This window comes from Methyloradius palustris, assembly GCF_019703875.1.
In the GTDB taxonomy this organism is placed as follows: domain Bacteria; phylum Pseudomonadota; class Gammaproteobacteria; order Burkholderiales; family Methylophilaceae; genus Methyloradius; species Methyloradius palustris.
Genome location: NZ_AP024110.1, coordinates 2,358,675 through 2,589,360 on the forward strand (window position 1 = coordinate 2,358,675; position 230,686 = coordinate 2,589,360).

The 230,686-nt window shown below is 46.7% G+C and carries 238 protein-coding genes, 2 tRNA genes and 1 pseudogene (1 of these 241 running past the window's edge); 100 read left to right on the forward strand and 141 right to left on the reverse strand.

The genetic code is table 11. The features are described from left to right. On the reverse strand, positions 1-332 hold the 5' portion of the coding sequence (gene rsmI, locus ZMTM_RS11310) for a 16S rRNA (cytidine(1402)-2'-O)-methyltransferase (RefSeq protein ID WP_221763946.1). 526 nt of this gene lie to the left of the window's left edge; only the first 332 of its 858 coding nucleotides appear in the window; its start codon is at positions 330-332; the stop codon falls past the left edge of the window. Here rsmI and ZMTM_RS11315 point away from each other — a divergent pair. The 5 genes from ZMTM_RS11315 (at position 324) to ZMTM_RS11335 (ending at position 3,978) form a co-directional block, all read left to right on the forward strand. Further along, a complete protein-coding gene (locus tag ZMTM_RS11315) occupies positions 324-1,982 on the forward strand; it encodes a penicillin-binding protein activator (protein WP_221763947.1) in 1,659 nt (552 codons plus the stop codon). The two genes, rsmI and ZMTM_RS11315, sit on opposite strands and share 9 nt — an antisense overlap. Positions 1,983-1,993: 11 nt before the next feature. Then, positions 1,994-2,371, forward strand: a complete 378-nt coding sequence (locus ZMTM_RS11320; protein ID WP_221763948.1) for a YraN family protein — start codon at positions 1,994-1,996, stop codon at positions 2,369-2,371. A gap of 32 nt (positions 2,372-2,403) precedes the next feature. Next, entirely contained in the window at positions 2,404-2,994 is a 591-nt protein-coding gene (locus tag ZMTM_RS11325; RefSeq protein ID WP_221763949.1) for an SIS domain-containing protein, read from the forward strand. After that, the gene (locus ZMTM_RS11330) at positions 2,995-3,585 is read left to right on the forward strand and encodes a BON domain-containing protein (protein WP_221763950.1); all 591 of its coding nucleotides are present in this window, start codon (positions 2,995-2,997) and stop codon (positions 3,583-3,585) included. A gap of 93 nt (positions 3,586-3,678) precedes the next feature. Continuing rightward, positions 3,679-3,978, forward strand: coding sequence for a DUF3579 domain-containing protein (locus ZMTM_RS11335; protein WP_221763951.1), 300 nt, complete (start codon positions 3,679-3,681; stop codon positions 3,976-3,978). 35 nt (positions 3,979-4,013) lie between these two features. Here ZMTM_RS11335 and ZMTM_RS11340 read toward each other — a convergent pair whose 3' ends face one another. Next, a complete protein-coding gene (locus ZMTM_RS11340) occupies positions 4,014-4,484 on the reverse strand; it encodes a TlpA disulfide reductase family protein (protein ID WP_221763952.1) in 471 nt (156 codons plus the stop codon). Positions 4,485-4,547: 63 nt separating this feature from the next. Here ZMTM_RS11340 and ZMTM_RS11345 point away from each other — a divergent pair, with 63 nt between their 5' ends. Further along, positions 4,548-6,251 carry a hypothetical protein gene (locus ZMTM_RS11345; protein WP_221763953.1) on the forward strand — a complete coding sequence of 568 codons (1,704 nt, stop codon included), beginning with the start codon at positions 4,548-4,550 and terminating at the stop codon, positions 6,249-6,251. A gap of 16 nt (positions 6,252-6,267) precedes the next feature. On the opposite strand, the gene ZMTM_RS11350 is transcribed toward ZMTM_RS11345, so the two are convergent. Continuing rightward, on the reverse strand, positions 6,268-7,530 hold the full coding sequence (locus tag ZMTM_RS11350; RefSeq protein WP_225907025.1) for an EAL domain-containing protein: 1,263 nt from the start codon (positions 7,528-7,530) through the stop codon (positions 6,268-6,270). Between the two features lie 228 nt (positions 7,531-7,758). On the opposite strand from ZMTM_RS11350, the gene trxA reads away from it, so the two are divergent. From trxA to ZMTM_RS11375, 5 genes are all read left to right on the forward strand, one after another. Beyond that, a complete protein-coding gene (gene trxA / locus ZMTM_RS11355; protein ID WP_221763954.1) occupies positions 7,759-8,085 on the forward strand; it encodes a thioredoxin TrxA in 327 nt (108 codons plus the stop codon). A gap of 173 nt (positions 8,086-8,258) precedes the next feature. Beyond that, the gene (rho, locus tag ZMTM_RS11360; RefSeq protein WP_221763955.1) at positions 8,259-9,518 is read left to right on the forward strand and encodes a transcription termination factor Rho; all 1,260 of its coding nucleotides are present in this window, start codon (positions 8,259-8,261) and stop codon (positions 9,516-9,518) included. Between the two features lie 122 nt (positions 9,519-9,640). Further along, positions 9,641-9,883 (forward strand): type B 50S ribosomal protein L31, encoded by a 243-nt coding sequence (locus ZMTM_RS11365; RefSeq protein ID WP_221763956.1) that lies wholly within the window; start codon positions 9,641-9,643, stop codon positions 9,881-9,883. Between the two features lie 128 nt (positions 9,884-10,011). Then, positions 10,012-11,211 (forward strand): malic enzyme-like NAD(P)-binding protein, encoded by a 1,200-nt coding sequence (locus ZMTM_RS11370; protein ID WP_221765705.1) that lies wholly within the window; start codon positions 10,012-10,014, stop codon positions 11,209-11,211. Between the two features lie 45 nt (positions 11,212-11,256). Beyond that, on the forward strand, positions 11,257-12,912 hold the full coding sequence (locus ZMTM_RS11375; RefSeq protein WP_221763957.1) for an ArnT family glycosyltransferase: 1,656 nt from the start codon (positions 11,257-11,259) through the stop codon (positions 12,910-12,912). Between the two features lie 24 nt (positions 12,913-12,936). Here the strand turns inward: ZMTM_RS11375 and modC are convergent, their stop codons facing one another. The 5 genes from modC to ZMTM_RS11400 form a co-directional block, all read right to left on the reverse strand. Further along, positions 12,937-14,019: a molybdenum ABC transporter ATP-binding protein gene (gene modC / locus ZMTM_RS11380; protein ID WP_221763958.1), complete on the reverse strand. Its 1,083-nt coding sequence runs from the start codon at positions 14,017-14,019 to the stop codon at positions 12,937-12,939. Continuing rightward, positions 14,006-14,719 (reverse strand): molybdate ABC transporter permease subunit, encoded by a 714-nt coding sequence (gene modB, locus ZMTM_RS11385; protein ID WP_221763959.1) that lies wholly within the window; start codon positions 14,717-14,719, stop codon positions 14,006-14,008. Before modB ends, modC begins: the two co-directional genes overlap by 14 nt. A 37-nt stretch (positions 14,720-14,756) precedes the next feature. Continuing rightward, entirely contained in the window at positions 14,757-15,530 is a 774-nt protein-coding gene (gene modA, locus ZMTM_RS11390; RefSeq protein ID WP_221763960.1) for a molybdate ABC transporter substrate-binding protein, read from the reverse strand. 40 nt (positions 15,531-15,570) lie between these two features. Further along, the gene (locus ZMTM_RS11395; protein ID WP_221763961.1) at positions 15,571-17,040 is read right to left on the reverse strand and encodes an OprO/OprP family phosphate-selective porin; all 1,470 of its coding nucleotides are present in this window, start codon (positions 17,038-17,040) and stop codon (positions 15,571-15,573) included. A 104-nt stretch (positions 17,041-17,144) separates the two neighbouring features. Further along, on the reverse strand, positions 17,145-17,492 hold the full coding sequence (locus ZMTM_RS11400; RefSeq protein ID WP_221763962.1) for a winged helix-turn-helix domain-containing protein: 348 nt from the start codon (positions 17,490-17,492) through the stop codon (positions 17,145-17,147). A 139-nt stretch (positions 17,493-17,631) separates the two neighbouring features. Here ZMTM_RS11400 and moaA point away from each other — a divergent pair, with 139 nt between their 5' ends. Genes moaA through moeA form a run of 4 tightly spaced genes read left to right on the forward strand, consistent with a single transcriptional unit; the run spans position 17,632 to position 21,100 of the window. Beyond that, positions 17,632-18,630, forward strand: a complete 999-nt coding sequence (moaA, locus tag ZMTM_RS11405) for a GTP 3',8-cyclase MoaA (protein ID WP_221763963.1) — start codon at positions 17,632-17,634, stop codon at positions 18,628-18,630. Positions 18,631-18,674: 44 nt separating this feature from the next. Continuing rightward, positions 18,675-19,253: a molybdenum cofactor guanylyltransferase MobA gene (gene mobA, locus ZMTM_RS11410; protein ID WP_221763964.1), complete on the forward strand. Its 579-nt coding sequence runs from the start codon at positions 18,675-18,677 to the stop codon at positions 19,251-19,253. A 6-nt stretch (positions 19,254-19,259) separates the two neighbouring features. After that, the gene (gene mobB / locus ZMTM_RS11415; protein ID WP_221763965.1) at positions 19,260-19,793 is read left to right on the forward strand and encodes a molybdopterin-guanine dinucleotide biosynthesis protein B; all 534 of its coding nucleotides are present in this window, start codon (positions 19,260-19,262) and stop codon (positions 19,791-19,793) included. A 26-nt stretch (positions 19,794-19,819) separates the two neighbouring features. Next, on the forward strand, positions 19,820-21,100 hold the full coding sequence (gene moeA / locus ZMTM_RS11420; protein ID WP_221763966.1) for a molybdopterin molybdotransferase MoeA: 1,281 nt from the start codon (positions 19,820-19,822) through the stop codon (positions 21,098-21,100). Positions 21,101-21,118: 18 nt separating this feature from the next. On the opposite strand, the gene ZMTM_RS11425 is transcribed toward moeA, so the two are convergent. After that, positions 21,119-21,508, reverse strand: a complete 390-nt coding sequence (locus ZMTM_RS11425) for a VOC family protein (RefSeq protein WP_221763967.1) — start codon at positions 21,506-21,508, stop codon at positions 21,119-21,121. Positions 21,509-21,665: 157 nt separating this feature from the next. Here ZMTM_RS11425 and ZMTM_RS11430 point away from each other — a divergent pair, with 157 nt between their 5' ends. The 6 genes from ZMTM_RS11430 (at position 21,666) to ZMTM_RS11455 (ending at position 26,947) form a co-directional block, all read left to right on the forward strand. Beyond that, positions 21,666-23,855, forward strand: coding sequence for a TonB-dependent receptor family protein (locus tag ZMTM_RS11430; protein WP_221763968.1), 2,190 nt, complete (start codon positions 21,666-21,668; stop codon positions 23,853-23,855). 195 nt (positions 23,856-24,050) lie between these two features. Then, positions 24,051-24,854, forward strand: coding sequence for a quinoprotein dehydrogenase-associated SoxYZ-like carrier (locus ZMTM_RS11435; protein ID WP_221765706.1), 804 nt, complete (start codon positions 24,051-24,053; stop codon positions 24,852-24,854). A 419-nt stretch (positions 24,855-25,273) separates the two neighbouring features. Beyond that, complete coding sequence (locus ZMTM_RS11440; RefSeq protein ID WP_221763969.1) at positions 25,274-25,597, forward strand: hypothetical protein; 324 nt, start codon at positions 25,274-25,276, stop codon at positions 25,595-25,597. A 57-nt stretch (positions 25,598-25,654) separates the two neighbouring features. Then, complete coding sequence (locus ZMTM_RS11445) at positions 25,655-26,071, forward strand: hypothetical protein (RefSeq protein ID WP_221763970.1); 417 nt, start codon at positions 25,655-25,657, stop codon at positions 26,069-26,071. Positions 26,072-26,107: 36 nt separating this feature from the next. After that, entirely contained in the window at positions 26,108-26,539 is a 432-nt protein-coding gene (locus ZMTM_RS11450; RefSeq protein ID WP_221763971.1) for a VOC family protein, read from the forward strand. 69 nt (positions 26,540-26,608) lie between these two features. Further along, entirely contained in the window at positions 26,609-26,947 is a 339-nt protein-coding gene (locus ZMTM_RS11455; RefSeq protein WP_221763972.1) for a hypothetical protein, read from the forward strand. Between the two features lie 78 nt (positions 26,948-27,025). Here the strand turns inward: ZMTM_RS11455 and ZMTM_RS11460 are convergent, their stop codons facing one another. Continuing rightward, entirely contained in the window at positions 27,026-28,495 is a 1,470-nt protein-coding gene (locus ZMTM_RS11460; protein ID WP_221763973.1) for a sensor domain-containing diguanylate cyclase, read from the reverse strand. 421 nt (positions 28,496-28,916) lie between these two features. Here ZMTM_RS11460 and ZMTM_RS11465 point away from each other — a divergent pair, with 421 nt between their 5' ends. Continuing rightward, on the forward strand, positions 28,917-29,090 hold the full coding sequence (locus ZMTM_RS11465; RefSeq protein ID WP_225907026.1) for a DUF2798 domain-containing protein: 174 nt from the start codon (positions 28,917-28,919) through the stop codon (positions 29,088-29,090). A gap of 62 nt (positions 29,091-29,152) precedes the next feature. Here the strand turns inward: ZMTM_RS11465 and ZMTM_RS11470 are convergent, their stop codons facing one another. The 3 genes from ZMTM_RS11470 to ZMTM_RS11480 all read right to left on the reverse strand — a co-directional run bounded on the left by ZMTM_RS11470 (position 29,153) and on the right by ZMTM_RS11480 (position 33,339). After that, positions 29,153-29,479: a hypothetical protein gene (locus ZMTM_RS11470; protein WP_221763974.1), complete on the reverse strand. Its 327-nt coding sequence runs from the start codon at positions 29,477-29,479 to the stop codon at positions 29,153-29,155. 32 nt (positions 29,480-29,511) lie between these two features. After that, positions 29,512-32,073, reverse strand: coding sequence for a methyl-accepting chemotaxis protein (locus tag ZMTM_RS11475; RefSeq protein WP_221763975.1), 2,562 nt, complete (start codon positions 32,071-32,073; stop codon positions 29,512-29,514). Between the two features lie 390 nt (positions 32,074-32,463). Then, positions 32,464-33,339, reverse strand: a complete 876-nt coding sequence (locus ZMTM_RS11480) for a LysR family transcriptional regulator (RefSeq protein ID WP_221763976.1) — start codon at positions 33,337-33,339, stop codon at positions 32,464-32,466. A gap of 105 nt (positions 33,340-33,444) precedes the next feature. Here ZMTM_RS11480 and ZMTM_RS11485 point away from each other — a divergent pair, with 105 nt between their 5' ends. The 3 genes from ZMTM_RS11485 (at position 33,445) to ZMTM_RS11495 (ending at position 36,282) form a co-directional block, all read left to right on the forward strand. Beyond that, a complete protein-coding gene (locus tag ZMTM_RS11485) occupies positions 33,445-34,386 on the forward strand; it encodes an NADP-dependent oxidoreductase (RefSeq protein WP_221763977.1) in 942 nt (313 codons plus the stop codon). Between the two features lie 34 nt (positions 34,387-34,420). Next, positions 34,421-35,290 carry an SDR family oxidoreductase gene (locus ZMTM_RS11490; RefSeq protein WP_221763978.1) on the forward strand — a complete coding sequence of 290 codons (870 nt, stop codon included), beginning with the start codon at positions 34,421-34,423 and terminating at the stop codon, positions 35,288-35,290. Between the two features lie 170 nt (positions 35,291-35,460). Next, a complete protein-coding gene (locus ZMTM_RS11495; protein WP_225907027.1) occupies positions 35,461-36,282 on the forward strand; it encodes a pirin family protein in 822 nt (273 codons plus the stop codon). Between the two features lie 184 nt (positions 36,283-36,466). Here the strand turns inward: ZMTM_RS11495 and ZMTM_RS11500 are convergent, their stop codons facing one another. Beyond that, entirely contained in the window at positions 36,467-36,751 is a 285-nt protein-coding gene (locus ZMTM_RS11500; protein ID WP_221763980.1) for a hypothetical protein, read from the reverse strand. Between the two features lie 28 nt (positions 36,752-36,779). Further along, the gene (locus tag ZMTM_RS11505) at positions 36,780-37,016 is read right to left on the reverse strand and encodes a helix-turn-helix domain-containing protein (protein WP_221763981.1); all 237 of its coding nucleotides are present in this window, start codon (positions 37,014-37,016) and stop codon (positions 36,780-36,782) included. A gap of 91 nt (positions 37,017-37,107) precedes the next feature. Here ZMTM_RS11505 and ZMTM_RS11510 point away from each other — a divergent pair, with 91 nt between their 5' ends. Together ZMTM_RS11510 and ZMTM_RS11515 are read left to right on the forward strand one after the other, a co-directional pair. Further along, a complete protein-coding gene (locus ZMTM_RS11510; RefSeq protein ID WP_221763982.1) occupies positions 37,108-37,779 on the forward strand; it encodes a hypothetical protein in 672 nt (223 codons plus the stop codon). A 53-nt stretch (positions 37,780-37,832) separates the two neighbouring features. Then, positions 37,833-38,192, forward strand: a complete 360-nt coding sequence (locus ZMTM_RS11515; RefSeq protein WP_221763983.1) for an HU family DNA-binding protein — start codon at positions 37,833-37,835, stop codon at positions 38,190-38,192. Between the two features lie 42 nt (positions 38,193-38,234). On the opposite strand, the gene ZMTM_RS11520 is transcribed toward ZMTM_RS11515, so the two are convergent. Beyond that, the gene (locus ZMTM_RS11520; RefSeq protein WP_221763984.1) at positions 38,235-38,837 is read right to left on the reverse strand and encodes a cytochrome b; all 603 of its coding nucleotides are present in this window, start codon (positions 38,835-38,837) and stop codon (positions 38,235-38,237) included. A 249-nt stretch (positions 38,838-39,086) separates the two neighbouring features. Here ZMTM_RS11520 and ZMTM_RS11525 point away from each other — a divergent pair, with 249 nt between their 5' ends. From ZMTM_RS11525 to lplT, 6 genes are all read left to right on the forward strand, one after another. Further along, entirely contained in the window at positions 39,087-40,004 is a 918-nt protein-coding gene (locus ZMTM_RS11525) for a quinoprotein relay system zinc metallohydrolase 2 (RefSeq protein ID WP_221763985.1), read from the forward strand. A gap of 231 nt (positions 40,005-40,235) precedes the next feature. Further along, positions 40,236-40,904 carry an energy transducer TonB gene (locus ZMTM_RS11530; RefSeq protein ID WP_221763986.1) on the forward strand — a complete coding sequence of 223 codons (669 nt, stop codon included), beginning with the start codon at positions 40,236-40,238 and terminating at the stop codon, positions 40,902-40,904. A 6-nt stretch (positions 40,905-40,910) separates the two neighbouring features. Next, entirely contained in the window at positions 40,911-42,410 is a 1,500-nt protein-coding gene (locus tag ZMTM_RS11535; RefSeq protein WP_221763987.1) for a sensor histidine kinase, read from the forward strand. 114 nt (positions 42,411-42,524) lie between these two features. Continuing rightward, entirely contained in the window at positions 42,525-42,986 is a 462-nt protein-coding gene (locus ZMTM_RS11540; RefSeq protein WP_221763988.1) for a peroxiredoxin, read from the forward strand. Positions 42,987-43,096: 110 nt separating this feature from the next. Then, on the forward strand, positions 43,097-44,494 hold the full coding sequence (locus ZMTM_RS11545; RefSeq protein WP_221763989.1) for a PhoH family protein: 1,398 nt from the start codon (positions 43,097-43,099) through the stop codon (positions 44,492-44,494). A gap of 68 nt (positions 44,495-44,562) precedes the next feature. Continuing rightward, positions 44,563-45,735, forward strand: coding sequence for a lysophospholipid transporter LplT (lplT, locus tag ZMTM_RS11550; RefSeq protein ID WP_221763990.1), 1,173 nt, complete (start codon positions 44,563-44,565; stop codon positions 45,733-45,735). A 77-nt stretch (positions 45,736-45,812) separates the two neighbouring features. Here the strand turns inward: lplT and ZMTM_RS11555 are convergent, their stop codons facing one another. The 5 genes from ZMTM_RS11555 to ZMTM_RS11575 all read right to left on the reverse strand — a co-directional run bounded on the left by ZMTM_RS11555 (position 45,813) and on the right by ZMTM_RS11575 (position 51,409). Next, positions 45,813-47,141, reverse strand: a complete 1,329-nt coding sequence (locus ZMTM_RS11555; protein ID WP_221763991.1) for an NAD(P)/FAD-dependent oxidoreductase — start codon at positions 47,139-47,141, stop codon at positions 45,813-45,815. A 49-nt stretch (positions 47,142-47,190) separates the two neighbouring features. Continuing rightward, complete coding sequence (locus tag ZMTM_RS11560) at positions 47,191-47,706, reverse strand: c-type cytochrome (protein WP_221763992.1); 516 nt, start codon at positions 47,704-47,706, stop codon at positions 47,191-47,193. A gap of 138 nt (positions 47,707-47,844) precedes the next feature. Further along, positions 47,845-48,366: a c-type cytochrome gene (locus ZMTM_RS11565; protein ID WP_221763993.1), complete on the reverse strand. Its 522-nt coding sequence runs from the start codon at positions 48,364-48,366 to the stop codon at positions 47,845-47,847. Between the two features lie 141 nt (positions 48,367-48,507). Further along, a complete protein-coding gene (locus ZMTM_RS11570; protein ID WP_221763994.1) occupies positions 48,508-49,395 on the reverse strand; it encodes a substrate-binding domain-containing protein in 888 nt (295 codons plus the stop codon). Between the two features lie 136 nt (positions 49,396-49,531). After that, on the reverse strand, positions 49,532-51,409 hold the full coding sequence (locus tag ZMTM_RS11575; protein WP_221763995.1) for a PQQ-dependent dehydrogenase, methanol/ethanol family: 1,878 nt from the start codon (positions 51,407-51,409) through the stop codon (positions 49,532-49,534). Between the two features lie 282 nt (positions 51,410-51,691). Between ZMTM_RS11575 and pip the strand changes: the two genes are divergently transcribed. From pip to ZMTM_RS11595, 4 genes are all read left to right on the forward strand, one after another. Continuing rightward, on the forward strand, positions 51,692-52,654 hold the full coding sequence (gene pip, locus ZMTM_RS11580) for a prolyl aminopeptidase (RefSeq protein ID WP_221763996.1): 963 nt from the start codon (positions 51,692-51,694) through the stop codon (positions 52,652-52,654). A gap of 37 nt (positions 52,655-52,691) precedes the next feature. Continuing rightward, on the forward strand, positions 52,692-53,996 hold the full coding sequence (locus tag ZMTM_RS11585; protein WP_221763997.1) for a YhjD/YihY/BrkB family envelope integrity protein: 1,305 nt from the start codon (positions 52,692-52,694) through the stop codon (positions 53,994-53,996). A gap of 82 nt (positions 53,997-54,078) precedes the next feature. Beyond that, positions 54,079-55,032: an oxygen-dependent tRNA uridine(34) hydroxylase TrhO gene (trhO, locus tag ZMTM_RS11590; RefSeq protein WP_221763998.1), complete on the forward strand. Its 954-nt coding sequence runs from the start codon at positions 54,079-54,081 to the stop codon at positions 55,030-55,032. Between the two features lie 255 nt (positions 55,033-55,287). Beyond that, entirely contained in the window at positions 55,288-55,818 is a 531-nt protein-coding gene (locus ZMTM_RS11595) for an SRPBCC family protein (protein WP_225907028.1), read from the forward strand. A 74-nt stretch (positions 55,819-55,892) separates the two neighbouring features. Here ZMTM_RS11595 and ZMTM_RS13560 read toward each other — a convergent pair whose 3' ends face one another. Then, complete coding sequence (locus ZMTM_RS13560) at positions 55,893-58,184, reverse strand: methyl-accepting chemotaxis protein (protein ID WP_318840499.1); 2,292 nt, start codon at positions 58,182-58,184, stop codon at positions 55,893-55,895. Between the two features lie 266 nt (positions 58,185-58,450). On the opposite strand from ZMTM_RS13560, the gene ZMTM_RS11605 reads away from it, so the two are divergent. Beyond that, positions 58,451-58,702 (forward strand): hypothetical protein, encoded by a 252-nt coding sequence (locus ZMTM_RS11605; RefSeq protein ID WP_221763999.1) that lies wholly within the window; start codon positions 58,451-58,453, stop codon positions 58,700-58,702. 67 nt (positions 58,703-58,769) lie between these two features. On the opposite strand, the gene ZMTM_RS11610 is transcribed toward ZMTM_RS11605, so the two are convergent. The 9 genes from ZMTM_RS11610 to rpsU form a co-directional block, all read right to left on the reverse strand. Next, a complete protein-coding gene (locus tag ZMTM_RS11610) occupies positions 58,770-59,072 on the reverse strand; it encodes a DUF3892 domain-containing protein (RefSeq protein WP_221764000.1) in 303 nt (100 codons plus the stop codon). A 72-nt stretch (positions 59,073-59,144) separates the two neighbouring features. Next, a complete protein-coding gene (locus ZMTM_RS11615; protein ID WP_221764001.1) occupies positions 59,145-59,309 on the reverse strand; it encodes a hypothetical protein in 165 nt (54 codons plus the stop codon). Positions 59,310-59,526: 217 nt separating this feature from the next. Then, positions 59,527-60,753: an ImmA/IrrE family metallo-endopeptidase gene (locus tag ZMTM_RS11620; protein WP_221764002.1), complete on the reverse strand. Its 1,227-nt coding sequence runs from the start codon at positions 60,751-60,753 to the stop codon at positions 59,527-59,529. 14 nt (positions 60,754-60,767) lie between these two features. Then, complete coding sequence (locus ZMTM_RS11625) at positions 60,768-61,058, reverse strand: type II toxin-antitoxin system HigB family toxin (protein ID WP_221764003.1); 291 nt, start codon at positions 61,056-61,058, stop codon at positions 60,768-60,770. A 199-nt stretch (positions 61,059-61,257) separates the two neighbouring features. Next, positions 61,258-61,334, reverse strand: a tRNA-Ile gene (locus ZMTM_RS11630). Between the two features lie 6 nt (positions 61,335-61,340). Next, positions 61,341-63,254: an RNA polymerase sigma factor RpoD gene (gene rpoD, locus ZMTM_RS11635; RefSeq protein ID WP_221764004.1), complete on the reverse strand. Its 1,914-nt coding sequence runs from the start codon at positions 63,252-63,254 to the stop codon at positions 61,341-61,343. A gap of 93 nt (positions 63,255-63,347) precedes the next feature. Next, positions 63,348-65,102: a DNA primase gene (dnaG, locus tag ZMTM_RS11640; protein WP_221764005.1), complete on the reverse strand. Its 1,755-nt coding sequence runs from the start codon at positions 65,100-65,102 to the stop codon at positions 63,348-63,350. Between the two features lie 105 nt (positions 65,103-65,207). Next, entirely contained in the window at positions 65,208-65,651 is a 444-nt protein-coding gene (locus ZMTM_RS11645) for a GatB/YqeY domain-containing protein (RefSeq protein ID WP_221764006.1), read from the reverse strand. A 13-nt stretch (positions 65,652-65,664) separates the two neighbouring features. Beyond that, positions 65,665-65,877 carry a 30S ribosomal protein S21 gene (gene rpsU / locus ZMTM_RS11650; RefSeq protein ID WP_045751681.1) on the reverse strand — a complete coding sequence of 71 codons (213 nt, stop codon included), beginning with the start codon at positions 65,875-65,877 and terminating at the stop codon, positions 65,665-65,667. Positions 65,878-66,121: 244 nt separating this feature from the next. Between rpsU and tsaD the strand changes: the two genes are divergently transcribed. After that, positions 66,122-67,135 (forward strand): tRNA (adenosine(37)-N6)-threonylcarbamoyltransferase complex transferase subunit TsaD, encoded by a 1,014-nt coding sequence (gene tsaD, locus ZMTM_RS11655; RefSeq protein ID WP_221764007.1) that lies wholly within the window; start codon positions 66,122-66,124, stop codon positions 67,133-67,135. Between the two features lie 22 nt (positions 67,136-67,157). Here the strand turns inward: tsaD and plsY are convergent, their stop codons facing one another. Next, positions 67,158-67,760, reverse strand: coding sequence for a glycerol-3-phosphate 1-O-acyltransferase PlsY (plsY, locus tag ZMTM_RS11660; RefSeq protein ID WP_221764008.1), 603 nt, complete (start codon positions 67,758-67,760; stop codon positions 67,158-67,160). A 42-nt stretch (positions 67,761-67,802) separates the two neighbouring features. On the opposite strand from plsY, the gene ZMTM_RS11665 reads away from it, so the two are divergent. Beyond that, positions 67,803-68,162 carry a dihydroneopterin aldolase gene (locus ZMTM_RS11665; RefSeq protein ID WP_221764009.1) on the forward strand — a complete coding sequence of 120 codons (360 nt, stop codon included), beginning with the start codon at positions 67,803-67,805 and terminating at the stop codon, positions 68,160-68,162. Positions 68,163-68,212: 50 nt separating this feature from the next. Next, the gene (locus tag ZMTM_RS11670; protein WP_221764010.1) at positions 68,213-69,277 is read left to right on the forward strand and encodes a DUF2914 domain-containing protein; all 1,065 of its coding nucleotides are present in this window, start codon (positions 68,213-68,215) and stop codon (positions 69,275-69,277) included. Positions 69,278-69,293: 16 nt separating this feature from the next. On the opposite strand, the gene ZMTM_RS11675 is transcribed toward ZMTM_RS11670, so the two are convergent. The 23 genes from ZMTM_RS11675 to ZMTM_RS11785 form a co-directional block, all read right to left on the reverse strand. Then, positions 69,294-69,782 carry a hypothetical protein gene (locus tag ZMTM_RS11675; protein ID WP_221764011.1) on the reverse strand — a complete coding sequence of 163 codons (489 nt, stop codon included), beginning with the start codon at positions 69,780-69,782 and terminating at the stop codon, positions 69,294-69,296. A gap of 153 nt (positions 69,783-69,935) precedes the next feature. Continuing rightward, positions 69,936-70,844 carry a site-specific tyrosine recombinase XerD gene (gene xerD / locus ZMTM_RS11680; protein ID WP_221764012.1) on the reverse strand — a complete coding sequence of 303 codons (909 nt, stop codon included), beginning with the start codon at positions 70,842-70,844 and terminating at the stop codon, positions 69,936-69,938. Then, positions 70,837-71,322, reverse strand: coding sequence for a methylated-DNA--[protein]-cysteine S-methyltransferase (locus tag ZMTM_RS11685; protein WP_221764013.1), 486 nt, complete (start codon positions 71,320-71,322; stop codon positions 70,837-70,839). Before ZMTM_RS11685 ends, xerD begins: the two co-directional genes overlap by 8 nt. Before the next feature lie 88 nt (positions 71,323-71,410). After that, complete coding sequence (gene rplS / locus ZMTM_RS11690) at positions 71,411-71,809, reverse strand: 50S ribosomal protein L19 (protein WP_221764014.1); 399 nt, start codon at positions 71,807-71,809, stop codon at positions 71,411-71,413. Between the two features lie 18 nt (positions 71,810-71,827). Continuing rightward, complete coding sequence (gene trmD / locus ZMTM_RS11695; RefSeq protein ID WP_221765709.1) at positions 71,828-72,586, reverse strand: tRNA (guanosine(37)-N1)-methyltransferase TrmD; 759 nt, start codon at positions 72,584-72,586, stop codon at positions 71,828-71,830. Positions 72,587-72,609: 23 nt separating this feature from the next. Next, positions 72,610-73,158 (reverse strand): ribosome maturation factor RimM, encoded by a 549-nt coding sequence (gene rimM, locus ZMTM_RS11700; RefSeq protein WP_225907029.1) that lies wholly within the window; start codon positions 73,156-73,158, stop codon positions 72,610-72,612. A gap of 35 nt (positions 73,159-73,193) precedes the next feature. Then, complete coding sequence (gene rpsP, locus ZMTM_RS11705; protein ID WP_221764015.1) at positions 73,194-73,445, reverse strand: 30S ribosomal protein S16; 252 nt, start codon at positions 73,443-73,445, stop codon at positions 73,194-73,196. A 122-nt stretch (positions 73,446-73,567) separates the two neighbouring features. Continuing rightward, entirely contained in the window at positions 73,568-74,248 is a 681-nt protein-coding gene (queC, locus tag ZMTM_RS11710; protein WP_221764016.1) for a 7-cyano-7-deazaguanine synthase QueC, read from the reverse strand. Then, positions 74,249-74,884, reverse strand: coding sequence for a 7-carboxy-7-deazaguanine synthase QueE (gene queE, locus ZMTM_RS11715; protein WP_221764017.1), 636 nt, complete (start codon positions 74,882-74,884; stop codon positions 74,249-74,251). It abuts the gene before it with no gap. Between the two features lie 19 nt (positions 74,885-74,903). Beyond that, entirely contained in the window at positions 74,904-75,734 is an 831-nt protein-coding gene (gene ybgF / locus ZMTM_RS11720; protein WP_221764018.1) for a tol-pal system protein YbgF, read from the reverse strand. Positions 75,735-75,766: 32 nt separating this feature from the next. Then, positions 75,767-76,294, reverse strand: a complete 528-nt coding sequence (gene pal / locus ZMTM_RS11725; protein WP_221764019.1) for a peptidoglycan-associated lipoprotein Pal — start codon at positions 76,292-76,294, stop codon at positions 75,767-75,769. An 80-nt stretch (positions 76,295-76,374) separates the two neighbouring features. After that, entirely contained in the window at positions 76,375-77,619 is a 1,245-nt protein-coding gene (gene tolB, locus ZMTM_RS11730) for a Tol-Pal system beta propeller repeat protein TolB (protein WP_225907030.1), read from the reverse strand. A 127-nt stretch (positions 77,620-77,746) separates the two neighbouring features. Next, entirely contained in the window at positions 77,747-78,529 is a 783-nt protein-coding gene (locus tag ZMTM_RS11735; RefSeq protein ID WP_221764021.1) for a TonB C-terminal domain-containing protein, read from the reverse strand. Between the two features lie 17 nt (positions 78,530-78,546). Further along, the gene (locus ZMTM_RS11740) at positions 78,547-78,945 is read right to left on the reverse strand and encodes a biopolymer transporter ExbD (RefSeq protein ID WP_221764022.1); all 399 of its coding nucleotides are present in this window, start codon (positions 78,943-78,945) and stop codon (positions 78,547-78,549) included. A gap of 2 nt (positions 78,946-78,947) precedes the next feature. Then, a complete protein-coding gene (gene tolQ, locus ZMTM_RS11745) occupies positions 78,948-79,625 on the reverse strand; it encodes a protein TolQ (RefSeq protein WP_221764023.1) in 678 nt (225 codons plus the stop codon). Continuing rightward, a complete protein-coding gene (gene ybgC, locus ZMTM_RS11750) occupies positions 79,622-80,053 on the reverse strand; it encodes a tol-pal system-associated acyl-CoA thioesterase (protein WP_225907031.1) in 432 nt (143 codons plus the stop codon). Before ybgC ends, tolQ begins: the two co-directional genes overlap by 4 nt. A 2-nt stretch (positions 80,054-80,055) precedes the next feature. Then, a complete protein-coding gene (gene ruvB, locus ZMTM_RS11755; RefSeq protein ID WP_221764025.1) occupies positions 80,056-81,093 on the reverse strand; it encodes a Holliday junction branch migration DNA helicase RuvB in 1,038 nt (345 codons plus the stop codon). A 17-nt stretch (positions 81,094-81,110) separates the two neighbouring features. Continuing rightward, positions 81,111-81,692, reverse strand: coding sequence for a Holliday junction branch migration protein RuvA (gene ruvA / locus ZMTM_RS11760; RefSeq protein WP_221764026.1), 582 nt, complete (start codon positions 81,690-81,692; stop codon positions 81,111-81,113). Beyond that, positions 81,689-82,234 carry a crossover junction endodeoxyribonuclease RuvC gene (gene ruvC / locus ZMTM_RS11765; RefSeq protein ID WP_221765711.1) on the reverse strand — a complete coding sequence of 182 codons (546 nt, stop codon included), beginning with the start codon at positions 82,232-82,234 and terminating at the stop codon, positions 81,689-81,691. Before ruvC ends, ruvA begins: the two co-directional genes overlap by 4 nt. A gap of 35 nt (positions 82,235-82,269) precedes the next feature. Continuing rightward, entirely contained in the window at positions 82,270-82,995 is a 726-nt protein-coding gene (locus tag ZMTM_RS11770) for a YebC/PmpR family DNA-binding transcriptional regulator (protein ID WP_221764027.1), read from the reverse strand. 230 nt (positions 82,996-83,225) lie between these two features. Continuing rightward, a complete protein-coding gene (locus ZMTM_RS11775; protein WP_225907032.1) occupies positions 83,226-84,143 on the reverse strand; it encodes a DMT family transporter in 918 nt (305 codons plus the stop codon). Between the two features lie 31 nt (positions 84,144-84,174). After that, entirely contained in the window at positions 84,175-84,558 is a 384-nt protein-coding gene (locus ZMTM_RS11780) for a YybH family protein (protein ID WP_221764028.1), read from the reverse strand. A gap of 35 nt (positions 84,559-84,593) precedes the next feature. Then, complete coding sequence (locus ZMTM_RS11785) at positions 84,594-85,109, reverse strand: MarR family winged helix-turn-helix transcriptional regulator (RefSeq protein WP_221764029.1); 516 nt, start codon at positions 85,107-85,109, stop codon at positions 84,594-84,596. 159 nt (positions 85,110-85,268) lie between these two features. On the opposite strand from ZMTM_RS11785, the gene ZMTM_RS11790 reads away from it, so the two are divergent. After that, positions 85,269-85,697, forward strand: coding sequence for a CBS domain-containing protein (locus ZMTM_RS11790; protein ID WP_221764030.1), 429 nt, complete (start codon positions 85,269-85,271; stop codon positions 85,695-85,697). A gap of 33 nt (positions 85,698-85,730) precedes the next feature. Here the strand turns inward: ZMTM_RS11790 and ZMTM_RS11795 are convergent, their stop codons facing one another. The 18 genes from ZMTM_RS11795 to ZMTM_RS11880 form a co-directional block, all read right to left on the reverse strand. Further along, a complete protein-coding gene (locus tag ZMTM_RS11795; RefSeq protein ID WP_221764031.1) occupies positions 85,731-87,596 on the reverse strand; it encodes a monovalent cation:proton antiporter-2 (CPA2) family protein in 1,866 nt (621 codons plus the stop codon). 31 nt (positions 87,597-87,627) lie between these two features. Next, complete coding sequence (locus ZMTM_RS11800; protein ID WP_221764032.1) at positions 87,628-88,230, reverse strand: NAD(P)H-dependent oxidoreductase; 603 nt, start codon at positions 88,228-88,230, stop codon at positions 87,628-87,630. Between the two features lie 24 nt (positions 88,231-88,254). Next, a complete protein-coding gene (locus tag ZMTM_RS11805; RefSeq protein ID WP_221764033.1) occupies positions 88,255-89,478 on the reverse strand; it encodes a Bcr/CflA family multidrug efflux MFS transporter in 1,224 nt (407 codons plus the stop codon). An 88-nt stretch (positions 89,479-89,566) separates the two neighbouring features. Next, entirely contained in the window at positions 89,567-90,241 is a 675-nt protein-coding gene (locus ZMTM_RS11810; RefSeq protein WP_221764034.1) for a hypothetical protein, read from the reverse strand. 52 nt (positions 90,242-90,293) lie between these two features. Further along, on the reverse strand, positions 90,294-90,713 hold the full coding sequence (locus tag ZMTM_RS11815) for a secondary thiamine-phosphate synthase enzyme YjbQ (RefSeq protein ID WP_221764035.1): 420 nt from the start codon (positions 90,711-90,713) through the stop codon (positions 90,294-90,296). A 169-nt stretch (positions 90,714-90,882) separates the two neighbouring features. Beyond that, positions 90,883-92,067: a diguanylate cyclase domain-containing protein gene (locus tag ZMTM_RS11820; RefSeq protein ID WP_221764036.1), complete on the reverse strand. Its 1,185-nt coding sequence runs from the start codon at positions 92,065-92,067 to the stop codon at positions 90,883-90,885. 347 nt (positions 92,068-92,414) lie between these two features. After that, a tRNA-Thr gene (locus ZMTM_RS11825) sits at positions 92,415-92,490 on the reverse strand. Between the two features lie 92 nt (positions 92,491-92,582). Continuing rightward, positions 92,583-93,731 (reverse strand): cardiolipin synthase ClsB, encoded by a 1,149-nt coding sequence (clsB, locus tag ZMTM_RS11830; protein WP_221764037.1) that lies wholly within the window; start codon positions 93,729-93,731, stop codon positions 92,583-92,585. 3 nt (positions 93,732-93,734) lie between these two features. Continuing rightward, positions 93,735-94,493 carry an endonuclease/exonuclease/phosphatase family protein gene (locus ZMTM_RS11835; RefSeq protein WP_221764038.1) on the reverse strand — a complete coding sequence of 253 codons (759 nt, stop codon included), beginning with the start codon at positions 94,491-94,493 and terminating at the stop codon, positions 93,735-93,737. Positions 94,494-94,508: 15 nt separating this feature from the next. Continuing rightward, on the reverse strand, positions 94,509-95,606 hold the full coding sequence (gene nadA, locus ZMTM_RS11840; protein WP_221764039.1) for a quinolinate synthase NadA: 1,098 nt from the start codon (positions 95,604-95,606) through the stop codon (positions 94,509-94,511). Positions 95,607-95,631: 25 nt separating this feature from the next. Then, a complete protein-coding gene (gene nudB, locus ZMTM_RS11845) occupies positions 95,632-96,111 on the reverse strand; it encodes a dihydroneopterin triphosphate diphosphatase (RefSeq protein ID WP_225907033.1) in 480 nt (159 codons plus the stop codon). After that, positions 96,112-96,639 carry an adenine phosphoribosyltransferase gene (locus tag ZMTM_RS11850; RefSeq protein WP_221764040.1) on the reverse strand — a complete coding sequence of 176 codons (528 nt, stop codon included), beginning with the start codon at positions 96,637-96,639 and terminating at the stop codon, positions 96,112-96,114. It abuts the gene before it with no gap. Positions 96,640-96,641: 2 nt separating this feature from the next. Next, a complete protein-coding gene (locus ZMTM_RS11855; RefSeq protein ID WP_221764041.1) occupies positions 96,642-97,283 on the reverse strand; it encodes a DUF4145 domain-containing protein in 642 nt (213 codons plus the stop codon). Positions 97,284-97,286: 3 nt separating this feature from the next. Further along, positions 97,287-99,071, reverse strand: coding sequence for an aspartate--tRNA ligase (aspS, locus tag ZMTM_RS11860; RefSeq protein WP_221764042.1), 1,785 nt, complete (start codon positions 99,069-99,071; stop codon positions 97,287-97,289). A 46-nt stretch (positions 99,072-99,117) separates the two neighbouring features. After that, entirely contained in the window at positions 99,118-99,774 is a 657-nt protein-coding gene (locus ZMTM_RS11865; RefSeq protein ID WP_221764043.1) for a DUF502 domain-containing protein, read from the reverse strand. Positions 99,775-99,805: 31 nt separating this feature from the next. Beyond that, the gene (locus ZMTM_RS11870) at positions 99,806-100,078 is read right to left on the reverse strand and encodes an FmdB family zinc ribbon protein (RefSeq protein WP_221764044.1); all 273 of its coding nucleotides are present in this window, start codon (positions 100,076-100,078) and stop codon (positions 99,806-99,808) included. A 144-nt stretch (positions 100,079-100,222) separates the two neighbouring features. Beyond that, positions 100,223-101,140 (reverse strand): response regulator transcription factor, encoded by a 918-nt coding sequence (locus ZMTM_RS11875; RefSeq protein WP_221764045.1) that lies wholly within the window; start codon positions 101,138-101,140, stop codon positions 100,223-100,225. Further along, on the reverse strand, positions 101,133-104,687 hold the full coding sequence (locus tag ZMTM_RS11880; RefSeq protein ID WP_225907034.1) for a hybrid sensor histidine kinase/response regulator: 3,555 nt from the start codon (positions 104,685-104,687) through the stop codon (positions 101,133-101,135). Before ZMTM_RS11880 ends, ZMTM_RS11875 begins: the two co-directional genes overlap by 8 nt. Before the next feature lie 316 nt (positions 104,688-105,003). Between ZMTM_RS11880 and chrA the strand changes: the two genes are divergently transcribed. Then, the gene (chrA, locus tag ZMTM_RS11885; protein ID WP_225907035.1) at positions 105,004-106,362 is read left to right on the forward strand and encodes a chromate efflux transporter; all 1,359 of its coding nucleotides are present in this window, start codon (positions 105,004-105,006) and stop codon (positions 106,360-106,362) included. A 13-nt stretch (positions 106,363-106,375) separates the two neighbouring features. Here the strand turns inward: chrA and ZMTM_RS11890 are convergent, their stop codons facing one another. From ZMTM_RS11890 to ZMTM_RS11960, 15 genes are all read right to left on the reverse strand, one after another. Beyond that, positions 106,376-107,419: a DMT family transporter gene (locus ZMTM_RS11890; RefSeq protein WP_221764046.1), complete on the reverse strand. Its 1,044-nt coding sequence runs from the start codon at positions 107,417-107,419 to the stop codon at positions 106,376-106,378. A 9-nt stretch (positions 107,420-107,428) separates the two neighbouring features. Continuing rightward, positions 107,429-108,007 (reverse strand): HupE/UreJ family protein, encoded by a 579-nt coding sequence (locus ZMTM_RS11895; RefSeq protein WP_221764047.1) that lies wholly within the window; start codon positions 108,005-108,007, stop codon positions 107,429-107,431. A 54-nt stretch (positions 108,008-108,061) separates the two neighbouring features. Beyond that, on the reverse strand, positions 108,062-108,709 hold the full coding sequence (ureG, locus tag ZMTM_RS11900; protein WP_221764048.1) for an urease accessory protein UreG: 648 nt from the start codon (positions 108,707-108,709) through the stop codon (positions 108,062-108,064). Beyond that, entirely contained in the window at positions 108,706-109,392 is a 687-nt protein-coding gene (locus tag ZMTM_RS11905) for an urease accessory protein UreF (protein ID WP_221764049.1), read from the reverse strand. The genes ureG and ZMTM_RS11905 overlap by 4 nt, the downstream gene beginning before the upstream one ends. Beyond that, on the reverse strand, positions 109,385-109,870 hold the full coding sequence (ureE, locus tag ZMTM_RS11910; RefSeq protein ID WP_221764050.1) for an urease accessory protein UreE: 486 nt from the start codon (positions 109,868-109,870) through the stop codon (positions 109,385-109,387). Before ureE ends, ZMTM_RS11905 begins: the two co-directional genes overlap by 8 nt. Beyond that, positions 109,870-111,585, reverse strand: coding sequence for an urease subunit alpha (ureC, locus tag ZMTM_RS11915; RefSeq protein ID WP_221764051.1), 1,716 nt, complete (start codon positions 111,583-111,585; stop codon positions 109,870-109,872). Before ureC ends, ureE begins: the two co-directional genes overlap by 1 nt. Then, positions 111,582-111,890, reverse strand: coding sequence for an urease subunit beta (locus ZMTM_RS11920; protein ID WP_221764052.1), 309 nt, complete (start codon positions 111,888-111,890; stop codon positions 111,582-111,584). Before ZMTM_RS11920 ends, ureC begins: the two co-directional genes overlap by 4 nt. 157 nt (positions 111,891-112,047) lie before the next feature. Continuing rightward, a complete protein-coding gene (gene ureA / locus ZMTM_RS11925) occupies positions 112,048-112,350 on the reverse strand; it encodes an urease subunit gamma (RefSeq protein WP_221764053.1) in 303 nt (100 codons plus the stop codon). A 22-nt stretch (positions 112,351-112,372) separates the two neighbouring features. Beyond that, on the reverse strand, positions 112,373-113,251 hold the full coding sequence (locus ZMTM_RS11930; protein ID WP_221764054.1) for an urease accessory protein UreD: 879 nt from the start codon (positions 113,249-113,251) through the stop codon (positions 112,373-112,375). A gap of 51 nt (positions 113,252-113,302) precedes the next feature. Continuing rightward, entirely contained in the window at positions 113,303-114,001 is a 699-nt protein-coding gene (urtE, locus tag ZMTM_RS11935; RefSeq protein ID WP_221764055.1) for an urea ABC transporter ATP-binding subunit UrtE, read from the reverse strand. 5 nt (positions 114,002-114,006) lie between these two features. Beyond that, on the reverse strand, positions 114,007-114,828 hold the full coding sequence (gene urtD, locus ZMTM_RS11940) for an urea ABC transporter ATP-binding protein UrtD (RefSeq protein ID WP_221764056.1): 822 nt from the start codon (positions 114,826-114,828) through the stop codon (positions 114,007-114,009). Beyond that, positions 114,828-115,997: an urea ABC transporter permease subunit UrtC gene (gene urtC, locus ZMTM_RS11945; protein ID WP_221764057.1), complete on the reverse strand. Its 1,170-nt coding sequence runs from the start codon at positions 115,995-115,997 to the stop codon at positions 114,828-114,830. Before urtC ends, urtD begins: the two co-directional genes overlap by 1 nt. A gap of 203 nt (positions 115,998-116,200) precedes the next feature. Next, positions 116,201-117,850: an urea ABC transporter permease subunit UrtB gene (urtB, locus tag ZMTM_RS11950; RefSeq protein ID WP_221764058.1), complete on the reverse strand. Its 1,650-nt coding sequence runs from the start codon at positions 117,848-117,850 to the stop codon at positions 116,201-116,203. A 212-nt stretch (positions 117,851-118,062) separates the two neighbouring features. Continuing rightward, a complete protein-coding gene (urtA, locus tag ZMTM_RS11955; protein WP_221764059.1) occupies positions 118,063-119,331 on the reverse strand; it encodes an urea ABC transporter substrate-binding protein in 1,269 nt (422 codons plus the stop codon). 67 nt (positions 119,332-119,398) lie between these two features. Further along, positions 119,399-120,520: a porin gene (locus ZMTM_RS11960; RefSeq protein WP_449810443.1), complete on the reverse strand. Its 1,122-nt coding sequence runs from the start codon at positions 120,518-120,520 to the stop codon at positions 119,399-119,401. A gap of 212 nt (positions 120,521-120,732) precedes the next feature. Between ZMTM_RS11960 and ZMTM_RS11965 the strand changes: the two genes are divergently transcribed. The 5 genes and pseudogenes from ZMTM_RS11965 to ZMTM_RS11985 all read left to right on the forward strand — a co-directional run bounded on the left by ZMTM_RS11965 (position 120,733) and on the right by ZMTM_RS11985 (position 125,816). Next, a complete protein-coding gene (locus tag ZMTM_RS11965) occupies positions 120,733-121,257 on the forward strand; it encodes a hypothetical protein (RefSeq protein WP_221764060.1) in 525 nt (174 codons plus the stop codon). A gap of 289 nt (positions 121,258-121,546) precedes the next feature. After that, positions 121,547-123,752 (forward strand): annotated as a pseudogene (locus ZMTM_RS11970) (OsmC domain/YcaO domain-containing protein). A gap of 400 nt (positions 123,753-124,152) precedes the next feature. Then, on the forward strand, positions 124,153-124,770 hold the full coding sequence (locus ZMTM_RS11975) for a cytochrome b/b6 domain-containing protein (RefSeq protein ID WP_221764061.1): 618 nt from the start codon (positions 124,153-124,155) through the stop codon (positions 124,768-124,770). Then, positions 124,767-125,540, forward strand: a complete 774-nt coding sequence (locus ZMTM_RS11980) for a molybdopterin-dependent oxidoreductase (RefSeq protein ID WP_221764062.1) — start codon at positions 124,767-124,769, stop codon at positions 125,538-125,540. Before ZMTM_RS11975 ends, ZMTM_RS11980 begins: the two co-directional genes overlap by 4 nt. Positions 125,541-125,588: 48 nt before the next feature. Further along, positions 125,589-125,816, forward strand: a complete 228-nt coding sequence (locus ZMTM_RS11985; RefSeq protein WP_221764063.1) for a pentapeptide MXKDX repeat protein — start codon at positions 125,589-125,591, stop codon at positions 125,814-125,816. 53 nt (positions 125,817-125,869) lie between these two features. Here the strand turns inward: ZMTM_RS11985 and ZMTM_RS11990 are convergent, their stop codons facing one another. Beyond that, complete coding sequence (locus ZMTM_RS11990; protein WP_221764064.1) at positions 125,870-126,286, reverse strand: thiol-disulfide oxidoreductase DCC family protein; 417 nt, start codon at positions 126,284-126,286, stop codon at positions 125,870-125,872. Next, positions 126,283-126,834, reverse strand: coding sequence for a GbsR/MarR family transcriptional regulator (locus ZMTM_RS11995; protein ID WP_221764065.1), 552 nt, complete (start codon positions 126,832-126,834; stop codon positions 126,283-126,285). Before ZMTM_RS11995 ends, ZMTM_RS11990 begins: the two co-directional genes overlap by 4 nt. 114 nt (positions 126,835-126,948) lie before the next feature. Here ZMTM_RS11995 and ZMTM_RS12000 point away from each other — a divergent pair, with 114 nt between their 5' ends. Further along, positions 126,949-127,845 carry an NAD-dependent epimerase/dehydratase family protein gene (locus ZMTM_RS12000; RefSeq protein ID WP_221764066.1) on the forward strand — a complete coding sequence of 299 codons (897 nt, stop codon included), beginning with the start codon at positions 126,949-126,951 and terminating at the stop codon, positions 127,843-127,845. A gap of 48 nt (positions 127,846-127,893) precedes the next feature. Then, positions 127,894-128,472 (forward strand): DUF7482 domain-containing protein, encoded by a 579-nt coding sequence (locus tag ZMTM_RS12005; RefSeq protein ID WP_221764067.1) that lies wholly within the window; start codon positions 127,894-127,896, stop codon positions 128,470-128,472. A 54-nt stretch (positions 128,473-128,526) separates the two neighbouring features. Here the strand turns inward: ZMTM_RS12005 and ZMTM_RS12010 are convergent, their stop codons facing one another. Beyond that, entirely contained in the window at positions 128,527-129,948 is a 1,422-nt protein-coding gene (locus ZMTM_RS12010) for an SPFH domain-containing protein (RefSeq protein WP_221764068.1), read from the reverse strand. 339 nt (positions 129,949-130,287) lie between these two features. On the opposite strand from ZMTM_RS12010, the gene ribA reads away from it, so the two are divergent. From ribA to ZMTM_RS12040, 6 genes are all read left to right on the forward strand, one after another. Next, positions 130,288-130,992, forward strand: a complete 705-nt coding sequence (gene ribA, locus ZMTM_RS12015) for a GTP cyclohydrolase II (protein WP_221764069.1) — start codon at positions 130,288-130,290, stop codon at positions 130,990-130,992. Between the two features lie 2 nt (positions 130,993-130,994). Further along, positions 130,995-131,540 carry a cytochrome b gene (locus ZMTM_RS12020; RefSeq protein WP_221765718.1) on the forward strand — a complete coding sequence of 182 codons (546 nt, stop codon included), beginning with the start codon at positions 130,995-130,997 and terminating at the stop codon, positions 131,538-131,540. Continuing rightward, entirely contained in the window at positions 131,540-132,118 is a 579-nt protein-coding gene (locus ZMTM_RS12025) for a YceI family protein (RefSeq protein WP_221764070.1), read from the forward strand. Before ZMTM_RS12020 ends, ZMTM_RS12025 begins: the two co-directional genes overlap by 1 nt. A 60-nt stretch (positions 132,119-132,178) precedes the next feature. Next, on the forward strand, positions 132,179-132,751 hold the full coding sequence (locus ZMTM_RS12030; RefSeq protein WP_221764071.1) for a YceI family protein: 573 nt from the start codon (positions 132,179-132,181) through the stop codon (positions 132,749-132,751). A gap of 238 nt (positions 132,752-132,989) precedes the next feature. Further along, the gene (locus ZMTM_RS12035; protein WP_221764072.1) at positions 132,990-133,478 is read left to right on the forward strand and encodes a 3'-5' exonuclease family protein; all 489 of its coding nucleotides are present in this window, start codon (positions 132,990-132,992) and stop codon (positions 133,476-133,478) included. A gap of 11 nt (positions 133,479-133,489) precedes the next feature. Then, positions 133,490-133,822, forward strand: coding sequence for a TfoX/Sxy family protein (locus tag ZMTM_RS12040; protein WP_221764073.1), 333 nt, complete (start codon positions 133,490-133,492; stop codon positions 133,820-133,822). A gap of 92 nt (positions 133,823-133,914) precedes the next feature. On the opposite strand, the gene ZMTM_RS12045 is transcribed toward ZMTM_RS12040, so the two are convergent. The 6 genes from ZMTM_RS12045 to ZMTM_RS12070 all read right to left on the reverse strand — a co-directional run bounded on the left by ZMTM_RS12045 (position 133,915) and on the right by ZMTM_RS12070 (position 138,386). After that, on the reverse strand, positions 133,915-134,127 hold the full coding sequence (locus tag ZMTM_RS12045; RefSeq protein ID WP_221765736.1) for a hypothetical protein: 213 nt from the start codon (positions 134,125-134,127) through the stop codon (positions 133,915-133,917). A 142-nt stretch (positions 134,128-134,269) separates the two neighbouring features. Continuing rightward, positions 134,270-134,896, reverse strand: coding sequence for an outer membrane beta-barrel protein (locus tag ZMTM_RS12050; protein ID WP_221764074.1), 627 nt, complete (start codon positions 134,894-134,896; stop codon positions 134,270-134,272). A gap of 186 nt (positions 134,897-135,082) precedes the next feature. Further along, entirely contained in the window at positions 135,083-135,556 is a 474-nt protein-coding gene (locus ZMTM_RS12055) for a DUF2846 domain-containing protein (protein ID WP_221764075.1), read from the reverse strand. Positions 135,557-135,649: 93 nt separating this feature from the next. Then, positions 135,650-136,096: a hypothetical protein gene (locus ZMTM_RS12060; protein ID WP_221764076.1), complete on the reverse strand. Its 447-nt coding sequence runs from the start codon at positions 136,094-136,096 to the stop codon at positions 135,650-135,652. A 373-nt stretch (positions 136,097-136,469) separates the two neighbouring features. Further along, entirely contained in the window at positions 136,470-136,970 is a 501-nt protein-coding gene (locus ZMTM_RS12065) for a single-stranded DNA-binding protein (RefSeq protein WP_221764077.1), read from the reverse strand. Between the two features lie 36 nt (positions 136,971-137,006). Then, entirely contained in the window at positions 137,007-138,386 is a 1,380-nt protein-coding gene (locus tag ZMTM_RS12070) for an MFS transporter (protein ID WP_221764078.1), read from the reverse strand. Between the two features lie 73 nt (positions 138,387-138,459). On the opposite strand from ZMTM_RS12070, the gene uvrA reads away from it, so the two are divergent. Both uvrA and ZMTM_RS12080 read left to right on the forward strand, forming a co-directional pair. After that, positions 138,460-141,273, forward strand: coding sequence for an excinuclease ABC subunit UvrA (gene uvrA, locus ZMTM_RS12075; RefSeq protein ID WP_221764079.1), 2,814 nt, complete (start codon positions 138,460-138,462; stop codon positions 141,271-141,273). Positions 141,274-141,311: 38 nt separating this feature from the next. Beyond that, positions 141,312-141,539 carry a DUF2798 domain-containing protein gene (locus tag ZMTM_RS12080; RefSeq protein ID WP_221764080.1) on the forward strand — a complete coding sequence of 76 codons (228 nt, stop codon included), beginning with the start codon at positions 141,312-141,314 and terminating at the stop codon, positions 141,537-141,539. Positions 141,540-141,563: 24 nt separating this feature from the next. On the opposite strand, the gene mtgA is transcribed toward ZMTM_RS12080, so the two are convergent. Genes mtgA through ZMTM_RS12095 form a run of 3 tightly spaced genes read right to left on the reverse strand, consistent with a single transcriptional unit; the run spans position 141,564 to position 143,546 of the window. Further along, entirely contained in the window at positions 141,564-142,256 is a 693-nt protein-coding gene (mtgA, locus tag ZMTM_RS12085; RefSeq protein ID WP_221764081.1) for a monofunctional biosynthetic peptidoglycan transglycosylase, read from the reverse strand. Then, positions 142,253-143,074, reverse strand: coding sequence for a shikimate dehydrogenase (gene aroE / locus ZMTM_RS12090; protein WP_221765719.1), 822 nt, complete (start codon positions 143,072-143,074; stop codon positions 142,253-142,255). Before aroE ends, mtgA begins: the two co-directional genes overlap by 4 nt. 16 nt (positions 143,075-143,090) lie before the next feature. Then, positions 143,091-143,546, reverse strand: coding sequence for a rhodanese-like domain-containing protein (locus tag ZMTM_RS12095; protein WP_221764082.1), 456 nt, complete (start codon positions 143,544-143,546; stop codon positions 143,091-143,093). Positions 143,547-143,847: 301 nt separating this feature from the next. On the opposite strand from ZMTM_RS12095, the gene glnA reads away from it, so the two are divergent. From glnA to ntrC, 4 genes are all read left to right on the forward strand, one after another. Next, the gene (gene glnA / locus ZMTM_RS12100; protein ID WP_221764083.1) at positions 143,848-145,257 is read left to right on the forward strand and encodes a type I glutamate--ammonia ligase; all 1,410 of its coding nucleotides are present in this window, start codon (positions 143,848-143,850) and stop codon (positions 145,255-145,257) included. Positions 145,258-145,414: 157 nt separating this feature from the next. Beyond that, on the forward strand, positions 145,415-145,921 hold the full coding sequence (locus tag ZMTM_RS12105) for a DUF4124 domain-containing protein (RefSeq protein WP_221764084.1): 507 nt from the start codon (positions 145,415-145,417) through the stop codon (positions 145,919-145,921). Between the two features lie 39 nt (positions 145,922-145,960). Further along, the gene (gene glnL / locus ZMTM_RS12110) at positions 145,961-147,043 is read left to right on the forward strand and encodes a nitrogen regulation protein NR(II) (protein ID WP_221764085.1); all 1,083 of its coding nucleotides are present in this window, start codon (positions 145,961-145,963) and stop codon (positions 147,041-147,043) included. 38 nt (positions 147,044-147,081) lie between these two features. Continuing rightward, positions 147,082-148,470: a nitrogen regulation protein NR(I) gene (gene ntrC, locus ZMTM_RS12115; protein WP_221764086.1), complete on the forward strand. Its 1,389-nt coding sequence runs from the start codon at positions 147,082-147,084 to the stop codon at positions 148,468-148,470. 23 nt (positions 148,471-148,493) lie between these two features. On the opposite strand, the gene ZMTM_RS12120 is transcribed toward ntrC, so the two are convergent. The 10 genes from ZMTM_RS12120 to ZMTM_RS12165 form a co-directional block, all read right to left on the reverse strand. Further along, a complete protein-coding gene (locus ZMTM_RS12120) occupies positions 148,494-149,633 on the reverse strand; it encodes a tetratricopeptide repeat protein (protein WP_221764087.1) in 1,140 nt (379 codons plus the stop codon). 333 nt (positions 149,634-149,966) lie between these two features. Next, positions 149,967-151,184, reverse strand: coding sequence for a porin (locus ZMTM_RS12125; protein ID WP_221764088.1), 1,218 nt, complete (start codon positions 151,182-151,184; stop codon positions 149,967-149,969). A 367-nt stretch (positions 151,185-151,551) separates the two neighbouring features. Next, positions 151,552-152,679: a deoxyguanosinetriphosphate triphosphohydrolase gene (locus ZMTM_RS12130; protein WP_221764089.1), complete on the reverse strand. Its 1,128-nt coding sequence runs from the start codon at positions 152,677-152,679 to the stop codon at positions 151,552-151,554. 29 nt (positions 152,680-152,708) lie between these two features. Further along, positions 152,709-153,791, reverse strand: coding sequence for a 3-dehydroquinate synthase (aroB, locus tag ZMTM_RS12135; RefSeq protein WP_221764090.1), 1,083 nt, complete (start codon positions 153,789-153,791; stop codon positions 152,709-152,711). Next, positions 153,788-154,297: a shikimate kinase gene (locus ZMTM_RS12140; RefSeq protein ID WP_221764091.1), complete on the reverse strand. Its 510-nt coding sequence runs from the start codon at positions 154,295-154,297 to the stop codon at positions 153,788-153,790. Before ZMTM_RS12140 ends, aroB begins: the two co-directional genes overlap by 4 nt. A 64-nt stretch (positions 154,298-154,361) precedes the next feature. Next, positions 154,362-156,464, reverse strand: a complete 2,103-nt coding sequence (gene pilQ, locus ZMTM_RS12145) for a type IV pilus secretin PilQ (protein ID WP_221764092.1) — start codon at positions 156,462-156,464, stop codon at positions 154,362-154,364. A gap of 11 nt (positions 156,465-156,475) precedes the next feature. Beyond that, a complete protein-coding gene (locus tag ZMTM_RS12150; RefSeq protein WP_221764093.1) occupies positions 156,476-157,021 on the reverse strand; it encodes a pilus assembly protein PilP in 546 nt (181 codons plus the stop codon). 12 nt (positions 157,022-157,033) lie between these two features. Beyond that, complete coding sequence (pilO, locus tag ZMTM_RS12155) at positions 157,034-157,657, reverse strand: type IV pilus inner membrane component PilO (RefSeq protein WP_221764094.1); 624 nt, start codon at positions 157,655-157,657, stop codon at positions 157,034-157,036. Then, positions 157,654-158,238, reverse strand: coding sequence for a PilN domain-containing protein (locus ZMTM_RS12160; RefSeq protein ID WP_221764095.1), 585 nt, complete (start codon positions 158,236-158,238; stop codon positions 157,654-157,656). Before ZMTM_RS12160 ends, pilO begins: the two co-directional genes overlap by 4 nt. Next, on the reverse strand, positions 158,238-159,308 hold the full coding sequence (locus ZMTM_RS12165) for a pilus assembly protein PilM (protein ID WP_221764096.1): 1,071 nt from the start codon (positions 159,306-159,308) through the stop codon (positions 158,238-158,240). Before ZMTM_RS12165 ends, ZMTM_RS12160 begins: the two co-directional genes overlap by 1 nt. A gap of 178 nt (positions 159,309-159,486) precedes the next feature. Here ZMTM_RS12165 and ZMTM_RS12170 point away from each other — a divergent pair, with 178 nt between their 5' ends. Together ZMTM_RS12170 and ZMTM_RS12175 are read left to right on the forward strand one after the other, a co-directional pair. Continuing rightward, positions 159,487-161,841, forward strand: a complete 2,355-nt coding sequence (locus ZMTM_RS12170; RefSeq protein ID WP_221764097.1) for a penicillin-binding protein 1A — start codon at positions 159,487-159,489, stop codon at positions 161,839-161,841. A 61-nt stretch (positions 161,842-161,902) separates the two neighbouring features. Continuing rightward, positions 161,903-162,616, forward strand: coding sequence for a hypothetical protein (locus tag ZMTM_RS12175; protein WP_221764098.1), 714 nt, complete (start codon positions 161,903-161,905; stop codon positions 162,614-162,616). A 10-nt stretch (positions 162,617-162,626) separates the two neighbouring features. Here the strand turns inward: ZMTM_RS12175 and hemB are convergent, their stop codons facing one another. The 8 genes from hemB to rpe all read right to left on the reverse strand — a co-directional run bounded on the left by hemB (position 162,627) and on the right by rpe (position 171,756). Beyond that, positions 162,627-163,625, reverse strand: a complete 999-nt coding sequence (gene hemB, locus ZMTM_RS12180; protein ID WP_221764099.1) for a porphobilinogen synthase — start codon at positions 163,623-163,625, stop codon at positions 162,627-162,629. A gap of 12 nt (positions 163,626-163,637) precedes the next feature. Then, a complete protein-coding gene (gene trpC, locus ZMTM_RS12185) occupies positions 163,638-164,432 on the reverse strand; it encodes an indole-3-glycerol phosphate synthase TrpC (RefSeq protein WP_221764100.1) in 795 nt (264 codons plus the stop codon). Between the two features lie 29 nt (positions 164,433-164,461). Next, a complete protein-coding gene (locus ZMTM_RS12190) occupies positions 164,462-164,941 on the reverse strand; it encodes a DUF3465 domain-containing protein (RefSeq protein ID WP_221764101.1) in 480 nt (159 codons plus the stop codon). Next, positions 164,941-165,963: an anthranilate phosphoribosyltransferase gene (trpD, locus tag ZMTM_RS12195; RefSeq protein WP_221764102.1), complete on the reverse strand. Its 1,023-nt coding sequence runs from the start codon at positions 165,961-165,963 to the stop codon at positions 164,941-164,943. Before trpD ends, ZMTM_RS12190 begins: the two co-directional genes overlap by 1 nt. Then, positions 165,964-166,530 (reverse strand): anthranilate synthase component II, encoded by a 567-nt coding sequence (locus ZMTM_RS12200; RefSeq protein ID WP_221764103.1) that lies wholly within the window; start codon positions 166,528-166,530, stop codon positions 165,964-165,966. It abuts the gene before it with no gap. A 246-nt stretch (positions 166,531-166,776) separates the two neighbouring features. Further along, entirely contained in the window at positions 166,777-169,362 is a 2,586-nt protein-coding gene (locus ZMTM_RS12205) for an EAL domain-containing protein (RefSeq protein ID WP_221764104.1), read from the reverse strand. Positions 169,363-169,398: 36 nt separating this feature from the next. Next, complete coding sequence (gene trpE, locus ZMTM_RS12210; protein WP_221764105.1) at positions 169,399-170,886, reverse strand: anthranilate synthase component I; 1,488 nt, start codon at positions 170,884-170,886, stop codon at positions 169,399-169,401. A 165-nt stretch (positions 170,887-171,051) separates the two neighbouring features. Continuing rightward, a complete protein-coding gene (rpe, locus tag ZMTM_RS12215; protein WP_221764106.1) occupies positions 171,052-171,756 on the reverse strand; it encodes a ribulose-phosphate 3-epimerase in 705 nt (234 codons plus the stop codon). A gap of 259 nt (positions 171,757-172,015) precedes the next feature. Between rpe and hemA the strand changes: the two genes are divergently transcribed. The 5 genes from hemA (at position 172,016) to ZMTM_RS12240 (ending at position 176,684) form a co-directional block, all read left to right on the forward strand. After that, on the forward strand, positions 172,016-173,263 hold the full coding sequence (hemA, locus tag ZMTM_RS12220) for a glutamyl-tRNA reductase (RefSeq protein ID WP_221764107.1): 1,248 nt from the start codon (positions 172,016-172,018) through the stop codon (positions 173,261-173,263). A 106-nt stretch (positions 173,264-173,369) separates the two neighbouring features. Next, complete coding sequence (prfA, locus tag ZMTM_RS12225; RefSeq protein ID WP_221764108.1) at positions 173,370-174,452, forward strand: peptide chain release factor 1; 1,083 nt, start codon at positions 173,370-173,372, stop codon at positions 174,450-174,452. Between the two features lie 2 nt (positions 174,453-174,454). After that, positions 174,455-174,913, forward strand: a complete 459-nt coding sequence (locus ZMTM_RS12230) for a DUF2127 domain-containing protein (RefSeq protein ID WP_221764109.1) — start codon at positions 174,455-174,457, stop codon at positions 174,911-174,913. A 4-nt stretch (positions 174,914-174,917) separates the two neighbouring features. Next, positions 174,918-175,778, forward strand: coding sequence for a peptide chain release factor N(5)-glutamine methyltransferase (prmC, locus tag ZMTM_RS12235; protein WP_221764110.1), 861 nt, complete (start codon positions 174,918-174,920; stop codon positions 175,776-175,778). 123 nt (positions 175,779-175,901) lie between these two features. After that, positions 175,902-176,684 carry a GntR family transcriptional regulator gene (locus ZMTM_RS12240; protein WP_225907036.1) on the forward strand — a complete coding sequence of 261 codons (783 nt, stop codon included), beginning with the start codon at positions 175,902-175,904 and terminating at the stop codon, positions 176,682-176,684. Positions 176,685-176,687: 3 nt separating this feature from the next. On the opposite strand, the gene ZMTM_RS12245 is transcribed toward ZMTM_RS12240, so the two are convergent. Next, the gene (locus ZMTM_RS12245) at positions 176,688-177,644 is read right to left on the reverse strand and encodes a ribokinase (protein WP_221764111.1); all 957 of its coding nucleotides are present in this window, start codon (positions 177,642-177,644) and stop codon (positions 176,688-176,690) included. 2 nt (positions 177,645-177,646) lie between these two features. After that, entirely contained in the window at positions 177,647-178,219 is a 573-nt protein-coding gene (locus tag ZMTM_RS12250) for a gamma carbonic anhydrase family protein (protein WP_221764112.1), read from the reverse strand. Between the two features lie 46 nt (positions 178,220-178,265). Between ZMTM_RS12250 and metX the strand changes: the two genes are divergently transcribed. Together metX and metW are read left to right on the forward strand one after the other, a co-directional pair. Beyond that, positions 178,266-179,399: a homoserine O-succinyltransferase MetX gene (gene metX, locus ZMTM_RS12255; RefSeq protein WP_221764113.1), complete on the forward strand. Its 1,134-nt coding sequence runs from the start codon at positions 178,266-178,268 to the stop codon at positions 179,397-179,399. A gap of 3 nt (positions 179,400-179,402) precedes the next feature. Beyond that, positions 179,403-180,020, forward strand: a complete 618-nt coding sequence (gene metW / locus ZMTM_RS12260) for a methionine biosynthesis protein MetW (protein ID WP_221764114.1) — start codon at positions 179,403-179,405, stop codon at positions 180,018-180,020. Here metW and ZMTM_RS12265 read toward each other — a convergent pair. Next, entirely contained in the window at positions 180,013-180,678 is a 666-nt protein-coding gene (locus ZMTM_RS12265) for a sulfite exporter TauE/SafE family protein (RefSeq protein WP_221764115.1), read from the reverse strand. The two genes, metW and ZMTM_RS12265, sit on opposite strands and share 8 nt — an antisense overlap. Before the next feature lie 47 nt (positions 180,679-180,725). On the opposite strand from ZMTM_RS12265, the gene ZMTM_RS12270 reads away from it, so the two are divergent. Then, entirely contained in the window at positions 180,726-181,964 is a 1,239-nt protein-coding gene (locus ZMTM_RS12270; protein WP_221764116.1) for an AmpG family muropeptide MFS transporter, read from the forward strand. 7 nt (positions 181,965-181,971) lie between these two features. Here ZMTM_RS12270 and ZMTM_RS12275 read toward each other — a convergent pair whose 3' ends face one another. Continuing rightward, entirely contained in the window at positions 181,972-182,418 is a 447-nt protein-coding gene (locus ZMTM_RS12275; RefSeq protein WP_221764117.1) for a hypothetical protein, read from the reverse strand. A 146-nt stretch (positions 182,419-182,564) separates the two neighbouring features. Here ZMTM_RS12275 and ZMTM_RS12280 point away from each other — a divergent pair, with 146 nt between their 5' ends. Further along, entirely contained in the window at positions 182,565-182,714 is a 150-nt protein-coding gene (locus tag ZMTM_RS12280; protein WP_221764118.1) for a DUF3096 domain-containing protein, read from the forward strand. Between the two features lie 6 nt (positions 182,715-182,720). Here the strand turns inward: ZMTM_RS12280 and ZMTM_RS12285 are convergent, their stop codons facing one another. Further along, positions 182,721-183,500: an exodeoxyribonuclease III gene (locus tag ZMTM_RS12285; protein ID WP_221764119.1), complete on the reverse strand. Its 780-nt coding sequence runs from the start codon at positions 183,498-183,500 to the stop codon at positions 182,721-182,723. A gap of 27 nt (positions 183,501-183,527) precedes the next feature. Here ZMTM_RS12285 and pyrE point away from each other — a divergent pair, with 27 nt between their 5' ends. From pyrE to ZMTM_RS12300, 3 genes are all read left to right on the forward strand, one after another. Next, the gene (pyrE, locus tag ZMTM_RS12290) at positions 183,528-184,208 is read left to right on the forward strand and encodes an orotate phosphoribosyltransferase (RefSeq protein ID WP_221764120.1); all 681 of its coding nucleotides are present in this window, start codon (positions 183,528-183,530) and stop codon (positions 184,206-184,208) included. 12 nt (positions 184,209-184,220) lie between these two features. Beyond that, positions 184,221-184,733, forward strand: a complete 513-nt coding sequence (locus ZMTM_RS12295) for a DNA-deoxyinosine glycosylase (RefSeq protein WP_221764121.1) — start codon at positions 184,221-184,223, stop codon at positions 184,731-184,733. A 145-nt stretch (positions 184,734-184,878) separates the two neighbouring features. Further along, positions 184,879-185,514, forward strand: a complete 636-nt coding sequence (locus tag ZMTM_RS12300) for a DUF4124 domain-containing protein (RefSeq protein WP_221764122.1) — start codon at positions 184,879-184,881, stop codon at positions 185,512-185,514. Between the two features lie 34 nt (positions 185,515-185,548). Here ZMTM_RS12300 and gatB read toward each other — a convergent pair whose 3' ends face one another. Genes gatB through gatC form a run of 3 tightly spaced genes read right to left on the reverse strand, consistent with a single transcriptional unit; the run spans position 185,549 to position 188,862 of the window. Then, positions 185,549-187,027 carry an Asp-tRNA(Asn)/Glu-tRNA(Gln) amidotransferase subunit GatB gene (gene gatB, locus ZMTM_RS12305; protein ID WP_221764123.1) on the reverse strand — a complete coding sequence of 493 codons (1,479 nt, stop codon included), beginning with the start codon at positions 187,025-187,027 and terminating at the stop codon, positions 185,549-185,551. A gap of 2 nt (positions 187,028-187,029) precedes the next feature. After that, positions 187,030-188,508: an Asp-tRNA(Asn)/Glu-tRNA(Gln) amidotransferase subunit GatA gene (gatA, locus tag ZMTM_RS12310; RefSeq protein WP_221764124.1), complete on the reverse strand. Its 1,479-nt coding sequence runs from the start codon at positions 188,506-188,508 to the stop codon at positions 187,030-187,032. A gap of 39 nt (positions 188,509-188,547) precedes the next feature. Next, positions 188,548-188,862, reverse strand: a complete 315-nt coding sequence (gatC, locus tag ZMTM_RS12315) for an Asp-tRNA(Asn)/Glu-tRNA(Gln) amidotransferase subunit GatC (RefSeq protein ID WP_221764125.1) — start codon at positions 188,860-188,862, stop codon at positions 188,548-188,550. A gap of 163 nt (positions 188,863-189,025) precedes the next feature. Here gatC and ZMTM_RS12320 point away from each other — a divergent pair, with 163 nt between their 5' ends. From ZMTM_RS12320 to lipA, 10 genes are all read left to right on the forward strand, one after another. Beyond that, a complete protein-coding gene (locus tag ZMTM_RS12320) occupies positions 189,026-190,069 on the forward strand; it encodes a rod shape-determining protein (protein WP_221764126.1) in 1,044 nt (347 codons plus the stop codon). Positions 190,070-190,205: 136 nt separating this feature from the next. After that, positions 190,206-191,171, forward strand: coding sequence for a rod shape-determining protein MreC (gene mreC, locus ZMTM_RS12325; protein ID WP_221764127.1), 966 nt, complete (start codon positions 190,206-190,208; stop codon positions 191,169-191,171). Next, positions 191,168-191,647 (forward strand): rod shape-determining protein MreD, encoded by a 480-nt coding sequence (gene mreD / locus ZMTM_RS12330; RefSeq protein WP_404804669.1) that lies wholly within the window; start codon positions 191,168-191,170, stop codon positions 191,645-191,647. The genes mreC and mreD overlap by 4 nt, the downstream gene beginning before the upstream one ends. A 77-nt stretch (positions 191,648-191,724) precedes the next feature. After that, positions 191,725-193,650 carry a penicillin-binding protein 2 gene (gene mrdA / locus ZMTM_RS12335; protein ID WP_221764128.1) on the forward strand — a complete coding sequence of 642 codons (1,926 nt, stop codon included), beginning with the start codon at positions 191,725-191,727 and terminating at the stop codon, positions 193,648-193,650. Continuing rightward, complete coding sequence (rodA, locus tag ZMTM_RS12340; protein WP_221764129.1) at positions 193,643-194,737, forward strand: rod shape-determining protein RodA; 1,095 nt, start codon at positions 193,643-193,645, stop codon at positions 194,735-194,737. Before mrdA ends, rodA begins: the two co-directional genes overlap by 8 nt. Then, complete coding sequence (locus tag ZMTM_RS12345; RefSeq protein ID WP_221764130.1) at positions 194,737-195,756, forward strand: septal ring lytic transglycosylase RlpA family protein; 1,020 nt, start codon at positions 194,737-194,739, stop codon at positions 195,754-195,756. Before rodA ends, ZMTM_RS12345 begins: the two co-directional genes overlap by 1 nt. A gap of 55 nt (positions 195,757-195,811) precedes the next feature. Next, a complete protein-coding gene (locus tag ZMTM_RS12350; RefSeq protein WP_221764131.1) occupies positions 195,812-196,951 on the forward strand; it encodes a D-alanyl-D-alanine carboxypeptidase family protein in 1,140 nt (379 codons plus the stop codon). A 30-nt stretch (positions 196,952-196,981) separates the two neighbouring features. Then, positions 196,982-197,266 (forward strand): HP0495 family protein, encoded by a 285-nt coding sequence (locus ZMTM_RS12355; protein WP_221764132.1) that lies wholly within the window; start codon positions 196,982-196,984, stop codon positions 197,264-197,266. A gap of 26 nt (positions 197,267-197,292) precedes the next feature. Continuing rightward, positions 197,293-197,949 carry a lipoyl(octanoyl) transferase LipB gene (gene lipB, locus ZMTM_RS12360; protein ID WP_221764133.1) on the forward strand — a complete coding sequence of 219 codons (657 nt, stop codon included), beginning with the start codon at positions 197,293-197,295 and terminating at the stop codon, positions 197,947-197,949. A 6-nt stretch (positions 197,950-197,955) separates the two neighbouring features. After that, positions 197,956-198,939 (forward strand): lipoyl synthase, encoded by a 984-nt coding sequence (gene lipA, locus ZMTM_RS12365; RefSeq protein WP_221764134.1) that lies wholly within the window; start codon positions 197,956-197,958, stop codon positions 198,937-198,939. Between the two features lie 9 nt (positions 198,940-198,948). Here lipA and kdpE read toward each other — a convergent pair whose 3' ends face one another. From kdpE to kdpF, 6 genes are all read right to left on the reverse strand, one after another. Continuing rightward, entirely contained in the window at positions 198,949-199,647 is a 699-nt protein-coding gene (kdpE, locus tag ZMTM_RS12370) for a two-component system response regulator KdpE (RefSeq protein ID WP_221764135.1), read from the reverse strand. Next, complete coding sequence (gene kdpD / locus ZMTM_RS12375; protein ID WP_221764136.1) at positions 199,640-202,435, reverse strand: two-component system sensor histidine kinase KdpD; 2,796 nt, start codon at positions 202,433-202,435, stop codon at positions 199,640-199,642. The genes kdpE and kdpD overlap by 8 nt, the downstream gene beginning before the upstream one ends. 66 nt (positions 202,436-202,501) lie before the next feature. Then, positions 202,502-203,086 (reverse strand): potassium-transporting ATPase subunit KdpC, encoded by a 585-nt coding sequence (gene kdpC / locus ZMTM_RS12380; protein ID WP_221764137.1) that lies wholly within the window; start codon positions 203,084-203,086, stop codon positions 202,502-202,504. Positions 203,087-203,112: 26 nt separating this feature from the next. Then, positions 203,113-205,197, reverse strand: coding sequence for a potassium-transporting ATPase subunit KdpB (gene kdpB / locus ZMTM_RS12385; RefSeq protein ID WP_225907037.1), 2,085 nt, complete (start codon positions 205,195-205,197; stop codon positions 203,113-203,115). 45 nt (positions 205,198-205,242) lie between these two features. Next, positions 205,243-207,051 carry a potassium-transporting ATPase subunit KdpA gene (gene kdpA / locus ZMTM_RS12390; protein WP_221764138.1) on the reverse strand — a complete coding sequence of 603 codons (1,809 nt, stop codon included), beginning with the start codon at positions 207,049-207,051 and terminating at the stop codon, positions 205,243-205,245. Continuing rightward, positions 207,051-207,140, reverse strand: coding sequence for a K(+)-transporting ATPase subunit F (gene kdpF, locus ZMTM_RS12395; RefSeq protein WP_221764139.1), 90 nt, complete (start codon positions 207,138-207,140; stop codon positions 207,051-207,053). Before kdpF ends, kdpA begins: the two co-directional genes overlap by 1 nt. A 246-nt stretch (positions 207,141-207,386) precedes the next feature. Here kdpF and ZMTM_RS12400 point away from each other — a divergent pair, with 246 nt between their 5' ends. After that, positions 207,387-207,800 (forward strand): HIT family protein, encoded by a 414-nt coding sequence (locus ZMTM_RS12400; RefSeq protein ID WP_221764140.1) that lies wholly within the window; start codon positions 207,387-207,389, stop codon positions 207,798-207,800. A gap of 7 nt (positions 207,801-207,807) precedes the next feature. Here the strand turns inward: ZMTM_RS12400 and ZMTM_RS12405 are convergent, their stop codons facing one another. The 5 genes from ZMTM_RS12405 to ZMTM_RS12425 are packed head-to-tail and all read right to left on the reverse strand — an operon-like array spanning position 207,808 to position 212,721. Then, entirely contained in the window at positions 207,808-208,116 is a 309-nt protein-coding gene (locus tag ZMTM_RS12405; RefSeq protein ID WP_221764141.1) for a (2Fe-2S) ferredoxin domain-containing protein, read from the reverse strand. A 36-nt stretch (positions 208,117-208,152) separates the two neighbouring features. After that, a complete protein-coding gene (locus tag ZMTM_RS12410; protein WP_318840501.1) occupies positions 208,153-209,148 on the reverse strand; it encodes an energy transducer TonB in 996 nt (331 codons plus the stop codon). Then, the gene (gene mpl / locus ZMTM_RS12415) at positions 209,145-210,536 is read right to left on the reverse strand and encodes a UDP-N-acetylmuramate:L-alanyl-gamma-D-glutamyl-meso-diaminopimelate ligase (RefSeq protein WP_221764142.1); all 1,392 of its coding nucleotides are present in this window, start codon (positions 210,534-210,536) and stop codon (positions 209,145-209,147) included. The genes ZMTM_RS12410 and mpl overlap by 4 nt, the downstream gene beginning before the upstream one ends. Positions 210,537-210,566: 30 nt before the next feature. Then, positions 210,567-212,015 (reverse strand): sensor histidine kinase, encoded by a 1,449-nt coding sequence (locus ZMTM_RS12420; protein ID WP_221764143.1) that lies wholly within the window; start codon positions 212,013-212,015, stop codon positions 210,567-210,569. A gap of 28 nt (positions 212,016-212,043) precedes the next feature. After that, complete coding sequence (locus ZMTM_RS12425) at positions 212,044-212,721, reverse strand: response regulator (RefSeq protein ID WP_221764144.1); 678 nt, start codon at positions 212,719-212,721, stop codon at positions 212,044-212,046. A gap of 175 nt (positions 212,722-212,896) precedes the next feature. Here ZMTM_RS12425 and ZMTM_RS12430 point away from each other — a divergent pair, with 175 nt between their 5' ends. The 11 genes from ZMTM_RS12430 to ZMTM_RS12480 all read left to right on the forward strand — a co-directional run bounded on the left by ZMTM_RS12430 (position 212,897) and on the right by ZMTM_RS12480 (position 222,827). Then, positions 212,897-213,763, forward strand: a complete 867-nt coding sequence (locus tag ZMTM_RS12430) for a fatty acid desaturase family protein (protein ID WP_221764145.1) — start codon at positions 212,897-212,899, stop codon at positions 213,761-213,763. A gap of 75 nt (positions 213,764-213,838) precedes the next feature. Beyond that, a complete protein-coding gene (locus tag ZMTM_RS12435) occupies positions 213,839-214,534 on the forward strand; it encodes an MtnX-like HAD-IB family phosphatase (protein ID WP_221764146.1) in 696 nt (231 codons plus the stop codon). 68 nt (positions 214,535-214,602) lie between these two features. Then, entirely contained in the window at positions 214,603-215,976 is a 1,374-nt protein-coding gene (locus tag ZMTM_RS12440; RefSeq protein ID WP_221764147.1) for an aspartate aminotransferase family protein, read from the forward strand. Positions 215,977-216,014: 38 nt separating this feature from the next. Continuing rightward, positions 216,015-216,908, forward strand: a complete 894-nt coding sequence (locus tag ZMTM_RS12445; RefSeq protein WP_221764148.1) for an arginase family protein — start codon at positions 216,015-216,017, stop codon at positions 216,906-216,908. Continuing rightward, on the forward strand, positions 216,895-217,275 hold the full coding sequence (locus tag ZMTM_RS12450) for an EamA family transporter (protein WP_221764149.1): 381 nt from the start codon (positions 216,895-216,897) through the stop codon (positions 217,273-217,275). Before ZMTM_RS12445 ends, ZMTM_RS12450 begins: the two co-directional genes overlap by 14 nt. Next, positions 217,272-218,216, forward strand: coding sequence for an alpha/beta hydrolase (locus ZMTM_RS12455; RefSeq protein ID WP_225907038.1), 945 nt, complete (start codon positions 217,272-217,274; stop codon positions 218,214-218,216). Before ZMTM_RS12450 ends, ZMTM_RS12455 begins: the two co-directional genes overlap by 4 nt. 40 nt (positions 218,217-218,256) lie before the next feature. Continuing rightward, positions 218,257-218,502, forward strand: coding sequence for an acyl carrier protein (locus ZMTM_RS12460; RefSeq protein WP_221764150.1), 246 nt, complete (start codon positions 218,257-218,259; stop codon positions 218,500-218,502). A gap of 18 nt (positions 218,503-218,520) precedes the next feature. Then, the gene (locus ZMTM_RS12465) at positions 218,521-219,759 is read left to right on the forward strand and encodes a beta-ketoacyl-[acyl-carrier-protein] synthase family protein (RefSeq protein WP_221764151.1); all 1,239 of its coding nucleotides are present in this window, start codon (positions 218,521-218,523) and stop codon (positions 219,757-219,759) included. Next, the gene (locus ZMTM_RS12470; protein WP_221764152.1) at positions 219,759-220,949 is read left to right on the forward strand and encodes a GNAT family N-acetyltransferase; all 1,191 of its coding nucleotides are present in this window, start codon (positions 219,759-219,761) and stop codon (positions 220,947-220,949) included. The genes ZMTM_RS12465 and ZMTM_RS12470 overlap by 1 nt, the downstream gene beginning before the upstream one ends. A gap of 18 nt (positions 220,950-220,967) precedes the next feature. Continuing rightward, positions 220,968-221,390 carry an EamA family transporter gene (locus ZMTM_RS12475; RefSeq protein ID WP_221764153.1) on the forward strand — a complete coding sequence of 141 codons (423 nt, stop codon included), beginning with the start codon at positions 220,968-220,970 and terminating at the stop codon, positions 221,388-221,390. Positions 221,391-221,555: 165 nt separating this feature from the next. Then, positions 221,556-222,827, forward strand: coding sequence for an EAL and HDOD domain-containing protein (locus ZMTM_RS12480; RefSeq protein ID WP_221764154.1), 1,272 nt, complete (start codon positions 221,556-221,558; stop codon positions 222,825-222,827). Between the two features lie 46 nt (positions 222,828-222,873). Here the strand turns inward: ZMTM_RS12480 and metH are convergent, their stop codons facing one another. From metH to ZMTM_RS12500, 4 genes are all read right to left on the reverse strand, one after another. After that, the gene (metH, locus tag ZMTM_RS12485; protein ID WP_221764155.1) at positions 222,874-226,668 is read right to left on the reverse strand and encodes a methionine synthase; all 3,795 of its coding nucleotides are present in this window, start codon (positions 226,666-226,668) and stop codon (positions 222,874-222,876) included. Positions 226,669-226,771: 103 nt separating this feature from the next. Next, positions 226,772-227,818 carry a VIT1/CCC1 transporter family protein gene (locus tag ZMTM_RS12490; protein ID WP_221764156.1) on the reverse strand — a complete coding sequence of 349 codons (1,047 nt, stop codon included), beginning with the start codon at positions 227,816-227,818 and terminating at the stop codon, positions 226,772-226,774. A gap of 11 nt (positions 227,819-227,829) precedes the next feature. Then, positions 227,830-229,320 (reverse strand): YifB family Mg chelatase-like AAA ATPase, encoded by a 1,491-nt coding sequence (locus ZMTM_RS12495; protein ID WP_221764157.1) that lies wholly within the window; start codon positions 229,318-229,320, stop codon positions 227,830-227,832. Next, on the reverse strand, positions 229,317-229,577 hold the full coding sequence (locus tag ZMTM_RS12500; protein WP_221764158.1) for an accessory factor UbiK family protein: 261 nt from the start codon (positions 229,575-229,577) through the stop codon (positions 229,317-229,319). Before ZMTM_RS12500 ends, ZMTM_RS12495 begins: the two co-directional genes overlap by 4 nt. A gap of 251 nt (positions 229,578-229,828) precedes the next feature. On the opposite strand from ZMTM_RS12500, the gene ZMTM_RS13535 reads away from it, so the two are divergent. Then, positions 229,829-229,951: a hypothetical protein gene (locus tag ZMTM_RS13535; RefSeq protein WP_264081912.1), complete on the forward strand. Its 123-nt coding sequence runs from the start codon at positions 229,829-229,831 to the stop codon at positions 229,949-229,951. A gap of 29 nt (positions 229,952-229,980) precedes the next feature. Beyond that, a complete protein-coding gene (locus ZMTM_RS12505; RefSeq protein ID WP_264081913.1) occupies positions 229,981-230,643 on the forward strand; it encodes a TorF family putative porin in 663 nt (220 codons plus the stop codon). Positions 230,644-230,686 lie beyond the last annotated feature (43 nt).

Below are 230,686 nucleotides of genomic sequence, written 5' to 3' on the forward strand. Positions count from 1 at the left end.
GGCACGACAGTCACGCCAGCCTCGCGTAGCAGATCGACTACAATCGCACCTGGATCGCTGATGCCTGGGGTACCAGCATCGGTGACCAAGGCGATTGATTCGCCAGCCTGCAATCTGGCAAGCAGCAATTCAGCCGATTTATGTTCGTTGTGCTGATGCACGGCCACCAGTTTTTTCTGGATTGCAAAATGGGATAACAGGCCAGACGTATGGCGCGTATCTTCCGCTGCAATCACATCCACGCTCTTTAATATGTCCAAAGCGCGCAAAGTTATATCTTGCAGATTTCCAATCGGCGTTGCGACAACATATAATGTACCGCTATGACTCAACGTTTACTCACCTTATTCTCAAGCCTGTTTCTGGCTTTCTATTTATTCAATACTGGTATCGGATTAGCAGCGACTGCTGATAAAAAAACTCCAGAAGTTCTGCTATCAGATGGCCTTAACTGCCTAAAAAAACACGACTTTGCCTGTGCCCAACTCACTCTAGCAAAAATCCCAAGCCAGTCCGCTTACGCAAAAATACTCGATGGCAGTATTGGGGTTACGCAAAATGATGTTGATCGGGCATTCAGGCTGCTATTGCCTCTGCAGGCTGACAGCACCATCACACCCACAGCAAGCGCCAGTTTACACGCAAGCCTTGCGCTCGCCTATGAGCAGCAAAGCGATCCATTACGCGCTTTAGAGCAGCGCGTGACTGCAGAAACGTATTTATCAGATCCATCCAGCATACAGAACTTGCAGTCGCAAACTTGGCAAGCCCTCACCAAACTATCAAAAGATACTTTGGTTGAAATGCGCGGCGACAGCCTGGATACCACCATGCAGGGCTGGATAGACCTAATACTGGCAGCCAATACTTACCCACAAAATGCGCAGAATATTATCAACTGGCGCAATGCCTACCCGGACCACCCGGCATCACCCACCATTGCAGAAATGCTTATAAGCAAACTATCTATCAACACACCAGCGACCAGCGCTCCATATACAGCAGTGAGCACTAACAATACTGGGCAGATTGCTTTAATTCTGCCTTATTTAGTGGAATCTTTTTATTCCGCTTCTGATTCAATCGAACGCGGCTTCATGGCTGCGCAAGCTGAAGACAAAGGCACTTCAGCAGTAAAAACTTATGGCTCATCGGGCAAGCCTGAAGAAATAACAGCGCTCTACCAACAGGCCATTACTGATGGCGCGCAATACGTCGTAGGGCCGCTCACCAAAGATGAAGTGAGCGCACTTACCAACACAAATCTTAGCGTTCCGACATTGGTGTTGAACATACCTGAAGGACTGAAACAAGCAAAAAACCAGTATGCCTACGGCCTGTCGATTGATAACGAAGCGCAGCAGATTGTTAAAACCGCACGTAGCCTGGGCATGCAAACTGCCACTGTTATACTGGTAGATGACTCACTTGAAAACCGCATGACTAAAGCCTTTACCGATGCCTGGACAGCGGATGGCGGCCAAATTAAGTTACAAATGGCAATTAACCCAACGACTGATCTAAATACAATCAAAAGTGACATCAGCACCACACCGTCTGACATGATTTTTCTGGCCGCAACTGCAGAAAATGCGCGTAGCCTGCGCCCTTATTTGGATGCAGCCACACCAACATTCAGCCTTTCACACATTTTTGCTGGCATCCCATCTAACCCAGATGATGCGCCACTGACAGGCATTCGCTTTATGGATATGCCCTGGGTGCTCGATAGCAACCATGACGCATTTCCAGCTTACGTTAAAGCCTCTTCTGAACTAGCCCCTGGTGAATTGCAACGCTGGTTTGCGCTTGGTGTGGATGCCTACAAATTAATCACTCTGATTGGGCAACACCCCACACAGACGGTTTCATTCCGCGGCCTGACAGGCCGGGTAAAGCTAGAGCCAACCGGCGAAATATCAAGAGAATTAGCCATTGCAAGCTTTGGCAAAGACAATATAGTGCTGGAGAAATCACCTTAAGGTGATGCAAGGTGGCCACGCAAAAATTAACAAACCAGCAAGAGACGGCAGGCTCACAAGCCGAAAAACTGGCGGCAGTCTATTTGCAAGAGCAAGGCCTAAAACTAGTCACAAGTAATTATCACTGCCGCTTTGGGGAGATAGACTTGATCATGCGTGATGATAAAACACTGATATTTGTTGAAGTAAGATTACGCAGCAGCACCTTATTTGGTGGCGCTGCCTATAGCATTAATGCTAGCAAACAGAAGAAACTCATCATTACCGCCGAGCATTACTTGCAGCAACACACTGCGGTGGCAAAGCTGGCTTGCCGTTTTGATACGATACTGATGGACAAAACCAGTGCACAAAATATGCAATGGATACAAAATGCCTTTGATGCCTGAATACTTTTTAAGAACTTAGCAAACCGAATATTTTGAATCTCACAACCCGCATCTCTAATCATTTCGAGCAAAGTGGCCGCCTCAAACTTGAGTTGGCCGAGCTCATGGCCGCACCCATTGCCAAGGCTGCCGAGATGATTGTGCACGCCCAGTTGAATGAGAACAAAGTGTTATGTTGCGGCAATGGCGGTGCTGCAGCCAATGCGCAATATTTTGCCTCACGGATGCTCAACCATTACGAGATGGAGCGACCAGGCCTTGCTGCCATTGCGCTAGGGGCAGATACCATCACGCTGACCACCATCGCCAACCTCGGACACTTCGAGCAGATATTCTCAAAACAGGTGATGGCGCTTGGCCAGCCTGGCGATATCCTGCTGGCGATGAGCACTAGCGGCAACTCAAAAAATATCCTCAAAGCGATCCACGCTGCCAAAGAACGTAACATGCACATCATCGCGCTGACTGGCTCTGATGGCGGCGAGCTGATTGAACTTCTGTCTGATGAGGACATCCATATTGGAGTACCCCACGGCAATGCCTCTCGCGTGCAAGAGGTGTATGTCTTAATTTTGCATTGTCTGTGTGATGCAATAGATTGTCTTTTACTTGGAGTAAATTAAATGCGACTGACGATTAAACTATTGGCTAAAACGGTACTTGCTACCGCCATTGCCACCCAACTTTCTGCTTGCTTGCCCGTGATAGTAGGGGGTGCTGCAGTCGGCGGCTCAATGGCAACAGACAGGCGCTCATCTGGCACTTACATTGATGACCAAACCATAGAACTTAAGGCCTCAAAAAAGATTGTAGATAATATTGGTGAAGCTAATATTCACCTGAATGTCACCAGTTACAATCGCAACCTGTTGCTGACTGGTGAAGTGGGTAGCGAAGAATATAAAGCCAAAGCTGAAACAGTGGCCAAATCCCTGGAAAATGTCAGAAGCATTACCAACGAGCTGACCGTTGACGAAAACAGCAAGCTGACCGAGCGTAACAACGATACCTATATCACCTCAAAAGTAAAAACACGCTTGATTAATGCCGATGGCAAACTGGCCAATTACACTAAAGTAGTCACCGAGGCTGGTGTGGTATATCTCATGGGCTTGGTCACAAAACAAGAAGCTGCGCAGGCCGTACAAATAGCCAGCGAAACCAGTGGTGTATTAAAAGTGGTGAAAGTCTTTGAATATATCGATGAAAAATAGAGACTCTGAAATAGAGTGCTTTAGTAGATATTAAGCGCTTAAAACCTGCTGCTGATATAATTTTAGTTATTTAGTCCTGAATGGCCTGTCATCATGAGCACAACTGTGAACGAAATCATCATTGAAGGTTTAACCCGTGCTGGCAAGCCTTTCAGGCCAAGTGACTGGGTAGATAGAATGTGTAGCACCTACGCAAGTTTTGGCGCTGATCGCAAACTACGTTACTCACCTTACTTGAAACCACGAGTAGTGAATGGTGTGCGCTGCCTTGCAGTAGATTTAAAGCTAAAAGATGTAAATCCAGAGGGCTATGCCCAGCTGATGTATTTCGCGGAAGACAATCAGCTGAATGTACTTGATGCCGAAGGTAATAGCATTCCAGTCCCCAAATAAATAAATCAATAATCAAGCCCTGATTAACCGAGCAATCAGGGCTTAGTTGCCAACAGTTTTTCAACCTCAGCCTTAGTAATGAGTCCGCGCTTAGTTTTTACTAACTGCCCCTGTGGATTGTAGATATATGTTGTCGGCAACACTTCGGAACTACCCACCTCTTTAAGTAACTCTGCCTTTTGTGCTGGCTCATCGCCTAATGCAATCGGGTAAGACATCAACATATCATCCACAAAATCAGTCACTTCTTTGGCATTTTTGTACTCAAAGGCCACGCCTATCACCATTAAATCTTTGTCTTTGTGATGGTCATACAAAGATACGAAATCAGGAATTTCCTCCAAACATGGCGGACACCATGTCGCCCAGTAGTTCACCAACACCCATTTACCTTTGTAATCAGAAAGATGGTGAACTTTGCCGGCAGTATCTTTGATGGAAAATGCGGGAGCTGCTTGCACAAGACTAGTGGACAACAATAAAAGCAGGCTAATCAATATTTTCATGGAGTTAGCGTTTCTAGTAATCGGTTATACAAGTAATGATAAAGACCATTCTTCTGAATATTAGTGCAATACTACGCTGCGATTCAGGGCATTTATCAGTCCAAAGACGACAACCGTATGAGTATCGTGACAAACGGCTCAAGAGTATTTATTATCAGCACACTAATACGGAGCATGCAAATGCCACTCAGCCTCAAGATTCCCGCTTTGACCGACAAACCTTTGATGATTGCGGAAACCCGTCCGCAAAAAATCAGCGATTTCCTTGAAAATCTGCCGCTGGCGAATCCATTAAGTGCTGCCACTGCTCTATTTGAAGAAATGGAGATTCTGAATCGTCAGAAAATAGCATCCGATGTGCGAGTAAAAGCACTAGAACTTTATAGAATCGCAGTTGCAAGCATCAGCGAGATTCTAGCCAGTTATTACTGCAAATCAGGCTTGCCCTTACCGCCACAAGCCAAGACCTGCGCAGGAGCCGCTGAATCACTGTGGCTAGAGTTAGGCTATGGATACAAGCTGGCGCTGATTGATGAACAAAATAAATTATTCAGCCTGAGTAGCGGCAAATCGAATGCACTGATCATTCAACGTGCAATTGAAGCAATGTCTCAATTAGCGCTGGTTTATTACAAAACTTACTTTTCTCCACCCAGCAGCTTGTGGAGCGACTTGAACCAACTATATCTGCACGCTGTACATCAATCGCTGCATGAGGTCGAAGTCCCTATTTCGGCTGAAAACATGGGTACGATCAGCAATACATTCAAGCAAACATTGCTGGTATCTCTGGCATACCCGCAACACTTGGCACCACTTGATATTAAGCGCGTTTCTGATTATGCAGCACGTTATGCCGACCATGCGAGGCTGCAAGATGTAGGCTTGCTAGAGAGCACGGCAGGCATATTTCTAGTCAGTCTGCAATCCGACAAAGCACCTATCCCCTACGTGAAAAACGCCAAAGACAAATTAAGTGCGGGTGACGTATTTCTGGTAACTGTCGATCTCGCTCGGGTAATACATAAACATATACAATTATTACAATCAGACAGCTTACCAAAGAATAATGACCTGCCGCCTGATGCTAGTGATGCCCGCTACATTGATTTACTGACGCATCTCATCAAACACTGGGGTGCTTCGCCCAAGCGCGTATTTAACCGCTCTCGTAAAAGTGATGGTGTAAAACTGGGCGTTGGTATTGCAGCAGCCCATTTTTATATTGGTGGTGAACAACATGCATCAATACCAGATGCATCCGAAGACAATATTGAGTTATCGGACGACAGGCTTATTTCACCCAAAATTAGCGCTGCGGAATTCACTCTGGGGCATTGGATCATCACCAATATCAGTGCAGGCGGTATGGCGCTGAGAAAACCCGTCAATCCGCAAGACAATATCCGAGTAGGCGACATTGTTTCCGTGAAAGAAGACAAGTCTGCAGGCTGGTCAGTTGGTGTTATTCGCTGGGCGACCAATGATGACCAGGAATATCTGGATGTAGGTGCGCAACTCATTGCACCAACCGCCAAAGCTATCGGCATTACTAGAATATCGCCAGCCGTTCATGAACAAGGCCTGCTATTAGCTGAAGTGCCCATGCTCAAGCAACCAGCATCAATCATTGCGCCTAGTGGTACGTTTGGGCCTGCCAGACTGCTTGATATCGAGGAAGATGGTAAAACAATACGCGTGATGATCACGAAACTGATTGAGCGTACAAGCCGATTCGAACGCTTTGGATTCAGCGAGATAAGCTAAGGCTACTCACAAAAATTTAGTGATTCCAGTCAATATCGCAACAAAAGACTTGAATCTGGTTGAGTACGCTAATCGCGATTGAAATAGTCACACATAGACGGCCATTTGCAATCGACAAATAAGGCCGTGTCAACTGGACTTCTTTAGGATGATTCAGTGCACGCTTGAGGTAGGGCCTTCTCACCCATGTAGCGCCACTGCCATCAGTCAAAGGTTGAAAGCGTATATCCGCAATACCTCTGCGGGTAGTTGCAATAATACTATTCTCTAGTTGCACCCCATACTGGTTCAGCAAATAGCAGCGATCAACACCCGGCAGGTTAATCAACTCTTTGGTCGAATGCTCCATAGAAAAACCAGCCTGCATTTTGCTGACTGCTTGAGCAAACGCTTCAACTTCTAAATTTAACCGTTTTGCGTAAGACTCTTTTGGCGCTTGCTCACTATAATCGCGGAACAAGTCATGAATCTGTGCTGAATAATTATCTTGCTTGAGCGCGGATGCGGGTTTGCCAAAATAAAACCCTTGTACAAAATCCACATCGGTATCAATGGCCACCATGGCCTCTTCTAGCGTTTCAACACCCTCAATCAGCACCATACTGCCGACTTCATGTATCAAAGAAACTACGCCAGGCAAAATACGTCTAGCAGTTTTATTGGTGACCGCTTGGGCAATCATGGAACGATCCAGCTTGACGATGTCTGGCGCTAGTCGCCAGATACGTTCAAAGTTAGAGTTGCCAGCGCCAAAATCATCAATCGCAACTAGGCAACCCAGATTTTTGTAGAACTTGACTGATTCTGAGAGTTGCGACTCATCAGCAATCGCTCCCTCAATAATCTCAACTACCACACGCTCAGGAGGCAGTTCGTAATAATCAAGCAGGTCCTTAAAGAAAGAACCGTAATGCCGGCCTTGCACGATGACATTGGGATCTATATTCAGAAACAGCCAGTTTTTATCATCATGCTGCTGCATGAAATTATGGACATGCAAGGTACGCGATAAGCGGTCAAGACGTACAATCTCGGCTTCAGTACGCTTCATTCCAAATACTTTGATTGGTGGGATGCCAATACCTTGGGCATCTTGCGGACGCAACAGACCTTCGTATCCAACGATACGACAGTGGGATAAACTGTATATAGGCTGGAATGCGCTGCTTAACTGCATGCCTTGGTAAGGCGCTGTTAATGTTTTTTTAGGGAAGGACTGCAACTCTATGCCACCTTCCCCAATCAAACCTAATATTTCAGTAAGATTTTTACCTATCACTTGATGCCTGTCTTTATAAAAATAGTTATTTAAGCATCTAAATATGATGGAAATTCCCAGAAATTTAGCGAATCTAATAATTAGTATGCAGATGCCTTACAGCAATATCCGTGCCCACATGAATGCTTCACTAAAGCTGATTTTTTCGCTACGATAGCATTACGTGGTTTTTAGCTTACAATCTGTCACATCTTAACAATCAGTTATTTTTCAATTTAGAGGTTCACAATGAGCGAGCACATTACGCATATTAGCGACAACACTTTTGAGCAGGAAGTCCTGCAATCCTCACTGCCAGTTATTGTCGATTATTGGGCAGAATGGTGCGGACCATGCAAAATGATTGCGCCAATTCTGGATGAAATCTCCAAAGAATACGAAGGCCGCCTGAAAATCACCAAACTGAATATTGATGAAAATCAGAATACACCACCTAAATACGGCATCCGCGGCATTCCTACTTTAATGCTGTTCAAGAACGGTAATGTAGAAGCAACCAAGGTTGGCGCATTATCAAAATCACAACTTACTGCATTTATTGACAGTAATATTTAATAGCGTTACCCTTGCGCCTGAAGTGATTAGATATTTAGTCAACACTCAATATCGTTTAATCATCAGGCGCAAATTTCCAAGCGCCAGCACTGCAAACTCAAGCAAAATAAAATAATTCCCAAGCAACTCAATCCCATCCCTTTGTAGTTTCGATTTACAGCGAGTTATCCTTCATGCATCTATCAGACCTTAAACATCTACCCGTCACCGAACTAGTCGAAATGGCGATTGCCAACGAGATTGAAGGGGCAAGCCGAATTCGTAAGCAAGATCTTATCTTTGCCTTACTCAAAAACAAGGCAAAAAAAGGCGATAGTATTTTTGGAGATGGCACGCTGGAAGTACTGCAAGATGGCTTTGGTTTCTTGCGCTCACCAGATACATCTTATCTGGCAGGCCCTGATGATATTTATGTCTCACCTTCGCAGATACGCCGTTTCAACCTGCATACAGGCGATAGCATTAAAGGCGAGATTCGCACCCCTAAAGATGGTGAACGCTATTTTGCACTGGTAAAAGTAGATAGCGTTAATGACGAACCACCAGAAAATACCAAGCACAAAATTCTGTTTGAAAACCTCACCCCGCTTTTCCCCACTAAGCCTCTTCTACTAGAACGCGATATTCGCGCTGAAGAAAATATCACTGGTCGCGTGATTGATATGATCGCACCAATTGGTAAAGGCCAACGCGGCTTGCTGGTTGCGAGCCCGAAGAGCGGTAAAACGGTGATGATGCAGCATATTGCACATGCGATTACTGCCAATCATCCCGAAGTGATTCTGATTGTTTTGCTGATTGATGAGCGTCCAGAAGAAGTGACAGAAATGACGCGCTCAGTGAAAGGTGAAGTTGTTGCTTCCACTTTCGACGAGCCAGCGACCCGTCACGTGCAAGTAGCTGAAATGGTGCTGGAAAAAGCCAAGCGCCTGGTTGAACACAAAAAAGATGTCGTTATTCTATTAGATTCAATCACACGACTGGCACGTGCCTACAACACCGTAGTGCCTGCTTCTGGCAAGGTATTGACTGGTGGTGTAGACGCCAACGCATTACAACGCCCAAAACGCTTCTTTGGTGCTGCTCGTAATATTGAAGAAGGTGGTTCTCTGACCATCATTGCTACTGCGCTAGTGGATACAGGCTCACGCATGGATGATGTGATCTATGAAGAGTTCAAGGGTACTGGCAATATGGAAATCCATCTTGACAGAAAGATGGCAGAAAAACGTCAATATCCCGCCATAAACGTCAATAAATCAGGCACGCGTCGTGAAGAATTATTGATCGAAAAAGATATCCTGCAAAAAATCTGGGTACTGCGCAAATTACTTTACCCAATGGACGACCTCGAAGCGATGGAATTCCTACTTGATAAAATCAAAGCTACCAAGAACAACGCTGATTTCTTTGATTCGATGCGTAGAGGTTAATCTAATAAGAGGCATCTAATTCTTGCAAAAAACGTGTTATATCAATATAATCGCGTCTTTTCGCAAATTGTAGTTGCGAGTCATTATTTGCCGCACAATCCGGCCAGACAAAGGTAAGCATTATGAAAGCAGACATCCATCCAGAATATCGTGAAGTGATATTCCAAGACGTTAGTGCAGATTTTACATTTCTGACACGTTCAACCATTGAAACCAGACACACCATTAAATGGACCGATGGCAAAGAATATCCATTGGTAAAGATTGAGGTTTCATCACAATCCCATCCGTTTTACACTGGCAAGCAGAAGATTCTTGATACGGCTGGCCGTGTTGAGAAATTCCGCCAAAAATACGGCATGTAATATTTGCCATAACTGGCGTATATTCAATAAAAAAGGCAGCTTAAGCTGCCTTTTTTATTGATGCTTCACAAATGCGTACTAAAATACGTCATCCTGATTCAAACTCACTTCGTTTCTGGCAAATCAATATGGATAGTCTTAAATCACGCGCACTGGCTTACCACGAGTTTCCTAAACCGGGAAAGCTATCCGTTGATTCGTCTAAGCCTTGCACCACACAAGATGACTTATCGCTAGCCTACACGCCAGGTGTAGCCGAACCCGTGCGCGAAATCAACCGAGACCCCGAAAACGCTTATCGTTATACCAACAAAGGCAATCTGGTGGCGGTGATTACCGATGGCACCGCTGTACTGGGTTTGGGCAACATGGGCGCACTTGCCAGCAAACCCGTGATGGAAGGTAAAGCTGTTCTATTCAAGCGCTTTGCGGGTATTGATGTGTTTGATATAGAGATCAACGCGCCATCGGTCGAAGCTTTTATTGAAACAGTCGTCAATATTGCCCCGACCTTTGGTGGCATTAACCTTGAAGATATTGCTGCGCCACACTGCTTTCGCATTGAAAAAGAATTGCGCGAACGCCTAGATATTCCAGTATTCCACGATGACCAGCATGGCACAGCAGTCATTGTTAGCGCTGCGCTATTGAATGCGCTTGAGATTCAAGGCAAAACGCTAGGCACCGCTAAAATCGTGTTCCTCGGCGCTGGAGCGGCAGGTTGCGCATGTGCACGACTCTTGAAAATCATGGGGGCGACTAACATCACCATGGTAGATAAAGACGGCGTATTACATAGCCAACGCCATGATCTACATGCCAATAACCGCGATCTGGCCATTGATACCAATGCCCGCTCACTGGCAGAAGTAATGCCTGAAGCTGATGTGTTTATTGGGGTATCGGCTGCGAATGCGTTATCACCAGAAATCCTGAAGCTGATGGCGCCCAAGCCGGTTGTATTTGCCTTGGCAAATCCAGACCCTGAAATTTTGCCTTCTGTTGCTATGGCAGTTAGAGACGACATCCTGATGGCGACCGGGCGCTCCGACTTCCCTAACCAAGTGAATAACGCCTTGTGCTTCCCGTTTCTATTCCGTGGTGCTCTGGATGCACGCGCCAAGCAGATTACTGTTGAAATGCAAATAGCCGCAGCACACGCCTTGGCAGATTTGGCACGTGAGCCAGTGCCAGAGTCTGTATTGCTAGCCTATAATCTGACTGAACTGAGTTTTGGCAAAGACTATATTATTCCCAAACCTTTTGACCCGCGTTTGATTGAACGTATTCCGCCTCGCGTTGCAGCCGCCGCTAGGCAAGCAAACTAAGTAATATTTTCAGCTTGGTTTTATCATTTAGAGCAACCAGAATATATGGCATTTGAAGTAGAACACGACTGGCAAGGCAATCTAGCCACACCTAGAGCCAAAATAGGCGAACGCGCCAAAACCCGCTTACTGATATTGCTATGCATCTTCTGGATTTGTCTCGGCCTCATTGGACATGCGCCATGGAAACCCGATGAATCTCAATCCATCAGCATCGTAAAATCCATCACCCATCAGGGCGACTGGATAGCACCCGTGGTTGTAGGGCAGTCTTCCATCGAAAATCCGCCACTGTATTATTTAACTGCGGCGGCCTTTGCCAAAGCACTCTCCCCCGTCTTGCAGATGCATGATGCAGCGAGGCTGGCATCTGGCTTGTGGATGGCCTTTACCTTGTTGTTAGTTGGCATGATAGGCCGTGAACTCTGGGGCGTAGGCAGCGGGCGGCAAACCACCTTTATATTTATCAGCTCATTAGGCTTGATTGTTACAGCGCATTTACTCATGCCAGAGGTCGCCGCACTGACGGGTACGGCCATGGGTCTTTACGCGCTGGCATTAGCTAAACGACGACCTTTTCGCGCCAGCGTGTTGCTGGGCTGTGGTATCGGCATTAGCTTTCTTTCTACAGGCCTGTTAGATGCCTCCATTAGCTTAATCACCGCATTAATATTGCCAGCCCTATTCAGCAACTGGCGCACCCGCAGCTATGGCATCGTACTTGCCCTGTCTGCCATTGTTGCGGCGCCTTGGCTGTTGATTTGGCCATTCTTGTGCTGGTACACGGCGCCTAGCCTGTTTCACGATTGGTGGCAAATCAGTATCAGTAGTTTTGGCAATCTCAATCAATATAGTTTCTTGAAAACGCTGGCTTGGTATGCGTGGCCTGGGTTGCCACTGGCGGTCTGGGGCTTATGGCGTTATCGCGGCAGTGTGCTGAATAAGCCAAAATTCCAGCTGCTCATCAGCTTCTTTGTGGTGGCGCTCGTAATGATTGGCCTTGGACCAAACACCCGTGAGATTTATGCCCTGCCACTCTTATTACCGATTGCCATACTGGCAGCAGGTAGTGTGGAAACCTTGAAACGCGGTGCCGCAAGTGCACTCAACTGGTTTGGTTTGATCCTGTTTGCCATGATAGGCATACTCATATGGCTAGGCTGGTTCGCGATGATGACTGGCTGGCCTGCCACGCTTAGCCGCCGCATGAAAATACTTTCGGCCACTCCAGACCCGCACTTGAGTATATTCGCGCTGGTTGCAGCGCTTACTGCAACCATCATCTGGCTGCTAGTGGTGATTAACGCCAAGCGCTCCAACAGAGCAGCCGTTACTGATTGGGCAGTGGGCATTACCATGGCATGGAGCCTGCTGATGACACTGTGGTTACCGTGGATTGATCACGCAAAAACTTATGAGCATGTAGTTGCTGAAATCAAGCATGCATTGCCTGCGCATTATGACTGCATAATTGGCCGTGATATCAGCGACTCGCAGCTCGCTTTGCTCCACTATTACGCCAATATACGTACTGAGCAGGCACAAAATAATAGCCAGCTCAACTGTGACTTTTATCTAATTCAAGATGACCGTGATCGCAGCAAATATCAGCCTGGCGATGAATGGAAGCTGATTTGGCAAGGCAAACGCCCGACAGACAGACGCGAGAGTTTCAGGCTATATCAAAAACAGCCTGAGTAATACCCAAGAAGTCTAGGCCCTGCTTCAGCTAATCGCATAGCTGCGTATTGATTGAGTTTTCACCAGACAATACACTTCGGTGCCAACAGCTAGATCAAGGGCTTCTACTGATTTTGCAGAAACCTCAGCAATTACCTTAAAACCAACATCTACAGATACAAGCGTTCGGTAATCAATCACATCTATCGATGTCACCACACCACGCAATTGATTTTGTATCGTCACATGCGCTAATCGCTGCGTAGATAAGGCGACGTTACTAGAACTGAATGCGATAGCGATTTCGTCATCTACTTGATGACCAGCATGGGGAATCACTATCGTGTGGTCGCCGCACTGAGCTAGGTCATAGCCAAGCGCAGCATGGTTTTCAATCAATCTGGCATGCAATAGATTATCCAAACCCAATGACTGGGCAAGGCTTAAGGCGCGCCTATCGTGCATCACCTCATGAAAATCACCGCTGGCAACAATCTCACCCTGTTCAATAATCGCCAATTGCTGGGTGAGAAAGAGTGTCTCATCTATGCTGTGACTCACATACAGCATGGGGATGGCGGTTTCTTCTTTCACCCTGCGCAAAAACGGCAATATCTGGTTACGCAAACGCACATCCAGCGCCGCCAGAGGCTCATCGAGCAAAAGTAAACGTGGTGAAGTTAATAAGGCACGCCCCAGCGCGACACGCTGTTTTTGCCCGCCTGAAAGCTGGTCTGGCTTTTGCAAAAGCAAATCACCGATCTCAAGCAAATCCACAATTTGCTGCATGGTGAAACGCTGATCTTTTTCAGCCAGCAGTTTCAAGCCATAACTAAGATTCGCTTTAACAGAAAGGTGCGGAAAAAGGCGACTTTCTTGAAACACCATGCCAATGCGTCTTTGATGTGCAGGCACATGAATGCCGCGACCACAATCAATCAGCGGTATGCCATCCAATATAAAGTGCCCCTCTTGTGGCCGAATCAGCCCTGCCAGCAGGCTTAGTAAAGTACTTTTACCTGAGCCTGAAGGGCCAAAGAGACCAGTAGCAAGATGATCAGAGCTGAATTTTGCATGCAGCTTGAATGCGGGGCGCTCAAATTTCAGGTCAATATCAATCACGGCCATGATGCACTCCAAGCCGTTTTTGCATTTTACGCTCAAGCAAATCACCGCAATAAAGCGCAGCAAGCGCAATGACAATACTCAAAATCACCAGCCGCATGGCGGGGACATCGCCACCAGGAATTTGCGTATAGGTATAAATTGCTAGTGGCAAGGTGCGAGTTTCGCCCTCGATATTGCCAACAAAGGTAATAGTGGCGCCAAACTCGCCTAGGCTGCGGCTAAAAGCCAGTATCAAGCCAGTTAATATGCCGGGGAAAGCCAGTGGCAATGTGATGGTGAAAAACACCCAGAACGGTTTTGCGCCTAATGTTTTGGCAGCATCTTCCAGCCGTAAATCTACCAAGCTAATCGCTAGCCTGGTAGAACGTACCATTAACGGCAAAGCCATCAATGCCGAGGCGATGACTGCACCCACCCAGGTAAAGGCCACCGTAATACCAAAAATATCATGCAGCCATTTACCGAGAAAGCCCTGATTACCAAGCAAGATCAGCAAAATAAAGCCTGGCACTACAGGCGGTAACACCAGCGGCAGATGCACCAGACTATCTAAAAGCGTCTTGCCCAGAAAATCTTTACGCGCCAGTAGCCATGCGATCATGATGCCTGGCACAGCAATCACAAGCGTGCACCAAAATGCCACTTTCAGTGAGAGTAGAAGCGCGGCAATTTCTGCACTTGTGAAACTAATTAAATCCAAAAGATCTGCTTTCTCGGCTATTAACCAAATGGCTCAGCTACTTGGTTAATACTGTAAAACCATATTTACTAAAAACCTCAGCCGCTTTTGGCGAGGCAAGATACGCTGCAAAAGGCTTGGCTAAAGGATTAACGCCTGAGGTTTTGCTAACAATCGCCAGTGGATAGACAATAGCATCGTGTGTTTCATCTGGGAATACGCCAACGATTTCTACTTTATCTGACACTTTAGCATCTGTCTCATATACCACCCCAGCGCCGCATTCGCCGCGTTCAACAAAAGCCAACGCAGCCCTCACATCCTGCGCCCCAACGATTCTGGTCTTGATACCATCCCACCAGCCCAGATTGTTGAATGACTGCTTGGCATAAATACCCACAGGCACCGCATCAATATCGCCTGTACACAGCCTGCCATCAAAAGCTTTTGCAAAATCGAATGTCTTCTTGAAGTCCACTTTAAACGAACGGCCTTTAGGCGCAATCAGCACCAGTCGATTGCCCAAGAGGTTAATTCTGGAGCTCACATCAATCAGGTTTTTGTCTTGCAGATAATTCATCCATTTGCTGTCAGCCGACATGAACACATCAGCTGGCGCGCCATTCTCAATCTGCTTGGCTAAGGCCGACGATGCAGCAAACGAATTCACTACTTTCACGGATTGCTCTTTTTCATACTGCGCACCAAGCTCAGTGATGACATTGGTCAAACTAGCAGCTGCAAATATTGTTACCTTGTCATCAGCATTCGCTGAAAAAACCAGTGAAGCCAATAACAAGCCACTCATCCATATAGAAATCTTTTTAAACATCACATGCTCCTAAACATTATTCGATTCAAAATTTATAGCCTTAGAAATCATATTGCGCACGCACCACGAGTGCTTTCTCACGGTCACTAGTTTTGCTATTAACGCGAACCGGCGTATCGAAAGAAGTATCAATGTAGTTAAGCATAATGCGAGCATTAGGATTCATTATCCATTTAGCACCACCAGTCCAGGCTGAAGCTTCACTGGTAAAGGCAGTCGTTGCAGTTGGTGCCGTCAGGATTGATTTAAAGTCGCTCGCATCAAACTTGCTATACCTTAAGCCCAGCTCCAGAGCGCCCCAACCATTTTTATCGTCAAAATTATTTTTAGGTTTTAAGCGACCAAACGAGCCAGCCTTGTAAGTATCTGCATAAGATTCGCCCGTTACTAACCAATTCAAGTCTGCATACCAAACGTTGATATCGTTATCAAATGCCGGCGTTGCCCCTGCTTGCCTTCTTTCAAAATTAGCATTGATATATTCAGATTGAAACTTTACTGGGCCATAGGCTAATGCAGTTTCTAGCCCCCAACGGTTTCTATCGGTGCCTGAGTTGCTGTTGAGTCCAGTTACACTAAAAAATGTTGCACCCTGTCCTTCTGTTCTCTGGGTAATACCAGCACCTGCCGCAGTAGAAAAACCAATATTACCTTGGCTGGCAGAAGCGCCAACATGCAGTACAGTATTTTTAATATTCAATAAGTTGGCAAAATTAGCGTCGAATCTACCGCCAATATCCTTGCCGTTGCTTACATCGTCGTTATTCTGACCACTGCCATTGACTACATAAGCATTGTAGTTAAGCCATGGCAACGGGTCGCCAAATACCATGACGCCACGATCATAGGTTGAGGTAAAAATTGCACCGTTGTTTGTTGCAAGGGATAGTTCAGTGAAATCGGTGTAATTGGTACTTTGTGGACGCTCCAGACCAAAAAATGGCTTGAATTGACCTGCACGAATCTTTGCTGCTGGCCAGCGGGTGAAATCAAGATAACCGTAAGTCAGCGCGGTAGTACCGACAGCCCCTGTGTTGTCGTTGGCATACTCACCTTCTACCCGCACCGCAAAATCTTTGAGGAAACCAAACGTACCACCAAAACGTGCGCGTCGAATGCTAAACGTGTCGCTTTTCCACTGATCTGGCTCAAAATTGCGATAGTCGAGTTGCACACGACCATTCAGCTGTAATTTCCAATTTCCAGAGCCATCATCAAACACCAGACCATCTTTGAACGCAGCATAGACTGGGCTGCCTTGGCTTTTGCCTTTATCTTCAGTTTTAGCAATTTTAGACTGACTGACTTGGTTCTCAATGCCCACAAGCTCTTTGGTCAGTAAATCCAGTTGTTTATCTTGTTCACTCCGTTGCTGTTGAAGCTGCTGCACCATTTGTTCTAGTTTTTTGATGCGAGTCTCTGCGTCATCATCAGCGCTTGCTGAAAAAATAGGTGAGCCTATCAACAACGCACTCAATATCGCCAATTGCCCAGTTTTAATATTTGCCATGCCAAAACTCCCCTGAATGTTATATCGATATACCCGAACGGGAATAGCGAAGTGTAATATAAATTGAATATTCGCGCATTATCTGGCGACGCCCTACGTGCTTATTATTCTATTTGTTTGAATTGTTCGGTAATTTCAAGCAGTTCAGCTGCTGCAGCTGCTTGTGTTTTTGCTTCTATGGTTCGATAACAATTAAGTATATGAAAACCAAAATCGGTAACTTGCGCCCCACCACCATGGCTACCTCCTGACGAAGTTGATACCAACGGCTCTTTAAAACATTGATTCATGGCATCCACCAATTCCCAGGCACGTCGGTAAGACATACGCATAGATTTGGCTGCAGCAGAGATAGAGCCAGTGCTATGAATAGCCTCTAGCAAATCCGCCTTGCCTGGCCCCATGGCAATCATCTTGCCATTAGCGATACGAATTTTAAGTGTTGCTGCCATGCTCAACCTTTGAAAAATGTTTAAACCAAACGCAATGCAATTGAAAGTGTCTGATATTGAGTTGCCGAGCTCACTATCTTAATGATTGTACTAGGTGTGTGAAAGCCTTAAAATTGAAAGTCTTATGTCGCAGCCTTTAATGAATACCACCCCCATATTGATCGACGGCTTTGGTCGTCGGGTGGATTACATACGCTTATCGATTACCGACCGCTGTGATTTCCGCTGCACCTATTGCATGAGCGAAGACATGACGTTTCTGCCGCGTAACGAGGTGTTGTCGCTAGAAGAGTCTGCACGCTTAGTGCGCATTTTTGTTGGTCTAGGCGTAAGCAAGGTTCGCATTACTGGCGGCGAACCGCTAGTACGCAAAAATGCCATTTGGCTATTCGATGAAATCGGACAAATGCCTGGCCTACGCGAACTGGTGGTCACTACCAACGGCTCGCAACTGGAACAACAAGCACAAGCTTTAAGAAATGCGGGCGTTAAGCGCATTAATATCAGTCTCGATAGCCTTAATCCAGAACGATTTCGTAGCATTACCCGCACAGGCGACCTGAATAAAGTCTTACGCGGCATTGCTGCTGCTAAAGCCGCTGGTTTTGAAAATATCAAGCTCAACACAGTCTTGATGCGTGGTGTAAATGACGATGAGGCGCTCTCCTTGCTGGAATTCGCTATCGCCCAAGAGATTGATATTTCTTACATAGAAGAAATGCCGCTAGGCCAGGTGGATCACAGCCGTGAAAGCACGTTTGTTAGTAATCAAACCATACTAAAACTGCTCCAACAGCAGCATGAGTTGATCAGCAGTGCAGAGAGCAGTGGTGGCCCAGCCCGCTATTGGCGCATACCCAATACAAAAACACGTGTTGGTTTTATTTCTCCGCATAGCCATAACTTCTGCGAGTCATGCAACCGTGTGCGCATCACCTGCAAAGGCGAGCTTTATTTATGCCTGGGCCAAGAAGATAAAATTGAATTGATGCCGCTGTTGAGAGAGTTCCCGAATGATGATGCGCCGCTGATTGCCGCCATCATCAATTCCATGACCATCAAACCCAAAGGCCATGATTTCGATCTGCAGCGCGCTGCGCCCGCTGTCATCAGGTTCATGTCAATGACGGGTGGCTAGTTTTAGCTTTAGCCAAACTGATTTTAAATCTTGAGAATGACACAATGAGCATCACAGGAATAGTATTAGCCGGAGGCAAAGGCAGCCGCATGGATGGCGTTGATAAAGGCTTGGTTAATTTTAATGGCAAGCCCATGGTAGAGCACGTGCTTGAGCGCCTGGCCCCACAAGTAGATCAAATATTGATTAGCGCAAACCGCGAAATAGCCCAATACGAAGCATTAGGCTATCCAGTCATACAAGATGACATCGCAGGTTTTGCAGGCCCCTTGGCTGGGCTGCAAAAAGGCTTACAGGTCGCAGAAAGCGCTTATGTACTTACCGTGCCGTGTGACTCGCCTTTATTACCCCCAAACTTGGCATCACGCTTGATGAATAGCCTGATTAAGCATGATGCTGATCTGGCTGTGGTAAAAACAGGCAGCCAAACTCAACCTGTATTCTGCCTGTATCGCACCAGCGTGTTGCCAAGCTTGGAGCAATACCTGGAAAGCGGCGGCCGTAAAGTCGAAGACTGGCAAAACAGCCTCGAAGCCGTCAGCGTGTCGTTTACCGATAATGCAAAAGCATTCAGCAACATCAATACCCGTGATGAGCTAACCATGCTTGAAGGCATAGCCTGATTTGTAATGGCAAAAGCGCCGCCACTGTTGGGGTTTTCTGCATATGGCAGTGGTATTGGTAAAACCACGCTGTTAACCAAATTGATCCCCGAGCTAGTAGCGCAAGGCATTCGCGTATCCGTCATCAAACATGCACACCACAGTTTTGATATTGATCACCCAGGCAAAGACAGCTATCGCTTACGCGAAGCTGGTGCGGTGCAGACGCTGGTAGCCTCTGGTGAGCGCTGGGCACTGATGACAGAGCTCAAGCACCTAAAAGACCATGTGGAATCTGAACCAGTGTTGGCTGAACTGGTGCAACAAATTGACCCAGCATTGGTAGATGTCGTACTGGTTGAAGGCTTTAAAGATGCACCTATCAGTAAAATAGAAGTGCATCGCCCCAGCTTGAATATGCCACTATTGGCGAATCATGATGCGAATATCATTGCGATTGCCAGTGATGAAATTATTGAAACATCCTTGCCATTGCTAGACTTGAATAACATTAGCGAAATCGCCGCGTTTATTCGGCAATGGCTTGCTAAACGATCTTAAACCTACATTCACATCTGACTTAAATAATGAACGAAAAATCAATTTCAGACTTGGTCAACAGCCCAAATAGTATGGAAGATTACGACCCGAATTCCATGCCTGTGCAACAAGCCAGGCAATATATTCGTGATTACCTAAACCCAGTCACCACCACTAAAACTCTCTCTTTGCGCGAAACATTAGGCCGCATATTGGCTGAAGATATTTTGAGCACCGCCAACGTACCCAATTACGACAACTCGGCGATGGATGGCTATGTGTTTAATGCTGATGACCAAAACGCAAGCGGTGAAACGCGCCTGAAGATTGCTGGCGATGCCTTCGCTGGCAATGGCTTTACTGGCTCACTACAGCGCGGCGAGTGTGTGCGCATCATGACTGGAGGCGCTATTCCTGCAGGCGCAGATACCGTCATTCCGCAGGAATACATCAAGATTGATGGCGGAGATATTGTATTTGCAGAACCGCTCAAACAGGGAAGGAACGTCCGTTACGCAGGTGAAGATTTAAAACTAGGCCAGGTAGTTTTATCAAAAGGCCACATGATCCATGCCGCTGATTTAGGCCTAATCGCCTCACTAGGCATAGGCGAAATCAAGGTATATCGCAAACTACGCGTGGCAATTTTTTCTACTGGCGATGAGTTGGCGAGTGTTAGGCAAGCGCTGAATATTGGCCAGGTGTATGACAGTAATCGTTACACGCTTTATGGCATGTTGACCCGGCTGGGTGTTGATATCATCGATTTAGGTGCGGTGAAAGACGACCCTAAGTTGCTGGAGCAAACCCTCGCAAAAGCTGCAGAACAAGCCGACATCATCATTACCAGCGGTGGAGTCTCAGTAGGCGCGGCAGACCACATGAAAGCCTTGCTAAAAAAACTCGGCCAAGTGGTTTTCTGGAAAATCGCGATGAAGCCAGGCCGCCCACTTGCTTATGGCAAAGTCGGCAATGCCCATTACTTTGGCCTGCCTGGCAACCCAGTTGCCGTCATGGTCACGTTTTATCAGTTTGTGCGTGATGCGCTGTTATTCATGATGGGTCAGCCCACACCAAAACAGCAACCTTTGTTGTCAGTGATTTGCACTTCAGGCATTAAAAAACTCAAAGGCCGCACCGAGTTCCAGCGTGGCATTTTATTTACGGATACTGATAGTCATTGGAAAGTCAAAACCACGGGCAATCAAGGGTCTGCAATATTGAGCTCTATGTCAGCCGCCAACTGCTTTATTGTGCTGGATGAAGAAACAGGAAATCTTGATGCGGGTTCGACGGTGCAGGTGCAATTGCTTGAGGGAATTATCTAGCGATAGTTGCCAGTATTCCTAGAAAGTATCTATCGCGAAGTTAAATTCCACGCCGTTGCCTGCTGGGTCTCTAAAAAATATCTGCCGAACGTGTGTGGCTTCAATTACACGGCTTGTGAACTCAATGCCACGTTTAGCTAATAAGGTTTCAGTAGCGGCATAATCTGTGCAAGTAAATGCCACATGATCAAAAGTGGTTTGCACGTCAGTCAAACGCACTTCGCCATCTTTAGCTTCAGATAGATGCAATACGTCTTTGCCGGAAGCATAGAGCCAATAACCAAAACTCCTCAAGGCTGGCCGCTCACCCAACTCTAAGCCAACCACATCGCAGTAAAAATCTCGCAACTGCTCTAGCAAAGCACGTGGCGCACGTATGTTGTAATGATTAAACCCTGAAACTGCCACAAGTATCTCCCTGTGAATATCAATACCAAATATCAAGTTTAACGCCGTTTACAACAGCATTAACCAGTAAATTCATGAAAATACTGATGCGCAATTGTAAGTGTTTGTAATAAAGTCACGCTCAATTATTAAATCAATATATCAGGGAAGATTCACCATGTTCACCAGAAAAATTGTGCCGTTGGCACTTATGAGCATTTACGGCTTCAGCTTATCAGTCAGTGCTGAAGAAACCGCAGCGCCTAGCACAGAAAAAATCACCATCACTGCGCCTGTGGTTGTCACGGCAACACGTATGGAACAAAACAGCTTTGATCTGCCAGTGTCGATTGACTCTATAGACAGCGAAAAAATAAGGGATGGCCAGCTACAAGCAAACATTTCAGAGAGCTTGGTGCGTATACCTGGCATAGTCGCGCAAAGCCGCGGACAGTACGCCCAGGACATTCAAATTTCTTCACGTGGCTTTGGTGCTAGATCGCAGTTCGGTGTGCGAGGCATCCGATTGTATGCTGATGGCATTCCACTCACCATGCCTGACGGACAAGGCCAGGCAGGCACATTTGATTTAGGTTCAGCAAAAAGCATAGAAGTCATGCGCGGCCCCTTCTCGGCTTTATATGGTAATTCTTCTGGCGGTGTTGTTCAGATATTTACAGAAGATGGACCACCTGATTTAACCTTAGGCGGATCATTCACTGCGGGTAGCTACGGCACGCAACGTTCATCAGTAAAAGTCGGTGGAACCAGCCAGGAATTTAATTACACAGCCAATTACTCTCATTTGGAAAGCGATGGCTATCGCGACCACAGTGCAGTGCGCCGCGATTTGTTCAATGCAAAACTTGGGATTCAACTCAATGAAGATAATCACCTAACCATCATCTTGACCGATCTTGATCAACCAGTCTCACAAGACCCTTTAGGCTTAACTAAGCCGCAATGGAGTACTAATCCTAAACAAGCTGTTGCTAGCGCCTACACGTTTAATACAAGGGTACAAAAAAGCCAAACGCATCTTGGGGTAAAACTTGACCACACGATTGACGAAGACAACACTATTAGTGTGGTTGCTTATGGTGGAGAACGCCAAAACACTCAATACCTGCCTACCACTGTTTTTGCACAAACTAGTGGCCCAGGGAGTGGTAATGGCGCTTTATATTCAAGCGGTGGTCTCTCCAAGATTAACCGCGATTTTGGCGGTATTGACTTACGCTATGTGCATAAAGGTCAATTAGCTGACCGCCCATACAACATTGCAGTCGGTACTAATTTTGACAGCATGACCGATGAGAGAACTGGCTATAACAATTTTATTGGCGGCAGCACATGTGGAGTAAACGCGACTTGTGGTGTTCAAGGCGCTTTAAGACGTAATGAATCTGATAACGCCAGAAATTTTGATCAGTATGTCCAAGGGCAATGGTCTCCATTGGAACGTTTTGATGTCATTGCAGGTGCGCGCCATAGCACTGTAGATATTAGCTCAAATGACCACTACCTCAGCAACGGCAATGATAGTGGCAGCGTTACTTTTCAGAAGACCACCTCAGTGATTGGTGCTATTTTCAAAGTGACACCTGCATTCAATTTATATGCAAACGCAGGTAAAGGCTTTGAGACGCCAACCTTAATTGAAATGGCCTATAACCCGAGCGGAGCAGCTGGCCTCAATTTTGGCCTTAAACCCTCAACCAGTAATAACTATGAAATTGGTGCCAAGGCGTTTCTTGGAGACAATACACGAGCCAATATCGCGATATTCAAAACGGATACTGAGAACGAAATCGTCACTGCAACAAACTCTGGTGGGCGCACAACCTATAAAAATGCAACCACTACTAGTCGCAATGGTTTTGAAGCCTCTGTGGATAGCACTTTAAATTATGGTTTCACAGCTTACGCTGCATACACCTATATTGAGGCTAAATACAATGACGCATTCCGCACTTGTGTAGGGAATGCTCCATGTACTGTGGGCAACACCACTATTCCATCAGATAACTATATTCCTGGCATTTATGGTCAGTCTTTATACACAGAACTAGCTTGGAAATATGTACCAACCAATTTCTCAACCGCATTTGAGGTTCGCGCAAACAGTAAAATGTATGTTAACGATCTAAATAGTGAAAATGCACCTGGTTATACACTACTTAATTGGCGTGGTGGGTTTACTCAAAAACTACAACAATGGAAAGTATCGGAATTTGTACGCATCGAAAATATCTTTGATCGCAATTATGTAGGCTCTGTGCGTATCAACGATGCTAACAGTCAATTTTATGAATCAGGCGCAGAGCGTAATTGGCTAGCTGGTCTCAATGCGAGCTATACATTCTAAATATTGACTTTGCGTAACTTTAATCACAGACACCTTCTCGCACACCTATAAAATGCTTCACTAGGCAACGCATTTATTCATTCAAATATTCACAAACATAGAATGAATAAATGCTTGTTTCTAGTGTCATATGTAATATATGGGTATAAGCCAAACGATATTGGTCAGTATGAATAGTAGTTTGAGGAGAAAATGATGATTAGCAAAAACTTGGCATTGAACATAGGCGCATCAGCAGCGTTGATAATGGCGTTTAATACTGCAGCATGGGCTGAGGCTTCAGACCAGCTTTGGCCTGTAGTCAAAGAAGCCTTCTTCACCAACCGTAATATTGAAGAAGTGGATTTCATCAAGATTACTGGACCTAAGCGTGCTGAGAGCGGCGCGCAAGTACCAGTGACTATCTCTATTGATAAACCACAGTCTGACGCGAATGCGATTAAAAGCTTGTATGTGATTGTGGATGCCAACCCAATTCCATTAGCGGCCACTTATCACCTGAATGAAGCATTAGGTAAGTTTGAGCTTTCAACGCGCATTCGCATGGAAACCGACTCTTACATCCATGTGGTTGGTGAAGCGGCTGATGGCAAGCTGTATATGTCTAAAGTGGCAATACGCGCCGCTGGCGGCTGTGGTGGCACAGTGGATAACGATGAAGCTACGGTTCGTGCTACGGCAGGCAAGATTAAATTGCAGGTCGAAAACCCGATCAAGGTTGGTCAGGAAACACCGACTACGTTTATTATCAAACACCCTATGCGTACTGGTTTACAACGCGATCTGGTATCACAAGGTTATGTGCCTGCGTTCTATATTCAGAAAGCTGCATTTACCTTTAACAACAAACCAGTGATGAATGTGGATTTTGGTGTTGGTACTAGTGAAGACCCTTACCTGCGGTTTAGCTTCGTTCCAGATGCGTCAGGCGTATTGCAAGTGAAAGCAGAAGATAACGAAGGCACTGCGTTTTCTAATCAGGTCACACTCACTAATTAAAGGACCTTAATCATCCAATCGCTATGTGGTAGCTGATGCCCTCGAATTTAGTCCATAAATTTAATAATCTATGGGCTATGACCAAAACCCCATCCTCCCTCTACGTTAGGGAAATATGCTGCCATCCTCAGCCACCAACTCAATTGAGTTTGTCACAACTACAATCATTACCTTTCTTGTAATCACTGTAGCGTTCTCTTTTGTTGGTCTGTTATTGGGTCGGGCATTGGGTGCAAAATCAAAGTTTAAGCGTGTAGCTATCTTCAATTTATTTACGTTTTGCGGTCTGTGTTTAGGGGCGTTTTATGCCATGTCAAAACTTAAAGGTGGGTAGTTTGGCTGTAGTTTTCCCTAACCCATCATTCAAGCAGGACGCGCTGACGCGCGCCTCTTAATTCAAACGTTAGGTGTTTCAAAACATGTCATCTTCATATCTTACGAAACGCTGGGGTGAAAGTATTCAAAACCCAGAGTATCAAGAGCTAGTCGCGGCTCTCAATGAACTAGATAAACCAGATGCAGAACATCCCGATTGCTGGCTAAATACTGAAGATGGCTGGTCTATTTCAGTTTTTGAAAACGGTCTAACAATCTTTGAAAATATTGAAACAGGCGAGGGTCCTTGGCATATGCGCTCAATTTCAAAAACTAGCGCACTTGAGCTATGGCAATTACTCCAATCAAACGACATTTCCGCACTGCAAAACAAACCTTGGGTCGTAGGCTATGGCAACAACACCTAACCCATCATTCAAGCGGGACACGCTAAAGCGTGCCCCTTAATTCAAACGTTAGCCCTCATGAAAACCACATTAGCTTTTGCCATCTTGTTTTTCATATCACAGGCTTTCGCTCAGCAACCTACTTCTGAGTTTCCAGCCTCGGCAAGCGCATTTCTGGCGCAAGAGCTTCCTCAAATGGAGGCCGCTGTTACAGCAAAAGATCGTAACTATTTCAGTGGCGGCCTTGAAAGAATGCAAACCTTTTTAAATTCTTGGGGGCTTAATTCGCCGTCATCTCTAGCACTTGATACTTACCCTGCATGCACTGAGGCGGTAAGTGATTTTTTAATTGCTGGTTTATGCAAAATCTCACCGCCAGGCACAATTTGCGAGCCAGACACATTTTTGCCTAAAGTGGCTGCCAATATTGCTGCGTGTAATGAGTTGGCAGGGCTAACCCATCATTCAAGCGGGACGCCTAACGGCGCCCCTTAATTCAAACGTTAGCCCTTTCAATAAGAAATTGAAGCAATGACCGAAGTTATTGGAATCGATCACATTTATATTGCAGTTAGCGACCTTGAGCGCTCAGAGGTATTTTACGACCTAGTTTTATTGGGTATTTTAGACTTTCGCAAGAACAAATTTTCATTAGGTGGTGACCCACATATTCAGTACTTTAATCGTCATTTTGGTTATGTTCTTCGCCCTACGCATAGTGATTCCACCCACAACTCTTATGCTTCAGGTCTTCACCATTTGTGCTTCCGAGTTAATTCTGCACTTGACGTTAAAACCATAGCCACCCAGCTAGGAACTGCTGGAGTAGAAGCATCACAGCCAAAATTGCACATTGAGTACGCCCCCGATTACTGGGCAACTCACTTTACTGACCCCGATGGTATTCGCCTTGAAATAACCAATTACAGGCTGGAACGGAGAGAGCGTCATGATAATTGGTAACTTAAGGGCTAACCCATCATTCAAGCGGGACACGCTAAAGCGTGCCCCTTAATTCAAACGTTAGGCACTATGGAAACTTCCGCTATCCAATCCATCAAGCTAGCTATAGTTGCTGCTACGGGGCTATCTAAAGATGCTCTTCACATCTATGTTGGCCTTGCTGTATTTCTTGTGGCAGCAATTGTTTTACGCAAGCCACTTCGTTCTTATGTCCCATGGCTTGTGGTTGTTTGTGTAGCCATCACAGGAGAATTGCTCGATATGCGTGATGACATCGCTAGCCTCGGGTATTGGCGTTGGGGTGCAAGTTTACACGACATACTCAATACCCTTTTCTGGCCAAGCGTATTTTTGCTACTCGCCAAATTTGGCATTTTCTTTCATGCTTCAAGTGACCGTAATGCCTAACCTATCATTCAAGCGGGACGCCTAACGGCGGTACTTAATTCAAACGTTAGGTGACACAAATGCCAATGGTGCCCCCTATCAATACTCTGCAGCTACGACTTGATTTCTCCCTTGTCCTTTTGCCATATATAAAGCCTCATCCGCAGCTTTAACTAATGTGGATGGTTTTAGTGTGTTTTCTGGAATCATTGACGCCACACCAATACTCACTGTCACATAACCATAACTAGATAACGCATGTAGCAACCCAGCAACCTGAAATGCATCACAAATTTTCTGCCCTATCGCATATGCCTGAGTTGCATCAGTATTCGGCGCAATAATAACGAACTCCTCTCCTCCGTAGCGTGCCAGCAAATCACTACCCCGAGATATAACAGAGGATAGAATGCCAGCGACACGGCGCAAGCACTCATCACCCTCTTGATGACCATAATGATCGTTATAGTTCTTGAACCAGTCTATATCAATGATTGCCAGGGATAGCGGTTGAGAAGAGCGTATTGCGCGCGACCATTCACTTTGTAATTGCTCATCAAAGCGTCGACGGTTTGCAATGCCAGTCAGGCTATCTGTGGCACTCAGCTCTTCAAGCTGTCGATTTACGGCTTTTAGCGCTTCTGTCCGCTCTGCTACCCGAATTTCTAGATTATGTTTGTGATCTCGAATATGGGCCATCAAGGTCGCAAGTCCCATACTGGCGATGCTGAGGGTAAAAATGAACTCTTGCTCATGCAAAATAGTAAGGGCCATGGGTAAATCCCCAAAGGGTTTTTCTCCGTGTGAGATCAATAAGGCAATGGAGAATGACACGATACATATGCCGATAGCTGTCCATTTTAGATTCGTGCGAGCAGCTAGGTACAACATTGAAGGCAATAGAAGCGTTGGTGTGATGAAGACACCCCATACTTTTGCATTGCTCGCCGAGAAAATCAAACCTGCCAAACCTGCCGAAATGATAAAGACTATCAAATCGACACGCTGAAAAGGCTGAATTATTTGTTTTTTTGGATATAAAAAGGCTAGCAGCATAGGCGTTAGGATCATTAATCCTAGCGCATCTCCGAACCACCAGACCTGCACGATGGATAAATAATTGTCTGTGGTTGCATCAAAATACTTAATTATCGCAGCACCAATTAGCCCGCCAAACAGAGAGCCAATTAATGGGCCAGCAACAGAGAATTGAACAACATCACGTAAATCATTCAATTTCCTTGAGACACCACTTTCCCGCATGATTAAATAAGCAATTGTGACTTCAATAATATTAGCGACTCCTAAAATTATTGATTCATGCCAAGGGAACCGGGGGAAGTCGCCTGCGATTTCAGACAACATGACTAGTAGCATAAAAAGCCAATATCGCTGACCGCGGTAGTAAAGCAGAGTTGCCAAGGTGAAAGCATTTGGCAACCACAGAATCGTCACTCCCTCCTGCGAAGTTGCCAATGCAAGGCTTACTTTTGCACTCAAACAAAAGGCCAAGGGTAATAATATATAGCTCAGTAAACCTGGGCGCGGCACTTGTTCAAACGACTTCATTTGCATTCTGACTTCAATAGTTGATTAAGCCAATCCAGCATCCCTATTGAAATACATAATATTCTTCAGGTACTAAATCCAGCGATATCCACAGACACTTTATATTTAACGTGTTTTGAGAGTAAATCTTTAGGATTGTTAGTAAGTGATAATGCATTTAGAACAACGACTGCTGATTGACATCGGCATAAATAAGAATTTATTATTGAACTGTGATTTATATCGCCGTAAGCGTTTACGTTAATCAACGCGCCAACCGATCCGGACTTGTCCGGGCATTGCCTTTTGGGCTGGCGCCTTGCTTGACCGGTAAACTTTATGGAGTAAAAAATGACATCAAGAAACAACAATTCTCGGAAATTTCAAAAAATCCCAGCAAGATATGCCAGCATCGTAATGCCACTAAATACTGTCGATCATCATGACTTTCGTCGTGTCGTTTATTAGTACTTTACGTAGTATCGGATTAACTAATCATCTTTTCCATATTTGGATGGGTGCATGGGCTTTATCATGGGCAATTGCTTTTCCGACTTTACTAATGGTATTGCCATTAGTAAAAAAGACAACCCAAGCACTCGTAAAACCTCGGTAATCTTTAACTAATAGGTTATCTACCAATCATAAGGGACTCGCTAAAGCGTGCCCCTTATCTCATCATTCTGGATATTCCACATTCTTTAACTCCGCTACGTTCTGTTCTAGCTGATGCATGAGCTGGTCAATATGGGCTAACTCATCTTGAAGCAGTTTTATTAGCCTCGTATAATCTGGGCCAGCCTTGATATCTGCTTGCAATGTATGTTTTACAAGGGGGATGTCTCCAAGTAAACGTACAAGATGATCACGTTGCTCAAGCAGGCTAAGGATTACAAAGTTTTGTCTAACAAATGCCGGACTGAGATCAACGCCAGTTGATCTCAGTTTCTGAAGCACAGCATTATTCATCGCCATACCTAAAGAGGCATAAAGATTGTTATCCATATTATTCCTGCTCAATATAAAAACTCACTAGGTTAGAACTGCTCCCAATCGTCATCACCATTGATAAGTTTTGGAATTGAGCGTTGTACAGAATGCGCTGGAATCACGCGGATACTACTTTTTCTAGTATCAGTCGATAGAGGCGCATCGTTATTCAGTCTGAACAAATTGACCTTTGCCGTTAATACTTCAGCTTGCTCAAGCAATGATTCAGCAGCGGCTGCCGCTTGTTCGACCAATGCCGCGTTTTGTTGAGTGACCTGATCCATTTGCGTCACAGCCGTATTTACTTGATCAATCCCCGTGCTTTGTTCTGAAGAAGCTGCAGCAATATCACCCATGATTGCGGTTACGCGTTCCACGGAGGTCACAATTTCCCCCATCGTAATACCGGCTTCTTCGACTAGTTGAGTGCCACTTGTGACTTTCGCTACAGAGTCCGAGATTAGATCCTTGATCTCTTTTGCAGCAGCAGCAGAGCGTTGGGCTAGGTTTCGTACCTCGGCTGCCACGACAGCGAATCCACGACCTTGCTCTCCAGCCCTTGCCGCCTCGACTGCTGCATTCAATGCCAGAATATTGGTTTGAAAAGCAATGCCATCAATGACGCTGATGATGTCTTCTATCTTGCGAGAGCTTGCGCTGATATCTGACATCGTAGTCACCACATCACTCACAACCTTCCCACCCTTGTTGGCAACATCAGAAGCTTCTGCTGCGAGGCGGTTTGCCTGTTTTGCATTATCCGAATTACGTTTAACCGTAGAAGCTAGTTCTTCCATGCTGGCAGCGGTTTCTTCAAGGGAAGAGGCCTGTTCTTCGGTTCTCTGAGACAAGTCGTTGTTGCCTGTCGAAATGTCGCTTGCTGCGCCTGTGATTGTTCCACTGGCTTCTTTGATTTGCGTAATCACTTCTGACATATTTTCAATAAGGGAGTTAATGCCTTCACATAAACCAGCAATCTCCCCAGTCTTACCATTGAGTGGGATACGCTTAGTCAGGTCATTACTTTTAGCAGCACTAACGACAATCTGACTTTCTGCAACGGCATCCGCCAGCGCTTTGGAAGCATTGATCTGCGCTGTCACATCGGTTGCATACTTAACCACTTTGAAAGGTTTGCCATTTAAATCAAAGATAGGGTTGTAACTTGCCTGAATCCATACTTCGCACCCACTTTTTCCGACTCGTTTATAGACCCCAGCATCATATTCACCACGATTCAGTTTTTCCCAGAATTGTTTATATTCAGTAGTAGTGCGATGTGCTGGCTCGACAAATGTGCTGTGGTGCTGGCCTTGAGCTTCGGCTAGGGAATAGCCGAGAATATTTAGGAATGCGTCGTTCGATGTGAGGACTTTGCCATCCATCGAGAATTCAATCACGCCTTGGGATTTACTAATGGCCGCAATCTGGCCTTCGAAATCTGCATTCCTAAGACGCTCTTTGGTAACATCGGTAGCATACTTAACTACCTTATACGGTTTGCCATTCAAATCGAAGATCGGGTTGTAGCTGGCCTGAATCCAGACTTCGTGGCCACCTTTGCCTATGCGTTTGTAGATACCAGCATCATATTCGCCGCGATTAAGCTTCTCCCAGAACTGTTTGTATTCGGTACTAGTACAATAAGTCGGCTCTACAAACTTGCTGTGATGCTGGCCTTGAGCTTCTTCGGCCGTATAGCCCAATACATTCAGGAAGGTATCATTGGCACAGATAACATTACCATCCATGGTAAATTCGATGACACCTTGCGATTTACCGATAGCAGCAATCTGGCCTTCGTAATCTGCATTCTTAATGCGCTCAGCTGTTACATCCGTGGAGTATTTCACCACTTTGAATGGCTTGCCATTCAAATCGAAGATCGGGTTGTAGCTGGCCTGAATCCAGACTTCGCGTCCACCTTTGCCTATGCGTTTGTAGATGCCAGCATCGTATTCGCCACGGTTGAGTTTCTCCCAGAATTGTTTGTACTCAGCGGTGCTGCGATATATCGGATCAACAAACTTGCTATGGTGCTCGCCCTTGGTTTCTTCTGAGCTATAGCCCAATAGATTGAGGAACGTATCGTTGGCTTGTATTACATGGCCTTCCATAGTGAACTCAATGACACCTTGCGATTTACCGATTGCGGCTATTTGACTTTCATAATCTGAGTTTTTGATGCGTCCGGCTGTTACATCAGTGGCATATTTCACAATCTTGAATGGCTTGCCATGTAAATCAAAGATCGGGTTATAACTGGCTTGTATCCAAACTTCACGATCATCTTTACCAATACGCTTATAGACACCTGTATCGAATTCACCGTGATTGAGTTTTTGCCAGAATTGCTGATATTCGTTGCTGCTACGGTAGCTTGGCTCTATGAACTGACTGTGAGGCTGGCCTTTGACTTCGGAGAGTGAGTATCCCAGGATGTTGAGAAAGGTGTCATTGGCTGTAATGACATTGCCTTCCATGGTAAATTCAATGACGCCTTGAGACTTACTGATGGCGGAGACCTGACCTCTTAGATTGGCCAATTCCTCATTAGATATTTTTGTCGATTTAGCAGAACCAAAAACTTTGTTTAACCCGCCGAACATCAAATTGCTCCTTATAGAAAAACGTCTTATTTTTCAAGCTATTGCTTTAACGCAATTTTATTGCGTTAAATTTATGGTTGTTTCAGAAGATTATTGCAGCAAATTCAATAATCTAGTTCAAAAAATATGTAAAACTTTGTTAATAATATTCAATGACTTTGTATCTGCTTAATGTCCGCAGACTAGACAATCTGCAGAAACTTCTACCTCTATCTGTATCGCTGCTATGAGCAATTAGATTTAATTCCGACAGTGTTATAGCAAAACCATAAAATATTTAAATTACTATAATTCATGAAAAGACTGCTTATTTATGTCCACTACCGACCCATAGCAGACATTTACACACAATTGTTTTGTCTAGCAGGAGAAGGTTTACAACTCAATTTATTAGATGCTAAACAATCCATCTGGATACTGCTTGCACATGAATTCTACGAAAGCACTCACTTTAGGACTCTGTAGTCTGCGAGAAGTGTGCAGAACCCAAAGTTCGGCTTCTTGGTCAGCAATACCCCACGACACTAGGGTTCCTTTTTCAAGCAGACTTCCGATGATAGATCTCGGTAACATTGCCGCTCCTGCACCAGCAGCGATGGCATCGCGAACCATGAGGAACGAAGAAAGACGTAGAACAGGTTTAGGCTCAATGGTAAACTGACCATGGTTGACTGACCACACATCTCCCTCACGATAGCTAGGCATCACCACTGCCGAAACCTGTACAGGTTTCTCGGATTGCCCCATCGGCATTTGAAATGATGGGGCTGAAACAAGCATAAGTCTGTCTTTGGCAAAACACCTTCCCACCAATTCACTATCTTTAGATGGATTTATACGGATCGTGACATCGAAATGCTCGTCAATAAGATTGACGACACGATCCTCTGCTACAGCTTCGATTTGCACTTCTGGATAGATCGCCAAGAACTCTGCTGCAATTCGCCCGAATGCCATCTGCGAAAACAAAATCGGCGCTGTGATACGCAGCCGGCCTCGCGGTGTTGCCAGACTATCCCGTGCCGATGCTACTGCTTCCGCGACTTCGTGCATTGGGCCTTCAATTCGGCCTAGCAGCAGTTGGCCGGCCTCTGTTAACTCCAGACGCTGGTTACCTCGCTCGATAAGTCGAATACCTAGCGACTCTTCCATATCTGCAATGCGCCGCGATAGTGTTGCCTTAGACCGGCCACTAGCACGGCTGGCCTTACCAAAGCCGCCATGAGTGGCAACTAGTTGAAAATCCTCCAATGCGCTTAGATCCATATTTGTCTCATTTATGAAACGGAGTGTCTATATTTTATAGTCTTCCATAGTATTTTGAAACGGATTATTGTTTGCACCTAGATTAAATTACCTCAAAGGTGTTTTATGAAGAACATTCAAGCGTTATTACTTACCGAATATGGAGGCATCAATACCCTCAAGATTTCGTCAGTAGAGTCTCCAGTGGCAGGTGTTGGTCAAGTACTCGTTCGCGTTCACGCTGCTGGCGTCAATGGATTGGACTGGAAAATCAGAAATGGATATCTTCGCGAGGTTTTTCCTCTGCAGCTTCCTACTATCCTGGGCGTTGAACTGGCTGGAGTCGTCGAAGAGGTAGGCGCAGGCATTACCCGTCTTAGCAAAGGCGATCGTGTCATGGGGCCAATCGGCGGATTGGGTGCCTATGCTGAGTTAGTCGCGGTGAACGAGGCCAACCTTAGTCCGATACCTGACGCGTTGAACTTTGTAGAAGCAGCCGCCTTGCCTTTGGCCTCAGTGGCTGCATGGAAAAGGCTGCATCTAGCCGGCCCCATCCGTTCTGGGCAGCGCATTTTGATCCAGGGTGCAGCTGGCGGACTTGGCGGGTTTGCTGTGCAGTTCGCCCATCAGGCAGGTGCCGTGGTCTATGCCACGGCATTGGAGAGCCATGCTGACTATGTCCGCAGCCTTGGTGCCGATCACGTTATCGCCTATGACAAAGAGCAATTCGAAAACTTGGTCAGCGACATTGACCTTGTGCTCGACTATGCCGGTGGTGATGTGCTGAATCACTCTTGGACTGTGCTCTCCGAACCTGGTGCCATCGTCAGTGCCGCATCTCCTAACATTGTGGCGAGTACTCCCGCAGGACGTCGCGGCCTCTGGTACCAGAACGCACCAGATACTGCTCGACTTCAAGCCATCGCCGAAGATGTAGCAAACGGTCGCTTGCAATCGAAAGTCACCGTTGTCGAGCGTTTTGACGATTTACCTGCAGCGATTGAACGCCATCGCACTCAGCCCCAACTCGGCAAAACTGTAGTGACGTTTTCTGACTCGATCATTTAACAAACAATTCAACCATCACCTAAGGATTAATATCATGACCATACTCGTTACAGGATCTACCGGCACTGTTGGCCGTCAAGTTGTTGAACAGCTCCTTAAGCGCGGCGCTAATATACGTGCGCTCGTTCGCGATTCTTCTAAGGCCAATTTCCCTGCAGCTGTCGATGTCGTACAAGGTGACTTGCTCGACGTCGACTCGTTGCGTAGTGCATTCTCAGGCGTTTCAACACTATTCCTGCTCAATGCCGTGGTGCCCGACGAATTCACCCAAGCACTGATTGCACTCAATGTCGCCCGTGAAGCTGGTATTGAGCGGATCGTGTACCTGTCGGTCATTCATAGCGACCGCTATCTGAATGTACCGCATTTCGCAGGCAAGTTCGGGGTTGAGCGGATGATTGAGGAGATGGGGATTAACGCTACCATCTTGCGTCCCGCTTACTTCATTAATAACGATCTGACGATTAAGGACGTGGTGACTGGATATGGAATATATCCTATGCCTATCGGCAGTAAGGGGCTTGCAATGGTCGATGTACGCGATATTGCCGAAGTCGCTGCTATTGAACTCATTCGTCGTGAACAGGCTACGACCCCACTTCCGCTCAATCGAATCAACATTGTCGGCCCCGACACGCTGACCGGCACTGATATCGCTGCCATCTGGACAGCAGCCCTGGGTCGTCCAATTGCCTATCCTGGTGAAGATACTGCTGGGTTTGAAAAGAATCTTAGACAATTCATGCCCAGCTGGATGGCATTCGACATGCGTCTGATGAGCGAACGTTTTGTATCGGAAGGAATGGTACCTGAAGCCGGCGATGTTGACCGCTTGACCGCACTGCTAGGACGCCCACTTCGCAGCTATCGCGACTTTGTCTCGGAAATCGCGACATCAGCCTAACGATTAGCGAATTTGAACACCACGCCATAGATCATCCTAGGCGTGGTTTTCGGTTTAATCTTCGTCAATACTTTTAAACAAATTATTGGTTTTATTTATGGCTATATCTATAAACTACCGCTAAATATGGAGTGATAGACATGCAAAACTTAGCAGAGAAAGCAGATACATTGAACGAACGTAGAATTATCCATCGGACTCATGGCCACAGCCACGGACCAATAACACGGCTAGTTAGTCCTGGAGATTTAGGTGAACTCATCAAGCCTTTTATCTTTTTGGATAGCATTAATGTGGATGCAAGCCAGGCAATGGCATTTGGTTGGCATCCACATTCGGGCATCGTGACCGTGACTACTATTTTTGAAGGGAATGCTGGGTACGAAGACTCGACTGGTAAGGAAGGTGTGTTAGGAGCAGGAGCTGTAGAGTGGATGCAAGCTGGCGGCGGAGTATGGCACACGGCAAGCCCGGTTGCAGATATCTCAGGGCGTATCCACGGATACCAACTTTGGTTAGCACTCCCTGAGGCACTTGAAAACACGCTACCTGAGAGTATTTATGTTGACCCAGGGAAGATACCTGCCGTCGGTCCCGTTAGAGTCATTATTGGTGAATACCTTGATGCTATAAGTCCTTTGCCACAAATATCGCCAATGATTTACTTGCATGTCCGACTTGCTGATGGTGAGCTCTGGACATTCGATCCGCCCGCGAATCATGATGTTCTTTGGTTAGCCATAGACCAAGGCAGTATGAGTGTTTCTGGCGAAACACTATCAAATGAAGTCGCAGTCTTTGATTCAGGATCCGCTCCATTGACCCTGCAAGCGCATGGCGAAGTTAACTTTGTGTTGGGCTCAGCAGTGAAGCATCCGCATCCATTAGTGACTGGCTATTATTCAGTCCATACGACCAAGGAAGCCTTGAGAATAGGTGAAGAAGGTATTCAAATGGTAGGCAAGAAGCTGAAATCGCAAGGTAAGATTTGAAGTGTAGATTCTCCAATCACTTTAAAAATAGATTTGGTCTTTGGTCATACCAAGAGACTCCATTCGATCCATTATAGAAAATTGCTTAAAGTTAAATGGCAGCTATTGGCCGAAAGCGGCTATTAGCTATCCAATAAATTGGGTGGATATTGAGACTAATAACTGGAAGATGTTTTTGAAAACATCAATGCACCCCACTTGAGGATTTCAATTCTTCGAGTCCCTTTGGGGTAATACAGACAAACTCTAATACCTCGTTACCGTTTTCGTCTTGCGTACCACTACAGGCTATCAAACCATTTTGGGCCAAATCGTCATAAACATCTGCCTGGAGGCGTTTGTCTTCAAAAGTGTTCACATCCTCAGCAAGCACTTCATGAAATACCGGATCCCCATCATCGTCTTCACTATCGATGATTGCAGCTTCCAGAATGGCATTGAGCGCTAATTTTTCGCTGTAGTTGAGCATGATTTATCCTTTGACTCAAGAATACTGATTACAACTTTTCTATCAGTTTACCAACATAGCTGACAGCATCAAGCTTCAAGGCCTCCGCGAGTGAAAGGAACTCCATTAAATCCAACTGCTTTTCGCCGCTCTCTAGTTTCGCAATGTAGGACTGGGGTCGGCCTAGAGTTGCTCCCAAATCCGTTTGGGTTAGCCCTAATGCTTTTCTTTTGGCAATTAGTTCATCCAATAGCCACTGATAACCAGGTGTATGTGTTGCTTTCATACAAGACCTCAAAAATATTAGGTCTTGTACAAATAATCCGATTATTGAATAATCCCAAAATCGAATAATTTATAAAAGTCAAACTCCAGCTATGAGTCAACCAAGAATCGAGCAACTACCATCAAAAGTCTTTTTTCATTCTATGCTCAGGAATGGTGTGACTTGGTGCATACCTTTGTACATTCTATCGGCCATAGCTGGAATATTTATAGGCGGCTTGACGCTTCCTTTAGTTGGTGTCGCAATCTTCATTATTGCGCCACTATGGGGTATCTATTTGATCAGCAAATCCTCAGTTGATAACGTTAATACTGTGATGTTAAGAGCTCACCAACTGATCTTTGAACAACTACAAAATGTTGACTATTTTTACTATGGCGGAGGCGGGGGGCTGGCGGTAGACGTCAAGAATCAAACCTTTTGTTTTGTAAAGGCCAAATCCGTCAAGGACCTAACTTACAAATTAGTGCCATTTAACGAAATCAAGGGATGGCAATCATCCCAACCTGGTCGTCTCGAATATACTGGATTTGGCGTTAACACCGGGATACAAGCGGAGATGAAGAATCAACAGGAAGTAAGAAAACAGGCGTTCCATACTGGCCTGACAGTCACCACTAATCAACTGGATAACCACCAAATATTTATTCATATGCCGCTTCAAAAAGCTAACGCCTGGATTCAGTTGCTGACCAAAGCCATCAACTCAAAAGATCTTGCTGTATCTTCTCCACCTCGCTTCTTTCCAGCCTTGGAAAGTTGACGTCAGACTTTCTCCGTATTGAGGCAAAACGACGGCTTTGTTAATATTGATTGATGACAAAAGCAGAACTAATCCTCCAACTCTCCAATAAATTCCCCAGACTCACCCAAGTAGACATCAAGCTTAGCGTCGAGGTCATCCTTAATAGTATTGGGGATAGCCTGGTCACGGGCAACCGTACCGAAATCCGGGGTTTTGGCAGTTTCTCCCGGCACACCAGAAATCCTCGGGTTGGCCGCAATCCAAAAACTGGACAGCGCGTCGAGGTTTCCGCTAAAGCAGCAGCTCACTTCAAATGCTCAAAAGAATTGCTACACACGCTGAATCAACTTGAAGAAGAAATAATCCGCCTCGCTGCCGTGACTGATTTTAAATATCTTGGGCATCAGCTACCACATAACGCATCCAATTAAAAAGGCGCCTTGAGCGCCTTTTTGATTGGATGATTTGATCGATTATTTCAATAGAGACATACGCTTTAATGTGTCATCTTTATCAATGAGTTTATGCTTCAGCGCGCCCAACACATGTAAAACAATGACCACTGCAAACACCAGCGCCAAGAACTCATGTATCTCTACGAATATCTCGCGCTTGGCATTATCATCCAGGCCAGCAATGAGTTTGATGCCAAACCATTTAACACCGTATTTACTGTATGCCGCCATAATGAGGCCGCTGAGTGGCATCGCGATCATCAGCAAATAAAGCGTATGGTGCGTGGCATTAGCAAGCTTTTTCTCCCATGGCTTGTAGGTTTGAATCATCGCTGGTGGCTGATGGGTAATGCGCCATAAAATGCGCAAGGCGATTAACGCAAGTACCGTCACACCGATGGATTTATGCAAATTGAAATAAAAAGTACGCGGCGAGACAGCTTCTGCAAGTTGCAAGTGATAGAGGCCGAGATCAAATAAATCGAATACAGCAGTTTTAGCCGCCTCTTTTGGCAAGTCACACATATACCAGCCGAGCGCCAACATAAATATGATACCAGCGCCAATCAACCAATGCAGAACCACAGCGGTTTTGGTGTAATGCGTACTTGTAATAGCCATTTTATTGCCTTGTTTGAAAGATGATATGAGTGACTAAATTCAGACTTGGATTTTGAAGCCATTGCCCATCTGGGGCAAGTCTTTTGAGCCATATTAATCATAAGACGTTTATTAAATGACCAAGTTCATAACCATTATTTCAGGCCAGAATAAGCTCATTGATTGAACATGCTTAATTCGCATGCTGTCATAATGATTCATAACACGTCAGATGTTGAATTATCACTATAAGCTTATGAGGAGTATCACATGCAGTTAATCAATCGCTGGCTTTGTGCCTGTTTTGCAATAGCGGCACTAACTGCTCAAGCTGAGCCGCTATCAGTAACGAAAGTGGCTGATGGCCTGTATGTACATCAAGGCGTGCATGAAGATTTGTCAGAAGGCTATCACGGCGATATTTGCAATATCAGCTTTGTAATCGGTAGCAAAGGTGTGGCTGTGATTGACACAGGCGGCAGCTTTAAAACTGGCCAAGCATTGCATGATGCCATCAGAAAAATTACGCCGCTGCCCATCCTCTATGTCATTAATACCCACGTTCACCCTGACCATATTTTTGGCAATGCGGCATTTGTGGCTGATAAACCCGTATTTGTTGGTCATGCAAAACTGGCTGATGCGATGACGCTGCGAGCAGATGCCTATATGCGTATGAACCAAACTTGGATGGGTGACGCATTTGCGGGCAGCGAGATCGTCAAACCCACACTAGCAGTGCAAGACACATTAACCCTGGATATTGGCGATAGAAAACTCATACTCACGGCTTACCCAAAAGCACATACCAACACTGACATCACGGTACTAGACAGCAAGACGAATACCTTATGGACCGGCGATTTATTGTTTATTGAACGCACCCCTTCGGTAGATGGTGATATTAAAGGCTGGCTGACTGTCATAGACCAGCTAAAGCAACTGAAAGTGAGCGAGGTAGTTCCAGGCCATGGCACGCCCACAAAAGACGCGCAAGCAGCCTTTGGTAAAGAGCAGCATTACCTTGAAACTTTACTCACAGATATTCGCGCCAGCATTAAAAAAGGTGAAGTGATGGAGAAAACGATGGATACCGCTGCAGCATCAGAGAAAAACAATTGGGTGCTATTTGATATCGTCAATCGCCGTAACGTAAACAATCTCTACCCCGCGCTGGAGTGGGAGTAACTGCAGCTCAAAACTGCAGGTTGATAGAATGCCAAACGGGCCTCAGACAAAGCCCAGACAAGCCTGAACTGCCTTAAAAGCTTGATGTATAATGATTGCCTTTGATGCAAGCAGTTAATGCGATACTCTGGCCAATATTTAATCATTATTTAACCTGAATCATCCACCTCCCTTTTGGCCTCCCTTTCTGACAACCGTATATCAGACCAGCACTTCGCATGGATGCTGGCATTGTCGCTCGGGCTACACGCCATGTTGCTGTTGTCTTTACCGAACCTGCTGCAAATAAAAAAACAATTGCCCACCGTATTACAGGTTGAAATGGCCAAGACCGAGGCACCTGCTCCAGTCGCTCAACCAGAACCATCACCAGAGCCGCCAGCCCCGCAAAAAAACATTACGCCCAAACCTGACATTAAACCCGCGCCTATCAAGTCATCGCCAGCACCAATCAATAACGACGTGCCAAGACCAGTTGAGCATATGGCTGAAACATCGCCAGTCATCAGCACCGCCCAAAAAGCTGAAGAAGCGCCTGTGGTTGTGGTGCCGCCTCCGCCGCCAGAGCCACCTAAACCAGTAGGCCCTAGCCAGCAGGATATTGATGCAGCCCGTAACCAGTATGGCACCGAGCTAGCGAATGCGCTGGCAAGATACAAGCAGTACCCTAAAATAGCGCAAATGCGCGGCTATCAAGGCGATGTGCTGGTGGATGTGCAGATGGATAGCAATGGCAATGTCACGTCGAGCAAGATTCATCAATCCAGCGGTTACGAATCTCTCGATAACCAAGCGCTGGATATGGTCAAAAAAGCATCACCACTCCCTCCACCACCCGTCTTATTACGTGGACGGTCTTTTAATGTTTTAGTCCCTGTATCTTTCCATTTACAGGAATAGAACAGCATGCTGAATTTGCGAAAAATCACCAAAGGTATTTCAGAAAAGTCGCTGAAAGACATCCTGCTGATTCATGAGCTTGCCTTTATCTTGCTGGTAGCGATCTCTGGCATGGCGGGGGCAATAGGCATCCACATGTGGGATAAAGCCTCGCACGAATCACAACGTATCAACCTGCTAGTGCAGGAAATACAGCAAACGCGCGGTGACTTGTATCGGCAAATGAAAGAGCTATTTGATGCGGTTTTTTTGAAAGACCCGAAAGCGCATGATGAGTACGATGCTTATACCACTTCGGTAAATAAACACTTTGAACAGCTCAATCAATTGGCGGTAGGTAATGAGGAGCGCGAAGCCATACAAGAGCTCAATGCGAGTTATCTTGCGTTTGTGAATGAGACTAGCTCGATGTTCAATCATCAACAGTCGCTATCCACCGAGTCCTTGCAAAAGAGCCTGAATACCGACTTGGAAACGGGTATTTTTTATCGTTATGAAGCCGTCTCTGCGCGCGCAGAGAAATTGCTGATGCTCAAGCAGCAAGAGTTGCAACAGCGGCTTGAGGATGCCAAACACAACTCTGTGACTATACTCAGCATCCCCATCATGCTCGCCGCACTCTTGTTTTTATTCTCTCGCATATTTCTAAAACGGGCGATTGTGAGACCCATAGAGCGTGTATTGCTCGCCACCACAGAAATCAGTGCAGGTAGATTGGAACACAAAGTACCTGAACAAGGCGCAGCCGAGATCGCCACTCTTTCGCGCGCCATCAACCATATGGCAAAAGAACTGGCACGTAGCCAGGAAGCATTAGTCCGTACTGAGAAACAGGCTGCTCTTGGGCTACTTGTACCTATGCTGGCGCATAACATTCGCAACCCACTCGCCAGTATTCGGGCGACCGCCCAAGTAGCCGATGTAAGTGAGCTTGATGCTGAAACACAAGGCGCATTACGTGACATCATCGGCGCGGTGGATGGCCTTGAGCGCTGGACGGGCGCGCTGTTAGCTTATTTGCACCCACTCAAAGCACAGCCTGAGCATACTAGCCTGCGCAAAATCATCACTGGCTCACTGGTGCATTTGCAGAAGATTCTGCAAAAAAAATCCATCGCCCTTGAGCTACCCGATTGGGAGCATGTAGATGACAGCATGTTTACCGACCAGCACTTACTCGAGCAGGTATTGTATAACTTACTGCTTAATGCGATTGAAGCAGCACCCAGTAATACCAAGATTGAGATACATGCAGATATCGCGGAGCAGTCATTACGCATACTAATTGCAGACCGTGGCCCTGGTATGCCATTTACACCAGACCCACACGCCGTAAGCCCGGGCCCGACCACTAAACGGTTCGGGACAGGGCTTGGTATTCCCTTCGCATTTAAAGTGTGTGAAGCGCTGACTGGTAGCATTACGTTCAAACACAGGGATGGTGGCGGCACCTTGATTGAGATAGAAATTCCACGCGTTCATGTCGAGCTATCCAATCAACTATAGGTTCTTTTCGCTGGTTTCTACCCGCTAAAAAATCTTTTCAATTGTTCGCTATCTTCGCTTGCCTTAATGGCAATTTTTAACAACAATAGAAGCGTGTTCAACTCGATTTCAATCATGCTTAATCAAACCATTACTGCATTCACATTACCCGCAACCAGCGGCAAGACTTTTGACCTTGCCGAATTCAAAGGCAAGACTCTCGTTATCTATTTTTACCCTAAAGATTCAACGCCTGGTTGTACGACACAGGGCATTCAGTTTCGTGACGCTTATGCAGAATTTCAAGCCTTGGGCGCTGAAATCTTTGGTGTATCACGAGATAGCCTTAAATCGCACGAAAATTTCAAGGCTAAATATAGTTTTCCGTTTGAATTACTGTCAGATTCTGAAGAATTGGCCTGCAACCTGTTTGGCGTCATGAAAATGAAGAACATGTATGGTAAACAGGTACGTGGGATTGAGCGTAGTACATTTATTATCGATAAGGAGGGCAAGTTGATACATGAATGGCGTGGTGTGAAGGTGGATGGCCACGCACATGAAGTCTTAGCGTTTTTAAAGTCCAAGGTTGCTTGATTCTAAGTCGCTGGATATTTGGATTTTCTAATGTGGGTATGCGTTAAATTAGTACGATTTAATAAACTCTTTGATTTCATTAACTGTTGTTTAATTGGAAAACTATCCTCATGACAAAAAAACTTGCAGGCAGCACCAAATTATTTGTTCTTGATACCAATGTGTTGATGCACGATCCATCAAGCCTTTTCCGATTTGAAGAGCATGACATCTACGTACCAATGGTGACTTTAGAAGAGCTGGATAACAATAAAAAAGGCATGACCGAAGTCGCCAGAAATGCACGCCAAGCCAGCCGCAATCTTGAAGAAATCGTCGGCACCAACCTCACCAAGCTCGAAGAAGGCTGCCCGCTTTCAATCAACGGCAACAAACACATTAGTGGCCGCCTGTTTCTACAAACCGAAGAAATCAGCGTTGTACTGCCTGGCTTAGCTGGTAGCAAAGCCGATAACCAGATTCTTGGTGTAGTGCTTGATCAGCAGAAAAAACATGCTGATCGTCAGGTAATACTAGTCAGCAAAGATATCAACATTCGTATCAAAGCCCGCGCCATCGGCGTGCTGGCAGAAGACTACTTTAACGATAAAGTACTTGAAGATACCGATTTGCTGTACACGGGCATGAAAGAGTTGCCTGCCAATTTCTGGGAAAAACACAGCAAAGAACTCGAATCATGGCAAGACGCAGGCCGTATGTTCTACCGCATCACAGGGCCACTCTGCAAAGGCTTTATTACCAACGAGTTTGTCTATTACGAATACGAAAAACCATTCCATGCTATTGTGCGTAGCCAGCAAGGCAATACCGCTGTGCTGGAAATTGTTAAAGACTATTCCCAAAGCAAAAATAATATCTGGGGCATCACCGCGCGCAACCGTGAACAGAATTTCGCGCTGAATCTGTTGATGGACCCAAACGTAGATTTCATCACATTGTTAGGTCAAGCAGGCACAGGAAAAACCTTGTTGACTCTAGCTTCTGCACTCACACAAACACTGGATAAAAAGATTTACAGCGAAATCATCATGACTCGAGTTACTGTTCCAGTTGGTGAAGACATTGGTTTCTTGCCAGGTACGGAAGAAGAGAAAATGGCGCCATGGATGGGTGCACTGGAAGATAATCTGGATGTTTTGAATAAGTCTGATGAAGAAGCTGGTGAGTGGGGGCGTGCTGCAACACAAGATTTGATCCGCACCCGCATCAAAATTAAATCATTGAACTTCATGCGTGGCCGTACCTTCTTACATAAATTCCTGATCATTGATGAAGCACAAAACTTAACGCCTAAACAGATGAAAACCTTGATTACTCGGGCTGGCCCAGGTACTAAAGTAGTCTGCCTTGGTAACATTGCGCAGATCGATACACCTTACTTAACAGAAGGTAGTTCAGGTTTAACCTACGTAGTAGATCGCTTTAAAGGCTGGGAACACAATGGCCATGTCACACTAGTGCGTGGTGAGCGTTCACGTTTGGCAGATTTTGCCGCAGAAGCCTTGTAAAAAGGCTATCAACAAAAAGCTTTTCGGGGATGAGAAGAACACCTGATGTTTGGGTGGCGATGTAACCTATGAATTTCGGCTTCTATATTATATTAGCGGCGCAGTTTTTATCTGCGCTCGCTGATAATGCATTACTTTTTACTGCAATCGCCTTGCTCCGTGAGTTAAGTGCGCCTGATTGGCACGAACCTCTGTTGCTGCAGTTCTTTGTAATTTCATACATTATCTTGGCACCAGTTGTCGGCTCATTTGCCGATGCCTATCCCAAAGGTAATGTCATGTTCGTCGCCAATGCCATCAAGTTCGTAGGCAGTATTTCCATGATATTTGGCATGCCACCGCTATTTGCCTATGGCATTGTAGGTATAGGCGCGGCGGCTTACTCCCCTGCCAAATATGGCATTCTCACTGAATATTTACCTTCTAATATGCTAGTGAAAGCCAATGGCTGGATGGAAGGTTCGACTGTTATGGCAATTGTATTGGGGGCCATACTCGGCGCCGTATTGCCTAATATCAGCATTCAAATCTCGTTAGCAATTATTACGCTACTCTATATGGTGGCGGCTATTTTCAATATCTATATCCCCAAGTTGCCACTTGATCATAAGTTATCCAAGCGCAACCCGCTCTACGTGCTCAAAGATTTCAGCCATTCATTCAAAGCACTATGGTGTGACCCGCAAGGACAAGTCTCGCTAGCTGTTACGACCTTATTCTGGGGTGTAGGCGCTACATTGCGCTTTGTGGTGATCGCATGGGCGGCGTATGCCCTAGGATTTAACCAGAGCGAAGGCACATACCTGACAGTAGTTGTTGCAGTTGGTATTGCCATAGGTTCGGTGATTGCAGCTAGCATGATCAAGCTGGAAGAATCGGTGAAAGTACTGCCTGCGGGCATCGTCATGGGCTTGCTAGTGATCTCGATGATATTCATTACTGAGTGGCATATTGCATGCCTGCTATTAGTGGCTATCGGCATACTAAGTGGATTCTTTGTCGTTCCCTTAAATGCACTTCTACAGCATCGCGGACATTTATTGATTGGCGCAGGTCACTCAATCGCCGTACAAAACTTTAACGAGAATCTAGGAATTTTGATATTAAGTGGCGCTTATACCCTGATGGTAAAAGCAGGGATCCCGATCAACCTGATTGTTGTGTCATTTGGCTTGTTTGTAAGCCTGAGCATGGCAGGCATCTACCGTATATATCGCAAACAAATTAATGCACCAACCTAAAAGTACACCCAATAAAAAAGCCTCAGATTGTTGTCTGAGGCTTTTTTATTGGATGCTTCTATACTAATAATCCGTACTTAGTGCAGCTTGATTTTAGCTTCCGTTCTTCTGGTGATAATACGTGCAAGCGTCTGCAGGAATACCACAAAAAATCCATGTAATGCCATCAAGTGCATTTTATAAAGCGACTGATACATGATGCGCGCGAATAAGCCCTCAATAAACAAACTGCCGCCATCAAGCGTGCCCATCAGATTACCTACTGTTGTGTAATGTCCAAGGTTCACTAATGAGCCATAGTCACGATAGGTATATTCTGGTAATGCTTTCCCAGCAATCCTGTTCTTCACTGTTTTGACCAGCATAGAGGCCTGTTGGTGAGCGGATTGTGCTCTAGGTGGCACGTTACTGTCATGGCCTGGCCACGGGCAGGCAGCACAATCGCCAAAGGCAAAAATACTGTCATCCAGTGTGGTCTGCAGAGTACGTTTCACCACGAGCTGATTGATACGATTTGCCTCTAAACCATCGAGATTACTAAGGAAATCTGGTGCTTTGATACCTGCAGCCCAGACAACCAGTTCAGAAGGAATGAACCTGCCACTATGCGTGTAAACGCCCTTTTCTGTCACCTCGGTCACACGCTCACCAGTGTAAACATGCACACCCAGTTTGTTCAATTCCAACTTCACAGAGTCAGACAAGCGCGGTGGCAAAGCAGGCAAAACGCGATCGCTAGCTTCAATAATAGAAATTTTGATGTCACGATCTGGGTTAATCTTATCCATGCCGTAGGCTGTTAATTCGCGGGTGGTATTGTGCAGCTCTGCAGACAGCTCAACGCCTGTAGCGCCAGCACCAACAATCACTACTTCCAGCTGACCTTCTTTAACTGGCTCAACTTGGGTTTGTGCACGCACAACAGCATTATGTAATCGGCGATGAAAACGCTCAGCCTGATTTTGCGTATCCAGTGCGATGGAATACTCGCTTGCTCCCTTGATGCCAAAATCATTAGTTGTACTACCAATTGCAATGATTAAAGTATCGTACTTGAAGGTGCGACGCGGAATAATCTCCATGCCTTCATCATCATAATAAGGTGTGATATAGACTTCTTTTTTTGCGCGATCAATACCATCCATACTACCCAGACGATAACGAAAGTGATGCCAGTGCGCCTGTGCAATATACTCAAGTTGATGCTTATCAGGGTCCATGCTCCCAGCTGCTATTTCATGGAGCAATGGCTTCCAGATATGAGTTCGGGTGCGGTCAATCAGCGTAATCTCAGCCTTGCCTTTTTTACCGAGCTTGTCGCCAAGACGGGTTGCTAACTCCAAACCACCGGCACCTCCACCCACAATCACTACATGATGTAGTCTTGAGCTTGAATCTGATGACATATACAACTTTCTACTAAGTTAAAACAAAATCGAGCTGAGCTAGTACTAATTAGCTGTTACCGGTTTCTGCACCGTGGCTACGTATCCAAGCAATAATCTTCAATAATTCATCTGGCGTTAACCCATTTTCAGGATCGGTGGTGTCCATCAGGCCTTTGCCTTTTGCGCCCATACCGCCGTTTGTGCCGTGCCAAACTGTTTCAAACATGCCCTTATTCGTGGCATCTTTAGGGTAACGATAATCTGGTCCGATTAAGCTTGGCCCTACTTGCCCTCGTGCGTCTGGACCATGGCATTGTGTACATGAATAAAGCTGGAATAGTTTTTTGCCTTTTTCTATTGCTTCAGCATTACCTACGTAGGTGTTCTTACCTGTAGATAGAAATTCTTTTGCACTTGGTGTATCAAATAATTCAGTTTTAATTGTTAAAGGTGCACCATCTTGCGTAGTAACAAAAGCAATCGCTGACCCAGATGATGTATTTCCCGAGGTATTGTCACCCTCTTTTTTACATCCCAGCAAAGCAAACACGAACATCAAAATAAAGATATTTAGAATACGCATTTTAGTCTCCTCATTAAATTTTATTTTTTGATTTCAACCTACAAGCTTTAATTTTACGCTAAATACGCTATCAACTAACCAAAAAAAAGCCACTGCTTTTGGCAATGGCTTTTAATCGTTTCAGGACATCATCACTGATTAATCATTTAACCAGGGTTTGTCGCCACCGCCTTGATATTGAGTACGCAACCAACCGATAATTTTTAAAATATCATCTGTTGGTACTAAGTCTGGGTTACCAGAAACTTGTTGATGCCAGGCAAACATACCGCCATTGCTGCCACCTGAAATGGTTTCAAACATTCCTTTATCAGTCACATGCTTGGCATATTGCCAACGGTCATCAGTAATACTTGGCCCTACTTGTCCGCCAGCATTCGCACCATGACATTGTGTGCATGAGTAGTAGCCAAATTTCTTTTTACCTGCTTTTGCTGCTTCTGGGTCAGCAGCATAAAGTTTGGTATATGGGTTAATACAGGTCGCCAAGAATGATTTGGCTTCTGGTGTGTCTGTATCGACAGCGACGATTGGTAGCGGGCTACCATCTTTTGTTGAAACCAATTTACATTCAGCGCTTGCTTGTAATGGCAATGCCAACCCAATCAGGGTGAGCATTGTTGCAAAAAGTGTTGCTTTTACTGCTTTGCTACCTAACATATCATCTCCTAATTTATAAATAATCTGTAGCTAACGTCAAGACTGCCATTAACTTAAAGTATTTAATTGGTCAGCATGCAGGTTAATAATGACTTATCAACCTGCATATAAACCCAGATTTAGATATTCCTTACCATTCGGTTATTTACCATTCGGCTTTTTGCCTACTCGATCACCATCAACTACTGGTGTATGTGGAATGCCATAATCATCTAATATTTTAAGAATATCAGCTTGGCGCCTATCTAATACTTCCTGAATCGCAGCTAACCGTTCTTTATCACGTTTACGAACACCTAATGAGATATTCCAGTTCTCTTTTCCATGTGCATTAGTTTCTTCATACTCTGGAATTGGAACAACTACTAACGGAATTTTAGCTTGTTTAGCATAATAGCCAGCAATTGGGCCCCATGCAATGGCAATATCTATGTCGCCTTTAACCAAATCGTCAATCAAAAAGCTTGGTGGTAAGTTCAAATCGCGCTGCATACGATAAGGGCGAGCATTACCCATTAAGTCATGATCAGCGAGTGGGCGTGTGGCGGGACTTTCACCAATGATGCCAATCACACCTTTACGTAGGTCTGGAGAATCCCAATCGGTAATGTTATATCCACTATCTTTTCTGTAAACAAATACATGGCCAGAACGATAGTATGGCTTAGATGTGAGCATTGAATCGTTATCGGATGTCGTACTCATTATGACATCACAGCGATTAGCATTGAGCGTATTTCTTAGAAATCCTTGGCGGTAATATGCATATGCATAGCTTAATTTCTTGCCTAAATCTTGGGCAATTAGTGCCGCAATTTTGTCTTCAAATCCCTCTTGTTTGCTGTTGGAGTAAGGCATATTGTCTGGATCAGCGCAGACTTTGAACTCTGTAGGATCTATTACACGTCTTATCTCACCTATCCGGCCTTCATCTGGATTAAGCGTTGGAATATCAGGCTCTTCCGCAAAAACTCTAGGACTAATTACCACGGCTCCCAAAAGCATACACATCATCAAGTTTTTTAACATATCTTCCTCATATTCGTTAGTTATACTTATATAAAAAAACACCCTGCCGAAGCAGGGTGTTTATATGACGCACTAACTTTTATTTAGTTCTAAAAATGTTGCGATTAGGCAGCTTTAAGCTGCCTAAAGCTTCAAATTACAGGCTAAATACGTTCAATGCACCGCCGCCAGGAGCAGCGTTCCATTTGGTCAGTTCTTTATAACCACCAGCAGCACCAAGTGCGTCTGTGTCGTTATTCAAACCAAGGTTCATCGCAACACCAGCCCAACCGCCGATACCGGACAGTACGCCAACGTATTGTTTACCCTTGTTACCGTAGGTGAATGCATTACCGATTACGCCAGAACCAACTTGTTGTTTCCAGAGCAATTTACCAGTTTGAGCATCAACTGCCTTGAAATCACGTTCTAGAGTACCGTAGAACACGATGTCAGAAGCGGTTGTTAATGAACCACCCCAAGCAGAGAATTTCTCTTTGTTGTACCAAGCTGCTTTACCTTTGATTGGATCCCAAGCTTCGAAACCACCCATTACGCCATCTGGACCAGCAAACATGGTCAGAGTAGCGCCAACCCATGGTTGACCAGCAACGTACTTGCTTTCAACTGGCTCATAGGTCATGCAAACATGGTTCAATGGAATGTACATTAAACCTGTACGTGGGCTGTAAGATTGTGGTTGTTGATCCTTAACACCCAAAGCTGCTGGGCAAACGCCCTTAGCATTGTAATCTTGGTGTGTAGAAGCAGTGCCCAACTTGTTAGGTACACCAGTCTTCAAATCAACTGAGCTAGCCCAGTTAACGAAAGGATTGGCTTTAGCAGCAACTAACAATGTACCGTTTGAAGCATCCCATGTGTAGTTGAAACCGTTACGGTCAGTATGGTGAGCATATGTCTTACCATCTTTGTCGAACAGAACAACTTCATTGATGCCGTCATAATCCCACTCGTCATGTGGAGTCATTTGCATGCCCCACTTAGCGATACCGGTATCAACGTCACGTGCGAATACAGTCATAGACCACTTGTTGTCACCTGGACGTACATCTGGGTTCCAAACTGATGGGTTACCTGTTCCGTAATACACTAAGTTTGACTTAGGATCATACGGCCACCAACCCCATACTGAACCACCGCCGTGTTCCCAGCCGTTTTTAACAGCTTGTGGCTTGAGCCATGTACGTGTGCCCAGTTCTTTTTGACCAATAACTAACTTGTCGTTAGCGATAGGCTTAAATGAACCACCTTCTTTGTTACCGCCGTTTACATCTTCGTAAACTGACAGCGCACTGTATTGTGGGTTTTCTTTGTTAAAGTCAGCACCAATCAGAACTTCAGCATCAGGACCTGTGCTGTATGCTTTCCATGCCAATGAACCATCTTTCAGGTTATAAGCAGCGATAAAGCAACGTACGCCGAACTCAGCACCTGAGCAACCGGTCAATACTTTGTCTTTAATCACGTGTGGAGCATTGGTGTTAGTTGCGCCAACTTTAGGATCGTTAACTTTAACGTCCCAAACTTTAGCACCGGTTTTAGCATCAAGAGCAACTAAAGTACCGTCATTTTGTTGCAAGAAAATCTTGCCATCGCCGAAACCAAGACCACGGCTTACGTTGTCGCAGCAAAGAACTGCTTGAACTGATGGATCTTGTTTAGGGAAGTAAGACCAGATGATCTTTTGGTTGTCGTTCAAATCAAGCGCGTAAACATTGTTTGGGAACGCTGTGTGAACGTACATAACACCGTTCAGAACGATAGGTGAACCTTCGTGACCACGGTTTACACCGGTAGCGAATGTCCATGCTGTCTTCAGGCTCTTGATGTTACCTTTGTTAATTTGTGACAAGGTGCTGTAACCTTGGTTATTGAACTGGCCACGTGGGTGAACCCAGTTATTTGCATCTTTCATAGCAGCTTCTTGGTCAGCTGCAGCTGAAGCAACCAATGGCATTACCATTGAAGCGCCAACTACTAAACCGAGAGCCAACTTGATTTTGCTCATCTCCATTTTATTTCTCCATAGCTATTACTACTAAGGGTTAAACAACACTAAGCATAAAGTACTGTAGCTTTTTATTGATTCGAGCTTTTACAGTAGATAATGCTTTAATTTTTCACTCGCAACACAGCGAGTAACCTACATATTAGAACAGTCGAAAATGTTTTGCAATACTCTATTTACAATTTATTTACATTTGGCTTAGAAATTTGTAATAACTTTCATATATGCATAGCTTGGCGGACAGCTGATGTATAATTTAATCAATATAATCAATTAGTAATATATATTATGACAACCAATAATCACACTTACAATTTGTATCCTGAAATCGATATAGCACGCCATAACTGGCTAAAAGTCTCTGGTTTACATGAAATGTACTACGAAGAGTCGGGAAATCTGCAGGGTTTACCTGTTGTTTTTCTTCATGGTGGACCAGGCAGCGGCTGTAATCCTGCGCAGCGCCGATTTTTTGATCCCACTTTTTACAGAATCATTCTGTTAGATCAACGCGGCTGCGGCAGAAGTAAGCCGCTAGGCGAAACCAACCAGAATACGACCGATGATCTGGTTGAAGATATAGATAAACTAAGAACCGCTTTAGGCATTGAAAAATGGCTGGTGTTTGGTGGCTCATGGGGTAGCACGCTGGCACTAGCCTACGCGATTGCACACCCTGAGCGGGTCACTGGGCTCATTTTGCGCGGCATATTTTTAAGCCGTCAAAATGAGCTTGACTGGTTTTTACAAGATGTACGGCATTTTTATCCTGAAGCCTGGGAGAAGTTAACCACTTATATACCAGCCAATGAACACAATGATTTGCTACAGGCTTATGCCACTCGCATATTTTCAGAAGACAAATCCATAAGCGTTCCAGCAGCCACCAACTGGAATGCCTATGAGAGCAGCATCATGACCTTACGCCCGAGCACAGGCAGCGGCGGCAACCCAGTCAGTGATGAAATACAATTGGCGCGCGCGCGCGTACAACTGCACTACATTTTGAATGGCTGCTTTGTGGGCACGCGAGACATGTTAAAAGAAGCCAGCATACTAAAACACATCCCCACCACTATTGTGCAAGGTCGTTATGACATGGTCTGCCCACCATTAACCGCCTGGGAATTGTCTCAAGCCATGCCACATGCAGAGTTTTATATGGTGGTAGATGCAGGGCATTCAGCGATGGAAGCTGGCACCACTTCCGCACTGGTGGCTGCTACCGAAAAATTCAAAGCATTCAGTTAAAATAGCGCCCTAGCATTACTCAAACCCAAGGCATATTTTGGCGATTCATTTCAGGCAAGTAAAAGCTCTAGGCAATCATCCTGCGATTGCCCTGCCACGTGCGGTATATGCCAAACATAGGTATAGCACGCCAGTATTTGTGCTGAGGGAAACGCTCAATGCGTTTCGAGTACACAATGGCTTTAACATTTCTGCATCGCTTTCTTTTTATGCGCTATTTGCGCTAATACCGATGGCTTTGCTGATGTTTTTCATGCTGAGCCATCTCATCGTCTCGTCCAATTCTGCCATTGTTAAGCTAGCTATACTCACAGGCACCCTCGTGCCTAAATTCAGCCATCGCATCATGATTGAGGTTTACAACATCTCAAAACATGGCGCGGTATGGGGCGTGTTTGGCTTTTTTGTCTTGTTCTGGATAGTCACGCCACTGGCAGGCGCTTTGCGTTCGGCCTTTCATACCATTGCTGCCCGAGTGGAATCGCCCTCTTTTATTAAACGCAAAATCAAAGATGTACTGGCGGTCATCGGCATACTGGCGCTTTTTCTCATATTTACCTTTTTAGGGTTAATGACCGAAAAGCTGGTTGGTTATATACAACCATTTACCAAGCACACTGCATTGATTAGTTCCTTCAGCTCGATCATATTCAGCACCTTGCTGATGGCCATGTTTTACCGATTCTTTTTCCCTGCCAAAATTGCGCTCAAACACATATTGATTGGCTCTATCGTCACAGGCCTGCTCTGGCTCGCCATGCGGCCGGCATTCACCTTGTTTTTATCCCTAAGCCAATCTTACGGTAGTGTATTTGGCGGCATGAAAAATATGTTTGTTTCTATCGTCTGGCTGTATTACACCTTTATTGTGTTCCTGCTCGGCACCGAGCTCATTGCAACACTGCATAAAAAAGATGTGCTGTTGCTTAAGGGCTTGTTCCACGAGATGCCAGATGATAAAGCGCACTATTTAAATGAGTTGATGATGCGCTACGGCAAAACTTACAAAGCGGGTGACTACATATATAAAGAAGGCGACGAAGGACATGAAATCTATTATGTGGTGGATGGGCAACTGCAACTGATCCACAAAAGTCGCATATTGCGCGATTTGCATGCTGGTGATTATTTCGGCGAAATGGCCTTTTTAACGGACACCACCAGATATGCGGATGCAAAAGTCAGCACAGATCACACACGCATTATCGTCATCAGCGCAGAGAATATCGAAACCCTACTCTCCAGCGACCCGAATGTTGCCCTGAATTTTCTCAAAGAAATGGCAACTCGGCTGCAAGAAACCCAATTGCAAAGCAACTACAGCAATCTTAAACAGCCATGATTTGTGCCAAATCAATCATGCAAATGTCTGATTGATTTATCATATCGAATTCGTCATTCAAGATTCAGCAGAAAGCTCCACCGTGTCTCACATTATTGTTGCCGCCCTCTATAAATTTGCCAGCTTGCCAGACTTTCAGGCGCTGCAAGCCCAGCTGCTTGACGTCTGTGTATCGCACGGGCTGAAGGGTACGCTGTTGCTGGCAGATGAAGGCATCAATGGCACAGTAGCCGGCAGTCGCGAAGGCATAGACAGCATGCTGGCCTACCTGAAATCAGACCCCAGACTTGCGGATTTGGAGCATAAAGAATCGTTCGCTGATGAAATGCCATTTTACCGCATGAAGGTACGGCTAAAGAAAGAGATCGTCACGCTAGGCGTGCCAGGCGTAAGCCCGAATAAAGCCGTTGGCACCTATGTAAAACCAGAAGACTGGAATGCGCTGATTTCAGACCCAGAGGTAGTGTTGATCGACACCCGTAACGGCTATGAATATGACATTGGCACATTCCGTGGTGCGGTTGACCCAAAAACCACCACATTCCGCGAATTCCCCAATTACGTGCAACAGAATCTCGACCCTAAAAAACATAAAAAAGTCGCCATGTTCTGCACGGGCGGCATACGTTGCGAAAAAGCAAGCGCCTACATGCTGGAGCAAGGCTTTGAAGATGTGTACCACTTGCAGGGCGGCATTCTCAAATACCTGGAGAACGTGCCTGCAGAAGAAAGCCTGTGGCAAGGCGAATGCTTTGTGTTCGACCAACGCGTGGCCGTCGGGCATGGCCTGGAATTAGGCGAATATGACCAGTGCCACGCCTGCCGTCACCCTGTATCGCCAGAAGAAAAAACGTCCGAGCATTATATGGAAGGCGTTTCATGCCCATATTGCTACAACACCTTAACGCCTGAAAAGCGCGCTCGCGTTGCTGAGCGGCAAAAACAAGTTGCGCTTGCCAAAGCGCGTGGTGAAACGCATATCGGCGAAGTGCATATTAAAGAAACCCGAAAAAAATCCCCTGATACGCAGGCCTGAAATCTTGCTTGTGCATCATCACATATAAAATACATTACCGTATAACGTTAATTTTTTATTAACTATCACTATGCTGCTTTGAATATGGTATTCAAGCAATATTGAACTAATTTCTTTTTATTTTGACATATACAGGTTAGTATAAATATGAGATTAAGTATTCAGCTTAACTTTTAAAAATTAACTTAAAAAAGCGCTTATTTAATCTCATTGATATTTCTATCTCAAACAAACCAACATAAAAGGAATATTGTCATGAATAAAATCGCACTTGTAATGATGACCACCGCCCTAGCCATGCCAATGGCTGCATTCGCTGCAAAAGCAACAACGCTGAGCGTAGATGAAAAAATCGAGATCAATGCGCCAGCATCTGCAGTCTGGGCTAAAGCCAATAACTTTGGCGACCTTGGTGCTTGGCACCCTGCAGTTAAAAAGACTGAAATAGTTGAAGGCACTAACAATAAAGTAGGCGCTGTACGTTTGTTGACCCTGCAAGATGACGGCACTATCAAAGAAAAGCTCAATGCCTACAGCGACAAAAACAAGTCTTTTAAATACCAGATTCTTGAGGGTGTATTGCCAGTAAGTAGCTATGTGTCCGTTTTTACAGTTAAAGACATAGCAGGCGGCAAATCATTGGTTGAGTGGAAAGGCCATTTCAAACGCAAAGATACTTCAGCCACACCAGCAGCTGGCCAGACTGATGAAGATGCTACCAAGACCATCCATGCTGTTTATACAGGCGGTCTTGAAAACCTGAAGAAGATTAGCGAAACCAAGTAATATTCTTTAGTGATTAAGTCATAGCAAAAAACGCCCGATGGGCGTTTTTTGCTATTCAAACGACTCAATGCCATCTAAAACTCGGCCCAGTCTCCATCCTCACTATTGCCCTTGTTAACGATGGCTGGCGCTGCTCTTGGTGGCGCAACAGGCCTGGCTGATTTAGTAGAAAATTGACTGCCCACTGCCACCCTGCCTGAGTTCGAGCCTTGATTTCCATACAGCTTAAATCTGCTGACAGACTCCATCAAATTAGCCGCTTGTTCTACCAGAGATTCAGAAGCAGCGGCCGCTTGCTCAACCAACGCAGAATTTTGCTGGGTGACTTCATCCATCTGTGTCACGGCATTATTCACCTGATTAATCCCCGTGCTTTGCTCGACAGATGCCGCTGCGATTTCGCCCATGATATCAGTCACTCGCTTCACAGAGTTCACAATATCTTCCATGGTCTCGCCAGCTTCTTGCACCAACTTTGTACCACCCTGCACTTTTTCCACCGACTCTGAAATCAGCTGTTTGATCTCTTTGGCAGCCGCAGCTGAGCGTTGTGCCAGATTACGTACCTCACCTGCCACAACCGCAAAACCGCGCCCATCTTCACCCGCACGCGCCGCTTCAACCGCTGCGTTAAGTGCAAGAATATTAGTCTGGAAGGCAATGCCATCAATCACAGAAATAATGTCCTCAATCTTGCGTGAGCTTGAATTGATGTCAGACATCGTGGTGACAACCTGGCCAACAACACTGCCACCTTTAGTGGCGACCTCTGAAGCTTTGGCCGCTAGCTGATTAGCCTGCCTTGCATTCTCGGAGTTCTGCTTCACTGTTGAAGCGAGCTCTTCCATGCTTGCAGCGGTTTCTTCCAAGCTAGAAGCTTGCTGTTCAGTACGTTGAGATAAATCATTGTTACCAGCAGATATCTCATTGGCGGCTGTATTAATAGTTTCGCCACTATCTTTGACCATGGTGATAATTTCGGCCATGTTATCCAGTAACGAATTAACGCCATCACATAGTTGCGCAATCGAACCGACTTTACCCCCAAGCGGAATACGATGTGTCAAATCAGAGTCTTTCGCTAGCTGAATGACTTGTTGCGTTTCTTCTACCGCCTTAGCAAGCGCATGCTGCGCATTGATTGCTGCCGTGATATCCGTCGCATATTTAACAACCTTAATCACCTTACCGTTCATATCCGTAATTGGATTATATGAAGCACTCAGATGTATCTCTAGTCCGCCTTTAGCCTTACGCTGATATTGCCCCGCATCATACTCACCACGGCCTAGCTTTGCCCAGAACTCACGATACTCAGCACTATTTTTATATTCATTATCTACTAGCATCGAATGATGCTGACCGACCAACTCGTTTTCTGAATAACCCACAACATTAAGAAAATTCTTATTAACCGCAGTGATTTTGCCATCTGGCGTAAATTCGATCACTGCCTGATTTTTGCTAATCGCTTGAATCTGGCTTTCAAAATCATTATTTCTCAATGTTTGCTCGGTCACATCGATCACATAATTGGCAATTTTATAGAGCTTGCCAGCCATATCTCGAATCGGGCTGTAATAGGCCTGAATCCACACTTCTCGCCCACCTTTGGCAATACGCTTGTATCTACCAGACATAAATTCACCATTGGCTATTTTTGCCCACATCGCCTGATATTCGGGGCTTTGCGCAAATGTAGGCTCCAGCACCAAGCTCACATGCTGGCCAACAAGCTCACTGTTGGTATAGCCTAAAATCTTCTGGTACGTTTCATTTGCTGAGAGAATAATTCCATCAAGACTCAAATCAATCGCACCCTGAAATCGATCAATCGCCTCTTTCTGCACTCGGCTGTCAAAATCTTCAATTTCTCTTTTCCTGACTGCTGTGACATCGCGCCATTCAAGCGTGTTGCCAATGTAGTTTTTCTGCTCGTCATATACGGCGGTAACATACAGCGCAATGGTCAGGCTGCTGACTTTGATATCGGTTTTAAACGGTAAACGAGAGCTATCAGCCAGCATCTTGCGTTGGTGTTCGGGGGTTTTGTGAAATACGTCTATGCATGTACCAACGATTTTAGAAGCATCAAAAGAGGGAAATGCCTGCTTGAACTCAGCTGCATTCTGAGTAAATAAGGCATTACTGGCTTCATTCACATAAGTCACGATAAAGTCGCGGTCCACCATCATGATGGCTGCTGACGACCCGTCCATCGCACTTTTTATAGCCAATAATGCATGCTCACGGGCAATGAGCGCCTGTATCTGCGCCTCTTTTTCCGCAATCACTTTATCTTTAAGTGATTGTTCTGATTTTAGTTTTATGATCTCGTTCTTATTTTTAAATAAATCAAAGCCCATGATTCATCTCCTCCGAGTTGTAACATTTTTTTTACATTTTTAATTAGTATATGCCTGAAATTTAATTCAGGTAACAAGACTTTTTAACAAAGTAATGCTAAATAACGGCAATACCCTAAATTTCACAAGGATATTTACAAAATGGGTTTCAGGGCTTTGTATATTGACCAATCAAACTGAAAACGAGACTAAGCAGGTGAAAAGCTAAAACTTTAGAGTTGGTTTGAAACTAGCGACAAGAAATCTTGACGTGGCATAATAAACTCATGAAACCAGAACTACTGCTTGAGCTATTAAAAGAATTAGAAAAAGAAGACCCTATCGACTTCTCAGGCCTACCCTTCGACGAGAATGACCTACGTCAACTCGCCTGCCTGAATGTGGTTGAGATCATCAATCAACTAGACGATGATGCAACGGAGGAAGACAAAGAACTCTTAATGGCGGTAACTGTGGCAAAGCTTGTGCTTGAAAATATGGTGTTGCATGCGAGATTATCGATATTGATGCAAGAATAAATTCTGGGAATCAAAAGAAAAAAAGCTTAGATATTCATCTAAGCTTTTTTTCTTTAAAACCAAATTTCTAAGTAACTAACTTACAACTAGGGCTACACTCCAGCAAAGCGAGTAAATTATCATTGTATTTAGAATCAGCATATGTTCGCAGATAAGGTAACTTCCCCGCGCTACGAACTACACCAATATATGCACGCTTTCCAGATGTGTAGTCGATGGTGTAATACGCTTCTGTTTTAGAATCAATTCTAGCAATTGCAGTTTCACGAGTCATTTTCCACAAGCCAGTATTGTTACCGATATGTGTAATGTGCTCATGAGAACTATTGCGGTTAGGTTTGTGAATGCTATTAACTTCAAACTCTTTCATATATTTAACCTGGCTTTCATATCTGTAGAGAAATAAAAATGCCGCCCTAGCAATACTAGGAGCGGCATTTATTTAACGCTGGTGTTTTGTTGGATTAACTAATTTATACGCTTGCCCCGCTTTTGGCGTTGGCGGTAATGGCGCACCGCGTGTTGCCGTAACTTCATTACGAGTCGACGTATTTTGGTACTGACCAGACGTTGGTGCTTTAGTACCCGGTTTTAATGGCTTGCTCATGGAAAATCTCCTTTATAAAAATGAGCATTTAAAACTGGGGAATCTCCACAAATACTTTGGCCTTGACTTAAGCCACTTGCATCAACGATACTCACTGCTGTCTAACGGCAGAGGTTTCTTTGGAAATCGTTTTCGCATGGGCAGCTCTAACTGCTCATGCGACCCCACCCTCTTCAAACCAACATTACTATTGGTCAGAAGTCTTTTCCTTACATGTTCAAGATGTAAGTTGATCTAAAAAATTACTTTTAACCTCCGCGCCGGTAATATTAGTTAAAAGCCTCCAATTTGAGGTTTCATGCCTTAGCTTACCGGCCACAATTGCTGGGTGAATTCTAAGTTGACTAGCCAAAGCTACTGCATCAGCAAGAGTATGGGATGTTCTAACCTGAGAGGTATGCCATATAGCGGCAGGAATCAAAGCTTCACGCGCTCCAGCATCTGCCTCCTCTTCTTCTTTACTATTTCTGGTTTTGTCTTCCAAGTTATCAGCTATAAATATATGACTTGTACCCAAGTGCATTCGGATGTGCTGCAATTCATGTAAAAGAGCAAACCAAAAATTATCGATGCGATCGTGTCTTAAAGTTAAGGCGACAATGGGTCTTCCTTCATCAAGCATTGCAGCGCCATCTAAATATGTTTTCTTAAAATGAGGCTCAATTACAAGAGCAATACCACTGTCTCTTAGATGACCCTGAGCTAATTTAGGACCTGTGTCGAAACGTGACAACTTCACCAAGTCCCTCATCCAGTCTTCATTGATAATATCTTTCTCGAATTTCTGTTTAATAGACATATTTCGAGCTTTTTTCAGCACACAAATACGCCAGGCAATTAAAGCGTACTCATTCATTTCTCTAGAACCGCTCTGGTACAACGGAGCACGAAGAAGAGCTGGTGACTGATTCGTTGTCCAAATTCCCCTCATGAATTTTGTGACGACCTCTTCTGCGTAATCCTTTAAATTCTTAACATTGATATCAAAATCGGAAAAGCAACCTCTATCAAACATTTCAGTTAGAGGAAACTTACTAAAATTGTATTGGGGTGCTTCTACATCGAAGCCTTCCTCTCCCGAAGCTGAAATCAAGATTTCTGCAGGAATACCCAAGCCTTTATGCAGCGCACGTATCATCGCAAGACTCAGAGGACGCTTACGAGATAAAACCTCAGACACTTTTGAAATAGAGCCGATAAGGGGCACTAAATCTTTTGTGCTAAGTTTTTGTTGATCAAGCCGAAACAATATTGCTTCAATAGGATCGGGAATGACTGGGGCAACCTTATCAGCTTCATATGCTTCAATAACTAATGCAAGAAGTTCAAGCTCAGCTTCTTCGTCCGAACCTGCAGCAAAGTCCGTACTCATCAAATCAGATAGACGAGACAGAGCCGCATCGTAATCACGCTGCTTCTTGATGACCCGTACTGATTGTTTCATATGATCTCCTTAAATTACTCAGTGAAAGTTTGTTTACTATATTCAGCATGCGTTCCAATCCATTCGATAAGAACCAGCCCGTTTTGATACTTAACCTTAACGACCAAACGATATGAATTACCCTTAATATTGAAGATAATTCGATTGTCAGATAAAAAACTTGCGGTAGCGTAGCGAGATTTAATATCCTGCGGCTCTATCCAATTAGAACGCTCTATATCATCGCGCCAAGCATCCAGAGGTCCTCTAGCATCTGCATGCTTCTTTTTAAAATTATCTAGCTTTAATAGACCTATTAGCTGCATGCTCAACTACTTTAGTTCCCAATTTTTATAATATTATACTTTCCCATTTTGGGAAATGTCAACCAATGATAACAACATGCTTTAATCAACGTGTTTTTCTAATCACGCTCAAGCTGAGTCAAATGTGTTTATCTGTGCTAGGTAAAAAGAAAGAGGGGTTAGATTTTCATCTAACCCCTCTTTCTTTTTACCTGATTTTTGGTGGGCCCGGTCGGACTTGAACCGACGACCAAAGGATTATGAGTCCTCTGCTCTAACCAACTGAGCTACAGGCCCGAAAACTTAGTCGTTACCTGTTTCGAGGAAGCTGCGTAAACGCTCAGAACGTGTTGGGTGACGTAATTTACGTAAGGCTTTTGCTTCTATCTGGCGAATACGCTCACGTGTTACATCAAACTGCTTGCCCACTTCTTCCAGCGTGTGGTCGGTATTCATTTCAATACCGAAACGCATACGCAATACTTTGGCTTCACGTGCAGTGAGTGATTCCAGCACTTCTTTGGTCGCATCACGCAGGCTGGCGTAAACAGCAGCATCTACTGGTGCCAGCGTGGTCATGTCTTCAATGAAGTCGCCCAAATGTGAATCGTCGTCATCACCAATCGGTGTTTCCATCGAGATTGGTTCTTTGGAGATTTTCAGGATTTTACGGATTTTATCTTCCGGCATTTCCATCTTCTCAGCCAACGTCGCTGGATCAGGCTCAAGACCTGTCTCTTGCAGAATCTGGCGGCTGATACGGTTCATCTTGTTGATGGTTTCAATCATGTGCACAGGGATACGAATCGTGCGTGCTTGGTCAGCAATCGAACGGGTAATCGCCTGGCGAATCCACCATGTTGCGTAGGTTGAGAACTTGTAACCACGGCGGTATTCAAATTTATCTACAGCCTTCATCAAGCCGATGTTGCCTTCTTGAATCAGATCCAGGAACTGCAGGCCACGGTTGGTGTACTTTTTAGCAATCGAAATCACCAGACGCAAGTTGGCTTCGATCATTTCACGCTTGGCACGACGGGCACGGGCTTCGCCAGTGGTCATCTGCTTGTTGATGTCTTTAAGCTCTTTGATCGGGATACCAACACGTGCTTGCAGATCAAGCAGGCGTTGCTGCTGGTCAACGATAGAGTGTTTGAAACGCTCCAAGCGCTCAACATAAGGCTTGGTTAGCGCAAGTTCACCGGCCAACCACTCAACATTGGTTTCGTTACCTGGGAATACTTTGATGAAATGGGCGCGCGGCATGCCTGATTTATCAACACAGAATTCCATGATTTTGCGTTCATGGCCGCGGACTTCTTCAACCATGCCACGGACTTGATCACAGAGGGCTTCTACTTGTTTGGCTGAGAAGCGGAATGCGGTCAGCTCATCCAAAATCAGGGCTTGCAGCTTTTGATATTCTTTGTCTTGTGAGCCGCTCTTTTCCAAGATTGCGGTCATCTTTTTGTTGGATTCGCGAATAACAGCAAAGCGAATCAACACTTCTTCTTTCAAGCGAGCTAAAGCTTCAGCTGAGATGGCAGCGGCTTTTGCGCCGTCATCATCTTCTTCATCTTCTTCGTCTTCTGGTTCGATCTCTTCTTCACTGGCGGCTTCTGCGGCAATGGCATCATCAATGCCAACATCGCTATCAATCAGGCCATCAACCAAGTCATCAACACTGAGTTCGTCTTTTTCTACGCGATCAACCATCGCCAACAATTCGGCAATGGTTGTTGGGCAAGCGGCAATCGCTTGCACCATGTGCTTGAGGCCATCTTCAATACGCTTGGCGATCTCGATTTCGCCTTCGCGGGTGAGCAGGTCAACCGTGCCCATTTCACGCATATACATACGCACTGGGTCAGTCGTACGGCCAAATTCAGAGTCAACTGTTGAAAGCGCTTGTTCGGCTTCTTCAACTGCATCTTCATCCGCTACTGGAGCAGGTGCATCAGACATCAGCAACACTTCAGCATCAGGCGCTTCTTCATACACCTGGATACCCATGTCGTTGATCATGCCGATAATGCCGTCAATCTGCTCAGAATCCTGAACATCGTCGGGCAAGTGATCATTGATTTCGGCGTAGGTTAAGTAGCCGCGTTCCTTACCAAGGATAATCAGCGTTTTTAAGCGCGTGCGGCGTGCATCTGCATCGCTTACCTGCACTTGGTTATCGTTGGTGTTTTCGTTTTGTTGCTCTTTAGCCATGCCTAGACCTCAAATTCTTTTTACCCAAATGATTTTTACGCTGAAAAACCAGTGCGGGTTCGGAAAAACCCTAGATTATACCTGAATTTACATTCACTTTTTAGCAAAACCGCTCATGGATTTCAATAACGCTCTCTCTTGCTCGGTTAATTCGCTCAAACTCTTTTCTTTAACGGTATCCAGTAGTTTGGATTGATCACGTTGCGTATAAGTTTCTATTAGATGCTTGCGCGCACCGTTGAATTCAAGAGCAAAATCCAGACTTTCATCTAATAAATGCAATTCACGCTCTATCTCACGCATGAGCCGTCCATCTATCTCACCGTCTAACTGCCTCAATAGCGATGCCGCATGCGCATTTGGGTAAGCCAGTGCCGCCTTAATCGCCGCAACCACCAGCAAATCATCTTCCGCATTGCCTTGCACCCAATCAAGATCAGCGGCGCTCGCCAAAGCTGGTTGCATTAACAACATCAACACAAACCTGCGCTGCAACGAAATCGTGGTGCGCGATTGTCGTGGCATCGCTCTAGCGGGGCGCTGGTTTAAATCAGGTAACTTGATCATGCCGCGCATTTCATCCAGCGAAACACCTGCTAACTCCGCCACTCGTTTACGCAATAATAATGCCAAGCGGGGCGCCTGAATCTGCTTGAGTATCGGTTCGGCCTCATTGAGAAACTGCACCTTGTCTTCTTGCGATTGCAGTTTATTCTCGGCGCTCAGGTATTGAATGATGTATTGGGACAACGGCAACGCCGTTTTCATCGCAGCCTCAAAGGCCTCTTTACCGAACTCGCGCACGTAGCTATCAGGGTCATGTTCGCTTGGCAAAAATAGAAAGTTAAGACGCAACCCATCAGTCAATGCTGGCAAGGCATTCATGGCTGCGCGCCAGGCCGCCTTTTTACCAGCGTTATCGCCATCAAAACAGAATACGATTTCATCGGTCTGCCGCATCAATTTGGTGATGTGTTGTGGCGTAGTTGCCGTGCCTAGTGCAGCGACAGCGTATTCAATGCCATATTGTGCAAGCGCCACCACATCCATATAGCCTTCAACCACCAAGGCACGGCCAGCATCACGAATCGCACGGCGAGCCAAAAACAAACCGTATAACTCATTTCCCTTTTGGAACAATGGGGTTTCTGGGGAATTCAGGTATTTTGGGCCATCTTGCTCGGTACCAGAAGTGAGCACACGCCCACCAAAACCGATCACCTGGCCTTTTTGGTCATGGATAGGAAACATGATGCGATCACGAAAACGATCGTAACGACGGCCTTGTTCATTCTCTATCACCAGGCCAGCGGTTTTTAGCAGGTCAGACTGGTAGTCACTGAATATATCAGCCAGATTTTGCCAGCCAGTTGGCGCATAACCCATTTGAAAACGTGCGGCGATTTGCCCGCTCAAACCACGGCTTTTCAGATACTCAATCGCCTGTGGCGCACTCTTTAATTGTGTACGGTAATACTGGCTCGCCTGCAACATGGCATCTTGCATGTCAGGCATTGCCTTTTTAAAGGCCTGGTCAGCCTGGCTGGTATCACGGGTTTCTTGCGGCACAATCATGCCGACCATTTTGGCAATGTCGTGTATCGCTTCTACAAAGCTCAAGCCTTGGTGTTCCATCAAAAAGCTGATGGCTGTGCCATGGGCTCCGCAACCAAAACAATGGTAAAACTGCTTGGTGGGGCTGACGGTAAAAGATGGAGATTTCTCGTTATGGAACGGGCAGCAGGCCATGTAGTTAGCGCCCGCTTTTTTCAGCGGTACGCTGCGGTCAACCACGTTGACGATATCAACGCGACTGAGCAACTCTTGGATAAACGATTCAGGAATCATGGCACTAAAGATAATAGCCTAAAAATAAAAAAAGGAGCTTATAGCTCCTTTTTTCGTATTTCGTTTTGCTGAATTTTGTATTGCAGAACTTAATAGTCTGGCGACTTAACCAAGCTTGGCTTTAATCAGCCCAGATATCTGCCCCATGTCAGCACGCCCAATCACTTGCGGCTTAACGGCTGCCATCACCTTGCTCATATCCTTAATGCCAGCTGCAGAAGTGTCTGTGATTGCTTTAGCGATAATCGCATCCACCTCATCTGCAGTCAGCGCTTGCGGCAAGTATTCCTGCAACACACTTACCTCAAACTTTTCTACGTCAGCCAGATCATGACGATTAGCTGCTTCGTATTGCGAGATGGAGTCACGACGTTGTTTCAGCATCTTTTCGATGGCTGCGATGACTTGTGTGTCATCCAACTCAATGCGCTCATCCACTTCACGCTGCTTGATAGCAGCCAGTAACAACCTGATTGCCCCTAAGCGCGCAGCTTCTTTCGCGCGCATGGCGGCTTTCATGTCCACGCTGATGCGAGCCCTCAACAACATGACTAAACCTAGCTTAGTAAAGCTTAGGTGCTAGTGTTTGATTGCGGATACGACGATAGTGACGCTTAACAGCAGCAGCAGCCTTACGCTTGCGCTCCCATGTTGGCTTTTCGTAGAATTCGCGAGCGCGAAGATCTGTCAAAAGGCCTGTTTTTTCGATGATGCGCTTGAAGCGGCGAAGTGCCACGTCAAATGGTTCGTTCTCTTTTACACGTACGCTAGACATTAGTTTTCTATCCTTATAACAATTGCCTTGAGATGATTTCCAAGGTTTACAATCAAGTTTAGCAATTGAATTAAATACATTTCACCGCTATCAACCCATGCAATCTAGATTGGAAATCCAAAATTCCATTGGCAGAACGGCGAAAAAGTTTGCTATTCTAGCGGGCTGTAGTCATTTTATCAATGATTATGTTGTGTATTTCGCCCTGATCATCACTACTTCATTTTAGGTTTACGCTGATTTCATGTTAGTACTTGGTATTGAATCCTCTTGCGACGAAACAGGTATCGCCCTTTACGACACAAATAAAGGCCTGCTTGCCCACGCCCTGCACTCACAAATTGAGATGCACGCAGAATATGGCGGCGTAGTACCAGAACTTGCCTCCCGCGACCATATACGGCGGGCTATTCCGCTTACCCAACACGTGCTTGATGAAGCGGGGCTGACTCTTCAAGACATTGACGGCATTGCCTACACCCAAGGCCCTGGACTCTCAGGTGCATTACTTGTAGGCACCAGCATTGCTGAAGCGCTGGCATTTACATTAAATATCCCCACGATAGGCGTACACCACCTTGAGGGGCATCTATTGGCACCATTGCTGGAAGAAAATCCACCCAGCTTTCCATTCGTCGCTTTACTGGTTTCTGGCGGCCATACGCAATTGATGCGTGTTGGTGGTATCGGTGATTACGAGCTACTCGGCGACACAATGGATGACGCTGCGGGAGAGGCTTTCGATAAAACAGCCAAACTATTGGGTTTATCATACCCAGGTGGCCCTGCGGTTTCAAAGCTGGCAAAGCAAGGCAAGCCAGACCGTTTTAAATTACCCAGACCTATGTTGAATAGCGGTGATCTCAATTTCAGCTTCAGCGGCCTGAAAACGGCTGTACTGACTTTAGCTAGCAGCAACGATCTGGACGAACAAACCAAGGCCGATATCGCCTACGAATTCCAGGAAGCCGTCACTGAAGTGCTCACCACCAAATGCATGTCTGCCCTGCGTGAAACGGGGCTGGATAGCCTGATTGTCTCTGGCGGAGTGGGCGCTAACCAGCAACTACGCGCCAAGCTCAATACCGCTACCAAGCGCAAACTCTGCAAAGTACATTATCCGCGTTTGGAGTTTTGTACAGACAACGGTGCGATGATTGCTTTCGCTGGCGCCATGCGCATGCAACATGCAAAAGCTGGGGACTATAGTTTTACTGTAAAACCGCGCTGGGATCTAGCAGAACTGCAAACACCCTGAGGTTTGACTAGCACTTCTCAATCTATTGTTTCTTGCCAAAACCCGCCTCAGTACCAGCAATCAATTTCTTGATATTGCTGCGATGCCGCCAGGTAATCAGCACGGCAATCACTGCAGCAGTAATGGCATAGCCTTTGTACGGCAGCAAAGCCACCGCATGTATGGGCGCCAGCCAAGATGCAACCAATGCAGCTAATGAAGAATAGCGAGAGATAGCAAATACTGCAGCCCAGGTTAGTAATACAGCTAAACCCAGCCATACTGAGAACGCCAGCAGTATGCCTAGCGCAGTCGCTACACCTTTACCGCCTTTAAAGCCGTAGTAAATCGGATACAAATGTCCGACAAACACTGCCAGCCCTACAACGCATACCATCCAGGGTGCCCAACCAAAGTGAGCCTGCAAATCCAGCGCCAATCGAACGGCAACCCAGCCTTTGGCGGCATCTCCAAACAATGTCAGCGCTGCTGCCAGCTTTTTGCCACTTCGTAGTACATTAGTCGCACCTGGGTTGCCAGAACCCACGGTACGAGGATCAGGCAAGCCAAAAGCATGGCTCATCAATATGCCGAATGAAACCGAACCTAATAAATAAGCGCCTATTACAAATGCTAACTCTGACATCGCGGATGCTCTAAAATAAGATAAAAGGGGATTCTAAACCATATGGACACTATTTTTTTAAGCGAAGTCAAAGTTGAAACTAAACTCGGCGTACCGGATTGGGAGCGTCTCAAACCGCAAACCATCATTCTCGACATCGAAATCGCCATGCCACACAGCAATAGCTGCCAGACTGATGAAATTGAAGACACTATTGATTATGGCGCAGTCGTTGCCCGCATTCGTCAAACACTGGCTGAGCGCAGCTTTAAGTTGGTAGAAGCTTTGGCTGAACATCTTTGCCAGATCATCCTCAATGAATTCGGCGCGCCATGGGTGAAGATTAAAGTGGCTAAACCTGGGATATTGCCAGGGCTGAAAGCTTTGGGTGTGGTCATCGAAAGAGCTCAAGACAAGGCCTAACGTAACTAAATTTCTAGCTCGCATAAACCGTTTAAATCATCGAATTCCATATGAAGCAGCGCATAAAAAAATACTTGCCATTGGTCGCCTTTTTTAGTGGCTTCTTGTGGGATGAATTAACTATTGGCCGTCAAATCAACCCTTCCGATTTATGGATTTTGACGGGTTATTTGATAGTGGCTGGCCTGATTTTATATTGGATGGGTCACAGACGTCACGCCCACAGCCTGCTTGATGAAGCAGCACAACAAGCAGTAGAGACCAAAAAGCCAGAGTGGGTGAAGCGTGCCCCTCTATTCATTCTGCAATTTCTGTTTGGTGGTCTATTTAGCGCGCTATTTATTCTTTACTTCAAAAGCGCCAATCACTTATTAGCCATTTTCTGGACTTTGGGTTTGGGGACTTTGCTGGTAGCAAATGAGCGCCTTGACCACCACTACCATCGATACACCCTCACCTGGGCCATTTTTGGCTTGTGTGCCATTTTGGTATTCAACTTTGTGCTTCCTTTTGTACTGGGGAGCATTCTTTCTATTTGGTTTTACCTGAGCACCTTAGCAGGCGCCAGTCTCACACACTCTTTACGCAAAAAAACACCTGGCTGCCCAGGCCGTGCTGCGCCTGTTTGGGTGATTGCAGGCGTGTTGAGTTTGGCTTATTTCTTCGACTTTGTGCCACCTGTGCCTTTGGTCAAACGTGACATGCAGATTGGCTTAGACTTAACAAAATCTAATGGGGATATGGCCATCTCAGTTGAGCGTGCACCTTGGTATAAACCATGGCGCCTGCTTTCTAACGATTTATATGTACCGAGTGGCGCTAAAGTCTATTGCGCTTCTTCTGTGTTTGCGCCCAGAGGCATCAACACCACGCTTTATCACCGTTGGGAACATTACGATAAGCAGCATGGCTGGCAGACTGAGAACAGAATAGGTTTTGATTTATCAGGCGGTAGGCAAGGTGGATTCAGGGGCTACACCTACAAACAAAATATTCAACCTGGTGAGTGGCGGGTAAAAGTCGAGGCTGAAAGCGGCAAAACTTTGACTGTCTACCGTTTTTATCTTCACACCCAGCCTTTAGTCGACACACACCTAGAATCTAAAACTCTCTAAAAGAAGTGGAAAGTAATTACTGGCTAGCTGACTGCTTCTGCTCAAACGAGGCTTTAGCGCCAAACAAAGGCTCATTTTCTTTTTGGTTTTTTCTGTCATAGATCAGATTGTCACCCATCACCACGACTATCCAATCAGGATAATCAAAAGCGGCACCATTTCTCTTATCAACCCATGCCCCTACCAAACCACCTATTAGAATATTTCCATATACGCCATTATTTGATCGGGATATCAGTGTAGCCAAACCTTCTGGCTGCCCATTCTTACTACATCTAGCCACTAGATTCAGTGCAGAGCGATGCACGTAGACGCTGTCATCCGTCCTCATATTCCATTCGCCGTTATCATTTCTCAAGATGCAGTAAACATCGGTTACGGCGGCATTAGATTTATCAACTGTTGAGATTCGCACTGGTTGATTAGCGTCATAAATAACTGAGGCGCACCCAGAAAGATTGGCTATGACCAGAAACAACAAGGCCAGATTGATAGAGTTCTTCATGATTTGTCTTTATGCGGCGCCCGATTAATTTTTTGAATATATCCCAATATTGATATTGCCAGACTCCAGCAAGTTGCAAATAAAACAAAAGCACTGCAAAAGACCGTCAATTCAGCAGATGGCGGGAAATTAAAAGCAACACACAGTAATTATCTACCCTCTGGGGTGGTGCATGGAGTGGAGTTGTTTCAATCGTTCCCGTGCAACATGGGTATAAATCTGGGTAGTTGAAATGTCGGCGTGGCCTAACAACATCTGTACAACGCGCAAATCAGCACCGTGATTCAACAAGTGCGTAGCGAATGCATGGCGTAATACATGGGGTGACATAGGCTTATGGATGCCTGCTAGCAGGGCATAACGCTTGATGAGGTACCAGAAGGCCTGGCGCGTCATACTTGCGCCGCGTTGCGTCACAAACAAGCTATCGCTCAGGCGCTTTTGCAATATCTCAGGACGACCTTCATTAAGGTAGCGAGCAACCCATTCAACAGCCTCTTCGCCTAAAGGCACTAAGCGTGTTTTGCTGCCTTTACCCGTGGCACGTACCACGCCATCGCTCAGGCTAACTTCTGTGACTTTGAGGCCAACCAGTTCAGAAACACGCAAGCCGCTGGCGTATAGCACCTCTAGCATGGCGCGGTCACGCAGACCTATGGGGTCATCCAGATTAGGCGCCTGCAATAGCGACTCCACTTCATCTTCGCTCAGGCTTTTAGGTAGTGAGCGCGGTAATTTGGGTGAATCAATTTGCAGGGTGGGATCTATACTGATTTTATTTTCGCGCAGGGCGAAGCGATAAAGGCGACGCAGGCTGGCAATAAGACGACTGACGCTACGTGGTTTGCTAGTGGGGAACCGGTATGCCAGATATTGCTGGATATCGCCTTGCGACACTTCTGCCAGATTCTTTGTTAACTGCTTTTGCAACCAGACAGCAAACTGGCTTAAGTCCTGCCGATAGCTATCGAGCGTATTGCGCGCAAGGCCTTCTTCTAGCCAGATACGATCAATGAATTCATCAAGCAGGCTTTGGCTGGGCTCGCTTAATGCCTCAGTCATTCAGGTTCTTTTCTAGGCTTTTCTCATGATCCAGTAGCCATTGCTTGATCGCCAAACCATCCGCTTTACCCTGCATGAATCCTCCAAGGCCATTTTTAGCGACCACACGATGACATGGGATGAATAAAGGTACCTGATTAGCGCCACAGACATTGGCCACCGCACGCGGACCAGAATTGACCTTCTCGGCCAACTCACTATATGTCAACACTTGGCCTATTGGGATAGAGGCGATTGCTTGCCATACACGTTTCTGGAAATGCGTACCTTTGACCGCATAGGCAATCTCTAATGGGCTATGCGGATCATCGAAATAATGTGCCACTTGCTGTGCAATAGCACTTGCAAATGCGCTTGATGGCGGTTTTACGGGTTGCAATTCTGGCAACAAGTCGACTTCGACTAGAAAGTCATCTTGCGTTTTTATGCCTACCGCACCGAATGGTGCTGGAATGATTGCATCGTAATCTTTAGTCATAGCAACTATATTATTCCAAATCAGCTTAATTGGTACAGACGAAAAAAAGCCCCATCGCTGGGGCTTTTTAAATACCTGAAACAGGAATTTATTCTGCTGCGTTTTCCGCTGGCATCACGTCTCTATCACGTGCTTTCAGCTTTTCTTTAATACGTGCAGATTTACCTGAACGCTCACGCAAGTAGTAAAGCTTGCTACGGCGTACATCGCCACGGCGCTTCACTTCAATGCTGGCAATCAATGGTGAATAAGTTTGGAATGTACGTTCTACGCCTTCACCAGATGAAATCTTACGCACGATAAATGATGAGTTCAGGCCACGATTGCGAATCGCAATCACAACGCCTTCATATGCCTGCACACGTTTACGCGTACCTTCAACCACGTTCACGCCTACGACAACGGTGTCGCCTGGTGCGAAGCTAGGAATGGTTTTACCCAAACGCGCAATTTCAGCTTCTTCTAATGCTTTGATAATATCAGCCACTTGTTGCTCCTTCTAGTTTTACGAATCTTGTTCCTGCTCTAGCTTGATTTCACTGAGCAGCCGAGATTCCTCTTTTGACAACGACCTTGCGGCCAGTAAATCCGGGCGTCTTGCCCCGGTTCTTGCTAGCGATTGTTTCAATCGCCAATTCTTTATCTTTGCATGGTTACCCGAGAGCAATATCTCTGGCACTTTCATACCTGCGTATTCTTCAGGCCGCGTGTAATGCGGGCAATCCAGTAATCCATCTACAAATGAATCTTCAGCCGCTGAATCCGCATCGCCTAATACACCCGGCAACTGCCTGATCACTGCATCCATCAGTACCATTACCGGCAACTCACCACCTGACAGCACATAATCGCCGATGGAATATTCTTCATCCACCATGCGAGTGAGCAATCGCTCATCCACGCCTTCATAGCGACTTGCCAATAATATCAAGCCTTCTTCTGCCGCCAGTTCCATCACGCTTTGATGCGTAAGCGGTTTACCTTGCGGAGACAGGTGAATCACCTTGCTTCGCTTAATACCTGCCTGTTGTTGCCTATCTTTTGCTGCATTAATCGTAGCTTCCAGCGGTTCCGCTAGCATCACCATACCTGGGCCACCGCCGTAAGGCCTGTCATCTACTGTCTTGTGATTATCTTTCGTAAAATCACGTGGGTTCGACAACGTTAATGCATAAATCCTGTTTTCAAGTGCTCGCGCTGTAATACCAGATTTGCTGATGGCATCAAACATCTGCGGAAACAGCGTGATGACATCAAATATAATCACGGGCTGCTTGTCAGGGTTGCTCAAAACTCCGCATCCCACTCAACCAGCATTTCTTTGGCTGCAATATCAACACTCAAGACCACTTGGTCAATAAACGGAATCAAGCGCTCACGTTCACCTTTGACCACAATCACATCATTTGCACCAGTCGCAAACACGTCGATAATTTCACCGAAATCCTGTTGCTGCTGGTTTTGTACACGCACACCGATTAAATCTGACCAGTAATATTCATCATCATCTGGTTCTGGTAACAACTCACGGGGCACAGCTACTTGCATACCTTTACAGGCTAGCGCGGCATCTCTGTCATCAATGCCATCAAGCTTAACTACCAGCGTATCAACATGCAGCTTGATCGTTTCAACGCTATAGCTTTTCCACTGCATGTCTGTGTTTGCCAATACCCCTAACCTCGGCCTAGCTAGCCAGAACTCGTCGTAATCAAAAAGACTGTCCAGCGCTTCTGTATCGGGTAATACTTTGAGCCACCCATAAACGCCATAAGGGGCGACGATGCGCCCCATTACTACCATTTGGCTTGGAATGACTGTTTTGCCAGTTTTCATAGCGACCGTTTTCTTATTGAAAACGGACTGAAAACTTAAGCAGCGACAGCAGCAGCTTGCTTAACCAGACGTGCAACGCTATCTGAAAGCTGAGCGCCGTGGCTACGCCAGTGGCTGATACGCTCGCTGTTTAAACGAAGACCTTCTTGGCCTTCTTTAGCAAGTGGGTTGTAAAAACCTACGCGCTCAATGAAACGACCATCGCGACGATTGCGTGAATCAGCAACTACGACGCTGTAAAAAGGGGTCTTCTTCGCGCCACCGCGGGCTAGTCGAATGATTACCATAATATGTGTTCTCTAATTAGTTTTTGCAGAAAGGGGCGGATTTTACGTTATTTTTGATGTACTTGGCAAGGTAAATATTGCAGTTAGCCTCTGCAACTCCAAGCTTAGTTATTGATATAGCACTATTGATAAGTCGTAGGATCAACAATGCCAGCTGAAGCAAACCCATCACGGCGAAAACGGCAAGAATCACAAAGCCCACAGGCCTTGCCTTCCGCATCAGCTTGGTAGCAAGAAATGGTGATGCCGTAATCCACTCCCAGCGCGCTCCCCTGTTTGATAATCTCGGCTTTGGTCATATCAATTAAGGGCGCATGCACAGTAATAGTTTTGCCTTCTACTGCCGATTTGGTCGCCAGATTGGCCATATCCTGAAAAGCCTTCACATACTCGCCACGACAATCCGGATAGCCTGAATAGTCGAGCGCATTTACGCCGATAAATATATCCTGCGCTTCAAGCACCTCAGCCCATGCCAAAGCTAGCGAGAGCATGATGGTGTTTCGAGCAGGTACATAAGTCACAGGGATGCCTTCAGTAGGTGACTCCGGCACATCAATCGCGTTATCAGTCAGCGCAGAACCGCCAAACATGGATAAATCGAGCATGGCAGTGCGGTGGGCTTTAGCGCCCAGCGCCTTGGCTACATTTTTTGCGGCAACCAGTTCTGCAACGTGGCGTTGGTGATAATCCAGACTCAAGCAATAACACTCAAAACCTTGGCTTTTGGCAATCGCTAATACTGTGGCTGAATCCAGCCCACCTGAAAGAAGAATCACTGCATTTTTAGTGGTTTTGTTCATTTACTTACCTGCGACTTCGCCCCAGAGTATTTTGTGTAATTGCACCTGCATACGCACTGGCAACTTATCTGCAAGTATCCATTCGGCAAGCTGTGTGGGGTTCACTTGGTTATAAACAGGGGAAAAAAGCACGCTGCATTTTTTAGCTATCGCGTACTCATCCATCAGCTCTTTAGCCCATTCATAATCAGCATAGTCGCAAAGTACAAACTTGACCTCATCCAGCGGTTTAAGCCGCTGGATATTGCTCCAGACGTTATTCTCTAGCTCACCAGAACCTGGGGTCTTGATATCCAGAATGACGGCTACACGATCATCCACACCTGTCGTATCAATCGCGCCACCAGTTTCGAGAGAGACTTGGTAGCCTGCATCACAGAGTTGGTTAAGTAAAACCAAACATTCTTTTTGCGCCAATGGCTCTCCGCCTGTCACGGTCACATAGCTGGCACCAAACTCAGCGACTTTGATCATGATGTCTTCAATCGACATATTTGAGCCGCCCTTGAATGCATAAGCCGTATCACAATAGACACAACGCATGGGACAACCCGTCAGGCGCACGAAAACAGTTGGCAAGCCAACGCGCGAAGATTCGCCCTGTAAAGAGTGAAATATTTCGTGGATACGGATCACGGAAGTTGCTAAATGACGACTACGATTTGATTGAATCTAGCACCGATAAACGACGCTTTGCGTTTGGTGCTATTTCACTGCCTGGGTACTTGCTGAGTAATTCTTTCAGTGTTTTCTTTGCACTATCAATATCTGCCAGTTGAATCTGCGCATTAGCAATATTGAACATCGCATCTGGTGCTTTAGCACTATCAGGATAGGTTTTAACTAGCTTTTGCTGGGTCGCAATCGCGGCTTTATAGTTCTTTAATGAAAACTGTGAGAACCCTAATGAATATTGGGCTTCTGGCAATCGGGCACTGCCTGGATAGGTTTGGATAAACTTACCAAAAGCATCAAACGCCTCTTTGTATTTGCCAGTTTTTAACAATGTTTGGGCGGCATCAAAATCTTTTGATTCTGTTGGTGCTTCTACTGCTGAATTCGGGTTGATTGCACCTGCTGTTGGTGCATCAGTGGCTGCTGGCGTATTAACAGCCGAAGCTGGTGCAGCTGTTTCAATTTTACGTAACCTGCCATCTACATCTACATATAAGTCTTTTTGGCGTTGTTGAGCCATATCAAGATTATGGTTGGTGACTTCAAGTTGACCTTTTACATTGCTCAAATCCTGCTTGAGCTGGTCAACTTGGGTCAACAAATCAATCAAGCCCTGACCTTTAATCACCGCCTCCATCGTGGCGATGCGCTGACTAAGTGCCTGGTTAGCCTGATTCTGGCTTTCCACTTGCTGCTGTAAATCGGCGATTTTCTTACGTGCTTCATCATCGCTGAATAAGCCCGCATGCGCCGTCTGCGTCAGCGCTAAAAACGCCAATGCAGAAGTTAAAACCAGAATCAGTTGTCGCATTTTATTTACCTTACCTAATAATCAGTAACTGATTACTCGCCTTGGTAAACGATATCAGCACGGCGATTTTTGCCGCGTGAAGCTTCGTCGTCACCGGTTGCCACTGGTTTTTCTTTACCATAGCTAACGGTTTCGATTTGCTTGTCTTGTACACCAAGCAAGTTCAATACTTTTTTCACAGCCACTGCACGACGTTGACCAAGTGACAAGTTGTATTCGCTAGAACCGCGGTCATCGGTGTTACCTTGCAGAATCACTTTTGCATCAGCATGTGCCAACAGATATTTAGCATGCGCTTCAACTAAAGGACGGAATTCTGATTTAACTTCATCTTTGTCAAAATCAAAATACACGCTGCGTTGTGACAGGATGTTGTTAGGGTCTTTTAATGGGTTCATGCTGCTATCAGAATCATTCATGCCAGATGTTTTAGCAGAATCATCCATAGGTGCAGAAACATTCTTATCAACTACAGGGGCTGCTGTCTCTTTTACTGGCTTGCTTGAACAAGCTACCAGTGACAATGCCAATAAGATACTTACCAATACGCTTTTCTTCATTCTTATCTCCTTAATAAACACATCAATTAAACAAAACTAACTTACGAAACCATCTAACCATCACTACATTTACTACAAAACTAATTTGCTGCAGGGCTCCATGCAGGCTCACGCACATCGCCGCCGCTTTCGCTTAAGCGCTGCTTCACTTTGCCATCGGCAGATACAGCAGCCAGTGCGCCTTTACCGTTAATATTGGTCGCATACAAAATCATGCGGCTGTTAGGTGCAAAACTCGGCGATTCATCTCTTGATGTATCACTCAATATTTGCACTTGCCCTGTGGTTAAATCCTGAATCGCCACACGGAACTTTCCTTGGTCCTGCTTGATGTAAGCCAGTGATTTTCCATCTGGAGAAAAACGTGGGCTCACATTATAACTGCCATCAAACGTTACGCGCTTTGCATCACCACCGCTGGCTGGCATTTTGTATATTTGCGCACTACCGCCGCGATCAGACGTAAAGTAAATCGTGCCGCCATCGTTTGACCATACAGGCTCAGTATCAATTGAGCTGGTTTTAGTCAGTTGCTGCAAATTCGTACCATCTACATCAATCGCATAAATCTGTGAGTTCGCACCGTAAGTCAGCACGATGGCTAAGCGCTTGCCGTCTGGTGACCATGCTGGCGCACTATTATTACCTTTGAAATTGGCCAGTATATAGCGCTGACCTGAAACCAGTGATTGCACAAAAATAATCGGTTTCTTTTTCTCGAAAGAAACATAAGCCAATTTTGTGCCATCGGGCGACCACTTCGGCGAAATAATTGGTTCGTTAGAAGAAACAACGGTTTGCGGATTATATCCATCAGCATCAGCCACCTGCAGCGAATAACGGCCATTAGACTTGGTGATATAGCTGATACGGGTCGCAAATACGCCAGGTTCACCTGTGAGTTTTTCGTAAATCACGTCTGCGATACGGTGTGCGGTAATACGGAACTGGGCTGGCGTGATGTTGTATTCAAAACCAGCTAATGGTTGCTGTTTAAGCACGTCCACTAAGCGAAACGACACTTTGAGCTTATTGCCAGGCAAGTTTTCAACAGTTCCCACTGTTAATGCTTGCGCCTGAATCGCTGCCCATTCCGCATATTTAACATCTGGCAGATCATGCGGCTGGTTAGCTACGCCGCGAGTTTCCAGCACACGAAACAAACCACTGCGACGCAGATCAGCACCAATAATGGTTGCCATATCATCTTGCTGTGATGATGTAGGCGAGGCCGCAAAAGGCACGATAGCCACAGGGATTTGCTGCTGTGCACCACCCACAATTTCAATGGTCAACGCAGCATGACTGGTTAATGGCAGCCACATAATGCACAAGCCAGTTAACAATTTGTAACAATTACTGAAATTAATCATAGGCTTAATCATACACGTTTGGGCGAATTAACGCCAAAAAGTTCCTTTGTTGTGATTTAAGATTTCAATTTAATACGATTTAATTATTAGGCGTGAAATTCAAATTTAGACTGCGAAACTGTGCAAGTAAATCAGGTTGCGTGGGCAATGGTAATGGTTGAGCCAGCAAAATCGCTCGGATGACAGCGTCATCACAAGCGATAATTCCGCTACTTTTAACAATCTTTGGTACACCAATGACTTCACCTGTTGGCATTAGCTCAAGGCCAATAAGCAATTCTGGCTTGCCAGTACCACACAACTGGTTATTTACATAACGATGAATCTTGCTACTGATCAGGCTTCTATATTTATCAATCTCACCCTGACTAGCTTGATTGGTGGTAGGTGAAACAGGCCCTTCTATCTTTGGCACGTCAGAATGAGCCGGCTTTGAATCTTCCTTCAGCATGTCTTGCTGCAATTTCTTCAGCAAATCTTCTTTGATTTTTTTCTGGTCAGGCTTAGGTGGATCTGGTTTGACGATAGGTTTCTCGACTTTAGGTATCTCCTTAACAGGTACCTTTTTCATCTGAATGTCAGGTTTTGGCTCAACGACAGGCTCTGGCTTGGGTTCAGGTTTCGGCTGTTCGACAGGTTTAGGTGGTTCTGGTGGAACAACTTTTTCAACAGGCTTTTCAACGGGTTTCTCAACTGCCTTTTGTTGCGGCAGGTTATCCCACAATTCAACTTCAGCCACGCTGGCTGGGCGCACCGTTCTCCAGTTAAATGAAAGCACAAGTATGCTCAGCAGCACTGCATGCACCAACACTGAAAGCGCGCCAGCTTGTATGGCAACAGGATTTTCTCGGGAACGTATCATCTACGGCTTAATCAACCTTAGTTACTAGGGTTTAACAACAGCCCAGTTTTAGGTGCACCTGAGCGCTTGAGGATTTCAAGCAGTTGGGCGACTTGCTCATAACTCGTTTTCTTATCCGCACTTACTACAAATGCCGTATCAGGCGTTTTGGCGAGTTGTTGCTTGATTTCGAATAACAGCTGGTCTTTTTCCAGTGTTTTTTCCTGGAACTCGATCTTGCCGTTAGCTTGCAGGGTAATGACCATAGGTGCAGTTTGCTGCTTCAAAACATCACTGCCCACTTTAGGTAATTCAACCACGCCAGGATTAGTCATTGGTGCAGTCACCATAAAAATGACGAGTAGTACCAAAGTCACGTCGATATATGGTACGACGTTGATCTGGTTCATTACCCTGCGTTTACGCGTGCGCAACATGGTTAGCTCTTGTTACGCTGTAGGATGTTGGTGAACTCTTCCATAAAGCTTTCGTAACGCACGGCAAGCCTGTCAACAGAAGTAGCGAATCGGTTATAGGCAATCACGGCAGGGATTGCCGCAAACAGGCCGATGGCAGTTGCTATCAGCGCTTCAGCAATACCCGGCGCAACGTGCGCCAAAGTGGCTTGTGCCATATTAGCCAGACCACGGAACGCATTCATGATGCCCCACACCGTGCCAAATAAACCGATATACGGGCTGACAGAACCAACAGAAGCTAAGAACGGCAAGTGGGAATCTAGATCATCAATTTCGCGGTTATAAGCTGCACGCATAGCACGGCGCGCGCTTTCGGTAATATCACTAAGCTCTAATCCACCCTGGCGTTTGAGCCTTGCGAACTCCTTGAAACCAGCCTCAAAAATACTGGCCATGCCTTGTGGCTTGGTGCGGCTGGCACTGATGCCTTCAAACAGTTTATTAAGGTCGCCACCACGCCAGAAATCCTGCTCAAACTCTTCAACTTCACGTTCAGCGCGGCGAATGGTAAAGACCTTGATAAAGATGTACCACCACGATACAAAAGACACCAAGAGCAAAATCCCCATCACCACTTGCACAGGCACGCTGGCGCCCGTGAGCAAGCTTAATAGCGACATATCTTCAGTTAAATTCATGCAGACTCCATAGCGATTACATTACGAATAGATTCAGGGATACTGGCTGGACTAAATGCCTCAGCATCCACACAGACGACCTCAACTAAGGCCTTGGTGAGTATTTCATCATCACGTTTGATGGTTTGTTCAAAGGTAAACAAGCAACGCTGAATTTTTGCTACCGTTGACACGACATGAATAGCATCATCAAAACATGCTGGTTTTTTGTATTGTATCTCAAGCTTGCGCACTACAAACAGGATGCCAAACTTGGCTTTAAGTTCCACTTGCTCAAAACCCAAACTGCGCAACCACTCGGTTCTGGCCCGTTCCATGAACTTCAGATAGTTGGCGTGGTAAACTACACCACCGCCATCAGTATCTTCGTAATAGACGCGAACAGGCCAGATAAATTCACCTGGATTAGCCTGTGGTAACTCGCCCATGCTTACTCCTGCCATAACTCTCCAGTGGCAATTGCGTTAGGCAAAGGCAGGCCGAAATGTTGGTAGGATAACTGCGTAGCGATGCGACCACGCGGGGTGCGCATCAAATAGCCTTGCTGAATCAAATATGGTTCAAGCACATCTTCAATCGTATCGCGCTCTTCGCCTATGGCTGCCGCAAGGTTATCAAGACCAACAGGGCCACCGCCGAATTTCTCAAGCACTGCTAGCAATAGTTTTCTATCCATTACGTCAAAACCCAGCTTGTCGACATCCAGCATTTTCAATGCGGCATCGGCAATCTCGGCAGAAACAATGCCATCCGCTTTCACTTGCGCATAATCGCGTACGCGGCGTAAAAGTCGGTTGGCAATACGCGGCGTGCCACGTGAGCGCTTGGCGATTTCAAATGCGCCAGCCTCTTGAATATCAACTTCCAGCAAACCTGCTGAGCGATGCACAATGCGCGATAATTCCTCAGATGTATAAAATTCCAGTCTAGATACGATGCCGAAGCGATCACGCAATGGATTGGTCAACATGCCTGCACGGGTAGTGGCGCCTACCAGTGTAAACGGCGGCAAATCAAGTCGCACAGAGCGTGCTGCAGGGCCTTCACCTATCATGATATCCAGACGGTAATCTTCCATCGCGGGATAGAGAATTTCTTCTACCACAGGCGATAAACGATGGATCTCATCAATGAACAACACATCGTTGGGTTCAAGATTGGTCAGCAAGGCAGCCAAGTCACCGGCACGCTCCAATACGGGGCCAGAAGTCTGGCGCATATTCACGCCCATCTCCTTGGCAATGATGTGCGCTAAAGTGGTTTTACCCAGGCCTGGTGGGCCAAATAGCAGCACATGATCCAACGCCTCACTACGTCCACGGGCAGCGCTGATGAATATCTCCAATTGGCTGCGTGCTTTCTCCTGTCCGACATATTCATCCAGCGCCTTGGGGCGTAAAGCACGCTCCAGAGCCTCTTCCTGCGGGCTTTCTGTGGCGGTTGCGATCAGGCGGTCGGTTTCTATCATGGATTTAAATATTAGTTTTAAGATTTAGAAAGCGATTTGAGTGCCAACTTAATACCATCAGACACTGTGACATCTGAAGCTAGTTGTTTTACTGCCGCCAATGCTTCGCGCTCATTGTAGCCTAGTGCTAGCAATGCATTGAGCACATCGCCCGTGGCTGATTTTGGCATGCTACTGCCCGCATTGGTGAGGCCTTCCACGCTGAATTTATCTTTCAATTCCAGCAACAAACGCTCGGCTGTTTTTTTACCAACCCCAGGCACGCGGACCAGCATGGCCGTTTCTTGCAACGCGATGGCCTGAATCAGGTCATCCACCGACAAGCCACTCAAAATAGACAGCGCCGATTTTGCGCCTACGCCATTCACTTTAAGTAACTGGCGAAAGGTCGCCCGTTCGCGGTCTGTGCCAAAGCCATAAAGTAGCTGCGCATCTTCACGCACCACAAAATGGGTAAGTAGTGTCACGCTCTCGCCAAGGGCAGGCAGATTATAAAACGTGCTCATTGGCACTTCTACTTCATAGCCAACGCCATGACAATCCACAATCACATGTGGCGGTGTTTTTTCCAGCAACTGGCCTTTTAAACGCCCAATCATATCAACCTACCGCCTTTCACGCGAAAGCCTGCTGTAGCAAGCTTCCCCAGCCCTTGGCCGCCATGTGCGTGGCAGATGGCGCAGGCAAGCGCATCAGCTGAATCGGGCTTTGGTACTGCGGGTAGATTGAGCAATCGTTTGACCATTTCTTGCACTTGCTCCTTTGCGGCATGGCCGTTGCCAACCACGGCCTGTTTGACTTGCAATGCGGTGTACTCTGCCACGGTCAGGTCTTTCATCACAGCGGCACTGATGGCTGCGCCACGCGCTTGGCCCAATAGCAGTGTTGATTGCGGATTGACGTTGACGAATACTTTTTCAATCGCCACTTCTTGCGGCTGGTAGGTTTCAATCACCTCGAACAGGCCATCAAGAATAATCTTAAGCCGTGCTGGCAACTCTTCCCTGTTTTCTGTTTTACCGCTGGCAGTTTTGATCGTACCACTGGCGATATATATTAATTTCTCGCCGATTTTCTCGATGACGCCAAAGCCTGTTAATCGCAGGCCTGGGTCTATGCCGAGGATTCTAATAGACTGTATCAATCAGCCATCCAGAATAAATCTCGCAAATGCACTTATTCTTCAATCACTGCAGAAGTGTAAACATCCTGCACATCGTCCAGCTCTTCGAGCGCATCCAACAGCTTTTGCATTTTCACGCCATCTTCACCAGCAAACACTACTTCGTTATCTGCTTTCATAGTGACTTCTGAGAACACTGCCTTGAAATTAGCTTCTTCCAGCTTTTCTTTTACGGCTGAAAAATCAGCAGGCGCGGTAATCACTTCGATACTGCCATCTTCATTATTGATGATGTCTTCGGCGCCCGCTTCTAAAGCAGCTTCCATCAGAGCATCTTCATTCGTGCCTGGCGCAAACACCAAACTGCCAAGATGCTTGAACATAAAGGCGACTGAACCATCAGTACCTAGATTGCCACCATATTTGCTGAAAGCATGGCGTACATCAGCTACTGCACGCTGCTTATTATCGGTTAAACAATCCACGATGACCGCAGCGCCATTGGTGCCATAGCCTTCATAGCGGATCTCTTCGTAGCTCACACCCTCGAGTTCACCAGTGCCGCGCTTGATGGCACGGGTGATGTTATCCGCTGGCATGTTTTCTTCTTTGGCTTCAATCACGGCTGCACGCAAACGTGGGTTGAAATTGACATCGCCGCCGCTCATGCGGGCAGCCACGGTGATCTCTTTGATGAGTTTGGTGAATATCTTGCCGCGCTTGGCGTCTTGACGGCCTTTACGATGCTGAATATTCGCCCATTTGGAATGCCCTGCCATGTTCTAGAATCCTATACATACCTGGAAAACACGGAATTTAAGTGTCTGCGCGGGCGAATTGCTGCGTTGCGCGGTACTCGCAACCTCGCCGTACTCTGTGTACTGTCTCGGTTACTGCGTTCCGTGCGCCTTGCACTTCATCCCGCTCAACAACTTAATTACGCGTTTCCGTGAAAATTAATCAAGAAAATTTTCAAGATTCTACCACAGAGCCCTTGTGCGAATCTGCCCTAATCCTGCCCCATTGCGGGGTCTATCTGCTCTTGCTTGAGGATGCTGCGTATCGAAATGATGAGCAATGAAATGGCAATGAGTGTCATACCAACCATCTCACCGACCCCTGGCCGTTCACCAAGTTGCCACCACGCAGCTAGCACGCCAATAACAGGAGCCAGCAACGATGTCATGCTTGCAATGCCAGCCGATAAGCGCTGCAAGGCATACAGCCACAAGAGCCAAGCGAGCGCATTGCAGAGAATGGCATTAAACAATACGGCACCAATAAAACTACTAGTCCATTGTATAGGCGGCGCAGGGACGAGAAACGCAGCAATGATAATCGGCACTGAACCAAACAACATCTGCCATGCAGTCAGTGAAAACAGATCAAGGTCGGGCACACGCTGATGAAGCTTCTTTGCAACGATGACGGATAAAGCCCAGCAAACACCACCCATGACGGCCAATATCATGCTGAATAAATCCGCGCCCAAATGCAGTGGATCAAGAATGAACAGCAAACCCATCAGCGAAAAAATGACTGCGAACCATTGTGTGCCGCGTATTTTTTCACCGAGTAGCGGCCATGCTAGCACCATTACCCAGAATGGCATGGTATAGGTCAGCACAGCCGTTTTACCTGCACCACCCTCTACCAAGGCCCAGATAATGAGCCCAGTGAAACCACTGGTCTGCAAAATCCCCAGCACGATCAGCGTCGGTATTTCTCTAGGGCGTAAGGGTTTGCGCATGATGAGCAAAACACCAAACAGGCAAATCGCTCCGAGAAAAGTACGTAGTGCGCTGAATTGAAAAGCACCTGCAAAATCCAGCGCATGCTTCATCACCACCCAGTTGTAACCCCATAACACGGTTAGCAGGATAAGTGCTGCAAAGGCACGGACTGTGGTTGAAGGTTTATAAGCCACTTTAGTTTTTACGCTGTTAAGTTTCCGCGTTTTAGTTCCAGATGTGGGTTAGTGCTTTCCAGCTACCATCAGCCTGTTTGCGGTAAACCAACTGCAAGCTACCACTGAATGTCTGGCGCTCGCCTGCAGCATCAGTCAAGCCTGCGCTCCATTTCCCACGTTGGAATGCCAGGCCGCCATCTACACCGACTTCAATCAACTCAATGTGATGACCATTCACGCCTTGCGCAAACAGATTTTTCCAGAACGCATAGATTTCAGCATTGCCAGTCAGTTGTGGTGAGCCTGCTGGCGAAATAGTTGCAGCTGCATCATAAAAAGCGGCTACAGCTTCTGGGTTTCCTGTATTAAATGCGGCATCCCATGCGGTGTTGATTTCGCTGATGGTTTTAGTAATTGCTTGTTGGTCTGACATATTAATCTCCTTGGTGATAGTTAAATAAACTAGGTTTAAATCTTGGCTTTGGTAAATTCGGCAACGCCCGCATCAATCAGCGCTAGCATTTTTGATAACTGCGCCCGACTCTTTTCATCAAGCCCAGCCATGCATAGTCGCAAGCGGTTGTAGTAATCGGGCATGACTATGTCTAGCTTGAATTGGCCAGCCGCAGTCAGGCATACAGCAACACTGCGCCTGTCATTTGCATCAAATATGCGCTCCACTAAACCATCGCGCTCGAGGCCATCAATCAGGCCCGTCATAGAGGCACGCGCAATACCGACTTTGTCGGCCAAAGCTGACGGTGTGGAAGTCAATGTTGATTCACGCATGAGCAGGATCAACACCCACCAGCGGCCTTGCAGCAAGCCATGGCGAGACAGGCATTCATCCAGCGCGGCAGACAAATCTGTGGCCACACGTAGTAAATGCAAAAATGTAGAAATCGCAGTCACATCGGCCTCGGGATAGCGCGAGGCAAATTTTTCTAGCGTTTCAGTGGTTGGTAAATCGCGAAGTTGCAACATAGTTAGCACTATTATAATTAGGTGGCTAACTATGTCAAGTGATTGAAATAGCCGAGATGCTTATATCGCGATAAATTAAAGAGTATATTGATTAGTAGCAGTACAAAAATAGTCTAAAAAAGACATAAAGTAAGCCAAACAACTTCTGAGGAGAAGATCATGAAAACCGTACGCCAGCTATTGGCCAGCAAAGGCCATTCCACCCTCTCGGTATCACCCGAAAGCACCGTTTACGACGCACTATCCGTAATGGCAAACCACAAGATCGGCGCATTACTGGTACTCAGTAACGACCATTTAGTAGGTATATTTTCTGAACGCGATTATGCGCGTGAAGTAGTGCTGAAAGGCCGCGCATCACGCACTACTGCGGTTGCTGAGATTATGTCGAAGCAGGTAATCACTGTGACGCCAGATAATACCGTTGAAGACTGCATGAACCTGATGTCGGGCAAGCGCATTCGCCATTTGCCAGTGGTTGAAAATAATAAAGTGATTGGTATTTTGTCGATTGGTGATCTGGTTAAAGAGACAATTGCCTACCAGCAGTTTTTAATCCAGCAGCTGGAAACCTATATACAGGGCTAAAACTGGGTTAGATCGCGCAAATCTAATCAGCCTTTAGCTTTCTTTGTCCTGTTTCTCAGTCGCTGGCTGGCTGGCGTTGTTTATTTCGTTATCCCACCAACCTAGATCTACGCTGGCCCGTACAGTATTTTCAGTTTCCAGCTTTAACAGCCTGGCAAGGTTTTCGCGCGAGCGGGAGGTTAACGCCACCAGCTTTGTGATGTCATGGTGCAAAGGTTGTGATTCTTTAAGCATGCTTTCGTCATGTTTACGAAAGCGCCATACGGCGCGCGTGGCCTGGAAAGCGCCATAACCCAGCGCACGTAAAGCCAATTCCCCCATTTGTAGAGATGAGAAAAATGTTTCTCGCACATTCTCAATTTCTAAATCCATAAATTCAAATGCATCAGTTCTATTGCGCGCGCGCGCCAGTATCCTGACTTGTGGATAGTGCTTGCGTACATATTGCGCAGTTTTAATTGCATCTTCCGGGCTATCGATCGCCAGTATTAGCAAGCGTGCTTCTGAGATACCTGCCGCCTCAAGCACATCAGGGCGTGTAATATCGCCGTAATAGGCTTTCAAACCAAACTGCCGCACAAACTCTATCTGGTTTGGGTCAAACTCAATAACGGTGGGTGGAATATCCACTGCATTCAACAAACGCGTCAGCATTTGGCCAACGCGGCCGAAACCCGCCACAATCACGGGGCGATGCTTCTCAAAATCATCAAAACTGGCTGATGACCTAGCGTTTAATTTACGCTTCATCCACTTGGTATAAGCCAGCATTAATAGCGGAGTAGTCAACATAGAAATGGCTACCACAGCATTAAGAAGATTAGCAGCAGCGCCGCTTAACACCCCCTGCTGCTCAGCAGCGCTATAGAGTACGAAGGCGAATTCACCGACTTGTGAAAGCGTCAATGCAAATAACAAAGCATCTAGCCTGCCTTGCTTGAACAGCCTTGCCAGTGGATACAACACACTGATTTTGAGCATCACCAACCCGAGCGCCAAACCCAACACCAGCAATGGCTGATGCAACACGAGCCCCAAATCCACAGACATGCCAACGGCAATAAAAAACAAACCCAACAGCAAGCCTTTAAACGGCTCAATGTCTAGCTCTAGCTCTTGACGATATTCAGAATCTGCGAGCAGGACACCCGCTAGAAATGCACCCAAAGCCATAGAGAGGCCGACTGATTGCACTAATACTGAAACGCCCATGATCAAAAATAGGGCGAATGCGATAAATATCTCACGCAAGCCAGTATTGGCGATATAGCGCAGTACTGGGCGCAAGGCAAAATTGCCGCCCACCACAATCGCTACTATCAATGCCAAAGCTTTGCCAGCGGCCAGCCAATCCATCCCGGCATGCTTAGCATCCGGGGCTAATAGCGCTAATAGAAGCATCAGCGGAATTACTGCTAAATCCTGAAACAACAGCACTGAAAAAGCTGAACGCCCCGCAGGTAGCTCAAGCTCACCACGTTCAGACAATGTTTGCACTGCAATAGCGGTGGATGACATGGCAACGCCCATGCCTGCTACCAGTGCAATTTTCCAATCCAGATGAAAAACAAGCCCCAGAAAAGTAACTACCAAACCCGTGATGACTACTTGCAAACCACCCAGACCAAAAATGGGCACGCGCATTTTCAAAAGATCATCAATATCAAGCTCTAGACCAATAAGGAAAAGCATCATCACCACGCCAAACTCTGAAAAGTGCAGCACGGTTTCAACTTCACTAATCAGGCCTAAACCCCATGGGCCGATGATAATGCCTGCAATCAAATAACCAAGTACAGAGCCTAATCCGATGCGCTTGGAAACAGGCACCGCCAGGACAGCAGCGCCAAGATAGACAATGCTTTGCAGCAACAATGAGGGAGCGTGAACTTCAGTCATGAGAACGTTGCAATCTTGATATTAAGTAGGATTATAGTGGGGGAGCATGCTTAAAATCAGCTTGCGGCACATGCAATGTATGTACGACAGGCGGCAAATTGCCTTGCGTGATGGCAAGCAGCCATTGCCTGTATTGCTCGGCTTGCTGTTTGATATCCTCATCCTCCAGCCTAAGCACCTCGTGCGTTAGAAAAGGCCGAAGATAATGCATGCTGCAAAAGTCGGCCGTCTGTTCAAACGGACGTAATAATTCGGCCATGGAGAAATTGTTGTAACCGCCACGCTGGTACATAAACTCAGGACCGCCACTAGTAATGGCATGCACCCAATACTTACCTTCTAGCGCACTACCACCTGGCCCATACGCCCAGCCTGTAGTCAGCACGTTATCTAGCCAACTCTTCATCAAAGGCGGGCATGAATACCATTGGAGCGGGTGCTGCATCACCAGCACATCATGCTCATTTAAGAGCTTTTGCTCACAAGCAACATCAACGAATTGATTGGGGTACGTTTCGTAAAGATCATGCACCGTAACATTCTCGCATTCACGGGCGACACTGATCAGCGCGCGATTCATGCGTGACGTCTCAAAACTAGGGTGCGCGAAAATCACCAAGACTTTATTCGACATACCAAAACTCTCTAATGAAATTGTTTACAGCTTATGCACTGGTTTGTGCACCATCAAATAATAACTCAACCAGGCACCCGTGCCACACACTGCCAACACCAGCGACAATGGCAGCGCTGTTTCATCATGCAATACACCAATCGCAATGCCTGCCAGTGTACCCAAACCAAATTGCAGCGCGCCCATCAATGCTGATGCCGTCCCCGCATGCTCGCCATGTGCCGCCAGCGCTGAGGCACTGGCATTCGGGCTAACGTAACCAATACTCGCCACATAAAGAAACAAGCCTGCAAGCACTAAGGCAAAAGGCGGCAAACCGTGATGCCGATAAAAAATCTCTAGTGCAAACAAACCAATGCCCGCCAGCGCGCTGACCCACAAGGCATTACGCAGCAAGACTGCTGGCGCATATTTTTTAAGTTGCCAGACATTCAACTGGCTGGCGCCTATCAAACCAATGGCATTAAAACCAAACACCCAGCCAAAATGTGCAGGTGAAACCCCATACAGCGTAGTCACCACAAATGGTGAACCTGCGACATAAGCAAACATACCCGCTATCGCCAAGCCGCCAGCAAGGGTATAGCCAACAAAGGTTTTGCTCTCGAACAAATTAAGGTAATTTCTTGCCACCACCTTGAACTGCAAAGGTGGCTCATGCTGAATATCGTGGCTCTCATTCAGCTGAAAATGAATGGCCAGCAAACACAATGCCCCGAAAATAGTCAGTGCGATAAAGATGGCGCGCCAACCAAACATATTTAGTACAAAGCCACCAAACAACGGCGCAAGAATAGGCGCCAAACCCATCACCAGCATTAACATGGAGAAAATACGTGCTGCATCAGCAGGCGCTGCACGGTCACGCACAATTGCCCGCGGAATCACCATACCAGCACAAGCGCCAAGCGCCTGAACCAAACGCCAGATGGTCAGCGCAGTCACACTATCCGCCATATAACAGCCTACTGAGCCTATCAGGTACAACACAAATCCCACATACAAAGGCGGCTTGCGGCCAAAGCGATCACTCAATGGCCCATAAATCAGTTGGCCAAAAGTCAGGCCAATGAAAAAACTCACCAGCGTGAGTTCAACTGCGCCTCCTTTTGCCTGTAACCCCTGCTGAATCGCAGAAAAGCTCGGCAAATACATATCGATAGATAATGGCCCACTTGCAGTAAGCGCGCCGAGTAAAACTACCCAACCAGGGAAACCGCTGGCTGGTTTAGGTGAAGCTGAATTCATGAAACGTGGTCTTTCTGAAGATGATATTAAGATTGCCTGATGATTGGCCTATAGCAAATTTAGACAGCGACTTCTATCGACTCAACAGTCACTTATTAGTCACCGCAGACTTGTTGGCATCGATTTTTAATTTCTCAATGTAGGCATGGTCGTAGTCACAGGGCATAGGCATGTCCGCTGCGTTATAGGCTATATCCACCTCATCATTGAATGCCAGATAGTTAACAATACGTATGCGTGTATTGGCAGTCATGTTGCCGAGCTGCTGTGCAGTTTGCAGCAGGGTCTTATCGTTGGACACTGCGCCTTGATTTTTATCGCCCATCAGCGCTTTGGCTTTGTTCTCATCAGTCGTCACTTGAATTAAGCAAGCGGTGGCCTTGTAGCTATTAATGGTGGCATCATGCACTGCAGCTTCATCTTTCAAATCGAGTTTAACGATTTCCTGAATGGACTTTGCCATCTGCGTAATGCCAACACGCTCGCGCTCGGTATATTTCTTTTGATCTATAAATTTCTGAATATCGTCACGTATACCATTCTGGTCGACATCAACCCCACCCAGCGTATCAGTGCGATCAAGAAACGTATAAGCCTTGCTCTGCTCTTCTAAATCGGTCAGCATTTTCTCGTAAGGAGAAACAGGTTCCTGGTAAGAAATATCTGCACTTAATTTAGGTTCGTCATCTTTGCTACATCCATAAAGTAATAATGAGGCCACGAATACAAACAGGGAACGCCTAACCGTAGGTCCAATATTCATCAGTTTCCTTAAATTAAATGCATCGTCGGCTGACATCTTTCCATAGCAGTAATCACTCACCAATAATCTTCACTAAGACCCGCTTCTTGCGCCTGCCATCAAACTCACCATAAAAAATCTGTTCCCAGGGGCCAAAATCCAGCTGTCCTTCGGTAATGGCCACGACCACTTCACGGCCCATCACTTGGCGTTTCATGTGGGCATCGGCATTGTCTTCGCCTGTGTCGTTGTGGCGATAGTTACGGATGGGTTCGTGTGGCGCCAGGCGCTCTAGCCATTCTTTGTAGTCATGGTGCAGGCCTGATTCATCGTCATTGATGAATACACTGGCAGTGATGTGCATGGCATTTACTAGCGCAAAGCCTTCTTGCACGCCACTTTCGCGCAGGCATTCACGTATTTGTGAGGTGATATTGATAAAAGCAACACGGGTAGGCGGGTTAAACCAGAGTTCTTTGCGATAGCTTTTCATGGCATATTCTCCGATGAGGTTGGTACGTTATTTTGGCTATATTGCGAGTAGCGATGGCCGATTATAACTTGCGATAATGGCTTGATGATGAATTGAAGACATCTTAAATAGCTATATGCTGGACACGGGCTAGGTCACCAACACTCAGAACGCTTCTACCAAGCACGCGTTAATATTCGATGAGGTTACCTTCAGGCGCCACAGCAAATTCCGCCCTGTTTTTGCCTGCGCGTTTGGCTTCATACATTGCAAGGTCTGCCATTCTGATCAAAGAATCAGCATCGTCGGCATCTGCCGGGTAACACGCTATACCTATGCTGACGCCTAATTGACTCTTGTGACCCTTCACTTCAAATTCCTTGTTGATATAGCGAATCACTCTGTTGGACAAACCCGTCAATTCACTGCGATTTCGATAGCGATGGATAATGGCGGCAAACTCGTCCCCACCCAGCCGTGCGATAAAGTCTGATTGGCGCAAAGCGTCCAGAAAGCGGTTAGCGGCAAACACCAAGGCCTCGTCGCCGGCATCATGACCGTATTGATCGTTAATATTCTTGAACCCATCCAGATCCATGTAGAAAATCGCAAAAGATTCTTTGTTTCGGCGAGCAAGTGAAATGAGGCGATTAAGATAAGTCTCAAATTGCCGTCTGTTAGGCAAATCGGTAAGCACATCATAGTGGGCGTCATGGCTCATTGCCTCGGCCATGCTCTTGGATTTGACCGTGATTTCAAATAAATTGATGGTTTTTCTGTAGCCAATCACCAGCACCACCACAATCAATACCACCAGCAGTATAGAGCCGAGGATGGTGGCTTTTAAGCTGTGGCTGATCTCTTGATCAATCGAGGTTTTTTTATTCAGCAATAAAATATCGGCATTTTTTAAATGTGCGTTTATTTGCCCCATGATGCTTGTATCTTTGCGCAGGGAGCTCAAATGTGGCGAGTAAGAGCCATCGGTTTGCTGTATCTGGCTGACAAACTTCATCTGGTCGTAATTTGCCCCAGTCAGGGTTTTTACCTGGGTGAGTTCGGTTTGCAACTCAGGGAAGTCTTTTAGATGCGTAAGTAGCTGGTCGTAGGTTTGAGCAAAATCCTGGATACTTTGATCATAAGAACCAGCAAATACCAAACTGTAAGTAAGCAAGTAACCACGGCGACTAGTTTCTGCCTCTACCAGCGATTTTTGCAGGGTAATGATTTGATAACGCGCGTTTTCAACTTTGTCGCCAACCCGACCAAGCTCAATCAGCCGATAAGCCGAAAAGAACAAGGTGGCCATGGCGGCAGACAGTATCAGCGCCACCACTAAAAGCGGGATCAAAATCTGTTTTTTGTAATTAAACATAAGTCATCATATTTAGCGCTCCAGTTAACCTGGTCATCACGATGCTCTTTTTACTAGCTCATGCTTACATTAGCATGATGTAGCATTTAGACATTAGAGACTTAATATTGCAAGCGTCGCCCGCACATAGCCAAGTCAGCCTGATTTTTAAAATGATGTGCTATATGTTAGAAAGCGCACATATGCGGCATATTGCTTCATGCTATAAGTTTGCTTGAAGTGCTGTTTTTGACAGCGCCTGATTAGATCGCTCCTCCCCGCGTGATTTGATATTACCTCGCCAATTAAATTGGCGATTTTTTTGTCTGCGAGGCTTATAGAACTAATTGGGGAAATGATGAACTGGGTGGTGCCGCTTGCCGGAATCGAACTGGCGACCTCTTCATTACGAATGAATTGCTCTACCAACTGAGCTAAAGCGGCACTTAAAGTTGCTCTGAAAGAGCGAGGCTGGATTATAAAGTTTTGCAGGGCTGACAGCAAACGCAATTAAATACTGTCTGTGCTTCTGTGGCCTATTGTTTAGGCTGGCCAATCACACCCAAGACAAACCGCACAAATCCATACACCACCCATGAAACCAGCCGCTTGAGCACAAAACCACGGCTCCAGTCATCCCACAGAATAGGTGTTGCCCCTTCGGCCAGGACGATTTCTAAATCCTGCTTTAGGGTTTGTGCAAAGCCTTTATCAATCACGACTACATTGGCTTCACGCGCCAACAGCAAGCTGAATGGGTCAATATTGGATGAGCCAACGGTTACCCAGTCATCATCAATTACGGCAACTTTGCTGTGCATAAAGCTTTTGTGATACTCATAAATCTCAATGCCCGCTCGTAGAAACATGCTGTAAAAAGCATGCGTTGCAATCATCAGGAAATATTCCATACGGCCTTGCAACAGCAGCCTGACGCGCACCCCGCGTTTAGCTGCTCGCATCAAGGCCTTGCGAAATTGGCGACCAGGCATGAAATAGGCATTGGCGATGAATATGTCGGACTTTGCATTTTCAATCGCGGCCAGATAAGCATTTTCAATATCACGCCTGTGCCGCAGATTGTCGCGCACGACAAAAGCGGCAAGTTTGTCGCCTGTGGCTGGCTGATCTAATTGATGGATGTTGATAGTGGCAGGCTTTAACTGTGACCACGCAGTGCGCGCCCAAAGCGTATGCACATGTTGCATGATGGGCACCAAAAGCGGCCCTTCTATGCGCACCGCATAATCAATACGCGGCGAGGTTTTGTCTTTGGGTACATCAAAATCATCAATGATGTTAATGCCACCTACAAATGCAACGTGGCCATCAAACACTGACACCTTGCGATGCAGCCTGCGCAGGCGATTACGCTTTAATGTCCAGGGTGAAATCTTGGGGCGAAAAAACAGCACATTCACGCCTGCGGCTTGCAACGCATCTAACAATGAAGCTGGAAAATCCTTGCTGCCAAATCCATCCAATAAAAGATTCACGGTCACTTTTCTACCAGCGGCACGCATTAAGGCTGCTGCAATTTTCTGGCCTGTAGCATCGTTCTCAAAGATATAGGTTTGCAGATGGATTTCGTGCTCGGCGTGGTCAATCTCCGCCTCAAGTGCAGGGAAATATTCCTCACCATTTCTGAGCAGAGTAATCTGATTATTGGGTAGAAATTGTGACATAGCTTAAGCTGTCTGATGCGCCAGCGTTGCAGTCAGCACAGCATGGTCAGATACTTTTAACCAAGTTGGGCCTGTGTGTACTTCAACGTGGCGAATGCTGAATCCACGCGTGTAAATACGGTCTAGCCGCAAAATCGGCAACCACGAGGGAAAGCTCTGTGCAGGCTTGCCGTGGCTATGTTCAAACACCTCGCGCAAGTGCAGGCTCTCAGCAAAACTACGGCCTGCGTTCAGGCTCCAGTCGTTAAAATCACCCGCGATAATCAGTGGCGAATCTGCGGGCACATGGTCTTCAATAAATCGTTTTACTTCCTGCAATTGCTTTGTACGCCAACGGGCAAACAGGCCGAGATGTACGCAAATGCAATGCAAGGTTTGATCCCATCCAGGAATACTGATCTCGCAATGCAGCATGCCGCGCTGCTCTACGCTATGCGCAGAAATGTCGCGGTTTTCTGTATTGATAATGGGGAATTTTGAAAGCACCGCATTGCCGTGATGCCCTGCAGGATAAACCGAGTTCTTGCCATAGGAGTAGTTAGGCCAAACAGCGTCAGCCAGAAACTCCAGTTGGCCATTCAGTGGGAACGGGCTGAAACGCTTGCTGTGCTTGGCATGTTCATCCTGCACTTCTTGCAGAAAGACAATATCAGCATGTAGCTTGCGGAGTAGCTCACGCTGATCATGCAACGAAAAGCGCGCATTGAATGTACTCAAGCCTTTGTGAACATTAAAGGTGGCAATGCGCAGTATATTACTCAAACAACACCTACCGTTTTATGAGGCATCCAGCATCCGCTGTAAAGCCAGTATGGCAAGCTTGGCTTCATTCTCGGGCACTTTGATCTGGTTCACTACATTACCCTCAGCCAAGTTTTCCAGCGTCCATGCCAAGTGTTGTGGGTCAATACGCGCCATGGTTGAGCATTCACACACGACGTGTGACATGAATTGCACGGTTTTGCCTTGCGGTTTCATCTCTTCCGCCAAGCGGTTCACCAGATTCAATTCGGTGCCGACTAGCCAACGTGTGCCTGCTGGCGCTTCGCGCACTGTTTTTAAAATGTATTCAGTAGAGCCCACATAATCGGATTGCAGGCAGACTTCAAATGGGGCTTCAGGGTGTGAGATCACGATGCCATCTGGATGTTCATTACGGAATTTGATGATGTTCTGCGGGCGAAACATCTGGTGCACGGCGCAGTGGCCTTTCCACAACAGGATTTTCGCGTTCTTGATTTCTTCTTCAGTCAGGCCGCCCATAGGCTGGTCAGGATCCCAAACGGGCATTTGTTCTAGGGGAATACCCATCTTGTGGCCGCTCCAGCGACCTAGGTTCTGGTCGGGGAAGAACAATACTTTTTCACGCCGCGCGAAGCTCCATTCCAGCATTTTGGTGGCATTCGTTGACGTGCAGACGATGCCACCGTGCTCGCCACAAAAGGCTTTCAGGTCAGCGGCAGAGTTGATGTAAGTCAGCGGCGTAATGGTTTCATCAAAATCCAGCACCTTGTTCAGCTCGCGATAGCTGCGTTCTACTTTCGCGAGGTTCGCCATATCAGCCATAGAGCAACCTGCAGCCAAGTCAGGCAAAATCGCGATCTGGTCTGGGCGCGAGAGAATATCGGCCACTTCGGCCATGAAATGCACACCCAGAAACACGATATATTGCGCATCAACCTCAGCCGCGTAACGTGAAAGTTTGAGCGAATCACCTGTGTAATCAGCGTGGCGATACACACCTTCACCTTGGTAATGGTGACCGAGTATCACCAGTTTTTTGCCGAGTTTTTCCTTGGCCGCAATTATGCGCTGCTGACATTCCTCATCTTGCGAATGCTGAAAACGTTCAAATTTGATCGCTGTTGTTTGCATAGCTACCTGCCTTTTTGTACTGCTGTTATAACGTTAATCCGTGGCGCTCGCCCAGCTTGCGCAGCGCATCCACGTTAGTCCATGAAAACACGCGTTCAGCCGCCTCGCGCCAATCTACCCACTCGTAATTCACATGCTCATCAGGGGCCAATTTCACGGCCAGTGGCTCAGGTAATTCTAACCCAAACTGATACTCGATATTCTCAGTCACGCCTGGCGCATAACGGTAACGCCAGTGCGGATAAATCTCGTAAGTATTAGACGTCTGCCAATCGGCGAGCTTATGTTGGGTGGCATCAATACCTGTTTCTTCCATCACTTCACGAATGGCGGTATCGACTAAGCCAGCATCTTCAACTTCAAGACTACCAGTCACCGATTGCCAGAACCCCGGCTTATCAGCCCGCTCGATCAACAGCACTTTTAAATCTACCGTGTGAATCAACACCAGAACTGAAATCGGGGTTTTAAACGCCACTGGTGTTGCTATCTTTCCGACTGTCACTTACTCGCCCTCAAATTCGCACAATGAAAACGATTTGAGTCCGTTTTGCGCCAATCGTTTCGTGCCGCCTAAATCTGGCAAATCAATCACAAACGCGCACTCTACAATTTCACCACCGAGTTTTTGAATCAATAGCGCCGCAGCTTCTGCCGTGCCGCCTGTGGCAATCAAGTCATCCACCAGCAAGATGCGTTCACCTTGTGAAATCGCATCGGTATGTATCTCGATGCGATCTGACCCATATTCCAGCGCGTAATCATGGCCGATAGTTTCAGCGGGCAATTTACCTGGCTTACGCACTGGCACGAACCCAACCCCTAGCTTGTAAGCCAGGGCTGCACCGATAATAAAGCCACGTGCTTCAATGCCCGCAACTTTCTCTATTTTTTGGTCTGAATATCGCTTGGCTAGCTCATCAATGGCTATGCGAAACCCGATAGGGTCTTTCAGCAAGGTGGTGATATCTCGGAACTGGATGCCTTGTTTTGGGTAATGGGGTATGGTGCGGATGAGTGATGTGAACAGCATGCTTACTTCTCAGCGTCTCGCTTTTCTATTTCAGCCAGTTTGCTTGCTGGAAGCTTTTTGTAAATACCAGAAACCTTTTGAGGCATGGCAATCATATATTCAACAATAATATTTATCAGCTCAAATAGCGAGCCAACTGTTTCCGTTGAATCAACATCAATTTGTCCAGGATGCACAGCTTCATTACCCGTAACTCTTACTATATCTAAGGATTGCTGAACTATTAAAGGTAAACCTTTCTCAACTAGGGAAGCTATATCATCATTGATATTTCTACCTTTTCCTCCTAGATGCACACACAACTCTTGCAAACCCAATCTTAATAAAGCTGCCGCAGCGCGAGGAGAAGCTGAAAATATAGTTGATGCCTCATTGTATATATCTCTAACATTTTGAGGCATCTCAGAATTTGCAATTGGCGCAGTACTAAATGCTGGATAAAGCATTCTTTCCTTGAGCCAAATTGTATTTTCATTGCAATGAGTACATTTCCCTACCCGAATATTGCAATACTCATAAGACACTCCGTTAAAGCTAAGAAGCCGCCCGACCAAATCTATTCCCCACCACACATGCTGAGATATAGCCTTACAGTGGGGGCAACTAAAAGAACCTTCTAAAACTTTAGGGGCGATATATTTCACTATTTATGCAGTTGTATTTTGTGTCCGCACACGTATATGCAATTCTCGAAGCTGCTTCTCATCCACTTCGTTCGGCGCATTAGTCATCAAGCATTGTGCGCGTTGGGTTTTCGGGAAGGCAATTACGTCACGAATCGATTCAGCGCCAGCCATCAGCGTGACCAGACGATCCAGACCAAACGCCAAGCCGCCATGCGGAGGTGCTCCGTATTGCAGGGCATCAAGCAAGAAGCCGAATTTTTCCTGGGCCTCTTCTTTGCTGATCTTCAGTGCGTCGAATACCTTGGATTGCACTTCTTGCTTATGGATACGTACCGAACCGCCGCCGACTTCCCAGCCATTGATGACCATGTCGTAAGCTTTTGAGAGTGCAGCGCCTGGGTTGCTGGTGAGCAGGTCTTCGTGGCCTTCTTTTGGTGAAGTGAATGGGTGATGTAACGCAGCCCAGCGGTCATTTTCTTCATCATGTTCAAACATCGGGAAATCAACCACCCAGAGCGGTGCCCAGGCACGGCCATCCACATGGCCTTTATCGTGGCCGACTTTAACGCGCAAGGCGCCAAGGGCTTCATTCACCACCTTAGCTTTGTCAGCGCCGAAGAAGACGATATCGCCATTCTGCGCGCCTGTACGGTCAATAATCGCTTGCAGCGCGGTCACGTGAATGTTCTTCACGATTGGGCTTTGCAAGCCTTCTTCATTGAGCTTGGTAATGTCGTTGATCTTGATGTACGCCAAGCCTTTAGCGCCATAAATCTTGACGAATTCGGTATAGGCGTCAATCTCAGAGCGGCTGATTGCAGCCCCATTGGGCACACGCATGGCGGCTACGCGGCCACCAACAGCATTGGCTGCGCCTGCAAATACCTTGAAATCGACATCTTTCATCACGTCGCTGAGCTCAGTGATTTCAAGCGTCACGCGCATATCTGGCTTATCTGAGCCGTATTTGTTCATGGCTTCAGAGAATGGCATACGCGGGAATTGTGCAGGCAGGTCAATATCCTGAACTTGTTTAAACATGCGGCGAATCATGTCTTCGACGATGTTCATGATCTCTTCTTCGCCCAGGAATGAAGTCTCGATATCCACCTGGGTGAATTCTGGCTGGCGATCAGCGCGCAAGTCTTCATCGCGGAAACATTTGGTGATCTGGAAGTAACGGTCAAAACCAGAAACCATCAACAATTGCTTAAATAGCTGCGGAGATTGCGGCAACGCAAAGAACTGACCAGCATGAACGCGGCTAGGCACTAGATAATCGCGCGCACCTTCTGGCGTGCTGCGCGTCAGCATTGGGGTTTCAACTTCAATAAAGCCGTGGTTATCCAGATAATCACGCAAAGTTTTAGACACGCGATAACGCAGCATCAGGTTCTTTTGCATCGCTGGGCGGCGCAAGTCGATATAGCGATGTTGCAGGCGCACCATTTCGCTCAGGTTGTCGTCATCCAGCATGAAAGGTGGTGTGAGCGATGGATTAAGAATCTCGATCTCGCTAGCCAGCATCTCAACGTCACCCGTAGAAATGTTAGCGTTCACTGTACCTTCAGGCCGCGCCCTGACTTTACAGACGACTTTGAGTACAAATTCGCTGCGTACCGTTTCAGCCAGCGCAAATGCTTCTGGCGTATCTGGATCAATAACGATTTGCGCCATGCCTTCACGGTCGCGCAAGTCGATAAAAATAACACCGCCGTGGTCGCGGCGACGATGCGCCCAACCACAGAGGGTAACGGTTTGGCCGATGTGTGAGCGGTTTAGATGGCCGCAATAGTGAGTACGCATATTCAAATTCTTAAATTAAATGGTGGGTGGAATGTAGGGATAAAAGTTAATTGATGTTGCTGGTTTGTTCGAGTGCTTTGGCTGTTTCCAGATCGAGAATCACGCCACGGTCTGGCATTACTGGAGCGACAACGCCCATGGAAATAATATATTTCAGTGCCTCATCAACGCTCATGTCCAGCTCGATCACATCTTTGGCTGGCAACATCAAAAAGTAGCCGCCAGTGGGGTTGGGCGTAGTAGGCACATAGACGCTTACAAAATCACCTTGCAGGTGATTCGCCACATCGCCACCTGGGTGGCCTGTCATGAAGGCGATTGTCCAGCTGCCTTCACGCGGAAATTGCACTAGCAAAGCCTTGCGAAATGCGTTACCAGAATCAGAAAACAAGGTATCTGATACCTGCTTAACACTGTTATAGATGCTCTTAACCACTGGCACGCGGCCGAGCAATGCTTCCCACAACAGAATCAGTCGCTTACCAAAAAAGTTAGTAGCGATGACGCCAGTAACGAAAATAATCAACAATGTTAGCAAGGCGCCAACACCAGGGATAGCACGGCCAAACTGGGCTTCAGGACGCCACTCAACTGGCAGAAGCAGCAAACTGCTATCCATTGTGCTGATGAGCGTAGTGAGTACCCAGACCGTAATAAACAGAGGCACCAGCACCAGCAAGCCAGTAATAAAATATTTTCTCATTATGGTGATGTCGTCTTTATTGAAAAATCAGTTAGTGGCAAGCGCAGCCGGGCGCGCAGGCTGCTGCAGAAGCGGCTGGCTCTGATGCTTTACTCTCGCTTGAGCTTGAAGGCTTACTGCCGCCACCTTTAAAATCAGTTGCATACCAACCGCTGCCTGTTAACTGAAAGCTAGGCGCAGATACTTGCTTGGTAAAAGTCTCTTTACCGCATTCAGGGCAAGTGGTCAGGTTAGGCTCGCTGACTTTACGCATAACTTCTTTTTTAATGCCGCAACTGCTGCATTGATAATCGTAAATAGGCATGAAAATATCCCTTAAAAACAAAATTATACCCGAAGCCCTAGCGATTGCTAAAGCGACAATACTAAACGTGCGGCCTTATTGATAATGGGGATGAGATTTGCAGGACGCAAGGGAGAAAAATAACGATATTTTTGCAGGTATCGATTAAATCTTGATGTTGAGGATTTTGCTGCGTGCCAGCGCAGATGCAGCAGTACGTGTTTCTACGCCCAGCTTGGCGAAGACATGCTCCAGATGTTTATTCACGGTGCGCGGGCTAGTACCGAGAATATCGCCAATATCACGATTAGTTTTACCCTTGATAGCCCAGTAGAGCACTTCAGCCTCACGGCGGGTGAGCTTGAACGTGGCAATCAAGGCGTCAATCTGCGCGGCATCAGACTCCTCACGCAAAAGAATCACCCATTGTTCATCGTTCTGAATTTCCACTGGCGTGAAAATCAAACGGCCATCGCCTTTTAATACCGTTAATGGCATGGCCGTTGTTTTATCAACCACTTCAAATAGACGATTGACCCATGATTGCAGCTGTGTATTGGCTGAATATGCCTCTATCCATTGCCTTGCCAGCGGCGTTTGCCACACGATCTTGCTGGTACTTGGGGTCACGGCAATCGCCGCTTGGCCAAAGGCATCCAGCGCGCCGCGCGTTTGGTGCATCTGGCGCGATGTCTGCAAATGCGCTGCCATTCGGGCAAGCACCTCAGTTGGGCGAATCGGCTTGGTCACATAATCACAACCGCCTGCGGCAAAGCCTGCCACTACGTGCTCAGCTTCTGTGAGGCCTGTCATGAAAATCACGGGGATATGCTGCGTATCTGTTTCCGCCTTGAGTCTGCGGCATACTTCAAAGCCATCCATCTCGGGCATGATGGCATCTAACAGGATAATATCTGGCTGGGTTTCTTTGGCCGTATGCAGCGCAGCTTTGCCACTGTTGGCAACCAAAACAGCAAAACCAGATTCGGCCAGCGAATCATGCAACACGGCCAGATTGTCGAGCACGTCATCGACAATCAGCACCAAAGTTTCATGGCCACGATTGATGTTGATATTAGCCATTGCTGCTTATTTCCTGACTTTTGGTTTGCTGTGTAGGCATTTCCAGCAAAATCTGGCGCATTGCATCGAGTTGAAAGCCTTGCAATAACTTACGCATCAAGGCGACGAACTCTTTATAGGATTGATCCAAGGTGGCAATTTCATCCAGTTTAGTTGCAACGCCGCGCACAAAACCAACCGCAAGCAGACCTTCTAAAGCCTGCACATGATCAATTGGTGGGTAGATAAAATCCGTTACTTTCTCTGGGATATGCTCGGATAAACTCATTAGGCTAGGCATGTAAGCACTCATTTCCAGCGAATCAAATTCGGTGAGCCATTTGATATTCAAGCGATTACCTATCCAGTCGAGCAGCTCTGAAACATGCACGGGTTTGATGATGATATCGTCAGTATGAATGCCCGCGGTGTTTTCCAGCCCTTTATCGAACGCATTGGCTGAAACGATGCCAATCAGCACATCAGACTGATGTACCTTGCGGATAATGTAGCTGGCCTCCCAGCCATCCATCACTGGCATCGCCAAATCCATCAAGATCAGGTCAGGCTTGAAAGTCTGGTAGAGATCAACGCACTCACGCCCATTCGCGGCCTGCGCCATTTCAAAGCCCAGCGGTTCGAGTATATGTACCAGCATCTCGCGATCGACTGCCTCGTTATCCACCACCAGTATTTTCTTGCGAGCACCTTGATAAGCAATACGGCTAGAGACGCTTTCCGAGGCCAGCTCTTTTGCCAGATGCGCCTGCGGTAAAAACAGGCGAATATAAAAGGTAGTACCCTCGCCCATTTTGCTTTTAACCGTGAGCTCGCCGCCCATCAACTGGGTCAGCATTTTACTAATAGTCAAACCAAGCCCAGTGCCACCTATGCTGCTGTTATTGGCTGCGCTACCACGGGTAAATGGCTCAAATACTTCGTCGATCTCTTCTTGCAAAATGCCGGGGCCAGTATCTTCTATCTCGACCAACGCCAGCTCGCGGGCGTACTTCAAGCGAAAAATAACGCCACCCTGCTCAGTAAATTTAACGGCATTACCCAGAATATTGATCAATATCTGGCTCAAGCGTTTTTGGTCTGCACGTACGATGGCGGGTAATTCGCCTGTCACTTCATAGGCAAAACTGATGCCTTTATTGCGCGCTTGTAACTCGAACATATCAACGATCTGGCCGACCAACTCTGGGAATTTAAGTGGCTTAATATCAAAGGTCAGCTTGCCGCTCTCGATCCTGGCAATGTCCAGCGTCCCTTCAATGAGTGAAAGTAAATGCTCACCGCTACGCCGAATCACGCGGATGGCTGGCTGGCGATGCAGGGGAATCGAGGTGTCGTTATCGAGCAGTTGTGCATAACCCAATATGCTATTGAGCGGGGTGCGCAATTCGTGGCTAATGCCTGTGATATAACGACTTTTTGCCTGGTTTGCCTGCTCTGCCACCTGTCTTGCCAGTTGCAACTCCGTATCCGTCTGGCGATGCAGTTCAATCTCACGCAGCAACAAACCCGTTTGGCGATTGGATTCTTCTTGCGCCACTCGCCTGCTTTGGCTGGTCAAAACCAACCACCAGGTAATCATGGCACTGGCAAACACCAAAGCCGCGAACACTTTTAAATATCCCATGCGTAATTGCGGCAGCAAAGCGATGGCACTTTTCTCTAGGATCAAGGTTTCATGAAAATAAATCAGGCCAAGTATGGTGCCGAGAAAAGTCAAAATAACGGCCATCAACAAGATGTAATGGCTCAAACCGCTATTGAGATAAGGGTACAAAGATTCTGGCAACAGCTTTGCCAGCATGGCATCCCACTGTGTGGATAATTTTGCGTGCGGCTTGCACAAATCATCGCAACGCGCATCCAGGCAACAGCAAAGTGAACAAATAGCACCTTGGTAAGCTGGGCACTGCGCCATGTCTTCAGTTTCGTACTCACGCTCGCAAACCACGCATTTCTCTACCCGTTTAGCCTTGGCGATTTCTGGCTGCTGAAGATTGGCAGGATTGACGCCCTTATTAAATGGTTCCACCACCACCTTGAATTTATAAGGTTGCCGTGCGATGTAGTATTTGCCTTTGGTGTACCAGGCAATCAACGGTGATGTGACAAATGCGGTACCTAAAGCAATGAATGCCGAGAAGGCTTTTAGCTCATGGCCAAATAATCCCGCGAATGCCGCAATAGAGATTGTAGAAGCCAGTAACATCGCGCCTACACCTACAGGGTTGATGTCATACAAATATGCGCGACGAAACTCTATGCCTTTTGGGCTCCAGCCCAGCGGCTTGTTGATCACTAAATCAGCCACGACGGCGGTAATCCACGAAATGGCGATATTGGAATATAGCCCAAGCACCTGTTCTAGCGCCTTGAATACATCCAACTCCATCAACATAACAGCAATCAACGCATTGAATACTGCCCAGACCACGCGTCCAGGGTGGCTATGCGTCAGGCGCGCAAAAAAGTTGGACCACGCCAGTGAGCCTGCATAGGCATTGGTCATATTGATCTTGATCTGCGAGACGATGACAAATAGCGTAGTCACTGCAAGGGCAATTTGTGGAGCACTAAATACGTGGCTGAAACCTACAAAATACATGTGCGTTGGGTTGACTGCATTCTCAAACGACATGCTGCCTTCAATCGCCAAATACGCCAAAAGCGCGCCGCCTAGCATTTTCACCAAACCAAGAATAATCCAGCCAGGGCCCGCAACTAGCACGCCGAGATGCCAGGCGATTTTATTTTCTTCGGTCTTCTCAGGCATAAATCGCAGAAAATCCACCTGCTCGCCAATTTGCGTGATTAACGCCACACCCACTGCAGTGGCGGCTCCGAACATGAGCAGATTGAATTCACCACTTGTCGATTTTCCAGTGAAGCTGATTAGACGCGAAACGATGTGAGGGTCTTGATGAATAATGGCAATAAAAGGCAGCACCATCAAAATCAGCCAGATTGGCTGCGTAATCATCTGAATACGACTAATTAGCGTCACCCCATGCGTGACCAGCGGAATTACAATGAGCGCGCTCACCATATAGCCGATATACAGCGGCATGTGGAAATACAACTCCAGCGCATAAGCCATGATGGCGGCTTCTAGCGCAAAGAGAATGAAAGTGAACGAGGCGTAAACGAAAGAGGAAATTGTGGAGCCGATATAGCCAAACCCTGCGCCACGGGTCAGTAAATCCATATCAACGCCATACTTTGCAGCGTAATAACTGATTGGCAAACCCGTCATAAAAATGATCAGGCTTACTGCTAATATCGCCCAAAATGCGTTTATAAATCCGTAATTAACCGCTATAGTGCCGCCAATTGCTTCTAAAACCAAAAATGAGATCGCGCCAAAAGCGGTATTCGCCACACGCAATACAGACCACTTACGAAATGAATGCGGCGTAAAGCGCAGGGCGTAATCTTCCAGCGTCTCGTTACCCACCCATGTATTGTAATCACGACGCACTTTGACTATGCGCTGTGTTGGCTCGTGGGCTTGATTATTGGCCTGATTGGCTTCGGCTATGGCTGTGGTCAACTACATTTCCCTCTTTTATTTTTTAATAACCCAAGGTGATTGGTCACAAAAACACCCAACTTTATCTTACATAACTTCTGGCATTGCTGGAGTACGCCATTTGACGTATTAGCCGAGGCTGGCTAAAAGAGTGTCTAATTATGCTGAATATTAAGCACGGCTTGTGCCTAGTTATAGGTTGATTCTGACTTGAGTTGCAATAATGCTTAAAAGAATCTACGATTAAAAGTGGGGATTTTGCAGCCTCCCCCGTTTCAAGACGCCTAGCGTCCAAGGACTGCTCCAACTGAGGCTTAATAACCTTGAAGGAGAGTTCGTGGACACTAAAAACAACCTCAGCAGCACCCAAATTACAGCCCCTCAACCTGTCACTCTAAAGCAAGCCTTTGTCTATTGGCTTAAGCTTGGTTTCATCAGTTTTGGTGGGCCTGCTGGTCAGATCGCCATCATGCATCATGACTTGGTCGAGAAGAAACGCTGGATTTCCGAGAAGCGTTTCTTGCATGCGCTCAACTTTTGCATGGTATTACCTGGCCCTGAAGCACAACAGCTTGCTACTTACATAGGTTGGCTGATGCATCGTACTTGGGGTGGCATCATTGCTGGCGGCCTATTCGTTCTGCCTTCATTCTTCATATTGATAGGGTTGGCGTGGGTCTATATGGCTTATGGTGCTTTACCTGCAGTTGCTGGGGCGCTTTATGGAATCAAACCAGCCGTTGTCGCTATAGTGTTCTTCGCGGCCTATCGTATCGGTTCCAGAGCGCTTAAAAACCATGTGCTTTGGTCACTCTCCGCATTGGCATTCTTTGCCATTGCGGTATTAAAGCTCCCGTTCCCAATCATCGTATTGGCCGCAGGATTGATTGGTTATATGGGTGGTCGCACTTCCCCGAAGTATTTTCAGGTTGGTGGTGGACATGGTGCGAGCCAAAAAGATTATGGCCCCGCACTAATTGACGATGAAACGCCTACTCCACAGCATGCTAGTTTCAGCTGGAACAAGGTGCTAAGAATCACTGCGATTGGTCTCGGCATCTGGTTACTTGCCATGGCAATCCTATATATCCGCTATGGTTGGGATGGCGCCTTCACACAAATGGGCTGGTTCTTTACCAAAACCGCATTGCTGACCTTTGGCGGGGCTTACGCGGTATTACCCTATGTCTATCAAGGAGCAGTAGAGCATTATCACTGGCTCAACCCGACACAGATGATAGACGGCTTAGCATTGGGAGAGACTACGCCAGGCCCTTTGATTATGGTGGTGACCTTCGTTGGCTTTGTCGGTGGTTGGGTAACACAAGTGTTTGGGCCAGATGCTGTATTCATGTCAGCTTTGATTGCTGCGGCAATTGTGACCTTTTTTACCTTTCTGCCCAGCTTCGTCTTTATTTTATTGGGTGGCCCGTTTATTGAGACTACCCATGGCAACCTGAAATTCACCGCACCACTCAGCGCAATCACAGCAGCTGTGGTCGGCGTTATCTTTAATCTAGCGCTATTTTTTGCTTACCATGTGTTCTGGGTAAAGGGCTTTACTGGCTCGGTGGACTGGGCATCGGTGACAATCACGCTCATGGCATTTGCTGCCATATACCGCTTCAAGGTCAATATCATCCCCGTAATCCTGAGTTGCGGCGTGCTGGGGATGGCTTGGAAACTACTCGCTTGAAACAATCAATTTGCTAATGATTGTGCTGATGATGCGCATCTGGATAGTGGGGATGGCGATGCTTTATTGGTAGATGCTGATGCGCATGGCTATGTTTAAATCCTAGTCCAATTTGATGCTCATGGCCGTGTTGATGATGTTCATCGTGAGTATGTTCATGCTCATGTTCCATTGGCATGTGGCTATGAGTGTGTTCATGATGCTCTGTTAAATGTAACCAGATACCGAGAGCCATAAACAACCCAGCAATCAATAGCGGCAATGTTAGTGGCTCACCCAAAGCAATCGCCAATAACGCGCCAAAGAATGGAGCTACTGAAAAGTATGCGCCTGTTCGTGCCGTTCCCAGATGGCGCAAACCAACCACAAACAAAGTCAGGCTGACTCCGTAAGCTAAAAACCCTAGCGCCAATGCCCCAGCAATATTAGGTATTGCAGGCAATGTTGCTCCCAGTGAAAACGCAAGAAACAGATTAACTGTACCAGCTACCAAGCCTTTGACTGAGGCAATCCATGTCGCATCAGATAATGAGACTTTGCGCGTCAGGTTGTTATCAACACCCCAGGCAAAACAAGCGCCCAATATCGCCAAAGTTGGTAATGAACTGGCAAAGCTGATTTTATCTGGCCAACTCAGGATAGTTGCCCCGAACAAAATTGCTAACATGCCGATCGCAATCCGACGGTCAAAGTTCTCTTTAAAAGCGAACCATGCCAGTAGTGCAGTAAAGACGCCTTCTGTATTCAGCAGCAGAGAGGCGCAAGAAGCTGGCATGCTAAGTAGCCCCCACATCAATAATACGGGAGCCACAATACCACCAGCTAGGATAGCGCCTGAGAAACAGAACAACTCTACGGAAGTGAGCTTTGCAGGTAATGCCTTGGTGATAAGACGGTAAAGCGTTAAGCCTATACCAGAGCCAAGATACAACAACCCAGCCAATAACCATGGGCTGACACCAGCCAAGAGCAGTTTGGCAAGCGGCGTTCCCATCCCAAAAAGTAATGCTGCGGTAAGTGCTGCGAATACACCTATCTGATTAATTTTGAGTTTCATTTGTTCACTCTAAACAGCTAGTAAATAAGCCCCTGTCAGCAGCATCAAGCCGCCCATCACTAAATTGACTTGCTTGGCGATAGTCACGCGGCCAGACGATAACAACAGGCCAAGAGCGTGCAGCAAAGCAGTGGCGAGTAACATGCCCAGCATCACACTCCAGCCGCTAGAGAATGAAAGCTCAAGCCCATGCGCAAAACCGTGAAGCATGGCAAATATAGCGGTCAAAGCTATCTGTATTGGGCGCTTAAGTGGTAATTGAATCAGTAGCAGCAAACCCATTGCCAGCACACTAGCGCTGACACCAATCTCAACACTGTCAGCATTTAGGTTTGCAGGCATCAAACCAGACATCGCGATTGCAGCGCCAAACGCCATCACCAAAACAAAAGTCACGGGTAACTGCCAACGCGCAGAGCCGCCAAGTTTGGCTGCCCACATGCCGATTGAGACCATGACCAGCAAATGATCAATCCCAGTAAGTGGATGTAGAAAACCAGCCAAAGCACCCTGCTCGGCATGGCCTGGATGCGCCATTGCTAGTGTTGAAAATAAACTAAAACTAATGGCGAGCAACATTTTTTTCATAGTGATTCTCCTTTTTCCAGTTCTGCAGCGTAAGTGATGCTTGGAGTTATAACCCTAAAGCATCAAGCCTTGTTTCTCGATAAAGCTAACAATCTCTTCCAAGCCCTGCCCAGTTTTTAAATTGGTAAAGATAAACGGCCGCTCGCCACGCATACGCTTGGCATCTCTATCCATCACTTCGAGCGATGCGCCAACCATAGGGGCGAGATCGATTTTGTTGATGATCAACAAGTCAGACTTGGTAATACCAGGGCCACCTTTGCGTGGGATCTTCTCGCCAGCGGCGACATCAATTACATAAATGGTCAGATCAGACAACTCTGGGCTAAAGGTCGCCGCAAGGTTATCGCCGCCGCTTTCAACAAAAATAATATCCAGTGTTTTAAAGCGCTTACTAAGCTGAGCGACAGCTTCAAGATTCATAGAAGCATCTTCGCGTATGGCGGTATGCGGGCAACCACCCGTTTCTACACCGATTATGCGATCGGGCGATAGAGCTTCATTACGAGTGAGAAACTCGGCATCTTCTTTGGTATAGATGTCGTTGGTCACAACAGCAATGTTATAAACATCGCGTAGCCGTTTGCATAACGATAGTGTCAGCGCCGTTTTACCCGAACCCACTGGGCCGCCTATGCCAACGCGTAAAGGCTCTTTATAGCTGGCAGTTGCTGCGATTGCTTCTTCAATAGTAAGTGTCATGATCTAAATAGCCTACTGTACTGGGTCTCATGTTGACAGCCTGCAATCGTCAGGCTGGGTGCAAAATTGCTGATTTCATCGTCATCTAGTGCTATGGACTGGCTTACCAAGTCGGGTAATTGCTGGCCTAAACTCAATAATATTTTTTGCCCTGCGACTTGCCCAAGCGGTACCGTTTTCATGGCAGCGCTGGCCTGATTTTCTGCCCATGACCACGCATAGGCCTGTAGCATATCTGGTAACGGAATTGCCCAAACAGACGCAACACCCGCATACACGGCAGGAAAGCTAGGCTCGTGTAATGCATTAATCTTCGCCATAAAATCTGCAGGTAAATCATTCAAGTCGTTCAGCAAGCGGCAGAGTGAATAGCCCATTTGCTTGGTTTCAGCGAGTGATTCAGCCGTATCGCGCCCAGCCTGAAAAAACGCATCCCATGTATTGACTGCCTGCATATCGCCTGCTTGCCAGGCTTGGTAAAGCCGATGCAATACTGGCAACTCAAAGCTGCCCTGATATATATGTAATGCGTCGCTAATCCATTGCTTAGCGGTTGCCAGATCATGCACGTCGCCAGACTCAATCGCCCATTCCAAGCCTTGCGAATAACTATAAGCGCCCACTGGCAGCATAGTGCTGGCAAGTTGCAATAATCGGCTCAGCGCCAAACTGGAGCTAGCCATGCCGCCCCAATCTCGCCGAGGGCAATCGTGCAATATCATCATCATGATGGCGATGGCCGCCGCCGTAGGCGCCAGCTTCTGGCTCGAACGGTGCCTGTTCATCCGTTAATGTCATGCCCAAACCAACTAGCATGTCTTTTAGTACATGGTCTTGTTCCAGTAACAGCCAGCCATCGCCCACTTGCAATGGCACATGCCGATTGCCCAAATGATAAGCAGCGCCCATCAAGGCTTGCTGGTTTGATGCTGTTACGCGAGTAACAGGCTCATTCGCTGCGACTATCTGCACCACGCGCCCGTCTTCCGCTTTCAACAAATCACCGCCACGCAGTATCGTGCCGCGATCCAACATCAATGCGGCTTCCAGACCAGACTGCAGTGTGACCCGCAGACGACTTCTCTGGCGCAAATCAAACGGTAAAAGCAGTTGATCATCGATCTGGTGAAGTCCGGTCAGGCGTTGTGTAATATTTAGCATCAAAATAAAAAGTAACGTTGTGCCATTGGCAGCACGGATGCTGGCTCGCAGGTCAGCAACATGCCATCGGCACGAACAATATAGGTTTCAGGGTCGACATCAATCACGGGCATCCAATTGTTATGAATCATGTCTTTTTTCTTTACGGTACGGGTACCGCTCACGGCCACAAGTGGCTTTTGCAGATTCAGCGCTTGGACTTCGGGATTTTCTAAACCAGCCTTTGAAACAAAAGTGACTGAAGTTTTTAGGCCACCGCCATAGGCACCAAACATATGGCGATAATGCACAGGTTGTGGCGTAGGAATCGATGCATTGGGGTCGCCCATTGCGGCGGCGGCAATCATGCCGCCTTTGAGTATAGTCGATGGTTTTACCCCGAAAAATGCAGGTCGCCAAATCACCAAATCAGCCAGTTTGCCGACTTCTATTGAACCAACGGTATGGGCAATACCATGTGTCAATGCTGGGTTGATGGTGTACTTTGCGATATAACGTTTCACGCGAAAGTTATCGTTACGCTCGGTATCTTCAGCCAGCGCGCCGCGCTGCATTTTCATTTTGTGCGCGGTTTGCCAGGTGCGAATGATCACTTCACCCACACGCCCCATGGCTTGTGAATCGGATGACATCATCGAGAACGCGCCGAGGTCATGCAGAATATCTTCTGCCGCAATCGTCTCGCGGCGAATGCGACTCTCGGCAAAGGCAATATCTTCGGCAATCGCGGGGTCAAGATGGTGGCAAACCATCAGCATATCCAGATGCTCGTCGATGGTATTGACAGTGAATGGCCGCGTTGGATTGGTAGAGGATGGCAATACGTTGACATAGCCAGCGGCTTTAATGATGTCTGGTGCGTGACCGCCTCCAGCGCCCTCTGTGTGGAATGTATGGATGGTGCGATCTTTAAACGCAGCGATTGTGGTTTCAACAAAACCAGATTCATTCAGCGTATCGCTATGAATCGCTACCTGAATATCCATCTCTTCAGCAACGCTTAGGCAGTTATCAATAGCAGCGGGCGTTGTGCCCCAATCTTCATGCAGCTTAAGCCCGACGACACCTGCTTTGACTTGTTCTATCAAAGGCTCAGGCAGGCTGACATTGCCTTTACCCAGAAAACCAAGATTCATCGGGAAGGCATCTGCCGCTTGCAACATGCGATGTATATGCCAAGGCCCTGGCGTACAAGTTGTAGCAAACGTACCCGTGGCAGGCCCAGTACCGCCGCCTATCATGGTGGTGACGCCAGACATCAGCGCCTCTTCAATCTGTTGCGGGCAGATGAAGTGAATGTGCGTGTCAATGCCGCCGGCGGTAACAATCATGCCTTCACCCGCGATAATTTCGGTACCTGCGCCAATCGGTATCGTGACGCCTGGCTGTATATCTGGATTGCCAGCTTTGCCGATAGCCGAGATACGCCCGCCCTTGATACCAATGTCCGCTTTCACAATGCCCCAATGATCGACAATCAAAGCATTGGTGATGACTGTATCAGCCACATCTTTGGCATTGAGTTGGCCTTGCCCCATACCATCACGGATAACCTTGCCACCACCAAATTTCACTTCTTCGCCATAACAGCCAGCGAGCAAGGTGTAATCTTTTTCTACTTCTATCCAGAGTTCAGTGTCGGCCAGACGCACACAATCTCCCGTGGTCGGGCCAAACATTTCGGCATAGGCTCGCTTGTCTATCTTCACACTCATTTAAGCGCCCCCATCACCTTGCCTGCAAACCCATACACTTTGCGATCACCTGCTAATGCAACTAATTGCACCGTGCGGGTTTGGCCTGGTTCAAAGCGCACAGCCGTACCTGCAGCAATATCTAGCCGAAATCCATAAGCTGCTTGCCTGTTGAACGACAGCGCCTCGTTGGTCTCAAAAAAGTGATAGTGCGAGCCAATTTGGATTGGGCGATCACCTGTATTTGAGACATCAATGGTGACTGTCGGCCGATCTACATTCAGCGTGATTTCACCCGACTCAATTTTCATTTCACCTGGAATCATATGCGCCTCAAAAATGGATTTCCATGAGATAAGTTAAGGATAAAAATGGATGAAGTACGAGGCGCCCGGAGCGCAGCAGCCGAGACAGTACAATAAGTACGGCAAGGTTGTGAGCACCGCGCAACGAAGTAATTCGCCATTTTGATTATTAAATTACTCATGGAATGGGTTGGTGGACAGTAACAAGTTTCGTTCCATCTGGGAAAGTCGCTTCAATCTGGATATCGGGAATCATCTCGGGAATACCTTCCATCACGTCATCACGTGTGAGTAAAGTAGCGCCATATCCCATAAGATATGCCACAGTCTGGCCATCGCGAGCGCCTTCCATGATGGCGGCAGAAATATAGGCAATCGCCTCGGGATAATTCAGCTTAAGGCCGCGTGCCTTGCGCCGCTCGGCCAGTAGACCAGCGGTAAAAATCAGCAATTTATCTTTTTCGCGTGGGGTAAGTTCCATAATTCTATTCTCTCAAATTCAATCAAGTGCTCCAGATGCGTGGTCTGGAACTTTGTCTTGTGGCATACCAAGGCCGTAGTATGTGCCACAACGCTTCAAAATACTGTCGCGCGGATTGCGCTGAATGGCCAATATAACGTGCAGAAAAAATCTGCGGTAATGCTGTCAGGCCAATTTTTGAGGACTGACCTGCCGAAACTTCTCTACAAGCTGCAATGATCTCTGCTGGCACAGCACCTGCCGCAACGACGAAACTGGCACTCACTACCTGCCCGCGCAAACCAGCCATTGAAGCAAACGCTCGACTTTGTGGTGATAGATTTGTGCGCTCGTTCCAGATCAATTGATTGTTGCGCCTGATGGCCAAACGTTGATTGAGCTTACCTTGCAGCCATTCTTCATTGCTGGCTTGACGGCCAAAACAGAGAATATCCCACCCAGCAAACACAGCCTGTCCACCGAGATTAATCTCTGCTGATAAGGCAGTGTCCGAACCCTCAAACAATATATTCTCTTGCGGTAGCCACTCCAGTATCGCACTATCTTGTAAATCAAAATTCAGTTGCTGGCTGGCCTGCCGACCGTTGGACTTGTACCACTTTCCTGCACCTGGCGTGGTGAGCAGCACATGTGAGTGATTACTTTGCTGCACATTGAGCGTTAAGGCATCACCGCCAGCAACACCGCCCGGCGGGTGCACGATAATCGCATGGCTGACGACCTCACCTTCTGGATACAACACTTTCTGGATGACCAAAGGGCCTTCATGCTGCTTACGGGCTAATACCGTGCGTCCATTTTTCTCTACGAAATCCAGGCTTAGTTTTGCGCGCCAGTTGAGGCTAGCAACTGCTGCTTGTCTTGCCGACAATTCTGACTGCTGTAAATAGGCATCATCCATCAACACATATTGCCACGAATCTGGGTCAGTTCGTAATATTGGAAGCAGAAACTATAGCGCAACAAAGTTACGGATATTGTCTTTTTCCATATCTTCGCCCAGACCGTTTTTCACCACTTGGCCGCGTGACATCACCAGATAATGATCAGCCAGCGCCTCGGCGAAATCGTAATATTGTTCTACCAGCAGAATCGCCATATCACCACGCTCAGAAAGCATTTTGATCACGCGTTCGATGTCTTTGATAATAGAAGGCTGAATGCCTTCAGTCGGCTCATCGAGTATCAATAATTTAGGCCGAGAAATCAGCGCGCGGGCAATCGCCAATTGTTGTTGTTGCCCGCCAGAAAGATCGCCGCCACGTCTATACAGCATCTGCTTCAGCACGGGGAACATGTCATAAATGTCTTCAGGTATCTGCGATGCCGCTTTGCCTTTCACTACAGCCAAACCCATGTGCAAATTTTCTTCTACCGTAAGGCGGCTGAATATCTCACGGCCTTGTGGCACATAGGCCATGCCTAAAGCGGCACGTTCGTATGGTTTGAGGTTGGTAATGTCTTTACCATCCAGAAAAATGTGGCCCGTTTTAACAGGCAACACGCCCATCAGGCATTTGAGTAAGGTGGTTTTTCCTACACCGTTACGGCCTAGCAATACGGTACAGGCACTCATAGGCGCAGCAAGTGAAACATCACGAAGAATCTGGCTGCCGCCGTAGAATTGGTTGATGGCTTTTACTTCTAACATATTGATTAGCGCCCCAAATAAACTTCTATGACTTGTTCGTTAGACTGCACTTGCTCCATCGAACCCTCAGCAAGCACGCTGCCTTGATGCAGCACGGTCACTTTGCGTGCGATGCTATTTACGAAATCCATGTCGTGTTCAACCACCATAATTGAATGCTTGCCTGCCAGGCTATTTAACAACTCGGCAGTACGTTCGGTTTCATGATCGGTCATACCGGCCACAGGCTCATCCAGCAGCAAAAGTTTAGGTTCTTGCGCCAGCAACATGCCGATTTCAAGCCACTGTTTTTGCCCGTGCGATAACAAGCCTGAGCGCATTTTGTGGGAATCTTGCAGGTTGATGGTAGTGAGAATTTCGGCAATACGGTCCAGCTGCTCGCCAGAAAGCTTGCCGAATAATGAGTTCCAGATACCTTTATCAGTCTTCATCGCCAATTCGAGATTTTCAAATACCGTATGGTTTTCAAACACCGTTGGCTTCTGAAATTTACGTCCGATGCCAGCCTGCGCAATTTGCGGCTCGGTCATCTTGGAGCAATCCATGGTTTGCCCAAAAAACACCGTGCCTGTATCTGGCCGCGTTTTGCCAGTGATGACGTCCATCATGGTGGTCTTACCGGCGCCATTAGGGCCGATAATGCAGCGTAGTTCGCCTACATCAATTGATAGCGATAATTTGTTAAGTGCCCTGAATCCATCAAAACTAACGGTGATGTCTTCCAGATAAAGCACCACACCATGCGTGGTATCTAGCACACCAGGCTGGTAGAGACTGCCACTCCCACGAACGTCAGTGGCAGGTTGCGAAATACTATTTTCAACCATTATGCTTGCCCCGCTTCTCCGTCAACTGCGTTGCTTGGTAACTCATTTTCTGTCTTCTTGGCTTTTAGTTTTGACTTCACTTTTCCAAATAAACCTAATACCCCTTGCGGTAAGTAGAGCGTTGCCAAGACAAACAACAAGCCTAAAAAGTACAGCCAATATTCAGGGAATGCCTGGGTAAAGTAGCTCTTGGCACCATTCACAATACCCGCACCCAACAATGGCCCAATCAGCGTGCCACGACCGCCGACCGCTGCCCAGATAGCAATTTCAATGGAGTTGGCTGGTGACATCTCGCTGGGGTTGATGATGCCAACCTGCGGCACATATAAAGCCCCTGCAATACCGCAAATGACTGCAGAAAATGTCCAGATCGCCAGCTTGTAATGCAGCGGGTTGTAGCCAGAGAACATCACTCGGGATTCTGCATCGCGTATAGCTGTGAGCACGCGGCCAAATTTACTGGTCACGATTGCACGCGAAATAATCAGGAAAGCAACCAGCAATATGCCTGTAATCACAAACAAGGCCATGCGCATTTGCCCAGTAGTAATTGGGATATCCAGCAGGCGCTTGAAATCGGTAAAGCCATTATTACCGCCAAAGCCTGTTTCATTGCGGAAGAACAGCAGCATGAAAGCGTATGTCATGGCTTGCGTGATGATAGAAAAATAAACACCCTTGATGCGTGACCTAAAGGCAAAGTAACCGAAGATAAAAGCCAACACGCCCGGCACCAACACCACGAGCAGCAAGGCAAACCAGAAGTGATCCGTCATCGCCCAATACCAAGGGTAAGTCTTCCAATCCAAGAACACCATAAAGTCTGGCAGATTGCTATGGTAGCTACCATCGGTGCCAATCTGGCGCATCAAGTACATACCGAATGCATAGCCACCCAGCGCAAAAAACAGGCCGTGACCTAAACTTAATATGCCTGTGTAGCCCCAAACCAAGTCCATCGCCAAGGCGACAAAGGCGTAACAAAGTATCTTGCCGCAGAGCGCTACGGTGTAATCGGAGATATAAAAAACACTGGTTTCTGGCACCAGCAAATTAAAAACGGGGAACACCACACAGACAACAGCCAGTGCTATCGCCAGCGCCAACCAGGCTTTACTGCTGTAAAGCCGATGTACCAGCGTTGGTTGCGGAAATTTCTCATGCATGGTTTTGCTTCCTTATTACTAATGCGTTATTGGCAGCTAATAATCTGATTTGATACTTAAAGAAACGCGGAATAAGTCGTTGAGCGGGATGAAGTGCAAGGCGCACGGAACGCAGGAACCGAGACAGTACATAGAGTACGGCGAGGTTGCGAGTACCGCGCAACGCAGCAATTCGCCCGCGCAGACACTTATTCCGTGTTTCCTTAATCAATTTGCCGACCTTTGAATGCAAACAACCCTTGCGGACGTTTCTGGATAAAGATAACCACCATAACCAAAATGAATATCTTGGCCAGCACCGCACCAGCAAAGCCTTCCAGCACTTTGCTTAAAATGCCCAGGCCCATCGCTGCATAAACAGCACCCGCCAATTGGCCCACACCACCCAATACCACCACGATGAATGAATCCACAATATAGCTTTGGCCTAATGCAGGGCCTACGTTACCAATCTGCGAGAGAGCAACGCCTGCCAGGCCCGCAATACCAGAACCCAAACCAAAAGCTAGCGCATCGATCTTGCTGGTGTTCACCCCTATGCAACTCGCCATACCGCGATTCTGGGTTACTGCGCGGATAAACAAGCCAAGGCGGGTTTTGCTGATCATGAGCCAGACTAATAACAGCACACCAATCGCAAATGCGATAATCAGTATGCGGTTGTAAGGCAGTACTAAGTTAGATGCGAATTCGATACCCCCAGACATCCAGGCTGGGTTTTCCACGCTTACGTTCTGTGCGCCAAAGATGGTACGAACGGCTTGGATAAGAATAAGACTGACACCCCATGTGGCCAATAATGTTTCGAGTGGGCGGCCATATAAAAAACGAATGACGGTTTTTTCAAGCACAATGCCAACCAGCGCAGTAATGATAAAGGCCGCTGGAATGGCTGCCAGCAGGTACCACTGGAATCCGCCAGGAAAATGCTGAATAAATATGTTTTGCACAGCGTAAGTAACGTAGGCACCTATCATCATCATTTCACCGTGCGCCATGTTGATCACACCCATCAGGCCATACGTCACGGCCAGGCCAAGTGCGGCAAGCAGCAAAATACTGCCCAAGCTAATGCCTGTAAATAACTGGCCTAATCTATCAAACAGGGCAAGGTGGCTATCGATAGATTTCAGCGCATCTTGTATAGCTGTTTTGACTTCTGGATCCGTTTCTCCATCGGGCGCCAAGCGGGTAGATAACATTTGTTTGATATTGGCATTGGTGGCTTTTGACAAAGCTTCTGCAGCAGCTAAGCGAGTGGCTTTATCTGGGCTGGTCAGCTCAATACTGGAGCGCACTTCAGCCAGTGCATCGTGGATTTTAGATTCGGTCTCTTTGGCTTCCACTTGTTTGATAATCGCCAAGCGTGCGTCATTTGCCTCTGTTCCAAGTAAGGATTTAGCGGCATCCAGACGTACTTTGGGGTCAGTAGATAAAAGGTTGAGTGTGGCGATTGCTGCATCCAACTCTGAACCCATCTGGTTATTGTTCACTACGTCATCTGCATCTTCAGGTAGATCAACTGGCTTGCCAGTCAGTGCATCTATGGTCGCTTCATCAGTGACGATATAGACGCTCTTACCTTTAGTTTTGACTGCATCATCTTGCAGTTGCTGTAAAAATGGAATGGCACTCATGTCACCTTTGGCCATCACAGTGTTTAATACGGCAATTCGGGGCTCGTTATCGCCTATCGCCAAGCCTATAATTTCATCGCTAGTTAATGCTGAAGCGTTTGCAGAAGCCAGTAACATCACTATTGAAAAACCCATCATTAAACGATGAATAACTGCTGATGAAACTGCCGCAAAACGGTGTTTGAATCGGATGGAAAATAACTGACTTGATGGCATAAGAACTCTCGGTCATGTTCACACAGAAACCGCTACGGGGGTTAGCCCGTAGCGGCGTTTCGTACATTTACTACTGATAAAACAGAATGTGCTTAAGCATTTGTTTTATTACTTTGCTACTTGTTTGCTGCTGTTATTACCAAGCAATTTATCTGCTTGCTTGTGTTGCATGTTTTACTGCTTTTATACTTCGCCTACCTTAACTTCAAGCCTTACTTAACTTCAGGCTCATCTGGCTTTTTGTCATTGCCAGCAATGTATGGGCTCCAAGGTTGCGCCTTAATTGGGCCTGGTGTTTTCCACACCACTTTGAATTGACCATCAGCCTTGATTTCGCCAATAAACACTGGTTTGTGCAAGTGATGGTTTTTCTCATCCATGGTTGAAACAAAGCCACCTGGTGCAGGGAAGGTTTGGCCAGCCATTGCAGCAATTACTTTGTCAGTATCAGTGCTCTTGGCTTTTTCAACTGCTTGCGCCCACATATGGATACCGATGTAAGTCGCTTCCATTGGGTCATTGGTTAAAGGCTTGTCAGCGGTTGGCAATTTCTTAGCCTTGGCATAAGCAGACCATTCCTTGATCCAGGCAGCATTGGTTGGATTCTTGATGCTCATGAAGTAGTTCCATGCAGCCAAGTTACCGACTAGTGGCTTGGTATCAACACCGCGCAACTCTTCTTCACCCACTGAGAAAGCAACAACAGGTACGTCTTTCGCCTTCAAGCCAGCATTGCCCAGCTCTTTGTAGAACGGAACGTTAGAGTCACCATTGATGGTAGAAACCACGGCTGTTTTACCACCAGCTGAGAATTTCTTGATGTTAGCCACAATGGTTTGGTAATCGCTGTGACCAAATGGTGTGTACTCTTCCATGATGTTGTCATCAGTGATGCCTTTAGAGTGCAGGAATGAACGCAGAATCTTGTTGGTGGTACGTGGGTAAACATAGTCAGTACCCAGCAATACAAAGCGCTTAGCTCCGCCGCCTTCTTTGCTCAGCAGGTATTCAACAGCCGGGATAGCCTGCTGGTTAGGTGCTGCACCAGTGTAGAACACGTTCTTTTCCAGCTCTTCACCTTCATACTGCACTGGATAGAACAACAGGCCATTCAACTCTTTGTAAACTGGCAATACAGATTTACGTGATACAGAAGTCCAGCAACCGAAAGTCACGGCCACTTTGTCTTGTGTCAACAATTGGCGAGCCTTGGTAGCGAATAAAGGCCAGTCTGAAGCTGGGTCAACGACCACAGGTTCAAGCTGCTTACCAAGCACGCCACCCTTTTTGTTGATCTCATCAATCGTCATCAGCGCCATGTCTTTCAGCGCTGTTTCAGAAATAGCCATAGTGCCTGAGAGTGAGTGAAGAACACCTACCTTGATGGTGTCAGCGGCTTGTGCAAATTGCACAGCACCGATCATGGCAACGCTAGCTGCAATGACTGACATCGTTTTAATGAATGTGCGACGATTTTGCATTTAAAACTCCTAATTAAATATTCAAAAATGCGGCAAGCAATCTAGGCTTGCCGCTAGTGTTTGTGATTTAGAACTGGAACTGCATCGCTACGTTGATTGCGTTGATGTCTTTGCTCGCAGTCACTTCCGTATTGGAATAGAAGCCACTGACTTGGGCGTTATAGCCATCAATGATATAAGCGGTACCAAGGTCATACTTCTTGGTATCTACACTACTATCAGCTTGGAATTTCTGCCAACGGACAAATGGCTGGAATTGGCCCCAACCCACTTTTTCATTAAAGATATATCCAGCCGCTGCTGAATATGCCTTACCTTGTTCACTTAAAAATACGTCATCGTTATCGTAGTCGTAGTAAGCGGCTTCTATTGAAATTGCGCCAGGGCCAACATCTTTCTTTTCCAAAAGAAAATCAACACTGTATGAATTGTAATCACCGGTTTTTGTAAGTGAGTAAGCGCCGCCGCCTTGAGTTCTGCCAGCAATACCTATCGCTAGAATGTCTTTGGCACCAAGATAATTACCTGTGCCATAGTAGCCAGGCTCAGCATCCCAAAAGTCATACTGCAATCTACCTGCATACATAAGCTCATCGCTGCCTGTACGAGTACCTAGGGTAAGGCCACTGAGCTTATAGGCATTATTACCTTCAAAAGCACCGAAGGAATATCCCAATTTTCCATCAAGCAATGTACCAACCAAGGCAACACCATCATCTCGCCCAATATACCCTCCGTTATAACCATAACGTGAAGCAACACTTGCCCAATAGCCACCACCTAATGAATAGTAAGGTCCTGCCAAGTTAGCGCGATCACTAGGGGATAAGAAACGACCAGCCCAGATTGTTAATTCTGGTAAAACTTCTATCTGAACGTTGCCATCAATGACTTGAAACGTGCTGTTACCACCTGATTTTTCAGTATTTAACATGCCTTTGATGTACTTATTTACTGAGCCAGATAGATATAAACGAGCACTATCTAAATTAAAATCATTAGTGTCAGATGTGCCACCATTTGGCGCATTGCTACCTGTAAAGGAACCACGCATACCGAAACCAACACTGACGTATTTATCTTCACCAAAAGTAATGGTGCCGCCCGCATTGGCGTTGTATGCAGGGATGCTACAGGCAGCAATGACTGCTGCCAATAAAATGCTTTTGTTAAGTCTGAATGTCATCATGACGCCCCTTGTAATATTGAATAGAAATTAAAATAAATAGGTCATGACCTGTCATCAAAAACTGTACAGGTATGTAACGTGGGATGAAGATTAGCGATTGCGCTTAGAAATCTAAATACGTCATATTGCGTAGATGATTGCAACAACAGCAAATGGGATTTGTGCTAATTTTGCGTGGTGATTGATAGATACTTAAATTAAACGGAATTAACATGCAAAAACAAACTTCACCAGCATTTATCAACATCAGCACTGCAGCGTTATTGCTAGCAACCTTCCTACTCTCAGGTTGTGGCGAATTTGCTTACAAGCGCGGCGCGAGCGCATCGGACTTGCAAGAAGCTCGCAAAGCCTGTGCTACGCAAGGCGATAGCCCAGTCATTGCGGAACAATGCCTTGCAGATAAAGGTTGGACTGTAAAACCTCTAGATAAGATGGATCCACTGTTAGCCACAGTAGGCATTAGTGATAACAGAACAGGGAAATTGATTCAAAAAGGAGGTAGCACACCAGAAACCAACGCCGAACTAGCAAAACCAGCCGATCCACTTGATAGCTTTAAAATCAGCTCATGGTGGAAAACAGGCGCAGATGCAAACGCATTGAAATCAGGGATTAACGAATGTGTAGCCACTCTGGGTGAAGCACATCGGCCTGCACCTGGCTCCTTAAACGCAACACGTGGACTTTTGCTGTGCATGCGAACTAAAGGCTGGTATGCGCTAGCCGCTCAATAATTAGAGCCAATTATTCGAATCAGAAGGCCTGCTTAAGCAGGCCTTCTGATATTAAGATTCTGTGAATCGAGTTACAGTTTCCGACCCACAAAGGTCATTCCAAACTTAAAAGTGCTTCATCCAATTTAACCATTGCGCATGGCGCACGCCACGCCCTGCGCAATGGCACTCATCTGGTAATTTATCTTGGTGCGGCAGCGCTTGTGTAAAGCATCAATGTATTACACGGCAAAGGCTTGGTGACGGATAATAGCGCCCACATCATTTGCACCATTTTTGGAATTCTCCCATGGAAATTAAGGTCAACTTATCTCGATAAGCTACGTCTTGAAGCCAAGTTCGATGACTTCACGGTGATTGCCGACCAGCCTATCCGCTATAAAGGCGATGGCTCGGCGCCAGGCCCTTTCGATTACTTTTTGGCTTCATCGGCTTTGTGCGCGGCTTATTTTGTGAAGTTGTACTGCAACACTCGCAATATCCCCACCGAAAATATCCGTCTTTCGCACAACAATATTGTCGATCCGGAAAACCGTTACCAGCAGATATTCAAGATCCAGGTCGAGTTGCCGGCGGATATCTCCGACAAAGACCGCCAAGGTATCCTGCGCTCCATCGATCGTTGTACAGTTAAAAAAGTAGTGCAAGCCGGCCCCGAGTTTGTCATCGAAGAAGTCGCTAACCTGGATGCCGATGCACAGGCCTTGCTGACGGTGCAGTCGGCTTCTGACGCCATTACCTATATCGCGGGCAAAGACTTACCTTTAGAGCAAACCATTGCCAATATGTCTGGCGTGCTGGCGGGCCTTGGCATCAAGATAGAAATCGCGTCGTGGCGCAATATCATTCCCAATGTGTGGTCCTTGCATATCCGCGATGCACACTCGCCTATGTGTTTCACTAACGGGAAGGGTTCCACTAAGGAAAGCGCGTTGGCGTCGGCCCTGGGCGAGTATATCGAGCGGCTGAGTAACAACCATTTCTATGCCGGTACTTACTGGGGCGAAGATATCGCCAACTCAGAGTTCGTGCATTATCCAAATGAGCGCTGGTTTCAGCCAGGCCGTAAAGATGCGCTGCCAAAAGAAATTCTGGATGCGTACTGTCTGCAAATCTACAATCCCGATGGTGAGTTACGCGGTTCGCATCTGGTCGATACTAATTCCGGCAATGTGCAGCGCGGTATTTGTTCGTTGCCCTATGTGCGCAAGTCGGATGGCGAGGTGGTTTATTTTCCATCCAACCTGGTCGAAAACCTCTACGTCAGCAATGGCATGAGTGCTGGTAATACGCTGGCCGAGGCACAGGTGCAATGCCTGTCGGAGATTTTCGAGCGGGCGATCAAACGTGAAATTATCGAAGGTGAAATCGCCTTGCCTGATGTGCCGCAGCAAGTATTGGCGAAATACCCTGGTATTCTCGCAGGCATTCAAGGCTTGGAAGAGCAAGGCTTCCCAGTGATGGTTAAGGATGCGTCACTGGGTGGGATCTACCCAGTGATGTGTGTCACCTTAATGAATCCGCGCACAGGTGGGGTGTTTGCCTCGTTCGGCGCACATCCAAAACTTGAAGTCGCGCTGGAACGCAGCCTGACCGAATTGCTTCAAGGCCGCAGTTTTGAAGGCCTGAACGATTTACCGCAACCCACGTTTGCCAGTGAAGCCGTGACTGAGCCCAATAACTTTGTTGAACACTTCATCGATTCCAGCGGCATTGTGTCGTGGCGCTTTTTCAGCGCCAAATCGGATTTCGAGTTTGTTGAGTGGGATTTTTCTGGCCAAGGGGAGAACTCCAATGCTGAGGAAGCCGCCACGTTGCTCGGCATTCTCAAAGCCATGGGCAAGGAGGTATACACGGCAGTCTATGACCAGCTAGGCGCCGTCGCTTGCCGGATGGTGGTGCCCGGCTATTCGGAAGTTTACCCAATAGAAGATTTGATCTGGGATAACACCAACAAAGCCCTATTGTTCCGCGCCGATATCCTGAACTTGCACAACCTAGATGACGCAAACCTGGAAGCGCTGCTTGAGCGTTTGGAGAATAACGAGCTGGATGATTACGGCGATATCGCCACATTGATCGGCATCGAATTTGACGAGAATACCGACTGGGGCCAGCTAACCGTTCTGGAGTTAAAGCTGCTAATTCATCTCGCTTTGCAGCAATTTGAGGAAGCGCATGAGCTGGTGGGTGCCTTCCTGCAGTACAACGACAACACCGCCGAGCGCGGATTGTTTTACCAAGCCTTGAATGTGGTGCTGGAGGTTCTGCTGGATGATGACCTGGAACTCGACGACTACGCGGTCAACTTCCGCCGCATGTTTGGCGATGCCAAGATGGACGCCGCGATGGGCTCAGTGGACGGCAGCGTGCGCTTTTTCGGCTTAACGCCTACCAGTATGAAACTGGAGGGCCTCGACAGGCATCACCGCCTGATCGACAGCTACAAAAAATTGCATACGGCTCGAGCCAAAATGGCGGCTACGGCCAGTTAGGATCACGAGTCACGGCATGTGTGCTCTGGGAGCCCCCCAGCGCACATGCATGTTCCAACCTGAGCGACTAACTGTGCTGGCGTTCAATCAAGCTGGCTGCGGGCGACCCAAAATAGCCATAAAATGGCTAGTAACTATTCAAAAAAATCCGCACTTCCATCCTCTGGTGCAGTCAATAAAGCACGTCGCTTTAATCACAAACTCAATATTTATCAATTACTTAATCACATCAATTCAAATTAGGCATATATTAATCAATAAATTTTATTTTTATTTGTAAGGATTTTTCAAATGGCTCGACTAAACGGGGAGAACACAAAATGATGACCATTTTTTAGCAACAAAAAATCAACCGCATTAATAGAAAATCTATCTAATTTTGGTCAGGGACGGATACATCATGCAAATACATCAACATCCGCTTTACGTAAAAATATGCCACTGGGTAAATGCACTGGCAATTCTTTTAATGGTCACTAGTGGCTGGCGTATTTACAACGCCTCACCCATTTTTGAATTCAAATTCCCTAAAATGCTGACCATCGGTGGTTGGCTGGGTGGAGCTTTACAATGGCACTTTGCGGCTATGTGGCTACTGGCTATCAATGGCCTGATTTATCTATTAGTGAATATCATCTCTGGCCGAATGTGGTCAAAGTTTTTACCCATTCGCCCCAAACAATTACTCGCTGATTTTCGCGATGCCCTCATGCTAAAGCTTGACCACAGCAACCTGCAAAATTACAACGCCGTACAAAAATCCGCCTATCTCTCGGCCATGCTGTTCATCATCGTCACCGTGCTTTCTGGCTTGGCAATATGGAAGTCTGTTCAGTTTCCCTTACTGCGTGAACTGATGGGTGGATATGACAACGCACGTATCGTGCATTTCTTCGCGATGTCATTGATTGTTGCTTTCGTATTCGTACATGTAGTTATGGTGACATTGGTACCCGAAACATTAGTCGCCATGATAGGTAGCTTCAAACGCAACAAAACAGCAGGAGCGAAATCATGAGCAACCGCCCAAAAGTCGAAGGCGTTGATACTAAATACGTCATCAAACAAGTTGAGAAACAACTCGATAGCGCTAGCCGCAGAGAATTTGGCAAGCGTATCTTAAGCCTGGGTACTCTCTCACTGCTCTCTGGCTGTGTACTGACTGATGACGATTCCATCGAAAAAATGCTGATGTCAGTCTCGCGCTGGAACGACAAAGTGCAGGGCTTTTTGTTTGACCCCAACAAAATGGCACCGACCTATCCAGAAAGTATGATCACCAAACCATTTCCGTTCAATGCCTACTACGGTGAAGACGAAATACGTGTGGTAGATGGTGATAGCTACAAATTAGAACTTAGCGGACTCATTAAAGAGCGCAAGCCATGGACACTCACTCAACTCGCGATGCTGCCACAAACCAGCCAAGTCACACGCCATATCTGCGTAGAAGGCTGGAGCGCGATTGGTAAATGGGGTGGCATTCGATTCTCTGATTTTCTAAACATGGTGGGCGCTGATACAACCGCCAAATACGTTGGATTTAAATGTGCGGATGACTATTACACCAGCATAGATATGCCGAGCGCCTTACACGCACAGACACAACTCACCATGAGCTTCGCGGATGAAACGCTATCTAAGGAATATGGCTTTCCACTCAAGCTACGCATCCCCACCAAGCTTGGCTTTAAAAACCCAAAATACATCACAGAGATATACGTCACAAATGATTACCCAGGCGGCTACTGGGAGGATCAAGGGTATAACTGGTTCAGTGGATCCTGAGCCTGTTTGTTCGGCAATTTTGCCATTTTTTACTTGGAGATAGAAACGATGTCTAAATTACTTGGTATTTTATTAGCAGCAACTTTAAGCCTCTGTGTTGCCGGCGCTCACGCCGATGACATGAAAAAAGATGAAATGATGAAGAAGGATGAAATGTCGCACGACAGCATGAAAAAAGACGACATGATGAAGAAAGATTCCATGTCTAAAGACAGTATGAAAAAGGATGAAATGATGAAAAAGGACGACATGAAGAAAGATGAAATGAAGCACTAATCATTTCCTGGCATGTCAGAACGGACTCAACTCAGTGGGAGTGAGTCCGTTTTTTATGGCTTTGGTGCACTCCAGCGCAGAACTGAATTCAGCATGTATGGGAATGGCAATTTTGAAAGCCAGTGCCTATTGTCAGCCACCCAAGGATATGCTCGGCTTAATATAGGTCTCAGCATTTTACTACCCCAAAATTTACTTAATTTACTGAAGCCTGCCGCCGCATATGCGGCCTCAAATACATCAACACCTTTTATCCACTGGCCTGCAGCATCTTGGGCATGAATGCGTTCCATCATCGCCTCTTTGTTTGTAGGGCAACTTGGTGGCTCGGTGAATTCCATGGCTGAGCAATCCACCAGGATAAGATTTTCATCAAAATCAGTTTCCTTGATGGTATGCATTTCTGCTGAGCAGAGTGGACAAGAGGCATCATAGAAAATCGTTAATGGATAAGTAATCTGGATGGTCATTTTTTGCTCCTGATCAAGTTTTGAATCTTTGCCCCATACTTCATAATTTTGGTGAGTGTTTCTGGTTTTAGCCTGATCATTTCGTCACCCCAAATTGAGAGCGTCTCCATCAAAGTCAGAATATCTTCTACCCGCTTCTTGGCATCTTTCTCTTCTTCAGAAAATTTGCTTTCTGCCGCGAATTTTTTGAGGAAGTTGACAGTAGGGTCAAACTCGCGCGCCTTACGTTCGATAATCACCGTACTAAATAATTGCCATATATCCAGTGAAGTCTCGAAATAATCGCGTCTATCGCCCATCACATGAGTGATATGCACTAGGTTCCAGTTTTGTAACTCTTTCAAACTATTACTCACGTTCGAGCGTGCAACCATCAAGTTGCTGGCAATCTGCTCCGCATTCAACGGCTTGCCTGTGTAGTAAAGCAAGGCATGTATCTGCGAAACCGTACGATTAATGCCCCATTGCGCGCCCATTTCGCCCCAATGCAAGACAAATTGTCTTCCAAGGTCACTGAGTGCAATTTGTTCTGTTGATTCATTTTCCATCTTTAAATCTCCTGCTTGATTAATCTGCTTGACCAATTATCTTTCATGTCATATATTTCTGTCAATACAGAAATTACAGAATATTAGAAATTTAGACAAGTTAAGGGGAACGATATGCGCGTGTTGGTATTAGGTGGTCGAGGATTTATTGGCAGACATATTGTTGCTTCACTGCTGAATCAGGGCGCAAAAATTATCATTAGTAGTCGTAAAGCAGACCCAACATCTCCGACTTATGTGAGCGTGAGGATGCAAGAGATGACTAATCCAGCAGATTGGATAAAAGTCGTTGCTAGCTACGATGTAGTCGTGAATTCGGTCGGGATTTTGCGCGAACGCTGGAAAGAGACTTATGACGCAGTGCACAGGCAGGCACCTATGGCGCTAGCTGCAGCCTGCAAAAGTCAAGGAATACGCCTGATCCACATCTCGGCATTAAGTTTATCGGCAAATGCACAAAGCCGCTTCATTCGATCAAAGCTCAGTGGCGAGCAAGCGTTATTGGCCAGCGGGGCAGACTTGGCGATAGTTCGCCCATCCCTGCTTGATGGCGAGGGCGGATTCGGAGCACAGTGGATAAGGCGTGTAGCCAGATCACCAATCTATGCTGTAATGAAAACCAAGGGCGTGATTGCTCCACTCAAAGTCAGCGACTTGGGCGACGCTATTGCCAGGCTCTGTTTCATGCGACAACTGCCATCCAATGAAATAGAATTGGGCGGCAATAACGTCATCAGCATGCGCGAATATCTGGCTAGATTGAGGCGTGAATATACAAGCTACAAAGCGTATGTATTAGAAGTACCAGTCTGGATGGTCAGGCTCAGCAGCCACATTTTAGACTTGCTACAGCTGACGCCATTATCATTCGGACATGTTGAATTGATGCAAGGCTACAATGCACCAAAGATTAATCTGCTAGCAAGTCTGATAGGCAGAAAACCAGCCGTGGTGGGCATTGTTGAAGATAGACAAACAGAAAGCAAGCTCATGCCGACTGCCATAGATTAATGATGCAATCGTGCAATAGCACTGCATTAAATTATTAGAGAGAATGAAATGAAAACCACAAAACATCTAGCATTGCATCTGAATATTGCTTTACTTGGTATCGTCTGCTTAACGCTAGCCTCTTGCAAAACTGTCAACATTGAGGCATCCAGTAAAGCTGGTTATGTAGCACTGCCTATATTTCCGGGATGGGTAGACAAGCACTTGATCCATTACATCACCACCGACGTAAATGATCAGGCCGTTGCCAAAGAGATCGGGGTGAATTATGTATCGAGATTCAATGAAGTCTTGCCAGCAGCAGGCAGAATGCCTAGTACTCATAACGCAGTTGAACGTATTTATGCAGTGACCAATTTCAAGCAAGCCAAAGTTTTGCCTTCTGCACCATATCCTATTGGCGGGAATAGCTCAGATACCGCCTATAGCCCGATCTGGCGCATGTATAACGTCACTTGGGTTGAGGGTACAAGCCCTTATGAATTGCAATCAGAGGAAGAAATTCTTCAAGCAGAAGATAAGAAGCTGGTGAAGATTTTAGCCACCAGTTTGATTGTTAATTGTGCCGTGATTGATGATAAATCAGGCAATGTTTTGCCAAGTGCAAGGTTAATCAGAAAGCCATAATAAAAAAGCCACATTTAGGTGGGGCTTTTTTATTATGGAGTAACGGCTACCAATCTATTCTTTAACTTTGCCACTCTCGCCGGTGAGCTTATCAAGCAGGCTCTTACCTGTATCGGTATTAGCAAATGCTTCAAGCATAGAACCTATGCTGGTACCGCCCTGTGAGCTGAATAGATCAAGCACTTTATTCATACCTGAATTAACTGAGCCAGCATTGGCAATGACTTTAATATCTGCTTTTTCAAGCGCCTTTGCCTGCTCTATACCCACCGCTATCATGGCATCGAACTGTTTTAGAGTTGTCAGATATTGTTGGTAATTCTGGTTCTCACCAATCTTGTTGGCCAGCTCAATCTGGGCAGCGACTGGTGCCAATTGGAGTTCTTTTTCAGCCACTGCACGGGCAAGTCCTTCGGCTTCAATACCTTCAGCCTCAAACTTCTTCGCCTGGTATTTACCATCGGCAATTAGCACAGTTGAAGCCTTCTCACCATCAGCTTTAAGCCGCACAGACTCTTTTTCAGCTTCAGCATCAATTAGCTTGGTGGTCTTGGCCGCTTCTGCATTAATCACGTTGGTATCACGCGCTTTTTCTGCATTCACAATCTGCACTTTCTTGTCGATCTCAGCCTGAGCCACCTCAGTCACTTGCTTGACCTCCATCTCTTTCGAGGCCGTTACCTTTTTCTGGTCTGTAATCGATTGTGTGGATTGTTCCTGCGCGATACCAACTTCACGATCTTTCTCTGCGGTGCGTAATCCCACCTGTTGCAGCGCATCTTGCTTCTTCACATCGGTTTCGCGCTTGGCTTCAATTTCCGAGATTTCAGCGAGTTTAAGATTTTTAGCGACTTCAATACGGCTTTCCATCTCGATCATGGATTTCTTTTTCTCCATGATATTTTTGATGACGGTAGAACCTTGAGCATCACGAATATCCATCAACTCAACACTTTTCACAGTGCTAACTCCCCATGACCTTAAGTTGTCATCGACTTCCTTGGTGAAAGCATCACCGAATTTCGCACGGTCTTGCATGATAGATTCAATATCATTGGTAGCTAATATGCTACGTATGCAGCCCTTCAGAATATCGTTTAATTGGCCACGCATTTCACTGAATGATGAAACACGTTGCGCCGCAGTATTGCTATCACTGATACGGAAAAAGGCCTTTACGTCCAACACAAACGGCAAACGCCCTTGGTCATAAGCCTCGTAATCTGTCAGCTCTTCTGTAAAAACGGATACTGGGTATTTGGATACCAATACGCCAATAACTGGAAGCCAGGAAGGAAACTCATAATAAGTATTGCCTGCCGCCAAGCCATTTCCATAAGAAACTGATTTCTTGCTCGACTGCACAATATGCACTTCATTAGTGGCAACGACACGCCGTAAAAAAAATGTAATAAGTACCAAAATGAATACAACAGCAGCGCCATAAACATAGCCGTTCAATAAAATATCATCCATAACCACCCCTTTAAAATTGAGTTACTGCATAGATTCAAAAGCCAATACTCACTGCAAAATTCTTTTTGAGTTTAATCACCATTGATACAACTGGTTTATTGAGTCTTAAGTGACTTCTTGAATAATAACTTGCCAAGGATTTCTTAGCATTGCAATCTCAATGCTTCATCATGATTAATTATTGATAGCTCTCAAACAACAGGCAATCCAAAGTTCAAATATTTTGAATATATAAGACTAAATTTTCCGTTTTTATTTAATTATCTTACGGTGGATACTGTATCCGTCGAGTATACATACTAGCAATTATTTGAATATGTGATGCAGCAGAGGTTAACCATGCAATTACTAGAAAATATAACTCCAAGCACAGCAGCGCAAACTGGGCCGCTGAATAGACTGGAGTTTATTGATGCCTGCAAGTTACCCACTCAATGGGCAAATTTCACCCTGCACGCCTTTCTGGAACATGCGACAGGCAAAGAGCATCTGGTGCTGACCTTGGGCGAACTATCAAACGCTAATTCGGCAAACGATAGCCCGGTATTAGCACGTGTGCATTCAGAATGCCTGACGGGTGATGCCCTTTTCAGCCAGCGTTGCGACTGCGGTGCGCAACTGGAAAAGGCCATGCAAAACATTGCTAAAGAAGGCCGCGGCATGATTCTCTACCTGCGCCAGGAAGGTCGTGGCATCGGCCTGCTGAACAAGATTCACGCTTATCACTTACAAGATGAAGGTGCAGATACGGTAGGTGCTAACCAAGCGCTGGGTTTTGCTGCAGACTTGCGTGACTATAGCTTGTGCAAAGACCTGCTCGCACATTTTCAAGTATCGCAGCTATGCCTGATGACCAATAACCCGGCTAAGGTAGAAGCACTGCAAAACCTGGGGATAGAAATCAATGAACGCATTCCGCTGATTACTGGCCTGACGCCTCATAATTTGCGTTACTTGGGCACCAAGGCGAAAAAACTTGGTCATGTTATACCTGAGCACCTTTTATCAAGCCAAACCTTATCAAACCAGAAAGATGCAGCATGAAGATGGCACCAAAACAGTACACCCTACTTGCTATCGGATTGCACTGGTGGATTGCGTTGCTGATTTTTATCGCATTCCCACTTGGCATTTACATGCACGACCTGCCATTTTCGCCCACCAAGCTCAAGCTCTTTAGCTGGCATAAATGGATAGGCGTTACCGTATTCCTGTTTGTTGTCGTGCGTATTTACTGGCGCTTACGTCATAGCCCGCCTGCCCTGCCAGAGAGTATTGCCAGTTGGCAGAAACTAGCCACCCATGCTGCTCACGGCCTATTATATTTGCTGATGATTGCCATTCCATTATCTGGCTGGCTTATGAGTTCAGCCAAAGGCTTTCAGACTGTCTGGTTTGGCGTGCTGCCTATCCCAGACCTACTGGGCAAGGATAAAGAGCTTGGCAACTTGCTCGCCATTGTGCACAAGACCTTGAATTTCAGCCTGCTGGCATTAGTAATCTTGCATGTGCTGGCCGCGCTCAAACACCATTTCATCGACAAAGATATTATTCTGCGTCGCATGTTATCCAACCGTGCAGGAGAAAAATAATGAAAACTTCTTACCTCAAATACCTCGCTCTGATCGGCCTGTTTGTCAGCACCACTTATGCCCAGGCAGCAGAATTCAACCAGGTACTGGCCGACAAAAGCACCATCAGCTTTGGTTACAAGCAAATGAGCGTGCCGCTGGATGGAAAATTCAAGAAGTTTAGCGCCCAGATTGATTTCGATTCGACTAAGCCAGAACAGGCTCAGGCCAAATTTGATATCGATGTTGCAAGTATCGATACTGGTTCGAGCGAAGGGGATGACGAGGTGGTCGGCAAAGTCTGGTTTAACGCCAAAGCCTTCCCCAAAGCCAGCTTTATCTCCACCAGCGTTAAATCGCTGGGTGCCAATCGTTTTGAGGTGCAAGGCAAGCTCACCATCAAAGGTAAAACTTTACTAGTCTCAGCCCCTTTCACCTTCAAACCAGATGGTGCCAATGCCATATTTGATGGCGCTTTCAATATCAAACGTAATGACTACGCCATAGGCGAAGGCGAATGGGCTGATGAAAGCACCATCGCCAACCAGATTCAGATCAAGTTTCACATCACCGTAGCCCCCGCTGTGGCGAAAAAATAAGTGCAGGAATTTTTATACCCCAAAGTTTTAACCATTGCTTTAACCCTAAGGAGAATCACCATGAAGAAACTAGCTTTAGCCACTGTTGTTGCAGCATTACTTTCATCAGCAACATCGTTTGCCGCACCAGAAACCTACAATATCGATAGCACCCACAGCATGCCACGCTTTGAATACAGCCATTTTGGCTATTCAACCCAGCTGAGCCGCTTTGACAAAGCGACTGGCAAGATCACCATAGACCGTGCCGCCAAGACTGGTAGCGTGGATGTAGTGATTGACGCCACGACCGTTGATAGTGGCTTCCCGCTATTCAACACCCACCTCCAAGATGAAGACTTCTTCAATACCGCCAAGTACCCAACCATCACCTTCAAATCCACCAGCGTAAAATTTGATGGCGACAAGGTAGCCTCTGTTGATGGTGACCTGACTGTAAAAGGTGTTACAAAACCAGTGACACTGACCTTGCAATCCTTCTTCTGCATGCCACACCCAATGCTGAAAAAAGACGCATGCGGCGCAACAGCAACCACGAAAATCAAGCGTACCGACTTCAATATGGGCAAATACGTGCCATACGTGAGTGATGAAGTCACGCTGACCATACCAGTAGAAGCAGTTAAAGAATAATTAAGCATCACCAGCTCTGTTCGCAGACCAAAAAAGGCCGCATATGCGGCCTTTTTTCATTCCAATATTTATAATCAACTGACAGACTCTATATACCGAACTGAACCTAGCATCGTCAATTAACTAATAAGCATATGTTTTTATTGTCAAAAAACTATTTGATAAAACAAATACTGTAGATAGTGATTATTTATACGAAAATACAGTACAGAACACATATAAATGAAATCGAGAGCACTTGAATAATACAGCGTTGATTTTCTTCGATACTGAGTTTACCGAACTTGGTGTTGATCCCCGATTGATTTCTATTGGCCTGGTATCCGAAGACGGCAAACATAGCTTTTACGCTGAGTTAAGTGATACCTATAAGAAGACAGACTGTAGTGATTTTGCGGAAGAGTTTGTTCTTCCCCTTTTACAGGGCGGCCATGTATTGATGTCCATGGGAGTTCTCAGCGAACGCCTTGCCAATTGGCTAGAATCGTTTGGTAGGCCAGTGCAATTAGTCACGGATTCGCTAGCCTGGGATTGGCCTTGGATTACCGAGATATTTGAAGGCATAAATACTTGGCCAGCTAATCTTGATCGCACGCCATTCATTCTTGAACAGAGTGTAGAACTTAATAATGCCATTGACCTTGCCATAGGCAGAGGTTTACGTAGGCATCATGCATTAGATGATGCTAAAGCCAACCGCTTGGGTTACCTAGCCTACCAAAGCTAAGCATTACTGACATGACAGAATTTACTGATTTCTTAGGTGAAGTATTCAAGCAGTTTGGTGTTGTGAATACCAGAAGAATGTTTGGTGGGCATGGTTTGTATCATGATGGCGTCATGTTTGGATTAGTCATTGATGAATTGCTCTATCTCAAAGCAGATACATCAATCTCCCACTATTTCGAAGCAAGAAACTTGGGGCAATTTGAATATATGCGAGGCGATAGGATCGTGAAATTGTCTTACTACCTCGCCCCTGAGGAAGTATTTGATGATGTTGATCAAGCGGCCATTTGGGCTCGTCGATCATTTGAAGTGGCTTTTTGGAGCAAAAAAGCACAAAAATAAATATTGAGAATACGACTGCTATCGACGGCGGATTCAAGCAGTCATTAGACATACTGCTTGAATATGGCTTAGGCGCTTTCTAAAGATGCAGGCTATTTTTGACCTGATCGTTCTTTTTCATATTCTTCATATGATTTCTTATTGAGATTTTCTAAACATCTTTCGCTTTCGCCTGGAGGTTGATTACGACAATTATTTTCAGCACCTCTTTTTGCTCCTTCGTACCAAGACTGTGTCGTGCAACCAGCGATGCTAAAAATGAAAAGGCTGGTACAGACAATTACCATGGATTGTTTTGTCTTCATTGCACGTTGCTTTCAGGTTTAAAATTCAATTTCAGAGTCGTCATTCGACCCATAGCGGCCACTGATAAAGAAATCACAAAGATGGATAAATCAATGAAAAACGCCCCAATAAATGGGGCGCTTCATATCAATTAGTACCTAATTAGAACTTGTAAACTAAACCAGCGCTAACTAAGTTCACATTTGATTCGCCAGTACTATCGCTGTTTCCAAGCTTGTTAAAAAACTCGTATTCAGCACGAATACCAACGGTCTCATTCAGATTGTATGTAGCACCAAAACCAATGGTTGGTTTAACATCAGTTGAGCTAGCAGAGGCCGATGCTGTTCCGCCAGGACCTGTTGCTACAACACTTGCTTTTACGCGCGCATCGATAATACCGATTTTACCAAATACAGAAAAATCATTATTGATTGGGTAGATATAAACTACAGAGAGGTTAACACCGCGGGCTTTAGCTTCTGCATTAGCATTTCCACCAGTATAGCTGGCTGAATAACTAGTTTTGCCAAGATCGATATAACCGCCTTCAATAGCAAGATTTTCTGTGAATTGATAACCAAGTTGCAATTTGTAACCAACATCGCTTTCATCAGTTGATGAATTTAATCCTGTTACGCCAGCAGAAACCAACTGACTGTCAATTGATCCCTTATCAAGATCTAATTTAGACCAGCCCACAGAACCAACAGCGTAAAAACCATCTGCTGCATATGCTGGTGCAATTGTAAGTGTTGAAAGAACTGCCAATAGAGCTAATTTCTTCATTTTTATTATTCCCTAGATAATTAAATGTGATATTTGAATACAACTGAGTAATTACTCAATTGCGAGGATACTATGAAATTAAATGCTATTTATTACTTCTCAAAGAAATTTTGTTCGGATAAAGGCTTCTACCGACCCATACCAATCATTCACAAAAGCACTGGTATGGTGACAAATTTAAATTAGTTATTTTGATGAGGCGTTGGTGTTTGGCGATTCCAAGGCCATTTTGCATTCAAGCACGCCTTTCTTACCTACCTCTTCAGATACAGCTTCTAGACCAGCACCGCCAACAAAAACACCCATTTTGATGTATTGACGAACAAAGTAATTCACACCTTTTTGGAATTCTACTGATATCTGATTATCGCTAAATTCTGACTCTGTACTTATAACGTGCGTGCCTGGCGATATCTCTTTGTAAAAGTAAGTGTTGGGAGCTGACTCACCAATAATAACTCCATCGATCGTAACCACTTTTTTTAATGCGCTACCGAAAGAGCTATTTCTATATACATACAGTCCAGATTTTCCTTCTGAGGGGGCTGAGAAGCTCTTCTTTGCCTTATCTGTATCTACTGATGCCATTGGTACCGAAGCACAACCAGTTAAATGTAAAGACGCAATGACTACGATTGAAGTTATTATTTTTTTTAACATGATTTCCCCGTTTTATTGATAAATATTAAAGTTTGATTTTATGGAATAGATTACTAATTAATTACAGATTAACTAACTAGATTATTTCTATTTTCATTTGCTGACAGTTTCTGTTGCAGCTGGCAAAGCAGGTGTGGTTAGGCCTACAGCATTTTCAATATTGTGTAGTACAACTGTAATGTTGTCGGGATAATTGAATCCAGCCCCTGTGTTTCTATCTACGATATAGCCAATCCCTCCGCCTGCGATGATATTGCCCCATACGGCACCATTGCTTTTCGATACCAGAGTTTCATGGCCAACAACATTCCCATCTTTGCTGCAATCAATCGCTAAATCACCCGTGCTTTTATGCACTGTCACACTGCCTGGACTAGTTACGAACCATTTACCCGCATCATTCATAAGAGTGCAACCGACCCCTTGAACTTCTTTATTGTCTTGGATAGTTTGAAGGGAGATTGGTTGTATCTTTTCTCCCGTGATTGATGCGCAACCTGTAACAGCTAGCATGGCTGAAATTGCAAGCAGGTTCTTCATTTATTTCCCCTTTTATACTGTAGAAAAAGGCGCTGCAGCGCCGCCAAACATTGATGCATCTATCTTTATAACTTTATTGAGTGCTCATCAATTAAGAGCAGTTGAAACTTACTTATTATTAATCTATTAAATCACTGAACCACATACTATTTAAGAAAATATTCTCTGGCAAATATTTTTAATACTTTACAGATAAATAAAAATGAAATGACCGCTATTGGCCGTTAGCAGACTCTTCACTCAATTTACATTAATCATTAATTCAGGATTGAATTCAGCGTTTTTTTGAATATGTTCCTGAACATACCCGTTTTACAAGAGAAAAAGGCCGCATAAGCGGCCTTTTATCCTTACAGTTTAATTTTGATACGAGTCAGAACGGAATGTCGTCATCAAAATCGTCAAAGCCTGATCCGCTCGCTGCTGGTTTGGCAGAGGTTGCTGCTGGCGCTGGGCGTTTAGCTGGTGGTGCAGATGATGATGCACCTTGGCTAGGTGCGTAGGATTGATCCTCATCCATGACTTCATAGGTATTACTGCCGCTTTTACCGCCTAGCATTTGCATGCGATCTGCAACCACTTCTGTGGTCTGGCGCTCATTGCCTTCTTTATCTTGCCATTTACGGGTTTGCAGACGGCCTTCAACGTAAACCGATGAGCCTTTTTTGAGATATTCGCCAGCGATTTCAGCAAGCTTGCCGAACATGGAAATACGATGCCATTCGGTGCGTTCCTGCTTCTGGCCGTTTTTATCTTTCCAGTTGTCTGTAGTGGCAATGCTGAAGTTAGCAAGCGCGTCACCTGATGGCATATAGCGCATTTCAGGGTCACGCCCTAGATTACCGACCAAAATTACTTTATTGACTGATGCCATGTTCTCTCCCAATTAATTCCGATGATGTTTCTATGTTCAAGCCTCGCCAATCAGGCGTAACACGTTCTCTTCATCAAACCCTTGCTGCAAGTCTACTTTAAGGATGACTGCGCCTTCGTCAGCAAGGATGACCGCCTCGCGCACACCTGAAACTGCCGCTAATTTTAAAGACAATTCCTGCCCCTGTGTAGCGGTCATTTCAGCCAGATGATACATCTTACTTTTGACCGCAGGCGGCGCTTGCATGGTGAGCGCGCAAATCAACCACATCACCATCAACACACTGCAAAATATAAATACCGATGAAAAGCCATGATAGCTGGATAAGTAACCACCGACTACACCCCCCGCAAATACGCCGAGAGATTGCGATGTGTTGTAAACACCAATCGCCGTTCCTTTTGAGGCCGCTGGAGCAAGCTTAGAAATGATTGATGGCAAGATCGCTTCTAGCGTATTAAAGGCAATAAAGTAACCCGCCAATGAAATCACGATGCCCCAGAAATGCGTAATAGATGAGGCAAATAAAAGCTGAGCCACCAGCATTAATGAGATTGCTGATAAAAACACTTGCTTCAGCTTAGCGCGCTTCTCGCCATAAATAATGGCAGGGACCATCAATGCCAAGCCCAATAGCACCACTGGCAAATACACCTGCCAATGCTGGTTTTCATTCATGCCACTAGATTGCTTGATAGCAAAAGGCACAACAATAAACATGGCCATTTGTGCCGCATGCAGGGCAAAAATACCGAAATTCAAGCGCAGCAATTGTGGGTTGCGGAGCACTTCTTTGAGCTTGGATGGTGAAGCTTCACTATCAGAGTGAAAGCGGCTGACCACTGGGTCTGGCACCAGAAATTTAACATCCAGTATCGCCAAAGCTGCTAGCACACCAGTGAGTAGAAATATGCCGGGCACGCCTATCCATTGGTTCAACGCTGGGGCAATGACGAGTGACAATGCAAAAGTAATACCAATAGTCCCGCCTATCATGGCCATGGCTTTGGTGCGATGTTCTTCTCGCGTGAGATCAGCCACCAGTGCGGTAACAGCAGCAGAAACTGCACCAGCACCTTGGATAGCGCGGCCAACAATGACCATATAGATATTATCGGCAAAGCCTGCAATCAAGCTGCCAATCACGAAGATCACAAGCCCTATGTAGATCAGGCGCTTGCGACCAAAGCGGTCTGAGGCCATACCGAATGGCAATTGAAACATGGCTTGGGTTAAACCATAAGCGCCGAGCGCCAAGCCAATCATCAAATGGTTCTTGCCGCCTGGCAAGGTTTCAGCATAAATAGAGAAAATCGGCAGGATCAAAAACATGCCGAGCATGCGCAATCCATAGATGGACGCAAGGCTCATGCTAGCCCGCAGCTCGACTGCGGACATTCTTTCAGTGGATTCCATGGAAAAAGTTTGAAATGAAGCGAGTAAATTGCGTATATTAGCAGGTTGCCACTTTTAACGTCAGCTAATAGTAATGGACTACATTCGTATACGCGGTGCTCGCACGCACAATCTTAAAAATGTTTCGCTGGACTTGCCCCGCAACAAACTGATTGTCATCACTGGGCTCTCTGGCTCGGGGAAATCTTCACTGGCATTTGACACCTTGTATGCAGAAGGTCAGCGGCGCTATGTTGAGTCGCTATCTGCCTACGCCCGGCAGTTTCTGGCACGCATGGATAAGCCTGATGTGGATTTAATTGAGGGTTTGTCACCAGCGATCTCAATTGAGCAAAAATCTACTTCGCACAACCCGCGCTCTACAGTCGGTACTGTCACTGAAATCCACGATTACCTGCGCTTGCTGTATGCCCGTGCTGGCGACCCAGAGTGCCCAGATCACCATATCAAGCTTGAAGCACAGACGGTTTCACAGATGGTAGATAGCGTGCTGGCTTTGCCAGAAGACACGAAGCTGATGATACTGGCGCCAGTGGTCAGCAACCGCAAAGGTGAGCAAGTTGATTTACTTGAAGAGCTGAAATCACAAGGCTTTGTGCGCGTGCGCGTCGATGGCGAAACCTATGAGATGGATGCGGTGCCTAAACTGGCAAAAACTACAAAACATACTGTAGATGTCGTGATTGACCGTATCAAGGTCAAGCTGGATATGAAGCAGCGTATCGCTGAGTCTTTTGAGACCGCCCTTCGTCTAGCTGAAGGCAAGGCAATTGCGGTGGAAATGGATACTGGCAAAGAGCATCTATTCTCAGCCAAGTTCTCTTGCCCAATGTGCGACTACTCGCTAGCTGAGCTTGAGCCGCGCCTGTTCTCATTCAACAACCCGATGGGCGCATGCCCGAAGTGTGATGGCTTGGGTCAAATCAGTTTTTTTGATCCTAAGCGCGTTGTCGCATTCCCGCATCTTTCGCTGGCTGCTGGCGCAATTAAAGGCTGGGATAAACGTAACCAGTTCTATTTCCAAATGCTGCAAAGCCTGGCTACACATTACCGCTTTGATCTCGATACTGCCTTTGAAACGTTGCCTGCACATACACAGCACATGCTCCTGCATGGCAGTGGCAAAGAGCCCGTGGCATTTAAATACCTGAACGAGCGCGGCACTTTCTTCCAGAAAAGCCATACCTTTGAAGGCATATTGAATAACCTGCAACGCCGTTATCACGAGACTGACTCCACTACAGTACGGGAAGAACTGGCTAAATACCTGAACTCGCAAACCTGCCCGGATTGCGCTGGCACGCGTTTACGCACAGAAGCCAGACACGTCAAAGTTGGCGATAAAAACATTCACGAGGTATGTGAAGTGCCTTTGAAGCAGGCACTTACTTTCTTCGACACACTCACACTGACAGGCGCAAAACTGGCGATCGCTGACAAGATCGTCAAAGAAATCAGCAACCGTTTGAAGTTCTTAACTAACGTAGGTCTTGAGTATTTATCACTCTCTCGCTCTGCCGAAACACTCTCTGGCGGCGAGGCGCAACGTATCCGTCTTGCATCTCAAATCGGGTCAGGTTTAACAGGTGTGATGTACGTGCTGGATGAACCCTCTATCGGCCTGCATCAACGTGACAATGACCGCTTGCTTGAAACCCTGAAACGCCTGCGCGACATCGGCAACAGTGTGATTGTGGTTGAGCATGACCAAGATGCCATTATGTCCGCAGACTATGTAGTGGATATTGGCCCAGGTGCAGGCGAGCATGGCGGCCAGATTGTGGCAGAAGGCACGCCTGCTGAAATTCAGGCCAATGAGAACTCACTTACAGGCCAATATCTGAGCGGCAAGAAACAGATACAGTACAAGAAAAAACGCACCGCCCCAGACCCAGCACGCTGGCTGAATTTGACGCACGCGACTGGCAACAACCTGAAAGATGTCTCCGTCAAAATACCTGTAGGTTTACTCACTTGCGTGACTGGTGTTTCTGGCTCGGGCAAATCCACACTGATTAACGATACGCTGTATCGCGCTGTGGCCAAGCATCTTTACGGCAGCTCAACCGAGCCTGCGGCATACGAAGAGATTGATGGTTTGGCCTTTTTCGACAAAGTAGTAGATGTCGATCAAAGCCCGATTGGCCGCACGCCAAGATCAAACCCGGCTACTTACACTGGCCTATTCACCCCGATTCGCGATCTGTTTGCGGGCGTGCCTGAGTCACGCGCCCGTGGCTACGGCCCAGGCCGTTACTCATTCAACGTAAAAGGTGGTCGCTGCGAAGCCTGTCAGGGCGATGGCGTCATCCGTGTTGAAATGCATTTCTTACCAGATGTTTATGTGCCTTGTGATGTATGCAAAGGCCACCGCTACAACCGCGAGACATTAGAGATATTGTACAAAGGAAAAAATATCCGCGAAGTACTGGAAATGACGGTAGAGCAAGCGCATGAGTTTTTCAATGCCGTGCCTGTGGTACAACGCAAACTTAGAACATTGCTAGATGTTGGCTTGGGCTACATCACCCTCGGCCAATCCGCCACCACGCTATCTGGTGGTGAAGCACAGCGTGTGAAGCTAGCACTTGAGTTATCTAAACGAGATACTGGTCGCACGCTTTATATCTTGGATGAACCAACCACTGGCCTGCACTTTGCTGACATTCAACTGCTCTTAGATGTATTACACAGACTGCGTGATCATGGCAACACGATTGTGATCATCGAGCATAATCTGGATGTGATCAAAACGGCTGACTGGCTGATTGACATGGGCCCTGAAGGTGGAGATGGGGGCGGCATGGTGATTGCAGAAGGTACTCCTGAAAAGGTTGCCGCAAGTGAAGATAGTTATACTGGGAAATATCTTAAACTGATGCTGTAAACGATTTAGCCAGAAAACAGTTCGACGAGAATAGTACGATGAAAATACCTAGGAAATATGAGCTCCTGACATTTGCATTTTTTATGTCCATGATGATGGCATTTATTATGTCAGGCGTGCTTACCGCCTTGCTTACAGGGCTTAATTCAGACTTCTTTTACCATTGGATGCGGGCGTTTGCTACCGCTTGGGTGATTGCATTCCCTGCTGTCACTATAGTTGCACCATTTGCCCGCAAACTAGCGGCATTGGTATTAGAACCCTAAAACACAACTGTCAGCGAGCGCTGACTAAGGCACAGTGACCTGATTCATTCGTGCCTGAATAATATCAGTTTTTCTGGCTAGTCCGCGTGCACCTTGGTGCTTATCGTAAAACCTGGGATTAGGGATCATCGCCGCAAGTTTTGCAGCCTGATAGGCGTTTAGGTTGCTGGCACTTACCTGAAAATAATGCCTGGCAGCGGCATCAGCACCAAACAAACCATTACCCCACTCAATCACATTCAGGTATATCTCAAAGATACGTTGCTTGGTCATCACTTGCTCAAGCATAAGCGTAATAATGGCTTCCTGCCCTTTGCGCCAAGGCGTACGCTTGCTAGATAAGAACAGATTCTTGGCAAGCTGCTGGCTTATAGTAGAGCCGCCAGCGACGATCTTGCCTTTTTTCATGTTCTTGTCGAAAGCCTTTTGCATGCCATCCCAATCAAAGCCCTCATGCTCAATGAATTTTGAATCTTCAGATGCAATCACCGCACGCTTGAGGTTGATGGATATACGCCTGTAATCGACCCACTGATGTTTGAGCACCACATCCGGGTTGTCTTCCTGCATCACTTCAAGACGGGTTTCCATGAATGCGCTGGATGAGGGGTCATGGTTCACCCACCAGCAGATATGCGCAAATATCCAGAGTTGGTACAGCACAACCCAGACCAGCAGCGCGATCAGACTACGCCATAAAAACTGCTTGAAAGTCATACCCTGAAACTAGCAATCACAGGCGCTGTATTCGGCCTGACTTGATGCCACAGGTAAAATGCCTCAGCTGCTTGTTCAACCAGCATACCAAGGCCATCAGCCACCTCAGCGCCATGAGCGCGTGCAAATTGCATGAATGGCGTTTCGCGGCCATACATCATTTCGTAAGCAAGGGCACCTTGAGCAAAAATGCTTTCAGGGAGAGGCAGATGGCTATCACTCAAACCAGCAGAGGTAGCATTGACGATGACATCAAACGCTTGTTCGCCTAAGTCATCGAAGGCATGCGCATTCACCGATACATAACGATGCTCACCCTGCTCAACCACTTTTTTGATCATGCTCAAGGCTTTATCCAATGTACGGTTGGTAATAATGAGCAATTGCGGCTTTTGCTCGAGTATGGGGTGTAGCACCCCTTCAGCCGCACCGCCCGCACCAATCAAAAGCACGCGCTTGCCAGCCAATGAAATATGTAGGTTCTGCTCAATGTCACGAACAAGGCCAACCCCATCCGTATTATCGCCAACAATACCATCTTGATTAAAAATCAGCGTATTCACTGCACCAGCATCGTGCGCACGTTCTGTTAGATGCTGAGCGATACGGAAAGCCTCAAGCTTGAAAGGCACGGTGACATTAGCCCCCTTAAAACCATTCTCTTGCAGCGCTTGAACTGTAGCATCAAAACCATCGAGTGGAGATAACACTCGCGTGTATTCAATATTGAGATGCGTCTCTTCAGCAAATGCCTGATGTATTTGTGGCGATTTGCTATGTGCGATTGGGTTACCAATTACTGCATATTTTTTCAGCATGATCAAACTAGTAGCATTAACCGTGTGTCCACGGCAGCTCGGCAACTTTCCATCCATTGATCTTTCCGCGCTGCTTAGTCTCGGGTTCTGCAGCCCCTTCGAAACCTTCAAGTACGTTGTAGGCTTCAGCAAAGCCTAGCTGATTGGCCAACACGGCAGCATTGTGAGAGCGGCCACCAGTGCGGCATATGAACATGACTAGTGACTCTTTATCCACCTGCATTTCAAGATGCGTTGCAAAGTCTGGATTAGCTTGCCAGCCTGGATAAAATGACCATTCGATAGCTACCGCAGCAGGGATTCTGCCTACCAACTCTAGCTCAGCACGACTACGCACATCGACCAGTTTTGCGGCAGAGGTTAGCGTCAATACATCCTGCGCTTCACTTGGTGTTAATGCGCCCGCGTAAGGTAATTTGTTTTCTTCAGCACGTTGCTTGGCTTTTTCTAAAATGCTACTTAAGGTTTTCATGGTGACTCCGAATTACTATTGTTTTTAAGTTAAACTAATTGGTAGAGCAGGCAGTTAGCTTAATTAAATAACCTTGATGGCCTTAGAGTATAGCTACATTTGCAAGCCCCTGCATCAAGGCTAAGCTGAACGCACCTTTTAAGTGCGCATGCTTTATTGATAGCACTTTATTTGTGCGTTGAATGATATTTTCTTTTCTAAATAACTGTGTGAGAATAGAAATCCAGCTTTTTTGAATGGCATGTTTAATGCTAGTAAAACATGACATATTTTTCCACCCAACTGCACTCAGGAGAACCAAATGGCAGTCGCCGACGTAATGAAAATGGTAAAAGAAAACGACATTAAATTTGTTGATTTCCGTTTCACCGATACTCGTGGTAAAGAACAACATGTAACCGTGCCTGTTTCTGCGTTTAATGAAGACAAATTCACCGAAGGCCATGCGTTTGATGGTTCATCGATTGCTGGTTGGAAAGGCATTCAAGCCTCTGACATGCAACTGATGCCTGATGCAGAAACTGCAAATATCGATCCATTCATGGACGAGCCTACCCTGATTTTAACCTGTGACGTGGTTGACCCAACCGACGGCAAAGGCTATGACCGTGACCCACGTAGCTTGGCAAAACGTGCTGAAGCTTACTTAAAATCAAGTGGCTTAGGTGACACTGCCTACTTTGGCCCTGAACCAGAGTTCTTCATTTTTGACTCTATCAACTGGTCGGTTGACATGAGTGGCTGTGGTGTAAAAATCAATTCAGAAGAAGCTGCTTGGTCATCTGCTGATAAATTTGAAGGCGGCAATACAGGCCATCGCCCAGGTATCAAAGGCGGTTATTTCCCAGTGCCTCCAGTCGATTCATTGCAAGATATCCGCTCTGCAATGAGCTTGACTTTAGAAGCCATGGGCGTGCCTGTTGAAGTGCATCACCATGAAGTTGCAACTGCTGGTCAATGTGAAATCGGTACACAATTCAGCACACTGACCAAGCGCGCTGACTGGACACAAATTCTGAAATACGTAGTACTGAACACAGCACACGCTTACGGCAAAACAGCGACTTTTATGCCTAAGCCTATGTTTGGTGATAACGGTTCTGGTATGCACGTTCACCAATCTGTATGGAAAGATGGCAAGAACCTGTTTGCAGGTAGCGGCTATGCTGGACTGAGTGATTTCGCGCTGTACTACATCGGCGGCATTATCAAACATGCGCGTGCTTTGAACGCGATTACCAACCCAGGCACAAACTCATACAAACGCTTAGTGCCACATTACGAAGCGCCAGTTAAATTGGCTTACTCTGCTAAAAACCGTTCTGCTGCTATCCGTATTCCATTTGTACATTCTGATAAGGCACGTCGCGTTGAAGCACGCTTCCCAGACCCGATTGCTAACCCATACTTGGCTTTCAGTGCCTTGTTAATGGCTGGTCTTGACGGCGTACAAAACAAGATTCACCCAGGTGAGCCAGCAACAAAAGACTTGTACCATCTGCCACCTGAAGAAGATGCATTGATTCCAACCGTTTGTTCTTCACTTGAGCAAGCGCTGGAATATCTGGATAAAGACCGCGAGTTCTTGACCCGCGGCGGTGTGTTCTCTGAAGACTGGATTGACGCTTACATCACATTGAAGATGGAAGAAGTCACCAAGCTTCGTCAAACACCTCACCCAGTTGAGTTCGGTTTGTACTATAGCTGCTAAGCATTGAATCAACTTAGCAACTAGCTAACAACAGCAATAAAAAAGGCGGGGTAACCCGCCTTTTTTATTTTTATTATTCTGCTCAAGTCCCTGCTATTCCACGAACTAGTCCGCAATCACGTTGCCTCAATATTGGTTCTCAACTAAACTAAAGTACATGAAAAAATCATTGTCAGCCCTCTCAGTATTGATCACTGCATGTATATATATACCTAGTGCCTATGCAGACATTTATAGCTGCGTAGATGATAAAGGCCAAACTGCATTTGCTGACTCAAAGAACAAAATAGCTTATAAGAATTGTAAGCTCATCATGCGCGATGATAGCTCGCCCGTTGCTACTTCTGGCATAAGTAATAATGGTACCAAAACCGCCACGCCAATCAACTTCCCCAGAATTGATAAAAAAACCCAAAGCCAGCGGGATGATAAACGCAAAGACATTTTGCAAACTGAGCTGGATACAGAAAAAAAAGCGCTTGCTGACGTGCAAAAAAGTTATGATCAAGATAGTAAAAACGCGGTGTTTATGAGAGCGAATAACATTAAAGAGCCTGCCAAAATCGCACAGTTTGATGACAACCTGAAACGCCAGCAAGATGAGATCAATACTCACCAGCAGAACATAAAACTGCTACAAAAAGAACTGAATTCCATCCAGTAACAACATAACCTCTGGCCTAGCTTTTGCTTATCCAGCTTAATGGATCATAAAATTCCTTCTTCATTCACAGGCCTAGAACATCTTGCTACCGCGGTTATCCTGATCGATACCGAGCGTAAAGTAGTGTATGCAAATCCGGCAGCAGAAATATTGTTTGCCGTAAGCGCCAAGCAGATTACTGATGTCAATATCTCTCAGGTATTTCCTGATTGTGAAATTCTTCACTCGGCCGTTGAAAATGCCATCATTAACAACAGTCCGTTTCGCGAGCATGAGTTTTTAATCACGACCAGCCGCCAGAACTCGATTGCTGTGACCTGTACTGTTACCCCTGTTGACCTAGCTCCAACATGCCTCTTATTAGAATTCCAGCAAATGGATCAACAGTTGCGCATTGCACGTGAAGAGCGGATGCTGATTCAACAACAAGCCAATGCGGAGTTGCTGCGCAACTTAGCACATGAAATCCGCAACCCATTAGGCGGCTTGCGTGGCGCAGCGCAATTATTGGAACATGAGTTACCGCAAGTCAATCTGCGTGAGTACACGCAAGTCATCATCAAAGAAGCTGACCGCCTGCAATCTTTGATGGATAGACTGCTCATGCCACATCGCGTGCCTAAATATGAACCTACCAACGTACATGAAGTATTGGAGCGCGTGCGCAGCCTATTACTTGCAGAATCGCCCAAAGGCATCAGGGTAAGACGTGATTATGATACCAGCCTACCAGAGTTGATCGGCGACCGTGAAAAACTCATTCAGGCAGTATTGAACATTGCACGCAATGCAGTACAAGCTATGCAAGGCCAAGGTGAAGTCATATTGCGTACACGTGCTGAGCGGCAAGTCACGCTAGCCAAAAAGCGCTACCGTGTCGCCATCAAGCTACAGATTATTGATAATGGCCCTGGCATACCAGCAGATATTCGTGAGCGTATATTTTATCCATTAGTTTCTGGACGCGATGGCGGTACGGGGCTTGGACTGACTCTGGCACAAACATTTATTACGCAACATCATGGCATGATCGACTGCATCAGCCAGCCGGGCAATACCAACTTTACTATCCTGCTACCCATCGAAACAACCGCCTTAAAAGGGTTTATCGTAAGGCAATAATCAACACTGCAACATTAGACTGAAACAATAGGCTTAATATGAAATCAATCTGGATCATCGACGACGACAAATCAATCCGCTGGGTGTTTGAAAAAGCACTGGCACGCACAGACATGCAGTTCAAAACCTTTGCCTCTGTGCCAGAAGCGCTGAATGCACTCAATCATGATGAGCCGCAAGTAGTCGTCAGCGACATCCGCATGCCAAATGGCTCTGGCCTAGATTTCCTGCAAGTGCTGAAAGAACGGCTGCCAGAAACCCCAGTAATCATCATGACAGCCTATTCTGATCTAGAAAGCGCAGTCGCCGCATTTCAAGGTGGCGCTTTTGAATATTTGGCCAAACCTTTCGATGTTGATCAGGCAATCGATGTTATTCGCCGCGCAGTAGAGGAAAGCATGCGTCAGGCGACTGAAACCGTAGATACGGAAGAAACGCCAGAAATCATTGGTCAAGCGCCTGCCATGCAAGAAGTATTTCGTGCGATTGGTCGTTTAAGCCGTTCGCACGCCACTGTATTAATCAACGGTGAATCTGGTACAGGCAAAGAACTCGTTGCCAGCGCCTTACATAGGCATAGCCCGCGCGCTGATAAAACTTTTATAGCCATCAACACTGCTGCTATCCCAAAAGATTTGCTGGAGTCCGAATTATTTGGCCACGAACGTGGCGCATTTACGGGTGCTCAAGCCGCAAGACGTGGCCGCTTTGAACAAGCAGATGGTGGCACGCTATTCTTGGATGAAATCGGTGATATGCCATCCGATTTGCAAACCCGCCTTTTGCGTGTATTGTGCGACGGTCAGTTTTATCGGGTCGGCGGCCATCAACCTGTTAAGGTCAACGTACGCATTATCGCCGCCACCCATCAAGACCTTGAAGAGCGCGTCAAGCTAGGACTCTTCCGTGAAGACTTATTCCACAGACTCAATGTCATTCGCCTACGCCTACCTCCACTACGTGAACGACGTGAAGACGTACCATTACTGGTCAAACACTTCCTCCAACATAGCGCGCACGAGCTAGGAGTAGAAACAAAACAACCTTCAGCCGCAGCATTGCGTTACCTAGCCACCATGAGCTGGAGTGGTAATGTACGTCAACTTGAAAACGTATGCCATTGGCTCACCGTCATGGCACCAGGCCAAAATATTGATGTAGCCGATTTACCACCAGAGCTTAAAGAAGATGGGTCCAAACCACTCAGCGCATCATCATGGCAAGAAGCACTTGCCTCTGAAGTGATGGATGCACTCAATCGTGGTGAGCAAGAAATCCTGGAAACTCGTACCAAAGAGTTTGAAAAAATACTCATCAGCAAGGCCCTAGTTCATACGGGTGGTCGTCGCATAGAAGCTGCCACTCAGTTAGGTATGGGACGTAATACATTAACGAGAAAAATACAGGAATTGGGAATCGAAGAGTAATCTCTGACTCACTAGCATCTTAGTCAGATGCTAGTGAGTTTCACTGCTACTTGCTTGGTAAAGAAACTAAAGCAAAGATATTCGTACTTCCAGCCATAGACAGCAACTGCCTCCTGAAAAGCCTTGAACTCGTCTTCGCGCCAATGGGCGTTACCGATATATTCATCAAATATAATCACTGTACCAACTTGCATGCGTGGCGCAAGTAGATTCAAAACAGTCTTGGTTGAGCTGTAAATATCACAATCTACGTTCACCAGCCTGACTGGCTCAGTATGCTCCGCAAGAAACTCCGGCAGGGTTTTATCAAACCAGCCCACATGCAAGTGCACGTTTTCAGGCACCTCAGGAATCACACCCTTGGTGGTATAACTACCTTTGGGTTCGTGGTGCCATTCATCGGGCAAACCCTCAAAACTATCAAATCCATGCACTTGCTGATCCACCAAATCGGCAAGCATATGAATTGAGTTACCAAAACGCACTCCGAATTCCAATACCAATCCCTGAGTAGATGCATGCTTCATCGCATACTTGAATGTATTGATAGCACTACCCATAATAGGCAATCGATACTCACTCGACAATTTAATGTACTGCCAAGCATCGTATCTGGCTTGGTAAAGCATGCCAGCTTGCCTCGCACGCTCTAAATATGAGTTAACCTCCTTATCATTCGCAGCATAATCAGTCAGCAATCCAACCATAAATATTGCGTCTATATCTCTCGAATTGATTATTAATACTTTTCTAAGACTTGTAATTGCTTGTTCTGGGTTCTCTGCATCTAATACAGCGGCATGCAAGTTATAGTGCGCATCTGCGCAATCAGATTTCAAACGAATGGCTTGCTGATATTTCTTGATGGCCTCATCCAGCTTGCCTTGTTCATGATATGCCAGACCCAGATTGCTAAACGATTCGGGGTTTCTTGGATTGAGTTTTATGGCTAGAGAGAGTAATTCAACGGCTTCTTTTGTCTTGCCATGATGGAGCGATAACGTTCCAAGTAAATGCAAGGCTTCTGGTTGGCGAGAGTCTGATTGCAGGACTTCGTGGCAGATATCTTCTGCATCCCTTATTTGGCCAAATCGATAGAAATTCCAGGCAGCTTGCAATGCAGCAGTTTGCTTGTTTTTATGTGTTGCGTTTCGAGTGGCCATAGGATTATTTACATTGAAACGTTAATTCGCGGTTAGTGCCTCTATTATCTTCTACTTTTTTTAGCTCTGAGTAATTACCTGAGCATGCTTGGGATGCTTTATGGAAGCAACTAGCCCAGTCCTCAACCGCACCACCACAACTCGTATACATAATCTTCTGGCTTGCATCTTTCACAATGACTGGTTGCATTTCACCATGCATCAATTGAGCGCATGCTGTTAAGGTGAGGATTAAGAATATCAATAAATATTTCATATGTAGCTTTCGTAAAAATGAAATAAAAACGGCACCCGTAGGTGCCGTTTTAAGCTTGAACCAACTACTAAATCAGACTAGTAGAACAGGATCGCGCCAAGTGAGATTGTACGTGCCTTACCTTCGCCATCGGTAGCGAAAGCACGGTCGTTTTCAATCTTGTTGTCTGTGTATTCAGCAACCAGATTCAGACTCTTGGTCAAAGGATGGTAAGCGCCAACGATCCATGACTTGTTGGTGAATTCACCACGGCCATCTTTCAGATCGGTCTTGCTTTCACCCCAGCTTGCGCCAAGCTTGGTACCAACACCAGGAATGGTGTAAGTAGCTTGTACATAGCCACCATTGTCATCACCTTTAGTAGTACCAGCAAAACTTGTACCGCCGTTCAGAGCCAAGTTTGTACCAGTTACTGAAGAACCTGAAGACAAGCCTTTACCATCGTAGTAGTAACCAACCAAGCCGAAGCCATAAGCTGATACTTTACCGCCGATATCAATACCTGTTGTTGTGTAGCCATCAACGTTGGTTGAAACAGCAGCAAATGGGTTACCTAAAGCATCTACGCCTGCAGCAGTAGTTACTACGCCAGCTTCATGTTTTTCAGTAATACCACTCAACCAAACTTTACCAGTTACGTCAGTAGCAGCGAAGTCATAGCTTAACTTACCTTCGAAACCAAGGTTGTGGTTTGAAGCGTCAGCACCGTTTTTATAACCTTCTGTTGCACCTGCAGCAAAGCTGAAGCCATTCCAGTTAGGTGATGCATAGCTGATTTGGCCTTTCCAGTCAGCGTACATGTAACCTGAACCAATACGACCCAAAGTTGATGAGCCACCAGCACCAGCACCAGCACCAACGCCAAGCAATGTCATGTCTGAAAGAATAGCATCAGAACCGAATATGCCTAAGTCACGACCAGCTTTAATCGTACCCCAGCTAGCATCACCGAAGCTCAAGTAAGCTTGACGAATATTTAGTGAGTTGTTACCAAATGCTTGACCACTACCGGAATCGGTACCTGTAAAGAATGTGAATTGAATAGCAATATCAAGATCATTTTGACGGGTCTTAGCACCGATACCCAGTGCTGATGGTAATAGACCAGTTTGGATTGTGTTAGTGGTTTTGCCAGACAAATTACCTGAGTAATTTGTATTGTTGTAGTAGGTGTTCACGTTACCGCCCAAATCAACAGTCCAGTCACCAGCAGGGATAATGATACCAGCGTTTGCAGCAGAAGCGCCGAATGCTAATACAGCACCAGCAACCGCTAAACTTAGTTTCTTATTCATTTAAAAGTCTCCTAAATATTTCTAATTAATATCGTCAAATCCATCACTCTAAATTTGACTTTTTAAGTTTGCGAACCTGACGAATTTCTATTCGCGAACCCCTCTTACGAAGAGCTAAATGGAGTATGCCAAAAGCGGTGGTTTGCCTGCAAGCAAACTTTACGGTTTCTGTAATAATTTGTAACATTTAATTATTTTGTTGTAGATATACAACAGTAAAGCTAACAATTACATACAGACTTAAAGGTTAATAACTAGAAAAAAACGCCAATATCTCTTGCTATGACTGGGCTTGCGTAGAATATTAAAAGGCCGAGTGACCAGTTTATTTATGTTTAGACCATCAAGATAACCAGTAACAATTAGCCTACAGCTCTCGCTCCGACACAGCATAAATACGCTGGTGTTCGCGTATGGCATAGCGATCTGTCATCCCTGCAATATAGTCGGCCACGGCGCGTGGTTTATTTTCAACTGCTTTCAATTGAAAATCATCTGGCATCAGCTTGATATCTTCAACAAATGCATTGAACAGCTCTTTGATAATGCGATTAGCTTTTGCGCTCATACGGTTAACACGGTAATGCTGATAAAGTTTGGTACGCAAAAAACGCTTAAGCGTGAGTTGCTGTTCGTATAACTCAGTACTGAACGCCATGAGCTGTGGCAGATTGCGCACCTCTGCAATAGTTTGCGGGCTTGCTGCTTCGATATTGTTGGCACTCGTATTACATAGGTCTGTAACTAGTGCATTGATCATTCGGCGCACTGTTTCGTGTATTAGGCGCCTATCAGTTACTTGCGGATATTTTTCTCTAACAGCTGCAAGCTGGTCGGCAAACAGCGGGACGTCTTCTAACTGCTCAAGCGTAATCAAACCTGAGCGCAGGCCGTCGTCCACATCATGATTATTGTAAGCAATTTCATCTGCGAGATTAGCAACTTGCGCCTCAAGCGAAGGTTGGGTTTTATTGATGAAGCGTTCGCCTACATCACCCAGCAATTGCGCATTTTTAACTGAGCAGTGCTTGAGTATGCCTTCACGCAGTTCAAACGTAAGGTTTAAACCATCAAACTCAGCGTAATGCTGCTCCAGTTGATCAACTACGCGTAAAGATTGCAAGTTATGTTCAAACCCACCGAAATCTTGCATGCATTTATTCAGGGCATCTTGCCCCGCATGGCCAAATGGTGTGTGCCCTAAATCATGAGCAAGGCAGATGGCCTCAACTAAATCTTCATGTAAGCCTAATGTGCGGGCGATAGTCCTGCCTATTTGTGCCACCTCCAAACTATGTGTTAGCCGGGTGCGGAACAAATCACCCTCATGGTTCACAAATACCTGGGTCTTGTATTCTAGCCGTCTGAATGCGGCTGAATGAATAATACGGTCACGATCACGCTGGAATTCATTGCGGCTTTGTGGTGGAGCCTCTTTGTGCTTACGCCCCAGGGTAAGTGCTGGATCAGCTGCATACGGGGCTAGTTGGTTCAATGAATTACCTATCATGATTATTTTAAGATTTACGGTGCTAATGACAAGGTGTCGCGTAATTTTTGTGTATCGTAATCACTAGTAATCACGGATTTACCAATGCCTTGTTGTAATACCAATCTAATTTTTCCATTCTCGACCTTTTTATCTAAGCCCATAAGATCAAGGTATCGATCAACACCTAAATCAGGTGCATCTACAGGTAATAGTGCAGCCTTTAAAATTTGGCTGATGCGTGCAAATTGTTCAGCATCTAACCAACCTAGTCTGCGTGAAAAATCGGCAGCTAATACTGTACCTGCTGCAACAGCTTCGCCATGCAGCCAAACGCCATAACCCATAGCGTTTTCGATAGCATGACCAAAAGTATGGCCCAGATTCAATAGCGCACGCTCGCCACTTTCTCGTTCGTCTGCCGACACTACTTCAGCCTTATTCTCACATGAGCGATAAACCGCATAAGCAATTGCTGCAGACTCTAACTTAACCAAATCAGGCATATTTTTTTCTAGCCATTCAAAGAATGGCAAATCACGAATTAAGCCATATTTGATCACTTCGGCTAAACCAGCGGATAGTTCACGTGTAGGTAAAGTTTTTAAGGTTTCTATATCAGCAAGTACCACTTGTGGCTGGTAAAAAGCACCGATCATATTTTTGCCAAGCGGATGATTGATGCCAGTTTTGCCACCTACGGATGAATCCACTTGGGCCAATAGCGTGGTAGGGATTTGTATAAAAGGTACCCCACGTAAATAGGTCGCTGCTGCATATCCTGTAAGGTCGCCAATTACGCCACCACCTAATGCAATCAGTGTTGTATTACGCTCGCAACGGTTCTGCAATAAAGTATCGTATATCGTATTGAGCGTCTCGGCATTTTTAAAACGCTCTCCATCAGGCAATATGATATTGGTAATTGATACACCCTCACTCGTTAAAGTTTGGGTCAATTTTTCGAGATAAAGTGGCGCGACTGTCGTATTAGTAACAATCGCTACCTGTTTGGATTTTAAATACGGCAATATAAAATCTGCCCGACTGAGCAAGTCTTGCCCAATATGAATTGGATATGATCTATCGCCAAGAGAGACTTGTAGTGTTTGTGTCATTGGTTAATCTGTTCTTCTATATGGTGCAGAATATTGCTTACTGGCTGACCGCCCGTATCAACAATATAAGTCGCAACTTCTCTATACAATGGGTCGCGTTGCTCAAACAGCTCTTCTAATTTGGCGCGCGGATTATTATTTTGCAACAAGGGACGATTTTTATCATTGCGTGTTCTTAACCACAACTCATGGACATTTGCCCTGAGATAGATCACTGTGCCAGCACCTTTGATAACTTCGCGGTTTTCTTTACACAGCACCGCACCACCGCCAGTAGCAAGTACCACATCCTCAAGATTTGTTAACTCTTGAATCATCTGGCTTTCACGCTTACGAAACCCGGCCTCGCCCTCAACCTCAAATATATATGGCACGGTAACGCCAGTTCTGCGCTCTATTTCTTGGTCTGTATCGTAGAACGATTTATTGAGATGCTTAGCAAGCAAGCGTCCAACTGTTGTTTTGCCTGCCCCCATTAACCCTACAAAAATTATATTGCCATCCATAAAAAATGCCCATCATGTTCATGATAGGCATTTTAAGTGATATCAGCTTAACTGTCAGATATGACTACCGAACAGATAGATTATCATCAAGAATTCTAGGAGTGATAAATATCAACAACTCTGTTTTATCATTCTGGCGCGTTGTTCTTTTAAACAGGTTACCAAGATATGGAATGTTGCCAAAGAAAGGCACTTTATCAATATCAATACGTTCAGTTTGTTGGTATATCCCCCCCAAGACTGCTGTTTCACCATTTGAAACTAAAACCTCGGTTTTAACACGCTGTGTATCAATAGATGGAACACTATTAAAGATTACCCCAACTTGATCTTTTTTAACCTCAAGCTTCATGTTGATTTTGTCGTCTGGTGTAATTTGCGGCGTAACCGTCAACTTTAAAACTGCATCCTTAAATGCTACTGCTGGCACCGTAGTTGCACTCGAAGCAGGGGTTATATATGGAATCTGCGTACCTTGCTCAATAATGGCTTCTTGCTGGTTGCCTGTAGTCACTCGTGGACTCGAAACAATTTTTCCTCGGTTATCAGTTTCCAATGCAGACAACTCAAGGTTAAGCAAAAAGTTTGCAGGCAATCTAAATAGACTAAAACCTAAGCTACCATAGGCTGCTGATACAGGTAGGTTGACATTTAATGCATCTGTGGAAGTCTTGACATTTGTGGTCCCAGTAGCAAGACCCTCAGCACCAGAAGCAGTACTGCTGATTCCGTAACCCCCGTTCGCTGTAGAAGTTCCTTTCTGTATACCAAATCTGGCACCAAGAGTTTTACCAAATTTCTCATCTGCAATCACCAACCTAGATTCAATCATCACCTGTCTGACTGGGATATCAATTTTGTTGATGATTCGTTGTACTTCCTCAAGATGCCTTGCTGTGTCTTGTACAAACATTGTATTTGTACGAGGATCCATTACCGCGCTACCGCGCTTCGATAGTATTTTTTGATTTTCATCAGTAAGAATAGTCTTGAAAGATTCTGCTTTCATATATTTGAGCGTGAACACTTCAGTACGCAATGGTTCTAAATCATCGATTTGCTGATTAGCTTCTAACTGCAATTTTTCTTTGGCAGTTACTTCATCCAACGGAGCGATTAAAACGACGTTACCTGTTTTGCGCTGTGTTAACCCTTTGCTTTGCATAATAATATCCAAAGCTTGGTCCCAAGGCACATCTTTCAAACGAAGAGTCAGATTGCCTGTAACAGTATCACTTGTAATTATATTGAGGCCTGTGAAATCAGCAATAACTTGCAATACGGAACGAATGTCAATATTTTGAAAATTAAGTGATAGTTTTTCTCCGCCATATCCAGGCTTGCCATTTTGAACGAGGCGATTGGGGTCATCTGGTATTGGTCTTACATCTACAATAAACTTTTTATCTGCTTGATAGGCTGATTGCTCCCAATTACCTTGGGGTTCAATCACAATTCGCGTATTTTTGCCTTGTTTCATCGCATCCACGTAGAGAACTGGCGTATTGAAATTAATAACGTTAAGTCTGCGTTGCAAGTTCGCAGGTATATCAGTATTAATAAAATCAACTACAATGGTTTTACCTTGCTGACGAATATCAATACCCGCAGCTGCATCTGATAAGTCAACCATAATCCGACCTTCACCATTTTTCCCACGAATGAAATCGATATTATTTAGCATGTGCGGGACATCACCAGCCTTTACTTCTGCAAAACGCGTTACATTAGCAGGCGTATCAGCAGTTATTTCGTTTGTCTGCAAAACAATGGTAGTTTCATTACCACTTACATTAGTGCTGTAGCCCACAGACTTGGATAAATTAAGCACCATGCGCGTTCTATCTTTAGCCTGCGCAAGACTAATACTCTTAAGCGCACCTTGATCTGCACTGAGGTTGTTTTTAGCAAGACCACTCGCAACACCTGGAAAATCAAGCGCAATTCGTGGTGGATTAGTTAATGTAAAACCAGCAGGAACATTACTGAGTGCTTGAGAAGTTTTAATTTTAATAGCTACTCTGCCACCAGGTAGAGTTGAAAAATCCACTTGTTCAATCTTGTTGCTCAAGTCTGGTTGATCCTCAGCATTTGCACTAGCAAAATAAAGGGCTGAGAAGCCAATTATTATTTGAAACAGAAAAGTATTTAAATATTTTTTTCTCATTGTTTTCACCCTTATTCCTGCAAATTAATGCTTGAAGTACGATCTGTCCAATCGCCCGTCAAATCATCTTGAACAATTTCTTTAATCATTACAGCGTTATCACTGATCTCAGTAACTATTCCAAAGTTCTGTCCCAAATAATTACCTATTTTGACTTGTTGTATATTTCCGTCTGGGGTTTTAATTAGCGCATATGTTAATTTCTGTTTTGCCAGCAAACCAACATATTTAAGACTTTCTAGTGGATATGCCTCTAATGGTTCTTTAGGCCTAACCAAATTAGGCTGTATCCCGCCCGTTGAGCTATTTTTTGCTTTCCTAGCCTTAAAAGGATCATTTAGTTGACCATCAGCGTTAAATTCTGTTGCCGTATAAGGCTTTACTTCTGGAATGGGATCAATTTTAGGCTGCATATCATTAGCGGCGGTACTCATAAACTGATCTAGGTCATCGCCTTGATTTGACCCGCATGAAATCAGCAAAAATACACATACCGTGATCAGCATTGATCCAGCTGACAAATTTAATTTCTTATTGTAATCATTGAGAATTGTCATAATTATCGGCCTCTATTTCTTGGTACCTTTTTTAGTCGAAATCTCTGAGGCATCAAGATAACGATAAGTTTTCGCTGTTGCTTCAATAGCCAATCCAGACTCTTTACCATCCTTACCTATGCTTGAAGTAATTGATATATCGTTCAGTGTAACAATACGTGAGAGTTTTGAAATATCACTCGCGAAAGCACCCAAATCAAAGTAAGTACCAGTCACTTTTATATAAATTGGCAATTCCGCATAAAAACCGTTATAGGTTTCTTGTCCTGGCTTAAATAATTCAAAATCTAAACCACGCTCTAGGCCAGCCTGATTTATGTCAGTCAGCAAACCATCCATTTGAGATTTATCAGGTAATTGTTTCAACAACACACCAAAAGTTTTCTCAATATCAACCATTTGCTGTTTATAAGAGTCAAGATTGATTGCCTGTCGCTTTTTATTGAGAAAAACCTCTCGCAAATCGGCCTCTTTAGCCTTGGCTGTTGCTAGATCATCAAGTAAAGGGCTCCATACAAAGTAGTAACCAACGCCCACCAGAGTAATCAGTAAAATTCCAAGCAATACACCCTTAACTGGTAAAGGTAATGTACCAGCAGTTTTAAAATCTATATGGTTGAAGTCTTCGAGCTTCATGGTTTTGCCCCTTTAGATTTGCCATCATCCGAAGCTGGGGTTGGGGGCTTGATTAAGACGCTCAATGTAAAGTTGTTTTGCTTGGCTGACCCAAGAGAAACCGTCTTTATCTCTATAAGATTGGGGGACTCCAACCATTGAGATTGAGATAAATTTCGTACCAAAGTTGCTACTCGTGCATTAGTATCAGCGAGCCCCTCAAGCATAATCATCGAACCTTGCTGCCTGATTGATTTTAAGAACAATCCTTCTGGTAATTGCCGGGCAATTTCATCAAGCAAGATCACCGCTTGGCTACGATTCGTTTGCAAATCCTCTACAACCTTCTTACGCTCAAGAACAGCACTAATCTGGCCTTTTAATTGTTTAATAGATTCAATTTCTTTATCTAGCTTTGCATTGGCTTCATCTAGGCGTTTATTTCTGCTTTGCTGCGCTTCGACTTGTGCATCAATAAAGGAATAACCCATAAATACGATAACGGCAGCAACCATCAGCGTGCCAATAAGCATTAGATTAAATTCACGCTGACGTTCTGCGCGTTTAATCTGTCTGTGAGGTAATAGATTAATCCGTACCATTAATCAACTCCTCGCATGGCCAAACCACATGCTATTAAAAGCGATGGTGCATCAGCAAAAACTTGTTGTTGTTTGATACGTGAATTCAAGCTCATTTTACTGAATGGATTAGCTATCAGCGTATTGACCTGAACACGCTCTTGCACGATGACATCTACTCCAGGGATGGCGGCACAGCCGCCTGCCAAGATGATATGATCAACGCGGTTGTATTGGGTAGAGCTAGTGAAAAACTGAACTGCGCGGGCTACTTCAAGCGCCATGTTCTGAACAAAAGGCTGAAGTACCTCTGACTCGTAGCTATCTGGCAGGCCACCTTTGCGTTTAGCGATCTCCGCTTCTTCTAAGGTTAAACCAAATCGACGCTGAATTTCTTGGGTGAGTTGTCCGCCACCAAATGCCTGTTCACGTATATAGACGGACTCATTATCGTGCATCACATTGATATGGATGAGTGAGGAACCAACATCCAGAATCATCACTGTTTGACCTTTACCATGATCTGGCAACTGGTCTGCGATCAGCGTGTAGGCTGTTTCTGTGGCGTAAGTTTCCACATCCATGACCGTTACTCTGAGGCCAGCACCTTCGGCGGCTGCCACACGATCTTCGATTTTCTCTTTACGTGATGCGGCGATAAGCACTTCAACTTCGTCAGGATTGTTAGGTGCCGGGCCGATGACCTGGAAGTCAATATTCACTTCATCTAGCGAGAACGGAATGTATTGATTGGCTTCAGCCTCTACTTGCAATTCCATGTCCTGCTCGCGGAGGCCAGATTGCATGATGACTTTTTTACTAATGACTGCGGCGGCAGGGAGCGCTAGCGCCACACGCTTCTCGCGAGAGCCTAATAGCTTCCACGCTCGTTTGAACGCATCTGAGACTTGGTCAAGCTCGCCAATGTTTCCGTCAACGACTGCATCCTTAGTAAGCGATGCAATAGCATAACCCTCAAGGTGATATGCACCCTTGCTCCCCTGTGACAACTCGACCATCTTGATAGAAGTAGAACTAATATCTACCCCAATGAGTGGCGGTGTCTTTTCTGAAAAAAAATCAAATTTCAAAGTGAAATTCTCTTTCTATATTGAGTAGTTACGCACAATACTAATAATTTACATTAAATGCTAGCAACAACTTTAACCCCTGTAAAGCAAATTCTATTTTTAATTCCAATTGAAGGCAAAAGTGAGACACATTTATAGTATATTCACATTGTGATTTTCAATTAAATAGTTATCGAACATGTTCCTCAAAAAGTGGTGGCAATACTTACTCATCATCATATTAGTGCTTGGCGTTATAAGCACTGCATTGATCGGCCTCGCCGCAGCCCTCATCTACCCTGAGCTACCCTCACTCGAAGTATTAACCGACTATCGACCCAAGGTGCCATTGCGTGTCTATTCTGAAGATGGCGCCCTGATAGCAGAGTTTGGTGAAGAGCGACGCGCATTTATCAAAATCGAGGATGTACCTGCCAACATGAAGAATGCCGTACTTGCAATTGAAGATAGACGCTTCTATCAGCACGGCGGTATTGATGTCAGAGGTATTATCAGAGCTGCTGTAAACAATCTCTCTGGTGGCGGCAAAGAAGGCGCAAGCACGATCACCATGCAGGTTGCACGTAACTTCTTTTTATCCAGCGAAAGAACCTTAGCGAGAAAACTAAGAGAAGCTCTGCTATCAATTAAAATTGAAAAAAGCCTCAGCAAAGATAAGATTCTAGAAGTTTATATAAACCAAATTTACCTCGGCCAACGTGCCTTCGGTTTTGCAGCAGCATCTCAGGTATATTTTGGCAAACCACTTGATAAACTCAATCTTGCGGAAACAGCACTATTGGCAGGCTTACCTAAAGCACCGTCAGGATATAACCCGTTTGTTAATCCCAAAAAGGCAATTAATCGGCAACGTGAAGTTTTGCACAGCATGTATCAGTATGGGTTTATTGATGAAAATACGTATCAAGAAGCGCTAAAAGAGCCATTAAGGTTCAGGCAAGCCAAACAATATCGCGACCTTTCTGCTGATTATGTGGCTGAGCTTATACGCCAAGAAATGTACAGCCGTTACAAAGACGATATCTACAGTAGCGGCCTGAAAGTCTATACGACGATTCAGAAAACAAGCCAAGAAGCAGCAAACGCAGCTGTATTCCAAGGCATCATGGATTATGACAGCCGCCATGGTTATCGCGGACCAGAGAAAACGGTTACACCAACGCAATCAACAACAGAAGATGGCTTGAACTGGGCAGATAATGCATTGGATGAACTGGACGAGTTCAATGGACTTGTTCCTGCTGCCGTCACCAAAGTCACAGAGAAGTCGGTGTATGTGCATGCTAAATCTGGTGAGAACATCGAAATACAGGGTGATGGCTTATCGTTTGTACAGAAAACGCTAAACGATAAAGACCTACAAAAAAGAAGCATCAAACCTGGCGCTATCGTGCGCATCATTAAGGCAGGCCAAGCATGGAAAATTGTACAGTTGCCGCAGGTTGAATCAGCGCTGGTATCGCTAGACCCACAAACGGGCGCGGTGCGGGCATTGGTGGGTGGCTTCGATTTTAACCGTAATAAATTTAACCATGTCACCCAGGCATGGCGCCAGCCCGGCTCAAGCTTTAAACCTTTTATCTATTCAGCCTCGCTAGAAAAAGGCTTTACGCCTGCCAGCATTATTGATGACGCGCCTATCAGCATCAGCGCTGAAGAAACAGGCAGCGGCTCATCTTGGGAGCCAAAGAATTTTGACAACAAATACGACGGCCCTATTCGCTTACGCACCGCGCTGACCAAGTCCAAGAATATGGTGTCTATACGTATCTTGCAAGCCATTGGTGTCGGATATGTTCAAGATTACATCACGCGCTTTGGGTTCTCGCCTAAAGATCACCCGCCTTATCTGGCGATTGCATTGGGCGCGGGCTCGGCAACGCCTTGGCAAATGGCAGGCGCTTATGCGGTGTTTGCGAATGGCGGTTTTCGTGTGAAGCCTTATCTCATTAGCAAAATCACGGATAGCAAAGGTACTGTGATTGAACAGACCAAATTCTTACAGGCGGGTAAAGATGCACCACGCGTCATTGATAGCCGCAACGCCTACCTGATGACCTCCATCATGCAGGATGTGGCACGCATAGGCACGGCGGCCAAGGCAAAACAGCTGGGGCGTAATGATCTTGCAGGCAAAACTGGCACAACCAACAATCAAGTAGATGCCTGGTTTGCTGGGTTTAACCCGAATCAAGTGGCGATTACCTGGATGGGATTTGATCATCCACGCACATTGGGTAACGCAGAAACTGGTGCTCAAGCTGCATTGCCAATCTGGATCAACTACATGGCCGTTGCGCTCAAAGGCTTGCCAGATAACCCTTACCCAGTCCCTGAAGGCATTAGCTCAATCAAAATTGATGCAGTAACTGGAACCCGTGTAGATGACAATGCGCCTGGGATTTTTGAATACTTCTATCATGAGTTCCCACCGCCAGATAACGAGCCAGAACCAACGCTGATTCCAGGCTTTCCGCCTGCATCTAGGGCAGGTGAAGAAGTAGAAAAAACTAAGGCAGATCAACTATACTAAATTTAACAATCAGCATATTGCTGATTGTTAGTGTGCACTTAATGCCGAACATGGCGCTTAGATGGCAAAAGAGATGGCTGATAGACAACATAATCTCAGGCAACTGGTTGCACAACAAGCCGCGCGCATGATGGCTGAAGATGGCGTTTCTGATTACGCTTATGCCAAGCGCAAGGCTGGCCGCCAATTAGGCATCATAGATAGTAGCTGCCTACCCACCAATGCGGAAATCGAAGAGGAAATCAAGATTTTCCATGAGATTTACAACAGTGAAGAGCAGCCTGAAGCCTTACGGCAATTACGTGCTGATGCGCTGACAGTCATGCAGCTATTAGAGCGCTTCAACCCTCATCTCACAGGCTCCGTACTCGATGGCACCGCTGGGCGCTATGCCGAAACACACATTCATTTGTTTGCTGAAAGCCTGAAAGATGTTGAGATATTCTTGCTCAACCAGCAGATACCCTATGAAACCGATGAAAAGTCCTACCGCATCAGTAACAGCCGACCAAATAATAATAAAAATAGCAATGAAAGAAGAGCGGCAGACAGAAAAACTTCAGATCGAAGAAAAGTACCAGTATTTACCTTGGAGGGCCCGAATGGACTGATTAAACTCAGCATTTTTGAGTTTGATGATATGCGTACACCGACCAAGAGCCCAGTGAATGGTACTAATGCGGCCAAGGTCAATGCGAGTGAACTCAAGAACCTGATTCAATCCAGCAAGACAACGACTAATAACGTGGAAAGCAATTCACTCAGGACTGAGTGAAAACCGCCAACTAATCCTTTAACCAGCGTGCAATATCCATCGCATAGTAAGTCAAAATACCATCGGCGCCAGCGCGCTTAAACCCCAGCATCGCCTCTAACACACACTGCTTTTCATCCAGCCAGCCGTTCTGCGCAGCGGCTTTTAGCATGGCGTATTCGCCACTGACTTGATAGGCATAAGTGGGCACTTTAAACGTATCTTTTACGCGACGGACAATATCAAGATACGGCATGCCAGGCTTCACCATAACCATATCCGCGCCCTCTTCAATATCCAGCGCGACTTCTTGCAGCGCCTCGTCTGAATTGGCAGGGTCCATCTGGTAATTGTATTTATTGCTTTTGCCTAAATTAGCGGAGGAGCCAACAGCATCGCGGAACGGCCCATAGTAAGCAGAGGCATACTTGGCTGAATATGCCAGTATTTTGGTATAGATCAAACCTTCGGATTCAAGCGCTCGTCGGATAGCACCGATGCGTCCATCCATCATGTCGGATGGTGCGACGATATCCGCGCCTGCTTTTGCGTGGCAGAGCGCTTGCTTCACCAGCACGGCGACAGTTTCATCGTTCAGCACATAGCCAGTATCATCAATCAAGCCATCTTGGCCATGTGTCGTGTAGGGGTCAAGCGCCACGTCAGTAATAATGCCAAGCTCAGGGAATGCCTGTTTTAGAGCTTTGATTGTTCGCGGTACTAGGCCTTCTGGATTGTAAGCCTCACTTGCGTCCAGACTTTTGAATGACTGCCCCACCACTGGAAATAGTGCCAGCGCAGGTATACCTAATTTGACGCATTCGGCTGCAGTTTTTAGCAGAATGTCGATGGTCTGGCGCTGCACGCCAGGCATAGAAGGAACGGCTTCAGTTTTGTTTTCGCCATCCAGCACAAATACTGGATAAATAAGGTCGTTAGTAGTGAGTACATGCTCACTCATCAGACGGCGCGAGAACTCATCACGCCGCATGCGACGTGGTCTGCTAGATGGGAATTTTGCTATTGTCATAATGACTTTTATTTAATCAATATTGAATAAACGGTTAAGTTCAAAGCCTGGGTCGGGCTGCCGCATAAACGCCTCACCCACCAAGAAAGTATGTACATTATTCTTACGCATCAGTGCAACATCATCTGGGGTGAAAATGCCAGATTCTGTGACCACGATTTTCCCTACTGGAATCTTCGCTAGCAAATCAAGCGTAGTATCCAACGTCACTTCAAACGTACGCAGATTGCGGTTGTTGATACCCAATAATGGTGTCTCTAATTGCAGTGCGAGCTCCAGCTCTTCCGCATTATGCACTTCCACCAATACGGCCATACCAAGATCATGCGCGATGGTTTCTAGTTGATGCATACGCGGCAAATCAAGCGCAGCGGCAATCAATAAAATACAGTCAGCGCCCATTGCTCGAGCTTCATAGACTTGGTAAGCCTCAATCATGAAATCTTTGCGCAGCACAGGGATATTACAAGCAGCGCGCGCCTGCTTCAAATAATCAGCATGGCCTTGGAAAAAGTCTTGATCCGTCAGTACAGATAAACAGGCTGCCCCACCTTTTTCATAGCTTGCAGCGATGTCTGCTGGATGGAAATCTTCACGTATCACGCCTTTTGAGGGGCTGGCTTTCTTGATTTCAGCAATCACAGCAGCCTGACCAGCGCTAATCTTATTGCGGATGCTGCCAATAAAATCCCGTGGTTTTTGCGCAGCCAATGCCGCTTGCTGCATCAAAATCAACGGCTTTTCAGCCATCGCGGCGCGAACTTCAGCCTGCTTTACATTAAGTATCTTGTTTAGAATATCTGACATTGTTTTATCTTTATTGGTATCAATTAAAGCTATTGATATTGATGCCCTTGGTAATTCAACCAACCAGCAACATGGTGACCTTGTGGGTCATGATGCGTCCAGTGCACCACGCCACCTTTATCATTCCACTCATATTGACCATTGAACGCAATCATATCACCCACCGTCAGGTTGGGAATTTTTGGTGCAATATCAATGTTGTGCGCAATGAGCAGCGTTAAACCATTATTTAATCGGATGATAAACCGTTGATGCCGCGTGCCATCGTTATCATCCGAAAGAAGTTTGATAATTTGACCCGTTGATTGCACTTGCGCATGAGGGGTGTGGCTATCAAATGACTGCTGTATCGCTACGTCCGCCGCAGAAAAACCTGCGACAGGCACTACTTTTTCAGTAAACCCTGAAAGCTGTGCCTGGGATTTTTTGCCATCAATACCGTCAGAAAAACCAACATTAAATATGGTGTAAACAATACCAATAACGACAACCAGCAATACTTTAAGCATTAACGATGACTCACTTCAATTAAGCTATTCAGCTTAGCCAGGGCAACGCCTGAATCAATAGAATCAGCCGCTTTTTGAATACCCACTTCTAAACTATCGGCAACCCCTGACACATATATCGCAGCCCCTGCGTTCAACAACACAATATCCCGCGCAGCGCCCTGCTCACCATTTAATACACGCAATATCACTTGTCTGGACTCTTCGGCGCTTTCTACATGAATGCTATCTAAAGCATGTATCGCCATGCCGAACTGCTTTGGGTTCAAGGTGTATTCAGACACGGTGCCATTTTTCAGTTCAGCCACATAAGTGTCGCCAGAAAAAGAGATTTCATCCATATCATCGGCGCTGTGTACGACCATCACATGTTCGCTGCCAAGACGCTTTAAAGTTTGTGCCAGCAATGGCACTAGATCTTTGTGGAACACGCCCATCACCTGCCTTTTAGCGCCCGCAGGGTTGGTCAGCGGGCCAAGCAGGTTAAATAGAGTACGCACACCCAGTTCTTTTCTGACAGGTCCGGCATATTTCATCGCGCTATGGTGGTTAGGCGCAAACATGAAGCCAATGCCAATCTCGTCAATACACTTTGCAACTTGTTCTGGGGTCAGTTGAATATTGACGCCGAGCGCCTCAAGCACATCTGCACTACCTGTTTTTGACGAAGCCGCACGATTGCCATGTTTGGCAATTCTGGCACCCGCGCCTGCGGCCACAAAGGCACAGCAGGTAGAAACATTAAACGCTTTGTGCGCTGCACCGCCTGTACCGCAGGTATCAATCAAGTGAACATCATCAACCACCTGCACTTTGGTCGAAAGCTCGCGCATGACTTGCGCTGCAGCAGCAATTTCATCCACCGTTTCCACTTTAACGCGCAAGCCCATCAGTAAACCTGCAATTTGCGCGGGCGTGTATTCACCTGCCATTACTTGCCGCATGATGCTGAGCATTTGTTCATGGCTAAAATTCTGGTGCTGGATCAGCTGGTGTAACGCAGCTTTGGCAGTCATTTCCATTTAATAAGCCTTGATAAAATTCTCAAGGAGCTCGTGACCATATTCCGTCAAAATGGATTCTGGATGGAATTGCACACCTTCAATTGCTAGCGTTTTATGACGCACGCCCATGATCTCGCCGTCTTCCGTCCAAGCCGTAATCTCAAGGCAATCCGGGATGCTTTCACGCTCAATCACCAATGAGTGGTAGCGCGTGGCGGTGTAGGGGTTAGGTAAGTCTTTGAATACCCCCACGTTACTGTGGTGAATCTGCGACGTTTTGCCATGCATCAATTGCTTGGCATGTACGATCTTGCCGCCGAATGCCTGGCCGATACTTTGATGGCCGAGACAAACACCGAGCAAAGGAATCTTGCCAGCAAACTCGTTAATCAGTGGCACGGAAATACCCGCTTCGTTTGGCGTGCAAGGGCCGGGGGAAATCACAATATGGCGCGGGTTTAATTCGGCCACTTTGGCCAAATCAATCTCGTCGTTACGGTAAACCTCTACGTCTTGACCCAACTCACCGAGGTATTGCACCAAGTTATAGGTGAAGGAGTCGTAGTTATCAATCATCAGCAACATAATAATCCTAGCGGTATCTTATTTAGTCTTGGTTTCTGGCATACAAGCTTGTGCAGGTTGTTGTGACTGCCAGAATGATTTTAAATTTCTTTGGAGCAGGTCAAATGCCAAGCTGAATTAATCAGCAGCATTGCGCCTTGATTGAAAATACGCCATCGCTGGAAGTTGGAATGTTGCATGTAGCTTATTTTACATCTTGTTGAGCAAGTTAAAAACAGATTTGGCGTGGTAGTTGACAAGCCATCATTACTCAGCTTGATTAGTCTTATGAAAAAACTGTTCAAACGCATCCAGTGGCGCAGGTTTAGCAAAATAATATCCTTGAAATTTAGAACAACCGAATTGCATCAACAATTCAAGTTGAGCCTTGGTTTCGACGCCTTCGGCAATCACATTAATCCCCAAGCTTTTACTGATAGCGACGATGGCCTGAACAATCGCAGCATCATTAGCATCCTCCACAATATCGTTTACAAATGATTTATCTATTTTTACTTGGGTAAATGGCAATTGTTTCAAGTAGGCAAGTGACGAGTAGCCAGTACCGAAGTCATCCATAGACAGGCGGACACCAATCGCTCGAAGCGCAACCATTTTGCGAACGGTATCATCGATATTATCGAGCACGGTACTTTCGGTGAGCTCTAGCTTGAGTAAAGAGGGCGATACGCCCGTTTCCACCAATAAGCTAGCCACTTCGTCAACGAACCCAGCTTGACGGAATTGCACCGCGCTCACATTTACCGAGAGCATGATATGTTGTTTTTCTGGTCGGCTCTGCCAAACCCTGAGCTGTTCACAGGCTTGCCGTAGCACCCAATGACCGATAGGGATAATCAGGCCAGTTTCTTCCGCCAGTGGGATAAACTCCATCGGCATCACCAGCCCATGCTCTGGCTGTAGCCAGCGGATGAGCAATTCAGCACCGAAGATTTTAGACTGCTCATCTACTTGCGGCTGGTAGTAGACCTCAAACTCGTTTTGAACCAATGCCTTGCGCATTTCAGCTTCAATACGGCTACGTTTTTCCAGCGCGGCCTGCATCTGTGGATCAAAAAATACAAAAGTATTACGTCCACGGCTTTTTGCTTGGTACATCGCAGTATCGGAGCGCTTCAATAATTCTTGCGCTGCCTGCTCCACCCCTTGAAACAGGCAGATACCGATACTGGAAGTATGGTGATGTTCAATCTCTTGTAAATAATAGGGCTGGTTGATGGCGACTTGTATTTTCTCTGCAAGCTGTTTTGTCTGCGCAATGGATTGCGTTAAATCCTCGCTGAGATTTTCCAGCACCAATACAAACTCATCACCACCCAAACGCGCCACAGTATCATCGGCACGCACACATTCACTCAAGCGCGCTGCAATCTGAATGAGTAACAGATCGCCAAGCGCATGGCCGCGAGTGTCGTTGAGCGCCTTGAAATTATCCAGATCGATGAAAATAACCGCACCATACTGTAATGATCGGCTGCTGCTGATGAGCGCCTGCTCTAGCCTGTCTTGCAATAATCGACGATTAGGCAGGCCCGTTAATGCGTCAAAAAAGGCAAGGCTGCGAATTTCCTGCTCAGCCTGTTTTCGCTCGGTGATGTCGCGGATAAAGCCTGTGACCAACGGCAAACCAATGTTATCCACAGAAGTAATGGTGAGCTCGACGGGGAACTCACTACCATCTGCACGCATAGCATTCATTTCCAGGCGTTTATTGAAAATAGATTTTTGCCCAGTAGCGATAAATTTCTGGTGCCCTACTGCGTGTGCATGTCGCTGGGCAGGAGGGATCATCACTTCGGCAAGTGGCCGGCCAATCACCTGGTCACGTGTATATCCAAAGATACGTTCAGCTGCGGGGTTGAACTCCTGCAAATGCCCGTTTTCATCTATTGTGACAATGGCATCCAGCGCCCCATCAATCACCGCTCTTAGCTTAATTTCACTGCTGAGCATGGCTTGCTCGATGGCATCCCACTCTGCGCGTAGCGCAGAAATCATGAGCACCACCAGCGATAAAGTGCTCATAAAGACCCAAAGCTCAATCGCTGTCTGATGCGGGTTCGCATGCGAAAAAGGACCGCTGGAATTGGCCGCAGTGCTGATGGCGATAATGGAAATGCCAAGCACAAGGATGCTTGCACCCATCAAGCCAAACCGCATCGTGACCCACATCACCATTGGTAGTACCAAGAAAGCGAGCAACATGAACTGCGCTGACACCGTAGGCACGAACTTAAAAATAACAAGTTGCAGCAGAAAAGTGAGCACAGCCGAGAGTATGAATTTTCCACGCTCTCGCCATAGCTGATTGAGTTTATTTTTGGAGAAATTTAGCAACGTGGGCAGTACCAGCAATACACCCATCGTGTCGCCAGCCCACCATACTAACCAATTCTGGGAAGCGCTCTCTTGAGGAAATATTCCAGCAGATACCAGACTTGCCACACCGATAGTTGCCGCGACTAAAGTGCCGGCCAGCCCTGCAAAAGCCATCAAGGCAATATCTTTGATATGGCTTAGCTTGCCTGAGAATTTAAAGTACTTGAGTATCCAAGTTGTGATAAAGGGAGATAACGTACTGCCCACGGCAATACTGACATAGGCCCAAGGGTGTGCAAATGCTGATTGGCTGCCATCCACCAGAAATGCGCCAACCATAATGGCAGGCCAGCATTGATAACCCCAACGCATCAACACAGCCACAGCAATACCACTTGGCAACCAGATTAAGGTGACATTAGGCGCAATACTCGGGAGTAATAAACCAGCTTTACCCGTAATGAAGTAAACAGCTACGATGATGAGCAGACGGCGCAGTACCAATTGGTTCATTAAAGCCATTTCGCCTGCTCCCCTTATGCTGCTTTGTTACACTCCATGGTTATCAAGCCCAGCAAGTACCATTTCTGCCGCACGCAATACGGCGCGTGCCTTGTTTTGCGTTTCAGTCCATTCACTCTGCGGCACTGAGTCAGCGACGATGCCTGCCCCAGCTTGTGAATACAGCATACCGTCTTTAATCACAGCGGTACGGATGGCAATCGCCAAGTCCATATCGCCATTAAATCCCAAATAACCCACAGCACCTGCGTAAATGCCACGCTTGCTAGGTTCCAGCTCATCGATAATTTCCATCGCGCGCACTTTGGGTGCACCACTCACTGTACCTGCAGGGAATGTGGCTTTCAATACGTCAATTGCCTGCATACCTGGCTTCAGCTTGCCTTCTACATTTGAAACGATGTGCATCACATGCGAATAGCGCTCTATGGTCATGTGGTCAGTCACCTTCACTGAACCAGTTTGCGCTACGCGACCCACATCGTTACGGCCTAAATCCATGAGCTGTACATGCTCTGCAAGCTCTTTAGGGTCAGCAAGCAATTCTTCTGCCAGTGCAATATCCTGCTCACGTGTTGCGCCGCGTGGTCGAGTGCCGGCAATCGGCCTGGCGGTGACGGTATTGTTTTCCAGACGCACCAGAATCTCTGGTGAAGCACCCACTACATGGTGGTCGCCCATATCATAATAGAACATGTAGGGCGAAGGATTGAGGCTGCGGAGGGCGCGATACAAAGAAAGAGGTGGCGCAGGGAAAGCCTGCGCCATGCGCTGCGACAGCACCACCTGCATGATGTCGCCTTCTATAATGTAATCCTGCGCTTTTTTGACGGCAGCCTTGAAGTTATCTTCACCAAACTCTGAGCTGGCTTGCGCAGTTGTCATTGCTGGCGCTTCAGGAATAGATACCGACTGCCTGAGTTTTTGAATCAGCGACTGTAAGCGTTGCAGCGCTTTTTCATAAGCGCCAGATATTGCAGGGTCGGCATAAACGATGAAATACAGCTTGCCCGAGAGATTATCTACAACTGCGAGTTCTTCAGAGACCATGAGCAAAATGTCGGGCACATTGATCGCATCTGGCTTTTGCACATGCGCCAAACGCTTTTCTATGTAGCGAATCGTCTCATAGCCAAAATAGCCCGCCAAACCGCCAGTAAATCTTGGAAGGCCTTGATAAGGCGGTGTTTTAAAGCGTACCTGGTAACTTTTAACGAAATCTAGCGGGTTGGTATCTTTAACCGTTTCAACCACTTCACCATCAGTGATGACCTGTACATCGCGTCTATAAGCAACAATGCGGGTTTTAGCAGGCAAGCCAATAATAGAGTAGCGCCCGAAGCGCTCGCCGCCTTGTACTGATTCAAGCAGGTAAGAAAACGGTTGATTCGCAAGTTTGAGATATAACGAAAGCGGTGTATCGAGATCCGCAAAGGTCTCGACCACCAGCGGAATGCGGTTGAAACCTTGACCCGCGAAGGCTTCAAACTCTTGTTTACTTAATGTGTGCAGCATGAAAATTCCCCAAAATATAAAGTTGGCGATGCAAGCTTGCGACTGGCAAGCTGAAACGCTGATGACTAGCTTGAAATGACTAGTGCCACCATCGCCAACTGTGTTCCTGACGGTTAATCAGGGTTTTGAGGAATACGACACACATGGGTGATTACTTACTTGAGCTTATTTACCAACGGTTGCCAATTGCTCGCGCAAGCTGGCAATAATCGTGTTGTAGCGGTTAGGGTCGGTGTCTTTAGCCGCACCAAACACTGCTGAACCTGCCACAAACGTATCGGCACCAGCTTCAGCAATCGCAGCGATATTAGCCACATTCACGCCGCCATCAATCTCAAGCCAGATTTCACGGCCTGTTTTTTCGGTATATGCGTCAATACGTTTACGTGCTTCGCGCAGCTTATCCAAGGTGCCGGGAATGAATTTTTGGCCACCAAAACCAGGGTTCACTGACATCAGAAGAATCATGTCCACTTTATCCATCACATAATCAAGATAGCTCAATGATGTACCTGGGTTAAACACCAGGCCAGATTTACAGCCTTGATCGCGCACCAGCGAAAGCGTGCGGTCAATATGGTCAGAAGCTTCTGGGTGAAAAGTGATGATGTTAGCGCCTGCCTTGGCAAAGTCAGGGATGATGCGGTCTACGGGCTTCACCATCAGATGCACGTCAATAATCGCATCGGTCACTGGGCGAATCGCTTCACAGACCAAAGGACCAATCGTCAGGTTGGGAACGTAATGGTTATCCATCACGTCAAAGTGAACGATATCCGCGCCAGAAGTAATCACATCGGTGATTTCCTGACCCAGCTTAGCAAAGTTAGCGGAAAGAATACTTGGAGCAATTCTGAATTGTTTGGCCATGATTTCTAATTTGGTGACTGAAAAAACAACTATTTTAACCGTAATTAGACTTAAATTAATAGATTAAATCGTTAATTCGTATGGAAAATCGTAGCGAGCGGCTTGAGTGCAAGGCGCACGGAACGGAGCGACCGAGACATATCATTAGATAGGCGAGGAAGTGAGTACCGCGCAACGCGGCAATCAAGTCGCGCAGTAGATTTACCATATGAATACTGAAAGTGTTGCTTATGTATAGCCGATACGGGAAAATTACGGGATGCATCTATTCACTGTTGGTGTAAATCACACCACCGCCCCGATTGATATTCGCGAAAACGTCGCCTTCCAGAACGAAAAACTGGGGCATGCGCTTCGCGATTTATCTATGCACGGCATTCATGAAGCGGCGATTCTTTCGACCTGCAACCGCACCGAGATTTACTGTAATACCGAAGACCCGCAAAAAGCCTTGCAGTGGCTGGGCAATTATCACCAGCTTCAGCCGCAGAATATCCAGCCTTATATGTACACCTTGCCCAGCCAGGACGCCGTGAAACATGCATTCCGCGTGGCTTCTGGCCTTGATTCCATGGTGCTCGGCGAGCCACAGATTCTCGGGCAGATGAAACAGGCAGTCAAAATCGCCGAAAGTGCAGGCACACTGGGTACGCTGCTGCATAAGCTGTTCCAGCGCACCTTTGCGGTGGCGAAAGAAGTGCGCTCCAACACCGAGATTGGCGCCAACTCGCTATCGATGGCAGCGGCTTCAGTAAAGCTGGCACAACGTATTTTTGGTGATTTGCAAAGACAAAAAGTATTGTTTATCGGTGCTGGCGAAATGGTTGAATTGTGCGCAGAACATTTCGCCACGCAAAAACCTGCCTCCATGACCATTGCCAACCGCACCCTTGAACGTGCGCAAGATTTAGCACAACGCATTGGTGGCAATGCCATTTTGCTGGCTGACTTGCCAGATCGATTAAGCGAATTCGATATTGTCATCACATCCACTGCCAGTACACTGCCAATCGTCGGCCTCGGCATGGTGGAACGCGCAATCCGCGCACGCAAACACAAGCCTATGTTCATTGTTGATCTCGCCGTACCACGCGATGTAGAGACTGAAGCCGGCGAGCTGGATGATGTGTTTCTATATACGGTAGATGACTTGGCCACCGTCGTTCAAGAAGGCCTCGTGAATAGGCAGGAAGCAGCCATACAGGCAGAGGGCATTATCGAACTTCGTGTTGACCATTTCATGCAATGGCTCAAAACCCGCGATGCGGTGCCAACCATCCGCGCCCTGCGTGATCAGGCAGAAAATCTAAGGGTGAATGAGCTTGAGAAAGCGCAAAAACTACTGGCACGTGGTGAAGACCCTGCTGCGGTATTAGAAGCGCTCAGTAACGCCCTGACCAACAAACTATTGCACGGCCCAAGCCACGCGCTAAACAACACCGTTGGCGATGAACATGCGCAACTAGAGTCACTATTGCGCCAGCTATATCAGCTTAACCATCAGTAGCTGGCCTTACAGCAGCTAATTGCAGAGGCGCTTGCCTTTTCAATCCATGACCTTAAAAATTACCCTTTAGTTATGAAATCTACCAACTCATGAAATATACCGCGCAATGAAACCATCAATGACCAAAAAGCTCGCCACGCTTAGCGAGCGGCTGGATGAGTTGAACCGCCTGTTAAGTAGCGAAGATGCCACCAATGACATGGATAACTACCGCAAAATCTCGCGCGAGCACTCTGAAATTACGCCGATTGTTGAGCAGTTTCGCGCGTTCCAGCTAGGTGAAGCTGATATTGCTGAAGCGCAAAAAATGCTAGCCGACCCTGAAATGAAAGAGTTCGCCCAGGAAGAAATAGAGACTGGCAAAGCCAAACTTGAAGCCATTGAAGACGAGCTGCAGAAACTTCTACTGCCTAAAGACCCGAATGATGAACGTAACCTGTTCCTGGAAATCCGCGCGGGTACTGGTGGTGATGAATCCGCACTATTTGCAGGCGACCTGTTCCGTATGTATTCAAGATACGCCGAGCGCCAGCGCTGGAAGGTAGAAATCGTTTCTGCCAGCGATTCTGAAGTAGGCGGCTATAAAGAAATCATCGCCAAAGTTGAAGGTTTTGGCGCGTATTCGAAATTGAAATTCGAATCGGGTGGCCACCGCGTACAACGCGTGCCAGACACTGAAACCCAGGGGCGCATCCACACTTCTGCCTGCACCGTTGCGGTGTTGCCAGAGGCCGATGAAGTTAGCGATGTTGTGATTAACCCGGCCGACATCCGCATTGATACCTATCGTGCATCAGGCGCAGGTGGGCAGCACATTAACAAGACGGATTCCGCGGTGCGCATCACGCACTTGCCCACTGGCATTGTGGTTGAGTGCCAGGATGACCGTTCGCAACACAAGAATAAAGCGCAGGCGATGAGTGTTCTGGCAGCACGCATCAAGGCCGCGCAGGTAAATGAGCAGAACTCAAAAATCGCCAGTGAGCGTAAATCACTGATTGGCTCTGGCGACCGCTCCGAGCGCATTCGCACCTACAACTATCCACAAGGCCGCATTACGGATCACCGTATCAACCTCACGCTATACAAGATTGATGCGATTACCGAAGGCGATATGGATGAGCTGATAGGCGCGCTGGCAGCTGAGCACCAAGCCGATTTGCTGGCAAGCTTGGGCGAAGATAATTAGCCATGAATAAACCCAATCTCAAGCAATCTAGCCTGCGTAGTGTTGCCCTGTTTGAGGGCGCCAAAGGCTTGCTGGTGTTGCTCACCACCTTGGCGCTGTTTCGCTATATTCATGCAGACTGGCAAGCGATGGCGGATAAAATTGTCCGCCACTTTCATCTGGACCCAACAGGAAAATACCCCCACATTCTGCTAACCATGGCAGCCAACATCACGCAGCCCAAGATACTCGCCTTGGGCGCAGGCGCTATTGCGTATGTAGCCATCCGCTTCGCTGAAGCTTATGGCCTGTGGCACAACCGCCGCTGGGCGATTATTCTGGGCATTGTCAGCTCTGGCATTTACCTGCCATTTGAAATCAACGAATTGATCGCACGCCAGAGCTTACTCAGCATGCTGATATTAACGCTCAACATTGTTGTTATCATCGTGCTCTGGCTGGGCAGGCCTAAAAAGCTTTAATCTTATGCAACCGACTTTGCGGCAGGCGGTTCTGCAAGCTCAACAACAGCTTGTGAGCACACTACAAATTGAGCCTTCAACTGCACGCATTGAAGCCATCGCCCTGCTCAACCATGTCATGCACCAATCATCGCGCGCATGGTTTTTAGCGCATGAGAACGATGCTCTGCAAGCCAATAACCATGCGGAGTTTCAGGCACTGCTTACACGCCGTTTAGGCGGAGAACCCATTGCCTACATTTTGGGTATGCGTGAGTTTTATGGGTTGAAACTGAAAGTCACGCCAGACACTTTGATTCCGCGGCCAGACACTGAAACACTGGTAGAAACTGCATTAGCGAAAATCCCCAAGCACCAACCTTATAAGATTCTTGATTTAGGCACAGGTACAGGCGCAATAACCCTGGCGATTGCCAGTCAGCGTCCCAAGACTTCAGTCACTGCAGTAGATGCATCAGAGGCCGCTTTAAGTGTTGCAATCGAAAACGCTGCAACGCTTAACATCAAAAATGTCAGCTTTTTATTAAGTAATTGGTTTGCAGATTTGCAAAATCAACGTTTCGACTTAATTGTGAGCAACCCACCTTACATCGAAAGCAATGATGCACACCTAGGACAAGGTGATCTGCGGTTTGAACCCTTATCTGCATTGGAGTCTGGCGCAGATGGGTTGGATGATATTCGCAGTATTATCCAAGCAGCCTCAGAACACCTGAACCCAAACGGCTGGTTGATGCTTGAGCATGGCTACAACCAAGCATCAGAGGTCGCTCATTTATTACATCAGGCAGGATTTTGTGATGTCAGCCATGCATACGATATTGCAGGAATTGCCCGAGTATCAATAGGCATGAGCACTTCATAGAATCATAGCAAAAAATGTTTCAAGATTATTACAATAAAAATTTTTGGTAATACCCAAAATGCTTTAATGTAGCGTTTTTTGGTTTTATATAGCCAATAGCAGACCAAGTAAAGGATGCAGATTTTGACTCGCCCAGCCTCAAGCAGTGCCATTAGCAGTAGCGATGCACTGATCAGTAAACTCCGCCTCGACAACAAAACTTCAGAACCCTATTACCAACAACTGATACGCCGTATTCAAACGCTGATTAAAAGTGGTGAGTTACAGCCTGGCCTTAGCTTACCGGCAGAGCGAGTGCTCGCACAATCATTGCGCGTAAGCCGTACCACCATCAAGCGTTGCTACGATGAGTTGCGTAAATCTGGCCAACTCAGCACCCATGGTCGCGGCGGTACAGCCATCAGGCAACCCGCAAAAATCAGCCCCACACTTGGCAAGCTCAAAGGGTTTGTGGATGAAATGCACGAAATGGGCATGACAGCCACCACGCGCCTAATCGAGCAAAAAATCGTCACAGATAGCACCATTGCAAATTTATTCAATCGCCCTCAAGACAGTAAATTCCTGCGTTTGGTCAGAGTACGATTAGGCGATGGCATCCCCATGTCACGCGAAACCGCTTGGTACGATTTAAGCCTTGCGCCAAAAATCGCGGACTGGAGCAGCAATGGCTCAATGTATGCGTTCTTACAAAAAGAATGTGGAATTGATCTGGCCTGGGCTGAACAATCCATTGAGGCTGTAATGAGCTCGCGCGAAGAAACCAAAGTGTTTGAGTTTAGTGAGTCTGGCCCCTGCCTGCTATTCAAGCGCAGCTCATATACTGCAGAAGACACTTTAGTTGAATACGTTGAAGGCACCTTCAGGGGTGATGCTTACAACTACAAAATCAAGTTGAGCGTATAGGTTTTACGCGCTAACTGCCGTAGCAGACTCAAGAAATGTTGCTACTGTTGCAGCAGTAGGTAAGGCGTTTAATACGCCTGATTTTGAGGCAACGATTGCACCACAGGCATTGGCAAAAGTTAGTGCTTGTTTCAAACACTGATTACCATTTAGAGCAACACATAAGCCACTGGCAAATGCATCGCCAGCGCCTATGCTATCTAAAGCGCCCACTTCAAAAGCTGCCACCTGAATGGGCGCTTGAGTTCGCTGAAACGCAATACTACCCAAAGCGCCAAGCGTCACAACAAGCAAACTACCTGACCAACTATGCCAGAATGTTTCTATCGCTGGCTGTAATTGCGCAGTGCTAGCCTCAAGGCTTACTTTTTCGAGCGGCATGGTGAGAGATAACAAGTCCACCGCTTCCACTTCATTCACAACCAGAATATCCGTATTGGCTAACAACTGGGTGGATAGTGGCTGCCAAGGCGAGGGGTTCAACATGGTCTGCACACCAGCTTGTTTTGCCATCACAAAAGCTGCGCTTACAGCCTCTATATTTACTTCAAGCTGGGCATAGACCATGTCCGCTTCCATCAACGCCTTTGCTGCCGACTGGACATGCTCGCTATTGAGCAATTGATTCGCTCCAGGATAAATCACTATCATATTCTGACCATGTTCATCGAGCAGTCCAACGCCGTGCCCAGAGTTTTCGGCAAATCTGTGAACATGTTTGCTATCGATTATTTCACCCTGCAAAACCTCCAACAAATGGTCACCAGCTACGTCATGACCGATGGCAAGCAGCAAGTCCACTTCAGCACCCAGCCGTTTCGCGCCCACTGCTACATTTAAACCTTTACCGCCCGCTTCAATATGTAAAGCACTTGCCGTGAGGGTTTCACCAGCAACTGGCAAGCGTGGCAACCGCCAACAACAAGCCTGAATAAAACTCCCCACAACAAAAAGCCGCATACTTATTGTCCAGATGGTTCGTTAATATAGTTATTCTTAAGCCGCATATAGTGCTCTGCCGAATACATAAAATGAGCCAACTCTTGGTCCGTTAATTTGCGTACCTTGCGCACTGGGCTACCGAGATATAGATGCCCACTTTCTAGAACCTTGCCCTCTGGCACCAAGCTACCAGCGCCCACTAACACATGTTTCTGCACAACAACTTTATCCATGACTATGCTGCCCATGCCAATCAAGCATTCATCCTCAATCGTACAACCATGCAAAATCACTTTGTGGCCAACCGTTACATGGTTGCCAATGATGAGGGGGGCGCCTGCTGGATCCCAACTCGATTTATGGCTGACATGCAAGATGGATAAATCCTGAATATTGCTGCCCACACCTATATTGATATGGTTTACATCACCGCGTATTACCACCCCTGGCCAGATTGATACATCATCCGCAAGCTCTACTTCACCAATTACGGTAGCAGATGGATGCATGAACACACGCTCGCCAATCACAGGCTGATGCCCTTGATAGCTTTCAATAGGGTGATTTTCAATATTATTTTTAGTGATGCCCATAAGCCTCCAGTATAAGCGCTGCTTGAAGCCGTAGTATAATCTTGCCATGTCAGATTCAACATCTATCGGTATTGTCACACCACAGGTCGCGCACTTCAGTGAGCCGCTCGCGCTTAAAAGCGGCGAGGTGCTGCCGCAATTTGATCTCATCTACGAGACATACGGCACGCTGAATGCAGATAAATCGAATGCCGTGATCATCTGCCACGCACTTGCAGGCAACCACCATGTCGCAGGCATTCATAAAGTGGATGACAAGCACCCAGGCTGGTGGGATAACCTCATCGGCCCGGGCAGGCCGTTGGATACTGATCGCTTTTTCGTTATCGGCCTCAATAATCTGGGCGGCTGTCACGGCAGCACAGGGCCTTCCAGTATCAACCCCTTCACGCAAAAACAATGGGGCGCTAACTTCCCGGTACTGACAGTTGAAGACTGGGTGGCTTCACAAGCCCGTCTAATCAGCTACCTCGGCATCGAAAAACTGGCTGCCGTCGTTGGTGGCAGCTTGGGTGGTATGCAGGCTTTGCAGTGGACATTGAGCTTTCCTGAACGCGTTGCGCATTCACTGGTAATCGCCTCTGCGCCGAACCTGACTGCGCAGAACATGGCTTTCAACGAAGTCGCCCGCCAAGCCATTATTACCGACCCAGAATTTCATGGTGGCGACTACTACGAACACGGTGTTGTGCCACGCCGCGGCTTGCGCATCGCCCGTATGCTCGGCCACATCACCTATTTATCAGATGATGCCATGGGTGCAAAGTTTGGGCGCAAACTACGTGGCGACGAAATCAAATACAGCTTTGATGTTGAGTTTGAGATGGAATCATACTTGCGCTATCAAGGCGATAAATTCGCAGGCGAGTTTGATGCCAATACCTACTTACGCATGACGCGCGCGCTGGATTATTTTGACCCCGCGTTCGATTTTGGTGGCGACTTGGCCGCCGCATTCAAACGCGCTAAAGCCAAATTCCTGGTCATTTCATTCACCAGCGACTGGCGATTTGCGCCAGCGCGCTCACGCGAAATTGTGCAGGCGTTGCTCGATAACCAACTATCAGTCAGCTATGCAGAAGTCACCGCCCCTTATGGTCATGATGCGTTCCTGATGCCAGACCCGCATTACCATGCAATATTGCGCGCTTATTTAAAGAAAATTAGATTCGGGGAATAAGCCATGACCAACACCCAAATAAATTTTGTTGAAGCCGCAAAAAAACGTAGGGATTTTGCGCTAATCGCAAAATGGATAAAACCCAGCGCCAAAGTACTAGATCTTGGTTGCGGTGATGGCGCCTTGCTTGGTTACCTGCGCGATACATTAGAAGTGCGCGGCTATGGCGTAGAAAAAGACGACAACAACTGGCTGGCCAGCATGAAGAATGGTGTAGATGTCATTCAGATGGATTTGGAATCAGGGCTTTCCGGTTTTGATGACCAATCTTTCGATGTCGTCATTCTTTCGCAGACCCTGCAGGCTGTACAGAACACCGAACATATCGTGCAAGAGATGTTGCGTGTTGGCCGCGAGGCGATTGTGACTTTCCCCAACTTTGGCTACTGGAAACTACGCGCACAACTAACAGCTGGGCAAATGCCTGTTTCAGATGTGCTGCCTTACCAGTGGTATGACACTCCAAATGTGCATCTTTGCACCATCAAGGACTTTGACGAATTCTGCGAAAAGCACAATATTCATGTGAAAGAGCGCTTTGTACTGACTGAAGGTAAACCCATCAGCTTTATGCCAAATCTATTGGGTAGTTTGGCCATGTACCGCATGCAAACTAATTAAATAGCCGTATTAAGCCAACCACCCCAGACCCCAAGACTAGCAAGCCACTCACTCGCCTGACCCAAATATTCTGCAGCCAGGTTTTTAAACCCACCGCTGCCATCCCCATCGCCAGCAATACTGGTAGCGTGCCGAGACCAAATGCCAGCATCAGCATGCCACCCTCAGTAGGGCTACCCGTTGCAAGCGCCGCTACTAATACGCTATAGACCAATCCGCATGGCAACCAACCCCATATGGTTCCGAGCAGAAAAGCCTGTGAAATAGTAGTTACGGGTAAAAATCGTTTGGATAATGGCTGCAATCTTTTCCAGATGATACTGCCGACTTTTTCCAGCTTGGTAACGCCTTGCCAGATACCTGCAAGGTACAAACCAAGCACAATCAACATCACACTGGCCAAGCCATACAATATGCGTTCAATCGGCAGTACATGCTCAAGAAAAAAGCTGGAAGCGCCTATCGCACCGGCGAGCACACCCACCAAAGCATAGCTACTGATACGCCCCACATTGTAAGCAAGCAAAAACCCGATCTTGGGGCGGCTTTTTGGCAATGTCATGGTAACCGCAGCGACAATGCCGCCGCACATGCCCGCACAGTGGCCACCGCCGAGTAATCCCACTAAAAACGCGCCAATTAAACTTAACTCAATCATGCCGCTATTGTGGCATGGGGAGTGGCTTTTCGGGTATGGTTATGCCCATGACAAAAACCGCCAATATCAAAGAAATTCTTTTCAATAAACGGATGCTGATTTGCATCTTCACAGGTTTCAGTTCTGGATTACCGCTCTACATATTAGTCAGCCTGCTACCCGCCTGGCTACGCAGCGAAGGCGTGAACCTGAAAGCCATCGGCTTGTTTGCCCTGATTCAATTGCCATTCACCTGGAAGTTCATTTGGGCACCGCTGTTTGACCGCTATGTACCGCCTCTTGGGCGCAGACGCGGCTGGTTACTAATTACACAAATTGCGCTGTTAATCAGCTTACCGATACTCGGCCAGCTACATCCTCAACTCGACATCTGGACAGTCGCCTATTTTGCTAGCCTTGTGGCGTTCTTCAGCGCAAGCCAGGACATCGTGCTGGATGCCTATAGGCGCGAGTTATTACTGGAGACTGAGCTTGGCCTGGGCAACGCGATACACGTCAACGCCTACAAAATCGCAGGGCTAGTACCTGGCTCACTCTCTTTAATTCTTGCCGATCATTTGCCTTGGAATACGGTATTCACCATCACTGCATTCTTTATGTTGCCTGGTATTTTAATGACGATATTCGTTAAAGAACCAACCCTCAGCACCGCTAGACCGAAAACACTCAGGGCCGCAGTAGTAGAACCCTTTCAGGAATTCATCGGCCGCCACGGCTGGCAATCAGCGCTATTAGTCTTGGCGTTTATTTTTCTCTACAAACTAGGCGATAGCATGGCTACGGCACTGGCTACGCCGTTCTACCTGGATATGGGTTTTAGCAAAACTGAAATTGGCCTCATCGCTAAAAATGCAGGTTTATGGCCTAGCGTAATTGGCGGTTTATTGGGAGGCATCTGGATGATAAAACTAGGCATCAACCGCGCCTTATGGCTGTTCGGCGCTGTGCAGATGATTGCCATTCTCGGCTTTGCGTGGCTGGCAGTAGTCGGCCATGATTTGCTCTGGCTGGGCATCGTCATTGGGGTTGAAGCGCTTGGGGTTGGCTTAGGCACAGCGGCATTCGTTGCTTACATCGCTAAAACCACACACCCGCTCTACACCGCCACGCAATTTGCATTATTCACCAGCTTGGCCGCAGTACCCAGAACCTTGGCCAACGCTGCCACTGGCTATCTGGTGGAATGGTTAGGCTGGGTCAGCTTCTTCCTGTTTTGCTTTGTGATTGCGATACCAGGCATGCTGCTGTTGATTAAAGTTGCACCATGGAAAAACGAAGAATCATAAGCTTGTGTTACTTACGAATAATCCAGTAAATCGGCTTATCGCTTTCAGCTTTAAGCTGCAGCATTTGTTCACGATTCATCGCCGTCAGCACTTCATCAAAACTTAGCTGTTTTTCTTCTGACGTTTTATGCGCGAGCGGTTCGGCATACTTTAACCAAGCCGGGTTCTCTATATAGCTACGATCATGCATGCAAGTTTCAAACACATGCAGCTTGCGGCTTTGTTTCTCCAGCTTTTGAAATTCAACTACGGCATTAATTTTTTCTGCTGCATTCTCTGCGATAGTCAGGCAAGCATCTCCCGCCAACTCAAGCGGAGTTGGCGGTGCGGGTAGGCTTTCATCTTTTTTATCAATGTGCATAAAAGCAAAAATAGCATAAGCAATCCCAGCCAAAACCATAATTGCCAATCCCGCCTTGACCAAGAGATGACGATTTTTTTTAGCATTTACCATTTTGAGCATCCATTTCTAAAACCAAACTCAAGAAACTTGAGTTTGGAACATGTCTGGCTAATTCCTACACGATATTCAGCCGAATACTGATTAGCTACTTGCTGCGCAAGACATAAGATGGAGTCTCTTTAATTGGGAGCATCCACATGAACGTCCATCTAAGCCTGACCCCTGTCATCTCACTCATTGCTGGCATACTGATTTTAGTCGTGCCTAGCTTGCTGAACTACATTGTAGCGATTTACCTGATTATCATTGGCGTAGTGGGCCTGCTTGGCGCTACTGGTCATCTGTAGTATCGTCTAAGAATAAGCATAATCAATAATAAGCGGGGCGTGGTCACTGAATCGCTCCGCTTTGTAGATAGATGCTGCCTTAGCAGTTTGCGCGATTAAAGGTGTTGCAATCTGGTAATCAATACGCCAACCCACATTCTTCGCCCAAGCTTGCCCGCGATTACTCCACCATGTGTAGCATTCATCCGTGGTATCTGGATGCAGCTTACGATAGACATCGTGCCAGCCCACACGGCCAAATAAATCGGTAAGCCACGCCCGTTCTTCTGGCAAAAAGCCAGAATTCTTTTTGTTGCCTTTCCAGTTTTTTAAATCAACTTCTTGATGCGCAATATTCCAGTCACCAGATACCACCACCTCACGACCACTGGCTTTAAGTGCTTCAAGATGAGGCATAAAACGCGCCATTACATCAAACTTAAAAGCCTGGCGTTCTTCTCCACTTGAGCCTGAAGGCAAATAAAGTGAAATCACGCTGAGATTGCCAAATTGGGCTTCTATGTAACGCCCTTCAGCATCTATATCTGCCAGCCCCAACCCCACAATCACTTTGTCTGGCTTGGCCTTGCTGTATATACCTACGCCGCTATAACCTTTTTTATCAGCATAGTGAAAATGGCCATGGTAACCCTCAGGTGCTAGCATTTCCGCTGTCATGTCTGCAGCTTGCGCCTTAAGTTCTTGCATGCAAATGACGTCAGCATTCTGCTTTTGCAGCCACGGGTAAAAGCCTTTGTTCGCGGCAGAGCGTATGCCATTGAGATTCGCAGATATAATACGTAACAATTGAAACCTTCCTTTGACTGACTAAACATGTCCGAATTAAGCCCTCATTCAAACAAAAGCCCAAACAATGATTTTACGCAAGAATTCATCCGCTTTGCGATTAATAAACAAGTGCTACGTTTTGGTGAATTTAAAACCAAAGCAGGCAGATTAAGCCCTTATTTTTTCAACGCTGGATTATTCAATGATGGCGAAAGTCTGATGAAGTTAGGCGAGTTCTACGCTGCTGCCCTTATCAAATCAGGCATTCAGTTCGACATGCTGTTTGGCCCCGCTTATAAAGGCATCACTTTGGCCGCCAGCATTGTGATTGCGTTAGCAAGGCAAAGTCACAACATTCCATTCGCATTCAACCGCAAAGAAGCTAAAGACCATGGCGAAGGCGGCACCATCGTCGGTTCTCCTCTGCAAGGCCGCGTGCTGATTGTAGATGACGTGATTTCTGCGGGCACTTCAATTCGTGAATCAGTTGAAATCATACAAAAAGCGGGCGCAGTTCCTTGCGGTGTAGCGATTGCGCTGGACAGGCAAGAACGAGGTTTGGGCTTACTTTCAGCCGTACAAGAAGTGCAGGAGAAGAACAATCTGCCTGTCATCAGCATCGCTGGATTAGCGGACCTGATTCAATATCTTGATGGTGCAACAGAATTGGCCGAATTCAAACCAGCGATTGAAGCCTACCGCGCAGAATATGGCGTGCAGGTTTAGTTCAACTCACTGATGGCCATCGTCAACAGCTTTGGCTATGTGGCAAACCCTGAAGCCAAAGTTCTGATTTTGGGTTCAATGCCCGGCAAAGTATCACTGGCTAAACAACAATATTATGGCCATGCACAAAATCTGTTCTGGCCGTTTATGAACGAGATTTTTGGTATAGATCTCAATCTGCCTTATGATCAAAAACTGGCCTTACTGCAAAGTAATGGAATAGCGCTTTGGGATGTGGTGCAGGAATGCGAACGACATAGCAGCCTAGATAGTGACATTCTTGAACATAGTATCAAACCCAATGACTTTAACGAGTTCTTTCAACGCTATCCTGCTATTCAGCATATATTCTTCAACGGCGCCAAAGCGGAATTGAGCTTCAGAAAATATGTATTGCCCGCCAACAATAACCTTGAATATTTGCAGCTGATCAAGCTGCCATCTACCAGTCCAGCTAATGCTTCAATCAGTAGAATGAAAAAGCTTGAAGAATGGCGTAAGGTAATATCGTTCACCCAGCGCTGACAGAACCTGTCTTACAATGACATTTCTTGTCAAGAGCCCTATTGCCGCAGTGAGTCGTTTGCAAAATCAAGCAGATATGGTGCAGAATCATTCCCTAATCTAATATAAAATTGCCTAAGAGCAAGTCATTCAGTATCGGGAAACTATGCAGGTTTTGCCCTCGCGCCGTATCAGAAACACCTTTGCGATCTTGATCGCAAGCATGCTGATGGCCTCAAATACTAGCTCCTTACTTGCGGCTGATACCAAAGCTGGCTCTGGAAAAATTCTAAAATGGGTGGATGATAAAGGTATCACGCACTATGGTGATTCGATCCCATCTCAATATGCTGATCGTGATAACAGTGAGATTAACTCTCAAGGCATCACCATCAGAAAAAACCATATCAAGCCAAAAGAACAAACCGTACTTGAGATAGCCAACCAAGACCAAACACGTCGTGACCGCGCATTACTGGCCTCTTATACGACTGAACAAGAAATCGATTTGGCACGTGACCGCAACCTGGAAATGGATGTGATTGCGATTGATGGCTTAAAACAAAGACATGAAACCGTGAGTAAAAAGCTAGCAGATAATCAAAAACTGGCAGATGGATTCAATACCCGTAAAAAGCCAATACCTCAATTCCTGTCTGACAACCTGCAAGACAGCCAAGCTGAACTCGCTCGAATCGACTTGCAGATGAAGTCACACCAAGACAATATGGACGCTGTACGCCAACGTTTTGATAACGACAAACAACGCTTTATTAATTTAAAAGCCGCTACCCAACAATAATTGGGTAGCGGCTTTCGCTGGCCTAACTAGCCATTTAGGCAGTTAATTTCTTTTTCAAAATCTCATTCACCTGTCCTGGATTGGCCTTGCCTTTAGAGGCTTTCATTGCTTGGCCTACTAGCGCGTTAAATGCCTTTTCTTTGCCAGCTTTGAATTCTTCTACCATTGCTGCGTTCGCGGCTAGTACTTCATCAATGATAGCTTCGATGGCACCGCTGTCAGTAACTTGCACTAAGCCTTCGGCATCAATAACGTCAGTAACTATTAAAGACCAATCTAAACCACCATGAGCATTGACCCCCTTAATTCGCACATCTGGGCTTGCCCACAATCGCTCAAAAACTAACTTAGCTGAATTGTTAGAAATACTGCCATCAGCAATTCTCTGAAGTAAACTTGCTAATAATTCTGCAGTTATTGGAGAATCCTCAATAGTCGTGTCTTCAGCATTTATTTTCGCTGCCAGCGTGCCCATAATCCAATTAGCGGCTGGTTTTGCCTCAACTCCAGCGGCCACTACCGCAATAAAATAATCTGCAACCGACTTAGAAGCAGTAAGCGTGGCGGCATCATAACTTGAAAGCTGATACTCACTTTCAAAGCGAGCCTTCATTGCCTCTGGCAACTCTGGCAACTCCAATTCTGCAGCCGCTTTGTCAGCTTCCGTAATATCTAGTGGCAACAAATCAGGGTCTGGGAAATAGCGATAATCGTTTGCCTCTTCCTTGCTGCGCATGGAGCGAGTTTCACCAGTATCGGGGTTAAACAGCACTGTAGCCTGCTGAATGGTGCCGCCATCTTCCAGCGTTTCGATTTGCCAGCGGGTTTCGTATTCAATCGCTTGTTGCATGAACTTGAATGAGTTGAGGTTCTTAATCTCGCGACGCGTACCGAGTTTGTCTGAACCCTTTTTGCGTACCGATACGTTCACATCACAACGGAAACTGCCTTCCTGCATATTGCCATCACAGATATCTATCCATTGCACCAGCTCATGCAGCTTCTTGGCATAGGCAACAGCTTCAGCAGCTGAGCGCATATCTGGCTCGGTGACGATTTCGAGCAAAGGCGTGCCCGCACGATTCAGGTCAATACCCGTCATGCCTTCAAAGTCGCCATGCAACGATTTACCGGCATCCTCTTCCAAATGCGCGCGGGTAATGCGAATCGTCTTTTCAGTGTCACCAACCTGAATAGTGAGCGAGCCTTTGCCGACGACAGGCAACTCAAACTGGCTGATCTGGTAACCTTTAGGTAAGTCAGGGTAGAAGTAATTTTTACGGTTAAACACTGAGCGCGGTGCAATTTCAGCATTTACAGCCAAACCAAATTTAATCGCGCATTTCACGGCTTCTTTATTTAGCACGGGCAGTACGCCTGGCAAGGCAATATCCACTGCACTCGCCTGTGTATTCGGCTCTGCACCAAAGGCAATGCTGCTACCTGAAAAAATCTTGGATTTTGTTTTGAGCTGGGTATGTGTTTCCAGCCCGATGACGACTTCCCATTCCATATTTAAACGCCCTCTGGCATGCGCTCATGCCAATCTGTGACTTGTTGATAGGCATGCCCAGCTTGCAACATACGCGCTTCATCAAAATAGTTGCCGATAATCTGCAATCCTACTGGTAATGATTTGCCATCCTGCTCAACAAAACCAGCTGGGATGCTCATGCCAGGCAAGCCAGCAAGATTAACGGCAATGGTGTAAATATCCTGGAGATACATGGCGACAGGGTCATCGGCCTTTTCACCTGCTTTAAAAGCGGTAGATGGTGCTGTAGGGCCAAGAATGATGTCGCATTTCTTGAACGCTTCGGCAAAGTCTTGCGCAATCAGGCGACGTATTTTCTGCGCCTTGAGGTAGTAAGCATCAAAATAGCCCGCACTCAATACATAGGTGCCAATCAAGATACGGCGTTTAACTTCGGCACCGAAACCTTCAGCTCGGCTTTTACAGTACATATCCATCAAATCCGTGTATTCCGCAGCACGGTGACCGTAACGCACACCATCAAAACGGGAGAGATTACTGGATGCTTCGGCAGGCGCCAGCACGTAGTAAACGGGGATAGAAAGCATGGTGTTTGGCAGGCTAACATCAACGATTTCAGCGCCAAGTTTGCGGTATTTGGCAATAGCAGTTTCGATAACTTTCGCAACGTCTGCGCTCAAGCCTTCGGCAAAGTATTCTTTAGGTAAGCCAACGCGCAGGCCAGCTAATGGCTTATCTGCGCTTAATTGCGCAAACCCTCGCGTGTAATCTTCTTTTTCACGATTGAGGCTGGTGGAGTCGCGCTCGTCAAAGCCTGTCATCACGTTCATCATCAACGCCATGTCTTCGCATGATTTCGCCATGGGGCCTGCTTGATCTAGCGATGAAGCAAAAGCGATCATGCCGTAACGTGAAACCAAGCCATAGGTTGGTTTTAATCCAGATAATCCACAGAGTGAAGCTGGCTGGCGAATAGAGCCACCAGTATCAGTACCGGTTGCGGCGGCACACAGCCTTGCTGCTACTGCTGCTGCGCTACCACCAGAACTGCCGCCAGGCACGCGTGATCTATCCCATGGGTTTTGCACCTTGCCAAAATAGGAGGTCTCATTGGAAGACCCCATGGCAAACTCATCCATATTAGTTTTACCCAGATTCACCGCACCAATCGCATCAAAACGCTCAATCACGCCTGCATCATAAGGGCCGATGAAGTTTTCCAGCATCTTTGAACCACAGGTAGTTTTCCAACCCTTGGCAACAAAAATATCCTTTTGCGCAATGGGGATGCCAGTTAATGTAGATGCCGTATTGCTGGCTAACATGGCATCTGCAACCTTAGCTTGTGCCAGCGTTTTATCGTGGTCTAGCGAGATATAAGCATTGATTGCTTGGTTATGCTGATCTATACGGGTTAAAAACGCCTGCGTGAGTTCAACGCTTGAGACCTGTTTTTCAGCCAGCATGGTGCTGAGCTGTTTTAAGCTTTTATTAATCATTTTGTAAGGCTGTTCTTAATATATTTGATATCTTTGAATTTATTCAATGACTTTGGGTACGAGGTAAAGGCCTTTTTCAACGGCAGGCTCAGCAGAGCCATTGCCGACTGGCGGTGCGTTCTTCTGAAACAGTGTTCGCTGATCAGTTTCTGTGACAACATCCTCACGTAAACGCTGGCTGACATCCTGCGAATGTGACATTGGGGTAACGCCAGTTGTATCAACAGCCTGCATCTGTTCGATCAAACCAAGAATGCCAGTAAGCTTAACCAAAGTGGCTTCTGCTTCTGTATCGTTTACTTCGATACGTGCAAGGTGCGCTATGCGCTTGATGTCTGTGGTACTCAGTGACATTTATCTCATCCAAATCTTAAAATTTAAAGCAATATCAGGTATTATAACTTGATTTATGCACATCTTCAGTCAAGGCCAATCTTGACATCGCACTACACCGCACAAAAATTTACACTTAATTTTAAAGTTACACACTATACAAGCGACACTAGGATACAAAACAATGTTCGGTATGATTAATAGTTATTTCTCCAACGACCTCGCCATTGACCTTGGCACAGCAAATACCCTGATTTATGCACGTGGTCGAGGCATCGTTCTTGACGAGCCATCCGTAGTCGCTATTCGCTTGGAGGGCGGTCCTACGGGCAAAAAAACCCTACTCGCCGTAGGCTCTGAAGCTAAAGGCATGCTGGGGCGTGCTCCAGCCAATATTATGGCAATCCGCCCAATGAAAGATGGCGTGATTGCAGACTTTACGATTACTGAGCAAATGCTCAAGCATTTCATCCGCAAAGTACACGAATCGCGATGGTTTTCACCCAGCCCACGCATCATCATTTGCGTACCCGTTGGCTCTACCCAAGTTGAACGACGTGCGATTAAAGAATCAGCAGAGCGCGCAGGTGCAAAACAGGTATTTTTGATCGAAGAACCAATGGCAGCTGCCATTGGTGCTGATATGCCAGTCGCTGAAGCCACAGGCTCTATGGTGGTTGATATTGGTGGCGGCACTACAGAAGTCGGCGTGATCTCATTAGGTGGTATTGTTTACGCAAGATCTGAACGCGTTGGTGGCGACAAATTCGACCAAGCCATCATTGATTACATTCGCCGCAACTATGGCATGCAAATCTCCGAGCCAACGGCTGAGCTAATCAAAAAGAAAATCGGTTCTGCATTCCCAGGCTCTGAAGTGCTGGAAATGGAAGTGACTGGCCGTAACCTGGCAGAAGGCTTGCCACGTAAATTCACTATTTCAAGCAATGAAATTCTTGAAGCATTGACTGAGCCATTGAATGCGATTGTAGGTGCTGTTAAGTCGGCATTGGAACAAACACCTCCAGAGTTGGGTGCCGATATTGCAGAAAAAGGCATGGTACTTACAGGCGGTGGCGCGCTGTTGCGCGACCTTGATCGCCTGCTGCTGGAAGAAACTGGCTTGCCAGTGATTGTGGCGGAAAACCCATTGACCTGTGTAGCCAGAGGCTGTGGCCGTGCACTAGAAGAAATGGATAAATTAGGTACCGTATTTGCCACAGAATAAACACATAAGCTGTCACTGAACTTAGTACATCATACAAAAACAGGCCTTTAAAACGGCCTGTTTTTGTATGATGGCGGTAATAATTGTTTGTTGAGTTTTCACCAAAAAAGTTAAAAAGATTAAGGCCGCACTAAATATGGCGCGTGGGATCGATTATCAGCATAGTCCAGCTTTCTTTGTACGCGGCCCCAGTGCGTTCGCGCGACTGGTGTTCTTTGCCGCATTATCACTATCGCTGATGGCCACTGATTCACGCCTGCATTACCTCACTGAAATTCGCCTTGGCTTTGTTGCACTATTCCAACCCTTACAATCACTAGCCAATCTACCTAGTAAATTGTTACAAAATACTGATGAGTATTTTGTAACGCACGACCATTTACTCAAGCAAAATGAACAACTGACCAAACAAGCACTGTTAGATAGCGTGCAACTGCAACGCCTTAATTCGCTGGAAGCGGAAAATGGACATTTACGTAGCCTGCTAGGTGCGGCACAAAGCTCTAAACAAGCAGCCAAACTGGGTGAGATACTGCATATGGGGCGTGATCCGTTTACCCACAAAGTGGTGGTTGACCTTGGCTCACAACAAGGGATTGTAGAAGGTCAGGCTGTGATTGATGGTGCAGGGGTGATTGGTCAAGTGACGCGCGTTTACCCATTCAGCAGTGAAGTCACACTCATTACAGATAAAGAACTCGCCATCCCCGTCCAGATTGAGCGCAATGGCCTGCGGGCTATTGCCTTTGGCCATGGCCGTGATACCACCGTTGATTTACCATACCTGCCAGCCAATGTGGACATACGCAAAGGTGACAAGCTAGTGACTTCAGGTATCGATGGCGTATATCCCACTGGATTAGCCGTGGCTGAAATCACCAAAGTGGAACGTAACCCCAACTCACCATTCGCCGATATCGTCGGCGTACCTGTCGCTGGCATCAAAAATCATCGGCAATTGCTGCTGCTGGCACTGCCTAAGGTTGATGAAGTGAGAAAACAATTAATCAAACAGCCCGCAATTAACTTCGCAGATAAAGCGGAAAAACCTGAAGCTGCATCGCAAACAGATAACACTCCAGCAGCCAGCAAAAAACCTTGAGAATCATACGGCTAAAAACAATCTACCTGACTTTGCTAGCAGCTTTCCTCTGCTACCTATTGCCGTGGAGCGGTGCGGCCTTGGTCGCGCGGCCAGACTTTGTGCTGCTTGCGCTACTCTACTGGATATTACGTGCGCCGCAATTCACCAACATTGGTACTGCCTGGTTCGCTGGGGTATTGATTGATTTAGCCAGCGGTAGCCTGTTTGGCCAGAATGCCCTCGCCTATGCAGTCACCGCTTTTTTTGCCGTCACCTATCAGCGCCGCCTAGTGTTATTCAATGTCTGGCAGCAATCAGCCTATGTATTCATATTGCTAGTACTCAACCAGGGGACTTTAGCCATACTTAAGCTTTTTGCAGGCGGCGAAAACCCTGGTTTGAGTTATTTCATCCCATGCATCAGCGGGATTATTCTTTGGCAGTTTGTGATCTTTTCCAGCATAAGCATTGAAACCCATGCGAAAAAAACTTGATGCTAGCTCATCTTTATATACGGCCAGTTTGCACCAAGAGCAAACCTAATCAGGCCAAACTTTAGTTAGCGTATTGCATGAGATCACGTTCAGAACTTAAAAATTACCAACTCGAGAATTATCACTTTCGCATACGGCTAATCGTGGCGATGGTGGTGGTGGTAATTTGCTTTGGCATACTTGCCAGTCGTTTCTTTTTCCTGCAATTCAATCGTTACGACTACTACCAGACACTGGCTGAGAATAACCGTATTTCACTAGTACCTATCGTACCCAATCGCGGATTGATACTGGATCGCAATGGCGTCATTCTAGCGAATAACTTTTTCGTTTATACGCTAGAAATCACGCCGTCTAAAATCAAGGATGTCGAGGCCACCATCAACGAGCTAAGCCGGTTTGTTGAAGTCAGCACAGCAGATCGCAAACAGTTTAAAAAACTGCGTCAGCAAAGCCACAACTTTGAGAGTGTGCCGATACGCACCCACTTGAATGAGGTTGAAGCGGCCAAGTTTGCAGTTAACCGTTATCGTTTTCCTGGTGTAGAAATCAAATCACGCCTTTTCCGCCATTACCCCCAAGGCAAGCTTGGCTCACATTTCCTAGGCTATATTGGCCGCATGAATGATAAGGACTTGGAATCGTTAAGTACATCTGGAGATTTATCAAACTACAAAGGTTCAGACCACATCGGTAAAACTGGCCTGGAACAATCCTATGAAAAAAGCCTGCACGGTACTACGGGGTTTCAGCAGGTGGAAATTGATGCCGACGGCCATGCAGTGCGCGTGCTATCAAGCACGGCGCCTATTCCAGGCAACAATCTGGTGTTGGCAGTGGACAGCAAATTGCAGTCGATTACGGAAGAGGCTTTTGGCGACCATCGCGGTGCGCTGGTGGCGATTAACCCAAAAAATGGCGAAGTACTTGCTTATGTCAGCATGCCCACTTTTGATCCCAACCTGTTTGTAGATGGTATTGATAGCGATAGCTGGAAAGAGTTGAATGAATCATTAGATAAACCATTGATCAACCGCCCCCTGCGTGGCCTTTATCCACCGGGCTCCACATTTAAACCATTTGTGGCAATGGCTGGCCTGGAAAATGGGAAACGTGAGCCACCTTTCAGCATTAGTGATCCTGGCTTCTATATTCTGCCAGGTAGCCCACATCGTTATCGCGACTGGAAACCAACGGGCCATGGCATGGTGGATATTCAACGTGCCATCACCGTATCTTGTGATACATTTTTCTATGGACTGGCGCTGGATTTAGGCATAGACAGACTGACCTCATTCGTTCGCCACTTTGGTTTTGGTAAGAAAACCGGCATTGATATTGATGGCGAGATCAGCGGCCTACTGCCTACACCAGAATGGAAATATAGGCGCTGGAAGCAACGATGGTTTCCAGGCGAAACAATCATTGTCGGCATAGGCCAAGGCTACACGCTGGTCACACCATTGCAATTGGCGCAGGCCACTGTAGCGCTAGCCAACAATGGTACGGCGATCCAGCCACGCCTAGTTTCCAGTATTCAAGACAATCTCACTGGCATCAGTCATCCGCAGCCAGTGGTTGATGTCGATAAAATTGAACTGCAGCAAAAGAATATCGATATCGTTCGCGCGGGCATGGTGGGGGTGATGCTGCCTGGCGGAACCGCCGCTAGTGCGGGCGCCAATAGTCCATATTCGATTGCCGCCAAGACTGGGTCTGCGCAGGTCGTGGGGATCAAACAAAATGAGAAATACAACGCCAGTGCCATTTCTGAAAGACACCGAGATCACGCCCTGTTTATCGCCTATGCTCCCGCTGATGATCCAACAATCGCCATAGCCGTCATTGTGGAAAATGGTGGTCATGGTGGATCAGTCGCCGCACCGATTGCCCGCCGCGTCATGGATTACTATCTGTTAGGTAAAGTGCCAGAAAAAGCACCCGTCGCTGAAGAAGTGAAACCAGTAGATGCCGCAGCCCCAACAGAGGATATCCATGATTAGACAGCTATCAAAATATCTGACGCGCCATATCGATTCGTTCCTGATGGGCTGCCTGTTCTTTACGTTATTAGTCGGGCTCTTCGTCTTATACAGCGCCTCTGCGCAAAGTATGGATCGCATCATCGCGCAGTTATTCAATATTGTGGCGGCCTTCGGCGCCTTATGGTTAGCCAGTAACATTCCGCCACAGCAGATGGAGCGGGTGGCACTGCCGCTTTATGCTGTAGGTATGTTGATGCTGATTGGCGTTGCGCTGTTTGGCGAAGTTAGTCACGGTGCAAGAAGGTGGTTGCATCTCGGGTTTATGCGCATCCAGCCTTCAGAACTGATGCGGATCGCCGTGCCCTTATTACTTGCCTGGTATTTCTCAAGGCGTGAAGCAACACCGCAATTGAGGGATCATGCAATTGGCGCGATATTGCTTGCAATTCCAGTCTTATTCATCATGAAACAGCCTGACCTCGGCACCTCACTATTGATTGCAGCATCAGGGTTTTATGTATTGTTCCTCGCTGGCTTGAACTGGCGACTGATATTGGGTGCAGTTGTCTTGGGCGGCGCCAGCACACCGATATTGTGGTCATTGATGCATGATTATCAGAAAAAACGCATTGAAATATTGTTCGACCCTTATCAAGACCCGCTCGGCTCTGGCTATCACACGATACAAGCGACTATTGCGCTGGGTTCTGGTGGTATTGCAGGCAAGGGTTGGCTGCATGGCACGCAAAGTCAGCTGGATTTCCTGCCTGAGCGCACGACTGACTTCATCTTTGCCGTGTTTGGCGAAGAGTTTGGCCTTTTAGGTAATTTGTTGCTACTGTTACTTTTTGGCCTGATCATCGGCCGCGGCCTTTACATTGCCTTACACGCACAAAGCACGTTTAGCAGGTTATTGGCTGGTAGTATTACACTGACTTTCTTCACTTACATTTTCGTCAATATCGGCATGGTGAGCGGCATATTGCCAGTAGTCGGCGTGCCTTTGCCGCTGATTAGTTATGGCGGCACATCGTTGGTCATGCTGATGCTGGGCTTTGGTATCCTCATGAGCATTCATACACACAAAACACTGGTGGCTTCTTGATGACATACGCACGAATTGTTCTGATTACATTATGCACTTTGATATTAACCGCCTGCGGCGGCGCTAGCAGTGTTAAACCTAATACAACAACGCCTACTGCTACTAGCGCCAATAAACCTGCAGTCGCTGCAACGCCAAGCAAAAAAGGTGGTGGCTATTACCTGGATGACGGCCCTGGCGATAACCCGCCTGCCGATATAGATAGCATTCCAGATGCCATCCCACGCTTAGAAACACCATTACCGCGCGCCAATCGCCCTTATGTTGCGCTGGGTACACGCTACACGCCATATACCGCTTATGTTCCTTACAAGGCAAAAGGCATCGCCTCTTGGTATGGCAAGCGTTACCACGGTCAGAAAACTTCAAGTGGCGAAATTTACGATATGTATGGCATGACGGGTGCGCATACCATTTTGCCTCTGCCTAGTTATGTAAAAGTCACTAACCCTGAAAATGGTAAATCTGTGATTGTTCGGATTAACGATCGCGGGCCGTTCCATAGCGATAGACTGATAGACCTGTCTTACGCAGCCGCTTATAAGCTCAGGTTGGTTGGTAAAGGTAGCGGGTTAGTTGAAGTCGAGTCGATAGACGCGAGCAAATATCCTAATCAGTACATCTACAAAGCTGAGGCCGCAACCGTGGCAGCGCCGCCGATACAAGCAGTAGAAGTGCCAGCGACTCCCGCACCAGTATCTACACAAGCTACCGCATCACCCGCAAATGTTGAGCCAGCACAAAGCGCTGTAGCAGCCAATCCCACCACCATTACAGAAATCACAAGCCCTGGTGACTATGTGCAAGTGGGCGCATTCAAAATAGAAACGAATGCTGAAGGCCTCAAAAGCAAACTGGCGCAGAACAAACTGGTGGAGAATGTGTCCATTCATAGCTGGTATAATAATGGAACTTATCGGGTATTACTCGGGCCTTATACCAGCCGTCAAGATGCAGAAGATGCAGCATCAGACATCAAAAAGGTGCTTGGTTCTAACGCGATTGTCATTAGAAGATAATCATCTGTTAATACTCTCGGCTACTCATTAATTACGTACTTCAGTATTGGAAATCATGTCTTATTTAATCAAAGCGCTTGCTCTCGCCCTGTCATTCACTGTTGCCGCCGAAGCCATGGCCGCAGATATCCCGCCACCACCAGTACTCACAGTTAAATCGTATATCCTGCGCGATTTTAACAGTGGCAACATCATTGCTGAGCAGCAAGGCACAGACCGCGTAGAACCGGCCTCACTCACCAAATTGATGACCGCGTATCTCTCGTTCAAAGCGCTGAAAATGGGGCATTTGCAATTAACGCAAACCCTGCCTGTGAGCGTAAAAGCCTGGAAAATAGAAGGCTCCAAAATGTTTGTTGAGCCTAACAAACCAGTCACCGTGGATGAATTACTGCATGGCATGATCATCCAGTCTGGTAACGATGCCTCCATCACACTGGCTGAAGGGATTGCCGTCACTGAAGATGCCTTTGCCGATCTCATGAATAAAGAGGCAGCTCGCCTCGGCATGAAAAATACGCACTACATGAATGCCACTGGGTTGCCTAACCCGCAACATTACACAACAGCCTACGACCTATCATTACTGGCAGCCGCGTTGATTCAGGACTTTCCAGCCGAGTACAAAAAGTTTTATTCCACCAAGGAATACACCTACAACAACATCACCCAACCAAACCGTAACCGCCTGCTATGGCTAGACCCATTTGTAGATGGCATGAAAACAGGCCACACCGAGAGCGCTGGTTATTGCCTGATTTCATCAGCAAAACGTGGCGATACCCGCCTGATTTCAGTAGTGCTAGGTGCCCCAACAGATAGCGCCCGCGCCACCGAGAGCCAGAAGCTGCTGAATTACGGATTCCAGTTTTACGAATCAACACTGGTATATAAACGTGGTACAGCCATCAATACGCTCAAAGTATGGAAAGGCGCCGAACGAACGGTTGGCGCAACAGTGCCTGCAGACCTTTATATTACATTGCCCAAGGGTGAGTACAGCCAAGTGAAAGCTCAAGTCACAAGCAAGCAGCCTTTACTCGCGCCGATTGCTGCTGGGCAAGAAGTGGGTACGATTCAATTCGTATTGAATGACAAAAAAATCGCTGAAGCCAAGCTAGTTGCAGCGAAAGAAGTCGCTGTGGCTGGTATTTTTGGCCGCATGTTCGATAGCATCAAGCTCTGGTTTGAGTAATATTAAGCTGAGTTAGGGGGTCTAAATAAAATGGCTGATAACGATATACCTGAAGGACAAGAAACCCTCATCGAGTTCCCGACTGACTTCCCGATTAAAGTCATGGGCGAAACGCATGAGGATTTTCATAACACCATCATCACCCTTATCCAGGAGCATCATCCAGAATTTGATGCTAACGGTATAGAAACGCGTGCGAGCGCCAATGGCAAATATACCAGCCTGACCTGCACGGTCTATGTCACGTCCAAACCGCAACTGGACAATATTTATCGCGCGCTGTCCTCTCACCCCATGGTGAAATTCGCACTTTAATCGGCACTCGCGAGATACCGCACCGCATGACTAGACAACTTGTTGTCAAACAACTCGGCCGCACCGATTACGAAGCTATTTGGCATGCCATGCAGGCATTCACAGAAAGCCGTGATGAACACACCCCTGATGAAATATGGATCACAGAGCACGATGCCGTTTATACATTAGGACTTAACCGCAAGTTAGTACGCATGCCAAGCGATACTTCCATACCAGTTGTGTTGGCAGATAGAGGCGGGAAAATCACTTACCACGGGCCTGGGCAGCTCATCATTTATCTGCTCATTGATTTGAAGCGTAAAAGTTTATCCATAAGGCAACTGGTCAGCGCGATGGAAAGTAGCATCGTGGAATTACTCGCCGAGTATGACGTTAAAGCCTATGCCAAAGCTGATGCACCTGGTGTGTATGTTTTGATTAACCAAGTTGAGAGCAAAATCGCCTCGCTCGGTTTGCGACTTAAAAACCAGTGTAGTTACCATGGCCTGAGCCTGAATATTGATATGGATCTAAGTCCATTTTCCGCAATTGATCCTTGTGGCTACAGTGGCCTGCAAGTTACACAAACTAGTGATCTTGGCTTATTCATTGATCTGTCGCAAGCAAGTGAATACTTGCTTAAAGCGCTTACAGAGTCGCTCAGTTATACTAGCGTTAAATACGAAACACATGATGACTGACACCGCATGACCGACACTGCTGAATCATTAAGCCCAGAAAAAATTATTCCCGCACGCAAAGAGCCTGGCCATAAAGAAACTGGCCAAGCCAAAACTGCACGCATCCCGATCAAGATCATCCCTCAACCCGCCATGCGCAAGCCAGAATGGATCCGCATGAAAGTGCCAGATAGCGCCCGCTTTCAGGAAATCAAACAGATCCTGCGCGAGAATAATCTGCATACCGTATGTGAAGAAGCCTCATGCCCCAATATCGGCGAATGCTTCAGCGGCGGCACTGCAACCTTCATGATATTGGGCGATATCTGCACCCGTCGCTGCCCATTCTGCGATGTCGCACATGGCAAGCCCTTGCCACCCGACGTCAATGAGCCAGAGAATTTAGGCCGTACGATTGCTAAAATGCGATTGAAATACGTGGTGATTACCAGCGTGGATCGCGATGATTTAAAAGACGGTGGCGCGCAACACTTTGTTGATTGCATCCACACCGTGCGCAAATACTCGCCCGACATCAAGGTAGAAGTGCTCGTGCCTGATTTCCGTGGCAAACTAGAACGTGCCATTGAGGTATTAAAATTGGCACCGCCAGATGTGATGAACCACAACATGGAAACCATTCCACGCCTCTACAAAGAAGCACGCCCTGGCGCTGACTACATGGAATCACTCAAACTATTAAAAATATTCCGTGAGATGCACCCAGAGGTACCTACTAAATCTGGCCTGATGCTAGGCCTTGGTGAAACCGATGAAGAAATCCTAGAGGTCATGCAAGACCTGCGTAACCACAATGTCACGATGCTGACGCTAGGCCAATATCTGCAACCCACACCCCATCATTTACCAGTTAAACGCTTTGTCACACCCCAGCGTTTTGCTGAATTTGAACAACAAGCACTTGCAATGGGTTTTACGCATGCAGCTTGCGGCCCCATGGTAAGGTCTTCATACCATGCAGACCAACAAGCGGGAATGCATGCCCTTTAACAGAACTGCTTAAGTCGCCAACCGATACCCAACACCCGTCTCGGTAATCAGGTATTTAGGCTGCGCTGCATCTTCTTCCAGCTTTTGTCTTAAATGCCCCATGTAGATACGCAGATAATGACTGCTTTCGACATAGGTTGGGCCCCACACTTCTTTGAGTAGTTGGCGTTGTGTAACTACGCGGCCAGAGTTTCTGATGAGTATGCCGAGCAGCCTGAATTCTATTGGGGTGAGATGCACTAGCTCGGATGCGCGAAATACCTGACGTTTGGGTAAATCAACTGTGATTTCGCCAAAGCTGTATAGGCCATTGTTGCTGTTGCCTTCTACCGCAAGTGACCTGCGGCGTAGTTGGGCACGGATTCTGGCGAGCAGTTCTGCACTGCCGAATGGTTTGGTCAGGTAATCATCGGCACCAGCATCTAGCGCTTTGACTTTTTCTACCTCATCGGTGCGGGCAGATAGCACGATAATCGGCACCGTGCTCCAGCTGCGGATTTGCTGAATCACTTCGATGCCGTCCATATCAGGCAAGCCAAGGTCTAGCACTACGGTGTCTGGCTTACGCGTGCCGACTTCGATCAGGCCTTGTTGGCCCGTCTCCGCGCTATGGACTTGCAGGTCGGCATTTTCTAAAGAGGTGATGATGAAGCGGCGAATCTGCTGTTCATCTTCAATGACGATAATGTTGGCGAGCGGTTCAGACATCTGGCGATTCTAGCATTGAGTTTTCCAGCGCGATATTCACATCCTCAGCCACAGGCATCGCGGGTGGCTTGCCTAAGGGTAAAGAAAAGATAAAAATCGCGCCATGTGGCACTTGGGTTTCTGCACAGATCTTGCCACCGTGTGCCTGAATAATCGCCTGGCAAATAGATAAGCCCAAACCCACCCCTGGCTTGGCTGACTCTTTTTCGCCGCGGGTGAATTTATCAAAAATATGATCGCCCAAGCCTGCTGGCAGACCTGGGCCATTATCGGCGACTGATACCCATACATCCTGACCATTTTGGCGGGCAGAAATGGTAATCATGGAATTTTCTGGCGTGTATTTGCAGGCGTTATCTAAGAGGTTACAAAGCACACGCTCCAGCATCACCGCATCGAACTGTAATAGCGGCAGGTCTTCAGGCAAATGGGTTGAAACCTGATGTTTCTCCAATGTTGGCCGCATGATGCGCAATGCTGAGCCGACGATTTCTTCCAGCATCTGCCATTGCCGATTGAGTTGTATTTTGCCTGATTGCAAACGCGCCATATCGAGCAGATTGATGACCAGTTGCTGCATGCGGAAAGTCTGCTCATGTAGCGCACTAATCATGGATTGCTGATTCTCAACGGCAACCAATGGATTTTGCTCACTTTGCGCTTTTAATATGCCACTGATTCCCAGAATGGAAGTTAGCGGCGTTCGTAGATCATGCGAAATAGCGCTTAGCAATGAGTTTCTCAAGCGTTCAGATTCCATATTCACCAAGGCATCGCGGGCGACTTCAACATAGTGCACGCGCTCTAGCGCCAAGGCGATTTGGGCGGCAAAGGTATCGAGCAACTGGCGCTGCTCTGGCAAAAATATCTGCGCTGGGCTGGCTGGCTCAATAACTAGCACACCACGCGTGCGCATGGGTGCCTTGAGCGGCAAATAAAGGTGGGCACTGGAAGGTAAAGTATTAGTGCCCAGACCAGCTTCTTCCTGATTGTCATACACCCATTGCGCGATCCCGCTATCGACTTTTTCAATATGCTCCGCTAGCGCCCCATCATCGCTGGCATGCACGACTTCTGCATGATCGTGCAGCTTGTCCTGGCTATCTGGTAGCACTATCGCAATTTTGGACTGAAATATGCCAGATAGATGGTGCGTACTGATTTCCACAATGTGGCTGGAAGTGAGTGCTGACGCCAACTGCTTGCCCAAGTCATACAATGCGCGGCTGCGTTTTTCACGATAGTTAGCGACTACGGCCTGGTAGCGCAAACTCGCGGTCAATTGGCTGATGACCAATGCAACAATGAACATGACAGCGAAGGTGAGCAGATATTGCGTGTCAGAAACCGAAAAGGAAAATCGGGGCGGCACAAAGAAGAAGTCAAACGCTGAAACACTGAGCACAGAGGAAAAAATACCAGGTCCACGGCCAAATTTGGCTGAAATCAGCACCACGCCCAATAAATACAGCATGATCAGGTTGGATAGCTCAAACGATTGCAGCAGTAAATGCGCAACGATGGATGAAGCCGCACTCACCGTAATCGCCCAAACATAGCCACGCCGCTTGGTTCGGCTCACTTGTTCAGGCGTTAATCCAAAAGCGGTTCTAATGGCATTATCAGGCTTGATACGGCTTTTATCCTGCGCCTGGCGCACCACGATATGGATATCCACATCAATCGCGTCACGCGTCAATCGGTCGGTCACACTGGGGCTGATGAGCCTATAAAAAAATGAACGCGTCGGCTTGCCCACTACCAACTTGGAAACATTGCGGCTGCGGGCATAACCTAGTAAAACGCGACTTATTTCAGTGCCACTTAACGTAGCAGTTTCAGCGCCCAAATCTTGCGCCAGACGCATGGTTTTGAGGATGGCATTCCGCTCTTGGTCAGTGAGCCTTTGTAGCGCTGGGGTTTCCACATATACAGCCAACCAATCAGCTTTGAGACTTGCTGCCAACCTTGCTGTAACGCGCACTAGTTGCTCGGCTTCGGGGCCAGAACCAACACCAACCAGAATACGGTCATGTGCCTGCCAGACTTGCTGAATGGATTGGTCGGCGCGGTATTCACGCATCTGCGCATCTACGCGGTCTGCCGTTCTGCGCAGCGCCATTTCACGCAGGGCAATTAAATTGCCCTTGCGAAAGAAATTCTTGCGCGCCTGTTCAGCTTGTTGCGGAATATAGACTTTCCCATCTTGCAGGCGACGCAAGAGCTCTTCTGGTGAAAGGTCGACCAGCGTCACTTCATCGGCAAGATCAAACACTTTATCGGGCAGGGTCTCGGCGACGCGAACCCCTGTAATCTGGCCAACCACGTCATTCAGGCTTTCCAGATGTTGTACGTTGAGCGTGCTGTACACATCAATGCCAGCGGCGAGCAACTCTTCTACATCTTGCCAGCGTTTGGGGTGGCGCGAACCATCGACATTGGAGTGTGCCAGCTCATCCATCAAAATCAGTGCTGGTTTGCGCTTGAGGGCTGCATCCAGATCAAATTCAGTGAGGGTACGACCACGGTATTCAACTGACTTGAGTGGCAATTGAATCAAGCCACTTAGCTGGGCTTCGGTATCTTTGCGACCATGCGTTTCAATCACGCCAATTAGCACCTCCAGACCCTGCCGCGCCAACACCTGGGCGGCAGAAAGCATGGCAAAGGTTTTACCAACACCCGCACAACCTCCGAAAAATATCTTCAGCTTGCCACGCTTTTGCTTGGCATCTTCTAGCTGGATTTTCTCCAATAACTGGTCGGGGTCGGGGCGCTGATCATTCATGTTGTTAGTATATGCTATCTGTAATAAGGCTGGATTTAACCAGCACTTGCAAAGCCTTATAAAGCCTTATTTAGCTGTTTTAGACGTTTCATCCAGCGCCAGATTCAATGCCAGCACATTCACCCGCGGTTCACCCAAAATGCCGAACTGGCGACCTTGAATATGCTTTTGTACCAGCTCGGTAACTTGCTCTGGCGTAAAACCACGCGTTTTTGCAACGCGGTCAATCTGGTAAATGGCCGCTGCTGGGCTGATTTCGGGGTCTAAGCCACTGGCAGAAGCCGTCACTAAATCAACAGGGACAGGTAGTTTGTTGTCAGGGTCAGTCTGTTTAAGGGCGGCGATACGACCATTCACGGCATCCATCAAGGCAAGGTTGAGTGGCCCCTGATTGGAACCAGAAGAAGCTGCCGCATTGTTAGGGTAAGGCGATGTGGCAGATGGCCTGCCCCAGAAATACTTGGAGTCAGTAAAATTCTGGCCGATCAGGCTTGAGCCTACAATATTGCCGTCTTTTTTAATCAGGCTGCCTTGTGCTTGTTCTGGGAAAAATGCTTTGCCTATGCCCGTTATTAATAGTGGGTAAATGGCGCCAGTAATCAGGGTAATCCCTAAAAACAAAGCGATGGCTGGGCGTAAATATGATTTCATGATGTTTCCTTAAAATGAGTTCTTGCTTAAACCAAGCCGACAATCGTCAAGGCCACGTCAATCAGCTTGATACCGACGAATGGCACAATGATGCCGCCCAAGCCATATATCAGCAGGTTGCGGCGCAACAGCGTGGCTGCACCAACTGCGCGGTATGGAATACCTTTGAGCGCGAGCGGAATCAGGAACATGATGATCAACGCATTGAAAATAACCGCCGACAGAATGGCCGAATTGGGGCTGGTCAAATGCATCACGTTCAGCGTGTTCAAAGCTGGATAAGTTGTCGCAAACGCAGCAGGAATAATGGCGAAATACTTGGCAATATCGTTAGCGATACTGAAGGTAGTGAGCGAGCCACGTGTCATCAGCATCTGCTTGCCGATTTCTACAATCTCAATCAGCTTGGTCGGGTTGGAGTCCAGATCGACCATATTGCCAGCCTCTTTGGCAGCCTGCGTACCAGTATTCATGGCCACCGCCACATCGGCCTGCGCCAGTGCTGGCGCATCGTTAGTACCGTCACCTGTCATGGCCACCAGCTTGCCTTGGGCTTGATGTTCACGAATCAGCGCTAACTTGGCCTCTGGTGTTGCTTCAGCGAGAAAATCATCAACTCCTGCTTCAGCCGCGATTGAAGCGGCAGTCAGGCGATTATCGCCCGTAATCATGATGGTCTTAATGCCCATGGCACGTAGCTCGGCAAATCGCTCTTTGATGCCACCTTTAACAATATCTTTGAGCTCGACCACGCCTACCACTTTAGCCCCATCCGCCACCACTAATGGCGTACTACCGCGGCGTGAGATGTCATCCACCTTTACCGTAATTTCATCGGCAAAAATACCGCCTAACGATTCCACATATTGGCGAATAGCACTGGCTGCGCCTTTACGAATGTTTCGTTCACCAATGGTCACTCCACTCATGCGGGTTTGTGCCGAGAACGGCACGAAAGTCGCGCCCAAGGTCAGCATATTGCGCTCACGCAAATTGAAGCGATTTTTTGCCAGAACGACAATACTGCGGCCTTCAGGCGTTTCATCCGCGAGTGAAGCAAGTTGCGCAACATCGGCCAATTCATTCTCTGAGATGCCAGCAGCAGGGACAAAGGCCGAAGCCTGGCGATTACCCAAGGTAATCGTGCCTGTTTTATCGAGAAGCAATACATCCACATCACCTGCAGCCTCAACCGCGCGACCTGAAGTAGCGATGACATTGGCTTGCATCATACGGCTCATGCCAGCCACACCAATCGCTGAAAGCAAACCAGCAATGGTGGTAGGAATCAAGCAGACCAGCAGCGAAATAAGCACAGTAATCGTTGCTGGCTGCCCTGCACCTGCCACGTCAACGCTGAATATCGAGAACGGTAGCAGCGTGACAGTGGCTAATAAAAATACGATAGTGAGTGCCACTAGAAGGATAGTCAGCGCGATTTCATTGGGTGTTTTTTGGCGTTTTGCGCCTTCCACCATTGCAATCATGCGATCCAGAAAAGCCTCACCTGGGTTCACGGTGACACGTACCACTATCCAGTCTGATAAGACCTGGGTACCACCTGTTACCGCGCTGAAATCTCCACCTGATTCGCGAATCACAGGGGCTGATTCCCCCGTGATTGCGGATTCATTGACCGAGGCGATACCGTCAATCACTTCGCCATCGGCAGGGATGGTATCGCCTGCCTCTACCAGAATGATGTCACCTTTACGCAGACTTAAACTATCTGTCAGGCTCACTTTTGAATCACGTTTTGCAGTCGCCAGTTTTTTCGCGACGACATTCTTTTTAGATTGGCGCAACGAAGCCGCTTGCGCCTTGCTACGGCCTTCTGCCAAAGCCTCGGCAAAATTGGCGAACAATACCGTGAACCACAGCCAGATACTGACCAGCAGAATGAACCCTGCTGGCGCCTCACCTTTGCCAAATAAAGCCTGCAGGAAAAGCACAGTGGTCAGTATGCTGCCGAGATACACGACAAACATTACCGGGTTGCGCCACTGCGTTTGCGGACTCAGTTTTTTAAATGAATCCACAATCGCTGGCTTGATCAGCTTTGGATCAAACATGGTCATTTTTTCTTCAATACTTACTGCTCTGGTCATCATTAAATCCTTTGAAATTGTTTCAATATGCCTGGTGCTATTCACGTGTTAGTGAGCGCCAACCATCATCAACTGCTCGACCACTGGGCCAAGGGCAAGGGCAGGCACGTAGGTCAATGCACCGACCAGAATCACCACGCCAATCAGCAAGCTCACGAATAGCGGGCCGTGCGTAGGCAAAGTGCCGAGGCCAGGCTGGATGCGCTTTTTAGCGGCCAGCGCACCTGCGATTGCCAGCACTGGGATGATGATGCCGAAGCGGCCAAACCACATGGCAACTGCCAACAGATAGTTATAGAAAGGCGTATTGGCAGAAAGGCCCGCGAATGCGCTGCCGTTATTATTAGAAGCAGAAGAAACCGCATACAGAATTTCACTAAAACCATGCGCACCAGGGTTGGCAATACCTGCTTTACCAGGGTCAACCATCACCGCGATGGCGGTGCCTACCAGCACCAGCACAGGTGTTACCAATATGATGATGGATGACATCTTCATCTCGAATATCTCGATCTTTTTACCCAGGTACTCAGGCGTACGGCCTATCATCAAACCTGCCACAAACACGGCCAGAATGGCGTAGATGAGCATGGTATAAAGGCCAGAGCCAACACCACCAAACACGACTTCACCCAACTGAATCAGCCACATTGGCACAAGGCCGCCAATCGGGGTCAGCGAGTCATGCATGCCATTGACAGCGCCACAAGAAGCAGCGGTGGTAATCGTGGCAAACAGCGAAGACGCAACGATACCAAAACGCGTTTCCTTGCCCTCCATATTACCGCCTGCTTGCGTTAACGAGCTGGATTGGTCAATACCAACCGCAGTAAATGCGGGGTTGCCCGCCTGTTCAGAAACCACCAGCACACCAGCCATCACAACAAAGATAAGGCCCATGGCAGCAAATACCGCCCAACCCTGACGTTTATCGCCCACCATCAAACCGAAGGCATAACAGAGCCCAGCAGGAATCAGGAAAATCGCCACCATCTGCAAGAAATTGGTAAATGGTGTTGGGTTCTCGTAAGGATGCGCCGAGTTGGCATTAAAGAAGCCGCCACCATTGGTACCCAGCATTTTGATAGATTCTTGCGAAGCCACTGGACCCATGGCGAGTGTCTGTGTTTTGGTAGTCAAGTTATCAAGCACAGGATTACCGCTCGCGTCTTTTAACGGGTTACCCGCATCATCCAGCTTGGGTACTTGATAGGCAGTCGTTTCAAGCGTTGAAACATCCTGATAAGCGCTAAAGTTCTGGATAACACCCTGGCTCATGAATACAGCAGCCAGCACCAAAGATAGTGGCAGCAGAATGTATAAAGTAGAGCGTGTGAGGTCTACCCAAAAGTTGCCGATAGTCTTCACCGAATGACGCGCGAAACCGCGAATCAAAGCGATGACAACGACAATACCTGTCGCGGCAGAGAGAAAGTTTTGCACGGTGAGGCCAACCATTTGCGTGAAATAGCTCATGGTTGTTTCACCCGCATAGCCCTGCCAGTTGGTATTGGTGATAAAGCTGACGGCAGTATCGAATGAAGAATCGACACTCACTGCGGGAAACTGCTGCGGATTGAGAGGCAATGATAATTGCAGGCGTTGCAACAAAAACAGCACCAGAATACCCAGCGTATTGAATACCAGAAGGGCAATCGTGTAGCGCTTCCAGCCCATTTCGGCGCTGGCATCAACGCCACCTATCTTGTAGAGCAGTCGCTCTACTGGGCTGAAAATCTTGCTTAGTAAGGGTGTGTTGCCTTCCATCACGCGCGCGATGAAAATGCCCATGGGTTTGGTCAGTAGCAGTATGGTGACGAAATATAAGCCGTACTGAATGATAGTGTTGGCGTTCATTAAAAATTCTCCGGCTTGATCAAGGCGTACAACAGGTAAATCAGCAGCAGTACACTGACGATGCCACTTAAAATAGTAATAAAGCTCATTTCTTTCCCCCAAGGTAAATACAGGCCACGGCCACTAGATAAATAGCCACGAAATAACCAACCACCAATAACGAATCTGGAATTGCACTCATCATGTCTCCATCCGATTACTAAGCAAGACGCAATAACGAGTGCACAGCTTACGTAGATCAAAATAAAGAATTCGTAATGACTTACAGTAAATGTGTAAAAATTCCGTAAAGATGCAATGGGCGCTACGCCTGAAAACTACGTGAGGTAACCAATTTGAATAGCTGTGAGTTATGCAGAACACCAGGCGGCGAACTGTTATGGCAAGACAGTTTTTGCCGTGTAGTGCGGATTGAGGATGCTGATTACCCGGGCTTTTGCCGCGTGATACTCAACCAGCATATAAAGGAAATGAGTGATCTATCAATCAAAGATAGAGAACGGCTGATGGCCACAGTGTTTGCGGTAGAACAGGTATTACGTGATGTTCTTCAGCCGGAAAAGATCAATTTGGCCAGCTTGGGGAATATGACACCACATCTGCATTGGCATGTGATTCCACGTTATAAAGAAGACAGGAATTTCCCTAACCCAATCTGGGGTGACAGGATACGGGAATCTTTACCACAGCAACTAGATACAGCTACGGCAGCAAAACTCAAGGCAGAGATACAACGAATATTAGGTTAAAGGCTGGCTAGACCATCAGCCGTTCGACTGGCTTTCCGTTAACCAGATGGGATTCGATAATCTCATCAATATCGTCATTATCCACAAACTGATACCAGATGGTTTCTGGATACACCACCATCACGGGGCCTAGTTCGCAACGATCTAGGCAACCTGCGCGGTTTATACGTACTTCATGATTTTTATTGAGCTTTAAGGCTTTAACGCGCGATTTCATGTGATCGAAAGCAGCCTCGGCACCTAGATTGGCGCAACATGACTCACCTTTATCGCGCTGATTCAAACAGAAAAATACATGGTGTTGAAAATAACTCATGAGAGCATCCTTAAGTTCGTGCTATTACGCCATTCACTACTGCTCAGTCGCCAAGCTGTCTTGCTTGGTAAATGTCCAGGTACGGGTAATGCCGAGAATATCGGTATCTTTGCGTATATCGTCAGGGAAGGCAGCATAAGGCGCTGCCATGGTGACAATATTTTTGGCAGCATCATCAAGTACCTTAGAACCCGAGCTCTGGTCGATGGAAATACTCTCGATACTGCCATCCGATTTAATCGAGACCGTCATACGCAACTGACCATATAATTTCTGGGTCTTGGCGGCTTCTGGATAATTCAGGTTACCTATTTTCTCCACTTTCTGCCGCCAGGCTTCCACATAGGTGGCAAACCGATACTCCTGCGTACGTGCCCCTATATATTTACGCTTGGGGCGCTTCTGGTATTCGTCCTGCTCTTTGGCAATCTGCGCCTCGAAACGCGCAATATCCAGGCTACTCGCCATCAAGTCTGCGGCATCCAGTTTTTTAGCCGTATTATCCTGCTGGCCTTTTTGTGTTTGTGCAGCAGCGGCTTTTTGTGTGGGGTTGGTTTCTACTTTGTTTTTGGCATTGATCTGTGTCATCAATTCTTGAGCCTGTTTTTCCAGTTCAGCCACGCGTTGCTGGGTGAGTTCGGCCTGGTTAGCAGTATCTGCCAGTTTCTTTGCTGCTTGCTTGGCTTCAGTGGCGGGCTTGATCGAGGTATCCAGCTGCTGGTCTTTTGGAGGTGGCAAGGCTGATTTTAGGTGCCGGTTGTCGTCCGTATTACCACCACGATTCAAGTTAGCCTGCGCCAGTAGATCTGCTTTTGTTGGCTTGCTCTTGGTCTTGGCATTCACCAGCACAATATCGAGCGCCGGCATTTTGTCCTGAAAAAACTTGGGCGAAGGTAACTCAAATTTGAGTGACACAATCAGGCCAGCATGCAGCAAAAACGAAACCAGCAACATGATACCCAGTGGGCCCATGTACTGGGTATAGCGCTTCAGCTTCAAGCTCCATTTGGTCAAGGCGATGCGAGGGTTCAAGTCGCCAGCCTTTCCAGCAATTTGGCATGAATGCCGCCGAAACCGCCATTACTCATCACCAAGATGTGATCGCCAGTTTGGGCTTGTTGCGCAATGGCCTCAATCAATGCTGACAGATCATTGAACACGGCTGATTTATGCTTAATAGGTTCAAGCGCAGCAGCGGCATCCCAACCCAGATGTTCGCCGTAGCAAAATACCAAGTCAGCATCACTCAAGCTGGCTGGCAATGCGTCTTTCATCACGCCTAGTTTCATGGTGTTAGAGCGAGGCTCAAGTACCGCGAGTATGCGTGACTTGCCTACTTTATGGCGCAAGCCTGCCACCGTAGTAGTGATTGCCGTTGGGTGATGCGCAAAATCGTCATACACCGTAATGCCATTCACCACACCACGTATTTCCATACGGCGTTTTACGTTCTGGAATTCAGCCAGCGCGGCAATCCCCACTTCAATGGAAACGCCTACATGTCGTGCCGCAGCTAACGCTGCGAGGGCGTTCATACGATTATGTTCGCCAAGTATCCCCCATGCTACGCGGCCTTGTGCTTGCCCATTCAAGAGCACGTCAAACCCACCTTCCGCATCTAGGCTATCAGCTTGCCAACCATCATCACCGCCAAAGAACTCCACAGGCGTCCAGCAGCCTTTATCAATCACGCGCTTCAAACTTGTCTCTTTGCCATTAGCAACCACCAAGCCCTGGTTTGGAACGGTTCTTACCAAATGATGAAACTGGGTTTCTATCGCAGCGAGATCAGCGAAAATATCTGCGTGGTCAAATTCAAGATTATTCAACACTGCGGTACGCGGATGATAGTGGACGAACTTGGAGCGTTTATCAAAAAACGCCGTATCGTATTCATCAGCTTCAATCACAAAAAATGGCGATTCGCCCGTAGGCTCTTGCTTCGGTGCACCAGGCAAACGCGCTGAAATCCCAAAGTTCTGTGGCACACCGCCAATGAGGAAACCAGGGGCAAGGCCTGCATATTCCAATATCCACGCCAGCATAGAACTGGTTGTAGTTTTGCCATGTGTACCCGCAACTGCGAGTACCCACTTACCTTGCAACACATGCTCCGCAAGCCACTGCGGACCTGAGATATATGGCAAGCCGAGGTTGAGAATGTGCTCCATGAGCGGATTGCCGCGCGAAACTACATTGCCGATGACATAGATGTCTGGATTCAGCGATACTTGTTCAGGGTCAAACCCCTGCATGAGTGAAATGCCCTGCGCCTCAAGCTGCGTGCTCATTGGCGGATACACATTAGCGTCACAACCAGTGACGTGATAACCCGCCTGCTTGGCCAGCACTGCCAGCCCGCCCATGAATGTTCCGCAAATGCCGAGGATGTGGATGGACGGCGATTTTTTATTAGTCATGCTTATTCATTAAGCCAATTTAGATTGAATTCAGACAAGCCCATCATGCAATGGATGTGCCAGCGCCGAGGTGTCGGCCAACTCGTGGAATACTACATTGATACGCGTTCCCTTGCCATGCTCTGGCACCTCTACTTTGATCTCCGCCTTATGAATTTGCGCGATTTCCATCACAATCGCCAAACCCAATCCACTGCCTTCTTGCTTAGTACCGATAATTCGATAAAAACGCTCAAAAACGCGCTCATATTCAGTGACTGGGATGCCCGGGCCATTGTCTTCCACACTTAAAGTTACCCTATCTGCACCAGCCATGACTTTGACCGTGACTTTGCTACCCGCGCCGCTATAACGTATCGCGTTATCCAGCAAATTATGTAACATCTCTCGCAGGCGTTTGGGCTCTCCATCTATCCACGCTTCATCCACATCGCTCTCAAAACCCAAGTCTATATTTTGCTGATACGCAGAAGGCACGCTATCAATTGTCACTTCTTGTGCCAGATGTTTTAGATCAACCTCGACCAAGTCAAGCTCACGCACTACTTCAGGCTGGCTGCGCGCAAGCATCAATAACTGGCTCACCAGATGTGAAAGTTGGTGCACACTATTAGTCACCCGCGTTAAGCCCTGCTTGATCTCAGCAGGATCTGTTTCATTTTGAATCAGTTCAATCTGCGCTTGCATACCCGCCAATGGCGTACGTAACTGATGTGCGGCATCGGCCACAAAACGGTTTTGTGATTCCAATACATTACTGAGTTTTAATAAAAGAAAATTGACGGAATCCAGTAGCACCTGCACCTCGGTAGGTACGCTCGATAGTTGCACAGGGCTCAAATCACGCGGCATACGTTGCGATAATGCATGCTGCAATTCTGACAATGGCAATAAGCCACGCGCAGTGCCAAACCAGATTAATAAAGTTGCAGTCAAGAGCAAAAACAACTGCGGTACGACGATTGCAATCAAGATATTGTTCGAAAGCTGGTTTCGTTTGTTCAAAGTCTCGGCGACTTGGATAAATACCTGCTGTGGCTTGCCATGAACAATGATGGTCGTAAAAAACACAGCGACACGCGCTGGCTCATTCGCGACTGGCATATTCACAAAATATGGGGATTTATCATCTTCAGTTTTGGCAGGCAGTGCCAGTTTTAGCACATGGTCACCGCCAATAATCTCACCTTTGAGATTAATAATGCTGTAGTACATTTTGTCATCTTGCGCCGTGAGCATAGCCTCGCGCAGATCATCATTCAGCTCAAGCGAACCTTGGGTGTTAGCGGGTGAACTCACTAATTGTGAAATATCATAGGCAGTATCTGAAAGCTCGTGATCGAACTCTGTGCGCTGAAAGTGCATACCGACGCGAAATAAAATGCTGGAATCAATGGTGATGAGTGCCAGCATAGGTAGCAAAAGCCAGAGCAAAATCTTTTTGCGTAGCGACTGACCTATCCATTTATGCCTTAACATTGCATCGCTTTTTGCATCATTTTTCCCATTACTTAGGGGCTTCCTGCTTGCTCAGCATGTATCCCAAGCCACGCACAGTGCGGATATTGATACCGCTAGGCTCCAGTTTTTTGCGCAATCGATGCACATAGACTTCTATCGCATTATTACCAACATCTTCGTTCCAATTGCACAGGCTTTCCATCAGACTTTCTTTGCTGACCACACGGCCAGCACGCATCATCAGTGTTTCAAGCACACTCAGCTCGCGCGGCGAGAGTGACATGGCCTCATCATTCACCGTAATCAAACGATCTTTCATCTCCATGCGCAATGCACCATGCTCAATATAAGAATTGGTCACTGTGTTACTACGCCGAATCTGCGCACGTAAACGTGCTTCAAGTTCTGGCAGGCTGAAAGGTTTTGCCAGGTAATCATCCGCACCCAGATCCAGACCTTTGACCCGATCTTCAAGCGCATCAAGCGCTGTCAGGATAATCACTGGCGTGCTGATTTTGCGTGCACGCATACGGCGTAATACTTCAAAACCGTTCATTATAGGCAGGCCAATATCCAGCACGACCACCTCATAAATCTGGCCATGCAAAGCCAGATCGCCATCATGACCATTTTTCGCCCAATCCACCGCATAGCCAGCTTTCACCAGTGAGCGATGGATCGCGTTGCCTAGCGTGGCATCATCTTCAACTAGCAGGATTCTCATAAACTTTATTAAACATGCCCAAAAATGGCTAATGACTACTTTGTAAGGGAACAGTAAGTGATTGAGCTTACATTACGCTTTCAATATTTTGTACTACTGTTTGATTTCATGAAATCTCCACATCGTCATACCAGCCTAGTTTTGACTATCAAGCAGCCATCAAGGAACACTCATCATGGCTAAGAATAAGCCTAATCGTTTTATATTCGCTCATTCATACTGGGACATCATCCCTGTATTTTTTGGTATCGCCCATCTCGCCTACTTGCTCATGATGTTCGTACTGTTTGACCATCTGCCCTGGTGGGCGAATGTGTTACTGGGATTGGTATATGCCGTAAGCATTTCATGGAATATCAATGGCATTTCACACAATTTCATCCATAACGCCTATTTCAAGTCTGAAATACTGAATCGCCTGTTCAGCTTGATGGAATCAGTCACCATGGTCTTTTCACAGACCTTTTACGACAATGTGCACCGCCGCCATCATATCGGCAATAGTGACCTGCCAGATGCAGAAGGCAAGACGCGTGACCCACTTTCAATTTATCTGCACGGCAAGTATGGCCAACCAGAAAATGTCTGGGCTTACACGTTCAAAAGCTATTTCCGCGATGATCCAAGCGAGATATTTCACGATATCAAACGACGCAGTAGTTTTCTCGCGTGGTTTGGGGTGTTTGAAATTGCAGTTTCCATATTGGTAGTCATTATCGGCTTCGCGCTGAACTGGAAATTCATGCTGTTCATGGTGCCGTTCTACTATCTAGGCAACAGCTTTTCTTCACTTAATGGCTATTATGAGCACTACAAGGGCAACCCCAATCTCCCAATTGCCTGGGGTGTCAGTAGCTACAGTTGGTTATATAACTTCATCTGGTTCAATAACGGCTATCACGCGGAGCATCATTACCGCCCAAGCCAGCATTGGACACAAATGAAAACACTGCACAAACAACTTGCTGAAAAGCAAAAAGAAGCTGGTGTGCATGTCATCAAATGGTCGCATAACCTGGGCTTTTTACAGGATTTTAAGTAAGCCTTAAAGCGTAAGACTGCTGTAAGTAAGCCAGCATAGAATGCTTATCATATTGAATAAAAGATAGAACAAAACATGCTTTTTATCATTGATTTTGATGGCACGCTCTCAGTACGAGATACCGTAGATGCCATGCTGGAGAAGTTTGCTGATCCTAGCTGGGAAGAGATCGAAAAAACCTGGCTGGATGGCAAAATCACCGCCATCGAATGCATGACCCAGCAAGTGCGCATGGTGAAAGCCGACCATATTGCAGTAGAAAGTTTTTTCCGCAGCATACAGTTGGACGCAAGCTTCTTACCGTTTTATCAGCACATCATCCAATTTGCCAAAGTCGCCATCGTAAGCGATGGGCTTGATCACGCAATCAAAGTGGCTACCCGCCACGCGGCATTTCCTGAAATACCAATTTACGCAAACCATCTGAGCTTTGTGCCCAATGGCTTGGATATTACCTTCCCCTTACGCAATATGGATTGCAAGGCTGGTAATGGTGTTTGTAAATGCAAGATCGCTGATGATTTGGCGCTTGAAAGCGGTGGCCCGATTGTGCTGATAGGCGACGGTAAATCAGATGCCTGTCTTTCTGGTTATGCCGATATCGTGTTTGCTAAAGGCTCACTGATCAAGCACTGCGAGAAGAACGACACACCACATCATAAATTTGAAAGCTTTGCCGATGTCTTTGCCGAGGTTAAAAAATGGCAAGCAGGCGCAATTCCTCAACAGTTTGCCCAAAAATCTGCACACAAAACCAATCAATCTGCATAAGTCATACAGCGCCATATCATACAGCCCATATTTAACTGCAACCTCAATAGATAAACCTGAAAGACATCATGGAACAGAAGATCATCGAGATTCTTGAAAAGAACGATAAATATTGCTCACACGGCGACACCGTCAATTACGCAGACCCTCCGAAGGTATTTGAGTCATGCGAAGGCAGCTTTTTGTACGATGAAAACCAGACACCATATCTGGATTGGCAAATGTGGTATTCAGCTGTCAATTTCGGGTACAAAAACAAGCGCCTAAACGACAAACTGAAAGAGCAGATCGACATCATGCCGCAACTGGCTAGTCAGTATTTGCACAAAGAAAAAGTAGAGCTTGCAGAGATCATCTGCAAATATGTAGAAGACAAATATGGCGTTAAAGGCCGCGTACATTTCAACGTTGGTGGTGCGCAAGCAGTTGAAGATTCAATCAAGGTTGTACGTAACCATACGGGTAAAACCCACCAGTTCGCGTTCATGGGCGGCTATCATGGCCGCACCTTAGGTGCATCTGCGATTACTTCCAGCTATCGCTATCGCCGCCGTTTCGGTAACTTTGCCGACCGTGCCCACTTCGTACCCTATCCTTACTGCTTCCGTTGCCCTTACAGCATGAAAGTGGAAACTTGCGATACCTATTGCCATAAAGAATTTGAAAAGCTTTTTGAAACTGAATATCAATCGTTTTGGGATGAAAAATCTGGTCAGTGCGAATTTGGTGCCTTCTATATTGAGCCCATGCAAGGCACTGGCGGCTACATCATTCCTCCAGAAGGCTACATGGCGAAACTGGCCGAAAGCCTGAAAAAACGCAATGTCTTGTTGGTAGCCGATGAAATCCAGATGGGTGTTTACCGTACTGGCAAGCTCTGGTCATGGGAAAACTTCGGTATCGTTCCTGATATATTCGTGTTCGGTAAAGCTATCACCAATGGCTTGAATCCACTCTCTGGTATCTGGGCGCGTGAAGAACTGATTTCACCTGAGAAATTCCCGCCTGGATCAACCCATTCAACCTTTGCTTCTAATCCTCTGGGCACTTCTGTTGCACTCGAAGTGTTGCGCATGACGGAAGAAAAGGACTTTGAGCCGGAAGTACGTGCTCGTGGTGCGTATTTCCTCAATCGCATCCAGGAACTGAAATCACGCTGGAAAGTAATCGGCGATGTCAGCGGTCTTGGCTTGGCACTGCGTATCGAGCTGTGTACCAATGACAGCTTTACACCAAGCCGTGCACTGGCAGATCGTATGTTCAACGAAGGTTTGAAAGGCGATTTGCTGGTCGGTGATAAGAAATATGGCTTGGTACTGGATATTGGTGGTTACTCCAAAAATGTCATCACGCTAGCCCCATCATTATTGATTAGCGAAGAAGAAATTGATCTTGGCATCCACCTGTTTGAAATGCTGCTTCGCCGTTGTGGTGCAGAATAATGACGTTTAGTAATAGTAGGCTGCCAGACTAACCTAGGATGCAGGATATTTTTATCTACGATTTTGATTCAAGCGTTTCTACACAACCAGACTTGATGGCGCAGTATCAAACGCGCATCAAGCTGATTGACCTCAAACGTCATCGATTTGCAGCGAGGTTGTGGACCAGCCGCATGAAATTCAACAGCTTGCGAAAAAAGATCGCGACTTATGGTCGCCCCTTTTTTGCGCTGCTGGGCTCTGGTGACTTCCACCATTTTTCACTAGCTTTGATCGAGCAACATGAAAAGCCGCTCACCGTTGTGCTGTTCGACAATCATCCAGATTGGATGCGGCCACCCCATCGCTACCACTGTGGCACTTGGGTTTATTCGCTGGCACGCCTGCCACAGGTGGCTCGCGTTGTGATTGTTGGCCTGCAGAGTGGTGATGTAGAAGGCAAAAATTTCTTGGGTGGTGATGTTGAAAGCTATCAAAACGGCAAAATAGTATTGTTGCCATTTAGCCGAGTAGCAGCGCAAATCAGCACTCAAACAGAGGCAAATATAGTATCACTGGTAAGTCAGCTAGAAACTAATATCGCCGATGGCATCCGTGAGATCATGGATGCCATTCCTACAGATGATGTGTATATCAGCGTCGATAAAGACTGCATGCACCCAGACGATGCGTGTACCAATTGGGAACAAGGCACTATGCCACTGGCAACCGTACTAAAATGTATTGCCGCCATTCGCACCAAATATAAAGTTGTCGGTGCAGATACCGTAGGTGACTACTCACCACCTGCGTTTCGCTCTCCATTTAAATATATCAGTTCGTGGCTAGATAGACGTGGGGATGCCAAATCACTACAGCCGTCCAGCGCCATGCTGCAGCGCAATCAGATTGCCAACCTAAAACTTATTCAGGCTTTTGATGGAATCGCTTAAACCCTTATTGCTACTGTCTATTGCCCTACTGCTCGATACATTAGGTACAGTGCTATTCAAGCACGGCAGCAATATGTCAGTGCAAACCACACAGACTGGCTGGCGCGGCCATGTTGAGAGCATTATCGGCACGCTAAAACGCAAAGAAATCAGCCTGGGTGTCGTGGTATATATCATCGAATACATCGTCTGGATTGGCTTTTTATCCACTACTGCGGTCAGCATTGCCTACCCATTATCGAGCATTAACATTATTTTAATTTTGATTGCATCCTCACTATTTCTTGGCGAAAAAGTTGGCAAGCGCCGCTGGTATGGCGCCTTGATGATTATTGTGGGTGTATTTCTGGTAGGTGGTACTGCATGAACACAATGACAGATTTGCAGCAACTTGAAGCGGTTCTGACCCCCTTGAAAATTGATGATGTGGTCGGGGCTAACGGCTTTGTCATGCGTTCAGGCAAAAATGATGCGCATAGCAAAGTAGGCATATTGCTGGTACATGGGCTAACAGGCACGCCTTCCGAAATGAAACATTTTGGCAAAGTCATTGCACGTCGCGGTGTCACTGTTGCGTGCCATGAACTGGCCGGCCATTGCGCCTCGATTGATGATCTCAAAGCAACCACATGGCGCGACTGGTATAAGTCTGTAGAGATCGCATTCGAAGCGCTCAGCAATGAATGTGAACAAGTGTATGTTGGTGGCCTTTCAATGGGCGCACTACTTTCAATGTTGCTGGCAGCCGAGAAAGGCAAGCGCGTGAACGGCACTTTTCTGCTCTCGGCAACCTTCTTTTACGATGGCTGGAATATGCCTAAATTCAAACAGAAATTCCTGTTGCCGCTGGTGCTTTATTCTCCATTGAAATACTTTATGGAGTGGGAAGAAACTTCTCCCTATGGCATCAAAGACGAGCGTACACGAGCACTGGTAGCGGCGATTCTGGACAATAAAGATGCAAAAACAGCCGACAAAATCGGCTATTTCAAAACACCCGCTACAGTCATTCTTGAGAGCGTGAGACTGATGAGTGCGGCTAAACGCTGCATGAAGGACATATTGTCACCTACGCTGATTGTGCATTCGACTGAAGATGATATGGCCAGTCTGAAAAACGCTTACTTCATTCAGGAAAATATTGCAGCCGAAATCGTTGAAACCTATTTCGTGGATGATACCTACCACGTAGTCACACTGGATAAGCGCAAAGACGACATCGCCAAGCGCGTGGCCAAATTTTGCCTAGAACTATCATCGCTACCCGATACAGTAGGCGCTAGAAAGCCAGCAACTTCCGCTTTATAGTAGCGACTGAAGCAATACATTAAAATTTCTTGAGAAAATTATGACCGATACTTTAAAAATTATTTCACAACTCATCGCCGACAAGCTTGAAGTCGATGTAGAAACCATCAAGCCTGAAAGCAATCTGACTGAGCTTGGCATGGATTCACTCGATACCTTCGACATTATTTTCAGTGCTGAAGATACGTTCAATATCAAAGTACCTAACGACAAAGTTGATATTGCTACTGTGCAAGATGTAGCTAACCTAGCTGACGCTTTGATCAGCGAGCAACACCCTAAATAGCATTTATAAAGCCCCCCCATGAAAAGACGCGTTGTTATTACTGGTTTAGGGATTGTTTCGCCGTTGGGCAATACGCCAGAGCTGTTTTACGATAATTTAATCGCTGGTAAATCTGGTATTCGTAGAATGACCTCAGAGTTTGTCGAGAAACTGGATACCAAGATTGCAGCGTATGCTGACTTCAATCCGCAAGATCACTTTACCCGCCACCAGTATTCAGCACTGGATCGTGTCAGCCAGTTTTCTCTGTATGCCGCACAGCAGGCCATTGCAGATGCCAAGCTGGACATGGAAAACATAGACAGAACCCGCACTGGCGTTTATCTGGGCACAGGCATGGGCGGCGCCAATTCCATAGAAGAAGGTTATGTTCGCCTCTATCGCGATGGTGCGGAACGCCTAAAACCATTCACTGTGTTGATGGCCATGAACAACGCTGCCTGCTCACAAATCGGGCTTGAGTACAAACTCAGTGGCCCTAACCTGACATTCTCTACCGCCTGCTCTTCTTCTGCCGTTGCAATCGGCGAAGCGATGCGCCAGATCAGGCATGGTTACACCGATGTCATGCTTGCTGGTGGCAGCGAAGCCTTACTCACATTTGGCACCATCAAAGCATGGGAAGCACTGCGCACACTGGCCAAAGAAGATGCCAATGACCCAGGTGCCTCATGCAAGCCATTTGCGGCAGACCGCACAGGCTTGGTATTGGGTGAAGGTGCTGCCGTGCTGATTCTTGAAGACTACGAATACGCAAAAGCCCGTGGGGCAAATATCTATGCTGAAATCTCAGGTTATGGCACTGCCAATGATGGCGTCCATATTACCTCTCCTACACCAGAAGGCCAGGCAGTGGCTATTCGCGCCGCCCTGAAGGATGCAGAATTAAACCCGAAAGACATTGGTTATATCAATGCGCATGGCACGGCGACTACGATGAATGACATTAGTGAAACTGCTGCCATTCGGCAGGTATTTGGCGAGTTTGCCAATCAAACGCCTGTCAGTTCTACCAAATCAATGCATGGCCACTTAATGGGTGCGGCGGCGGCCGTAGAGATTGTGGCGACCACTTTGGCGCTTCAACACCAGATACTGCCGCCCACCATTAACCTGCATCAGCCAGATGAAAAATGTGACCTCGATTACATCCCGAATGTCGCTAGAAAGAATGTTTCAGTGATCCATGCCATGTCCAACTCCTTTGCCTTTGGCGGCACAGGGGCTGTACTAATTTTGAGCAAGGAATCACACTGATGCAAATTGCTATTCCTTCAACCAATGACGCTGTGGCTGAGCTCACTGCTTTGTACTCCACTGAACGCACCTTTACCGCCGCTAAATATGAAGAAGCAGTTTGGGATCGCTTATTGCCTGGTGATGCTGAAAGCTACCGTTACCACTTGGCCTTTGAAATGGCAAAAGTTGAAGGCTTTAAAACAGGCTATGTAGCAGTCAAGCGCAGTGGCGTGATTGTTTGCTTGGTACCTTATTTTTTCACCGATTACAGCCTAGACAGCACGGTTCAAGGCCCTCTAAAACGTGGTTCAACCTGGTTAAAGAACCGTGCTCCAGGTTTGTTTAATAAATTATTCAAGCTCAAATTATTGTGCGTAGGTTCTGCAGTCACCGATAGCGCTAAACTCGGCATGGCTAAAGACTACACATTTGATCCTGAAATCATTATCGCGTTGAACTCAGAGCTGGATTTGGTTGCAGAGCGTGAAGGCGCCAGCATTATTGCTTTCAAGGATGTACTTGAATCTGACGCTACTTTACTGGAACCGCCACTAAAACAGGCAGGTTTCAGCAAAATTGAAAATATGCCTGTTGCCCACAACCTGATTGCGTTTAAGAACTTTGATGAATATCTGGGCACATTAAGCTACTCCACACGCAAAGATTTCCGCCGTAAATTACGCGTAAAAAGCCAGATCACCATAGAAGAATACAACGGCACACCGCCCGATCTGGAAGAAATCTACCAGCTTTACCTCAACTGCTATGAACGCAGCGAACTGAAGTTTGAGAAATTGACGCTGGAATTTTTTGAGTCTATCGCCGCCCTCATGCCATTTAACTGCCGCTATGTACTGTATCGTGCGCAGGGAAAATTGATTGGCTTCAATCTGCTATTACATCGTGATGGCGTATTATTAGATAAATATATCGGCCTAGATTACGAACTCTGCCGCCAGTACAACCTGTACTTTTTGAGCTGGGCGCACAATATCGAAATGTGCATTCGAGATGGCTTTCATACTTATCAAAGCGGGCAAGCCGCTTATGAAACCAAGATTAGGCTTGGCTCCAAGTTAGAACAAACCTATATTTTCTTCCGCCACCGTAACCAGCTCATTAACCCTGCGCTCAAGTTAATTGCTAATACACTGGCTTACGCTAATTTTGATGATGCTATTAAAAAGCAACAAGCTCAGCCAGAGTAAATCCTGACAATTAATACAATGCAAAATAAAGCACTCGCCACCTTCACCAAAAAATCTGCGATTCCATGGGATATTCTCGCGCTGTTTTTCATACTGCTTGCTTGCGATACAGCAGCGCAACTTTTTTTCAAACTGGGTGCATCACACACTGGTGAATTCCCTATCGACAGCCTGAGCAACATTCTGGCTTATATCCAGGCATTGGGGACTAGCCCAATGATATTGGCTGGCATAGTCACCCTTGCAATCGCTTTTTTTTGCTGGCTGGCCATCATCGCCAAAATAGATTTATCTAAAGCACATACCATCACCAGTATTGCCTTTGGCACAGTGCCGCTTTGTTCGGTCTGGTTGTTGGGCGAACACTTTACCGCCCTGCAATCGCTCGGCGTGATTCTGATTATGCTGGGGGCTTATATTGCCTCTGAACATAATGCTTAGTTAGGTATTCATTTCAAGAAAAATAACATGAGACTATGCTTAAATTAAACAGACATCTTTAGTCTAAATGTAATGAGTGATAAGCTCTATATTCATTATACGGTGTATGATTTTCTTAGTAGATGCGCCCAACATTTAATAATCTTGAATAATAGGAAGTAGGCAATGAGCACTGCATCCACAGTCACCGAAGTCTCTGGCAAATCCGAAATTTTTCTTGGTCGCCAACCCATTCTGGCACTAGACAAAAATACCGTTGCTTACGAGTTATTGTTCCGCTCTGAAGATAGCCTGCTTGAAGCAGATGTCACAGACGACCTGCTTTCAACATCGACCGTTATCGTTAACATGCTCAGCCAGTTTGGTCTGGATAACGTACTCGGCAGCTGTGATGCCTTTATTAATGTATCTGCCAGTTTGTTGATGAGTGAAACCATCGAGCTACTGCCACCAGAACGGATCATTTTCGAGATTCTGGAAGATGTACCTATAAGCTCTCAGCTCGTAGAACGTTGTATAGAACTGAAAGGGCGTGGATTCAGGTTGGCAATTGATGACTTCGTCTATCGTGCAGAATATGACGCGATTTTGCCGTTAATTGATTACCTGAAAGTAGATCTGGAAATCACATCTATAGAATCACTGCCTAAAGTGATTGCTGAAATCAGGAAACATTCCAATGCGATTCTGCTTGCTGAAAAAGTAGAGCTAGAAACCCAATATCTCGCCTGTAAAGATTTAGGGTTTACCTTGTTTCAAGGTTATTTCTTCGCGCATCCAGTCGTAATCACCGGCAAGAAGCCGCAGCCTAACCAGATCAGCCTGATGCGTATTATGGGCATGTTGATTGGCGATGCGAATGTCAGCGAACTTGAAGTACCGTTCAAGGAAAGTCCAACGCTCACTATCAGCTTGTTACGCTTAGTCAATTCAGTGGCAGTAAGCGGCGGTCGACGCCAGGAAATTAGCACGCTACGCCAAGCGATTGTGATACTCGGGCAGAAACAGCTACTGCGCTGGGTGCAATTACTGCTTTATGTATCGCCTGAAGGCAATATTGCCAACAGCCTCATGCAGCAGGTATCTAACCGTGCGCGTTTGATGGAGCTGATTGCCAACCAGCTTGATAACTACAAGGCAACGGGAGACCAAGCTTTTATGGTCGGCATGCTTTCACTGGTACATGCGGTACTTAAAACCCCACAAGAAGAAGTGCTGGCACAAATTGCCATTCCTGAAACATTAAAATTGGCCATCACTAAACGTGAAGGCCTGTTAGGTCAGTTGCTGAACCTCACGGAAATGATAGAGAAATATGAGTTCGAAGCAGCTGGGGCTGCTATTCATGAGCTAGGGATGAGTGTGAGTGATTTCACCAGCATTCAACTGCAAGCCATGCAATGGGCCAATGAGCTAAACAAACAAGCGAACGACTAAATAATTGATGGCTTCGGGTTAAGTATTAACCCAAGCCATCAACTTGTCAGCTTAAATTCGGTGCCAGCCAGCGTTCAAGATATTCCACTGGCAAACCTCTACGTTTTGCCATATCAGTCAGCTGATCGGTACCAATCTTATCCACACTGAAGTATTTAGCATCTTGGTGTGCAAAGTAAAATCCCGATACTGCAGCGCCGGGCAACATGGCGAATGATTCAGTCAATGTCATGTTAATTTCATCGCACTGCATCACATGGAACATATCTGGTTTTACGGTATGGTCTGGGCAGGCTGGGTAACCTGGCGCAGGTCGTATGCCCTGATACTGCTCTTTTATTAGCGCTTCTTTACTCAAACTTTCATCTGCAACGTAGCCCCACAGATCGGTGCGCACGCGCTCATGCAGATACTCAGCAAAAGCTTCTGCGAGCCTGTCTGCCAAGGACTTCAGCATAATACTGCTGTAATCATCGTGGGCGTCTCCAAAGCGTTTTTCGTATTTCTCGATACCAAGACCGCTGGTCACTGCAAACATACCTATATAGTCAGCAACGCCAGAATCCTTAGGCGCAATGAAATCAGCCAAACATTGATTGGGTCGCGGCACACCATCAATCACGGGCTTTTCAGTTTGCTGGCGCATGCCGTAATAGGTAAAGGCCACTTGCGTGCGCGTTTCATCCGTATAAATCTCAATATCATCGTCATTCACCGTATTTGCAGGTAATAATGCTACGACGCCATTCGCAGTCAGCCAGCGTCCATCAATCAGCTTTTTCAGCATGGCTTGCGCTTCGGCAAACACTTTAGTGGCTGAATCGCCGACTACGCTATCCGTCAAAATCGCTGGGTAAAACCCAGCCAGATCCCAAGTCTGGAAAAACGGGCTCCAGTCGATATAAGGCACCAGTGCTGCCAGATCAAAATTCTTGAACGTGCGGCGACCAATAAACTTTGGCTTCACCGGAGTATTGCTCGCTGTGAAATCAAGTTTGGCTTTGTTGGCACGTGCCTGTGCAAGTGTCAGCATAGGCGTACCTTTTTTATTCGCATGCTGGGTGCGGGCACGGTCATAGTCAATCGCGACTTCATCAATATAGGCATCGCGCTGCTCTGGCGTGAGCAACGACTGCATTACCGACACTGAGCGTGAAGCATCGGCGACATAAATTACAGGACCCTCATAATGAGGTGCAATCTTCACTGCGGTATGGGCACGCGACGTAGTTGCACCACCAATCAACAGGGGTGTTTTCAATCCGCGAAAATACGGGTCACGCTGCATCTCACGCGCAACATGTGCCATTTCTTCAAGCGAAGGCGTAATCAAGCCAGATAAGCCAATAATGTCTGCATTTTCGGCTTTGGCCATTGCCAATATTTCGGAAGCTGGCACCATCACACCCATATTGACCACTTCAAAGTTATTGCACTGCAATACGACCGAGACGATATTCTTGCCGATGTCGTGCACGTCACCTTTTACAGTGGCGATCACCATCTTGCCTTTGGGCTTGGCGACTATGCCAGTGCGCTGTTCTTCGAGCAGTTTTTCTTCTTCGATATAAGGGATTAGATGGGCCACTGCCTGCTTCATCACACGGGCAGACTTCACCACTTGCGGCAGGAACATTTTGCCCTGGCCGAACAGGTCACCAACGACGTTCATGCCGTCCATCAAGGGGCCTTCAATCACATGAATTGGGCGACCGCCATTGTTAAGTAGTTCTTGCCGCGCCTCTTCTGTGTCAGCAACGATGAATTCAGTAATGCCATGCACCATCGCATGCGTCAGGCGTTTTTGCACGGTGGTAGGTTTTTCTGGCGTGCCGCGCCACTCCAGCGTGGCCTCTTCTTTCTTGCCGCCCGCTTTTAACGTACCTGCAATCTCGATCATGCGCTCGGTCGCATCGTCGCGACGATTCAGCACAACATCTTCAACGCGCTCTTTGAGTTCAGCGGGCAGATCATCGTAAACGCCCATCATGCCTGCGTTGACGATACCCATGGTCATGCCGGCTTTGATTGCATGGTAGAGGAATACGGTATGAATCGCCTCGCGCGCAGGGTCATTGCCGCGGAAACTAAAGCTCACATTCGATACACCACCTGAAATCTTGGCATGCGGCAGGTTTTCGCGTATCCAGCGCGTGGCATTAATAAAATCTACGGCATAGTTGTTATGCTCTTCAATGCCTGTCGCAATCGCGAAAATATTCGGGTCAAAGATAATGTCTTCAGGCGGGAAACCTACTTTTTGCACCAATAGTTCATAGGCGCGTTTGCAAATCTCGATCTTGCGCTCATAGGTATCTGCCTGGCCCTTTTCATCAAACGCCATCACGATCACCGCCGCGCCGTAACGCAGGCAAAGCTTGGCCTGACGTAAGAATTCGTCTTCGCCCTCTTTCATTGAGATTGAATTTACAATGGCTTTGCCCTGCACACATTTGAGGCCCGCCTCAATGACTGACCATTTAGATGAGTCGATCATCACTGGCACGCGTGCAATATCTGGCTCGGAAGCGACCAGATTCAAAAAGTGTGTCATCGCGGCAACGGCATCCAGCATGCCTTCATCCATATTGATATCGATGACTTGGGCGCCGTTTTCGACCTGCTGCCTTGCCACTACAAGCGCCTCATCAAATTGCCCGTTCAAAATCATGCGGGCAAAAGCTTTGGAACCAGTTACATTAGTGCGCTCGCCGACGTTAACGAACAGCGAGCTTTCATCAATCGTAAATGGCTCGAGGCCTGAGAGCCTGGTTGCAGGTTCTACATGCGGCACATTGCGCGGCTCGATCTGGGCGACCTGTTCAGCAATCGCCTTGATATGCGGTGGCGTGGTACCGCAGCAGCCACCAGCAATATTGACGAAGCCACTCTCAGCAAACTCTTTGAGTAGTGAAGAAGTATCCGCAGGTTTTTCATCAAACCCAGTATCCGACATCGGGTTTGGCAAACCGGCATTGGGATAGATACAGACGAATGTATCGGCGATTTTGGATAGTTCTTCAGCATAAGGCCTCATCAAGGCGGCACCTAAGGCGCAATTAAGGCCTATGGTCAGTGGGCGTGCATGGCGGACTGAATTCCAGAATGCAGAAACCGTCTGACCAGAGAGAATACGCCCTGAGGCATCTGTGACCGTGCCAGAAAGCATGATAGGTAAACGCGCGCCATACTCTTCAAAGAAGGTATCAATCGCAAACAGGGCTGCCTTGCAATTGAGCGTATCAAAGATGGTTTCCACCATCAGGATATCTGCACCACCAGCCACCAAGCCTCGCGTTTGCTCAAGGTAAGCAGTCACAAGCTGATCAAAGCTCACGTTACGGGCTGCAGGGTCATTCACATCTGGTGAGATTGAGGCCGTTTTAGGCGTTGGCCCAAGCGCGCCAGCCACAAAACGTGGTTTATCTGGCGTGCTGTATTTGTCGCAAGCTACGCGCGCCAGCTTGGCGGCTTCCACATTCATCTCATAGGCCAGATGGCCCATGTGGTAATCATCTTGCGCTACAGTGGTCGCACCAAAAGTATTGGTCTCGATAATATCTGCGCCTGCAGCAAGATATTGTTCATGTATCTCGTGGATTACATCTGGGCGAGTCAGCGTCAATAACTCATTATTCCCTTTTACGAATAACTCACGTTCACCTTTTGGTGCCGCAAAATCAGCAAAACGCTGGCCACGATAATCCTGCTCAGTCAGTTTGTACTGCTGAATCATGGTACCCATTGCGCCATCAAGAATCAGGATGCGCTGCGCAAGCAGCTCGCGTAAACGCAGTTCAGTCGCGGAAATCGATAAAGATGAGGTTACATCTTGGGTCATTTAAAGCTTTCAAGAACAGTTTTGGTGCATAACAGCTACTTAATATTGAGGCGATGCTCTACATCTCAAGCTTAAATAGCAAAGCACCTTATTTTCTCACGTCTTAGGACAAACTAGCACCCATTAAATGCCCTATCCAGTAGGTCATCACGCCAGCACTGCCACCAATCAGTAGCATCCGTAGCCCACCCAGCAAAGCGTTGCGCCCAGTGAACAGGGATAAGATAGCGCCTACTAGAAAAAGTGCGATGCCAGCAAAGGCGACGGATAGCGTCAGAGCATGTGTTAATCGAAACAAGTAAGGCAGCAATGGAATTGCGCCACCAAAGACAAAAGCAGTAAAAGAAGAGATAGCTGCTAACCAAGGCGAACCCAGCTCATCTGGGTTCAAGCCAAGCTCTTCGCGAGCAAGGGTATCAAGCCCCAATTCAGGGTCGGCAACCAGTTTATTTGCGAGCTTCTGCGCATCCGCTGGATCCATGCCTCGCGCCACATAAATCAGCGCCAGTTCACTGGCCTCTTCTTCTGGATATTGCACCAGCTCTGCACGCTCCAAGCCAATTTGATATTCGAACATTTCGCGCTGGGATCGCATGGAAATATATTCACCTGCAGCCATTGAGAAAGCACCTGCCAAAAGGCCAGCGACCCCAGTCAATAAGATGGCGCTATTCGCCGTGGCGGCACCAGCCACGCCCATCACCAAACAGGCTATTGATACCAAGCCGTCATTCACGCCAAACACCGCTGCACGCAGACCGCCACTTGAGCTGACGCCTGAATGACTTGCACCTACTTCTTCGAGCTTTTCTGGTACAGGGTGATAACCCACCAAACGACTATTAGAGTAAATAGAAAGGCCGCGGATTTTGACGGCCGCTAATATAGGCTTGATTCTGCTAGTGCCAAACTGATGAATCAGGCATCCAACTAACTTAGTGCGCATATCTGGTTTATAACTTACTGGTAGAGGCAAACCTTCGTTCTTAACCAATGCCGCCCAGCTTTGAGATTGCTGCAGCGCCTCATGTGAAAGCTTAAGAAAAAGCTGTTTACGCACTGCATCTTTTTCAGCCTCAGCCATGAGCCTATATATATAAGAAGAGCGCTGCTCTTCATACCAGCTTTTTAAGCCTTTACTATTTGTCATATTTATACAGACTACAGCCCATTGCGCCTGTATTGCACAGCTTCTGCAATATGTGCTGATTGAATCGCTTCAGAACCTGCCAAGTCAGCAATCGTTCGCGCCACTTTTAGAATGCGATGATAAGCCCGTGCTGAAAGGCTCAATTTGATAATCGCCATTTTGAGCAGATTTAGCCCTGCGTCATCTGGCGTGCAATATAAGTCCACCTCTTTACTCGTCAGCAAATGATTAGCTTTCCCTTGGCGCTTTAACTGAACATCTCGTGCAAGCTCAACACGCTGGCGAATATCGAGGCTAGGTTCACCATTAGCAGCAGCGGTAAGCTCTTCATCACGTAGGGCGAGCACTTCTATATGTAGATCAATTCTATCTAGCAAAGGCCCTGAAATTTTTGCGCGGTAACGTGACACCTGGTCTGGCGTACAACGACACTTATTATTATGGTGCCCCAAGTAACCACAAGGGCAGGGGTTCATCGCAGCCAGCAATTGAAAACTCGCGGGGAAGTCTGCTTGACGTGCAGCGCGTGAAATAGTGATATGGCCAGATTCCAATGGCTCGCGCAATACCTCTAATACTTTGCGATCAAATTCTGGCAATTCATCAAGGAACAGCACACCGTGATGCGCCAACGATATTTCGCCTGGCCGTGGAATGCCACCGCCACCCACCAAGGCCACGCCAGAAGCCGTATGATGAGGCGATCGAAAAGGCCTGCGCTTCCACAACGCAGGTTTATAAGCGCCATTCAGTGATTGTATGGCTGCTGATTCCAATGCCTCCTGCTCGGTCATGCTAGGCAAGATGCCAGGGAAACGACCTGCCAGCATCGACTTACCTGTGCCTGGCGGACCTACCATCAACAGGCTGTGAGATCCCGCTGCCGCAATTTCTAGTGCACGCTTAGGTAATGACTGTCCTTTCACTTCATTAAAGTCAGGATATTCAGTGAAGCCATTGGCTGGCTCAGGAATATAACGTGGTATCTGCGTATGCCCACTTAAATGTGCACATACTTCTAATAAAGACTTGGCTGGCAATATCGTCGCCTCACTCACCAAGCCAGCTTCGGCCGCACTTTCATAAGGCAATATAAAAGCACGGCCACTGTGGCTAGCTTTATAAGTCATGGCTAAAGCACCGCGTATCGGCCGCAACTCGCCTGTTAAAGCCAACTCACCGGCTATCTCATATTGGTCTAAGCCGCTGGTAGGTATCTGCCCAGAGGCCGCTAATATGCCCAGCGCGATTGGCAAATCATAACGTCCACTCTCTTTAGGCAAATCCGCAGGTGCAAGGTTTACAGTAATGCGACGTGCCGGGAAATCAAACTGGGCAGTTTGCAGAGCAGCACGCACACGATCCTTACTTTCCTTCACCTCGGCTTCAGGCAAACCCACAATGGTAAAGCTAGGCAGGCCATTGGCCAGATGCACCTCTACTATCACCTCTGGCGCGTCCATGCCTGCTAGAGCACGGCTTTTGAGTACAGCCAAGCTCATTTTGGGCTTATATTGTTGTTTTTTTGCAACAACCCTTCCAGATCATTAAGTTTGGATTCTATATTTTGTAATTTCTCTCGTGTAACCCGCATCAAATCAGCCTGCACGTCAAATTCAGCCCTAGAAACAAGCTCCAACTTGGTGAATGCGCCCTGCAACAGTGCATGAATATTCTTTTCAATATCGCCTACTGGACTATCTTTAGCTAAGTCTCTAATTTTTATTGATAAGTCATTTAATAATTGATTATTTAACATGCATTTGCTCCAAATTTAAGGCTATTTTTCGACTATTTTATACATAAATAGTAAATTATTCGCCCCGTTATGGGGCGCTTAGTTTTAATAAACAGATACATAATTAAGTTGCTTGATAAGAGTGATTATCTTAGCATCGTAATTGCATGTTTTTCATTGTTTTATCTTTGTGGCATGAGTGTTGCTATACGTTTGTTGCTTAAGTTTTTTTGTTTTATTTGTTTGCTTTAATTTCTTGAAAGGAAATACCCATGCGTAAATCGCTACTAGCAGTTGCAGTATTAGGTACATTGTCATTCTCAGCAGCTTCATTCGCTGCTGATGAAGCTGCTGCTGCACCAGCTTCAGATTATACACCATTACTACTAACGTAGGTCTTTTCAGTAACTACATTTTCCGTGGTTTGACACAAACTGCTGGCGGCCCTGCATTGCAGGGTGGCGTTGATTTGACACATTCAAGTGGTCTTTACATTGGCGCTTGGGGTTCTAACCAAAGCTGGCTTCAGGATGCAGGCGCATACACTCACTCTAGTTTAGAAGCTGACGTTTATGGTGGCTACAGAAGCACTATTGGTGACACAGGTCTTTCATACGATGTGGGCGTGATTGAAGTTATGTACCCTGGCAATCGCACTGCTCTAAGCGCTGCAAGAGCCGACACTACTGAAGTTTATGGTGCTTTAACATATTCATATTTCACCTTCAAAGTAAACTATGCAGCTACCAATCTTTATGGCGTTAAAAACAGCGATGGTTCTTACTACTCTGATTTAACCGCTAACTACCCAGTTCCTGCTGAGTGGACAGGCATTTCAGGCCTAAGCCTTCTTGGTCACATCGGTTATCAAAAAGTATTAACTGATGCAGACGCAAATGCTCTTCCAGCAGGTTCAAACCTTAGCTACGCAGACTACAAAGTTGGCGCAAGCAAAGCTTGGGAAAATGGTGTAACAGTTGGTGGTTATTACACAAAAACCAATGCTAATCAGAACTTATACATGTCTGGTAACGATAAAAGCATTGGCTCACCAGCTATAACATTATTTGTTACAAAAACATTCTAATTAATATGAGCCGATTTATTCGGCTGTTTTAGTTAGCTGTAAC

Excerpts from the sequence above, each read along its gene's own strand:
- ZMTM_RS11315 (WP_221763947.1), top strand. The coding sequence starts at position 324 with ATGACTCAACGTTTACTCACCTTATTCTCAAGCCTGTTTCTGGCTTTC.
- ZMTM_RS11330 (WP_221763950.1), top strand. The coding sequence starts at position 2,995 with ATGCGACTGACGATTAAACTATTGGCTAAAACGGTACTTGCTACCGCC.
- ZMTM_RS11335 (WP_221763951.1), top strand. The coding sequence starts at position 3,679 with ATGAGCACAACTGTGAACGAAATCATCATTGAAGGTTTAACCCGTGCT.
- ZMTM_RS11340 (WP_221763952.1), bottom strand. The coding sequence starts at position 4,484 with ATGAAAATATTGATTAGCCTGCTTTTATTGTTGTCCACTAGTCTTGTG.
- trxA (WP_221763954.1), top strand. The coding sequence starts at position 7,759 with ATGAGCGAGCACATTACGCATATTAGCGACAACACTTTTGAGCAGGAA.
- rho (WP_221763955.1), top strand. The coding sequence starts at position 8,259 with ATGCATCTATCAGACCTTAAACATCTACCCGTCACCGAACTAGTCGAA.
- ZMTM_RS11365 (WP_221763956.1), top strand. The coding sequence starts at position 9,641 with ATGAAAGCAGACATCCATCCAGAATATCGTGAAGTGATATTCCAAGAC.
- ZMTM_RS11370 (WP_221765705.1), top strand. The coding sequence starts at position 10,012 with ATGGATAGTCTTAAATCACGCGCACTGGCTTACCACGAGTTTCCTAAA.
- ZMTM_RS11375 (WP_221763957.1), top strand. The coding sequence starts at position 11,257 with ATGGCATTTGAAGTAGAACACGACTGGCAAGGCAATCTAGCCACACCT.
- modC (WP_221763958.1), bottom strand. The coding sequence starts at position 14,019 with ATGGCCGTGATTGATATTGACCTGAAATTTGAGCGCCCCGCATTCAAG.
- modA (WP_221763960.1), bottom strand. The coding sequence starts at position 15,530 with ATGTTTAAAAAGATTTCTATATGGATGAGTGGCTTGTTATTGGCTTCA.
- ZMTM_RS11395 (WP_221763961.1), bottom strand. The coding sequence starts at position 17,040 with ATGGCAAATATTAAAACTGGGCAATTGGCGATATTGAGTGCGTTGTTG.
- ZMTM_RS11400 (WP_221763962.1), bottom strand. The coding sequence starts at position 17,492 with ATGGCAGCAACACTTAAAATTCGTATCGCTAATGGCAAGATGATTGCC.
- moaA (WP_221763963.1), top strand. The coding sequence starts at position 17,632 with ATGAATACCACCCCCATATTGATCGACGGCTTTGGTCGTCGGGTGGAT.
- mobA (WP_221763964.1), top strand. The coding sequence starts at position 18,675 with ATGAGCATCACAGGAATAGTATTAGCCGGAGGCAAAGGCAGCCGCATG.
- mobB (WP_221763965.1), top strand. The coding sequence starts at position 19,260 with ATGGCAAAAGCGCCGCCACTGTTGGGGTTTTCTGCATATGGCAGTGGT.
- moeA (WP_221763966.1), top strand. The coding sequence starts at position 19,820 with ATGAACGAAAAATCAATTTCAGACTTGGTCAACAGCCCAAATAGTATG.
- ZMTM_RS11430 (WP_221763968.1), top strand. The coding sequence starts at position 21,666 with ATGTTCACCAGAAAAATTGTGCCGTTGGCACTTATGAGCATTTACGGC.
- ZMTM_RS11435 (WP_221765706.1), top strand. The coding sequence starts at position 24,051 with ATGATTAGCAAAAACTTGGCATTGAACATAGGCGCATCAGCAGCGTTG.
- ZMTM_RS11440 (WP_221763969.1), top strand. The coding sequence starts at position 25,274 with ATGTCATCTTCATATCTTACGAAACGCTGGGGTGAAAGTATTCAAAAC.
- ZMTM_RS11445 (WP_221763970.1), top strand. The coding sequence starts at position 25,655 with ATGAAAACCACATTAGCTTTTGCCATCTTGTTTTTCATATCACAGGCT.
- ZMTM_RS11450 (WP_221763971.1), top strand. The coding sequence starts at position 26,108 with ATGACCGAAGTTATTGGAATCGATCACATTTATATTGCAGTTAGCGAC.
- ZMTM_RS11455 (WP_221763972.1), top strand. The coding sequence starts at position 26,609 with ATGGAAACTTCCGCTATCCAATCCATCAAGCTAGCTATAGTTGCTGCT.
- ZMTM_RS11460 (WP_221763973.1), bottom strand. The coding sequence starts at position 28,495 with ATGAAGTCGTTTGAACAAGTGCCGCGCCCAGGTTTACTGAGCTATATA.
- ZMTM_RS11465 (WP_225907026.1), top strand. The coding sequence starts at position 28,917 with ATGACTTTCGTCGTGTCGTTTATTAGTACTTTACGTAGTATCGGATTA.
- ZMTM_RS11470 (WP_221763974.1), bottom strand. The coding sequence starts at position 29,479 with ATGGATAACAATCTTTATGCCTCTTTAGGTATGGCGATGAATAATGCT.
- ZMTM_RS11475 (WP_221763975.1), bottom strand. The coding sequence starts at position 32,073 with ATGTTCGGCGGGTTAAACAAAGTTTTTGGTTCTGCTAAATCGACAAAA.
- ZMTM_RS11480 (WP_221763976.1), bottom strand. The coding sequence starts at position 33,339 with ATGGATCTAAGCGCATTGGAGGATTTTCAACTAGTTGCCACTCATGGC.
- ZMTM_RS11485 (WP_221763977.1), top strand. The coding sequence starts at position 33,445 with ATGAAGAACATTCAAGCGTTATTACTTACCGAATATGGAGGCATCAAT.
- ZMTM_RS11490 (WP_221763978.1), top strand. The coding sequence starts at position 34,421 with ATGACCATACTCGTTACAGGATCTACCGGCACTGTTGGCCGTCAAGTT.
- ZMTM_RS11500 (WP_221763980.1), bottom strand. The coding sequence starts at position 36,751 with ATGCTCAACTACAGCGAAAAATTAGCGCTCAATGCCATTCTGGAAGCT.
- ZMTM_RS11505 (WP_221763981.1), bottom strand. The coding sequence starts at position 37,016 with ATGAAAGCAACACATACACCTGGTTATCAGTGGCTATTGGATGAACTA.
- ZMTM_RS11510 (WP_221763982.1), top strand. The coding sequence starts at position 37,108 with ATGAGTCAACCAAGAATCGAGCAACTACCATCAAAAGTCTTTTTTCAT.
- ZMTM_RS11515 (WP_221763983.1), top strand. The coding sequence starts at position 37,833 with ATGACAAAAGCAGAACTAATCCTCCAACTCTCCAATAAATTCCCCAGA.
- ZMTM_RS11520 (WP_221763984.1), bottom strand. The coding sequence starts at position 38,837 with ATGGCTATTACAAGTACGCATTACACCAAAACCGCTGTGGTTCTGCAT.
- ZMTM_RS11525 (WP_221763985.1), top strand. The coding sequence starts at position 39,087 with ATGCAGTTAATCAATCGCTGGCTTTGTGCCTGTTTTGCAATAGCGGCA.
- ZMTM_RS11535 (WP_221763987.1), top strand. The coding sequence starts at position 40,911 with ATGCTGAATTTGCGAAAAATCACCAAAGGTATTTCAGAAAAGTCGCTG.
- ZMTM_RS11540 (WP_221763988.1), top strand. The coding sequence starts at position 42,525 with ATGCTTAATCAAACCATTACTGCATTCACATTACCCGCAACCAGCGGC.
- ZMTM_RS11545 (WP_221763989.1), top strand. The coding sequence starts at position 43,097 with ATGACAAAAAAACTTGCAGGCAGCACCAAATTATTTGTTCTTGATACC.
- lplT (WP_221763990.1), top strand. The coding sequence starts at position 44,563 with ATGAATTTCGGCTTCTATATTATATTAGCGGCGCAGTTTTTATCTGCG.
- ZMTM_RS11555 (WP_221763991.1), bottom strand. The coding sequence starts at position 47,141 with ATGTCATCAGATTCAAGCTCAAGACTACATCATGTAGTGATTGTGGGT.
- ZMTM_RS11560 (WP_221763992.1), bottom strand. The coding sequence starts at position 47,706 with ATGCGTATTCTAAATATCTTTATTTTGATGTTCGTGTTTGCTTTGCTG.
- ZMTM_RS11565 (WP_221763993.1), bottom strand. The coding sequence starts at position 48,366 with ATGTTAGGTAGCAAAGCAGTAAAAGCAACACTTTTTGCAACAATGCTC.
- ZMTM_RS11570 (WP_221763994.1), bottom strand. The coding sequence starts at position 49,395 with ATGTTAAAAAACTTGATGATGTGTATGCTTTTGGGAGCCGTGGTAATT.
- ZMTM_RS11575 (WP_221763995.1), bottom strand. The coding sequence starts at position 51,409 with ATGGAGATGAGCAAAATCAAGTTGGCTCTCGGTTTAGTAGTTGGCGCT.
- pip (WP_221763996.1), top strand. The coding sequence starts at position 51,692 with ATGACAACCAATAATCACACTTACAATTTGTATCCTGAAATCGATATA.
- ZMTM_RS11595 (WP_225907028.1), top strand. The coding sequence starts at position 55,288 with ATGAATAAAATCGCACTTGTAATGATGACCACCGCCCTAGCCATGCCA.
- ZMTM_RS13560 (WP_318840499.1), bottom strand. The coding sequence starts at position 58,184 with ATGGGCTTTGATTTATTTAAAAATAAGAACGAGATCATAAAACTAAAA.
- ZMTM_RS11605 (WP_221763999.1), top strand. The coding sequence starts at position 58,451 with ATGAAACCAGAACTACTGCTTGAGCTATTAAAAGAATTAGAAAAAGAA.
- ZMTM_RS11610 (WP_221764000.1), bottom strand. The coding sequence starts at position 59,072 with ATGAAAGAGTTTGAAGTTAATAGCATTCACAAACCTAACCGCAATAGT.
- ZMTM_RS11615 (WP_221764001.1), bottom strand. The coding sequence starts at position 59,309 with ATGAGCAAGCCATTAAAACCGGGTACTAAAGCACCAACGTCTGGTCAG.
- ZMTM_RS11620 (WP_221764002.1), bottom strand. The coding sequence starts at position 60,753 with ATGAAACAATCAGTACGGGTCATCAAGAAGCAGCGTGATTACGATGCG.
- ZMTM_RS11625 (WP_221764003.1), bottom strand. The coding sequence starts at position 61,058 with ATGCAGCTAATAGGTCTATTAAAGCTAGATAATTTTAAAAAGAAGCAT.
- rpoD (WP_221764004.1), bottom strand. The coding sequence starts at position 63,254 with ATGGCTAAAGAGCAACAAAACGAAAACACCAACGATAACCAAGTGCAG.
- dnaG (WP_221764005.1), bottom strand. The coding sequence starts at position 65,102 with ATGATTCCTGAATCGTTTATCCAAGAGTTGCTCAGTCGCGTTGATATC.
- ZMTM_RS11645 (WP_221764006.1), bottom strand. The coding sequence starts at position 65,651 with ATGTTGTTGAGGGCTCGCATCAGCGTGGACATGAAAGCCGCCATGCGC.
- rpsU (WP_045751681.1), bottom strand. The coding sequence starts at position 65,877 with ATGTCTAGCGTACGTGTAAAAGAGAACGAACCATTTGACGTGGCACTT.
- tsaD (WP_221764007.1), top strand. The coding sequence starts at position 66,122 with ATGTTAGTACTTGGTATTGAATCCTCTTGCGACGAAACAGGTATCGCC.
- plsY (WP_221764008.1), bottom strand. The coding sequence starts at position 67,760 with ATGTCAGAGTTAGCATTTGTAATAGGCGCTTATTTATTAGGTTCGGTT.
- ZMTM_RS11665 (WP_221764009.1), top strand. The coding sequence starts at position 67,803 with ATGGACACTATTTTTTTAAGCGAAGTCAAAGTTGAAACTAAACTCGGC.
- ZMTM_RS11670 (WP_221764010.1), top strand. The coding sequence starts at position 68,213 with ATGAAGCAGCGCATAAAAAAATACTTGCCATTGGTCGCCTTTTTTAGT.
- ZMTM_RS11675 (WP_221764011.1), bottom strand. The coding sequence starts at position 69,782 with ATGAAGAACTCTATCAATCTGGCCTTGTTGTTTCTGGTCATAGCCAAT.
- xerD (WP_221764012.1), bottom strand. The coding sequence starts at position 70,844 with ATGACTGAGGCATTAAGCGAGCCCAGCCAAAGCCTGCTTGATGAATTC.
- ZMTM_RS11685 (WP_221764013.1), bottom strand. The coding sequence starts at position 71,322 with ATGACTAAAGATTACGATGCAATCATTCCAGCACCATTCGGTGCGGTA.
- rimM (WP_225907029.1), bottom strand. The coding sequence starts at position 73,158 with ATGAAAACTGGCAAAACAGTCATTCCAAGCCAAATGGTAGTAATGGGG.
- rpsP (WP_221764015.1), bottom strand. The coding sequence starts at position 73,445 with ATGGTAATCATTCGACTAGCCCGCGGTGGCGCGAAGAAGACCCCTTTT.
- queC (WP_221764016.1), bottom strand. The coding sequence starts at position 74,248 with ATGAACAAAACCACTAAAAATGCAGTGATTCTTCTTTCAGGTGGGCTG.
- ybgF (WP_221764018.1), bottom strand. The coding sequence starts at position 75,734 with ATGCGACAACTGATTCTGGTTTTAACTTCTGCATTGGCGTTTTTAGCG.
- pal (WP_221764019.1), bottom strand. The coding sequence starts at position 76,294 with ATGAAGAAAAGCGTATTGGTAAGTATCTTATTGGCATTGTCACTGGTA.
- tolB (WP_225907030.1), bottom strand. The coding sequence starts at position 77,619 with ATGTGGCTGCCATTAACCAGTCATGCTGCGTTGACCATTGAAATTGTG.
- ZMTM_RS11735 (WP_221764021.1), bottom strand. The coding sequence starts at position 78,529 with ATGATACGTTCCCGAGAAAATCCTGTTGCCATACAAGCTGGCGCGCTT.
- ZMTM_RS11740 (WP_221764022.1), bottom strand. The coding sequence starts at position 78,945 with ATGTTGCGCACGCGTAAACGCAGGGTAATGAACCAGATCAACGTCGTA.
- tolQ (WP_221764023.1), bottom strand. The coding sequence starts at position 79,625 with ATGAATTTAACTGAAGATATGTCGCTATTAAGCTTGCTCACGGGCGCC.
- ybgC (WP_225907031.1), bottom strand. The coding sequence starts at position 80,053 with ATGGGCGAGTTACCACAGGCTAATCCAGGTGAATTTATCTGGCCTGTT.
- ruvB (WP_221764025.1), bottom strand. The coding sequence starts at position 81,093 with ATGATAGAAACCGACCGCCTGATCGCAACCGCCACAGAAAGCCCGCAG.
- ruvA (WP_221764026.1), bottom strand. The coding sequence starts at position 81,692 with ATGATTGGGCGTTTAAAAGGCCAGTTGCTGGAAAAAACACCGCCACAT.
- ZMTM_RS11770 (WP_221764027.1), bottom strand. The coding sequence starts at position 82,995 with ATGGCAGGGCATTCCAAATGGGCGAATATTCAGCATCGTAAAGGCCGT.
- ZMTM_RS11780 (WP_221764028.1), bottom strand. The coding sequence starts at position 84,558 with ATGTCAGACCAACAAGCAATTACTAAAACCATCAGCGAAATCAACACC.
- ZMTM_RS11785 (WP_221764029.1), bottom strand. The coding sequence starts at position 85,109 with ATGTTGCAACTTCGCGATTTACCAACCACTGAAACGCTAGAAAAATTT.
- ZMTM_RS11790 (WP_221764030.1), top strand. The coding sequence starts at position 85,269 with ATGAAAACCGTACGCCAGCTATTGGCCAGCAAAGGCCATTCCACCCTC.
- ZMTM_RS11795 (WP_221764031.1), bottom strand. The coding sequence starts at position 87,596 with ATGACTGAAGTTCACGCTCCCTCATTGTTGCTGCAAAGCATTGTCTAT.
- ZMTM_RS11800 (WP_221764032.1), bottom strand. The coding sequence starts at position 88,230 with ATGTCGAATAAAGTCTTGGTGATTTTCGCGCACCCTAGTTTTGAGACG.
- ZMTM_RS11805 (WP_221764033.1), bottom strand. The coding sequence starts at position 89,478 with ATGAATTCAGCTTCACCTAAACCAGCCAGCGGTTTCCCTGGTTGGGTA.
- ZMTM_RS11810 (WP_221764034.1), bottom strand. The coding sequence starts at position 90,241 with ATGAATATTGGACCTACGGTTAGGCGTTCCCTGTTTGTATTCGTGGCC.
- ZMTM_RS11815 (WP_221764035.1), bottom strand. The coding sequence starts at position 90,713 with ATGAAAAGCTATCGCAAAGAACTCTGGTTTAACCCGCCTACCCGTGTT.
- ZMTM_RS11820 (WP_221764036.1), bottom strand. The coding sequence starts at position 92,067 with ATGTTTAATTACAAAAAACAGATTTTGATCCCGCTTTTAGTGGTGGCG.
- clsB (WP_221764037.1), bottom strand. The coding sequence starts at position 93,731 with ATGTCACAATTTCTACCCAATAATCAGATTACTCTGCTCAGAAATGGT.
- nadA (WP_221764039.1), bottom strand. The coding sequence starts at position 95,606 with ATGCAAACAACAGCGATCAAATTTGAACGTTTTCAGCATTCGCAAGAT.
- ZMTM_RS11850 (WP_221764040.1), bottom strand. The coding sequence starts at position 96,639 with ATGCTGTTCACATCACTCATCCGCACCATACCCCATTACCCAAAACAA.
- aspS (WP_221764042.1), bottom strand. The coding sequence starts at position 99,071 with ATGCGTACTCACTATTGCGGCCATCTAAACCGCTCACACATCGGCCAA.
- ZMTM_RS11865 (WP_221764043.1), bottom strand. The coding sequence starts at position 99,774 with ATGAGAAAATATTTTATTACTGGCTTGCTGGTGCTGGTGCCTCTGTTT.
- ZMTM_RS11870 (WP_221764044.1), bottom strand. The coding sequence starts at position 100,078 with ATGCCTATTTACGATTATCAATGCAGCAGTTGCGGCATTAAAAAAGAA.
- ZMTM_RS11875 (WP_221764045.1), bottom strand. The coding sequence starts at position 101,140 with ATGGCTAATATCAACATCAATCGTGGCCATGAAACTTTGGTGCTGATT.
- ZMTM_RS11890 (WP_221764046.1), bottom strand. The coding sequence starts at position 107,419 with ATGAAACTCAAAATTAATCAGATAGGTGTATTCGCAGCACTTACCGCA.
- ZMTM_RS11895 (WP_221764047.1), bottom strand. The coding sequence starts at position 108,007 with ATGAAAAAAATGTTGCTCGCCATTAGTTTTAGTTTATTTTCAACACTA.
- ureG (WP_221764048.1), bottom strand. The coding sequence starts at position 108,709 with ATGACACTTACTATTGAAGAAGCAATCGCAGCAACTGCCAGCTATAAA.
- ZMTM_RS11905 (WP_221764049.1), bottom strand. The coding sequence starts at position 109,392 with ATGGCTAGCTCCAGTTTGGCGCTGAGCCGATTATTGCAACTTGCCAGC.
- ureE (WP_221764050.1), bottom strand. The coding sequence starts at position 109,870 with ATGCTAAATATTACACAACGCCTGACCGGACTTCACCAGATCGATGAT.
- ureC (WP_221764051.1), bottom strand. The coding sequence starts at position 111,585 with ATGAGTGTGAAGATAGACAAGCGAGCCTATGCCGAAATGTTTGGCCCG.
- ZMTM_RS11920 (WP_221764052.1), bottom strand. The coding sequence starts at position 111,890 with ATGATTCCAGGTGAAATGAAAATTGAGTCGGGTGAAATCACGCTGAAT.
- ureA (WP_221764053.1), bottom strand. The coding sequence starts at position 112,350 with ATGGAACTTACCCCACGCGAAAAAGATAAATTGCTGATTTTTACCGCT.
- ZMTM_RS11930 (WP_221764054.1), bottom strand. The coding sequence starts at position 113,251 with ATGGATGATGCCTATTTACAGCAGTCAGAATTGTCGGCAAGACAAGCA.
- urtE (WP_221764055.1), bottom strand. The coding sequence starts at position 114,001 with ATGTTAGAAGTAAAAGCCATCAACCAATTCTACGGCGGCAGCCAGATT.
- urtD (WP_221764056.1), bottom strand. The coding sequence starts at position 114,828 with ATGGTTGAAAATAGTATTTCGCAACCTGCCACTGACGTTCGTGGGAGT.
- urtC (WP_221764057.1), bottom strand. The coding sequence starts at position 115,997 with ATGCATGAGAAATTTCCGCAACCAACGCTGGTACATCGGCTTTACAGC.
- urtB (WP_221764058.1), bottom strand. The coding sequence starts at position 117,850 with ATGCCATCAAGTCAGTTATTTTCCATCCGATTCAAACACCGTTTTGCG.
- urtA (WP_221764059.1), bottom strand. The coding sequence starts at position 119,331 with ATGCAAAATCGTCGCACATTCATTAAAACGATGTCAGTCATTGCAGCT.
- ZMTM_RS11960 (WP_449810443.1), bottom strand. The coding sequence starts at position 120,520 with ATGATGACATTCAGACTTAACAAAAGCATTTTATTGGCAGCAGTCATT.
- ZMTM_RS11965 (WP_221764060.1), top strand. The coding sequence starts at position 120,733 with ATGCAAAAACAAACTTCACCAGCATTTATCAACATCAGCACTGCAGCG.
- ZMTM_RS11975 (WP_221764061.1), top strand. The coding sequence starts at position 124,153 with ATGCAAATACATCAACATCCGCTTTACGTAAAAATATGCCACTGGGTA.
- ZMTM_RS11980 (WP_221764062.1), top strand. The coding sequence starts at position 124,767 with ATGAGCAACCGCCCAAAAGTCGAAGGCGTTGATACTAAATACGTCATC.
- ZMTM_RS11985 (WP_221764063.1), top strand. The coding sequence starts at position 125,589 with ATGTCTAAATTACTTGGTATTTTATTAGCAGCAACTTTAAGCCTCTGT.
- ZMTM_RS11990 (WP_221764064.1), bottom strand. The coding sequence starts at position 126,286 with ATGACCATCCAGATTACTTATCCATTAACGATTTTCTATGATGCCTCT.
- ZMTM_RS11995 (WP_221764065.1), bottom strand. The coding sequence starts at position 126,834 with ATGGAAAATGAATCAACAGAACAAATTGCACTCAGTGACCTTGGAAGA.
- ZMTM_RS12000 (WP_221764066.1), top strand. The coding sequence starts at position 126,949 with ATGCGCGTGTTGGTATTAGGTGGTCGAGGATTTATTGGCAGACATATT.
- ZMTM_RS12005 (WP_221764067.1), top strand. The coding sequence starts at position 127,894 with ATGAAAACCACAAAACATCTAGCATTGCATCTGAATATTGCTTTACTT.
- ZMTM_RS12010 (WP_221764068.1), bottom strand. The coding sequence starts at position 129,948 with ATGGATGATATTTTATTGAACGGCTATGTTTATGGCGCTGCTGTTGTA.
- ribA (WP_221764069.1), top strand. The coding sequence starts at position 130,288 with ATGCAATTACTAGAAAATATAACTCCAAGCACAGCAGCGCAAACTGGG.
- ZMTM_RS12020 (WP_221765718.1), top strand. The coding sequence starts at position 130,995 with ATGGCACCAAAACAGTACACCCTACTTGCTATCGGATTGCACTGGTGG.
- ZMTM_RS12025 (WP_221764070.1), top strand. The coding sequence starts at position 131,540 with ATGAAAACTTCTTACCTCAAATACCTCGCTCTGATCGGCCTGTTTGTC.
- ZMTM_RS12030 (WP_221764071.1), top strand. The coding sequence starts at position 132,179 with ATGAAGAAACTAGCTTTAGCCACTGTTGTTGCAGCATTACTTTCATCA.
- ZMTM_RS12040 (WP_221764073.1), top strand. The coding sequence starts at position 133,490 with ATGACAGAATTTACTGATTTCTTAGGTGAAGTATTCAAGCAGTTTGGT.
- ZMTM_RS12045 (WP_221765736.1), bottom strand. The coding sequence starts at position 134,127 with ATGAAGACAAAACAATCCATGGTAATTGTCTGTACCAGCCTTTTCATT.
- ZMTM_RS12050 (WP_221764074.1), bottom strand. The coding sequence starts at position 134,896 with ATGAAGAAATTAGCTCTATTGGCAGTTCTTTCAACACTTACAATTGCA.
- ZMTM_RS12055 (WP_221764075.1), bottom strand. The coding sequence starts at position 135,556 with ATGTTAAAAAAAATAATAACTTCAATCGTAGTCATTGCGTCTTTACAT.
- ZMTM_RS12060 (WP_221764076.1), bottom strand. The coding sequence starts at position 136,096 with ATGAAGAACCTGCTTGCAATTTCAGCCATGCTAGCTGTTACAGGTTGC.
- ZMTM_RS12065 (WP_221764077.1), bottom strand. The coding sequence starts at position 136,970 with ATGGCATCAGTCAATAAAGTAATTTTGGTCGGTAATCTAGGGCGTGAC.
- ZMTM_RS12070 (WP_221764078.1), bottom strand. The coding sequence starts at position 138,386 with ATGGAATCCACTGAAAGAATGTCCGCAGTCGAGCTGCGGGCTAGCATG.
- uvrA (WP_221764079.1), top strand. The coding sequence starts at position 138,460 with ATGGACTACATTCGTATACGCGGTGCTCGCACGCACAATCTTAAAAAT.
- ZMTM_RS12080 (WP_221764080.1), top strand. The coding sequence starts at position 141,312 with ATGAAAATACCTAGGAAATATGAGCTCCTGACATTTGCATTTTTTATG.
- mtgA (WP_221764081.1), bottom strand. The coding sequence starts at position 142,256 with ATGACTTTCAAGCAGTTTTTATGGCGTAGTCTGATCGCGCTGCTGGTC.
- aroE (WP_221765719.1), bottom strand. The coding sequence starts at position 143,074 with ATGCTGAAAAAATATGCAGTAATTGGTAACCCAATCGCACATAGCAAA.
- ZMTM_RS12095 (WP_221764082.1), bottom strand. The coding sequence starts at position 143,546 with ATGAAAACCTTAAGTAGCATTTTAGAAAAAGCCAAGCAACGTGCTGAA.
- glnA (WP_221764083.1), top strand. The coding sequence starts at position 143,848 with ATGGCAGTCGCCGACGTAATGAAAATGGTAAAAGAAAACGACATTAAA.
- ZMTM_RS12105 (WP_221764084.1), top strand. The coding sequence starts at position 145,415 with ATGAAAAAATCATTGTCAGCCCTCTCAGTATTGATCACTGCATGTATA.
- glnL (WP_221764085.1), top strand. The coding sequence starts at position 145,961 with ATGGATCATAAAATTCCTTCTTCATTCACAGGCCTAGAACATCTTGCT.
- ntrC (WP_221764086.1), top strand. The coding sequence starts at position 147,082 with ATGAAATCAATCTGGATCATCGACGACGACAAATCAATCCGCTGGGTG.
- ZMTM_RS12120 (WP_221764087.1), bottom strand. The coding sequence starts at position 149,633 with ATGGCCACTCGAAACGCAACACATAAAAACAAGCAAACTGCTGCATTG.
- ZMTM_RS12125 (WP_221764088.1), bottom strand. The coding sequence starts at position 151,184 with ATGAATAAGAAACTAAGTTTAGCGGTTGCTGGTGCTGTATTAGCATTC.
- aroB (WP_221764090.1), bottom strand. The coding sequence starts at position 153,791 with ATGACACAAACACTACAAGTCTCTCTTGGCGATAGATCATATCCAATT.
- ZMTM_RS12140 (WP_221764091.1), bottom strand. The coding sequence starts at position 154,297 with ATGGATGGCAATATAATTTTTGTAGGGTTAATGGGGGCAGGCAAAACA.
- pilQ (WP_221764092.1), bottom strand. The coding sequence starts at position 156,464 with ATGAGAAAAAAATATTTAAATACTTTTCTGTTTCAAATAATAATTGGC.
- ZMTM_RS12150 (WP_221764093.1), bottom strand. The coding sequence starts at position 157,021 with ATGACAATTCTCAATGATTACAATAAGAAATTAAATTTGTCAGCTGGA.
- pilO (WP_221764094.1), bottom strand. The coding sequence starts at position 157,657 with ATGAAGCTCGAAGACTTCAACCATATAGATTTTAAAACTGCTGGTACA.
- ZMTM_RS12160 (WP_221764095.1), bottom strand. The coding sequence starts at position 158,238 with ATGGTACGGATTAATCTATTACCTCACAGACAGATTAAACGCGCAGAA.
- ZMTM_RS12170 (WP_221764097.1), top strand. The coding sequence starts at position 159,487 with ATGTTCCTCAAAAAGTGGTGGCAATACTTACTCATCATCATATTAGTG.
- ZMTM_RS12175 (WP_221764098.1), top strand. The coding sequence starts at position 161,903 with ATGGCAAAAGAGATGGCTGATAGACAACATAATCTCAGGCAACTGGTT.
- hemB (WP_221764099.1), bottom strand. The coding sequence starts at position 163,625 with ATGACAATAGCAAAATTCCCATCTAGCAGACCACGTCGCATGCGGCGT.
- trpC (WP_221764100.1), bottom strand. The coding sequence starts at position 164,432 with ATGTCAGATATTCTAAACAAGATACTTAATGTAAAGCAGGCTGAAGTT.
- ZMTM_RS12190 (WP_221764101.1), bottom strand. The coding sequence starts at position 164,941 with ATGCTTAAAGTATTGCTGGTTGTCGTTATTGGTATTGTTTACACCATA.
- trpD (WP_221764102.1), bottom strand. The coding sequence starts at position 165,963 with ATGGAAATGACTGCCAAAGCTGCGTTACACCAGCTGATCCAGCACCAG.
- ZMTM_RS12200 (WP_221764103.1), bottom strand. The coding sequence starts at position 166,530 with ATGTTGCTGATGATTGATAACTACGACTCCTTCACCTATAACTTGGTG.
- ZMTM_RS12205 (WP_221764104.1), bottom strand. The coding sequence starts at position 169,362 with ATGAACCAATTGGTACTGCGCCGTCTGCTCATCATCGTAGCTGTTTAC.
- trpE (WP_221764105.1), bottom strand. The coding sequence starts at position 170,886 with ATGCTGCACACATTAAGTAAACAAGAGTTTGAAGCCTTCGCGGGTCAA.
- rpe (WP_221764106.1), bottom strand. The coding sequence starts at position 171,756 with ATGGCCAAACAATTCAGAATTGCTCCAAGTATTCTTTCCGCTAACTTT.
- hemA (WP_221764107.1), top strand. The coding sequence starts at position 172,016 with ATGCATCTATTCACTGTTGGTGTAAATCACACCACCGCCCCGATTGAT.
- prfA (WP_221764108.1), top strand. The coding sequence starts at position 173,370 with ATGAAACCATCAATGACCAAAAAGCTCGCCACGCTTAGCGAGCGGCTG.
- ZMTM_RS12230 (WP_221764109.1), top strand. The coding sequence starts at position 174,455 with ATGAATAAACCCAATCTCAAGCAATCTAGCCTGCGTAGTGTTGCCCTG.
- prmC (WP_221764110.1), top strand. The coding sequence starts at position 174,918 with ATGCAACCGACTTTGCGGCAGGCGGTTCTGCAAGCTCAACAACAGCTT.
- ZMTM_RS12245 (WP_221764111.1), bottom strand. The coding sequence starts at position 177,644 with ATGCGGCTTTTTGTTGTGGGGAGTTTTATTCAGGCTTGTTGTTGGCGG.
- ZMTM_RS12250 (WP_221764112.1), bottom strand. The coding sequence starts at position 178,219 with ATGGGCATCACTAAAAATAATATTGAAAATCACCCTATTGAAAGCTAT.
- metX (WP_221764113.1), top strand. The coding sequence starts at position 178,266 with ATGTCAGATTCAACATCTATCGGTATTGTCACACCACAGGTCGCGCAC.
- metW (WP_221764114.1), top strand. The coding sequence starts at position 179,403 with ATGACCAACACCCAAATAAATTTTGTTGAAGCCGCAAAAAAACGTAGG.
- ZMTM_RS12265 (WP_221764115.1), bottom strand. The coding sequence starts at position 180,678 with ATGATTGAGTTAAGTTTAATTGGCGCGTTTTTAGTGGGATTACTCGGC.
- ZMTM_RS12270 (WP_221764116.1), top strand. The coding sequence starts at position 180,726 with ATGACAAAAACCGCCAATATCAAAGAAATTCTTTTCAATAAACGGATG.
- ZMTM_RS12275 (WP_221764117.1), bottom strand. The coding sequence starts at position 182,418 with ATGGTAAATGCTAAAAAAAATCGTCATCTCTTGGTCAAGGCGGGATTG.
- ZMTM_RS12280 (WP_221764118.1), top strand. The coding sequence starts at position 182,565 with ATGAACGTCCATCTAAGCCTGACCCCTGTCATCTCACTCATTGCTGGC.
- pyrE (WP_221764120.1), top strand. The coding sequence starts at position 183,528 with ATGTCCGAATTAAGCCCTCATTCAAACAAAAGCCCAAACAATGATTTT.
- ZMTM_RS12295 (WP_221764121.1), top strand. The coding sequence starts at position 184,221 with ATGGCCATCGTCAACAGCTTTGGCTATGTGGCAAACCCTGAAGCCAAA.
- ZMTM_RS12300 (WP_221764122.1), top strand. The coding sequence starts at position 184,879 with ATGCAGGTTTTGCCCTCGCGCCGTATCAGAAACACCTTTGCGATCTTG.
- gatB (WP_221764123.1), bottom strand. The coding sequence starts at position 187,027 with ATGGAATGGGAAGTCGTCATCGGGCTGGAAACACATACCCAGCTCAAA.
- gatA (WP_221764124.1), bottom strand. The coding sequence starts at position 188,508 with ATGATTAATAAAAGCTTAAAACAGCTCAGCACCATGCTGGCTGAAAAA.
- gatC (WP_221764125.1), bottom strand. The coding sequence starts at position 188,862 with ATGTCACTGAGTACCACAGACATCAAGCGCATAGCGCACCTTGCACGT.
- ZMTM_RS12320 (WP_221764126.1), top strand. The coding sequence starts at position 189,026 with ATGTTCGGTATGATTAATAGTTATTTCTCCAACGACCTCGCCATTGAC.
- mreC (WP_221764127.1), top strand. The coding sequence starts at position 190,206 with ATGGCGCGTGGGATCGATTATCAGCATAGTCCAGCTTTCTTTGTACGC.
- mrdA (WP_221764128.1), top strand. The coding sequence starts at position 191,725 with ATGAGATCACGTTCAGAACTTAAAAATTACCAACTCGAGAATTATCAC.
- rodA (WP_221764129.1), top strand. The coding sequence starts at position 193,643 with ATGATTAGACAGCTATCAAAATATCTGACGCGCCATATCGATTCGTTC.
- ZMTM_RS12345 (WP_221764130.1), top strand. The coding sequence starts at position 194,737 with ATGACATACGCACGAATTGTTCTGATTACATTATGCACTTTGATATTA.
- ZMTM_RS12350 (WP_221764131.1), top strand. The coding sequence starts at position 195,812 with ATGTCTTATTTAATCAAAGCGCTTGCTCTCGCCCTGTCATTCACTGTT.
- ZMTM_RS12355 (WP_221764132.1), top strand. The coding sequence starts at position 196,982 with ATGGCTGATAACGATATACCTGAAGGACAAGAAACCCTCATCGAGTTC.
- lipB (WP_221764133.1), top strand. The coding sequence starts at position 197,293 with ATGACTAGACAACTTGTTGTCAAACAACTCGGCCGCACCGATTACGAA.
- lipA (WP_221764134.1), top strand. The coding sequence starts at position 197,956 with ATGACCGACACTGCTGAATCATTAAGCCCAGAAAAAATTATTCCCGCA.
- kdpE (WP_221764135.1), bottom strand. The coding sequence starts at position 199,647 with ATGTCTGAACCGCTCGCCAACATTATCGTCATTGAAGATGAACAGCAG.
- kdpD (WP_221764136.1), bottom strand. The coding sequence starts at position 202,435 with ATGAATGATCAGCGCCCCGACCCCGACCAGTTATTGGAGAAAATCCAG.
- kdpC (WP_221764137.1), bottom strand. The coding sequence starts at position 203,086 with ATGAAATCATATTTACGCCCAGCCATCGCTTTGTTTTTAGGGATTACC.
- kdpB (WP_225907037.1), bottom strand. The coding sequence starts at position 205,197 with ATGATGACCAGAGCAGTAAGTATTGAAGAAAAAATGACCATGTTTGAT.
- kdpA (WP_221764138.1), bottom strand. The coding sequence starts at position 207,051 with ATGAACGCCAACACTATCATTCAGTACGGCTTATATTTCGTCACCATA.
- kdpF (WP_221764139.1), bottom strand. The coding sequence starts at position 207,140 with ATGAGCTTTATTACTATTTTAAGTGGCATCGTCAGTGTACTGCTGCTG.
- ZMTM_RS12405 (WP_221764141.1), bottom strand. The coding sequence starts at position 208,116 with ATGAGTTATTTTCAACACCATGTATTTTTCTGTTTGAATCAGCGCGAT.
- mpl (WP_221764142.1), bottom strand. The coding sequence starts at position 210,536 with ATGACTAATAAAAAATCGCCGTCCATCCACATCCTCGGCATTTGCGGA.
- ZMTM_RS12420 (WP_221764143.1), bottom strand. The coding sequence starts at position 212,015 with ATGTTAAGGCATAAATGGATAGGTCAGTCGCTACGCAAAAAGATTTTG.
- ZMTM_RS12425 (WP_221764144.1), bottom strand. The coding sequence starts at position 212,721 with ATGAGAATCCTGCTAGTTGAAGATGATGCCACGCTAGGCAACGCGATC.
- ZMTM_RS12430 (WP_221764145.1), top strand. The coding sequence starts at position 212,897 with ATGGCTAAGAATAAGCCTAATCGTTTTATATTCGCTCATTCATACTGG.
- ZMTM_RS12435 (WP_221764146.1), top strand. The coding sequence starts at position 213,839 with ATGCTTTTTATCATTGATTTTGATGGCACGCTCTCAGTACGAGATACC.
- ZMTM_RS12440 (WP_221764147.1), top strand. The coding sequence starts at position 214,603 with ATGGAACAGAAGATCATCGAGATTCTTGAAAAGAACGATAAATATTGC.
- ZMTM_RS12445 (WP_221764148.1), top strand. The coding sequence starts at position 216,015 with ATGCAGGATATTTTTATCTACGATTTTGATTCAAGCGTTTCTACACAA.
- ZMTM_RS12450 (WP_221764149.1), top strand. The coding sequence starts at position 216,895 with ATGGAATCGCTTAAACCCTTATTGCTACTGTCTATTGCCCTACTGCTC.
- ZMTM_RS12455 (WP_225907038.1), top strand. The coding sequence starts at position 217,272 with ATGAACACAATGACAGATTTGCAGCAACTTGAAGCGGTTCTGACCCCC.
- ZMTM_RS12460 (WP_221764150.1), top strand. The coding sequence starts at position 218,257 with ATGACCGATACTTTAAAAATTATTTCACAACTCATCGCCGACAAGCTT.
- ZMTM_RS12465 (WP_221764151.1), top strand. The coding sequence starts at position 218,521 with ATGAAAAGACGCGTTGTTATTACTGGTTTAGGGATTGTTTCGCCGTTG.
- ZMTM_RS12470 (WP_221764152.1), top strand. The coding sequence starts at position 219,759 with ATGCAAATTGCTATTCCTTCAACCAATGACGCTGTGGCTGAGCTCACT.
- ZMTM_RS12475 (WP_221764153.1), top strand. The coding sequence starts at position 220,968 with ATGCAAAATAAAGCACTCGCCACCTTCACCAAAAAATCTGCGATTCCA.
- ZMTM_RS12480 (WP_221764154.1), top strand. The coding sequence starts at position 221,556 with ATGAGCACTGCATCCACAGTCACCGAAGTCTCTGGCAAATCCGAAATT.
- metH (WP_221764155.1), bottom strand. The coding sequence starts at position 226,668 with ATGACCCAAGATGTAACCTCATCTTTATCGATTTCCGCGACTGAACTG.
- ZMTM_RS12490 (WP_221764156.1), bottom strand. The coding sequence starts at position 227,818 with ATGACAAATAGTAAAGGCTTAAAAAGCTGGTATGAAGAGCAGCGCTCT.
- ZMTM_RS12495 (WP_221764157.1), bottom strand. The coding sequence starts at position 229,320 with ATGAGCTTGGCTGTACTCAAAAGCCGTGCTCTAGCAGGCATGGACGCG.
- ZMTM_RS12500 (WP_221764158.1), bottom strand. The coding sequence starts at position 229,577 with ATGTTAAATAATCAATTATTAAATGACTTATCAATAAAAATTAGAGAC.
- ZMTM_RS13535 (WP_264081912.1), top strand. The coding sequence starts at position 229,829 with ATGCGTAAATCGCTACTAGCAGTTGCAGTATTAGGTACATTGTCATTC.